The 230,686-nt window shown below is 70.9% G+C and carries 191 protein-coding genes and 14 pseudogenes (2 of these 205 cut by a window edge); 98 read left to right on the top strand and 107 right to left on the bottom strand.

From position 1 onward, the window contains the following. Both M2271_RS01565 and M2271_RS01560 read right to left on the bottom strand, forming a co-directional pair. Window positions 1-76, bottom strand: the beginning of a protein-coding gene (locus M2271_RS01565; RefSeq protein WP_280885204.1) for a hypothetical protein. Its footprint begins 191 nt before the window's first position; the window shows 76 of its 267 coding nt (coding positions 1-76); its start codon is at window positions 74-76; its stop codon lies beyond the left edge, outside the window. Window positions 77-268: 192 nt separating this feature from the next. Further along, the gene (locus M2271_RS01560; protein WP_280885333.1) at window positions 269-730 is read right to left on the bottom strand and encodes an ATP-binding protein; all 462 of its coding nucleotides are present in this window, start codon (window positions 728-730) and stop codon (window positions 269-271) included. Window positions 731-907: 177 nt separating this feature from the next. Here M2271_RS01560 and M2271_RS01555 point away from each other — a divergent pair, with 177 nt between their 5' ends. From M2271_RS01555 to M2271_RS01545, 3 genes are all read left to right on the top strand, one after another. Next, window positions 908-1,237 carry an STAS domain-containing protein gene (locus M2271_RS01555; protein WP_280885203.1) on the top strand — a complete coding sequence of 110 codons (330 nt, stop codon included), beginning with the start codon at window positions 908-910 and terminating at the stop codon, window positions 1,235-1,237. Window positions 1,238-2,070: 833 nt separating this feature from the next. Then, window positions 2,071-3,996 carry a cellulase family glycosylhydrolase gene (locus tag M2271_RS01550; RefSeq protein ID WP_280885202.1) on the top strand — a complete coding sequence of 642 codons (1,926 nt, stop codon included), beginning with the start codon at window positions 2,071-2,073 and terminating at the stop codon, window positions 3,994-3,996. A gap of 136 nt (window positions 3,997-4,132) precedes the next feature. Beyond that, on the top strand, window positions 4,133-4,924 hold the full coding sequence (locus M2271_RS01545) for a polysaccharide deacetylase family protein (RefSeq protein ID WP_280885201.1): 792 nt from the start codon (window positions 4,133-4,135) through the stop codon (window positions 4,922-4,924). A 136-nt stretch (window positions 4,925-5,060) separates the two neighbouring features. On the opposite strand, the gene M2271_RS01540 is transcribed toward M2271_RS01545, so the two are convergent. From M2271_RS01540 to M2271_RS01530, 3 genes are all read right to left on the bottom strand, one after another. After that, window positions 5,061-7,442 carry an excinuclease ABC subunit UvrA gene (locus M2271_RS01540; RefSeq protein WP_280885200.1) on the bottom strand — a complete coding sequence of 794 codons (2,382 nt, stop codon included), beginning with the start codon at window positions 7,440-7,442 and terminating at the stop codon, window positions 5,061-5,063. A gap of 291 nt (window positions 7,443-7,733) precedes the next feature. Continuing rightward, complete coding sequence (locus tag M2271_RS01535) at window positions 7,734-8,090, bottom strand: VOC family protein (RefSeq protein ID WP_280885199.1); 357 nt, start codon at window positions 8,088-8,090, stop codon at window positions 7,734-7,736. Window positions 8,091-8,381: 291 nt separating this feature from the next. Further along, on the bottom strand, window positions 8,382-8,915 hold the full coding sequence (locus M2271_RS01530) for a GNAT family N-acetyltransferase (protein ID WP_280885198.1): 534 nt from the start codon (window positions 8,913-8,915) through the stop codon (window positions 8,382-8,384). 85 nt (window positions 8,916-9,000) lie between these two features. On the opposite strand from M2271_RS01530, the gene argG reads away from it, so the two are divergent. From argG to M2271_RS01510, 4 genes are all read left to right on the top strand, one after another. Continuing rightward, on the top strand, window positions 9,001-10,446 hold the full coding sequence (argG, locus tag M2271_RS01525; RefSeq protein ID WP_280885197.1) for an argininosuccinate synthase: 1,446 nt from the start codon (window positions 9,001-9,003) through the stop codon (window positions 10,444-10,446). Between the two features lie 914 nt (window positions 10,447-11,360). Continuing rightward, window positions 11,361-11,507: a hypothetical protein gene (locus M2271_RS01520; RefSeq protein ID WP_280885196.1), complete on the top strand. Its 147-nt coding sequence runs from the start codon at window positions 11,361-11,363 to the stop codon at window positions 11,505-11,507. Between the two features lie 268 nt (window positions 11,508-11,775). Beyond that, window positions 11,776-12,423: a DUF6629 family protein gene (locus tag M2271_RS01515; RefSeq protein ID WP_280885195.1), complete on the top strand. Its 648-nt coding sequence runs from the start codon at window positions 11,776-11,778 to the stop codon at window positions 12,421-12,423. A 272-nt stretch (window positions 12,424-12,695) separates the two neighbouring features. After that, window positions 12,696-14,021 carry an alpha/beta fold hydrolase gene (locus tag M2271_RS01510; protein ID WP_280885194.1) on the top strand — a complete coding sequence of 442 codons (1,326 nt, stop codon included), beginning with the start codon at window positions 12,696-12,698 and terminating at the stop codon, window positions 14,019-14,021. Between the two features lie 194 nt (window positions 14,022-14,215). Here M2271_RS01510 and M2271_RS01505 read toward each other — a convergent pair. After that, a pseudogene (locus M2271_RS01505) lies at window positions 14,216-14,640 on the bottom strand (DUF6003 family protein). A 233-nt stretch (window positions 14,641-14,873) separates the two neighbouring features. On the opposite strand from M2271_RS01505, the gene M2271_RS01500 reads away from it, so the two are divergent. Continuing rightward, a complete protein-coding gene (locus tag M2271_RS01500) occupies window positions 14,874-16,052 on the top strand; it encodes a S1 family peptidase (protein ID WP_280885193.1) in 1,179 nt (392 codons plus the stop codon). Between the two features lie 198 nt (window positions 16,053-16,250). Here the strand turns inward: M2271_RS01500 and M2271_RS01495 are convergent, their stop codons facing one another. Next, entirely contained in the window at window positions 16,251-16,598 is a 348-nt protein-coding gene (locus M2271_RS01495; protein ID WP_280885192.1) for a helix-turn-helix domain-containing protein, read from the bottom strand. A 130-nt stretch (window positions 16,599-16,728) separates the two neighbouring features. On the opposite strand from M2271_RS01495, the gene M2271_RS01490 reads away from it, so the two are divergent. Next, window positions 16,729-17,250: an STAS domain-containing protein gene (locus M2271_RS01490; protein WP_280885191.1), complete on the top strand. Its 522-nt coding sequence runs from the start codon at window positions 16,729-16,731 to the stop codon at window positions 17,248-17,250. Between the two features lie 51 nt (window positions 17,251-17,301). On the opposite strand, the pseudogene M2271_RS01485 reads toward M2271_RS01490, so the two are convergent. Both M2271_RS01485 and M2271_RS01480 read right to left on the bottom strand, forming a co-directional pair. Continuing rightward, window positions 17,302-17,751: pseudogene (locus M2271_RS01485) on the bottom strand (substrate-binding domain-containing protein); the annotation flags it as partial. Further along, complete coding sequence (locus M2271_RS01480) at window positions 17,670-20,210, bottom strand: SpoIIE family protein phosphatase (RefSeq protein WP_280885190.1); 2,541 nt, start codon at window positions 20,208-20,210, stop codon at window positions 17,670-17,672. The pseudogene M2271_RS01485 and the gene M2271_RS01480, both read right to left, overlap by 82 nt. Before the next feature lie 376 nt (window positions 20,211-20,586). Between M2271_RS01480 and M2271_RS01475 the strand changes: the two are divergent. Both M2271_RS01475 and M2271_RS01470 read left to right on the top strand, forming a co-directional pair. Continuing rightward, window positions 20,587-20,994: pseudogene (locus M2271_RS01475) on the top strand (sugar ABC transporter permease); the annotation flags it as partial. A 260-nt stretch (window positions 20,995-21,254) separates the two neighbouring features. Continuing rightward, entirely contained in the window at window positions 21,255-22,157 is a 903-nt protein-coding gene (locus M2271_RS01470) for a YceI family protein (protein ID WP_280885189.1), read from the top strand. A gap of 131 nt (window positions 22,158-22,288) precedes the next feature. Here M2271_RS01470 and M2271_RS01465 read toward each other — a convergent pair whose 3' ends face one another. Further along, window positions 22,289-24,508, bottom strand: coding sequence for an alpha-galactosidase (locus tag M2271_RS01465; RefSeq protein ID WP_280885188.1), 2,220 nt, complete (start codon window positions 24,506-24,508; stop codon window positions 22,289-22,291). 117 nt (window positions 24,509-24,625) lie between these two features. On the opposite strand from M2271_RS01465, the gene M2271_RS01460 reads away from it, so the two are divergent. Together M2271_RS01460 and M2271_RS01455 are read left to right on the top strand one after the other, a co-directional pair. Then, window positions 24,626-25,672, top strand: a complete 1,047-nt coding sequence (locus M2271_RS01460; RefSeq protein WP_280885187.1) for a LacI family DNA-binding transcriptional regulator — start codon at window positions 24,626-24,628, stop codon at window positions 25,670-25,672. A gap of 131 nt (window positions 25,673-25,803) precedes the next feature. Then, window positions 25,804-28,278: a CBM35 domain-containing protein gene (locus M2271_RS01455; protein WP_280885186.1), complete on the top strand. Its 2,475-nt coding sequence runs from the start codon at window positions 25,804-25,806 to the stop codon at window positions 28,276-28,278. Between the two features lie 186 nt (window positions 28,279-28,464). On the opposite strand, the gene M2271_RS01450 is transcribed toward M2271_RS01455, so the two are convergent. Then, a complete protein-coding gene (locus tag M2271_RS01450) occupies window positions 28,465-31,479 on the bottom strand; it encodes a glycosyl hydrolase (RefSeq protein WP_280885185.1) in 3,015 nt (1,004 codons plus the stop codon). 232 nt (window positions 31,480-31,711) lie between these two features. On the opposite strand from M2271_RS01450, the gene M2271_RS01445 reads away from it, so the two are divergent. Beyond that, window positions 31,712-32,488, top strand: a complete 777-nt coding sequence (locus M2271_RS01445; RefSeq protein WP_280885183.1) for a polysaccharide lyase family 7 protein — start codon at window positions 31,712-31,714, stop codon at window positions 32,486-32,488. A 101-nt stretch (window positions 32,489-32,589) separates the two neighbouring features. Here the strand turns inward: M2271_RS01445 and M2271_RS01440 are convergent, their stop codons facing one another. Further along, window positions 32,590-33,765, bottom strand: coding sequence for a PP2C family protein-serine/threonine phosphatase (locus M2271_RS01440; RefSeq protein ID WP_280885182.1), 1,176 nt, complete (start codon window positions 33,763-33,765; stop codon window positions 32,590-32,592). A gap of 97 nt (window positions 33,766-33,862) precedes the next feature. Beyond that, window positions 33,863-34,621 (bottom strand): IclR family transcriptional regulator C-terminal domain-containing protein, encoded by a 759-nt coding sequence (locus M2271_RS01435; protein WP_280885181.1) that lies wholly within the window; start codon window positions 34,619-34,621, stop codon window positions 33,863-33,865. 309 nt (window positions 34,622-34,930) lie between these two features. Between M2271_RS01435 and M2271_RS01430 the strand changes: the two genes are divergently transcribed. Beyond that, complete coding sequence (locus M2271_RS01430; RefSeq protein WP_280885180.1) at window positions 34,931-38,164, top strand: alpha-L-rhamnosidase; 3,234 nt, start codon at window positions 34,931-34,933, stop codon at window positions 38,162-38,164. A 301-nt stretch (window positions 38,165-38,465) separates the two neighbouring features. Here M2271_RS01430 and M2271_RS01425 read toward each other — a convergent pair whose 3' ends face one another. From M2271_RS01425 to M2271_RS01410, 4 genes and pseudogenes are all read right to left on the bottom strand, one after another. Then, window positions 38,466-39,158, bottom strand: coding sequence for a response regulator transcription factor (locus M2271_RS01425; protein ID WP_280885332.1), 693 nt, complete (start codon window positions 39,156-39,158; stop codon window positions 38,466-38,468). Window positions 39,159-39,278: 120 nt separating this feature from the next. Next, window positions 39,279-39,724: pseudogene (locus tag M2271_RS01420) on the bottom strand (phosphoketolase); the annotation flags it as partial. 125 nt (window positions 39,725-39,849) lie between these two features. Further along, the gene (locus M2271_RS01415) at window positions 39,850-40,290 is read right to left on the bottom strand and encodes a pyridoxamine 5'-phosphate oxidase family protein (RefSeq protein ID WP_280885179.1); all 441 of its coding nucleotides are present in this window, start codon (window positions 40,288-40,290) and stop codon (window positions 39,850-39,852) included. A 201-nt stretch (window positions 40,291-40,491) separates the two neighbouring features. Continuing rightward, window positions 40,492-41,217: a pyridoxamine 5'-phosphate oxidase family protein gene (locus M2271_RS01410; protein WP_280885178.1), complete on the bottom strand. Its 726-nt coding sequence runs from the start codon at window positions 41,215-41,217 to the stop codon at window positions 40,492-40,494. A 210-nt stretch (window positions 41,218-41,427) separates the two neighbouring features. On the opposite strand from M2271_RS01410, the gene M2271_RS01405 reads away from it, so the two are divergent. From M2271_RS01405 to M2271_RS01390, 4 genes are all read left to right on the top strand, one after another. Then, window positions 41,428-41,895, top strand: a complete 468-nt coding sequence (locus tag M2271_RS01405; RefSeq protein ID WP_280885177.1) for a cyclic nucleotide-binding domain-containing protein — start codon at window positions 41,428-41,430, stop codon at window positions 41,893-41,895. Between the two features lie 299 nt (window positions 41,896-42,194). After that, the gene (locus tag M2271_RS01400; protein ID WP_280885176.1) at window positions 42,195-43,601 is read left to right on the top strand and encodes a cytochrome P450; all 1,407 of its coding nucleotides are present in this window, start codon (window positions 42,195-42,197) and stop codon (window positions 43,599-43,601) included. Window positions 43,602-43,785: 184 nt separating this feature from the next. Beyond that, the gene (locus M2271_RS01395) at window positions 43,786-44,241 is read left to right on the top strand and encodes a TerB family tellurite resistance protein (protein ID WP_280885331.1); all 456 of its coding nucleotides are present in this window, start codon (window positions 43,786-43,788) and stop codon (window positions 44,239-44,241) included. A gap of 130 nt (window positions 44,242-44,371) precedes the next feature. Next, window positions 44,372-45,547: an NAD(P)/FAD-dependent oxidoreductase gene (locus M2271_RS01390; RefSeq protein WP_280885175.1), complete on the top strand. Its 1,176-nt coding sequence runs from the start codon at window positions 44,372-44,374 to the stop codon at window positions 45,545-45,547. A 21-nt stretch (window positions 45,548-45,568) separates the two neighbouring features. Here the strand turns inward: M2271_RS01390 and M2271_RS01385 are convergent, their stop codons facing one another. Together M2271_RS01385 and M2271_RS01380 are read right to left on the bottom strand one after the other, a co-directional pair. Next, window positions 45,569-46,978 carry a hypothetical protein gene (locus M2271_RS01385; protein WP_280885174.1) on the bottom strand — a complete coding sequence of 470 codons (1,410 nt, stop codon included), beginning with the start codon at window positions 46,976-46,978 and terminating at the stop codon, window positions 45,569-45,571. Next, window positions 46,975-48,261, bottom strand: a complete 1,287-nt coding sequence (locus tag M2271_RS01380; RefSeq protein WP_280885173.1) for a bifunctional glycosyltransferase family 2/GtrA family protein — start codon at window positions 48,259-48,261, stop codon at window positions 46,975-46,977. The genes M2271_RS01385 and M2271_RS01380 overlap by 4 nt, the downstream gene beginning before the upstream one ends. Before the next feature lie 216 nt (window positions 48,262-48,477). Here M2271_RS01380 and M2271_RS01375 point away from each other — a divergent pair, with 216 nt between their 5' ends. Further along, window positions 48,478-48,762 (top strand): hypothetical protein, encoded by a 285-nt coding sequence (locus M2271_RS01375; RefSeq protein ID WP_280885171.1) that lies wholly within the window; start codon window positions 48,478-48,480, stop codon window positions 48,760-48,762. Window positions 48,763-49,041: 279 nt separating this feature from the next. Here M2271_RS01375 and M2271_RS01370 read toward each other — a convergent pair whose 3' ends face one another. Continuing rightward, on the bottom strand, window positions 49,042-49,548 hold the full coding sequence (locus tag M2271_RS01370) for a SigE family RNA polymerase sigma factor (RefSeq protein WP_280885170.1): 507 nt from the start codon (window positions 49,546-49,548) through the stop codon (window positions 49,042-49,044). 424 nt (window positions 49,549-49,972) lie between these two features. Further along, window positions 49,973-51,613, bottom strand: coding sequence for a phosphoglucomutase (alpha-D-glucose-1,6-bisphosphate-dependent) (gene pgm / locus M2271_RS01365; protein WP_280885169.1), 1,641 nt, complete (start codon window positions 51,611-51,613; stop codon window positions 49,973-49,975). Window positions 51,614-51,984: 371 nt separating this feature from the next. Between pgm and M2271_RS01360 the strand changes: the two genes are divergently transcribed. From M2271_RS01360 to M2271_RS01350, 3 genes are all read left to right on the top strand, one after another. Then, window positions 51,985-53,523, top strand: a complete 1,539-nt coding sequence (locus M2271_RS01360; protein WP_280885168.1) for a CYTH and CHAD domain-containing protein — start codon at window positions 51,985-51,987, stop codon at window positions 53,521-53,523. Window positions 53,524-53,807: 284 nt separating this feature from the next. Beyond that, a complete protein-coding gene (locus M2271_RS01355; RefSeq protein WP_280885167.1) occupies window positions 53,808-54,329 on the top strand; it encodes a hypothetical protein in 522 nt (173 codons plus the stop codon). 331 nt (window positions 54,330-54,660) lie between these two features. Next, window positions 54,661-55,110 (top strand): hypothetical protein, encoded by a 450-nt coding sequence (locus M2271_RS01350; RefSeq protein ID WP_280885166.1) that lies wholly within the window; start codon window positions 54,661-54,663, stop codon window positions 55,108-55,110. 110 nt (window positions 55,111-55,220) lie between these two features. On the opposite strand, the gene M2271_RS01345 is transcribed toward M2271_RS01350, so the two are convergent. Then, window positions 55,221-56,588, bottom strand: coding sequence for an alpha-lytic protease prodomain-containing protein (locus M2271_RS01345; RefSeq protein WP_280885165.1), 1,368 nt, complete (start codon window positions 56,586-56,588; stop codon window positions 55,221-55,223). A 229-nt stretch (window positions 56,589-56,817) separates the two neighbouring features. Between M2271_RS01345 and M2271_RS01340 the strand changes: the two genes are divergently transcribed. The 6 genes from M2271_RS01340 (at window position 56,818) to M2271_RS01315 (ending at window position 64,191) form a co-directional block, all read left to right on the top strand. Then, window positions 56,818-57,921 carry a substrate-binding domain-containing protein gene (locus tag M2271_RS01340; RefSeq protein WP_280885164.1) on the top strand — a complete coding sequence of 368 codons (1,104 nt, stop codon included), beginning with the start codon at window positions 56,818-56,820 and terminating at the stop codon, window positions 57,919-57,921. A 170-nt stretch (window positions 57,922-58,091) separates the two neighbouring features. Continuing rightward, window positions 58,092-59,423: an extracellular solute-binding protein gene (locus tag M2271_RS01335; RefSeq protein WP_280885163.1), complete on the top strand. Its 1,332-nt coding sequence runs from the start codon at window positions 58,092-58,094 to the stop codon at window positions 59,421-59,423. Window positions 59,424-59,451: 28 nt separating this feature from the next. Then, entirely contained in the window at window positions 59,452-60,429 is a 978-nt protein-coding gene (locus M2271_RS01330) for a sugar ABC transporter permease (RefSeq protein WP_280885162.1), read from the top strand. Beyond that, window positions 60,426-61,289, top strand: coding sequence for a carbohydrate ABC transporter permease (locus M2271_RS01325; protein ID WP_280885161.1), 864 nt, complete (start codon window positions 60,426-60,428; stop codon window positions 61,287-61,289). The genes M2271_RS01330 and M2271_RS01325 overlap by 4 nt, the downstream gene beginning before the upstream one ends. Window positions 61,290-61,318: 29 nt before the next feature. After that, window positions 61,319-62,299: a hydroxyacid dehydrogenase gene (locus M2271_RS01320; protein WP_280885330.1), complete on the top strand. Its 981-nt coding sequence runs from the start codon at window positions 61,319-61,321 to the stop codon at window positions 62,297-62,299. Beyond that, on the top strand, window positions 62,296-64,191 hold the full coding sequence (locus M2271_RS01315) for a DUF2264 domain-containing protein (protein WP_280885160.1): 1,896 nt from the start codon (window positions 62,296-62,298) through the stop codon (window positions 64,189-64,191). The genes M2271_RS01320 and M2271_RS01315 overlap by 4 nt, the downstream gene beginning before the upstream one ends. Window positions 64,192-64,459: 268 nt before the next feature. Here the strand turns inward: M2271_RS01315 and M2271_RS01310 are convergent, their stop codons facing one another. From M2271_RS01310 to M2271_RS01290, 5 genes are all read right to left on the bottom strand, one after another. Further along, on the bottom strand, window positions 64,460-64,633 hold the full coding sequence (locus M2271_RS01310; protein WP_280885159.1) for a CsbD family protein: 174 nt from the start codon (window positions 64,631-64,633) through the stop codon (window positions 64,460-64,462). Window positions 64,634-64,748: 115 nt separating this feature from the next. Further along, window positions 64,749-65,387 carry a class I SAM-dependent methyltransferase gene (locus M2271_RS01305; RefSeq protein ID WP_280885158.1) on the bottom strand — a complete coding sequence of 213 codons (639 nt, stop codon included), beginning with the start codon at window positions 65,385-65,387 and terminating at the stop codon, window positions 64,749-64,751. Window positions 65,388-65,503: 116 nt separating this feature from the next. Continuing rightward, on the bottom strand, window positions 65,504-65,791 hold the full coding sequence (locus M2271_RS01300) for a hypothetical protein (protein WP_280885157.1): 288 nt from the start codon (window positions 65,789-65,791) through the stop codon (window positions 65,504-65,506). Next, a complete protein-coding gene (locus M2271_RS01295) occupies window positions 65,784-66,608 on the bottom strand; it encodes a lysozyme (RefSeq protein WP_280885156.1) in 825 nt (274 codons plus the stop codon). The genes M2271_RS01300 and M2271_RS01295 overlap by 8 nt, the downstream gene beginning before the upstream one ends. Window positions 66,609-66,749: 141 nt before the next feature. Next, window positions 66,750-68,834 carry a DUF1996 domain-containing protein gene (locus tag M2271_RS01290; protein WP_280885329.1) on the bottom strand — a complete coding sequence of 695 codons (2,085 nt, stop codon included), beginning with the start codon at window positions 68,832-68,834 and terminating at the stop codon, window positions 66,750-66,752. 442 nt (window positions 68,835-69,276) lie between these two features. Between M2271_RS01290 and M2271_RS01285 the strand changes: the two genes are divergently transcribed. Together M2271_RS01285 and M2271_RS01280 are read left to right on the top strand one after the other, a co-directional pair. Next, a complete protein-coding gene (locus tag M2271_RS01285) occupies window positions 69,277-69,537 on the top strand; it encodes a hypothetical protein (RefSeq protein ID WP_280885155.1) in 261 nt (86 codons plus the stop codon). A 120-nt stretch (window positions 69,538-69,657) separates the two neighbouring features. Beyond that, on the top strand, window positions 69,658-70,239 hold the full coding sequence (locus tag M2271_RS01280; RefSeq protein WP_280885346.1) for a hypothetical protein: 582 nt from the start codon (window positions 69,658-69,660) through the stop codon (window positions 70,237-70,239). 25 nt (window positions 70,240-70,264) lie between these two features. Here M2271_RS01280 and M2271_RS01275 read toward each other — a convergent pair. The 3 genes and pseudogenes from M2271_RS01275 to M2271_RS01265 form a co-directional block, all read right to left on the bottom strand. Then, window positions 70,265-70,381, bottom strand: a pseudogene (locus M2271_RS01275) (SRPBCC family protein); the annotation flags it as partial. Beyond that, window positions 70,380-70,640: pseudogene (locus M2271_RS01270) on the bottom strand (catalase); the annotation flags it as partial. The pseudogenes M2271_RS01270 and M2271_RS01275, both read right to left, overlap by 2 nt. A gap of 440 nt (window positions 70,641-71,080) precedes the next feature. Further along, complete coding sequence (locus M2271_RS01265; protein ID WP_280885328.1) at window positions 71,081-72,082, bottom strand: LacI family DNA-binding transcriptional regulator; 1,002 nt, start codon at window positions 72,080-72,082, stop codon at window positions 71,081-71,083. A gap of 360 nt (window positions 72,083-72,442) precedes the next feature. Between M2271_RS01265 and M2271_RS01260 the strand changes: the two genes are divergently transcribed. From M2271_RS01260 to M2271_RS01245, 4 genes are all read left to right on the top strand, one after another. Beyond that, on the top strand, window positions 72,443-73,369 hold the full coding sequence (locus M2271_RS01260; RefSeq protein WP_280885154.1) for a sugar ABC transporter permease: 927 nt from the start codon (window positions 72,443-72,445) through the stop codon (window positions 73,367-73,369). A 4-nt stretch (window positions 73,370-73,373) separates the two neighbouring features. Beyond that, the gene (locus tag M2271_RS01255) at window positions 73,374-74,330 is read left to right on the top strand and encodes a carbohydrate ABC transporter permease (protein ID WP_280885153.1); all 957 of its coding nucleotides are present in this window, start codon (window positions 73,374-73,376) and stop codon (window positions 74,328-74,330) included. Window positions 74,331-74,413: 83 nt separating this feature from the next. Next, window positions 74,414-75,751, top strand: coding sequence for a sugar ABC transporter substrate-binding protein (locus tag M2271_RS01250; protein WP_280885152.1), 1,338 nt, complete (start codon window positions 74,414-74,416; stop codon window positions 75,749-75,751). 51 nt (window positions 75,752-75,802) lie between these two features. Further along, a complete protein-coding gene (locus M2271_RS01245) occupies window positions 75,803-77,848 on the top strand; it encodes a beta-galactosidase (RefSeq protein ID WP_280885150.1) in 2,046 nt (681 codons plus the stop codon). 311 nt (window positions 77,849-78,159) lie between these two features. Here M2271_RS01245 and M2271_RS01240 read toward each other — a convergent pair whose 3' ends face one another. Beyond that, a complete protein-coding gene (locus M2271_RS01240; RefSeq protein WP_280885149.1) occupies window positions 78,160-78,915 on the bottom strand; it encodes a DUF4232 domain-containing protein in 756 nt (251 codons plus the stop codon). A 143-nt stretch (window positions 78,916-79,058) separates the two neighbouring features. After that, window positions 79,059-79,211 (bottom strand): hypothetical protein, encoded by a 153-nt coding sequence (locus tag M2271_RS01235; protein ID WP_280885148.1) that lies wholly within the window; start codon window positions 79,209-79,211, stop codon window positions 79,059-79,061. 141 nt (window positions 79,212-79,352) lie between these two features. On the opposite strand from M2271_RS01235, the gene M2271_RS01230 reads away from it, so the two are divergent. Beyond that, window positions 79,353-79,820, top strand: coding sequence for a hypothetical protein (locus M2271_RS01230; protein WP_280885147.1), 468 nt, complete (start codon window positions 79,353-79,355; stop codon window positions 79,818-79,820). Window positions 79,821-79,841: 21 nt separating this feature from the next. Here the strand turns inward: M2271_RS01230 and M2271_RS01225 are convergent, their stop codons facing one another. From M2271_RS01225 to M2271_RS01215, 3 genes are all read right to left on the bottom strand, one after another. Beyond that, window positions 79,842-80,504: a beta-glucanase gene (locus M2271_RS01225; RefSeq protein WP_280885146.1), complete on the bottom strand. Its 663-nt coding sequence runs from the start codon at window positions 80,502-80,504 to the stop codon at window positions 79,842-79,844. Between the two features lie 155 nt (window positions 80,505-80,659). Further along, window positions 80,660-81,523, bottom strand: coding sequence for an NAD(P)-dependent oxidoreductase (locus M2271_RS01220; protein WP_280885145.1), 864 nt, complete (start codon window positions 81,521-81,523; stop codon window positions 80,660-80,662). 75 nt (window positions 81,524-81,598) lie between these two features. Then, window positions 81,599-83,110, bottom strand: a complete 1,512-nt coding sequence (locus M2271_RS01215) for an MFS transporter (protein ID WP_280885144.1) — start codon at window positions 83,108-83,110, stop codon at window positions 81,599-81,601. 240 nt (window positions 83,111-83,350) lie between these two features. Here M2271_RS01215 and M2271_RS01210 point away from each other — a divergent pair, with 240 nt between their 5' ends. After that, window positions 83,351-83,848 carry a lamin tail domain-containing protein gene (locus tag M2271_RS01210; RefSeq protein WP_280885143.1) on the top strand — a complete coding sequence of 166 codons (498 nt, stop codon included), beginning with the start codon at window positions 83,351-83,353 and terminating at the stop codon, window positions 83,846-83,848. A gap of 18 nt (window positions 83,849-83,866) precedes the next feature. Here M2271_RS01210 and M2271_RS01205 read toward each other — a convergent pair whose 3' ends face one another. Beyond that, complete coding sequence (locus M2271_RS01205) at window positions 83,867-84,268, bottom strand: luciferase family protein (protein WP_280885142.1); 402 nt, start codon at window positions 84,266-84,268, stop codon at window positions 83,867-83,869. A gap of 286 nt (window positions 84,269-84,554) precedes the next feature. On the opposite strand from M2271_RS01205, the gene M2271_RS01200 reads away from it, so the two are divergent. Then, complete coding sequence (locus M2271_RS01200) at window positions 84,555-86,984, top strand: GH92 family glycosyl hydrolase (RefSeq protein ID WP_280885141.1); 2,430 nt, start codon at window positions 84,555-84,557, stop codon at window positions 86,982-86,984. Window positions 86,985-87,067: 83 nt separating this feature from the next. Here the strand turns inward: M2271_RS01200 and M2271_RS01195 are convergent, their stop codons facing one another. Then, entirely contained in the window at window positions 87,068-87,274 is a 207-nt protein-coding gene (locus M2271_RS01195) for a hypothetical protein (RefSeq protein ID WP_280885140.1), read from the bottom strand. 179 nt (window positions 87,275-87,453) lie between these two features. Then, window positions 87,454-87,957: pseudogene (locus tag M2271_RS01190) on the bottom strand (MFS transporter); the annotation flags it as partial. A gap of 294 nt (window positions 87,958-88,251) precedes the next feature. On the opposite strand from M2271_RS01190, the gene M2271_RS01185 reads away from it, so the two are divergent. The 8 genes from M2271_RS01185 (at window position 88,252) to tgmB (ending at window position 97,255) form a co-directional block, all read left to right on the top strand. Beyond that, entirely contained in the window at window positions 88,252-91,053 is a 2,802-nt protein-coding gene (locus M2271_RS01185; RefSeq protein WP_280885139.1) for a SpoIIE family protein phosphatase/ATP-binding protein, read from the top strand. Between the two features lie 128 nt (window positions 91,054-91,181). Then, window positions 91,182-92,051 (top strand): chitosanase, encoded by an 870-nt coding sequence (locus M2271_RS01180; RefSeq protein WP_280885138.1) that lies wholly within the window; start codon window positions 91,182-91,184, stop codon window positions 92,049-92,051. A 185-nt stretch (window positions 92,052-92,236) separates the two neighbouring features. Further along, window positions 92,237-93,601: an FAD-dependent oxidoreductase gene (locus M2271_RS01175; RefSeq protein WP_280885137.1), complete on the top strand. Its 1,365-nt coding sequence runs from the start codon at window positions 92,237-92,239 to the stop codon at window positions 93,599-93,601. 346 nt (window positions 93,602-93,947) lie between these two features. Beyond that, window positions 93,948-94,139 carry a hypothetical protein gene (locus M2271_RS01170; protein ID WP_280885136.1) on the top strand — a complete coding sequence of 64 codons (192 nt, stop codon included), beginning with the start codon at window positions 93,948-93,950 and terminating at the stop codon, window positions 94,137-94,139. A 96-nt stretch (window positions 94,140-94,235) separates the two neighbouring features. Continuing rightward, on the top strand, window positions 94,236-95,336 hold the full coding sequence (locus M2271_RS01165; RefSeq protein WP_280885135.1) for a hypothetical protein: 1,101 nt from the start codon (window positions 94,236-94,238) through the stop codon (window positions 95,334-95,336). 303 nt (window positions 95,337-95,639) lie between these two features. After that, on the top strand, window positions 95,640-95,945 hold the full coding sequence (locus M2271_RS01160; RefSeq protein ID WP_280885134.1) for a YkvA family protein: 306 nt from the start codon (window positions 95,640-95,642) through the stop codon (window positions 95,943-95,945). Window positions 95,946-96,063: 118 nt separating this feature from the next. Further along, the gene (gene tgmA, locus M2271_RS01155) at window positions 96,064-96,255 is read left to right on the top strand and encodes a putative ATP-grasp-modified RiPP (RefSeq protein ID WP_280885133.1); all 192 of its coding nucleotides are present in this window, start codon (window positions 96,064-96,066) and stop codon (window positions 96,253-96,255) included. Between the two features lie 16 nt (window positions 96,256-96,271). Beyond that, on the top strand, window positions 96,272-97,255 hold the full coding sequence (gene tgmB / locus M2271_RS01150) for an ATP-grasp ribosomal peptide maturase (protein WP_280885132.1): 984 nt from the start codon (window positions 96,272-96,274) through the stop codon (window positions 97,253-97,255). 7 nt (window positions 97,256-97,262) lie between these two features. Here the strand turns inward: tgmB and M2271_RS01145 are convergent, their stop codons facing one another. After that, complete coding sequence (locus M2271_RS01145) at window positions 97,263-97,481, bottom strand: hypothetical protein (RefSeq protein ID WP_280885131.1); 219 nt, start codon at window positions 97,479-97,481, stop codon at window positions 97,263-97,265. A 109-nt stretch (window positions 97,482-97,590) separates the two neighbouring features. Here M2271_RS01145 and M2271_RS01140 point away from each other — a divergent pair, with 109 nt between their 5' ends. Next, window positions 97,591-97,782 carry a hypothetical protein gene (locus M2271_RS01140; RefSeq protein WP_280885130.1) on the top strand — a complete coding sequence of 64 codons (192 nt, stop codon included), beginning with the start codon at window positions 97,591-97,593 and terminating at the stop codon, window positions 97,780-97,782. Window positions 97,783-97,818: 36 nt separating this feature from the next. Here M2271_RS01140 and M2271_RS01135 read toward each other — a convergent pair whose 3' ends face one another. The 3 genes from M2271_RS01135 to M2271_RS01125 all read right to left on the bottom strand — a co-directional run bounded on the left by M2271_RS01135 (window position 97,819) and on the right by M2271_RS01125 (window position 99,454). Then, window positions 97,819-98,076, bottom strand: a complete 258-nt coding sequence (locus M2271_RS01135) for a DUF5133 domain-containing protein (protein ID WP_280885128.1) — start codon at window positions 98,074-98,076, stop codon at window positions 97,819-97,821. 212 nt (window positions 98,077-98,288) lie between these two features. After that, window positions 98,289-98,834, bottom strand: a complete 546-nt coding sequence (locus M2271_RS01130) for a hypothetical protein (RefSeq protein WP_280885127.1) — start codon at window positions 98,832-98,834, stop codon at window positions 98,289-98,291. Window positions 98,835-98,857: 23 nt separating this feature from the next. Continuing rightward, complete coding sequence (locus tag M2271_RS01125) at window positions 98,858-99,454, bottom strand: ATP-binding protein (protein WP_280885126.1); 597 nt, start codon at window positions 99,452-99,454, stop codon at window positions 98,858-98,860. Window positions 99,455-99,640: 186 nt separating this feature from the next. On the opposite strand from M2271_RS01125, the gene M2271_RS01120 reads away from it, so the two are divergent. After that, window positions 99,641-99,871 (top strand): DUF397 domain-containing protein, encoded by a 231-nt coding sequence (locus M2271_RS01120; RefSeq protein ID WP_280885125.1) that lies wholly within the window; start codon window positions 99,641-99,643, stop codon window positions 99,869-99,871. Window positions 99,872-99,970: 99 nt separating this feature from the next. After that, a complete protein-coding gene (locus tag M2271_RS01115; RefSeq protein WP_280885124.1) occupies window positions 99,971-100,888 on the top strand; it encodes a helix-turn-helix transcriptional regulator in 918 nt (305 codons plus the stop codon). Between the two features lie 17 nt (window positions 100,889-100,905). Here the strand turns inward: M2271_RS01115 and M2271_RS01110 are convergent, their stop codons facing one another. Genes M2271_RS01110 through M2271_RS01085 form a run of 6 tightly spaced genes read right to left on the bottom strand, consistent with a single transcriptional unit; the run spans window position 100,906 to window position 106,733 of the window. After that, the gene (locus M2271_RS01110) at window positions 100,906-101,214 is read right to left on the bottom strand and encodes a hypothetical protein (protein WP_280885123.1); all 309 of its coding nucleotides are present in this window, start codon (window positions 101,212-101,214) and stop codon (window positions 100,906-100,908) included. Window positions 101,215-101,246: 32 nt separating this feature from the next. Further along, window positions 101,247-102,308, bottom strand: a complete 1,062-nt coding sequence (locus M2271_RS01105; protein ID WP_280885122.1) for an ABC transporter ATP-binding protein — start codon at window positions 102,306-102,308, stop codon at window positions 101,247-101,249. Continuing rightward, window positions 102,301-103,314: an ABC transporter ATP-binding protein gene (locus M2271_RS01100; protein WP_280885121.1), complete on the bottom strand. Its 1,014-nt coding sequence runs from the start codon at window positions 103,312-103,314 to the stop codon at window positions 102,301-102,303. Before M2271_RS01100 ends, M2271_RS01105 begins: the two co-directional genes overlap by 8 nt. Continuing rightward, window positions 103,311-104,270, bottom strand: coding sequence for an ABC transporter permease (locus tag M2271_RS01095; RefSeq protein WP_280885120.1), 960 nt, complete (start codon window positions 104,268-104,270; stop codon window positions 103,311-103,313). Before M2271_RS01095 ends, M2271_RS01100 begins: the two co-directional genes overlap by 4 nt. Before the next feature lie 14 nt (window positions 104,271-104,284). Further along, window positions 104,285-105,214 carry an ABC transporter permease gene (locus tag M2271_RS01090; RefSeq protein WP_280885119.1) on the bottom strand — a complete coding sequence of 310 codons (930 nt, stop codon included), beginning with the start codon at window positions 105,212-105,214 and terminating at the stop codon, window positions 104,285-104,287. Between the two features lies 1 nt (window position 105,215). Beyond that, window positions 105,216-106,733, bottom strand: coding sequence for an ABC transporter substrate-binding protein (locus tag M2271_RS01085; RefSeq protein WP_280885118.1), 1,518 nt, complete (start codon window positions 106,731-106,733; stop codon window positions 105,216-105,218). A gap of 327 nt (window positions 106,734-107,060) precedes the next feature. On the opposite strand from M2271_RS01085, the gene M2271_RS01080 reads away from it, so the two are divergent. Then, the gene (locus tag M2271_RS01080; RefSeq protein ID WP_280885117.1) at window positions 107,061-108,041 is read left to right on the top strand and encodes a 2-hydroxyacid dehydrogenase; all 981 of its coding nucleotides are present in this window, start codon (window positions 107,061-107,063) and stop codon (window positions 108,039-108,041) included. 30 nt (window positions 108,042-108,071) lie between these two features. Here M2271_RS01080 and M2271_RS01075 read toward each other — a convergent pair whose 3' ends face one another. Continuing rightward, window positions 108,072-108,872 carry an IclR family transcriptional regulator gene (locus M2271_RS01075; RefSeq protein ID WP_280885116.1) on the bottom strand — a complete coding sequence of 267 codons (801 nt, stop codon included), beginning with the start codon at window positions 108,870-108,872 and terminating at the stop codon, window positions 108,072-108,074. Between the two features lie 173 nt (window positions 108,873-109,045). Here M2271_RS01075 and M2271_RS01070 point away from each other — a divergent pair, with 173 nt between their 5' ends. The 3 genes from M2271_RS01070 to M2271_RS01060 are packed head-to-tail and all read left to right on the top strand — an operon-like array spanning window position 109,046 to window position 112,329. After that, window positions 109,046-110,320, top strand: coding sequence for a glucarate dehydratase family protein (locus M2271_RS01070; RefSeq protein ID WP_280885115.1), 1,275 nt, complete (start codon window positions 109,046-109,048; stop codon window positions 110,318-110,320). Between the two features lie 7 nt (window positions 110,321-110,327). Further along, complete coding sequence (locus M2271_RS01065; RefSeq protein WP_280885114.1) at window positions 110,328-111,407, top strand: 2-hydroxyacid dehydrogenase; 1,080 nt, start codon at window positions 110,328-110,330, stop codon at window positions 111,405-111,407. Between the two features lie 4 nt (window positions 111,408-111,411). Then, the gene (locus M2271_RS01060) at window positions 111,412-112,329 is read left to right on the top strand and encodes a 5-dehydro-4-deoxyglucarate dehydratase (protein WP_280885113.1); all 918 of its coding nucleotides are present in this window, start codon (window positions 111,412-111,414) and stop codon (window positions 112,327-112,329) included. A gap of 244 nt (window positions 112,330-112,573) precedes the next feature. Here the strand turns inward: M2271_RS01060 and M2271_RS01055 are convergent, their stop codons facing one another. Then, window positions 112,574-113,392, bottom strand: coding sequence for an SAM-dependent methyltransferase (locus M2271_RS01055; RefSeq protein ID WP_280885112.1), 819 nt, complete (start codon window positions 113,390-113,392; stop codon window positions 112,574-112,576). A gap of 263 nt (window positions 113,393-113,655) precedes the next feature. On the opposite strand from M2271_RS01055, the gene M2271_RS01050 reads away from it, so the two are divergent. Next, a complete protein-coding gene (locus M2271_RS01050) occupies window positions 113,656-114,537 on the top strand; it encodes a Gfo/Idh/MocA family oxidoreductase (protein WP_280885111.1) in 882 nt (293 codons plus the stop codon). 119 nt (window positions 114,538-114,656) lie between these two features. Here M2271_RS01050 and M2271_RS01045 read toward each other — a convergent pair whose 3' ends face one another. Beyond that, complete coding sequence (locus M2271_RS01045) at window positions 114,657-115,556, bottom strand: GNAT family N-acetyltransferase (protein WP_280885110.1); 900 nt, start codon at window positions 115,554-115,556, stop codon at window positions 114,657-114,659. Between the two features lie 314 nt (window positions 115,557-115,870). On the opposite strand from M2271_RS01045, the gene M2271_RS01040 reads away from it, so the two are divergent. Beyond that, entirely contained in the window at window positions 115,871-117,073 is a 1,203-nt protein-coding gene (locus tag M2271_RS01040; RefSeq protein WP_280885109.1) for a glycoside hydrolase family 64 protein, read from the top strand. A 45-nt stretch (window positions 117,074-117,118) separates the two neighbouring features. Here M2271_RS01040 and M2271_RS01035 read toward each other — a convergent pair whose 3' ends face one another. Next, a complete protein-coding gene (locus tag M2271_RS01035; RefSeq protein ID WP_280885108.1) occupies window positions 117,119-119,341 on the bottom strand; it encodes an MMPL family transporter in 2,223 nt (740 codons plus the stop codon). A gap of 199 nt (window positions 119,342-119,540) precedes the next feature. On the opposite strand from M2271_RS01035, the gene M2271_RS01030 reads away from it, so the two are divergent. Then, entirely contained in the window at window positions 119,541-119,747 is a 207-nt protein-coding gene (locus M2271_RS01030) for a hypothetical protein (protein WP_280885107.1), read from the top strand. A gap of 121 nt (window positions 119,748-119,868) precedes the next feature. Then, the gene (sthA, locus tag M2271_RS01025; RefSeq protein ID WP_280885106.1) at window positions 119,869-121,272 is read left to right on the top strand and encodes a Si-specific NAD(P)(+) transhydrogenase; all 1,404 of its coding nucleotides are present in this window, start codon (window positions 119,869-119,871) and stop codon (window positions 121,270-121,272) included. A gap of 109 nt (window positions 121,273-121,381) precedes the next feature. Here sthA and M2271_RS01020 read toward each other — a convergent pair whose 3' ends face one another. The 5 genes from M2271_RS01020 to M2271_RS01000 all read right to left on the bottom strand — a co-directional run bounded on the left by M2271_RS01020 (window position 121,382) and on the right by M2271_RS01000 (window position 128,025). Continuing rightward, the gene (locus M2271_RS01020) at window positions 121,382-121,672 is read right to left on the bottom strand and encodes a DUF6355 family natural product biosynthesis protein (RefSeq protein ID WP_280885105.1); all 291 of its coding nucleotides are present in this window, start codon (window positions 121,670-121,672) and stop codon (window positions 121,382-121,384) included. 197 nt (window positions 121,673-121,869) lie between these two features. After that, window positions 121,870-123,051 carry a HoxN/HupN/NixA family nickel/cobalt transporter gene (locus tag M2271_RS01015; protein WP_280885104.1) on the bottom strand — a complete coding sequence of 394 codons (1,182 nt, stop codon included), beginning with the start codon at window positions 123,049-123,051 and terminating at the stop codon, window positions 121,870-121,872. Window positions 123,052-123,275: 224 nt separating this feature from the next. Further along, window positions 123,276-124,772 carry a hypothetical protein gene (locus M2271_RS01010; RefSeq protein WP_280885103.1) on the bottom strand — a complete coding sequence of 499 codons (1,497 nt, stop codon included), beginning with the start codon at window positions 124,770-124,772 and terminating at the stop codon, window positions 123,276-123,278. A gap of 164 nt (window positions 124,773-124,936) precedes the next feature. Further along, entirely contained in the window at window positions 124,937-127,291 is a 2,355-nt protein-coding gene (locus M2271_RS01005) for a glycosyl hydrolase family 65 protein (protein ID WP_280885102.1), read from the bottom strand. Next, window positions 127,288-128,025 (bottom strand): beta-phosphoglucomutase family hydrolase, encoded by a 738-nt coding sequence (locus M2271_RS01000; RefSeq protein ID WP_280885101.1) that lies wholly within the window; start codon window positions 128,023-128,025, stop codon window positions 127,288-127,290. Before M2271_RS01000 ends, M2271_RS01005 begins: the two co-directional genes overlap by 4 nt. 105 nt (window positions 128,026-128,130) lie before the next feature. On the opposite strand from M2271_RS01000, the gene M2271_RS00995 reads away from it, so the two are divergent. Continuing rightward, window positions 128,131-128,844 carry a nucleoside/nucleotide kinase family protein gene (locus M2271_RS00995; protein ID WP_280885100.1) on the top strand — a complete coding sequence of 238 codons (714 nt, stop codon included), beginning with the start codon at window positions 128,131-128,133 and terminating at the stop codon, window positions 128,842-128,844. Between the two features lie 105 nt (window positions 128,845-128,949). On the opposite strand, the gene M2271_RS00990 is transcribed toward M2271_RS00995, so the two are convergent. The 6 genes from M2271_RS00990 to M2271_RS00965 all read right to left on the bottom strand — a co-directional run bounded on the left by M2271_RS00990 (window position 128,950) and on the right by M2271_RS00965 (window position 135,489). Continuing rightward, window positions 128,950-129,111, bottom strand: a complete 162-nt coding sequence (locus M2271_RS00990) for a hypothetical protein (protein ID WP_280885099.1) — start codon at window positions 129,109-129,111, stop codon at window positions 128,950-128,952. After that, window positions 129,108-130,826 (bottom strand): hypothetical protein, encoded by a 1,719-nt coding sequence (locus M2271_RS00985; protein ID WP_280885098.1) that lies wholly within the window; start codon window positions 130,824-130,826, stop codon window positions 129,108-129,110. The genes M2271_RS00990 and M2271_RS00985 overlap by 4 nt, the downstream gene beginning before the upstream one ends. A gap of 2 nt (window positions 130,827-130,828) precedes the next feature. After that, complete coding sequence (locus M2271_RS00980) at window positions 130,829-131,731, bottom strand: carbohydrate ABC transporter permease (protein WP_280885097.1); 903 nt, start codon at window positions 131,729-131,731, stop codon at window positions 130,829-130,831. Next, complete coding sequence (locus tag M2271_RS00975; protein WP_280885096.1) at window positions 131,728-132,639, bottom strand: sugar ABC transporter permease; 912 nt, start codon at window positions 132,637-132,639, stop codon at window positions 131,728-131,730. Before M2271_RS00975 ends, M2271_RS00980 begins: the two co-directional genes overlap by 4 nt. Before the next feature lie 124 nt (window positions 132,640-132,763). Further along, the gene (locus M2271_RS00970; RefSeq protein WP_280885095.1) at window positions 132,764-134,086 is read right to left on the bottom strand and encodes an extracellular solute-binding protein; all 1,323 of its coding nucleotides are present in this window, start codon (window positions 134,084-134,086) and stop codon (window positions 132,764-132,766) included. Between the two features lie 272 nt (window positions 134,087-134,358). Beyond that, complete coding sequence (locus M2271_RS00965; RefSeq protein ID WP_280885094.1) at window positions 134,359-135,489, bottom strand: ROK family transcriptional regulator; 1,131 nt, start codon at window positions 135,487-135,489, stop codon at window positions 134,359-134,361. Window positions 135,490-135,816: 327 nt separating this feature from the next. Between M2271_RS00965 and M2271_RS00960 the strand changes: the two genes are divergently transcribed. The 3 genes from M2271_RS00960 (at window position 135,817) to M2271_RS00950 (ending at window position 140,627) form a co-directional block, all read left to right on the top strand. Further along, window positions 135,817-136,725, top strand: coding sequence for a BadF/BadG/BcrA/BcrD ATPase family protein (locus M2271_RS00960; protein WP_280885093.1), 909 nt, complete (start codon window positions 135,817-135,819; stop codon window positions 136,723-136,725). A 195-nt stretch (window positions 136,726-136,920) separates the two neighbouring features. Beyond that, window positions 136,921-138,849 carry a phosphatase PAP2 family protein gene (locus M2271_RS00955; protein WP_280885092.1) on the top strand — a complete coding sequence of 643 codons (1,929 nt, stop codon included), beginning with the start codon at window positions 136,921-136,923 and terminating at the stop codon, window positions 138,847-138,849. A 188-nt stretch (window positions 138,850-139,037) separates the two neighbouring features. Beyond that, entirely contained in the window at window positions 139,038-140,627 is a 1,590-nt protein-coding gene (locus M2271_RS00950; RefSeq protein WP_280885327.1) for a phospholipid carrier-dependent glycosyltransferase, read from the top strand. Here the strand turns inward: M2271_RS00950 and M2271_RS00945 are convergent. Together M2271_RS00945 and M2271_RS00940 are read right to left on the bottom strand one after the other, a co-directional pair. Beyond that, on the bottom strand, window positions 140,608-141,036 hold the full coding sequence (locus M2271_RS00945; RefSeq protein WP_280885091.1) for a DUF3662 domain-containing protein: 429 nt from the start codon (window positions 141,034-141,036) through the stop codon (window positions 140,608-140,610). The genes M2271_RS00950 and M2271_RS00945 overlap by 20 nt on opposite strands. After that, entirely contained in the window at window positions 141,037-141,258 is a 222-nt protein-coding gene (locus tag M2271_RS00940; RefSeq protein ID WP_280885345.1) for a hypothetical protein, read from the bottom strand. Window positions 141,259-141,467: 209 nt separating this feature from the next. Between M2271_RS00940 and M2271_RS00935 the strand changes: the two genes are divergently transcribed. From M2271_RS00935 to M2271_RS00925, 3 genes are all read left to right on the top strand, one after another. Next, the gene (locus M2271_RS00935) at window positions 141,468-142,391 is read left to right on the top strand and encodes a MurR/RpiR family transcriptional regulator (protein ID WP_280885090.1); all 924 of its coding nucleotides are present in this window, start codon (window positions 141,468-141,470) and stop codon (window positions 142,389-142,391) included. A gap of 343 nt (window positions 142,392-142,734) precedes the next feature. Beyond that, window positions 142,735-143,115, top strand: a complete 381-nt coding sequence (locus M2271_RS00930) for a hypothetical protein (RefSeq protein WP_280885089.1) — start codon at window positions 142,735-142,737, stop codon at window positions 143,113-143,115. A 306-nt stretch (window positions 143,116-143,421) separates the two neighbouring features. After that, a complete protein-coding gene (locus tag M2271_RS00925; protein WP_280885326.1) occupies window positions 143,422-145,800 on the top strand; it encodes a SpoIIE family protein phosphatase in 2,379 nt (792 codons plus the stop codon). A 101-nt stretch (window positions 145,801-145,901) separates the two neighbouring features. Here M2271_RS00925 and M2271_RS00920 read toward each other — a convergent pair whose 3' ends face one another. Further along, entirely contained in the window at window positions 145,902-146,663 is a 762-nt protein-coding gene (locus M2271_RS00920) for a peptidoglycan-binding domain-containing protein (protein WP_280885088.1), read from the bottom strand. 194 nt (window positions 146,664-146,857) lie between these two features. Here M2271_RS00920 and M2271_RS00915 point away from each other — a divergent pair, with 194 nt between their 5' ends. Continuing rightward, window positions 146,858-147,601: a TetR family transcriptional regulator gene (locus M2271_RS00915; RefSeq protein ID WP_280885087.1), complete on the top strand. Its 744-nt coding sequence runs from the start codon at window positions 146,858-146,860 to the stop codon at window positions 147,599-147,601. 145 nt (window positions 147,602-147,746) lie between these two features. Further along, window positions 147,747-148,175, top strand: a complete 429-nt coding sequence (locus tag M2271_RS00910; protein WP_280885086.1) for a hypothetical protein — start codon at window positions 147,747-147,749, stop codon at window positions 148,173-148,175. 36 nt (window positions 148,176-148,211) lie between these two features. Here the strand turns inward: M2271_RS00910 and M2271_RS00905 are convergent, their stop codons facing one another. The 3 genes from M2271_RS00905 to M2271_RS00895 form a co-directional block, all read right to left on the bottom strand. Continuing rightward, a complete protein-coding gene (locus M2271_RS00905) occupies window positions 148,212-149,561 on the bottom strand; it encodes a Gfo/Idh/MocA family oxidoreductase (RefSeq protein WP_280885085.1) in 1,350 nt (449 codons plus the stop codon). A gap of 247 nt (window positions 149,562-149,808) precedes the next feature. Continuing rightward, entirely contained in the window at window positions 149,809-150,195 is a 387-nt protein-coding gene (locus M2271_RS00900) for a PPOX class F420-dependent oxidoreductase (RefSeq protein WP_280885084.1), read from the bottom strand. Between the two features lie 57 nt (window positions 150,196-150,252). Then, window positions 150,253-151,431 carry an aminotransferase class I/II-fold pyridoxal phosphate-dependent enzyme gene (locus M2271_RS00895; RefSeq protein ID WP_280885083.1) on the bottom strand — a complete coding sequence of 393 codons (1,179 nt, stop codon included), beginning with the start codon at window positions 151,429-151,431 and terminating at the stop codon, window positions 150,253-150,255. 38 nt (window positions 151,432-151,469) lie between these two features. On the opposite strand from M2271_RS00895, the gene M2271_RS00890 reads away from it, so the two are divergent. Beyond that, a complete protein-coding gene (locus M2271_RS00890; RefSeq protein ID WP_280885344.1) occupies window positions 151,470-151,619 on the top strand; it encodes a hypothetical protein in 150 nt (49 codons plus the stop codon). 94 nt (window positions 151,620-151,713) lie between these two features. After that, on the top strand, window positions 151,714-153,090 hold the full coding sequence (locus M2271_RS00885) for a S1 family peptidase (RefSeq protein ID WP_280885082.1): 1,377 nt from the start codon (window positions 151,714-151,716) through the stop codon (window positions 153,088-153,090). Between the two features lie 447 nt (window positions 153,091-153,537). On the opposite strand, the gene M2271_RS00880 is transcribed toward M2271_RS00885, so the two are convergent. Together M2271_RS00880 and M2271_RS00875 are read right to left on the bottom strand one after the other, a co-directional pair. Continuing rightward, window positions 153,538-153,720 (bottom strand): hypothetical protein, encoded by a 183-nt coding sequence (locus M2271_RS00880; RefSeq protein ID WP_280885081.1) that lies wholly within the window; start codon window positions 153,718-153,720, stop codon window positions 153,538-153,540. Window positions 153,721-153,831: 111 nt separating this feature from the next. Beyond that, on the bottom strand, window positions 153,832-154,989 hold the full coding sequence (locus M2271_RS00875; protein ID WP_280885080.1) for an ROK family transcriptional regulator: 1,158 nt from the start codon (window positions 154,987-154,989) through the stop codon (window positions 153,832-153,834). Between the two features lie 167 nt (window positions 154,990-155,156). Here M2271_RS00875 and M2271_RS00870 point away from each other — a divergent pair, with 167 nt between their 5' ends. Genes M2271_RS00870 through M2271_RS00855 form a run of 4 tightly spaced genes read left to right on the top strand, consistent with a single transcriptional unit; the run spans window position 155,157 to window position 159,635 of the window. Continuing rightward, window positions 155,157-156,122: a sugar ABC transporter permease gene (locus tag M2271_RS00870; protein ID WP_280885079.1), complete on the top strand. Its 966-nt coding sequence runs from the start codon at window positions 155,157-155,159 to the stop codon at window positions 156,120-156,122. Window positions 156,123-156,137: 15 nt separating this feature from the next. Next, on the top strand, window positions 156,138-157,055 hold the full coding sequence (locus tag M2271_RS00865) for a carbohydrate ABC transporter permease (protein ID WP_280885078.1): 918 nt from the start codon (window positions 156,138-156,140) through the stop codon (window positions 157,053-157,055). Between the two features lie 10 nt (window positions 157,056-157,065). Further along, window positions 157,066-158,409, top strand: coding sequence for a sugar ABC transporter substrate-binding protein (locus tag M2271_RS00860; RefSeq protein ID WP_280885077.1), 1,344 nt, complete (start codon window positions 157,066-157,068; stop codon window positions 158,407-158,409). 26 nt (window positions 158,410-158,435) lie between these two features. Then, window positions 158,436-159,635: a Gfo/Idh/MocA family oxidoreductase gene (locus tag M2271_RS00855; RefSeq protein WP_280885076.1), complete on the top strand. Its 1,200-nt coding sequence runs from the start codon at window positions 158,436-158,438 to the stop codon at window positions 159,633-159,635. A gap of 28 nt (window positions 159,636-159,663) precedes the next feature. On the opposite strand, the gene M2271_RS00850 is transcribed toward M2271_RS00855, so the two are convergent. From M2271_RS00850 to M2271_RS00825, 6 genes and pseudogenes are all read right to left on the bottom strand, one after another. Further along, window positions 159,664-160,359, bottom strand: coding sequence for a L,D-transpeptidase (locus M2271_RS00850; protein ID WP_280885075.1), 696 nt, complete (start codon window positions 160,357-160,359; stop codon window positions 159,664-159,666). Window positions 160,360-160,515: 156 nt separating this feature from the next. Beyond that, window positions 160,516-160,686: pseudogene (locus M2271_RS00845) on the bottom strand (SDR family NAD(P)-dependent oxidoreductase); the annotation flags it as partial. A 72-nt stretch (window positions 160,687-160,758) separates the two neighbouring features. Beyond that, window positions 160,759-161,673, bottom strand: a complete 915-nt coding sequence (locus tag M2271_RS00840) for an SDR family oxidoreductase (protein ID WP_280885074.1) — start codon at window positions 161,671-161,673, stop codon at window positions 160,759-160,761. A 139-nt stretch (window positions 161,674-161,812) separates the two neighbouring features. Then, window positions 161,813-162,211 carry a DUF4180 domain-containing protein gene (locus M2271_RS00835; RefSeq protein WP_280885073.1) on the bottom strand — a complete coding sequence of 133 codons (399 nt, stop codon included), beginning with the start codon at window positions 162,209-162,211 and terminating at the stop codon, window positions 161,813-161,815. Beyond that, a complete protein-coding gene (locus tag M2271_RS00830) occupies window positions 162,201-162,830 on the bottom strand; it encodes an MBL fold metallo-hydrolase (protein WP_280885072.1) in 630 nt (209 codons plus the stop codon). The genes M2271_RS00835 and M2271_RS00830 overlap by 11 nt, the downstream gene beginning before the upstream one ends. Continuing rightward, a complete protein-coding gene (locus M2271_RS00825; RefSeq protein WP_280885071.1) occupies window positions 162,830-163,918 on the bottom strand; it encodes an S-(hydroxymethyl)mycothiol dehydrogenase in 1,089 nt (362 codons plus the stop codon). Before M2271_RS00825 ends, M2271_RS00830 begins: the two co-directional genes overlap by 1 nt. Before the next feature lie 165 nt (window positions 163,919-164,083). Between M2271_RS00825 and M2271_RS00820 the strand changes: the two genes are divergently transcribed. Together M2271_RS00820 and M2271_RS00815 are read left to right on the top strand one after the other, a co-directional pair. Further along, complete coding sequence (locus tag M2271_RS00820) at window positions 164,084-165,838, top strand: ABC transporter ATP-binding protein (protein ID WP_280885070.1); 1,755 nt, start codon at window positions 164,084-164,086, stop codon at window positions 165,836-165,838. 337 nt (window positions 165,839-166,175) lie between these two features. Beyond that, window positions 166,176-166,541 carry a nuclear transport factor 2 family protein gene (locus tag M2271_RS00815; RefSeq protein ID WP_280885069.1) on the top strand — a complete coding sequence of 122 codons (366 nt, stop codon included), beginning with the start codon at window positions 166,176-166,178 and terminating at the stop codon, window positions 166,539-166,541. A gap of 148 nt (window positions 166,542-166,689) precedes the next feature. On the opposite strand, the gene M2271_RS00810 is transcribed toward M2271_RS00815, so the two are convergent. Both M2271_RS00810 and M2271_RS00805 read right to left on the bottom strand, forming a co-directional pair. Further along, on the bottom strand, window positions 166,690-169,023 hold the full coding sequence (locus M2271_RS00810) for a M4 family metallopeptidase (RefSeq protein WP_280885068.1): 2,334 nt from the start codon (window positions 169,021-169,023) through the stop codon (window positions 166,690-166,692). Between the two features lie 1,087 nt (window positions 169,024-170,110). Next, window positions 170,111-170,407, bottom strand: a complete 297-nt coding sequence (locus tag M2271_RS00805) for a helix-turn-helix domain-containing protein (protein WP_280885067.1) — start codon at window positions 170,405-170,407, stop codon at window positions 170,111-170,113. A gap of 230 nt (window positions 170,408-170,637) precedes the next feature. Between M2271_RS00805 and M2271_RS00800 the strand changes: the two genes are divergently transcribed. Beyond that, window positions 170,638-171,123: a nuclear transport factor 2 family protein gene (locus M2271_RS00800; protein WP_280885066.1), complete on the top strand. Its 486-nt coding sequence runs from the start codon at window positions 170,638-170,640 to the stop codon at window positions 171,121-171,123. Between the two features lie 174 nt (window positions 171,124-171,297). Here the strand turns inward: M2271_RS00800 and M2271_RS00795 are convergent, their stop codons facing one another. After that, complete coding sequence (locus M2271_RS00795; RefSeq protein ID WP_280885064.1) at window positions 171,298-171,465, bottom strand: hypothetical protein; 168 nt, start codon at window positions 171,463-171,465, stop codon at window positions 171,298-171,300. A 34-nt stretch (window positions 171,466-171,499) separates the two neighbouring features. On the opposite strand from M2271_RS00795, the gene M2271_RS00790 reads away from it, so the two are divergent. Continuing rightward, entirely contained in the window at window positions 171,500-172,072 is a 573-nt protein-coding gene (locus M2271_RS00790) for a TetR family transcriptional regulator (RefSeq protein WP_280885063.1), read from the top strand. Between the two features lie 255 nt (window positions 172,073-172,327). Beyond that, the gene (locus M2271_RS00785; protein WP_280885062.1) at window positions 172,328-173,452 is read left to right on the top strand and encodes an alkene reductase; all 1,125 of its coding nucleotides are present in this window, start codon (window positions 172,328-172,330) and stop codon (window positions 173,450-173,452) included. Between the two features lie 419 nt (window positions 173,453-173,871). On the opposite strand, the gene M2271_RS00780 is transcribed toward M2271_RS00785, so the two are convergent. The 3 genes from M2271_RS00780 to M2271_RS00770 form a co-directional block, all read right to left on the bottom strand. Continuing rightward, window positions 173,872-175,434, bottom strand: a complete 1,563-nt coding sequence (locus M2271_RS00780) for a UDP-N-acetylmuramoyl-L-alanyl-D-glutamate--2,6-diaminopimelate ligase (protein WP_280885061.1) — start codon at window positions 175,432-175,434, stop codon at window positions 173,872-173,874. A 271-nt stretch (window positions 175,435-175,705) separates the two neighbouring features. Beyond that, window positions 175,706-175,870, bottom strand: a complete 165-nt coding sequence (locus M2271_RS00775) for a hypothetical protein (RefSeq protein WP_280885060.1) — start codon at window positions 175,868-175,870, stop codon at window positions 175,706-175,708. 202 nt (window positions 175,871-176,072) lie between these two features. Beyond that, window positions 176,073-176,735 carry a TetR/AcrR family transcriptional regulator gene (locus M2271_RS00770; protein WP_280885059.1) on the bottom strand — a complete coding sequence of 221 codons (663 nt, stop codon included), beginning with the start codon at window positions 176,733-176,735 and terminating at the stop codon, window positions 176,073-176,075. A 212-nt stretch (window positions 176,736-176,947) separates the two neighbouring features. Between M2271_RS00770 and M2271_RS00765 the strand changes: the two genes are divergently transcribed. After that, window positions 176,948-178,204, top strand: coding sequence for a YncE family protein (locus M2271_RS00765; protein WP_280885058.1), 1,257 nt, complete (start codon window positions 176,948-176,950; stop codon window positions 178,202-178,204). A gap of 325 nt (window positions 178,205-178,529) precedes the next feature. On the opposite strand, the gene M2271_RS00760 is transcribed toward M2271_RS00765, so the two are convergent. Then, on the bottom strand, window positions 178,530-180,389 hold the full coding sequence (locus M2271_RS00760) for a cellulase family glycosylhydrolase (RefSeq protein ID WP_280885057.1): 1,860 nt from the start codon (window positions 180,387-180,389) through the stop codon (window positions 178,530-178,532). A gap of 103 nt (window positions 180,390-180,492) precedes the next feature. Beyond that, window positions 180,493-182,463 carry a TetM/TetW/TetO/TetS family tetracycline resistance ribosomal protection protein gene (locus M2271_RS00755; protein WP_280885056.1) on the bottom strand — a complete coding sequence of 657 codons (1,971 nt, stop codon included), beginning with the start codon at window positions 182,461-182,463 and terminating at the stop codon, window positions 180,493-180,495. Between the two features lie 285 nt (window positions 182,464-182,748). On the opposite strand from M2271_RS00755, the pseudogene M2271_RS00750 reads away from it, so the two are divergent. Continuing rightward, a pseudogene (locus M2271_RS00750) lies at window positions 182,749-182,886 on the top strand (phosphotransferase); the annotation flags it as partial. A gap of 106 nt (window positions 182,887-182,992) precedes the next feature. On the opposite strand, the pseudogene M2271_RS00745 reads toward M2271_RS00750, so the two are convergent. Further along, window positions 182,993-183,561, bottom strand: a pseudogene (locus tag M2271_RS00745) (metallophosphoesterase). A gap of 332 nt (window positions 183,562-183,893) precedes the next feature. Between M2271_RS00745 and M2271_RS00740 the strand changes: the two are divergent. Next, window positions 183,894-185,843, top strand: coding sequence for a glycosyltransferase family 2 protein (locus tag M2271_RS00740; RefSeq protein WP_280885055.1), 1,950 nt, complete (start codon window positions 183,894-183,896; stop codon window positions 185,841-185,843). Between the two features lie 279 nt (window positions 185,844-186,122). Here M2271_RS00740 and M2271_RS00735 read toward each other — a convergent pair whose 3' ends face one another. From M2271_RS00735 to M2271_RS00715, 5 genes and pseudogenes are all read right to left on the bottom strand, one after another. Next, complete coding sequence (locus M2271_RS00735) at window positions 186,123-186,926, bottom strand: class I SAM-dependent methyltransferase (RefSeq protein WP_280885054.1); 804 nt, start codon at window positions 186,924-186,926, stop codon at window positions 186,123-186,125. Continuing rightward, window positions 186,923-187,585, bottom strand: coding sequence for a sugar nucleotide-binding protein (locus M2271_RS00730; RefSeq protein ID WP_280885053.1), 663 nt, complete (start codon window positions 187,583-187,585; stop codon window positions 186,923-186,925). The genes M2271_RS00735 and M2271_RS00730 overlap by 4 nt, the downstream gene beginning before the upstream one ends. Next, a pseudogene (locus tag M2271_RS00725) lies at window positions 187,582-187,782 on the bottom strand (glucose-1-phosphate thymidylyltransferase); the annotation flags it as partial. The pseudogene M2271_RS00725 and the gene M2271_RS00730, both read right to left, overlap by 4 nt. 45 nt (window positions 187,783-187,827) lie before the next feature. Next, window positions 187,828-187,917: pseudogene (locus tag M2271_RS00720) on the bottom strand (sugar phosphate nucleotidyltransferase); the annotation flags it as partial. An 83-nt stretch (window positions 187,918-188,000) separates the two neighbouring features. After that, window positions 188,001-188,180 carry a hypothetical protein gene (locus M2271_RS00715; RefSeq protein WP_280885052.1) on the bottom strand — a complete coding sequence of 60 codons (180 nt, stop codon included), beginning with the start codon at window positions 188,178-188,180 and terminating at the stop codon, window positions 188,001-188,003. Between the two features lie 460 nt (window positions 188,181-188,640). Between M2271_RS00715 and M2271_RS00710 the strand changes: the two genes are divergently transcribed. Beyond that, window positions 188,641-190,803: a SpoIIE family protein phosphatase gene (locus tag M2271_RS00710; protein ID WP_280885051.1), complete on the top strand. Its 2,163-nt coding sequence runs from the start codon at window positions 188,641-188,643 to the stop codon at window positions 190,801-190,803. Between the two features lie 402 nt (window positions 190,804-191,205). Here the strand turns inward: M2271_RS00710 and M2271_RS00705 are convergent, their stop codons facing one another. Continuing rightward, the gene (locus tag M2271_RS00705) at window positions 191,206-192,639 is read right to left on the bottom strand and encodes a S1 family peptidase (RefSeq protein WP_280885050.1); all 1,434 of its coding nucleotides are present in this window, start codon (window positions 192,637-192,639) and stop codon (window positions 191,206-191,208) included. Between the two features lie 1,110 nt (window positions 192,640-193,749). Between M2271_RS00705 and M2271_RS00700 the strand changes: the two genes are divergently transcribed. From M2271_RS00700 to M2271_RS00675, 6 genes are all read left to right on the top strand, one after another. After that, entirely contained in the window at window positions 193,750-193,965 is a 216-nt protein-coding gene (locus M2271_RS00700; RefSeq protein WP_280885049.1) for a type A2 lantipeptide, read from the top strand. Between the two features lie 96 nt (window positions 193,966-194,061). Then, entirely contained in the window at window positions 194,062-194,868 is an 807-nt protein-coding gene (locus M2271_RS00695; protein ID WP_280885048.1) for an HlyD family efflux transporter periplasmic adaptor subunit, read from the top strand. Further along, on the top strand, window positions 194,865-197,087 hold the full coding sequence (locus M2271_RS00690) for an NHLP family bacteriocin export ABC transporter peptidase/permease/ATPase subunit (protein WP_280885047.1): 2,223 nt from the start codon (window positions 194,865-194,867) through the stop codon (window positions 197,085-197,087). The genes M2271_RS00695 and M2271_RS00690 overlap by 4 nt, the downstream gene beginning before the upstream one ends. A 1-nt stretch (window position 197,088) precedes the next feature. Next, window positions 197,089-199,905 carry an NHLP bacteriocin export ABC transporter permease/ATPase subunit gene (locus tag M2271_RS00685; protein WP_280885046.1) on the top strand — a complete coding sequence of 939 codons (2,817 nt, stop codon included), beginning with the start codon at window positions 197,089-197,091 and terminating at the stop codon, window positions 199,903-199,905. Window positions 199,906-200,122: 217 nt separating this feature from the next. Next, window positions 200,123-201,625, top strand: a complete 1,503-nt coding sequence (locus M2271_RS00680) for an MFS transporter (protein WP_280885045.1) — start codon at window positions 200,123-200,125, stop codon at window positions 201,623-201,625. 182 nt (window positions 201,626-201,807) lie between these two features. After that, window positions 201,808-202,815 carry a Ppx/GppA family phosphatase gene (locus tag M2271_RS00675; protein ID WP_280885044.1) on the top strand — a complete coding sequence of 336 codons (1,008 nt, stop codon included), beginning with the start codon at window positions 201,808-201,810 and terminating at the stop codon, window positions 202,813-202,815. A gap of 184 nt (window positions 202,816-202,999) precedes the next feature. Here the strand turns inward: M2271_RS00675 and M2271_RS00670 are convergent, their stop codons facing one another. Next, window positions 203,000-203,590 (bottom strand): isochorismatase family protein, encoded by a 591-nt coding sequence (locus tag M2271_RS00670; RefSeq protein WP_280885043.1) that lies wholly within the window; start codon window positions 203,588-203,590, stop codon window positions 203,000-203,002. Window positions 203,591-203,697: 107 nt separating this feature from the next. Further along, on the bottom strand, window positions 203,698-203,847 hold the full coding sequence (locus M2271_RS00665; RefSeq protein WP_280885042.1) for a hypothetical protein: 150 nt from the start codon (window positions 203,845-203,847) through the stop codon (window positions 203,698-203,700). 242 nt (window positions 203,848-204,089) lie between these two features. Here M2271_RS00665 and M2271_RS00660 point away from each other — a divergent pair, with 242 nt between their 5' ends. The 6 genes and pseudogenes from M2271_RS00660 to M2271_RS00635 form a co-directional block, all read left to right on the top strand. Next, complete coding sequence (locus M2271_RS00660; protein ID WP_280885041.1) at window positions 204,090-204,893, top strand: hypothetical protein; 804 nt, start codon at window positions 204,090-204,092, stop codon at window positions 204,891-204,893. 236 nt (window positions 204,894-205,129) lie between these two features. Next, on the top strand, window positions 205,130-206,143 hold the full coding sequence (locus tag M2271_RS00655) for an iron-containing redox enzyme family protein (protein ID WP_280885040.1): 1,014 nt from the start codon (window positions 205,130-205,132) through the stop codon (window positions 206,141-206,143). 23 nt (window positions 206,144-206,166) lie between these two features. Beyond that, window positions 206,167-206,829 (top strand): HemK2/MTQ2 family protein methyltransferase, encoded by a 663-nt coding sequence (locus tag M2271_RS00650; RefSeq protein WP_280885039.1) that lies wholly within the window; start codon window positions 206,167-206,169, stop codon window positions 206,827-206,829. Continuing rightward, window positions 206,810-207,007: a CDGSH iron-sulfur domain-containing protein gene (locus M2271_RS00645; RefSeq protein WP_030675076.1), complete on the top strand. Its 198-nt coding sequence runs from the start codon at window positions 206,810-206,812 to the stop codon at window positions 207,005-207,007. Before M2271_RS00650 ends, M2271_RS00645 begins: the two co-directional genes overlap by 20 nt. A 123-nt stretch (window positions 207,008-207,130) precedes the next feature. Then, on the top strand, window positions 207,131-207,682 hold the full coding sequence (locus M2271_RS00640; RefSeq protein WP_280885038.1) for a hypothetical protein: 552 nt from the start codon (window positions 207,131-207,133) through the stop codon (window positions 207,680-207,682). A gap of 25 nt (window positions 207,683-207,707) precedes the next feature. Next, window positions 207,708-207,896 (top strand): annotated as a pseudogene (locus M2271_RS00635) (alpha-hydroxy-acid oxidizing protein); the annotation flags it as partial. A gap of 103 nt (window positions 207,897-207,999) precedes the next feature. Here M2271_RS00635 and M2271_RS00630 read toward each other — a convergent pair. The 9 genes and pseudogenes from M2271_RS00630 to M2271_RS00590 form a co-directional block, all read right to left on the bottom strand. Then, complete coding sequence (locus tag M2271_RS00630) at window positions 208,000-209,676, bottom strand: RICIN domain-containing protein (protein WP_280885037.1); 1,677 nt, start codon at window positions 209,674-209,676, stop codon at window positions 208,000-208,002. Between the two features lie 546 nt (window positions 209,677-210,222). Beyond that, a pseudogene (locus M2271_RS00625) lies at window positions 210,223-210,320 on the bottom strand (toxin Doc); the annotation flags it as partial. A 3-nt stretch (window positions 210,321-210,323) separates the two neighbouring features. Next, window positions 210,324-210,449: a hypothetical protein gene (locus M2271_RS00620; RefSeq protein ID WP_280885343.1), complete on the bottom strand. Its 126-nt coding sequence runs from the start codon at window positions 210,447-210,449 to the stop codon at window positions 210,324-210,326. A gap of 200 nt (window positions 210,450-210,649) precedes the next feature. Further along, on the bottom strand, window positions 210,650-211,324 hold the full coding sequence (locus M2271_RS00615) for a response regulator transcription factor (protein ID WP_280885036.1): 675 nt from the start codon (window positions 211,322-211,324) through the stop codon (window positions 210,650-210,652). Continuing rightward, entirely contained in the window at window positions 211,321-212,559 is a 1,239-nt protein-coding gene (locus M2271_RS00610) for a histidine kinase (protein WP_280885035.1), read from the bottom strand. The genes M2271_RS00615 and M2271_RS00610 overlap by 4 nt, the downstream gene beginning before the upstream one ends. 151 nt (window positions 212,560-212,710) lie before the next feature. Then, window positions 212,711-214,930, bottom strand: a complete 2,220-nt coding sequence (locus M2271_RS00605; RefSeq protein ID WP_280885034.1) for an MMPL family transporter — start codon at window positions 214,928-214,930, stop codon at window positions 212,711-212,713. A gap of 270 nt (window positions 214,931-215,200) precedes the next feature. Next, the gene (locus M2271_RS00600; RefSeq protein ID WP_280885325.1) at window positions 215,201-216,256 is read right to left on the bottom strand and encodes an EamA family transporter; all 1,056 of its coding nucleotides are present in this window, start codon (window positions 216,254-216,256) and stop codon (window positions 215,201-215,203) included. Beyond that, a complete protein-coding gene (locus tag M2271_RS00595) occupies window positions 216,256-216,864 on the bottom strand; it encodes a TetR/AcrR family transcriptional regulator (protein WP_280885033.1) in 609 nt (202 codons plus the stop codon). Before M2271_RS00595 ends, M2271_RS00600 begins: the two co-directional genes overlap by 1 nt. Before the next feature lie 271 nt (window positions 216,865-217,135). Then, window positions 217,136-220,231: a glycoside hydrolase family 2 TIM barrel-domain containing protein gene (locus tag M2271_RS00590; RefSeq protein WP_280885032.1), complete on the bottom strand. Its 3,096-nt coding sequence runs from the start codon at window positions 220,229-220,231 to the stop codon at window positions 217,136-217,138. 268 nt (window positions 220,232-220,499) lie between these two features. Here M2271_RS00590 and M2271_RS00585 point away from each other — a divergent pair, with 268 nt between their 5' ends. The 4 genes from M2271_RS00585 to M2271_RS00570 all read left to right on the top strand — a co-directional run bounded on the left by M2271_RS00585 (window position 220,500) and on the right by M2271_RS00570 (window position 225,420). Further along, on the top strand, window positions 220,500-222,878 hold the full coding sequence (locus tag M2271_RS00585; protein ID WP_280885031.1) for a SpoIIE family protein phosphatase: 2,379 nt from the start codon (window positions 220,500-220,502) through the stop codon (window positions 222,876-222,878). Between the two features lie 16 nt (window positions 222,879-222,894). Then, the gene (locus tag M2271_RS00580) at window positions 222,895-223,215 is read left to right on the top strand and encodes a hypothetical protein (protein WP_280885030.1); all 321 of its coding nucleotides are present in this window, start codon (window positions 222,895-222,897) and stop codon (window positions 223,213-223,215) included. A 138-nt stretch (window positions 223,216-223,353) separates the two neighbouring features. Continuing rightward, a complete protein-coding gene (locus tag M2271_RS00575) occupies window positions 223,354-224,040 on the top strand; it encodes a DUF4232 domain-containing protein (protein WP_280885029.1) in 687 nt (228 codons plus the stop codon). A gap of 123 nt (window positions 224,041-224,163) precedes the next feature. After that, window positions 224,164-225,420, top strand: coding sequence for an arsenic transporter (locus tag M2271_RS00570; RefSeq protein WP_280885324.1), 1,257 nt, complete (start codon window positions 224,164-224,166; stop codon window positions 225,418-225,420). Window positions 225,421-225,445: 25 nt separating this feature from the next. On the opposite strand, the gene M2271_RS00565 is transcribed toward M2271_RS00570, so the two are convergent. The 3 genes from M2271_RS00565 to M2271_RS00555 all read right to left on the bottom strand — a co-directional run bounded on the left by M2271_RS00565 (window position 225,446) and on the right by M2271_RS00555 (window position 229,445). Further along, on the bottom strand, window positions 225,446-227,446 hold the full coding sequence (locus tag M2271_RS00565; protein ID WP_280885028.1) for an RICIN domain-containing protein: 2,001 nt from the start codon (window positions 227,444-227,446) through the stop codon (window positions 225,446-225,448). Between the two features lie 586 nt (window positions 227,447-228,032). Beyond that, a complete protein-coding gene (locus M2271_RS00560) occupies window positions 228,033-228,233 on the bottom strand; it encodes a ferredoxin (RefSeq protein WP_280885027.1) in 201 nt (66 codons plus the stop codon). Window positions 228,234-228,245: 12 nt separating this feature from the next. Next, complete coding sequence (locus M2271_RS00555; RefSeq protein ID WP_280885026.1) at window positions 228,246-229,445, bottom strand: cytochrome P450; 1,200 nt, start codon at window positions 229,443-229,445, stop codon at window positions 228,246-228,248. A gap of 328 nt (window positions 229,446-229,773) precedes the next feature. Between M2271_RS00555 and M2271_RS00550 the strand changes: the two genes are divergently transcribed. Further along, on the top strand, window positions 229,774-230,406 hold the full coding sequence (locus tag M2271_RS00550) for a LysE family transporter (protein ID WP_280885025.1): 633 nt from the start codon (window positions 229,774-229,776) through the stop codon (window positions 230,404-230,406). Here M2271_RS00550 and M2271_RS00545 read toward each other — a convergent pair. Then, window positions 230,366-230,686: the 3' portion of a nuclear transport factor 2 family protein gene (locus M2271_RS00545; protein WP_280885024.1), read on the bottom strand. It continues 162 nt past the right edge of the window; 321 of the gene's 483 nt are visible here — the last part of the coding sequence; its start codon lies off the right edge, out of view; it ends in the stop codon at window positions 230,366-230,368. The two genes, M2271_RS00550 and M2271_RS00545, sit on opposite strands and share 41 nt — an antisense overlap.

Genomic DNA, 230,686 nt, shown 5'->3' with positions numbered 1-230,686 from the left:
GGCGGCCGGGACGGGGCCCGGCATCGTCGTGGTCGGCGCCGTAGACGCGACCACGCATGAACTCCAGCTCATCCATGTCATGCAGGTTCGCATCCGCCACTGACAATCGCCCACCGCGGCTGAGAATCAGCGACCACCACTGACCGTCGCCTGCCGCCCCTGACCATCGACTGCCGTTGTTGACCATCGACTGCCGCTGCTGACGGACAGCAGGCGTGCGCCCCAGGTGAAGGTCACCGGCCCGCGCAGGACTGCACGCCGCCGCGGGTCAACTGCCGGGCGGCATCGGATCGTCCAGGAGCGGCAGGCAGGCCGTGATGCGCTTGCCGACCGGTTCGCGATGCGCCGCGAAGCCCTGGACCACGGCCATCACGATCTCCAGCCCGTGCTGCCCCACCCGTCCCGGGTCCGCCGCCCGCGCAACCGGCAGTACCGGATCGCTGTCCCAGACCTGGATCTCCACCATGGCCCCGGCCGTCCGCAGGCACAGCAGTGCCGGACCCGGCGCGTATTTGAAGGCGTTGGTGACCAGCTCGCTGACGACCAGCTGCGTCAGGTCCATCGCGCGCTCGGTCACCGGCAATCCGCACTCGGTCTGTACCCGAATGAGGAAGTCGGCCGCCACACGCCGGGCCTCGGCAATCGAGCCACTGTGCCCCTCCAGGGCGGTGGTGAACTCGGCACAGCCGGGATCCGGCGAGAGGGACCTCTCCATCCCGTCGGACTCCATCCGCATCACTACTCCCCTGCCCAGCACATCCGCGCGTGTACCCCACCAGTCCTTGTACATGCCCCCGGTAAGAAACCTGTGCAATGTCCGCGCACGAGCGTCGGCCACCGGACTGCGGGGCCCAGATGACCGAAGAAGTGTCGGTTACGGCTACAACCGCAGGTTGCGAGCAACACTGTGGCAGACATCCCGGACGTCCCGGGCCACGGCATGCTCGTGGTCACCCGCGACACCATCGACGGCGTCACCGTCCTGAGCGGCCACGGCGAGATCGACTCCGGCAGTGCGCCCGTCCTGCGAGACGCGCTGCCGCCGGCGGACCAGTCGGCCGGCCCTCGCATCGTGATCGACCTCAGCCGGGTCACCTTCATGGACTCCAGCGGCATCAACGCCCTCGTCAGCGCCCATCAATCCGTTCGCGAAAGCGGCCGGCTCCAGCTCGCCGACGTCCAGGACAGCGTCATGCGTACCCTTCAACCCGCCGGCCTCGACACCGTCGTCCCCTGACACCCCACGCTCCACGACGCCCTCGCCGACGACAGTCCACCAGCGACCGGACACCGCCACCCGGAAACCCCTTCCGCCCACCGGACGCCGCCCCGCCCCGCCCCGCCCCGCCCCGGGATGATCATCGTGCGGAACATCACCAGGGCGACGCACCGTGCAACCATCGTCCCTGGCAACGGGTCGTGTCTGGGGGCATACGGCCTTACCCGGAGGTGACTTTGAATGGTGCGACTGCGGCAGGTACGAAGGACGGCGCTCATGGCGGGCGTAGCGTTCCTCGTCGGGTGCTCGGGCGCGGAGAACGCTCAGCCCGGCGGTTCAGGCCCCGGCCCCATCGCCTCACCCGCCATGGCACGCACCGCCCTGGCCGTTGACGGTCCGTGGCGGGCGTGGACCAAACCCCTCTCCGCCCGGGAAGCGTCCGGGACGTGTGGCGCCACGGGTCCATCCCAGTTTCGGCGGGCAGGGCGCCGATTCCTTGAGTACGCCTACTCATTCGGCCTCGTTCGGCGTCTGAGCACTCGCCCGCGCGCGTCCTCATCCCGTTCCGCGGCCCCACCGGCCGACCGCCCGAAACCATCGGAAAGGAAAGGTGAACTGGTGTTCCGGACAAGGCCGTTGGGACGTACGTTGGGCAGCGACACGCCAGGCCCCGGCCGTGGGACGGACGCCACTCATCACGGCGGCCCCGCCCACCAGGCCTGATACGCCAAGGAACCAAGCTCGGAACCCTGACACGGCGGCACAGGCCGGCAACCGCCGTGGACATGGCGACACAGGTCGGCAACCGCCGTTCGTCGATGACTCACCTCGCCCGCGAAGGACCGACTGGAATGCAGAGCATCAAGCTTGTCAAGTACCTGACACTCATCATCACCCTTGTCATGCTGCCGTTCACCGCACCCACCGCCGTGGCCGCCGTGGCCGCCTCCGAGAATCCCGTCCCCGTCGAGAGCCGGGCCACTCCACAGGCGGCCGACACCTGGCAGCCGCCGTTGTCCACCCGCGGCCGGTACATCGTCGATGCCCAGGGGCGTCGGTTCCGTCTGAAGTCGGCCAACTGGGACGGCGCGCAGGGCTCGTGGACGGGTAGCGGCGGTACCGCCGATCCCGCCAACCACCACGCCGGCCAGAACTCCCACGACATCCCACTCGGCCTGGACCGTGCCCGACTTCCCCAACTGCTCGCCGATTTCCGCGCCCTCGGCATCAACAGCATTCGGCTCCCGTTCTCCAACCAGATGATCCGGGCGACAACTCCCGTGCCGGACACCGCCGTCGCGGCCAATCCACAGTTGCGCGGCAGAACGCCCCTGCAGATCTTCGACGCCGTCGTGGCCGCCCTCACCCAGGACGGATTCGCGGTCATCCTCAACAACCACACCAACACCTCCCGTTGGTGCTGCGGTGTCGACGGCAACGAGCGGTGGAACAGCGGTCAGTCCACCCGGCAGTGGGTCGACGACTGGGTGTTCATGACCCGCCGTTACGCCGCCGACTCCCGTGTCGTGGGCGCCGATCTCTACAACGAAGTACGCCGCGACGTACTGGACGACCCCAACTGGGGCCTCGGTGACGACCACGACTGGTACGCCGCCGCCCAGCTCGCCGCGGACCGGATCCTCACCGAGGCCGACCCCGATCTCCTCATCGTCATCGAGGGCATCAACTGGACCGGCGTGCCCGTCGACGGACTGCCGCACGACCGCCCCACCCTCACGCCCGCACGCACCCTCTCGCACACCCTCGTGAACGCGCACAAGCTGGTCTACTCAGCCCACTTCTACGGCTACACAGGCCCCCGGCACAGCGGCGCCACCGGAGTCGGCGAGACCCACGATCCCCGTTACCAGGACCTGACCCGCGATCAGCTGTCCCAAGTCCTCACCGACCAGGCCTTCTTCGTCACCACAGAAGGGCAGCACTACACCGCGCCCGTGTGGATCAGTGAGTTCGGCGTCGGGGCCGCCGAGACGGGGGCCGCCGCCCGCGCCTGGTTCGGCAATCTCACCGACTACTTCGCCGACCGTGACGCCGACTTCGCCTACTGGCCCCTGGTCGGCTGGGAGGGGCACGACGACTGGTCCCTGCTGCGCTACGACTCCGCGGGGCGACGGTACGGCATGCTCGACCAGGGAGACTGGCGCGGCACCGGCTGGGATCACCTCATGTCGTCCGCGACCCGCACCGGGTACATCGCGCCGGTGCCGGTCTGGCGCATGCTCACCACCGACCACGGCGACCATGTGCAGTCCCTGCGGGTGCGGGCCGGCGGCGACTGGGACGCGGGGGCCTCCAAGGCCGCCTGCCCGGACGGCCTGCGGCTGATCGGGCTGAGCCACACCGCCGGCCGCGGCCTGTGCACCGACACGACCGCCGGCGACCTGCGCGCCGCGGGCAGCACCCAGACAGTCGTCACCGACGAACGCCATGTTCCCGCGGGCGGCGACTGGGCCGGCGGTCACACCAAACTCCAGTGCCCCGCCGGGCAGTTCCTCATCGGCTACAGCCGCCGCGGTGACCGTGTGTCGGCGGCCCTGTGCGCGCCCGCCCGCAGCTCACTGGGGAGCACCGGGCGGACCGTCTGGTTCGACCGGTCCGACAACCGGCCCGCCGACGGCGTCGGCGGCGACTTCGCCCACGGCGACTACAAGGGCCAGTGCGCGGCCGACGAGTACGCCGCCGGCATCGCCTTCACCACCCGTCTGGGCAGCACCGCGGGTCCCGCGGCCCTGTTGTGCAGGCCCCTGCGCCCCTGAACACCGCGCGGAGGCCGAAGCGTCTCGGAACCCCGGCGGAATTGTCCTTGATCAGTAACAGACGGATCCGGCGGTGCCCTTTCCCCGTCCTCACAGTTGCAGGGGATCCACTGGGACGAGCAGGAACAGGGCGGACATGGCGCGGCATGGCGGGCGGGGATGGTACGGCCGGGTAATGGCGGCGGCGGTCGGGGTGACGGCGGTGGCTGCCGCCACGTCGGTATGGACCGCGCAGGCCGGTCCCGTCGACGGGCGGCAGGCAGGAGCGGGCGCCTCGGCGCGTCCTTCGGCACCGGGGGCCGCCGGGCCCGGCGGGGCGCCGGTGTCGGTGGACATCGCCCATGCCTCGGACCGCGGTGCCCGGGGCGTCAACATCACGATCGACGACGGACCGGACCCGGTCTGGACGCCGCAGGTCCTTCAGATCCTGCGGGACAACGGGGTGAAGGCGACGTTCTGCATGGTGGGTACGCAGGCGCAGGCCCACCCGGACCTCGTCAAGGCCGTGGTGGCGGCCGGGCACCGGCTGTGCGACCACTCGGTGTCGCACGACACCACGATGGACACCAAGCCCGACGCCTACCAGTCGCAGCAGATCCTGGACGCCGAGGGCATGATCACCAAGGCCTCGGGAGGTGTCCGGCCGCTGTACTACCGGGCCCCGGGCGGTGCCTTCACCCCCTACAGCCGCCACCTCGCCGCCTCCCGAGGAATGCGGCCGCTGGGCTGGAACGTCGACTCCAAGGACTTCGAACGCCCCGGCAGCGACGCCATCATCGCCACCGTGGAGAACGAGATCTCCAACGGCCCGACCCTCCTCTTCCACGACGCCGGCGGAGACCGCTCCCAGACCGTGGCCGCCCTCCGTGAGGTCCTGCCGTGGCTGAAGCAGCAGGGCTACTCCTTCGGCTTCCCGGTGGTGCGCTGAGCGCCGCCTCGCCTCGTGACGGGGGCAACGCCGCGGAACGGTACGGTCACGGACGCGGCGCCCCGGTCTCCCGGGAGGCTGAACTCCGGCCCGCCGCTCTGCTGTTCGTCCCACGGCGCCCGCGAGGAGACCTTGGTCAGGTGCCGACGTAGGCCGCGAGATGTTCGCCCGTGAGCGTGGAGCGGGCGTCGACGAGGTCGGTGGGGGTGCCCTCGAAAACGATCCGGCCGCCGTCGTGGCCGGCGCCGGGGCCGAGGTCGATGATCCAGTCGGCGTGCGCCATGACCGCCTGGTGGTGCTCGATGACGATGACCGACTTGCCGGTGTCGACGAGCCGGTCGAGCAGGCTGAGCAACTGCTCGACATCGGCGAGGTGGAGGCCGGCGGTCGGCTCGTCGAGGACGTACACGCCGCCCTTCTCGCCCATGTGGGTGGCCAGCTTGAGGCGCTGCCTCTCACCGCCGGACAGTGTGGTGAGCGGCTGGCCGAGTGTGAGGTAGCCGAGCCCGACGTCGGCGAGCCGGCCGAGGACCCGCTGGGCGGCCGGCGTGTGCGCCTCACCTGCGCCGAAGAACTCCTCGGCCTCGGTCACCGGCATCGCGAGCACCTCGCTGATGTCGCGGCCGCCGAGGTGATACTCGAGCACCGATGCGTCGAACCGCCTGCCCTCGCAGTCCTCGCAGGTGCTGGCGACGCCGGCCATCATCCCCAGGTCGGTGTAGATGACGCCCGCGCCGTTGCATGTGGGACAGGCTCCCTCGGAGTTGGCGCTGAACAGCGCCGGCTTCACGCCGTTGGCCTTCGCGAACGCCTTGCGGATCGGGTCGAGCAGTCCGGTGTACGTCGCCGGGTTGCTCCGTCGCGAGCCGCGGATCGCCGTCTGGTCCACCGACACCACACCCGCGCCGCCCGGGATCGAGCCGTGGATCAGTGAGCTCTTTCCGGAGCCGGCCACACCGGTGACCACACAGAGCACCCCGAGCGGGACATCGACGTCGACGCTCCGCAGGTTGTGCGTCGACGCGCCGCGGATCTCCAGCGTGCCGGTGGGCTTGCGCACGGTTTCCTTGGGTGCGGCCCGGTCGTCGAAATGGCGGCCGGTGATGGTGCCGCTGGCCCGCAGTGCCTCGACGGTGCCCTCGAAGCAGACGGTGCCGCCCGCCCTACCGGCGCCGGGGCCGAGGTCGACGACGTGGTCGGCGATCGCGATCGACTCCGGCTTGTGCTCGACGACGAGCACCGTGTTGCCCTTGTCCCGCAGCCGCAGCAGCAGTTCGTTCATGCGTTGGATGTCGTGGGGGTGCAGCCCGATGGTGGGCTCGTCGAAGACGTAGGTGGTGTCGGTGAGCGAGGAGCCGAGGTGGCGGATCATCTTGACGCGCTGCGCCTCGCCGCCCGACAGGGTGCCCGACGGGCGCTCGAGCGACAGGTAGCCCAGCCCGATCTCCACGAACGAGTCCAGGCTGTGCAGCAGCTTGGCGAGCAGGGGCGCCACCGACGGCTCGTCGAGGCCGCGGACCCATGCGGCGAGGTCGCTGATCTGCATCGCGCAGGCGTCGGCGATGCTGATCCGCTCGATCTTCGACGACCGGGCCGCCTCGGTGAGCCGGGTGCCGTCGCACTCGGGGCAGACGGTGAATGTCATCGCCCGGTCCACGAACGCGCGGACGTGCGGCTGCAGCGCGTCGATGTCCTTGGACAGCATCGACTTCTGGATCTTCGGGATCAGACCCTCGTACGTCAGGTTGACGCCGTCGACCTTGATCTTGGTCGGCTCCTTGTGGAGCAGGTCGTGCAGTTCCTTCTTGGTGTACTTGCGGATCGGCTTGTCCGGGTCGAAGAAGCCGCAGCCTGTGAAGATACGGCCGTACCAGCCGTCCATGCTGTAGCCGGGGATCGTCAGCGCACCCTCGTTGAGCGACTTGCCGTCGTCGTAGAGCTGGGTCAGGTCGATGTCGGACACCGTGCCCCGGCCTTCGCAGCGCGGACACATGCCGCCGGTGCGGTGGTAGGTCGCCTTCACCGTCTTCTTGGCCCCGCGCTCGACGGTGATGGCACCGCTCGCTCGGACCGAGGGGACGTTGAAGGCGTATGCGCCGGGCGGGCCGATGTGCGGCTTGCCGAGCCGGCTGAAGAGGATGCGCAGCATGGCGTTGGCGTCGGTGGCGGTGCCGACTGTGGAGCGGGGGTCGGCGCCCATCCGCTGCTGGTCGACGATGATCGCGGTCGTCAGCCCTTCGAGGACGTCGACCTCGGGCCGCGCCAGGGTGGGCATGAAGCCCTGAACGAACGCGCTGTAGGTCTCGTTGATCAGCCGCTGCGACTCCGCGGCGATCGTGTTGAACACCAGAGAGCTCTTGCCCGAGCCGGAGACGCCGGTGAACACCGTCAGCCGGCGCTTCGGGATCTCGATGCTGACGTCCTTGAGATTGTTCTCGCGCGCGCCGTGCACGCGGATCAGATCGTGACTGTCGGCGACGTGCGGCGCAGGCGACTGCGTGTCCGTTCTCGTGGCCATGCTCATCGTGTCTCCATCTGTCGGGCGGAGCCGCCTGCGCGGTCTCCGTCGGCGTCGCCCGGCTCGGTCCGACCGGCTTCGAGCGTACGTCTGGTTCTCCATCGCTTGGACCTGTGGCACGCCCCGGAACCCGGTCGTCCCGGGTGCTCACCGCGATGCCGGCCCAAGGAGCGGCCGTCGCACGCAGCCGCAGGCCCGCGTACGGCGTGGAGACATGCGAAACCAGCGGTACGGCGTGGGTGTCACGACCATGCCGGGCGCGGGAACGGGGAACGGGAACGGGGACGGTGTTCAGCGGTCCTGGAGCAGGCCGAGGACGTTGCCGTCGGGGTCGGTGACGGTGGCCACCAGGCGGCCGCCGCCGACGTCGTGCGCGGGCTCCCGCACGGTGGCGCCCGCGGCGGTCACCTCGGCCAGCTTCGTCTCGATGTCCGGGACGTGCCAGTAGGCCACCGGTGAGGTCATGGCCTGCGGTCCGCCGCTCGGCACCAGCCCGATGTGCTGGCCCTCCGCCTCGAAGCCGACGTAGTAGGACTCGTCGGCCTGCGGCGCCACGCCGAGCAGGGCTGCGTACACCTCCTTGGCCTTCGCCAGGTCGGTTACGGGGTGCAGCACGGTCTTGATTCCCTGGGTGGAAGAGCCGGTCATGGTCACTCCTGAGGTCGTGGTCCGGTCGGGCCTGCCTCGACGCTCGCGTGCGGCGTGAGGCGTGCTGCCCATGGCACTCACGCTAGCCACGACCTCGGGATCGGCGCTTCTCGATTCCTGACCGGTCTGACCGGACTGGCCGGACTGACCGGAGTGGCTCGGACTGGCCGGACTGGCTCGGACTGGCCGGACTGGTCACGAGCAGCGGCGGCAGCGAACGCCCAGGACCGGTGGCCTCGACGCCGGTCCTGGGCGGGCCATCGGCTGACGACACGGTGTCCCGCCGGGGCTTCAGGCGTCGAACTCGGTGAGATCGATGGCGTAGATGTTCAGGGGGTAGCCGTACACGGGGTGCTCGGTCTGGCGCTCCAGCGCCATACCGAGCTTGCGGATGACGTTCTCGGAGGCCTCGTCGCCCACCCGGCAGATGCTGATGACACGGTCGAGGCCGCGATCCTGGAGTGCGAACTCCAGTGTGGCGTGGGCGGCTTCGGAGGCGTAACCCTGCCCCCAGAACGGTGAGCCGAGCCGCCAGTTGATCGCCACGTCGGCAGCCGCCTCCGGCAGGAATTCGGGCACGGACAGGCCTGTGAAGCCGGCCAGTTCACCTGAGGCCAGCAGTTCGACGGCGAAGAGGCCGAAGCCCTCCTCGTCCCACTCCTCCTCCCAGCGCTCGATGGCCTCCGCCGTGTGCTCCAGGTCGCGCACCGACCCGTCGTCGATCCAGTGCATGACCTGCCGGTCCGCGTTGATCTCCGCCATGGGCACGAGGTCGTCGTCGCGCCAGCGACGGAGGATGAGACGGGGCGTGCGGATCTCGGTCATGGCGCCATCCTGCCGAAGGCAGGGGCCTCACGGGTAATCGTGACCCAGCTTTGCATGATCATGCGAGTTAATGCATACTCTTCCTATGTCCAAGGTCCTCACCTCCCTTCCCGCCGGCGAGCGCGTCGGCATCGCCTTCTCAGGCGGTCTCGACACATCGGTCGCGGTCGCGTGGATGCGCGACAAGGGCGCCGTCCCGTGCACCTACACCGCCGACATCGGCCAGTACGACGAGCCCGACATCGCCTCGGTGCCCGGCCGCGCGCAGAACTACGGTGCCGAGATCGCGCGCCTGGTCGACTGCCGTGCCGCGCTGGTCGAGGAAGGGCTGGCCGCCCTCACCTGCGGGGCGTTCCACATCCGCTCGGGCGGGCGGGCGTACTTCAACACCACGCCCCTCGGCCGCGCCGTCACGGGCACCCTCCTGGTCCGGGCGATGCTCGAGGACAACGTCCAGATCTGGGGCGACGGCTCGACTTTCAAGGGCAACGACATCGAGCGGTTCTACCGCTACGGCCTGCTCGCCAACCCGCACCTGCGGATCTACAAGCCCTGGCTGGACGCGGACTTCGTGACCGAGCTCGGCGGCCGCAAGGAGATGTCCGAGTGGCTGCTCGCCCACGGCCTCCCTTACCGCGACAGTACGGAGAAGGCGTACTCCACCGACGCGAACATCTGGGGCGCCACCCACGAGGCCAAGACCCTGGAGCACCTCGACACCGGCCTGGAGACCGTCGAGCCGATCATGGGCGTCCGGTTCTGGGACCCGTCGGTCGAGATCGCCGCCGAGGACGTGACGATCGGCTTCGACCAGGGCCGCCCGGTGACGGTCAACGGCAAGGAGTTCGCCTCCCCCGTCGACCTGGTGATGGAGGCCAACGCCATCGGCGGCCGCCACGGCCTGGGCATGTCCGACCAGATCGAGAACCGGATCATCGAGGCCAAGAGCCGCGGCATCTACGAGGCGCCCGGCATGGCCCTGCTGCACGCGGCGTACGAGCGCCTGGTCAACGCGATCCACAACGAGGACACCGTCGCCCAGTACCACAACGAGGGACGGCGTCTGGGCCGGCTGATGTACGAGGGACGCTGGCTCGACCCGCAGTCACTGATGATCCGGGAGTCACTGCAGCGCTGGGTCGGCTCCGCGGTCACCGGCGAGGTCACCCTTCGGCTGCGGCGCGGTGAGGACTACTCGATCCTCGACACCACCGGCCCGGCGTTCAGCTACCACCCGGACAAGCTGTCGATGGAGCGCACCGAGGACTCCGCGTTCGGCCCGGTGGACCGGATCGGCCAGCTCACCATGCGCAACCTCGACATCGCCGACTCGCGGGCCAAGCTGGAGCAGTACACCGTGCTCGGCCTGATCGGCTCCGGCAGTCCCGCCATCGGTGCCGCCCAGGCGGCCGCGACCGGGCTGATCGGCTCCATGCCGGAGGGCGGCGCCGAGGCCATCGCCTCCCGCGGCGAGGCGTCCGGCGACGAGGAACTGCTGGACCGCGCCGCGATGGAGTCCGGCACGGACTGACGACCCCGTCGAGCGCAACGCTCGGCACTGCGGGATCCACCACCGGACAGGCCGGCTCGGCGCAGGCGGCGTCGCGTCGGCCTGTCTTGTACGCCGGTGCCGCCCGGAAACCCGGCTGCCCCGATCATGCTCGCGGCTGCCGGTACGTCCCCGGGCTGCGGTTCCCCGGCTGCCGGTCATGCCGCGCGTGTTCGGTGGTGGACCGCGCGAACCGGCTCAGCCGGGGTCCGTGTGGGCCGGACCCGGTAGGTCGTTCTGGATGGATCGACGACGGCCTCGCCAAGAGTGATCCGCCCCGCTGAGTGCAGTGCGTCGCATTCGACGGTGGACAGTGCGACGTAGCAGCTCCCCCTCCCGGTATCGGCGTCGAACGGGCGCCAATAGCTGTATCTGCGGCGACCGTCCGCGTGCACCGTCAGGTACACCGGGGTGCCGGAAGCGCAGACGATGCGCAGGACCTCGGCAGCGGCGGGGCCGACCGGAGCGGCGGACCGGCTGCGGTGGGGCTGGAGCATCGTCAGGCCTCCCCCGGGTGTGGCCCGCAGACCACGATGGGGAAGCGACGAGGAAACCAGGCTCTGTGCTGGTTCGGGAGTGGACTGCATCTGCGGTGGCCTTCCTGGCGGGGACGCAATATCGCCTACCCGGTGCGGACGATCTTGATCTCGCTCGCTCCGCATTGTTCAGCACACCACTGACAACGCGGCGTCCCACCGGCCTCAACGCCGCCTCAGCGCCGTCTCAGCGCCCGCCTCAGCGCGTGTCAGCGCCGCCTGAGCGCGCCTGAACGCGCCTCAGCGCCGGGTGGTGATCGCCGTCGGACGTCATCGGCATCCGGAGCCCAGGGCTGAGTCGCCGCAAGATGGGTAGGCGAGTCGAGGCAGGGAGACGTGCTGTAACCGAGGGAGGGCCGTATGCCGGGCATGATGGAACGCATCAAGGAGTTCGCGAGGAGTCCTCAGGGGCGGCGCGCGGCCGAGCAGGCGCGACGGGCCGCGGCCGACCCCCGACGCAGGGCCCAGGCCCAGCGCCTGCTGGGCAGGCTCCGCGGACGCCGCTGACCGCATCACACCGCACGACTGGGCGGCCCGGCACACGGACAGATGCTGTTGTCCAGCATCACGGACGCGGCCGGGCCGCCCGGTTGTGCCCGGAAGCGGCCTGCTCCCGCCGAGGCAGGGCACCCGCCGAGCCGTAGGGCGCACCTCTCCCACCCTGGCTCGGCCCTCGTGTCACCCGGGTCGCCACGGCAGCCCGACGTAGCTTGGTCCGCGGCGCAGGCGGTACACAAGACGGCGGACACTCGACGGCGAATCCCTTGGTGGCGTGATGTGTTGGAGTGCGACGACCGATCTCGTGGCGGGCACCGCTGTCGCGGGGGTGGGGGTGGCGTGTGTGGCACGGGTGCGCAGGGTGCGGGATCTGCCGCTGGCCGCGCTGCCCCTGCTGCTCGGGGCCCATCAGATCGTCGAGTCGGTCGTCTGGGAATCCAGGGGCGGCAGCGGACCCGCCACCCTTGCCTGGGCCGTCATCGCGCTGCCCCTGCTGGCGGTATGGGTACCGGCCGGAACGCTGTGCGCGGCTCCACCGCACGCGCGGCGCCGCCTGGGCCTGCTGCTCACGGTCGGGGTCGCGACGGCCGCGACGCTCGCGTACGGACTTGCCACCGGCCCGGTGACGGCCGAGATCCGGGGTCACACCGTCGGCTACACCTTCGGCCTTCCCCACACCCCTCTGCTCATCGCGGGCTACCTGGTGGCGACCGTGGGCTCGTTGCTGCTGTCCGGCGACCGGCGGCTGCTGGTGCTGGGCGTGCTGGTCGCCGTGGGAGCGGCGGCCTGCTGGGCTCTGTGGCGGCTCGAGTTCGTCTCGACCTGGTGCGCGTTGGCGGCCGTGTGCTCGGTCGCGCTGCTGCGCTGGATCCACACACGGCCGGTTTCCATGGCGAGGGCGGGCCGCCCGGCAGCCCAGCACTGACGCGCCAGCACGGGTCGCACCCCCGCTATATTACTGAACCGTAACCTTCCTACGGCTACCGCCAGTAACGCTCTGGCCGCTACGGTCCTGACAATCCGTCCAAGAGCGGCGGCGGAAGCACGGTTGGACGACCGGGCCCCTGCCGCCAAACCTGCCCCATCAGCCGCTTCACCCGCTACACCCGCTACACCCGCTACACCCGCCTCATCGGATCGTCGAACCGTCCGAGCCGCACACCAAGCTCGGCCTCCCCCCACACACGGAGGTCCGTCATGCCCGCACCCGCCCGTATCGTGGCCGCGGCCGTCACCGCCGCGGCCTGTCTCGGCGTGACAGCCGTCCCGGCCACCGCGACAACGGACACCGACGCCGTGATCTCGCGTGGCGTCACCATCCCCACGTTCTACAACCCGCCCGCGAGTCTGCCGACGGCCAACGGCGCCCTGATCCGCAGCGAGCCCCTCCCGCTCGCGCTGAGCCTGCCCGGCGTCGACGGCCCGTTGCCCGGAACCGCCACCCGTCTGATGTACAAGTCGACAGACTCCAACGGAGAACCAGTGGCGGTCACCGGCGCCTACATCGAGCCGGCCGCGGCCTGGAAGGGCGGCGGAACACGCCCGCTGGTCGCCGTCGCCCCCGGCACCATGGGGCAGGGCGACCAGTGTGCCGCCTCGCTCGGCCTCGAACACCCCCTACGACTCAACGGGCAGACCCTCTCCGTCGGTTACGAGAACCTGGCCGTCTACCGGCTGCTCGCCCGAGGCATCGCCGTCGTGGTCACCGACTACGCCGGGCTCGGCGCCACGGACCGACTGCACACCTACGTGAACCGTGCCGACGAGGCCCACGCCGTCCTGGACGCAATCCGCGCCGCCCGTTCCCTGCCCGGGACTTCGGTCACCGCCGACTCCCGGGTGGCGTTGTTCGGCTACAGCCAGGGCGGGGGCGCGACCGCGGCCGCCGCCGAACTCCAGGCCGCCTACGCCCCCGACGTCACGCTCGCCGGCACCTACTCCGGAGCGCCGCCCGCCGATCTGGCCGAGGTCACGAAAGCCATCGACGGCAGCGATCTGGCGGGAGCACTGGGCTGGTCGGTGAACGGCTTCCTGCAGTCCGACCCCGCCCTCCGGCCGATCGTCGACAGCTATCTCAACGCGGCAGGCCGCGCGGCACTCGCCGACCTGTCGACCATGTGCGTCGGCGACGCGCTGTTCGCCTACAACTCCGTGCGCAGCACGGCCTGGACCACCGACGGACGACCGATCAGCGACGTCATCGCGGCCGAACCCGCGCTGCGTGCCTTCCTCGCCGATCAGCGCATCGGCACCAGGCGGCCGGCCGGTCCGGTCCGCCTGGCGACGGGCACCAGCGACAACCTCGTCCCCCACGCGCAGTCCCGCCGACTCGCCGTCGACTGGTGTGGCAAGGGCGCCGACGTCACCTACAAGCCGGTGGTCCTGCCCGACGTGGGCCGCGCACTGCTCAACCACTTCGCTCCCCTGCTCGCCGACCAGGGCGAGGCCATCTCCTGGCTCACCGCCCGCCTCAAGGGCCAGCCCGCCACGTCCACCTGCTCGGCCCTGCCCTCGCAGCCCTGAGGAGCCGGGACATCCCTGGTTCCTCGCACCTCGCGCTCCGCCGAGCGGGCCTCCCGGGGCGGCCCGCTCCATGCGGGCTCCCCCGGGCGCCACCAGAAAAACGCATGCGTTGTCGCATTCGTCTGGGTTCCGAGGTCAGGGACGTCGCTGTGCGCGGCGGGACCCGCCACGGCAGCGCCCTTCAACCGCCGCCTTCAGCCGCCTGCCGCGGCTGTCACCGTCGCAGGGTCCTCCCCCGTCAGTTCCACGATGCGATGCGGGGCACTCCCGCGGCCAACGCCCCCCCGATGAGGCCGTCCCGGCCGTCCGCGCAGTCGCGGTAGGCGAGCAGTTCCTCTTCGATCCGGGCCATCGCCTCCGGGGCGCTCCGGTGACGCAGACGGCGCAGCTCTTCGTCGCTCAGCGGGATCGGCAGCCGCTCCGCGTCCTCGGGGAGCGCCCCCGTTTCCTCCGGCGGCAGCACGCGCAGTTCCGGCGAGGTGGGCGTACTGCCTTGGGCGTCGAGCCATGCTCGTACCGCGGGCGTCTCCATGCACGCGAGATCGCCGACAGCGGCCGGGGGCGCGCCGAGCGGCGCGGCCGGGTCGTCCAGCAGGAACAGGTAGGCGTCATCGGTCATCCTCGGCTCCTTCTCCACGGGGTTCTCAACAGGGGCTGATGGACGTCCCATTGCCCCACGGCACCGGGAATACCGCACCGGCTCTTCACGCCACGTCACCGGCTCACGAATGACTGCTGCATTGGCATGGACCTGCTAGCCGCTGGGGTTTAGGCTCTGCCCAACGCCAAGAGAGCGCTCTCAGACCGCGTTGTTCCGCCCCCACCTTGCTGGAACGACGAAAGGCAATCCCCGTGAGACGCACCAGACTCCAGCACGTCGGCCTGGCCGTCCTCCTCATGCTCGGGAGCTGGGCCGCGGCAGGAACCCTGCCGGCCTCGGCCAACGACTCTCCCGCCTCCCCCACCTCCCCTGCCTCCGCCGACTCCGCGACGGCCTCACCCGGCCTGATTGAGGCGATGCAGCGGGACTTCGGCCTGTCGAGGGCCGAGTCCGAGGCACGACTGGCCGGCGAGCGCAGGGCCACCGCACTCGTGCCCGCGGCGCGTCGAGCCGCGGGAGCCGACTACGGCGGCTCATGGATCGACGCCGGGAACCAGCAGCTGACCGTGGCGGTCACATCCAACGCGGCGCCCTCGACGGTCCGGGCCGTCCGTGCCGTCGGCGCGCAGGTGCGCACCGTCGAGCACAGCGCGCGGCAACTCGACGCCACCAAGGCACGGCTCGACCGGCTGCGGGCGCCATCGGGCGTCACCGGCTGGTCCGTAGACCCGGCCGCCAACACGGTGCTGGTGAACGTGGTCGGGCAAGAGCGAACCGACAACGATGTCCGACAGTTCGTCGCCCGGGCTCATGAGGCCGGACCGGTCACGGTACGGACCGTACGAAGCGTGCCCCGGACCTTCGCGGCCGGGACCGTGGGCGGTGACCCCTACTACACGGGCAACGTCCGCTGCTCCATAGGTTTCTCGGTCCAGGGCGGGTTCGTCACCGCCGGCCACTGCGGCGGGCCGGGCGCCGGGGTCAGCGGCTGGGACCGCTCCTACATCGGTACCTTCCAGGGCTCCTCGTTCCCGGACAACGACTACGCGTGGGTCAGCGTGGGCAGCGGCTGGTGGACCGTTCCGGTCGTCCTCGGCTGGGGCACGATTCCGGACCAGCTCGTACGCGGTTCGGCCGAGGCGCCGGTCGGCGCCTCGGTCTGCCGCTCCGGCTCCACCTCGCACTGGCACTGCGGCACGGTGCTGGCCAAGAACGAGACGGTCAACTACAGCCAGGGCGCGGTGCATCAGCTGACAAAGACCAGCGTCTGCGCCGAACCCGGCGACTCGGGCGGCTCCTTCATCAGCGGGGACCAGGCGCAGGGCGTCACCTCCGGAGGCTGGGGCAACTGCTCCGGCGGCGGGGAGACCTGGTTCCAGCCGGTCAACGAGATCCTCGGCCGCTACGGGCTCACCCTGCACACAGCCTGAACCGAAGCCGGCCGGAGGATCCGCCGAACACCGGGCGGATCCTCCGGCCACCGGGTTTACTCATCCGGTTCGACGGCAGGCAGGAGATGTCGGGAAGGTGCACGGAACGCGAAGGGCGGGCGGCCTGCTGCCGGGCTGTGGCGGGCGCGGCCGCGCGCTCTCCGTACCCACGCGGTTCAGCCCCGCTCCAACCCCGCTTCAGCCCCGGTCCCCGTCGGCCCCGACGCGGCTCTGCGTCGTGCGGTCCGCCTCGTCCTGCACCAGCAGCGAGAGCAGGGAGGCCACGGTGAGGCCGGCCTCCGCGGGGTGGCGCAGGACCTTGCCGGGCTCGATCCGGTAGGTGTTGCCGCGCCCCTCGCGGGTGTGTGACAGGTAGCCGTCGTGCTCCAGGTCGGAAATGATCTTCTGGACGGCCCGCTCGGTCAGCCGGCAGTGCACGGCGATGTCCCGGATGCGCACGTTCGGATCCTCAGCGATGACAGCCAGCACGCGCGCATGGTTGGTGACGAACGTCCATCCCGTGTGCGATTCAGGCACTCCACCCATGCCCGCATCATACGTTGAAGGTTTCACGCACCCCAATACCTGAAGTTTTTTTCATGTATCTGTTGACGTGTCCCGTGTGCAGGAGCGACCTTTGGACAGGTAAGTGGGCGAAAAGTCGTAGGAGAGTGTCATGCCGCAGTCGGCGTACTCTGCGCAGTCCGGATCGGGGGACGCCGAGGACTGGGCCACCTCGGTCGCCAGTACCGGGGTGCGCAAGCGTTCCGAGGTGACGGTGGTCGCCGGCCAGGAGGGAGATCGCGTGCTCGTCACCGTGTGCGGTGAACTCGATCTTCAGACGGAGCAGGTGGTGGGGCGGGCCCTGCGTTCGGCACTCGCCGAGTCGGCACTGGGCATAGACCTGGACTTCAGCGGGGTCGATTTCTGCGACTGTTCCACCCTCAACGTCCTGCTCGGCGTCCGGCAGCAGGCCCTGAAGGAGTCCAAGACGGTCGTGCTGCGTACCGCCGGTCCCATGGTCGGGCGGGTACTCGATCTCACCGACACCCGATCCCTGTTCACGGCTCCTGACTTCCCCGTTGCCGAGTTGGTGAACACGGTCAGGGGCGACCCGCTGCCGGAGCGCCTGCAGAAGCAACTGTCCACCGCCGTCGCCACGCTCGGGGACCGGGCAGCCGCACCGGACGACGTGTGACCGCTGCTCGACACGGCTTCTTCCGTACCTGATCGGTCCTTCGGCGAGCCGGTCGTAGGCGACCACGGGGACACCCTCCTTGCGTGCCTCCCGGATCGAGGAGCGCAGCGCCCTGGTGTCGGCGGCGTCGAGGATCAGGACCCTGGCCCCGTTGGTGATCATGGAGGTCATCTGTTGCCGCTGCGCCGACGCGTCGTCCTCCGCGTTGGCGTACTCCGTCGTGCAGCGAGGGCAGAGCTTCTTCAGGTGCTGCTCGATGAGCGGCTTGTCGGAGTGCTCCCAGCGCGGGACGGTCCGGCTGGGCAGGAGCAGGCCGACGGTGAAGCTGTCCGTGCCCGCCCGGCCGTCTGCCGCGCAGGCGGCCAGGGAGATCGTCGCTCCCGCGACGAGCGCTGTGACCGCATGCCAGGTGCGTCCCCTCAGGGCAGGGCCCCCAGTTCCGTCGGAGGCCCTGAGGCCGCCGGTGCCGACTCGTGGCAGGGCACGGTGATCTCGCTCCACACCTGCTTGCCGCCGGCCACGGGCGTCGATCCGAAGGAGTCCGACATCGCCTCGACCAGCAGCAGGCCCCGGCCGCCGGTCGACTCCCAGTCCACGATCACCGGCTTGGCCGGCGCCCGCGGCGAGGAGTCACTCACACAGACCCGCACCCGGTCGCCACGGAGCGTCAGGTCCACGCGGACCGGGCCCTGAGTGTGCACCAGCGCGTTGGTGACCAGTTCGGACACGACCAGGAGCACCGCGTCGGAGACTGCCTCGGCCTTCCACCGACGCAGCGTGCGCGCGGTGAAACGGCGGGCATGCATGACGGCGTCGGGCAGTCGCCACACCACCCAGTCGGCCCGGATCGGCCGGACCTTCATGCCGTCGTAACGCAGGAGCAGCAGCGCCACGTCGTCCTCCCGGCGGCCGGCGTCACCGAGCAGTTCGTCGGCCATGCGCCCCGGGTCCGCCGGATCGGCCCCGGCGAGCGCGGCGCGCGTTCGGAGCATGCCCTCGTCCAGGGGCAGGTCGGAGGCCTCGACCAGGCCGTCGGTGACGAGGGCGAGCACCGTGCCGGGGGTCAGCGTGACCGCGGTCATGGGGAACTCCGCCTCCTCCAGGACGCCCAGCGGCAGCCCGCCCTCGACCTGCACCTCTTCCGTACCTCCGTCGGGGTGACGGACCAGCGGTGCGAGGTGGCCCGCCCGGACGAACAGGGTGTTGCCCTGCTCCAGGTCCAGTTCGACGTAGCAGCAGGTGGCGAACAGATCGGTCTCCATGCCGACGAGGAGACGGTTGGCGTGGGACACGACCACGTCGGGCGGGTGCCCCTCCACCGCGTAGGCCCTGACCGCCGTACGCATCTGGCCCATGATCGTCGCGGCCCCGGCGCTGTGTCCCTGCACGTCACCGATGACCAGCGCCACCCGGTCCTCGGAGAGGGCGATGACGTCGTACCAGTCACCGCCCACCCGCAGGCCCCGCCGGGCGGGCAGATAACGGGCCACCGCGGCGCATCCGGGCAGCTCGGGAAGGCGCCGGGGCAGCAGGCTGCGCTGGAGCATCGTCGCGAGTTCCTGCTCCGCGTCGTGCGCGTGCGCGCGCTTGAGAGCCTGTCCGATGAGTGCGGCGGTGGCGGTCAGCAGGGTCCGTTCCTCGGGGACGAACTCGTGCGGCTTGTCCCAGCCGACCAGGCACACACCGGCGACCCCGCCCCTGGCGGGAAGCGGCAGCACGGCCAGACCCCCGCGGCCGACGCCCACCAACGCGGACTCCAGGGCCGAACCTGCGGGCCACAGGTCCATGCGTCCGTCCTGCAGGGCCAGTTGCAGGGTGGGCAGAGCGCTGACCGGTACCTCGGGCCATTCCGAACGCCACTCGGAGCCCCAGATCTCCGGCCAGGCGGCCGGCTGCGGCGGATCGAGCACGGTGACCATGAGCCGGCCGTCCTGCAACTCGGCCAGCGCCACCCGGTCGGATCCCAGCGGCTCCCGCAGTGCGGTGACCGCCACCCGGCCGACGTCGCTGACCGTCGCGGCGGTGTCCAGCACCGCGGTCAGCCACTGGATGCGGGAGACGTCATCAGCGCTCCGGCTCAGGACGGAAGTCGCCGTGATGACGCCCAGCACCCGCTCCGGCCCGGCCCCGGTGCCCGCCACCACCCGGCAGCTCAGACTCAGCCAGCGCATCTCGCCACTGGGGCGCCGGACGCGGAACTCCAGCTCCCGCAGACGGTACGCCTGGCTGGCGGGCTCCAGGACCGACATCAGCGCGTGCATGTCCTCCGGCAAGGTGTGCGCGAGCAGGGAGTCGGCCTTGCCGTCGAAGTCGTCCGGTGCGATGCCGACCAGTTCGAGGAGTGTCTCGTCCGCCTCGATCAGGCCGGTGTCCGGCACCAGGACGAAGGAGCCCGCGCGCAGGTTCCGGAGGGCGGGCCACAGCACCGCCGAAGGGGCGGGTCGGCCGTTCCGGGCCTGCAGCAGGGCGCCTATCGCGTCGGCATACCGTTCGAGGAAGCGCCGTTGCTCGGCCTGGAAGCCCTCCGCGCTGCCGCCCATGACGACGAGGCAACCCAGTCGTCTGCCGCCCGACGCGAGGGGCAGCGCGCCGAGCGACATCTCCGCTCGCGGCGGCGTCGGCACACCCTCGGAGGAGGTGGTGAGGATGGCGGGAGTGAGCCACACGGACCGGCCGGCGCGGAGGGCGTGCGCCGCGGGCGAGCCACCGGTCACAGACAACCGTTCCGGCACCCCGTGCGGGGAGGTGGTGACGCAGCCGGCCGTCTCCGCCAACCGCAGCTCCTCGTCCCCGGCATCGAGTACGTAGACCGCTGCCAGCTCCGCTCCGGCGAAGGTCAGGGTCCGAGCGCACACGGTGCCCTCCGGCATCGCAGGCGGAGAGAAATCCCTGCCCGCCGTGCCGACCTCGGATGCCCGCGGCTCCGTGACTCCAGCCCGGGCACGGCCGTCCTGGGGCATGTCCGCAACGTACCTCCCGTCCGTGCCGCAGATGCCGACTCGCTGAGAGAACCGATCGCGCATTACTAGAATCCCATAAGAGGACTAAATGGACATATATGATTATTCACGACTGTCGGTAGGTCCGGTCGGACGCCCCGGTACATAACCCGCGACGGGGCCCTCGGCGAGACGGTCGCAGGCGATGACGGGGATGCCCGCGTCGTGGGCGTTTCGGACCGAGGCGCCGAGTGATCAGGCGTCTGGCCCTCTGACCGGTCGCCTTGTTGTGCAGGTGCACGGCCCTGGACTTGGCGACAGATTCGTTCCACACCCACTGGCACCGGTCCCACTCCCTCGCCCGTAGTGGGTGCGGCGGAGAACGATGTCGAGGGCACGGCAGGTCTACGCCCTGGGCGGCGGCGTCGAGGCGGCCCGCCGTGCCGGCCTGAGCGTGACACGGGTACAGACGGCGGTGCTCGCGGTCTCGGGCACCACGGCCGCCGTCGGCGGACTGTTCCTGGCCTCGCGCCTCACCTCGGTGGGCCAGAACTCCGGCACCGGCGTCCTGCTGCTCAACGCCATCGCCGCGGCCGTCATCGGCGGCGCCAGTCTGTTCGGGGGACAGGGCACGACCTGGAACGCGGTGCTCGGCATCCTGGTCATCCAGTCGATCTCCTCCGGCATGGCCATCACGGACACCCCCGCCGCCATCCAGTTCATCATCACGGGCGGCGTTCTCTTCGCCGCGGTGGTCATCGACGCGCCGGCCCGACGCTCACAGGAGGCACACCGGCGGGCCTGACAGCCGTGGCACCCTCAGGGGCCGCTGAAGTGCGTCAGGGCCGACCTGTATTGGCGGAGCATGCGGTAGAGCGTCGCGCGGGCGACACCCCACGCCGACGCGGCACGCACCGTGTGCGGAGTCGACCGAAGCTGCCCTGAACCACCACATGATCCCCCTATTTACCTGATTACCTACTGACGCACTTACCACTTACTCGCTAACTCCTCATTCACGCGATTCGCACGATTCGCATGATTCGCACGAAGAAAGGTGCCTCCATGGTCCTCGCACTGCTTCGGCGGCGGCGCTCCCGAAGCACGCCCAGCCCCTCGCTGCCGCTTCCTCCCGGCGCGGGCTCGGTGAGCCGCACCGTCCTGGATCCGACCGGCCAGCCGATGGCCGGCGCCGACGTGGCCGTGTCCTCGGCGGCCTCCCACCACGTCGTGGCGCGCGGCATCACGGATCCCTACGGGTTCTTCTTCGCCGCGCTGCCCCCGGGCCGCTACAGCCTCATGATCACGGCCGAGGGGCTGACCCCGCACCAGGAGACGGTGGATGTCGTCAGCGGCGCGGTCCTGCCCCCCGAGCACATCCAACTGTCCTCGGCACCGCAACTGGACCTGCCGGCACCCGGCACCTGGCTCTTCGACCCGCCGCACACGGCGATCAGGTTCATCGCGAAGCACGTCGGCATGGGCCATGTCCACGGCCGCTTCGAGCGCTTCACGGGGGGTATCCGGATCGCGCCCGACATGGCGGACACCCAGGTGTCCGTGCGCATCGACGCCGCCAGCATCACCACGGGCAACAACACCCGTGACAATCACCTGCGGTCGGCCGACTTCCTGGACGTCGAGCGCTACCCGTACATCGACTTCACCAGCGCGCGCTTCGCCTACCGTGGCGGCGCCAAGTGGGCGCTGCACGGCTCGCTCACCATGCACGGCGTCAGCCGCTCGGTCGCCCTGGACACGACCTACCTCGGGTCGGTCAACGGCGGCTACGGCGAGGAACTGCGCTGCGCCGCCCGGGCCAGGACGGAACTGCACCGTGAGGACTACACCCTGAACTGGCGCAGCATGCTGGCTCGCGGCATCGCCGTGGTCGGCCCCACGATCCAGCTCGAACTGGACGTCCAGGCGATGTACCGCACGCACGACACACCGACACCGCCGCAGTAGACGCCGCCGCAGCAGCCGTGACGCCCGGCGACCGCGACCGGCATCGGCCGGTCCGAGAAGCCGGGCTTCGACGGATGCCGTCACCGACTCGAAGGCCGTCACGGGCTCGGAAGCCGTCACCGGCCGCGGCGCTACCGCGCGGTCCGGGAAGTGTCCAGGGCATCGCCCTGGTCCAGGTCGACCCTGAAGCCACGTGCGCCGCGTTCCTCCGCCGCCTGTCCACCCGCCGTGAGCCGGACCAGCACGACCCCCGGCACCCGCGGCAGCGCCACCCGCACCGCATCCCCGTCCCAGACAGCCGCTTCGGCACCCGGAGCGGACGGGTGCAGGATGTCCGGCCGGACCTCCCCGCTACCGACCAAGTGCGCTACGGGAATGCGCAGTTCGGCCTCTCCCCCACGGCGCCAGACGGAGAGGTACGACGTACGGTCACCGGGCACCCGCATCCCCAGGGCCAGCCACTGGTCCGTCCACCCCGGCAGGCCCAGCGGCCAGAACGGGACGGCCTGTGCCAGGTCCGCGCGGATCGTCTTGTACGTCCGCACCGCGTCCCGTACGAGGTCGAGTTGCCGTGTCGACATGCGGTCGAGGTGGCCGGACAGGTGGATCCGGCCAAGGAGAGCGCCGCCCAGGGTGAACGTGATCAGGTCGTCGTCGAATTCGGGCTGCGGGTAGGCCCAGACGGCGCCCTGTTCGGGCGGGACCGCCGTCGGCGCGCTCACGGCGATCGGGGGGTAGCGCAGCGGGTCCTGCTGGTCGCTGGTGGACTGGAGCTGGGTGACGGCGAGCGTGGCGCCGTCCATCCGCATGCCGCCCGAGGCGCAGTTCTCCACGACCAGGCCGGGGTGACGGTCCAGGACGCCGGACAGCCAGTCCAGGTAGGCCTGGGTATGGCCGAGCAGCCCGGCCCCCGGTGAGATGTCCCCGGGGGCGCAGGTTCCGGGATCGACGACGATGTTGTAGTCCAGCTTGAGATAGCCCACGCCCCAGTCGCCGACGATCCGGTCCACCGTCTCGTCGAGGTGCGCGCGGGCGGCCGGGTGCCGCAGGTCGAGCTGGTGGCGGCCCTGTTCGGCGAGACGTACGCCGTCCCGCTGGAAGAACGCCTCCGGCGGGAGCGCCGACGCGACGGGGCTGCGTACTCCCACCACCTCCGGTTCCAGCCACAGCCCGGGCACCATCCCGCGCTCCCGGATCCGGTCCAGGACCGTCCCGATCCCGCCGCCGGGAAAACGGCGCGGCGACGGCAGCCACGCGCCGACGCTGTCCCACCAGCCGTCGGTGTCGTCGGCGTACCAGCCGGAGTCGATGCAGAAGTACTCCGCCCCGGCCTCTGCTGCCGCGTCGATCAGCGGCAGCAGCTTCGCCGTCGTCGGATCGCCCATCAATGTGTTCATGTAGTCGTTGAAGACGACCGGAAGCGTGGCATGGTCGGGGTGCGGGCGGCGGACGGCGCGACGGTACGAGGTCAACGCGCCCATCGCCGCGTCGAACCCGGCGCCCAGGGCCAGCGCCGCCGGCACGGTGGTGAACTCCGCGCCCGGGGCGAGCCTGGTCCGCCACTGGTGCTCCGCGTCCGTGGGGCCGTTCAGCGCCAGATACGTGCCGCGCGCGTGTTCGCCCAGGTCCCAGCGCCAGCCGGCCGGGGACTCGATCTGCCACAGCCAGGCCCGGCCGCCGTCCCGCTCCGTCAGCGCCCCCATCGGCAGGTGGCCGTCGGTGGGCCAGCTGCCACGCCCGGTGAGGGCGAGGGCGGCGCGGCTGTCGTGCTGGTGGACGTCGCCGTTGATGTCGGCGACGGTGCCGCGCAGGGGCTCGGTGTACCAACGGCATTCCGCGAGCCAGTCGTTGCGGGCCCGGTGCACCTCGAGCGCGCCCGGCGCGGGCAGGCCGCCCAGCAGCAGACTGCTGACGGACTGGACGACGAGAGGCTCGGTGCCTTCGTTGCGGAGCCGGACACGGGAGCGCAGCACCGGGAGGCCGACGGGGGACGTCAGCTCGACGAGCGCCGTCAGTCCGGTGGCCGGATCGTGGAGTTCGACGGTCAGCCACTCCCCGTCCGAGCGCCGTCCGGCGCGGTGGTCCCGGTAGCGCAGACGCGTACCGAAGGCCGTGCCGGTGAAGCGCGAACCTGACCAGCCGCTGCCGTGCCCCAGGGCGGTCAGCTCGACGAGGGGGAGGGCGGACCGCGGGCCGGGTGAGCCCGGGTCGCCGGGACGGGCGAGCCGCACCAGGCGCAGGGTCCCGTCGGCGGCGGTGTCGAACTCGGCCTCGAGAGCCGAGTGGCCCCAACGGAACCCGGCCTGCGGGTGATGGGTGGGCTTCCTTGTGTCGTCCGCCGTACCGGCCAAGGCGTCTTCCCTTCCAGACCCCGCCCCGTGCGTGCGTCGGCGGCGGTCGGCTTCGGTCGCGTGAATCCCTCGTTGCGGTCTCTTGACGACCGCATGGTGACCGGTCACAATTCTGACATGAATGTGACCGGTCACACAAGGCGTCCGGCGAGTATCAGGGACGTCGCCACGGCCGCCGGGGTCTCGTACCAGACCGTCTCCCGGGTGATCAACGGCCATCCCAGCGTCAGGCCGTCCACCCGGGAGCGGGTGCTCGCGGCCATCGACGAGCTGGGCTTCCGCCGCAACGCCACCGCGCTCGCCCTGGCCAGCGGGCGCAGCCGGGCGGTGACCGTGCTGACCGCCAACACCACCCATCACGGTTACGCCTCGATCCTCCAGGGCATCGAGGAGGCCGCCCGCGCCGCCTCGTACGCGGTCGGGATCGGCGTTCTCGAATCGGCGGACGAGGCCGCTGTCGCCGCGCAGGTGCGGCGGGCGGCGGACGCGGGCGGCGGACTGATCGTGATCGCCTACGATCCGGCCGGGCTACGGGCCCTGGGCGCCGTCCCCGCCGAACTCCCGGTCGTCGGCGTCGTCGAGACTCCCGCGCGCCCGCCCGGCGGGGACCGCCCGTGGGTGTGGACCGACGACCGCGAGGCCGCCCATGAGGCGACCCGTCATCTGCTGTCCCTCGGTCACGAGACCGTGCACTACGTCGCCATACCGTCCAGCACCCGGCGGACCAGCGCCCGCACGACCGGCTGGCGGCAGGCACTCAAGGGGGCCGGGGCACCGGAACCCCTTCCCGTGCAAGGGAGTTGGGGCCCGGCCGGCGGCCACTCGGCAGGCCTGAAGCTGGCGAAGGACCCGGCCGTCACCGCGATTCTGTGCGGCAACGACGACCTCGCGCTCGGAGTGCTGCGCGCCCTGCACGAGTCCGGTCGCTCCGTCCCCGGCGAGATCAGCGTGGCCGGGTTCGACGACGCCCCGTCCTCCGCCTATCTGACCCCGTCCCTGACGACCGTACGCATGGACTTCACCGGCCTCGGACGGGCCGCGTTCGCCCTGCTGCACGGGGTGCTGGAGGAATCCGCGCACATCGCGCCGCGCCCCGTCGCCGTCCCGCGGCTGGTGGTGCGGGAGAGCACGGCGCCGCCGCCCGCCCGGTCGGCGTGCAGCTGACCGGAAGATCGTGTCCGGAACCACCAGTGGAGCCGTCAAGTGACCGGAGGTCCAACTTCGTGATCGCCCCCGCCCGTACGAGATCGCGTATCCGAACCGCTCTCCTCACCACCGCACTTGGAGTCGCCGCCATGGCGAGCACCCTTCCCGCTGCCGGACCCGCGACCGCGGCGACCGACCCGCAGCGCCTCACCGTCGATCTCGCCGCCTCCGAGGGGCCGGTGATGCACGGCGCCAACGGCGCGCTGTACGGCCTCAGCGACGACGGGGTGCCCAGCGACGCGGCCCTGGCACCACTGAAGATCACCAGCATCTCGCAGAAGCCGGAGGGCGGCGCCCAGCACCCCAACGGCGACGCCCTCTCCGTCTCCTCGTCGTTCTTCCGCAACGGCGGCGGCGAGATCAACGTCATGATGCAGGACATCTACGCCAAGTGGCCCTACGAGGACCTCGGCATCGACGACTACCTCCCCAAGGTCGACAAGATCGTCCAAGAGGTGGCGGCCGATCCGAACAGCGACCGCTTCGTCTACATCCCGTTCAACGAGCCCGACCAGATCTGGTACAACCTCGGCACCGGCGACCAGGCGCAGTACGAGGTCAACCGCGACCGGTTCCTCCAGGACTGGAAGACGGTGTACCGGCGCATCCGGGCGATCGACCCCGACGCGAGGATCGCCGGGCCCAACGAATCCGCGTACCACACACGCCTGTTGACCGACTTCCTCGCCTTCGCCGAGCGGGAGAACGTGCTGCCCCAGGTGATGACCTGGCACGAACTCGACTCCGGTTCGCTGCGGGACTTCCAGGGCCACTACGACACCTACCGCTCCATCGAGCGGAAGGTGGGCATCTCCCCACTGAAGATCAACATCGACGAGTACGCCAACCGCCGTGACCTGTCCGTGCCAGGGCAACTCGTGCAGTGGGTCTCCATGTTCGAGCGGAACAAGGTGTACGCCAACCAGGCCTACTGGGACGCCGCCGGCAACATGGACGGCAACGTGGTGCGGTCCAACATCCCCAACGGCGGCTGGTGGTTCTTCCGCTGGTACGCGGGTCTCACCGGCGACACCGTCAAGGTGACCCCGCCACGGGCCGACGCGATCGACACCCTCCAGGGCCTCGCGTCCCTCGACACCGCACGCCGCCAGGCACAGGTCCTGCTCGGCGGTACCGAGGGCGACTCCGACGTGGTGGTCCAGCACGTCTCCCGTTCCGTCTTCGGCCGCACGGTGACCGCGACGGTCGCCGAGGCCGCCTGGTCCGGATACGAAGGACAGCACGCGGCACCGCGCGTCCTCGCCCGTACGAGGGTGAAGGTGGCCGACGACGGCTCGGTGACCGTCCCGCTGCGCGGCCTGCACAAGATGTCCGCGTACCGGATCGTCCTCACCCCCGGCGGCTCGGGGACCCCGTCCGCGACCTCCGTCCCGTGGACGGCTTCGTACGAGGCCGAGGACGCCGCCATCAGCGGCGGGCAGGTCCACACCCAGGGCACGGTCAGTAACGCCAACGGCTACGCGGCGTCCGGCACGAAGGACGTCGGCTCGCTCAACCAGGCCTCCAGCAAGGTCGCCTTCACCGTGACCGTGCCCACGGCCGGGACGTACGACCTGGCGATCCTCTACGGCAACCAGTCCGGCGCGCCCGCCACCCAGAAGCTGTCGGTCGACGACGCGGACCCGGTCACGGTCACGTACCCGTCCACGCAGAACTGGACCTACCGCGCCAAGAACGACGTGCGCGTGGAGCTGTCGGCCGGAACCCATGTGCTGACGCTCGCGAAGGGCGACGCCGAAGTCACCCTCGACCGCGTGGACCTGACCGCGCGCACCGGCGCTCCGTCCGCCTCGTACGAGGCCACGCTGGCGGACATCAGCGGGAGGCCGGCCTACGACTACTCCTCCTCCACCGGAGTGGGCACGGGCGCCCTCGTCCTGCGCGCCGGGGACGAGGCCGTCTTCGACGTGTACGCCCCGCGTGACGGCTACTACACGGTGGTGTCGCGGGCGTCGGCGGCGGTGCGGCTGGCCCTGCACGGGGCGAAGGTCACGGCGGTGCCCGGCCGGCCCCTGCGGCTGTACCTGGTCGCGGGCAACAACCGCGTCGCGGCGACGGCCGGCCACGCGTCCGTACGCTCTCTCGACGTCGCCGGAGACGGCTCCGCCTCCGGGACACTCTCCTACGAGGGAGCCTCGGCCATCCTCGCGGGCGGCGCGAAGCTCGTCGACTCCCCTCACGCCACTGCCGGGTCGTACATCGGCCGGCTCGGCAACAGCCCCGACAGCACGGCCGAGTTCACCGTGCACGCACCCACGGCCGGCCGCTATCTGCTGGTCGTCCACTACGCGCACAACGACCGGCGCGACAACGGCCACTCCTACAACACGGACATCATGTCCCGTACGGCGGACCTCACGGTCGGCGCCGCGGCGCCCCGGACGGTCACCTTCAAGAACACCTGGAGCGCGGACGACTACTGGACAGTGGGAGTCCCCGTCACCTTGGAGAAGGGTGCCAACAGCGTGACGTTCGGCAACGCGGGCGCGTGGGCCCCGAACATCGACCGGATCGAACTGGGCCGGGTCATCGGCCGGTCATAGTCCGGTCGGGCGGTTTCTCGGTCGGCTGGTCGGGGGCGAGGGGCGGCTGGCTGGCGGGGGGAGCGCCGGCCACCGGGCCGCTTTCCGCAGGCGTGTCCCGGAAGGCCGGCGGAGACACCCCGCCGAAGAGCGGTCCGCGTCCAAGGAGTGACCCTGGGGGCGGCGACCGCCCCCAGGGTCACGCCGTCATGGGTGCACGACGTCCTGGACGTACGGCACCAGCCGGACGGGGCCCATGAGTCCGTACGCCTGGCGGGTGGCGGCGCCGAAGACGGCCGGCTGGGCGACCCGGAGGCGGTTGATGAGCGGGGTCGCCACCTCGATCTCGATCACGTTGCTGCCGCGCCGCAGGTGTCCGCCCAGGTCGACGACCGGGTGGAGCCGGTCGGCGGGGGCCAGTCGGGTGCGGTTGACCGTGACCCGGAAGGTGTCGCTGACCTGTCCCAGTTCGAGGTACGCGCCGTGGGCCGAGCTCCCGTCGGTGGGCAGGACGACGGTGGTGCGGTAGCGGCCGATGCCTGCGGAGTCGGCCAGTTCGGGAATCTGCGACCAGGGCAGCAGGGTGTCGAGGGTGAGCGTGCGCCGGACGACATCGGTGCTGGTCGGATCCGCGCCGGGGTACCAGTCCTCGACGTCGAGTTGCCAGCGGGCCGGCGTGACGGGTGCGGGCACCGAACGGACGGTGCTGGTCACCGTGCGGCCCCGGGAGAGACGCGTGGTGTAGGTGCCCGGAGCCGAAGCGCGCACGGCCAGGCCCCGGTCGGTGAACAGGACGCGGTCGGCGTCGCTGCCGACCGCGTGCGGGCGGCTGCCGTCGCGGTCGCCGAAGAGCCCGGGCCGGCCGAGCGCGATGACCGTGGCCTGACCGGGTTCGAGGGTGACGCGCACGGTGACGGTGTCGCCGTCCTCGGTGTAGCGGCCGATGCGGGTCACCTCTCCCGTCCACGGGTCGAGGAGGTACGGGACCGTGGCCCCGCGCCGGGTGCGGCGCAGGGTGATGTCGTGATCGATGGGAGCGACGGGCGGCTTGACGGTCTCGGCGTGCTTGCCGTTGCAGAGGTAGTAGAAGTCGGTGTCGCCGCTGACGCGGTGGGCGTTGAGCAGCGTGGAGGGGGCTGCGTAGCGGGCGTCGGGGCTCACGCCGAGCTCGGTGAGGGCAGCGCCGACCGCGGTCTTGTCGGTCACGGACCGGACGTGCGGCAGGGCGAGGAGGCGGGCCAGGACCTCCCGCAGTCGGTCCGTCTCGTCCCGGTCGGGTACGCCCGGGGTGAGCGCCTGGTCGAAGGCGCCGAACAGCACCATGGGGAGCCCTGCCCGGGCCAGGCCCAGCAGCTTGCGGGCGTCGGCGAGGGCGAGGGTCGGGGTGGAGCCGTAGAAGAAGTCACCCTCGACGAACAGAGCCTTGTAGGCGGGGCCGTCCGGGGCGAGGCGTCCGCCCGAGACGCGGGCGGCGGGCAGGTCGAGCAGCGGTCCGCTGAGGAACTGGTGGGTCCAGCCGAGCGGTACACCGGTCGCCGTGAACCAGGAGGCGCCGATGCCGGTGGCGGTGTAGCCGGTCTGGCGGAACACGGCGACGTCGGCGCGCGGGGTGCCGGTCTGCAGCACCTGGTGCACTCGGCCGAGGTAGCCGGCGATGTCCTCGGCATGCCGCCAGGTGGGCTGCCGGGGCCCCCACGACTCGCCGTAACCGGAGGCCCCGTTGTACGGGCTGAAGGCGGCGAAGCCGGGCCAGCTCACTCCGGGGGCGGTGGCGTACGAGAAACCGTGCACCACCGTCTGGTTGACGCCGGCCGCGTAGGCGCCGCCCATGGTGCGCAGGAATCTGTCCCAGGTCGTGCTGTACGCGGAGCCGTTGTACGCGCCCGATTCGCAGGACAGGACGGTGTGCCCGGCCATGTCGCGTCCGCCGGCCAGGCAGCGGTAGTCGTCCAGGTTCTTGAAGCCGAGCGACTCGCCCTCGGGGATGTCGAGGAGCGCCGCGGAGGCGATGGCGTCGGTCTGCAGTCCGTACGGCTGTGAGCGCAGCGACATGCCGAGCGAATGCGCCCAGTCCCGCAGGGCGGTGAGGTGGTGGGCGGTGAACAGATCGGAGACGGTCGCCCAGAAGTCGTGCCGGATCTGCCGGGTGATCTGCGCCTCGAAGGCGAAGACCTGGTTGCTCTTGTCGAGGACGAGGGCGGGCAGGTGCGGCAGGAGGGAGCGGCCGGTGCGCTCCTCGAAGGCCTCGGGCAGCGCGGAGGTCCACACGAGGGAGTCGCTCTCCAGCTCGACGGAGTCCTCGAAGAAGGCGCCGCCCGCCGCCCTGAGCAGTCGGCGCATGGTGCCGGTCAGGACGGCGCGTTCCCAGAAGCCGGTGACGGCGGCGGTGCCGGCGGGGCCGAGGTGGTCGACGGCGTAGGCGGCCGGGGAGGAGTGCGGGCCGGACTCGGGTTGCTGGGCGGTGCCGCGCTGCCAGTAGGAGATCAGTACCCAGTCGCCCTCGGCGGGAGCGGTCCAGGTCAGCTCGCCGTCACGGACGGTGGGGGTGAGGTCGCGGACACTGGCGGGGTCGAGGCCGGTTTCCTTGCGGGTGGAGTGGGCGGGCTCCAGGCGGGCGGCCTGGACGGCGAGCAGGCTGCGCCGGGTCACCCCGGCGGCGGCCTCACGCACAGGCTCGGGAACGGGCCCCCGGTACGTGGTTCCGGCGGCCACCGAGGCGCGGCCGTGGGCGAGTTCCTGGGCGGCGGCAGCATCGTCGGGAGTGACGCCGGGGACGGCGACGGGCCAGCTGGGGCCGAGGGTGAGATCGACGGTCAGGCCACGGCGGGCGGCCTGCCGCAGGGCGGCCTCGACACCGTCACGCCAGGGGGTGCTGCCCCAGCCGTGGTGCGCGGTGTCGAGGACCGACTTGTCCTTGATGCTGTGGTGGACGGCGGCGATCTCGGCTCCGCCGAAGCCGGCGTCGGCGATCTGGTCGATCTCACGGGCGATCTCCGCCGGGTCGACCAGGCCGTCCGGCCACCACCAGCGGAACTTGGGGCGCACGGAGCGCGGGGAGGTGGCGAACCAGTCGCCGGTCAGGTCCTGGCGGCCGGTCAGAGGAAGAGCGGCGGCGCCCGGCGAGCCGGCCGCCGAGAACGTCACGCCGGCGCCGGCGGCCAAGGAGGCGGTCAGCACCGCGCGCCGGGATATCCCGCCACGCTGCGGGATGAACTTCTGCATGTGTCGCCTCAGGTTCTTGAATCGTTTCAATCCATAGTCAGCTCGGGAACGCTAAGCCCGGAATTCCCGCCAGGTCAAGATCGGCGCGTCCATTTCCCTCCGCGCGCGACCTCTTGACGTCGTTGGTACAGACCTTTACCGTCGCGACACACCCTCATGTTCACGGATGTATCTATCGTTCATCGATCTGCACTTCGCCTTCTCTCCCCCACGACCAGCGAAGGACGGCACCATGATCCGTACCAGAGTTCTCCCGGCGACCACCGTCGCGGCCCTCGTCACCTGCGTGACCGTCCTGGGCACCGCCGACGCCGGCGCCGCCGATCCGAAGGTCGCGCCCGGGGGCAACTTCGACCTGTCGGTCTGGCAGTTGCAGGAACCCGTGGGATCCCCCGGCTCGCCCACCACCATCTCCTCGTCCCGGCTGCAGGGATCCAACGGCTACCAGGACGCGTACTTCTACACCGACAACCGCGACGGCGCGATGACGTTCTGGGCGCCCGAGAAGGGGGTCACCACCCCGAACTCCAAGTACGCCCGGTCCGAACTGCGCGAGATGAACCGCAACGGCGGCTCGGCCGACTGGTCGCTGAGCGGCAGCCACCAGCTGAGCGCGACCTTGCGCGTGCCGTCCGTGACCTCCAACGTGTGCGTGGGCCAGATCCACCTCGGCTCCGGCGGCTCCTCCACCAAGCCCCTGGTGGAGCTGTACTACCGGGCGAGCGGTGACATCGTGGTCGGCACCGAGAACTCACCCGCGGGCGGCCAGACGCTGCACACCGTGGGACACGTGCCGGTCGGCAAGACATGGAGCTACACCATCGCCGTCTCCGGCGGCGACACCATCGACCTGACGGTCAACGGCAGTACGACCCACTACCCCATTCCCTCGTCGTTCTTCCCGTACAAGCAGTACTTCAAGGCCGGTTCCTACAACCAGTCGTCGTCCGACAGCACGACGCAGGGGGCCCGGGTCGCCTTCTACGGGCTGAACGTGTCGCACGGCTGACACCCCGGCGTCCGCCCGGCCCCGCCTCGTCATGGGGGCACTCCGCACCACAGGCACCACGGGCGCCATGCGCCAGGGCCAACAGGGTCAACAGGCGTGCGTCACACAGTGGTCACGTGGGCGGCCACCGGTTCCACGACGGACGGCTTGCGGATCAGGAGCAGCGCCGCGTCGTCGTGGAGCCGGCCGCCCACATGCGCCAGCAGTTCGTCATGGAGCGCGCTGAGGGTGTGCTCGGGCTCGTCGGACACATGCCGGGTCAGGCCGTCGAGGAGCGGGTAGAACGCGCGGCCGCCGTCGCGGGCCTCGGTGACCCCGTCGGTGTAGAGCAACAGCTGGTCCCCGTCGGTGAAGGGCAGCACCTGGAGGTCGGGGGTCTGTCCGGAAAGGGCACGCAGCCCGAGGGGCGGAGTGGAATGCGCGGGCTCCACGGCCACGACCTCTCCGCACTCGCGTACGAGCAGGGGAGGCGCGTGCCCGCAGTTCACCACCTCCAGCTGCCCCTCCTCGGGGTACCCGGCGACCACGGCGGTGACGAAGTCGTCACAGCCGAGGTTGCGCGCCAGGCTCCGCTCGATCCTCTCGACCACGGCGAGGAGGTCGGGCTCGTCATGGGCGGCCTCCCGGAAGACACCGAGCACCAGCGCCGCGGTCCCCACGGCCGGCAGCCCCTTGCCCCGCACATCACCGACGATCAGCCGCACCCCGTACGGCGTGGGTATCAGCGCGTAGAGATCGCCGCCGATCCGGGCCTCGGCCGCCGCGGCGCTGTAGCGGACGGCGACCTGGAAGGGGCCGACCGTCGCGGGCACGGGTGTGAGCAGGGCCTGCTGGGCGGTCTCCGCGACCGAGCGGACGGCGGCGAGCACCCGTTCCCGGCGTTCGCGCAGCGCGCTGACCAGGCCGCTCGCCAGCGTGACGGCGACCAGAGCGGACATGACGGCCGCCATTTCGTGCCCCGGAACACCGTCCCAGATACCGAGCAGCACGCCGATCGCCGCGGCAAGGAGGCCGACGCAGAAGACGCCGCGAGGGCTTGTCGTGGTGGTGGCGGCGAGCGCGGGTCCGGCGGCGAGGAGATGCAGACAGATCATCCCCGCTCCGCCCAAGAGGTCGGCGAGCACGACGGCGGAGACGATCAACAGGGGCAGGACGGACGTCCCGAGGACCAGCTGCGCGACTGCGCGGCTGCGGGCAGAGGCCTTGGAACCCGCCACTCGGATTGCGGACGGCCGCGTCGGCCGGTCGTCGTCACCATGGTCTGTGGCCTGGCTCATGTCTTGTCCGCAGTCCTCACTTGTTCGGGGTGCACTCCTGAAATGCCTGGTTCCTCCAGGAAACGGTGTCGCCCCGGGCGCCACAAGGAGATGGTTTTCAGATAGTGAGCGAGAGGCTCCTGGTCACGCGCGTGGCGGTCGGGAGCAGTCGGTCCCGGATCTCCGGCAGCCGGGAAAGACGTCCGGACGGCAGGGAGACACCGAGCGATCCGAGTGTGTCCCCGCAGTGGACGGGCACAGCCACGCAAACCGTACCGAGAGCGTATTCCTCCAGGTCCGTGACGGCCGGGGCCACCGACGAGGAGTCGATGCGCCGCAGCAGTTCCGGCGGGCTGGTGATCGTCCGCGGGGTGAGATCGGCCAGGTGGTGCCGGGACAGGTAGTCCTTGCGGGCCTCGTCGTCCAGTTCCCGCAGCACGGACTTGCCCAGCGCGGTGGCGTGGCCGGCGTCCTCGAAACCCACCCAGAGGTCGACGCGGGGCGCGCGGGGGCCGTCGACGATCTCGGCCACCCGGATCTCGCCGTCCTCGTAGAAGGTGAGGTAGGCGGCGGTCGCGAACTCGTCCCGCAGCGCGGCGAGCGTGGGACGCACCCGGCTGAGCAGCGTCTGCCCGCGTCCTGTGGCGGGCAGGGTCCGCAGCTTGTCACCGAGGATGAACCCGCCGTCGGCGAGCTTGCGCACATATCCGTCGTGGACCAGCGTCCGCAGCAGGTGATAGGCGGTGGCCAGGGGCAGGCCCGTCTCCCGCGCCAGCCGTTTCGCGGGCGCGCCGTTCTCGTGCGCGCTCATGGCCTCCAGCAGACGGAAGGCCCGCTGGACGGACGTGATCAGCGTAGGGCTGTGGTGCGCACCCATAGAAACCAGCCTGCGCCCGGCGCACGCCACAGGCAAGGCGCACGCCACAGGCGACGCGTACGCCACAGGCTGGCTGCGTCCCTCCGGCACCCCGCCCGCCTTCCAGCACGCCACACGGGGGTTGCCGGGCGCATTGAAACCGTTCAATCGCCGGCGCCACGGACGTGTCCGTCCCGCCGAAGGAGCACGCCCGACCGACGGCTCGTCAGAAAAGTCCCTGCACGCTCATTGACCCCCGTCCCGCACGCCCCTACGTTCACGTAAGTCCAGCGCTGTGAATCGATTCATCCCGCTCCCGGAGGGACCGTAGTGATCAGCAGAAGGAACATCCTGGCGGCCGCAGCCGCCACCGCGGCCGCCACGGCCGCCACGGCCGCCGATGCCGGTTCAGCGGTGGCCGCCGCACCACCGGCATCCCCGGCATCCCCGTCCGCCCAGGCGCGTACGCCACGCGGCGCCCTGCGGGTCACCGCGCCGACCGTCGAGTACGTGGAACACCCGCTGGGCCTCGACGTGCGACGCCCTCGGCTGAGTTGGCCGATGGCCTCGGACAGACCGGGCGCGCGGCAGATCGCTTATCAGATCCGCGTCGCCTCCAGCGCGTCGGGCCTGTCCCACCCGGACGTCTGGGACAGCGGGAAGGTCACCTCCCACGAGTCCGTCCTCGTCCCGTACACGGGCCCCGGACTGAGGCCACGGACACGCTACTTCTGGTCCGTTCGGGTGTGGGACGCCGAGGGCGGCGTCTCCGCCTGGAGCACGCCGGCGTGGTGGGAAACAGGACTCATGGACACCGCACGCTGGTCCGCGGAATGGGTCTCGGCTCCTCCGGCTCTCACCGACGCACCGTCTCTGGAGGGCAGCGCGTGGATCTGGTTCCCGGAAGGGGAACCGGCCACCAGCGCGCCCGCGGTCACCCGTTGGTTCCGCCGCACCGTCGACCTCCCGGAGGGGATCACGGCCGCGACCCTCGCCCTCTCCGCCGACAACGTCTACGCCGTCTCCGTGAACGGCATCGAGGTGGCCCGCACCGACCTCGCCACGGACCACGACGGCTGGCGCAGGCCGGCCGTCATCGACGTTCTCACCCGGCTGCGTGCCGGGAAGAACATCCTCGCGGTCTCGGCGACCAACGCGAGCGAGGGACCCGCCGGCCTGGTCGCCGTCCTGACCCTGCGCACGCCCTCCGGCGAACAACGGATCGTCACCGACGCCTCCTGGAGGTCGACGGACCAGGAGCCCGCCGACAGCTGGCGCGAGGCGGACTTCGACGACAGCGGCTGGCCGGCGGCGAAGGAGGCAGCCGCCTGGGGAGCCGGCCCCTGGGGCAGGGTCGTCCCGGTGGTGTACGCCGCCAACCAGCTGCGGCACGAGTTCAGGCTTCCCCGGAAGAAGGTGTCCCGCGCCCGCCTGTACGCCACGGCTCTCGGCCTGTACGAAGCCCACCTCAACGGCCGCCGCGTGGGCCGCGACCAGCTCGCTCCCGGCTGGACCGACTACCGCACCCGCGTCCAGTACCAGACGTACGACGTCACCACGCTCCTGCGGCCCGGCGCCAACGCCATCGGCGCGTACGTGGCGCCGGGCTGGTACGCGGGCAACGTCGGCATGTTCGGACCCCACCAGTACGGCGAACGGCCCGCGCTGCTCGCGCAGTTGGAGGTCGACTACACCGACGGGACGAGTGAGCGCATCACATCGGGCCCGGCCTGGCGGGCGGCATCCGGGCCGATCGTCGCCGCCGACCTGCTGGGCGGCGAGACGTACGACGCGCGCGAGGAGACCCCCGGCTGGACCTCACCCGGCTTCGACGACCGGACCTGGCTCCCCGTCCGCGCCGCCGGTGACGACGCTCCCGACCGGATCGTCGCGCAGGTGGACGGCCCGGTCCGGGTGGCCCAGGAACTCGCGGTCGAGAAGGTGACCGAACCCGAGCCGGGCGTCTTCGTCTTCGATCTGGGCCAGAACATGGTCGGGTCGGTGCGGCTGCGGGTCTCGGGCAAGGCGGGGACGACCGTACGTCTGCGGCACGCCGAGGTCCTCAACCCGGACGGCACCCTCTACACCACGAACCTGCGCACCGCCGCGGCCACCGACACGTACACCCTCAAGGGCGGTGGCGAGGAGACGTACGAGCCGCGCTTCACCTTCCACGGCTTCCGCTACGTCGAGGTGACCGGATTCCCCGGCACCCCCTCGGCGAACGCCGTGACCGGTCGCGTCATGCATACGTCCGCCCCCTTCACCTTCGAGTTCGAGACCGACGTCCCGATGCTCAACAAGCTGCACAAAAACATCACTTGGGGGCAGCGCGGCAACTTCCTCTCCATCCCGACGGACACCCCGGCGCGCGACGAGCGGCTGGGATGGACGGGCGACATCAACGTCTTCGCGCCCACGGCCGCGTACACCATGGAATCGGCCCGCTTCCTGGCCAAGTGGCTCGTGGACCTGCGTGACGCGCAGACCCCGGAGGGCGCGTTCACGGATGTGGCGCCCATGGTCGGGACGGTCGGCAAAGGTGTCGCCGGATGGGGCGACGCGGGCGTCACGGTCCCGTGGTCCCTGTACCAGGCGTACGGGGACCGGCAGGTCCTGGAGGACGCCTGGCCGTCCGTCCAGGCGTGGCTGAGGTATCTGGAGAAGAACAGCGACAAGCTGCTGCGGCCGGCCGACGGATACGGCGACTGGCTGAACATCTCCGACGAGACACCGAAGGACGTCATCGCCACCGCGTACTTCGCGCACAGCGCCGACCTCGCGGCGAGGATCGCCCAGGAGCTCGAACAGGACTCCGCCCCCTACCTCGACCTCTTCGCGCGCGTACGCACGGCGTTTCAGAACGCCTATGTCACCGCCGACGGCAAGGTGAAGGGTGACACGCAGACGGCCTATGTCCTCGCCCTGTCGATGAACCTGCTGCCGGACGGCCTGCGCACGGCGGCGGCCGACCGCCTCGTCGCGTTGATCGAGGCCAAGGACTGGCACCTGTCGACGGGATTCCTCGGTACACCCCGGCTGCTGCCCGTCCTCACCGACTCCGGCCACACCGACGTCGCCTACCGCCTGCTCCAGCAACGCTCCTTCCCCAGCTGGGGCTACCCGATCGACAAGGGTTCCACCACGATGTGGGAGCGCTGGGACTCGCTCCGGCCCGACGGCAGCTTCCAGGACCCGGGCATGAACTCCTTCAACCACTACGCCTACGGCTCGGTGGGCGAGTGGATGTACACCAACATCGCCGGCATCTCGGCCGGCCGGCCCGGCTACCGCGAGATCGTCGTCCGCCCCCGCCCGGGCGGCGACGTCACCTCCGCCCGCGCCACGTTCACCTCGGTCCACGGTCCGGTCTCCACACAGTGGCGACAGCGGTCCGGCGGCTTCACCCTGACGTGCTCCGTACCTCCCAACACGACCGCCGAGGTATGGATCCCCGCGGACGCTCCGGACGCGGTCACCCACACCCACGCGACGTTCCTGCGTGAGGAGGGCGACTGCGTGGTGTACCGGGTCGGCTCCGGCAGCCATCGCTTCACCACGTAAGACGCCGGGCTTCGCCATGTAAGGCCCAGGCGGGCTGGCTGCTCACGGCAGATGAGGGCCGTAGTGGGTACTACGGCCTGGTGGGTGCTACGGCCCTCGTCGACCGCCTGGCCGGCGAGGGTCGCGCTCGCGTCCTGCTCCGCCTCAGTACGGCAGTTCGGCTGCGCCTCCTCACCGGGGAGGACGCAGCCGGGCAGGCCACATGGGCGGGGCCCGGTTCACCGGCCGGCCCTGCGGGAACCGGCCCGTCGCCTGCCCTGTGAGGTCCGTCGACCGGTCGGGGGGGGTGTCTCCCGAGCGATCAGTGTCCTTCGTTCTTCAGTCGGTCCTGCGCCTGGGTGGCGATCACCGCGGCCTGGATGCGGCGCTCCACACCGAGCTTGGCGAGCAGCCGGGAGATGTGGTTCTTGACGGTCTTCTCGGCGAGGTAGAGCCGTCGGCCGATCTGGCGGTTGGTCAGGCCCTCGCCGATGAGCGCGAGGATTTCCCGCTCGCGTTCGGTCAGACCGGGGAGGGCGTCCGGCTCGGGCTCGCCGGTCCGCTCACCGCGCAGTCGCGCCATCACCTTGGCGGTCGCGCTCGGGTCGAGCAGGGACTGGCCCGCGGCCACCGTACGGACCGCGGAGACCAGGTCCGAGCCCCGGATCTGCTTCAGCACGTACCCGGATGCCCCGGCCATGATCGAGTCCAGCAGGGCCTCCTCGTCGTCGAACGAGGTCAGCATCAGACAGGCCAGCTCCGGCATGCGGGACCGCAGCTCCCGGCACACGCTCACCCCGTCGCCGTCCGGCAGGCGCACGTCGAGTACGGCCACCTGGGGACGCAGGGCCGGGACACGGACCAGGGCCTGCTCCACCGTCCCCGCCTCGCCGACCACCGTGATGTCCCGCTCGTCGTCCAGAAGGTCGTGGACGCCTCGCCGTACCACCTCGTGATCGTCCAGCAGGAAGACCCGGATCGGACCGTCGGTGCCGGGCAGCTCACTGTCCGCCATCGGAAGCTCCTCGTCGTGTGCGGTGTGCCGTCGACCGTGCTCCGGACGAGGCCGCGGCTCCTGTCGGAGATCCTTCTCGGTTCCGGGCCGAACGGCCAGGGCCGGTCGGCCCTCTTTCCTCTCGTGGATCGAGCCGGGGGCCTTGGGGGCGACGTGGCTGGGCACCCCGCCGGGGAACGAGAACTGCCGGAAGAGGCGGCCCAAGCCGGGCGCGTCCCGGGTGATGTCCGGATACGTCTCGGTGTACGACCCCTCCAGCCAGGCGTTGGCGAGGACGGCGGGGCCGCCGTGGCCGGGGCCCCAGACACACAGGGCGTCCAGTTCGCGAGCCTTGATGACCCGGTCGAGGTGGGTGTGCACCAGGTTGAGTCCCGGCGAGGTGCCCCAGTGGCCGAGCAACCGCGGCTTCACGTGCTGCGGGCGCCGGGGCTCGGTCAGCAGGGGGTCGGCCATGAGGTAGATCTTGGGCCCACGGCCAGGTGGTTCGCGGCGCGCCAGGGGGCGTCCAGGGCCTTCAGCTCCTCCTGAGTGGGCGGGGCGGACGCCTGCTGCGTGTCGACGGACATGGATGGTCCCTTCCGGGTCGGGTGTCGGGGGGGGAGGTGCAAGGCGGTCCATGCCTTCCACCATCGGGGGCCGCGGGGAACCCCGCAGGGCCGGCCGGGCCACTTGTCAGGGGCCCCTTGCGGCGTCAGGGCCGGGGATCCGCCCCGTGGCGCGTGCGTCCGCGGCCGAGTTCCCGTCCGGTGACGAGTGCGGGTTCGATGCGGACGAAGACCTCCAGCGGCGAGGGCGCCCAGGAGCGCGGGCCGTCCCGCGCCAGCCGTTGGTGTTCGGCGGGGTCGGTGACCACCATGGCCGGGCCGGTGACGACCACGCTCCAGCCCGTGTGGGCCGCCACGTCGACCTCGTCGGCCTCGAAGGCGACCACGGCACCCTCGACCGCGCGCACCAGCTCCGACGCCGCGGAGGTGCACAGCACCACAGCGTCGTCGCCGTCCAGGAGGAAGCTGACCGGCAGGACGGCGGGCAGGGCCCGGCGCGTGTGCACGATCCGGCCGATCGGCACCGTCGCCAGCAGCAGCAGGCACTCCTGCCGTTCGAGTTCTCGGCAACCGTCGTTGCGGTCCATGGCCAGTCCGTCTTTCGCCCGAAGCCGCGTGGGTGCGGTGGTGGTCCGTCCTTCGCCCGCCCGGGACGGGGGTGAGGGCCGGTCGGTCCCTCCTCGTGGGGGGACCGGCGCGCGCGATGTGGGAGAGCCGGCCCTCCATGCAGGTGACCTGAGCCTCGATGCGGGAGACCTGAGCCTCGATGCGGGAGACCTTGACCCTTGTCACACGGTGATCCGGCGCCCGGTGACCGTGTCCGGTTCGATACGGATCCACAGGTCCCGTCGCCCTCCGGCCCAGGGCGTGCTGTGTGCCTGTTCCGCGAGCCGGTGCACCTCGTCGGGATCGGTGACGGCGTGGGCCCGCCCGCGCACCAGCACGCTCCAGCCCTGGCTCAGCACGTCGTCGATGCGGTCGACCTCGAAGCCGACCCGGTGACCGGACGTCTGGGCGGGCGTCGTACCGGAGTCCGTCCGGAAGACGACCGTCTCATCGACGACGCTGTAGTTCACGGGCACGACGACCGGGCCGGCGGGCGTGGTCAGCGCCAGCCGGCCCACACCGTGGGTGCCCAGCAGGTCCCGGCACTCCTGCTCGGTCAGCTCGGTGAACTCGATGTGTCGAGCGGCCCGCCCGGGGCCGGGCGGCAGGTCGACATCACCGCCGGCGAGTTCCGAGACGGTCGTACCCAGGACCCCGGCCAGCCTCAGCAGGACGCCCCGGTCCGGTGCCGCGCCGGGCTGCTCCTCCAGATACCGGAGGTAGCCGGGCGCCATCTCCGCCCGCAGCGCTGCCTCGCGCCGGGTCAGTCCCCGTTCCGTACGCCGTCGCGCGATGCGACGCCCCAGGTCGCCGCGGGGCGGCCGGTCGGCGGTTCCCTCCTTGCCACCGGGAACCGGGCCATCCTCCCGAGCGGGCTTCCCTGGACCATGGGGCACCTGGGCCGTCATGACGATCGCCGCCTTTCTCCTGCCGCCCGGCCGCTCCGGCCCCGTGGGTCGCCGGGGCCGGAGCGTTCTGGGCTCCCCTGACTCCACCCTCGTGCCCGACGCCCGACTCCGCATGGGCCGGTCGGCCCTGCCCACCGGGCCTGACGGCCCGTGCGGAGGGCCCCGGGAGGGCGGACGCTGGATACGCAGGACCTACCTCTGGAGGCCGCCGTGAACCTGTCCGTCACTCCGGGCCTGCTACGAGGGCTGCCGACCGAGCAGCGGAACCGACTGATGCGCCTTGCCCTCGATGTCAGCATCCCGCAGGGCACCCGCCTGTTCGAGGAGGGGCTGCGCGCCGACCGGTTCTGGATCGTGCGCAGCGGCAGCGTCGCCCTCGATCTGCAGGTGCCGGGGCGTCGCTCTCCGGTCGTCGAAACCCTCGGCTTCGGCGATCTCGTCGGCTGGTCCTGGCTGTTCGAGCCGTACGTCTGGCAGCTGGGCGCCGAGGCCGTGACGCCGGTGCGCGCACACGAGTTCGACGCCGTCGCCGTTCGTCTGCTGTGCGCCGCCGACCCGGAGTTCGGACGGGCGATCGAGCACTGGGTCGGGCGGGTCGTGGCCCACCGGCTACAGGTGACGAGCAACCGCCTGCTCGACCTGTACGGGCCGTACGGAGGCGGCAGCGGCAGGCTGTGAAGCGTCCGACGTCCACGGCGCTCCACGGCCGGTCGGCCGTTTCACATCCCCCGGAGGCACCGTTCTCCCAGTCCTCGGCTTCCCGGCATCCCCCTGCCGCACGGGCGCTCTCAGGGACACCCGCGCCGGCTGATCGGCCCCTCAGTCGTTGTTCGGAATCGTTGTTCGGAACCGCTGCCCAAAACCCGCCGTCCGGAACCCGCTGTCCGATTACGGCGAGTGATCATCTTTACTCTGTCAGGTCATCATGTCCACAGCGAGCCGCGGCAGAAGCACCGTCGGCCTGAGGGAAGGAAGCCATGGGGTTCCAACTGAGCAACGAGTCGGCGGCCCGCCATGAGCCGCTGGAGTCGATGAAGCTCGAACCGCTCATGACCCGGGACTACGAAAGCCGGCCCGCCCTGGTCTACGAGCGGCTGCGCCAGGCGCACGGCCCGGTCGCGCCGGTGGACCTGCTGGGGGTTCCCGTCTGGCTGGTACTGGGGTACGAGGAGGCGCTGGAGGTCCTGCGGAACGACCAGGAGTGGCCCAAGGGCCTCGGGAACTGGCGGGCGCGGGAGGAGGGGCGGATCCCTCAGGACTGGCCGCTGGCCCCGTCGCTGGACGTCAACCACATACTGATCCAGGGCGGTGAGGGATACCCGGCCCTGCGTGGTGCCTGGGACGCCGCTCTCCGGCCGTTCCAGGACCCCCGCCAGCCGCAGGCCCGACAGCTCAGGGCGAAGATCACCCGCGACGCGGACGAGCTCATCACGTTGTTCTCCCAGGGCGGCCACAGCGGCTGGGCGGATCTGTCCGCCCAGTTCGCGCGGCCGTTGCCGCTGATGGTCGCCAGTCACCTGCTCGGCTTCCCCGGCTCGCAGCACGATGACGTGCTGATGGACATGTGGCGGGTGGTTGACGCCGGCCCCGACGCCGGGCCCGCCCTGGACCGGCTGCTGGCGGCCCTGGCCGAGCTGGGTGCCTGGAAGATGAAGCAGCCGGGCGAGGACTTCCCCTCCTATCTGCTCGCCGCCCATCCCGGCCTCGGCGTCGAGGAGTTGTCCCGGGAACTGATGATGCTCGCCGGAATGACCTCGGACCACGTCGGCATCCTGATCTCCAACACGGTCGTCGAGGTGATCGGGGGGAACGCCGAGGCGCGTGCCAGCCTGTCGGCCGGAATGATGAGGGAGACCATGAACCGGGTGGTGATGCAGAAGCCCCCGCTGGTCAACTTCGTTCCGCGGTTCCCGGTGGCCGACACCCGGCTGGGCAACTACACCATCGCCGCGGGCGATCCGGTGTGGGTGTCCGTCGGCGCCGCGCACGCCGACCCGGCCTTCGCGGACAAGGTCTGTCCGGCCTCGACCATCAGCACCCGGGCGCACCTGGCCTGGGGTGCGGGGCCACGCCAGTGTCCGGCCAGGGAACTGGCCACCACCACGGCCTCGATCGGGGTGAGCCGACTGCTCGAGCGGCTGTCCGGGCTGGAGTTGTCCCTGCCCACCGACCAACTGCCGTGGCGCTCGTCCCCGTTCATGCGGGGCCTGCGCTCGCTTCCCGTCCGCTACACCCTCGCGGACAACCCCTCTCCCCGGCCTCCGGGCACTCCCCCTTATCCCGTCGTCCCTCCCCTGCCCGGCCATCCGCCGACGGTCGAGGACACCGAAAGGCCGCGGTCGTCGCTCTGGCGCTACCTTGCTGGGCTGGTCCGCGGGCGGTGACGTTCTGACGCCTGCCCGGTCGTCGGCCTCGGCGGGACCGGCCTGCGGTGCGAAGACGCTGCCACGTCCCGGAGATCGCCGGAACTTATCCGCCCGCTCGCTAGTTTCTACGTTGCTGTAGATGTTCAGCGACACCGGCCGCCGCCCTGGCGGGCCGGCCTTCGACCGACCGTATGGAGTGCTCATGGCCCTGTGGGACCGCATCAAGGAATCCGCATCGACGATGCAGACCCAGTTGGAGGCGAAGAAGAACGACCTCAAGAGCGGCTCCTTCCGCGACGCGAGCATGGCGATGTGCGCGCTCGTCGCCGCGGCCGACGGCAGCATCGACCCCGCCGAGCGCCAGCGCGTGGCCCAGCTGATCGCCACCAACGATGTGCTGCAGAACTTCGACGCCATGGACCTGCAGCGGCGCTTCGACGCGAACCTGAACAAGCTGACCGCCGACTTCGCCTTCGGCAAGGTGAGCGTGCTGCAGGAGATCGCCAAGGCCAAGAAGAAGCCCGCCGAGGCTCGCGCGGTCATCCAGATCGGCATCGTCATCGGCGGCGCCGACGGCGACTTCGACAAGACCGAACAGGCCGTCGTCCGCGAGGCGTGCTTCGCCCTCGACCTCCCGCCGCACGAGTTCGACCTCTGACCGACCCACTGCCCGCCGGCCGGGCGGCCCCTGGTACAGCCGCCCTGCCGCCGGAACCGCCGCTGCCGCCGGGGCGTTTCCTCGCGGGCGTAAGGTCGTCGAGGCCGTACACGGACGAACGGGGAGTGACGTGGCGCGGATTCTCGTCATCGGCGGCGGAATCGCCGGAACGGCGACGGCTGTGGCCCTGCGCAAGGCGGGCATCGAGGTCGCGGTGTACGAGGCGCATCCCGACTCGGCCGAGGACATCGGCGCGTTCCTCACCCTCGCGAGCAACGGCATGCGTGCCCTCGCACAGCTCGACGCGTCCGCCGCCGTCACCGCGGTCGGCTTTCCACTGGTCTCGATGCGCGTGGTCGACCACGCGGGCGCCGAGCTGGCACATGTTCCACTCGGCGAGGCCGACGACCCTCAGCTCCAGTACCGGTGCCTGCGCCGAGGTGAACTCAACGCGGCCCTGCAGGCGGAGGCCGCACGCCGCGGCATCGGCATCGTCCACGGCGCCCGGCTCTCCTCCGTCGAGGACGGCCCGGACGGCGTCACCGCGCACTTCGCCGACGGCAGCACCGCGGCCGGTGACCTGCTCGTCGGTGCCGACGGCCTCAGCTCCACCGTCCGCCGGGCGATCTCGCCCGCCACGCAACCGCGTTACACGGGCCAGCGCGTCTTCTACGGCTACACCCGGGCCGCGTCCGTGAGCGGACCGGACGCGTGCATCACCATGGTGCGGGGCCGGACGGTCCCCTTCGGCTGCGCGGTGTCACCCGGCGGAGAGGCCCACTGGTTCGCACGCGTCCCCGGTGTGCCCCTGTCCGCCGCCGAGCTCGCGCAGGGCTCGGCCGCCGGCCGACGGGACCTGCTCGTGCCGTTGCTGCGCGAGGACGCCCCCGTCGCCGCGGACGTCGTGGCGTCCACCACCGACGACATCCTGGTCACCAACGCCACCGAGATCCCGCCCGGCAGTCCCTGGCGGGCTTCCCGAACGCTGCTGATCGGCGACGCGGCCCACGCGGCCTCACCCGCGACCGGGCAAGGCGCGTCCATGGCGTTGGAGGACGCCGTCGTTCTCGCGAAGTCCCTGCGCGACGCCCCCGACACCGAGACCGCCCTCTCCTGCTACGAGTCACTGCGCCGCCCGCGCACCGAGCACAACACCACCGTCAGCGGAAACATCTCCCGCGGCACCCACACCCCCTCGCGCCCCGCGGGTGGAGCACCCCCGTCCCGGCCCGGGGACGACGACCTGAGCCGGATCCTGGAATGGGACTCCGACATCGTGGCCACGCGGCAAGCGCAGGAGAGGTAGCGGGCGGGGCGCCGACGGGGCCTACGGGACCCCCAGTTCGAAGAGCACGTATCCCGCGTACGAGCCCGACGCCACCGCCGTGATGCCCAGCAGGGTGAACAGCGTGGGCAGACCGAGGCCGCGCAGTTTGACGGCCAGGGGGATGAAGAGGGGGAAGACCGGGAGCAGGTAGCGGGAGACGTTGCCGAATATCTGCTGGCTGCCCAGGACCAGGGCGATGGTGAGGAGCGTGTAGACGACCAGAACGGCCGGCGGGCGCAGGCGGATCAGCAGCGGGATCAGCAGCGCCGCCAGGAGGACGACGGCTGCGCCGATGGTGTCCTCGAAGGGGTACGCGAAGAGGTAGTCGAAGTGGCCCACGGCCATGGAGGTGAACACGTCGACGGTTTGTTCGCCGTAGTCGAAGGTGTGTGCCCAGGCTCCCTTCTGGAGCTTGAAGTAGCCGGTCAGATCGCCCATCCGGTTGCCGACCCAGAGCAGGTAGCCGAAGAGTCCGAGCGGGGCGATCAGTATCGCGGTCCATGGGCGGGCGATGTCGTCCTGACGGCGATGGAGTGCCAGCAGCCCGGCGACGGTGAGCGCGGCGATGAGCGCGACGGCGGTGGGGCGGTTGAGGCCGGCGGCGAAGGTGAGCACGCCGGCGGTGAGCCAACGGTCGCTCATGACGGCGTGACAGGCCCAGACGGCGAGAGCGACGTAGAGGGACTCCGAATAGGCCGCCCACTCCATACCCGAGCCGGGCCAGACTGCCCACAGTCCGGCCGCGGCCAGCCCGGCCCGCCGACCGCCGAACCGGGCGGTGACGGCGTAGATGCCGAGGGCGGCGACGAACGAGGCGACGACCGAGACGAGCATGCCGGAGCCGTACAGACCGAGCCCGGTGCCTTCGGAGACGATCCGCATCGTCGCCGGGTAGAGCGGGAAGAACGCGGCCGAGTTGCCTTCGAGGGTGATGAGGCCCTGGGCGCCGGGGACCGGGACGAGAGCGGGGTCGTACCCGTGCGCGGCGATCTGCTGGTACCACCAGCCGTCCCAGCTCGCCAGCACATCCCAGGCATGGGCGCCGCCGCCGAAACGCGGGTCCCTTTTCCGGTACTCCCCCGCCGAGTTGAGCAGGTACATGAAGACGGAGAAGCCGATGAGCTTCAGTACGCCGTAAAGGGCCAGTACGGGACCGTGATGTCTGGCCCAACGGCCCAGGCGTGAACGCCAGTCGTGCCTCCAGCCGGGGGTCGGGTCGGAGGTCGGGTCGGAGGTCGAGGTGGGGCTCGGGGTGGGGCTCGGGGTGGGGCTCGGGTCGAGGGTCAGAGCGGAGGTCGGGTCGGGGCTCGAGGCGGGAGCGGGGTCGTGGGCCAGGTCGTGGGCAGGGCTGGGGTCGGAAACAACGGACTCGGAGGGGTCGGTCCCGGGGTGGATCGCCGGTGTCGTCATGGTGCGGTGCGTCCGTCCATGGCTCCCGTCCCGCGGCGACGGGCGGAGAACACCCAGGCCCGGAAGAGCAGGAAGCGCAGGAGTGTCGCGGCCAGGTTGGCGGCGACGAGCACCCCGATCTCCGTGGGGCGCGCGGGTCTCGGCGCCACCTGGTGCAGCACGGCCAGCGATCCGCTGGTGAGCGCCAGACCGACCGCGAAGACCAACAGGCCCTTGGCCTGGTGGCGCAGCGCACCGCCCCGGCCGCGCAGTCCGAAGGTGAGCCGACGGTTCGCGGCCGTGTTGGCGACCGCGCAGATCAGCAGGGCCAGCGCGTTGGCGGCCTGCGGGCCGGTCGGCGGGCGCAACAGCGCGTACAGCAGCACGTATCCGACGGTGCTCACGGCTCCCACCGCTCCGAAGCGGAGCAGTTGGCCGGCCAGACCACTGGGCGAGTGGGCGGCGACGTCGCGCCGCAGCCCGGCTGTCGGAAGTGTGCCGCGGGCCAGGGACCGGCCGATCCTGGCGATGCCGCGCAGGTCGGCCAGCGCTGTGGAGACGATGTCGACCCGGCTGTCGGGATCGTCCACCCAGTCGACCGGCACCTCGTGGATGCGCAACCCGGCCCGCTCGGCTATCACCAGCAGTTCGGTGTCGAAGAACCACCCCGAGTCCTGCACGAGGGGCAGCAGCCGTTCGGCGACATCACGTCGCACGGCCTTGAATCCGCACTGCGCGTCGGAGAAGCCCACGGCGAGGGTGGAGCGCAACAGGACGTTGTAGCAACGGGAGATGACCTCCCGTTTGGGGCCCCGCACCACTCGGGCACCACGGGCCAGGCGGGTGCCGATCGCGATGTCGGAGTGGCCGGAGATCAGCGGGGCGACCAGCGGAAGCAGCGCCGTCAGATCGGTCGACAGGTCCACGTCCACGTATGCGAGCACCGGTGCCCGCGACCCCGACCACGCCGCGTGCAGCGCACCGCCGCGTCCCTTCTCGGCCAGCCGCAGCCACTGCGCTTCCGGTAACTCGGCGGCCAGCCGGGCAGCGATCCGCGGGGTGTCGTCGGTGCTGGCGTTGTCCGCGACAGTGATCCGGAACGGGTACGGGAAGGTCTCGCGCAGATGTGCGTGGAGCCGCCGCACACTCGCTTCCAGTTCGGCCTCCTCGTTGAACACCGGGACCACCACGTCCAGTACGGGCTCCCGGTGGTGCGCCGACACCGGTGTGCGGAGCGGCAGTCGGTCCAGCGGGGAGGTGGTCGAGGGGTCCCTCGGTTCATCCGGATGAACCGGATGATCCATGGAATGGCCCTTCAGTGCGGCCGTCCCGATTTTTGTCACGATGTGTCCGTGTCTGTGTTCTGTCGCAGAGCACGCCGACATCACGCGCGGCGAAGGTGCGACCAACGGTCAGGGGTCAGGGGTCAGTAGTTACGAGGCTCCGGTCACGGCTTTTTCGGTGTCTGTCACGGCTTTCCTGGTGTCTGTCGTGGCTTGTCGTGGTCGGTCAGAGAAAGCGTGGAGGCCCCCTATCCGGTATCGGCCGAGCCTTCGGTCGCCGACGAGTCGACGTTCGAAGGCATGGTCGCCGGTGCGGACGGACCGAGCGTCGCCCTCGAGTCCAGGGTCGGCGGCGGGGTGTTGGTGGTCGCGGGGGCGCTCGGGCCGGAGGGCACCGTGACCGAACTTCCGGTCACGGTCGGCGCCCCGGACGGGCCGACGGTCCCTTCGGTGGTCGCGGTCGCTTCGGCGGTTCCGGTGGGGGGTGCGGCGGTCGAGGACCGGGACGCCTCCGGCGCCTGAGTCGGAGTCGTGGTCGGTGGGGCCGGGCTCATCGCGGGCCGGGGAAGGGGAGCCTGCGGCCTGTTCTCGACGGGGCCGGGGGGCAGCAGGAAGAAGCCGATGCCGAGTCCGGCGACGACCAGGGCGCACCCGACGACCCGCTGTGCCACGCGGGCCCGATGCCGGGACCGCACTTTGGACCGGAGGCGTTGTCGGTGCCGCGACTCGAAGGGGGCGCGTTCCTGGGTGTCGCGCATCATCCGCGACAACTCCCTCTCGAAGTGATCCATGACCTCCCCTTCATCCCACCGGCTCGATGACATCCGCCAAAATCCGACGCAGCCGCGCCACACCACGTGACGCATGGGATCGGGCCGTGCCCACAGGGCACCCCAACACCTCGGCGACCTGCTTCTCCGACAGGTCCTGGTAGTAACGCAGCACCACCGCGGCTCGTTGCCGCGGCGGCAACTGGGCCAGTGCGGCTTCCAGCCGGGAGCGCTCCACCACGGCGGCGGAGACGTCCTCCGTCTCCGCCAGGTCGGGCAGTTGCTCCACCGGGCGCTCACCCCACCAGCGCCGTCCCGCCGAGCGCGCCGCGGCTCGTGCCAGCACCTTGCGCAGGTACGCCTCCGGCGCCTCCTCGGCGATCTTGGGCCAGACGAACCAGAGCTTGACCAGAGCCTCTTGGAGCAGGTCCTCGGCGCGGTGCCGATCGCCTCCCACGAGGAGACGGGCGAGGTGCAGCAACGCCGACCAGCGGGCCGCCACGAACCCGTCGAACCCCTCGGCTCGACTCTGCTCCATCCGCACCGTCCCCGTTCCGGCCAGCCCCTTACATCTAGGGAAAGGCGGTGGCTCCCCCGCCACGATGCACTCCGTCCCTATGATCCAGATCACACTGCGTTGCGGACAGGGCCGGGTCAGGCCTCAGTGTCCGCTCTTCCCACCCTCGACAGGGCACAGACGAACTTCTCCCGGACCGCACGCAACCGCCGTGGTGGCACCCCGGTGGCGGTTGCGTCCAGGAGGGAACTGGTTGATCTGGCTGGTGACGGAGAACGTCAGCGAGCGGCGGCGGCCGTCCGGTGGTGCGGCCACCAGTGGGGTGTGCGGGCACCAGTGGGGTGTGGCCGGGGGGAAGGAACCGGTGTGGCTCAGCAGCCGTGTACGGTCCGGTCCGCGTGGTGCCCGCCGCCCGGACACCCGGGCGGCGTCCCGAGCTGTCGCCTCAGCCGTCCAGTGTCGTACGGACCACCGCCTTGGCCTCCTCCTGCACCTGGGCAAGGTGGTCGGGGCCGAGGAACGACTCGGCGTAGATCTTGTAGACGTCCTCGGTGCCCGAGGGACGTGCCGCGAACCAGGCGTTGGCCGTGGTCACCTTGATGCCGCCGATGGGTGCCTGGTTGCCGGGGGCCTCGGTGAGCACGGCGGTGACCGGCTCGCCTGCCAGGGTGTCCGCGCTGACCTGGGCGGGCGAGAGCTTGCCGAGCAGGGCCTTCTCCTCGCGCGTGGCCGGTGCGTCGATGCGGGCGTACGCGGGTTCGCCGAAGCGGGAGGTGAGCGCCGCGTAGTGCTCCGACGGGGTCTTTGCGGTGACCGCCGTGATCTCGCTGGCGAGCAGCGCCAGGATGATGCCGTCCTTGTCGGTGGTCCACACCGAGCCGTCCCGGCGCAGGAACGACGCGCCGGCCGACTCCTCGCCGCCGAACCCGAGCGATCCGTCGACCAGCCCGTCCACGAACCATTTGAACCCGACCGGCACCTCGACCAGCCGTCGCCCCAGGTCGGCGGCGACCCGGTCGATCATCCCGGACGACACCAGCGTCTTGCCGACGCCCGCGTCGGCGGGCCAGCCCTTGCGGTGGGAGTAGAGGTAGGAGATGGCTGTGGCCAGGTAGTGGTTGGGGTTCATCAGCCCCGCGTCGGGCGTGACGATGCCGTGCCGGTCGGCGTCGGCGTCGTTGCCGGTGGCGATCTGGAAACGGTCGCGCTGCTCGATGAGGGAGGCCATGGCGTACGGCGACGAGCAGTCCATACGGATCTTGCCGTCCCAGTCCAGCGTCATGAACCGCCAGGTCGGGTCGGCGAGCGGGTTGACCACGGTCAGGTCGAGCCCGTGCTCCTCGGCGATCCGGCCCCAGTAGGCGACCGAGGCCCCGCCCAGCGGGTCGGCGCCGATACGGACGCCCGCCGCGCGGATCGCCTCCAGGTCCAGGACGCTGGGCAGGTCGGCGACGTACGTGCCGAGGAAGTCGTAGCGCCCCGTGCCCTCGGCGGCGAGCGCCCGGGTGTAGGGGATGCGGCGGACGTCCTTGAGGCCGGCCGCGATGATCTCGTTGGCCCGGTCCTGGATCCAGGATGTCGCCCGGGAGGCGGCCGGGCCGCCGTTCGGCGGGTTGTACTTGAACCCTCCGTCGGCGGGCGGGTTGTGGGACGGGGTGACGACGACCCCGTCCGCGAGGCCCGTGGTCCGTCCGCGGTTGTGGGTGAGGATGGCGTGCGAGACCGCCGGGGTGGGTGTGTAGCCGTCCGCGCTGTCGATGAGTACGGTCACCTCGTTGGCCGCGAACACCTCCAGGGCGGTGACTTTCGCCGGTTCCGACAGGGCGTGGGTGTCGGCTCCCAGGAACAGTGGACCGTCGGTGCCCTGTCCGGCGCGGTACTCGCAGATGGCCTGGCTGGTCGCCGCGATGTGGGCCTCGTTGAACGAGGTCGTCAGTGACGATCCGCGGTGTCCGGACGTCCCGAACGCGACGCGCTGTCCCGGCTCGGCCGGATCGGGGTGCAACGCGTAGTACATCGTGACCAGTTGCGCCACATCCACGAGGTCCTCCGGACCCGCCGGCCTGCCCGCTCGCTCGTGCTGCATGCCCGCTCCCACAGATCGTTCGGCCTACGGTGACGCCCCCATCCTTCCTCGTCACGGCAGTGTCGCGCGAGTCCGCCCCCGCACACCGCCCGAACCGCCCGAACCGTGCGAAGGGCTGCGGGTCCCGGTCATCGGCGGGCCGCCGGTGGATCGCGCCGACCGGACCACGAGCGCCCGGGGTCGTTCCCCGACACGAGGAGGACGGGCGCTGACGGGTCCGACCCAGGGCGACTCCCCCGCCGAGCGCCACGAGCCCACCTGGTCCGGCCGCCGCACCGCCGCCCGGCTCGACGGGCTCGGCCACCGCGTACGGCGCCGGACCGACCCCGCGCGCGAGGTTTGATCCGCGCTGAGGCGTGTACGCGGAGGACATGGCCCAGTCGACACGAGAGACAGAGCGAAAGTACGAAGCCCCGACGGCCGACGACACCTCCTGGCTGCCGGACCTCGCCGGCGTGGGCGGCATCGCGTCCGTCGCGGACCGAGGCACCGACGACCTCGACGCCGTGTACTACGACACCGTGGACCTGCGTCTGACCGGCGCCTCGGCCACCCTGCGCCGCAGGACGGGCGGGGCCGACGCGGGCTGGCATCTGAAGCTGCCGCTGTCGGGCGACAGCCGGGAGGAAGTGCGCGTCCCGCTGTCCGACACGATTCCGGACGATCTGCGTGACCTGGTGATCTCACGGACCCGGGGCGCGGAGCTGCGGCCGGTCGTGCGTCTGCGCACCGAGCGTCACAAGCACGAACTCGTCGACACCGACGGCAACGCGCTGGCCGAGTTGAGTATCGACGCGGTCGAGGCGGAGTCCCTGCTCCCCGGCGCCACGCGCGCGTCATGGACGGAGCTGGAGGTCGAACTCGCCGAGGACGCCGACCCCGGGCTGCTGAGGGCCGTGGACAAGGCGCTGCGCGAGGGCGACGTCGAGCGGCTGTCGGCGCCGTCCAAGCTCGCCCGGGCGCTGGAGGAGACGGCGGTGAGCGCGTCCCGCCTGCCGGGCGCACGTGCCGAGAGGGTGGTCGAAGGCTCAGCCGGCGACCTGCTCCTCGGATACGTGGAGAACCAGGTGCGGACCGTGGTGGACCTCGATCCCGCGGTGCGCCGGAACGTGCCGGACTCGGTGCACCAGATGCGGGTCGCCTGCCGTCGGCTACGGAGCGTGCTGCGGTCCTACCGTTCGGTCCTGGACCGCGAGGCGACCGACCCGGTCCGCGAGGAGCTCAGATGGCTGGCCGGTGAACTGAGTGTGGAACGCGACCACGAGGTGCTTCAAAAAAGGCTCAGTTCCGGTGTCGAGGCCCTCCCGCGGGAACTCGTCATGGGCCCGGTCACCGCCCGGCTCCAGGCGTGGCACGTGACCAAGGACTCCGAGGCCCGCACCCGCACCCAGGAGGCCTTGGCGTCGCCGCGCTATGTGGCCCTGCTGGACTCACTCGCCGACCTGGTCGCACAGCCTCCACTGCGGCGCAAGGCCGCGAGGGAACCGAAGGCCGTGACGGCCAAGGCGGTCCTCAAGGAGTACGACCGGTTCGCCGGCCGTGTCCGAGCGGCTCTGGAGCTGTCACCCGGGACGGACCGGGACAAGGCGCTCCATCAGGCGCGCAAGGCGGCCAAAAAGGCCCGGTACGTGACGGAGCCGGCCCGTGCCTCGCTCGGCAAGCCCGCCCAGCGTCTCGGGAAGCGCGTCAAGGCCGTCCAGAAAGTCCTCGGGGACCACCAGGACAGTGTGGTGGCACGGGACGAGCTGCGCCGTCTGGCGGGTGCGGCGGGCACGGTGGGGGAGGCGAGCTTCACCTGGGGGCTCCTGTACGGCCGGGAACAGGTGTCGGCCCGCGAGCGGCAGCGTGAGCTGCCGGGGGTGTGGGCCCGCGCGTCGGACCCCGCGCTGCGCAAGGCCCTCAAGGACTGACGGTCGGCCGGACTCCCCTCAAAGGCTGACCGTCGGCCGTACCTACTGTCCTCAGGGGCTGACGGTCGGCCGGACTCATCCCTGCTCCGCGGGCCCGCGCCGTGGCTGGTCGCCGGCTTGCGACACTCACCGGTGGAGAGGGGGTACGGGAGTGGCGCGTTCGCCCGTGTGAGCGCCTTGAGTGGTGGGATCTCCGGGGGTGACTGACGGTGGATCACGTCGAGGCCGGGTCAGTCCAGCTGACGCGACGCCAGCTGCCCGGGCCGAGACGGAAGGAACTCGGGATGCGCTCCACACGCACGTTCCTGGCCATCGCGGCCGCCTCCGCCGTCCTTGCGATCGCCACACCCGGCGCCTACGCGGGCGACAGCGACTGGGACCACGAGGAATCTTCCTACGGCAAGGAAGACTCTTCCTACAGTAAGGAGCACGACAAGGACAGCAGCCACGACGCGCCACACGGCGGGATGCACACAGGTGGCGGCGCGCTCACCGCGGTGAGCGACGGCGAGTGGGGCGCCGCGAAGGACCCGAAGTACGACCCGGAGACGTACAAGGACGAGGGGTACGAGAAGGACAAGAAAGACGGGTACGAGAAGGAGTCGTACGGCGATGACCACGAGAAGAGCGAGAAGGGCGAGAAGGGCTCCTACGGCGACCACGAGAAGCCCAGCGGCGGGATGCACACCGGGGGCGGCGCGCTCGCCTCGCCCGGCATGACCGCGGGCGGCCTGGCCGTCCTGGGCGTCGCCGCGACCGGTCTGTACGCGGCCCGCCGCAACAGGTCGGCCGCAAGCACGGCTTGAGCCATGCCCGACGCGATAGCAACCGCGGCCGCCGCCGCCGCACCGCACGGCGGCGGCCCGGCCTGCGCTCCCTTTCCCCTCTGCCTCGCCTTCCCCTCTGCCTCGCTTTGCCCTTCCCCTCGCTTTGCCCTTCCCTCTCCTTCCCTCTCCTTCCCTTTCCTGGTGGTCTTCGCCCACCTCGTCCGACCGTCCGAGGTGGGCGTCCGACCCTGACATGTGTCAGGCACCGGCGGGCGGTTTCGTCTCGTAGGGTCACCGGACGAGCGGTGGCCGGCGCGCAGTCGGCGTACGTCGCTCGTCCAGCACACCGCCGACACGGGAAAGAGGGCTCATGAGCCGCCGATCACTCACGACTCTGCTGGCCACGGGGGGTGCCGCCGCGGTGCTGGCGCTCACTCAGGTCTCCGCTTACGCCGCCCCGGTCCAGGGCGGCAACTACGGGGCGTACGCGATGGAGGGCCAGTACCCCACCGTCTCCAGCTGTTCGGGCACGTTCCAGCAGGTCGGTGCCACGCGCTACGCCCAGGGGATGGCCCTGAAGTACTTCTATTCCGCCAAGTGCGGGTCGTTCGCCCGGATCGAGAACTCCCGGGCCAACTGCGCCGCTGTGCTGGAGCGGTCGAACTCCGGCACGGGGCGCGTCGACGGATGGGTGTCCGAGACCGTCGACGCGGGCATCAACTACGCCTACACGAAGATCGGCAACAACCTCAACGGCCGCGTCTCGCGGGCCCTGCTTGCCTGTGACGCCCAGGAGCTGGCCTCCACCAGCTGGTACTGACACCCCGCCGGTCAGGGGACTGGCATCTCCGCGACGGTGCACCGCCCGGTGGGGCGGTGCACCGTCGCCTCGTGTCGCGTCCCCTGTTGCGCCGGGTCAGTCGCGCCAGGTCAGAGGCGCTGCCACAGAGCGGGCGTGGCGGCCGGCTGCAACACGCCCTGCGCCTGGTGGCTCTGCAGACACAGATAGGTGACACCGTCGTACGTGACCTGCGCCCCGACGTCGTAGACCCGGCCGCTCACCCAGGAACTGGTCGGATCGACGGGGGTCGCGGGGGTCTCGGTCTGCGCCGCGTTGGTCTTCAGAACGAGTCCGTAGGTACTGAGCACCGGGTTGATGGGCTGGTAGAAGGTGGTGCCACCCCTCGTGCAGTCGCCGGAGCCGCCTGAGGTGACACCCTGCGCCTGCGCGCCCGAGAGGTAGGGGCCGCCCGAGTCGCCCGGCTCGGCACACACCGTCGTGCGCGTCACGCCGTCGACGGTGCCTTCCGAGTAGGTGACGCTGGTGTCGTGCTGCTCGATGGTGCCGCAGTGCCAGCCGGTGGTCGACCCGGAGCGGCAGATCGCTGCACCGACCAGGGCCTGCGTCGAGCCGGCGACCTGAACGTCCTGGTCCCCCTCGCCCTTGACGGCGGCCGTCGCGGTCCAGTCGCTGTTGGCGCCCACCCACGACATGTCGTGTCCGGGGAAGACGGAGGCCTGGAAGGTGCCTTGGGCCACCATGTTGAAGCCGGTGGTCGTGTCCCCCGCCTTGCCGCAGTGCCCCGCGCTGGCGAAGCCCTGCTGGTCCGCCTTGGTGACGGCGAAACCGACGGAGCAACGGGCGGTGTTCTCGATGTAGTAGGCGTCGCCGCCGCGGATGTCGTACAGGGCGCGCGGCCGGTCCGCCGACACCCTCACTTTCACCAGCTTGCTGTCGACTCCGGCGGCGGCGACGAGGGCGTCCGCGGCGGCCCGGCTCGTGGCCTGGAGCGTCACGTGGTTGGTGCGCACGTCGACGTAGCGGACGGGTACTTCCGGCACGGTGGTGGTCGTCGTGGCGGAGTCCAGTTTCGCCTTGGCCGCTTTGAGGTCCGCCAGACCGGTCCGGACGATCGAGGCCCTCGCTCCGTCGGCCACGATGGCGGGCGCGTCGGCGACGTCGGTGGTCGCGACGGTGAGGTCGGCGGAGGTCGCGCCGCTCACCCAGGCGCCGGCGAAGCGCTTGCCCAGGGCGATCTGCAGTCGGCCCGCGCGCGTCCCCGCCTCGGCCTCGTTCTCCAGCCGCGTCCTGGCCTGAGCGTTCGTCAGCCCCAGATCGCGTCGCAGCGCGCGCAGCATCGCGGTCGACGGGGTGCCGGCCCCGAGCGTTCTCGCGGCCGAAGGGCCGTCCGCCGGTACGGGGGGTGCGGCCGCCGCGGCCCCGGGCAGTGCCGTCAGCACCAGGGCACCGAGCGCGGTCATGGCGGCGCAGGCCGCGCCGATGTGTCTGTGGGCCATGCATCTCTCCTAGGTCTCAGGGAAAAGCACCTCGAATCAGTACCTTTTGCCGCGAGTCGCACAGAAGATGTCCCGCGTCCGCCGGTTCCGGCGTATCGGACGACATGAGGGAGCCGCCCGGCGGAACAGGGGACACGTCACCCGGGCTGGTCCGGGGGTGCGATGACCGAGGCGATCGTTATGATGGCGCGTATCGATCAAACGAACAGTCACACGCTCGGGAGGCCTCGTGCGGGAGCCGGTGGATCGTCGGCATCAGCGGATCATCGCCGCCGTGGAGTCACGGGGCACCGCGCGGGTGCAGGATCTCGCGGCCGAGCTCCAGGTGTCGGTGGTGACGATACGCCGGGACGTGGAGGAGCTGGCCCGCGAGGGCAGGGTCCGCCGCGGCCACGGCGTCGTCCACTCGACCCTGCCCACGCAGGAACTGCCCGGCAGCGGCACCGCGGGCCCGGACGGGGACATGGTGGCGGTCGTGGTGCCGGAGCGGCACTCGTACCTGTACGAGACCCTGCACGGCGCGCGTACGGTGCTCGAGGAAGCCGGCCTGCGTATCGCGCTGCGCATCGCGCCCCAGGTCGCCGGGGCGGAGCGCCCGCTGGTGGAGCGGGCGCTCGCGGACGGTGCGCGGGGTCTGCTGCTGGCGCCCCGATGGCGCAGCCCGGCCGTCGAGGAGGCCGACTACGGATGGCTCGCGGCGCTGCGGGTGCCGGCGGTGCTGATGGAGCGGCGACCGCGTCGCGGCAGCGCGCTGCACGCGCTCGACTCGGTGTGTTCGGACCACTGGTACGGCGCGCATCTCGCGGTGGAGCACCTGGTGGGGCTCGGCCACCGGCGGATCGTGTTCGCGACACGGGACGACAGTCCCACCGCGCGCAGTCTGCGGGCCTCCTTCGCCCAGATCGCCGCGGAGCATCCTCTGGTGGAGGAGTGGGCGTGGACCCTGAGTTCGCCGGGGGCCGGCAAGGACGGGCCGTACGCGGCGCACGAGACGGCGGACGTGCCGACGCTGCTGCACGAGCTGGGTGCGACGGCGACGGTGCTGCACAGCGACGTGGACGCGCTGATGGTCGTTCAGCGGCTCGCGGAGAGCGGTGTCCGGGTGCCGGAGGACTGCTCGGTCGTGGCGTACGACGACGTGCTCGCCAGACTGGGCACCATCCCGCTCACCGCGGTGGCACCACCGAAGGCGGAGGTCGGGCGGGTGGCGGCGGAGCTGTTGCTGCACCGTCTGCAGGACGGGCACGGCTCCGGGCCCCGGGCGGTGCGCCGCACCGAGTTGTTGCCGTCGCTGACGGTGCGGGGTTCGACGCGTAATCCGGTCGTCCCGTAGCGCTGACGGGGCGGGGTCCGACCCCGTCTTCCGGTCATCCTGTGGCAACGAGCGTTTGACCGATTTATTTTCTTCTGATCGATCTCTTGACCGTTTGTGGTCGGCCCATTGAGGATTCCCGTGTCTCGAACCGTCGTGTCCACAAAACACGCAGAGCCGCGGGAGGCACCATGCCCGGCCGGCCCAGCCGCCGGTCCGTGCTCGCCGCGACGGCCGCCGTACCACTGTCAGGAGCCGTGAGCGCCTGCAGCGGAACGTCGGATTCGTCGTCGCGCAGCACGGGCAAGACCACGCGCGTCACTTTCTGGTCCGCCCTGCGCGGCAGCCAGGAGGTGGTCGACGCCTTCAACAAGACCCACGACCGCATCCAGGTCGACTTCCAGCAGATACCCTCCGGAACCCAGGGCGGCTACGCGAAACTCAGCAACGCGGCCCGGGCCGGCAACGCCCCCGACGTCGCCACCATCGAGTATCCGCAGATCCCCGGGTTCGCCATCGACGGCGTCGCCCGCGACATCACCGACCTGGTCAGCGACCGTCTGCGGCGCAAACTGCTGCCGCAGGCGCTCGGGTTGACCACCTTCCAGGGGAAGGTGTTCAGCGTCCCGCTGGACGTCGAGCCCATGGTGATGCACTACCGCGCCGACCTGTTCGACCGCTTCGGCCTCCAGGTCCCCAGCACCTGGGAGGAGTTCGCCGAACAGGCCCGCACGGTACACCGCAAGGCGTCCGGCCGGCGGCTGGTGCTCTTCCCCACGGACGGGGGCACCCAATTCGCCTGCTACTCCTGGCAGGCGGGCGCACGGTGGTTCGACACCGGCAAGGGGGCCTGGAACGTCTCCCTCGCCGACGCGCACACCCGGCGCGTGGCCGCTTACTGGCAACAACTCATCGATCGCGACGACGTGTTCATGAACGCCGTCGAGAGCAGACAGTACGACGCGCAGATCGCCGACGGGCTGCTACTGACCCGGCTCAGCGGCGCCTGGGACGCCGGTGCGCAGATGAAAAAGTTCCCGGATCAGAAAGGCCAGTGGCGGATCGCGCCCCTGCCGCAGTGGGACACCGAGCGTCCGCACGTCGGCACGCACGGCGGCTCCACGTTCGCCATCACCAAGGACAGCCGGGTGCCCGAGGCCGCGATGGAGTTCATCGAGTGGCAGGTGTCCCACCCGGACTCCCTGCGCGCCCGCCTCTCCAGCGGCACCAGCAGCCAGTACCCGGCCGCCTCCGCGCTCGTCGCCGTCGGCCGCGAGGCGTTCGACCGCTCCTACTACGGCGGCCAGGACATCTACGCCCTGTATCAGCGGGAGGCCGAGAAGATCCGGGACGGCTGGGTGTGGGGGCCGCGGATGACCGCCACGCTGCGGGTCATGCAGGACAACTTCGCCCGCGTGAGCGGCGGCCAGGGCTCCGTCATCGACTCCGTGCGCGCGGCGCAGGACGGCACCATGCCCGACCTCAAGGCCCTGGGCCTGTCCACCACCCAGCACAGCACCTGAGCCGCCCGAAAGGCAGGTGAACTCCCTTATGACCGCAACCACCCAGACCCCGATGCCGGCCACCGCACGGCCGACCGCCGCACCGGGCTCCGACCGCCGCGCCCGCAAGGCGGCCCAACGCCGCCGGCTCACCGCGTGCGGCGTGCTGATGACGCCGTTCTTCGCCCTGCTCGTCTCCGTCTTCCTGATCCCCGTCGGCACCGCCGTGTACCTCAGCTTCTTCAGCGACGACCAGCCCGGCCTCGGCTTCGGCCCCGAACACAGCGTCTTCGTGGGCCTGCGCAGCTACGTGGCCGTTCTGACCGACCCGACGTTCCTCGGCGGCCTCGGCACCGTCGTCCTGTACTGCCTGCTCTACATCCCGCTCATGGTCGTCGGCGCGCTCGCCCTGGCCCTGTTGCTGGACTCCGGTGTCGTGAAGCTGCGCGCCTGGGCGCAGTTGGCGCTGTTCCTGCCGCACGCGGTGCCCGGGATCATCGCGGCCCTGATCTGGCTGTACCTCTACACGCCCGGTATCAGCCCGATCATCGACCTGTTCTCCCAGGCCGACATCACGATCGACTTCCTCGGCGTGCACACCGTGATCCCGTCCATCGTGAACATCGCCCTGTGGAGCAACCTCGGCTACAACATGGTGGTCTTCTACGCCGCGCTGCAGGCCGTGCCCCGCGAGGTGATCGAGGCCTCCGTGGTCGACGGCGCCGGGCCGGTGCGGACGGCCTTGCAGGTCAAGACACCACTGGTACGCGCCTCCATCGTGATGGTCGCGATGTTCACCCTCATCTGGGCGCTGCAGTTGTTCACCGAACCGGTGCTGCTCAGCCAGTCCTCACCGATGATCAACTCACGGTTCTCGCCGAGCATGTACATCTACGACGCGGCGTTCACCCGCAACAACTACAGCCTGGCGGCGGCCGCCTCGGTCATCCTGCTGCTGTGCACGATCGCCCTGTCCTACGGCGTCACCCGCTGGACCAGCCGAGCCGACGCCCAGGAGGTCCGATGAGCGCCACCGACAGCACCCTGCTGCGCCCCCGACTGCTCGGCCGTACGACGGTCAACGCCGTCGTCGTCATCTCCGTCCTCTACACCCTGCTGCCCGTGCTGTGGCTGGTGCTCGCCTCGGCGAAGAGCCGCGACGGGCTGTTCGGCAGCGATATTCTGTCGCTGCACGACTTCTCCTTCGCGCAGAACCTGCGTGATCTGTTCGCCATGGACGACGGCCAGTACGGGCGCTGGTACCTCAACAGCCTGCTCTACGCGGTGCTGGGCGCCGGGATCGGCGCGCTGGTGAGCGTCGCCTGCGGTTACGCCTTCGACAAGTACCGCTTCCAGCACAAGGAGAAGCTGTTCGGCCTGGTCCTCGCGGCGGTGATGGTCCCGCAGACCGTGCTGGCGCTGCCGCTGTACCTGATGGCCTCGAAGACCGGGCTGGTCAACACCTTCTGGGCGGTGTTCATCCCCGTGCTGTTCAACCCGTTCGGCGTCTACCTCGGCCGGATCTTCAGCCAGGGCTATGTCCCCGACGAGGTGCTGGAGGCGGCCCGCATGGACGGCGCGGGCGAGCTGACCGCTTACGTGCGGGTGGCGCTGCGGATGCTCGGGCCCGGGCTGGTGACGGTGTTCCTGTTCCAGCTGACCGCGATCTGGAACAACTTCTTCCTGCCCATGGTGATGCTGTCCAACCAGGACCTGTATCCCGTGAGCCTCGGCCTGTACCAGTGGAACAGTTCGGCGTCCGTGTCGCCCGAGTACTATCCGGTGGTGATCATGGGTTCGCTGCTCGCCGTCCTGCCGCTGATTCTCGCGTTCATGCTGCTCCAGCGCTTCTGGCGCGGGGGCCTGACCGCCGGAGCCGTCAAGTGACCGCGCCCCGGCCCCGGGCCGCGGTGGCCATGGCCCAGGACGCCGCCCGGGCCGTCCTCGACCCCGCCTCGCTCGACGCCCTCCGCGAGATCTGCGCCCTCGCCCCGCTCCCGGCCCTCGACGACCTCACCGCCCCGCGGGCCCGTGACGTGCTGGCCGATGTGGAGGTGCTGGTCACCGGCTGGGGCTGCCCGCCGTTGGACGCGCGGGTGCTGCGGGACGCCCCCCGGTTGCGGGCCGTGGTGCACACCGCGGGCAGCGTGCGCGGGTTCGTCACCGACGCGTGCTGGGAGCGCGGCATCGAGGTGTCCTCCGCCGCCGCCGCCAACGCCGTACCGGTGGCCGAGTACGCCCTCGCGATGATCCTGCTCACCGGCAAGCACGTCCTGGAACGGGCCCGCGACTACCAGGCGTCCCGGCAGCGCGACAACTGGCTGGACACGTCCCACACCGTCGGCAACTACCGCCGCACCGTAGGCATCCTGTCCGCGTCGCTCATCGGCCGCCGCGTCGTCGAGCTGCTCCGCCCGCACGACATCGAGGTGCTGCTGCACGACCCGTACGTCTCGGACGCGGACGCCGCCGAACTCGGCGTCGAGCGCGTGGAGTTGGCGGAGCTGTTCGCCCGCTGCGACACCGTCAGCGTGCACACCCCGCTGCTGCCCGCGACGCGCGGACTGGTGAGCCGTACGCTGATCGACTCCATGCCCGCCGGCGCGGCGCTGATCAACACCGCGCGGGGTGCGGTCGTCGATCAGGAGGCGCTCACCGACGCCGTCCTGACGGGCCGCATCCGGGCCGTCCTCGATGTCACCGATCCCGAAGTTCTTCCGCCCGAGCACCCGTTGTGGCGCTGCGAGAACGCGCTCATCACCCCGCACCTGGCCGGGTCCCAGGGCAACGAGTGGCGCCGGCTGGCCGACCACGCGCTCGCCGAGATCACCCGATGGGCCTCCGGTGACGGGTTCCTGCACCCCGTACGACGCGAAAGGCTGGCCTTCCTCGCATGAGCATCCCGTTCGAACTGCCTGCGGACGACCGCGAGTCGAGCCCGTACACCGGCTACACCCGGGCCCACTGGGAAGCGGTGGCCGACGGATTGCTGACGGCGGCGTGGCGCTGGAGCACCCCCGGCGGCGCGCTGCTGGACCTGCCCGGGCGGCCCTCACGGTCGGGCGTGCGCTCCGACGGGCTGGAAGGGTACGCCCGGACGTTCCTCGCCGCCGCGTTCCGGGTGGCCGGTGCGGACGGGGACGATCCGCACGGCTGGCTCGACCGCTACGCGCAGGGCCTCGCCGCGGGCACCCGCACCCCCGGCCGCGACGACACCGAGTCCTGGCCGCTGATCCTCGATCACCACGTCCAGGGCCAGCCCATGGTCGAGTCGGCGTCGGTCGCGCTCGGGCTGCGGCTGACGGCGCCCTGGCTGTGGAAGCACCTCGACGACGGCGTACGCGACCGGACCGAGGAGTGGCTGCGCGGGGCGCTGCGGCACACGCCCGCGCCGAACAACTGGTACCTGTTCCCCTTCACGGTGGCCGGGTTCCTGGAGTCCGTGGGCCGGGGCGACGCCCGGACGGCCGCGGTGCGAGAGCGTGCGCTGGAGCTGATGGAGACCTGGTACCGGGGCGAGGGCTGGTACGCCGACGGCGACGGGCGTGCCTTCGACCACTACAACGGCTGGGCCCTGCACCTGTACCCGGCGCTCGACGCCCACCTCGGCGGCGACACGGAACTGGCCGCCCGCTACGGCCCGCGGCTGCGCGCCCATCTGGAGGGCTTCGCGCTGACGTTCGGCGGGGACGGGGCACCGCTGCACTTCGGCCGTTCTCTGACGTATCGCTTCGCCGCGTCGGCCGCCGTCGGCCTGGGTGCCCTGACCGGCGACACGCCCCTGTCCCCCGGCACCTCCCGGCGGCTGGCGAGCGGCAGCCTGCGCTACTTCCTCGACCGAGGCGCGCTGACCGACGACGGGCTGCTGAGTCTGGGCTGGTTCGGCCCGCACGAGGCGACGCTGCAGTCGTACTCGGGTCCGGCGTCCCCGTACTGGGCGTCGAAGGCGTTCGTGTCGCTGCTCGCGCCCGCCGGCCATCCGCTGTGGACGGCCCGCGAGGAGGCCGCGCCGGTCGAGGAGGCCGACCGGGTGCTCGCCCTGCCGGCACCGGGGCTGCTCGTACAGACGACACGCCGGGACGGGATCGTACGGCTGCACAACCACGGCAGCGACCATGTGCGCCCGCACGAGGGGGAGGCACCTCAGGGCGACGACCCGCACTACGGACGCCAGGCGTATTCGACCCGGACCGGGCCGACCGCGGCCGGGAACCTCGCCGACAACCACCTCGGCGTGGAGGTGGACGGGCTGAGCAGCGTCCGACGGCGGATCCATCCCCTCGGTGCGGGACACGGCGACGGCTGGGGGTGGGCGGCCTCCTGGCACCGGCCCGTGTTCGCCGGCGGGCCGCCGATGGTGCCGGGGCTGCGGGTGGAGAGCGTGACGGTCGCGCACGGGCGGTACGAGCTGCGGGTGCACCGGGTGGTCGGGGCGCCGGCCGGCGCCCGCGTCACCCAGACCGGGTGGGCGGTCGGCCCCGAGGAGGAGCTGGTCTCGACGCTGTACGGGCTGCATGGGTGGAGCGGTCCCGCCGAGTCGGCCCGTGCGCCGCAGGGCACCGCCTACACGCGCTGGGCGCGGCTGCCGCGGCTGGTGGGACAGGCCGGGGGCACCTCGGTGCATGTCTGCCTGGCGCTGCTGACCGGTGAGGAGGCACCCGCCGAACTGTCCGAGGCCGTCGGACCCGTGGTGGTCGACGGGGCCGAGGTCGAGGTGGTGTGGGGCGAGAGCGGGATGCGCACACGGATCGCGTTCGATCCGGTCCGGGTGTCGCACGAGCCGGGATAGGGGACCGGTCCGCCGTGTACCTCGCATGAACGTGGGCCCAGGAGGATCTCCTCCCGGGCCCACCGGCTTGGTGTGTGTTCATCCGGGGCGGCGGAGCCGGGTCCGTCGTCCGTTCAGGCGGTGCCCACAGGAATGCGGCTCTTCGGCGCGTTCTTTGTCACCTGGTTACACGGAAACAGCGGGACCCCCGTCCGATGGACGGAGACCCCGCCGGGATTCCTCATGTTCCATGGATGATGCGCCATGGATGATCATCCATGAATACCGCTCAGTGCTTGAAGGTGTCCTTCGCCTTCTCCTTGGCCTGACGCGCGTCGCCCTTCGACTGACCGGCCCGGCCCTCGGCTTCCATCCGCTCGTTGCCCACGGCGCGGCCGATAGCCTCCTTGACTTTTCCCTTGGCCTGTTCCTTCTTGCCCTTGGCCTTCTGGTCTCCGGCCACGTTCATCACTCCAAGTCGTGCTCGACTTCGATGTGCACCTCGGGTAACCGGGCCGCTATGTCCCAAACCGCCCAAGAATTTTGCTTCACCAGAATCTCTTTCTGTCCGGTGGTGGTCACTGACCGGTCCGCCGGAGTCGCCACACATGGTCGTCGCGGTACCCCTGGACTCCCTCCGGGGAGACACTCGGCGTGCGTGCCGTGTCCTGGGTCTCCAGGGTCCAGCTCCCGTCCGGCAGGGCGAGCGCCACCAGCAGGCCCGCCGAGGTGGGAAACTCCACGTCGAAGGGTGGCTCCTCCTGCCACGAGGGCCATCCCCCGTGCAGAACGATCAGGAGCGTGCCGCCCGGCGCCACCGCGGCGGCGGCCCGCCCCAGGACCTGGTCCTGGTCCAGCGGCACCGGCGATTGCAGGAACTGGGCGCTGACGAGACCGAAGGATCCCTCCGGGAACGTCACACCCAACTCGTGCCGCTCCCACTGGACGCGGTCACCGACTCCGGCCTCCGCGGCATGCCGGGCCGCACGTTCCAGCGCCGTAGAGGAGATGTCGACGCCCGTGACCCGCCAGCCGCGCGAAGCCAGCCACACCGCGTCCGCCCCCTCACCGCATCCCAGGTCGAGCGCGGTGCCGGGCTCGAGGTCGCTCACCTCGCGCACGAGGAGAGGATTGGGACGACCGCTCCAGATGCGGTCGTCACCCTGATAGCGCGCCTCCCAGAACTCGGCGGCCTGCGTCGGGTGGATGTAAGTCATGGCTCCTCCTGCACGGAACACGACGGGTCGTCGCAGGGAAGCCTCCGCCGTGGCGGACGTAGGGGCAAACGAACTTGCCGGTACGGCAACAGGGGCGCCCGGTCTCCCCTACCGGGCTACTCCTCTTCCGGCCGCCGCACGGCCGTCTCCACGTCCGCCTGCACCTCCTGCCGCGAGCGGCCCCGCTCCTTCGCGTACTCCGCCAGCGTGGCCTGGGCGTCACGGTCGAGATCGCGCCAGGCCCGCCACGCGGTCTCGTAGGTGGCGGTCTGCTGCCTGGTCCACTTGTGCTCGGTGGGCGGACCGAAGGAGTGGCGCAGTTCCTCGACGCGGTGGTGCGCCTGCTCCGCCGTGCGCTGCTTCTCCACCACCTCCTCGAACACGTAGGCCTTGTGCTCAGCCACGGGCGAAGGTCTTCAGCTTGTCGGTGGAACCGTTGAACCGGTCGTGGTCGCCGACGGTCGGACCGGTGGAGGTGTACTGCCACATCGTGTACGTGGTCCAGCCGGCCGGGAGCGTGCCCGCGGTCGAGGCGTAGCGGGCGATCCACAGCGGATTGGCCGCGAATCCGGCGTAGTCGCCGGTGCACTGGGTCCACCAGGTGGTCGCCGTGTAGATGACGGCGGCCCGTCCGGTACGCGCCTTGTACCGGTTCAGGAAGTTGCGGATCCAGGTGACCATCGCGCTCTGCGACTTGCCGTAGCAGGCGTCGCCGTAGGGGTTCCACTCGATGTCGAGCGCCCCGGGCAGCGTCTTGCCGTCGTTGGACCAGCCGCCGCCGCGGTCGACGAAGTAGTCGGCCTGGGTGGCGCCACCCGTGGTGTCCGGGGTCGCGAAGTGGTAGGCCGCGTGGACCATGCCTTCGTTGTAGGGACCGCTGTACTGCTGCGTGAAGTAGGGGTTCTTGTAGTAGGTGCCCTCCGTGGCCTTGGTGTAGGCCCAGCGGACCCCGCTGTCCCACAGGGTCGACCAGGCGACGTTGCCCTGGTAGCTGGACACGTCCACGCCTTCGGTCTTGGTGGCGCGGGTACCGGCCGGGAGGCCGCCCTGGCCGTCGTGGGCCAGCACACCCATGCCCATGACGGCGGAGCCGCGGACGGGCGTGGGGTCGGGCGCCGCGGAGGCGGCGGGCGGGGAGAGGTGGACGGAGACGGCGGCGAGCAGAGTACCGGCCGCGAGGAGACGTGAGCGGCTCAGCGCCGCGGTGATGGATATTCGCACGCTCTCCATCTGACCCTCAGTTCCGCTCGCGCGCCTCGCCGTGCTGGCCCGAGGGGGTGAACGCCGCCGGTCCGTCACCCCGTTGGCGGCAGTGCCGACTGCTGCCGGGGGCGGCGGACCGGTGGTCTCGGGCGCCGGGAATCACACGGAACTGCGCCTGGTGCGTACGAGGAGGAGGAAGCCGCAGATCAGGAGGACCGCTCCGGCCGCGGCGGGCCACAGCTGCGTCCCGGTCTCGGCGAGGTTGCCCCCGCTCGCCTGCGGGGCGGTCTGGTCAGCCGCGGAAGGCTGCGGCACCACGGCACCGGCCGGGGAGGGCTGGGAGCTGACCGCCTCCCCGATGTCCTCGCCGGGGGCCTGGTCCTCGGCCCCGGTGCCGGTCTCGGGCACGGCGGCGGTGGCGCTCGGCGCGGACTTGGGTGTGGTGTAGGTCTTCGGCCCGTTGCCGCCGGCTTCGGTCGGCGTGGCGCCGCCGCTCGGTGTCGTGGTGGCCGGCGTGTCGGCCGGGGGCTGCGCGGTCTGGTCGCCGCCGGAACCGCCCGGCTCCGCCTCGCCATTACCGCCGCCCGGGGCGTCCGAGGCGTCCGAGGCCGACGGTGCCGCCGTCGGCTGGTCCTGCGGGCCGTCACCCGAGCCGGAGCCCTGGTCACCGCCTCCGCCTCCGCCCCCGCCGGAGCCCTGGCCACCGCCCCCGCCCCCGCCGGAGCCCTGGTCGCCACCCGAACCCTGGTCGCCGCCGGAGCCGGCGCCCGTGCCGGCGCCGCAGCCGCGGCCGTCGTTGATGCAGTCGACCATCTGCCCCATCAGGTTCTCGTCGAAGACGTTGATGAAGTCGCCGTGGTCGGTGACGGGCTTGTGCAACTGCTCGGGGAAGGAGTCCACCGCGAACAGCGGAGTCGTCCGGCCGCCGTCCTGCAGGCTCGGCGCGTCGACGTCGTAGACGATGCGCTGCACCAGCTGCGGGACGGCCTTGAAGCCCTCCGGGCAGGCGCCGTCGCCCTGCGCGAACGCCACGTGGGTGCGGTGGTTGGCGCTGTCGATGTTGGATCCGTCCCAGCAGCTCTGGAACGTGAAACTGCGCACGACGTCGCTGCCCTGCGGGCACAGCGGGTACTTGTCCTTCAGCTGCCGGTCCTCGAACCCGGTGCAGCTCCAGGACGCGTTGGCGTTGGTGGTTCCGTTGACGAACGCCTTGGCGTCGCCGGTGATGATGCGCAGCAGCCGCGGCATGGCCGTGACCTTGCTGCGCGGGTTGCCCACGAACGTCAGGGTGACCTCCTTGGGCGTGACGATCTCACCCGCGTTGCCCTCGATCCCGCCGCCGGGGGACGTGGCGTCCCGCTCCTGGGTGCCGTTCTGCAGGCGCAACACGGGCCAGTAGTACGTGGACTTGTCGCTCTGGTCCACGCAGCTCGTCTCGGCGTTCGCCAGGTCCTCGTCACTGGCGAAGGCGTCGTTGGACTGGTTGCCGACGTAGTCGTGGAAGTGGTGGGCGCCGTTGGAGACACCCGGGGCGACGATCACGTTGTCCGAGTTGAACAGGCCGTTCGCGTTCACTCCGCAGCTGGTGGCGAAGGTGCCGCTGGAGCCGTTCGACTGGACCTGCGGGTTCTGCTCGTTGGGCTGGACGGTGGTGATGTCGGCGTAGTCGCCGACGACGGGGCCGTTGCCGGCTTGACCTCCGTTGCCCTGCTGTTCGCCGCCCTGGTTCTGGTCACCCTGGTTCTGGTCACCTTGGGCCTGGCCGCCCTGGTTCTGGTCGCCCTGATTCTGGTCGCCCTGGGCCCCGTCGCCTTGGTCCTGGCCGCCGTTCGCGTCGCCGGCCTGGTTCTCGGCCTTGCGCAGGGTGCAGGGCGCGAGGGCGTCGAGCCCCTGCGGGCGGTCCCCGACCCGGTCGATCGCGGCGGCGATCCGCTCGATCGTCGCGGCCCGTTCCTCCTTCAGCGGGTTCGTGATGCCCTCGGCGTCCGCGTCGCCCTCGATCTCCGCGGCCGTCGCCGGGTCCGTCAACCGCTGGTAGGCCACCGCTGTCTGCTGGTCCAGAGCGGCAAGTTCCTTGTCGACGTCCGCCCGCGCCTCCTCCGGCACGGAGGTCAACTGGGTGCCGACGTCCGGGCAGTCGAGCGTGCCGGCTCGCCGGGTCTCCGCGTTCGCCGCGCCGCCCGAGCCGTCCTCGGTGGCCGACGCGTACACATTGACCGCCACGAGTCCACCTCCGCCCAGCATCAGTGCCACTGCGGCAAAGGTCGCACGTCGTGCGCCTGTCGGGCGTCTTCGCCTGTTGCGTACCACGGACTCTCTCCTGCGCCTGTCGACCGGTCGAACACGATGGAAATCCCCCGCCCCATACGCACGACGACCCTGGAACGTTCAAGCGACCCGGAAATTCACAGGAATCTCTACGACACCCCGGAAAACCAGATGTCCCGAACCCACCCCGTCCCTGCGCTCCCCGCCATGAACAGCACAGGAACCGAGACCCTGTTGAACGTCGTGGACGTCGAGTCGCAACGGACGCCGACGGCGCCCTCGTCCGCATGGTGGACACCTTGTCGGGTACACGGGAAACCCGTATTCGTGCGAGGAAGGGAAGGGAAGGGAAGGGAAGGGAAGGGAAGGGAAGGGAAGGGAAGGGAAGGGAAGGGAAGGGAAGGGAAGGGAAGGGCTCGTGCCGTCGAGGGGGCAGCAGGAAAGTACCGGTCTCGGCACGCTCGAACCGGGGACCGTGCAACGCGCCCAACTGCACAGCCGTATCGCGGACATCGCGTGGAGCGCGCTGTGCACGGTGCTCGCTCTCTGGGCCATCTGGAGCTCCGTCGGCCTGGCCCGCGGCAGGACGGCATGGGCGTACTGCGCGGTGGCGTGGGTGCTGCTGGCGGTCGCACTGACCGTGCGGGTCCTCGCGATCCGGCGCCGGACCCGGCTCTGACGGGGATCATCTGGTTCGGCCAGGCGCGGATCCGTCGTCTGCGGCATATGAACCAAGCATTCGGGGTCGAGCGGCGGCCGTCCCCGTAGTCTCTCCCGGTCGACGGAGTCGGGAGGGGCCGTGCGCTGGTTCGGGAGCGGCGACGACAGCGGTGGGGAGCGCCTGTGGCGTGCCTATCTGGAGGCGGATCACGTCCGTTTCCTCGTCGAGGAGAGACTGCGCGAGGCGGACGAAGAACGCGCGGAGATCAGGGAGCGGCTCCTGGGGGCCGATGTCGTGCCCGTGCTCAGGGAGTCCCTGCGCGCCGGCCGGGGATCGCTGGCAGTGCTGAATCTGCTGCGCGATGTGGGCGCGGACCGTCCGGACGTGGTCCATGCCCTGCTGCCCGAGCTCTACGCGTGCTGCCTGAGCGTCAACAAGGCCGGAATCTGGGGCCGTGAGGTCGTGCGCACGCTCGCCGGATCGGTCGCCCTGCACGACGATCTCGCCCCTTCGGTGGACCGGACGCTGCGCGACGAGGTGACCGACGTCTTCGCGATGCGTGCCCTGGTGATGCTCCTCGACGACATCGGGGACACCGCGCTCATGGCACGCTGGAGGCGGGCCGCCCTCGCCTCGCCGGACGTGGACGTGCGTGACATCGCCGAGGAGTACCCGGCCGACGAGGGGGCGGGTGGGCCGGCCGCTGCCGACGGCGAATGACCGGCCCCGGCGGACAGAGCTCCGGTCAGCCCGCCGCGTTGTCGACGCGCAGCCGTACCTGTTCCTCCAGACGGCGCAGACTGGAGTCGAGGGCATCGTGCACGGCCTGGCGACCAGGGTCGTGGCTCTCGTCGAACCCTGATCGGCTCGTCGCCCCAGGCCCCGTACGCCTCGAAGTAGCCGTACGCGGTCACCCCGCGGGCGTGCACGACCCGCTCCGGGATCCGCCCCCGGTCGAAGTGGCTGATCTTCTCCAGGAGCTGGTAGTTCTCCAGCGTGGCCGGGCCGCGGGCGCCGACCGTGCGCTGGTTCTGGTTGTCGTGGACCGGATGCCCCTGCCGGTTGGTGAGCACCTCGCGGTCGTCATCGAGGGCGGGCCCCGTGCTCGACACGTCCGTCAGGTGATGGGCTCCTTCGACTCGTGGCTGCCGTGACACGAGGATCGAAGCGGCGCGGCAGCCGCCGATCGCCGCCGCTGGAGCCGGGCTCGCCGTCGTACCGCGTCGCGCCATCGACCCCCGCCAGCCCCTCGACGTGTGCGAACTGCAGGACTCCTGGGCTCGCCGCCACCGTCTACTGGCATGGGGAATCAAGAACGGCACCGCGTCGACGGCGACCGCAGCGCTCGCTGAGCACCTGCGCCACGCGGCCCGGTCCGAGCCTTCCTTCCGCAGCGCACACGAAGACCTCGTCGGTCGGCGGCCCTTCCCCGAGGGCTGACCGAACACCGGACATGGACCGAGACTTCTTTCGGTCTGCCGGCCTCGCGCGTAACGCGGGGTGACTGTCTGCCGGGCCTCGCGCGTAACGCGGGGTGAGTATCAGCCCCGGCCCCTCACCCTCAGCTCGCCCCGCCACCCCCGGGCGGCGCTGCCGTGCTCGCCCGTACCACGAGCCGGGTGGGCACGATCGTCGTGCCGCGCTCCGGCCCGATCTGGCGCATCTTGCGCAGCACCGCCGTCACACAGAGCCGTCCCACCTCGGCGAAGTCCTGGTGGAGGGTGGTGAGCGGCGGCAGGAAGGAACTCGCCTCGGCGATGTCGTCGAAGCCGATGACGCTGACGTGCTCGGGCACCCGCCGGCCACGTTCGTGCAGGGCGCGCAGCAGGCCCAGGGCCATCTGGTCGTTGGCCGCGAAGACGGCGGTGCACTCCGGCTCGGCGGCGAGTTCGAGGCCCACGCGGTAGCCGGACTCCGCCGACCAGTCGCCCCGTACGAGAGGCGGCGCCGGCCGGCCGGCGTCGGCGAGGGCCGCGCGCCAGGCGTCGGCGCGCCGCTGCGCGGCGAACGAGCCCTCGGGCCCGCCCAGATGCCACACGGTCCGGTGTCCCAGGCCGAGAAGATGGTGGACGGCGGCGCGGCTCCCGCCGGCCTGGTCGGTGTCCACGACGGTGTAGCGGTCGCCTGCGTCGGAGTCGACGACCACGACCTGGACGTGGGGCGGCAGCGTGACCGTCGCCGCGTCCAGCAGGTGAACCTCCATGATGACGATCACCGCGTCGACCGCGAGCTCCTCCAGTCGGCTGAAGGCCCCCCGCACCTCGTCCTGGGTCGGCACCGCGACCGGGAGCAGCGTCACCACGTACCCCTCGTGCGCCGCGGAGTTGGCGATGGCCTCCAGCGTGCGCACGTTACCGGTGGTGGAGAGCGAGAAGGTGATCACGCCGATGGTGCGGAACTCGCCGCGTTTGAGTGCGCGGGCCGCGCTGTTGGGCCGGTAACCGAGTTCCTTCATCGCCGCGAGCACCTGGCGGCGGGTCTCCTCGTTCACACCCGCGTATCCGTTGGAGACCCGGGACACCGTCTGCGACGAGACGCCCGCCAGCAGGGCCACGTCCGCCATGGAGGCGCTGGCCCGGCCGCGGCGGCGGGCGCGGTGGGGGCCGTCGCCGCCCACGTCCACAGGCCCGGCCGCCGCGCCCGCCGCCGGCCCGGGCGTGTTCGTCGGCGTTCTTCCAGTCGTGTCCACGCGCCGTCCACCACCTCTCCACCGCTGCTCAGATCACGTTTCACCAGCGACCCTTGACCCTCGTCAACGAGGCAGTGTAAACATGCCGCCATCGGATGTTTACGTAAACATAACAGCACACCGCGCGCTCGCAGTGGCAGATGTTTACGCAAACATCCTGCGGTGGGTGCAGCACCGGCATCGGATGCCCGGACGTGCCCACCGGTTCCAGGACGTGGACGAGCGAGGAACGACATGACGACGCTGCAACCGCCGGTGGCCGCTGAGCCGCGGCCGGCACCACCCCCGGCGAAACGGGACCGCCGCTCCTGGACGGGGTGGGGGTTCATCGGTCCGTTCGTGGTCGTGTTCGCCCTTGTCTTCCTGGCTCCGATTGCGTACTCGATCTATCTCAGCCTGTTCCGGGACCAGTTGATCGGCGGCACCACCTTCGTCGGCCTGGACAACTACACCCAGGCGCTCAAGGACGAGCGGTTCTGGGACTCGCTCTCACGGGTTTCCCTCTTCCTGGCCGTACAGGTGCCGATCATGCTTGGCATCGCCCTGCTGATCGCCCTCGCGCTGGACAGCGGACGCCTCTACGGCAAGGACTTCTTCCGCATCGCGATCTTCCTGCCGTACGCGGTGCCCGCCGTGGTCGCCACCCTGATGTGGGGCTTCATGTACGGCACGAAGTACGGACTGATCGGCGACATCAACTCGGCCTTCGATGTCACGCTGCCCGACCCGCTCTCGTCCGACCTGGTCCTGGCGTCGATCGGCAACATCGTCACCTGGGAGTTCATCGGCTACAACATGCTGATCTTCTACTCCGCGCTGCGGGTCATCCCGCAGTCGCTCTACGAGGCGGCGGAGATCGACGGCGCCGGGCAGTTCCGTGTCATCAGCGCCATCAAGCTCCCGGCGATCCGCGGCGCCCTCGTCATCGCGACGATCTTCTCGATCATCGGCAGCTTCCAGCTCTTCAACGAACCGGCCATCCTGCGGCCACTGGCGCGCAACGCCATCACGACCGACTTCACCCCGAACTTCTACACATACTCGCTGTCCTTCAACGGCCAGCAGCACAACTACTCCGCGGCGGTCGCCATCATCATGGGGCTGATCACCATGGTCATCGCCTATGTCGTGCAGCTCCGCGGCATGCGCAAGGGAGCGTGACCCGATGAGCGACACGAGTACCCCCGTCACCACCGCCTCCCAGCCCGCATCCGTCCAGGCCGCCGACGGGTCCACGGGCGTGCCCCGACTGCGCACGCGCCGGGTGCACAGCCCTGGCCGTCCCAAGCGCAGCGTGCTGCTGACCGTGCTCACCGGTCTGATCCTGGTCTACACGGTCGTGCCGCTGGTGTGGCTGGTCATCAGCGCCACCAAGACCCAGGAAGGGCTGGCCGATTCGTCCGGACTGTGGTTCAGCCACGACTTCGCCCTCTGGCAGAACATCAGCGACACGTTCTCGTACAACGACGGCATCTTCGTCCGCTGGCTCCTGAACACGCTGCTGTACGTCGTGCTCGGCGCCGGCGGCGCCACCCTGCTGGCGATCCTCGGCGGCTACGCGCTGGCGAAGTTCACCTTCCCCGGAAAGCGCGCCGTGTTCGCCGTGGTCATCGGTGCCGTCGCGGTCCCGGGCACGGCTTTGGCGGTGCCCACCTTCCTGATGTTCAGCAAGATGGGCCTGACCGACACCCCGTGGGCGGTGATCATCCCCTCGCTCGTGTCGCCCTTCGGTCTGTATCTGATGTGGGTCTTCGCGACCGAGGCCATCCCCACCGAACTGATGGAGGCCGCTCGCATCGACGGAGCGGGCGAGGTGCGCACCTTCTTCCAGGTCGCGATGCCGCTGCTCGCCCCCGGCACCGTGACCGTCCTGCTGTTCACCACGGTCGCGACCTGGAACAACTACTTCCTGCCGCTGATCATGCTCAAGGACCCGGACTGGTATCCCCTGACCCTGGGTCTGGACGCCTGGAACAACCAGGCCCAGACGATCGGCGGTGACGTGATCTTCAACCTGGTGATCACCGGTTCGCTGCTCACCATCATCCCGCTGATCGCCGCGTTCCTGCTGCTGCAGAGGTTCTGGCAGTCCGGGCTCGCCGCCGGAAGCGTCAAGGAATGACCCGCCCACAGGCACCCACCCGCCTCGGCCCCCTCTCTTTCGCCCTCCCCCTTTCCCACCCACGAAGAAGTGGAAGCACCTCCATGCGCAGAACCACCAGCCGCCTGCTGCGCGGCATCGCTCTCCTGTCCGCCCTCGCCATGGGGGCGACCGCGTGCGGCGGTTCCGACGACGACAGCTCCGGTCAGAAGGCGGTCTCCGCCGCGGACATCCAGGCGGCCCTGAAGAAGGGCGGCTCGGTCACGGTCTGGGCCTGGGAGCCCACTCTGAAGACCGTCGCCGCGGACTTCCAGAAGAAGTACCCCAAGGTCAAGATCAACCTCGTGGGCGAGCGGTCCGGCGACAAGCACTACACCGCGCTGTCGAACGCCATCTCGGCCGAGAAGGGCGTCCCCGACATCGCGCAGGTCGAGTACTTCGCGATGAGCCAGTACGCCCTCACCAAGGGTCTCAGCAACCTGGCCCCCTTCGGCGCCGACAAGCTCAAGTCCAAGTACACCCCCGGCCCGTGGAACGCCGTGAGCGAGGACAAGGCGGTCTACGGCCTGCCGATGGACTCCGGCCCCATGGCCCTGTTCTACAACAAGAAGGTCTTCGACAAGCACAAGGTCGCGGTCCCGACCACCTGGGACGAGTACGTCGAGGCGGCGCGCAAGCTGCACAAGGCGGACCCCAAGGTCTTCATCGCCGCCGACGCCGGCGACGCGGGTCTCACCACCAGCCTGCTGTGGCAGGCCGGTTCGCGTCCCTACAAGGTCGACGGCACCAAGGTGAAGATCGACTTCGCCGACGCGAACGCCAAGAAGTACACCGACACCTGGCAGAAGCTCATCGACGAGAAGCTCGTCGCGCCCATCTACGGCTGGACCGATGACTGGTACCGGGGCCTGGGTGACGGCACCATCGCGACGCTGCCCAGCGGCGCCTGGATGCCGGCCAACTTCGAGACCGGCGTGAAGAACGCCGCCGGTGACTGGCGAGCGGCCCCGATGCCGGCCTGGACCAAGGGCGACAAGGCGAGCACGGAGAACGGCGGCAGCGCCCTGACCGTGCCCGCGCTGGGCAAGAACAAGGAACTCGCCTACGCCTTCGTCGAGTACGCGAACTCCGGTGACGGCGTCGCGACCCGTATGAAGGAGGGCGCCTTCCCGGCGACCACCGCGGAGCTCCAGGACAACGCGTTCCTGAACAAGAAGTTCGCGTACTTCGGCGGCCAGAAGGCCAACGAGATCTTCGCCGAGTCCGCGGCCAACGTCGCCCCCGACTGGTCGTACCTGCCCTTCCAGCAGTACGCCCAGTCGATCTTCAACGACACCGTCGGCAAGGCGTACGTCTCGAAGACCAAGCTGGCCGACACCCTGAAGTCCTGGCAGGACGCCTCCGTCAAGTACGGCAAGGAACAGGGCTTCACCGTCGAGTAGTCGACGTACACGACCCCTGCCGCCCCCGCGCACCACTCCGGAAGGACCACGATGATCTCCACCCTCCTGTCCCAGCTGAACGGGCCGGACGGTGACTCCACCCCACGCCTCGCGTACGGCGCCGACTACAACCCCGAGCAGTGGCCTCGCGAGGTGTGGGAGGAAGACGTACGGCTGATGCGTGCGGCCGGCGTGAACCTGGTCTCCGTGGGGATCTTCTCCTGGGCCCGTATCCAGCCGGCCCAGGACGAGTGGGACTTCGGATGGCTCGACGAGGTCATGGACCTGCTGCACGCGGGCGGCATCGGGGTCGACCTGGCCACCGCGACCGCGTCCCCGCCGCCCTGGCTCACCACGGCGCACCCGGAGATACTTCCGGTGACCGCCTCCGGCGAGACGGTGTGGCCGGGGGCGCGGCAGCACTGGCGGCCCACCTCGCCCGTCTTCCGCGAGCACGCCCTGCGCCTGGTGCGGACGATGGCCGAGCGGTACAAGGGTCATCCCGCGCTGGTGGCGTGGCACGTCTCGAACGAGCTGGGCTGCCACAACATCTACGACTTCTCGGACGACGCGGCCCATGCCTTCCGCGACTGGCTGCGCGCCCGCTACGGCACCCTCGACGCCCTCAACCACGCCTGGGGCACGGCGTTCTGGTCGCAGCGTTACAGCGACTGGCAGCAGATCCTGCCGCCGCGGCTCGCCGCCTCCCACCCCAACCCGACCCAGCAGCTGGACTTCAAGCGGTTCTCGTCGGACGCGCTGAAGGACCATCTGCGCGCGGAGCGGGACCTCCTGCGCGAGATCACTCCGGACGTGCCGGTCACCACGAACTTCATGGTGATGGGCGGCACCAAGGGCATGAACTACCCGGACTGGGCCGAGGAGATCGACTTCGTCTCCAACGACCACTACGTCCACCCCGGCCCCCAGGACCGCGACGAGCTCTCCTTCTCCGCCAATCTCACCAGCGGTATCGCGGGCGGCCGGCCCTGGTTCCTGATGGAGCACTCCACCAGCGCCGTCAACTGGCAGCCCGTCAACGTGGCCAAGAGGCCCGGCGACCTGGCCCGTGACTCGCTGCTGCACGTGGCGCACGGCGCCGACGCGGTGTGCTTCTTCCAGTGGCGGCAGTCGGCGGCCGGCGCCGAGAAGTACCACTCCGCGATGGTCCCGCACGCCGGAGCCGACAGCGACCTCTTCCGCGCGGTGGCCGCCCTCGGCGCCACGCTCAGCACACTCGCCCCGGTCGCCGGGTCCGAGCGTGAGCCGGCCCGGGTCGGGATCGTGTACGACTGGGAGTCGTGGTGGGCGAGCGAGCAGGACTCGCACCCCACGTCCCTGCTCGACTACCGGCAGGAGGCGCTCGACTGGTACTCGGCGCTGCTCGCCCTCGGCATCCGCGCCGACCTGATCACCACCCGCGCCGACCTGTCCCGCCATCAGGTGCTGATCGCCCCGGTGCTGCACCTGGTGCCCGCCGACCTCGCCAAGGAGCTCACGCGCTACGCCGAGCAGGGCGGCCACCTGATCACGACGTACTTCTCGGCCGTCGTCGACGAGAACGACCACGTCTGGCTCGGCGGCTACCCGGGGGCCCTGCGCGACCTGCTCGGGCTGCGCATCGAGGAGTTCGGGCCACTGCTCGCCGGGGACACCGTCGAACTGGACGACGCGACCACCGGCAGCCTGTGGACCGACCGCATCACGGTGACCGACCCTCAGACGCAGATCCTGGCCCACTACCGCACCGGAGTGCACGCCGGCCACCCGGCCGTCACCCGGCGTGCCACGGGCGGCGGTTCGGCGGCCTACGTCTCCACGCGGCTCGGCGTCGAGGGGCTCACCGCCCTGCTGCCGCGTCTGCTCGGACCGGCCGGGGTGGAGAGCGAACTGCCCGAGGAGATACGCGGCCTGGTCGAGCCGACCGTGCGCCGCGGCCCCGACAGCCGGTTCCTGTTCCTGGTCAACCGCACGGACGACACCGTGCCGGTGACCGGTCTTCCCGGCGAGGTCCTCGTCGGTACCACCACCGCCGCCGACGGCACGCTCACGCTCGGCCCCAGGGACGTCGCCGTACTGCGACAGCCCGTCGGCTGAACCCCGGGGCCATGACCCGGTGTTGCCCACCAGCGGCAACACTCCGGGGGCTGCACCGGTGAGGGGAACGCGGTCATCGAGCTCACCGTGGCGGAAGTATGGCGCCGGCGACGCCAAACGGTGGCCCGCCACTGCCCTGTCGGCGTCGGCGTCGGCGCCGGCGCCGGCGCCACTTTTTCGAGGGGCGGGCAGGCAGAACCCACCCGTGCCTGCTGCCTGCCCGCTACACTCCCGCTGCTCGATGTTTCCCCAGGTCAGGCAGCATCAAAGTACTGCTGGAGCAGCGGGGAAGTGGTCCCGATCGAGGTCCGTCACTTCGACATGATGAAGTCCAGGGCACTGCCGGAGGCCGTCGTCCAGTAGGTGACAAGTTGACCGTCGTCTGCGTACAACGTGTCGCCGGGCATGGGGACGTCGATCGGCCCGCCCGCCTTGCTGCCGAGCTTGCTGCCGTGGAGGGTGAGGGTGACGCTTTTCGCCTCGTACTCGTCCCTGGCGCCGCCGGCGACGAGCAGAGCGGCATACGCCTCCTCACCCGGAGCGATGGTCACGGGCTTCCCCGGGTCCGGGCTGCTGTCCTTGATCACGGGGGTCGGGCCCTGGGCATCACCGATCTTTACGTACGGGTAGTGGTAGATGTTGCACTTCTTGTCGCCGGCGTTCTGGACGATGAGGAGGAAATGTCTGGCGTCCTTGCTGTCCACACGCTCCTGCGTGGCGGAGACCCCGAGGTCGTCCGCGGTGCAGGCGGCGATGGTGCCCCTGCCGCCGTTCCCGCCGTTCCCGCTGCTTCCGCCGGTGTCGCCCGAACCGCCGCCCGGTTTCGCCGAGGCCGTCCCACCCGGTTTTCCCGAAGCCGTCTCACTCGGTTTTCCCGAAGCCTCGTCATCCGGCTTCGCCGAACTCGTCACGCTCGGCCGGTCCGAGGTCTTGGCGTCACCCGAGCCCTCGGCCGCGCCCGGTTCGCACGCCGTGGCCGCGAGCAGCGCGGCGATCGCCGCGGTCCCGAGGGCGTAGGACTTCCAGCCTGTGGGGCTCTTGTGGTTCTTGCGGACAGCAGCCTTCATGGTGTTCCCCCGTTGTCGGTCGTACGCGTCGGACCTCGACCATCGATCGCAAGCAGAGTCTGCACCAGGAATCACTCTCAAGAACCTTGCCTCGTAGTCCTGTTACCGATCACGTACAAGGCAGGAACGTTTCCGCCATAAGCTCACGGACGCCGACCGAAGTACTCGGTGTGCGGCACGAGTACGGCGAACGGCTGGGCTTCGACGGCACCTGGATCCGGCAACGTCGTCTTCGAACACGGCGTCGGCTCGGTCGCGATCTTCGTCGCCTCGGCGACCTGGTCCACGACGAGCATCCGCCCCGCCGAGGTACGGCGGAGCTCTCGTCAGAGGCTGTTCGAGTGGTGCGCCCACGATCGCGGTCGTAGCGTCGGACACAGGCGGGCCGCCCGGCGCAGGGACAGGCGGGACGCAAGGACAAGCGGCGGGGAGCGGACATGCGCGCACGTGGGATGACCAAGGCGGCCGCGCTCTGTGCCGCCCTGGCGTTCGCCGCGGTGACGGGTACGTCCGCCGCCGCCCCCGAGAAGGCGGCGACGGACGCGCGGCCCGTGGAGCAGCGGGTGTCCAGGACCGTGCTGGTCGACTGCTTCCGGAAGCCGCACGTACGCCCGGCCGCGTTCCTGCTCGCCTGCGGCGACGGCAACAGCCGTCTGATCTCGCTGCGCTGGTCGCACTGGGGCACAGGCAAGGCGGTGGCCAAGGGCCGCAACGTCGTCAACGACTGCGATCCGTACTGTGCGGCGGGCACGTTCCACTCGTACCGGGTCGTCGTCCGGCTGGACCGCCCCGAGCGCTGGTCCGGACATCCTGGCCTGCGGCACTACGCCCGGATGAAGCTCGCCTACCCCGACGGCAGGCCGCGGGGGTCGGCGTCCGTGGTGGCGTACCCGCTGTGGAACTGACCGGGCCGACGGCGTCGGGCTTCAGAGGTGTTCCGTGCGGTGTACGACCAGGCTCGCCACCTCGAAGGACATCTCGGTGACGGCCGGGTCGGGCTGCGGGTGGTAGCGGCCGGCGCACACGGAGAGGTTGACGATCAGGTAGGCGTGCCAGTCCCGGCCCACTCCGCGTCCGTCGCGGAAGACCGGGGTGCCGTTCAACGACCACGTCACGCCGGCCCTGCCGAACTCCACGGCCAGATCGATCCAGCCGCCGGGCCGCACGGCCGCGTCGCGGTGGTAGCGGTGTCCGCCCCGGACGTTGTTCGACAGCTCCAGAAGATCCGGGTGGTCGGGGTGGTACTCGAACACGTCGATCTCCTGGTCGCCGTCCCGCCAGGTCCAGACGGCCGGCCAGGCGCCGGTCTCGGTGGGGAGCCGCACCCTGGTCTCCAGCCGGTCTCCGGTGCGGAGCGTGAAGCCCTCCTCGCTCTCCTCGGTGGTCAGCAGTCCCGTGTCCCACAGTCCGTCAGGACGGCGCGTGGCCCGGAAGACGCCGCCCCGGAAGTAGGCGGGGTCGGCGACGAGATGGTCGAGTTTGTTGTCGTCCGGGTTCACGGGGCCCCCGTCGGGATACGCCCAGGAGCGTCCGGCGACCCACTGGCGGGACGAGTCGAAATCGGCGGTGAAGACGGCTCTGGTCACCATCGGTCTCCTCGTCCCCCGACTGCGCCGGCGCGGGATTTCTCCCCCGGAGGTCGGCGCCCATGCGGTCGGGGCCTCGGACCACCCGACGGGGTGAGCGGCGCGTACACGCGTACGCCGCCGGTCGACGGCCCCGTCATGGCTCCGTCATGGCTCCGTCATGTCTCCTCGTCCGGCCGGCCGGGCAGGAGGTCGGCGATCAGGCGATCGCTCGGCACGTTCCGGTCGTCCTTGTGGGCCTGCCAGCGGTCGAAGGTGTGCGCTGCCGCGTCCGCGAAGGTGCCAGGCAGGCCGCTGCTGCGCCAGGCCTCGGCGATCTCCCGCATCTCCGGCTCCCACCGCCAGGCCTTGGCGCCCGCGCCGGCCAGCTGCTCCGGGCGGGCGAGCGGGGTGCCGGGCAGCAGGTGCGCGGCGAGGTCGCGGAGTTCTTCGAGGACGCCGTGGTCGGCGGCGAGGGCACCGGCTTCGGCGGCGAGCGCGTACGAGATCTTGTTGTAGGCGGCGAAGGCCAGCTTGAGCGCCGACGCCCGGCCGATCGGCCCGGGCAGGACGACCGGGGTCAGCAGGGTGCCGTCGAACAGGGCCCGGACGGTCTCCACCGCGGCGTCGTCGCCCGAGAGGTACAGCCGGGTGGTGCCGGACCTGCGGGGAGGGGGCCCGGTGATGCCGCCGTCGACCACCACCGCCCCGTCGGCCCGCAGTACCTGGCTGATCTGTGTCATGTGTTGGGGGCTGATCGCGTTGGCGTCGACGTAGATGCCGCCGAAGCGGGCGGCCGCGACCTGGCGGGCGACGTCGAGGGCGGCGGCCGGCGGGCACACGCTCAGGATCACCTCGCACCCGGCGGTCAGCTCCGCCATGCTGCGGGCCGTCTCGAGTCCCAGGGCGTCGGCCCGCTCCCGGGTGGCGGCCGACCGTCCCTCCGCCAGCCACCGGACCCCGGCTCCGGCCGCCACGGCCTGCGCGGCCACCTGCGCTCCCATGGAGCCGGGGTGCACGATTCCCACGTCCGCTCGAACCATGCCGGGACCTTACCGCCGTACCCGAACCGGCTCGGCGCGGGGATCAGCCCTGCCCGTCGGGCACCGGGCCCGCCGTCACCCCTGGCCCGGGTGCCCATGGCTGTGGGACACCTCGGGCGGGCACGGGTCGCGGCGCTCCCTGCGGTCCCGCAGCCAGTCGTGCACGGCCAGCGCGAGCGCGCCCAGCACCGGCACGATGCCGCAGCCCACGGCGACCGCGACCGCCGACCGGTAGTCGTGGGCACCGGCTCCGAGCAGCAGGTAGAACAGGCCCGGCAGGGCTGCCGTACCGACCGCGCCGCCGAGCCGTTGTCCCGTCTGCAGCGCGCCTCCCGCCGCGCCCGCCATCCGCACCGGGACGTCCCGCAGGGTCATGGTGACGTTGGGGGAGATGACACAGCCGCTGCCCAGACCGCCGACGAACAGGGCGGGGGCCGCCAGCCACACCGCGAGGTCGGCGGGCGCCAGACGCAGGCTCAGGACGGCGGCGCCCAGTCCGAGGGCCACGGCGGTGAGTCCGCACACGGTCAGCAGCCGGCCCAGCCGCTCCACCAGACGGCCGGCCACCACCGCGGCGAGTGCCGAGCCGAGGGCGAACGGGGTCACCGCCAGCCCGGACCGCAGCGGTGAATACCCCTGCCCGTTCTGGAAGTAGAGGGCGAACACCAGCCACACCCCGCTGAAGCCGACGAAGTACAGGGTGGCGATGGCGGCTCCGGCCGCGTAGCCGCGGGTGGCGGTCACCAACTCCGGGTCGAGCAGGGGCTGCCCGCCGTGCGCGGCTACCCGCCGCTCCCAACGGGTGAAGGCCGCAAGCAGGGCCGCGCCGACGAGGAAGAGCCACCACAGCCGTCGCACTCCTCGGGACTCGGCCAGTACGAGCGGCAGCATCACGGCCAGGACTCCGCTGCCGAGGAGGGCGACGCCCGGCAGGTCGAGCCGTTCACGGCGGCCGGGGGCGAGTTGCGGCAGCAGCCGCAGCCCCAGGACCAGGGCGAGCGCGCCGACGGGGACATTGACGTAGAAGATCCACCGCCATCCCTGCGGCCCGTCGGCCAGCTTGAGGATCAGTCCGCCCACCACCGGCCCGACGGCACTGGAGACGCCGACGGTGGCGCCGAACAGACCGAAGGCACGGCCCCGTTCGGCGCCCCGGAACATCTGCTGGATCAGGGCGGAGTTCTGCGGGGCGAGACAGCCCGCGGCGACGCCCTGGGCCAGCCGGGCCACGACCAGCAGCTCGATCGAGGGGGCCGCGCCCGCCGCCGCGCTGCACACCACGAACGCCGTCAGCGCCAGCAGGAAGATGCGGCGTCGGCCGATCGCGTCGCCCACGCGTCCCGCGGTCACCAGGACGAGGGCGAACGCGAGGGCGTATCCCGAGACCACCCACTGGATCGCGGGTGCGGAGGCGTGCAGGTCCCGCTGCATCGACGGCAGGGCCACGGCGACGATCGTCACGTCGAGCAGGCTCATGAAGCCGGCCACGAGGGTCACCCACAGGGCCTTCCACCGCCTCGGGTCGGCTCCTTCGGCCGGATCCGCCGGGTTACCGCCCCCGCCGTCCGCCTTCGTCTCCGCGCCCACCCGGGCTCCTCTCCGCTGTCGGCCTGTCTCCCCCTCATGGGTATCCCGACCGGCGTCATGGGTATCCCGCCGGGCCTCATGGGTATCCCGCCCGGTCTCATGGGTGCCCCGCCCGGTCTCATGGGTGCCCCGCCCGGCACGTAACAGCTCACTTCACATGTTCCACACAGTCACATCACACTCTCTTCACCAAAGAGGTAAGCTCCATGCGCTCTGTTCACACCACTGGGGGGAATTTCCATGCGTATGCGCCATGTCCTGGCCGCTTCCGCCACCGCCGCCGGACTGATAGCCGCCCTGGCGGCCGCGCCGGCCCAGGCCGCCGAGTACACATCGGCCCTGAAGCTCAAGGGAGTTCAGTACGACGCGCCCGGCTCGGACTCCAACAACTGCAGGACCGGCAACACCAAGGACGAGTACCTGACGATCAAGAACTACTCGTCCTCGACGACCGTGAACCTCAAGGGATATGTCGTCAAGGACGCCACCGGCAACCGTTTCACCTTCACCGCCAGTCACTCGCTGGAGCCCGGCGACTATGTGAAGCTGCGCGGCGGCAAGGGCACCGACTCGGACGCCAAGAACGTCGTCTACCGCCAGAACTGCAACTTCATATGGAACAACGACAAGGACACGATCTACTTCTACAAGCCCTCCGGCAGCCGGGCCGACGTGCACGCGTACACGAAGAGCGGCTCCGACCGCGACCGCAACGGCTATGTGAACTTCCACGGCTGACGGAGCGTAACCGGCTCCTCAGCACGTGATCGCGACACAACGACGGTCGTTGCAGCGCGCGGCGGGGGCCGGGTCACCGGCCCCCGCCGGGGCAGGATCACCGGCCGGGCCTCGCTGATGGGCCTTGAGGGCGACGCTCACCAGCGTCATCAGAAGATCGATGTCCGACTCGCACTCCAGCCGGACGGTCACCCAGGCGGAACCCGGCACCAGGCGAAGAGCGGTCGAGCCGTTCAGGTCGCGTCTCAGCCGCCAGATCGCCGGTGCCGACAGATGCACGTCAGCCATCCGGTCCGAATGGAAGTGCGCGATCTCGGCGCCCTCGGAGCGCAGGGCACTGCCCCTGCCGCAACTGGGCCGGGCCTCCACGAGGTCCGGCCAGTCCGCCAGTCGGGTCATGGCCCGCAAGCCTGTCGTCATGGTTTCATCATGAAGAGCTCACCGGGTGTCCATCAAGTCTTGAGGACAACTTAACCAGCCCGTAGCCTCAGCCGTCCCGCCAAGGACGTTCATCCCACCTTCATCAAAGCGACGTGAGCGCCTCTTCCGTCACCCGGGGCGGGCTCGTACCGTTGCGCCCGGCCCGAGGGCGGCACGCTGCGACGCGGTGCGCGCCCCTCAACTCCCGCTGGACTCCGGCCGAACTCCGGCGGAACTCCCGCTGGACTCCGGGCCGAACTCCCGCCGACGAAGGGTGAACCCACCGATGCGCCGTCACCGAGTGCGCGCCACCAGACGTATCGCCGTCCGTTCAGCAGCCTTGCTGCTCACCACCGCCCTGGCCGCGAGCACCCCTCTCCCCGCTCTCGCGACGAGCCAGGCCCCGGCGCGGCCCTCCGCCTCCGTGGACCCGCTGATCGGGTCGGCGAACGGCGGCAACACCTACCCGGGCGCCACCCTTCCGTTCGGCATGATCGCCTGGTCCCCCACCAGTACGACCGGCGACCAGACCAGCACCGGCGCGGCCAACGGATACCAGTACGACACCAAGCGCATCCGGGGCCTGAGCCTGACCCACGTCAACGGCGCCGGCTGCAACCCCGGTGCCGCGGGCGACGTGCCGATCATGCCGTTCGTCGGTGACGTCACCTCCTCGCCGTCCGCGGACACCAAGGACGCCGTCTACGCCGCCGACTTCAGCCACGCCGACGAGAAGGCCACGCCCGGCCGTTACACCCTCGGCCTCGCCTCCGGCGCCGCGGCGGACCTGGCCGTCAGCAAGCGCGCGGGCGTCGCCGACTTCACCTTCCCGGGCGACCGGCCCGCGAACCTGCTGTTCCGGGTCTCCAACTCCCTGAACGGCAGCGAGAACGCGCGCGTCGACATCGACGCCGTCCACCGCAAGGTGACCGGCTGGGTGCACACCGGGGCCTTCTGCGGGCGCCGGGCCAACGGGGGCGTCAACAACCGCAAGAGCTACTACAAGCTGTACTTCAGCGCGAGCTTCGACCGCGCCTTCTCCTCGGTCGGCACCTGGAAGGACGGCAGCCTCTCCCCCGGCGCGACGTCCGCGTCCGGCGGCGAGGGGTACGCGACCGGGGCGGACCGCGCGGGACGTGGATCCGGCGGCTGGGTCGGCTTCGACACCAGTGCCGACAACGATGTCCGCATGCGGATCGGCATCTCCTACGTCAGTCAGGCCGGCGCCGAGAGCAACCTCCGCGCGGAGATACCGCCCCACTCCGACGTCGACCGGGTGGCGCAGGCCGGTGCCCGCGCGTGGGACCGCGAGCTGGATTCCGTACGCGTCGAGGGCGGTACCGAGGCCCGCCGTACGGCCTTCTCCACGGCGCTCTACCATTCCTTCCAGCAGCCGAACCTGATCAGCGACACGGACGGCCGCTACTGGGGCATGGACCAGTCCGTGCACCGGGTGACGCCCCGGCAGGGCGCGCAGTACAGCAACTTCTCCGGCTGGGACCAGTACCGGGCCCAGATCCAGCTGCTGGCCCTGCTGAAACCGAGGGTCGCGGGAGACTTCGCCCAGTCCCTGTACAACTTCGCCCGGCAGAACGGCGGGGTCTGGGACCGCTGGGTGCACCTCAGCGGCGCGACCCACGTCATGACCGGCGACCCGTCCGCGGCGACCCTGGCCACGTTCTACGCCATGGGGGTGCGCAACTTCGACTACGAGGGCGCCTTCGACTCCCTCGTGCGCCAGGCGACCGTGCCTCACCCCGACGGGCTGTCGGACGCCGGGTGCCCGGGCCAGTGCGCGGGCCAACGCCCCAATCTGACCCAGTACCTGAGCTCCCACTACGCGGCTCAGGACGTGTGCCACTGCTGGGGCGGGGCCGCCGAGACCCTGGAGGACGCCGTCGCCGACTCCGCGCTCGCCTCCTGGGCGCGGCTGCTCGGACGGGACACGGAGGCCGAGGTCCTCGCCGAGCGCGGCTCCTGGTGGCGCAACGTCTTCAACCCCGACGCGACCGCGGAGGGCGGCTACATCCAGGCCCGCAACCTCGACGGCTCCTGGAAGACCCCGTTCACCCCGGGCACCGACGTCGGTTTCGCCCAGGGCACCAGCGCCACCTACACCTGGATGGTCCCGCAGGACGTGCGGGGGCTCGCCGAGGCGATGGGCGGCCGGGAGCGGGCGGCGGCCCGGCTGGACGGCTTCTTCCACCGCCCGGACGGCTCCTGGTCCGTGCGCGGCGGGGACCCGCTGCGCTACGACCCCACCAACGAGCCCGGCATCCACGCGCCCTGGCTCTACAACGCGCTGGGCCGGCCGTGGCGGACGCAGGCGACGGTCCGGCAGATCCTGGACACGGTCTACGGCACCGGGCCCTCGGGCCTGCCGGGCAACGACGACCTGGGCACCATGTCCGCCTGGTACGTCCTCTCGTGCCTCGGCCTGTACCCCCAGACGCCGGGCAGCGCGAACCTCCTGCTGGGTGCGCCGGTGTTCACCAGGGCCGTCCTGGACCGGCCGGGCGGCACCGACATCACGATCGAGGCGCCGGCCGCCGACGCCACCCACCAGTACGTCGGCGCGGTACGACTCGACGGCCGCGTTCACGACATGTCCTGGGTGGGGCCGCGGCTGACCCGCTCCGGCGGGACCATCGCCTTCCGCCTGGCGGAGCAGCCCGACACCCGGTGGGCGACCGACCCGGCCCGGCTGCCGCGGTAGGACGAGGCCGGCCGGGTGGCACCGCGGCTCACCGCGCTGCCACCCGGCCGGTCCGGCTCGGGCTGCCCGTCCTCTCCGCCCGGTCAGTTCGCCCCTGCACCGGTGCCGGTTTCCAGAGACTCCTGGAATCTGGCCATACAGGGCAGACAGTGACGGTCGGTTTCCGACTGGTCGGCCCGTGGGGTACCGGACAGATCGGCACCGCACAGGCTGTTGCCCTGGCGCCGCTCGACCACGTGCCACACCAACGCGCCCGTCTTCGTCTCGGGGCCTACGCACATTTCGTACATGGGACATCTCCTTCGACGGCTGTCCTCAGGAGACCGCATCCTCGGCCGGGTCTCTCAGCGGGAGCGCCATCCGTGTGAAGTCGACGCCCCAGCGGAGCAGTCCGTGTTGCGGGGCGAGCCGAGCCGTGCGCCGGCTGCGGGAGCCGAGGGGGAAGTACGCGCCCGCGTCCCGCCACGGCTCAGAAGCGTGGCGCCGGCGCCTGGCTCTCCACCAGGTCGGCCGCCTCCTGCGGTGTCGCGACGGAGGGCGGGGAGCCCGCCAGCGGCTTGCCGGCCGTCTCCTTCATGCAGGCGACGGCGACGGTGCCGACCAGGGCCGCGGCCATGGAGTAGAACGCGGGCAGCAGCTCGCTTCCGGTGGCCGAGATCAGCGCGGTGATCACCAGCGGGGTCGTGCCGCCGAAGAGGGAGGTGGACAGGTTGTAGCCGACGGACAGGGCGCCGTAGCGCACCTGGGTCGGGAAGAGGGCGGGCAGCGCCGCCGACATGGTGCCGAGCAGGCACACCAGCGACAGGCCGAGCGGGAGCATGCCGCGCGCCACGGCCACCAGGCTGCCCTGTCCCACCAGCAGGAACGCCGGGACGGACAGCACGAGGAAACCGAGCATCCCGGCCATCAGCAGGTTCTTGCGGCCCAGCCGGTCGGAGAGCCGGCCCACCTGGTTCACGACCAGCATCAGCACGGCGTTTGACCGCCGCCGGGTCGGCAGCGCCCTCCAGGAAATCTGGCTCAGCGGCCGACATGAGTGCTCCTTTTTCGCCGTGCACCGGTACCGCGAGATCGACTGCTCGCTCGCACCCGGCGCAAACGGGGCAGCCGGGAAGAGCAGGACACAGCACGCGGGCACGCGGGCATACGGGCAGCCGGTCGCCGACCGGCCCAGCCGACCGGCCCAGGGGCCCGGTGACAGGGGCTCGGCCTGTCACGCCGTGTGACGCCCCTCGCCTCCCGGGACGCGGCAGTGTAGACATGGCACATGGCCCGGCTCTTGGGTCGATCCGGAGCCCGGTCGACCCGTCGTCCCAGCGGTAAGCGCCCTCGACATGCGCGCTACCGCGCCCCTGGGGTGCACGAGCACCGGGCCCGGCCGACGTCGGGTGGTCCGCCCGCCGGGCCGCGCGGCGCCGACAGGACACGGCGGGAACCGGCGTCGGGGCTGCGGGCCGCGCTCAGCGGACGCAGCGTCGCCGGACAGGTGTTCGTCCTGCATGTGGTGATCGTGCTGCTGCTGGTCGTGGCCGCCGTGGCCGCGCTGGTGCTGCAGGCCCGGCGCGACAGCAGCACCGAGGCCCGCGACCGTTCGATCGCCGTCGCCGAGGCGTTCGCGAACGCGCCGGGCACCGCCGGGGCGCTGAGCGGCCCCGACCCCTCGGCGGTCCTGCAACCCCGGGCCGAGGCGGCCCGCCGGGCCACGAAGGTCGACTTCATCGTCGTCATGAACACCGACGGCGTCCGCTACACCCACCCGAAGCCGGACCGTATCGGCAAGAAGTTCGTCGGCACCCTCGCCCCGGCGCTGGCCGGGCACACCCTCACCGAGTCGATCGACGGCACCCTCGGCCCGCTGGTGCAGGCCGTGGTTCCCGTCAGGGCGGACGACGGCAAGGTCGTGGGCCTGGTGTCGGCGGGGATCACGACGGCGAAGATCGGCGGGGCCGCCAACCGGCAGATGCCGCTGGTGCTGATCGCCGCCGCGGCCGGTCTCGCCCTGGCCACGGCGGGCACCGCGCTGGTGAGCCGGCGTCTGCTGCGCCAGACGCACGGCCTGGGCCCGCACGAGATGACCCGTATGTACGAGCACCACGACGCGGTGCTGCATGCCGTACGGGAGGGCGTGCTGATCGTCGGCGACGACGGCACGCTGCTGCTGGCCAACGACGAGGCGCACCGGCTGCTCGACCTGCCCGCCGACGCCGAGGGCCGACATGTGCGCGACCTCGCCCTCCCGCCCGACACGGTCGGTCTGCTGGCCTCCGGCCGGGTCGCCACCGACGAGGTGCGTCTGGTCAAGGACCGGCTGCTGGCGATCAACCAGCGGACCACGGACAGCCAGGGCGGCCCGCCCGGCACGGTCGCCACCCTGCGCGACTCCACGGAGCTGCGGGCCCTGTCCGGCCGGGCGGAGGCGGCCCGGGAGCGCCTCAACATGCTGTACGACGCCGGGGTGGCCATCGGGACCAGCCTGGACGTGACCCGTACCGCCGAGGAACTGGCGGAGCTGGCCGTGCCCCGGTTCGCGGACTTCGCCACCGTGGACCTGTTCGACTCGGTGCTCAGCGGTGGCCAGCCGGAAGCGGCGAGGAGTCTGCGCCGAACGGCGATGAGCGGGATCCGCAAGGACGCGCCGCTGTATCCGGTGGGCGAGCAGTTCCGGATCGTCGACTCGGTTCCGCAGACGCGCGGCCTCGGCACGGGGCAACCCACCGTCGAGCCGCGGCTGAGTGAGGCGACGGACTGGCAGGCACAGAACCTCGAACGCTCCGCCCAGGTGGTTCAGTACGGCATCCACTCGCTGATCATGGTGCCGCTGCGGGCGGGCAGTCTGGTGCTGGGGGTGGTGAGCTTCTGGCGGTCGGAGAAGCCCGATCCGTTCGACATGGAGGAGATGGCCCTCGCCGAGGAACTGGTGGCGCGGGCCGCCGTCTCCATCGACAACGCGCGCCGCTACACCCGCGAGCACAGTATGGCGGTGGCACTGCAGCGCAGTCTGCTGCCGCGCACCCTGCCCGAGCAGAACGCTTTGGAGATCGCCTACCGGTACCTGCCCGCGCAGGCGGGCGTGGGCGGCGACTGGTTCGACGTGCTGCCGCTGTCCGGCGCCCGGGTGGCGCTGGTGGTGGGGGACGTCGTCGGGCACGGGCTGCACGCGGCGGCCACCATGGGACGGCTGCGCACGGCGGTGCACAACTTCTCCGCGCTGGACCTCCCGCCCGAGGAACTGCTCGCCCTCCTGGACGAGTTGGTCTCCCGTATCGACCAGGACGAGACGGAGGAGGACACGAGCGCCCCGGTCACCGGCGCGACCTGCCTGTACGCCGTCTACGATCCGGTCTCCCGGCTGTGCACGGTCGCCCGGGCCGGCCATCCGCCGCCCGCCCTGATCCACCCCGACGGCAGCGTGGAGTTCCCGGACGTGCCGGCCAGTCCCCCGCTCGGGCTCGGCGGCCTGCCGTTCGAGACGGTCGATCTCGAACTCGCCGAGGGCAGTCGGCTGGTGCTCTACACGGACGGGCTCGTCGAGGACCGGGAGCACGACATCGACGTGGGTCTCGAGCTGCTGCGCGAGGCGCTGGAGCGGGCCGGCCCCTCGCCCGAGGACACCTGCCGGACCGTCCTCGACTCCCATTTGCCGGCCAAGCCCATCGACGACGTCGCGCTGATCGTGGCGCGCACCCGGGCCCTCGCGTCCGACCGGGTCGCGGAATGGCAGGTGCCGGTCGACCCCGCGGCCGTGTCCGGGGTACGGGCCTGGGTGAGCCGTCGGCTGGCCCGATGGGGCCTGGAGGAGCTGACGTTCACCACCGAGCTGATCCTGAGCGAGCTCGTCACCAACGCGATCCGCTACGGCGGCGACCCCATCCGCGTCCGCGTGCTGTACGACCGCACCCTGATCTGCGAGGTCTTCGACAGCAGCAGCACCTCACCCCATCTGCGGTACGCGGCCATGACGGACGAGGGCGGACGGGGCCTCTTCCTGGTCGCCCAGCTCACCGAGCGCTGGGGCACCCGGTACACCGCGACGGGCAAGGTCATCTGGGCTGAGCAGAAACTGCCCTGACCGAACATATTTCCGCCGTTCTCCACGAACTCCTCCCGAACGGGTGTCCAGCGTCGCCCACCTCTGATAGGAAACCTTCCTATCAGTGTGCGCACACGGCCAACTCCCCACCCCCACTTGGAGCCCCCGTGAGACACCCGTCCAGCGTCCCCGCACATCCCTCCGACACGCCCGCGCATCCCTCCGGCACCTCACGCCGTACCGTCCTCGCCCTGATCGGCGCCTCCCTGGCCGCGGCACCTCTCCTGCGCCCCTCGCCCGCCTCGGCGACGGAGGCGGCGGCGAGCTGCGTCGGACTCGACGACCCGGCGAAGAAGGAGATCGCCATGCGGCTGGTGTCGAGCGCGGAGAACTCCTCGCTCGACTGGAAGGCGCAGTACAAGTACATCGAGGACATCAACGACGGCCGCGGCTACACCGCCGGCATCATCGGATTCTGCTCCGGCACCAGCGACATGCTCGACCTCGTCGAGCTCTACACCGACCGCAAGCCCGACAACGTACTCGCCAAGTACCTGCCCGCACTGCGCGCGGTCGACGGCTCCGACTCGCACAAGGGCCTCGACCCGAACTTCCCCAAGGACTGGCGCAAGGCCGCACAGGACACGGCCTTCCAGCAGGCGCAGAACGACGAGCGCGACCGCGTGTACTTCAACCCGGCCGTACGGCAGGGCACGACGGACGGGCTCGGGACACTGGGGCAGTTCGCGTACTACGACGCCATCGTCATGCACGGTGACGGCGACGACTCCACCAGCTTCCGCAACATACGCAAGCGGGCCCTGGCGAAGGCGAAGCCGCCGGCGCAGGGCGGCGGCGAGGTGACATATCTCAACGCCTTCCTCGACGCGCGCGTGTGGGCCATGAAACAGGAGGAGGCCCACAGCAACACCAGCCGGGTCGACACCGAGCAGCGCGTCTTCCTGCGCAACGGCAATCTGTGCCTGAACACGCCGCTGAACTGGCAGGTGTACGGCGACAGTTACCACATCGACTGACCGGGGCCCGGGGCTGCCGTACCGCTTTCTGCGCAGTACGGCAGGGGTACGGCGGCCCCGGGAGAACCCGAGGGGGCATAACGTCGGCTTATGAGCTCATAGACCGGACCCTCGTACCAACTAAGGCTTGCCTCAGCTTAGGCTTCCCGTCGAGTCGATCTATCGCCGCTCGAAGGGAACTGATCATGCCTCGCCCCCTGCGGGTAGCCATCGTCGGAGCGGGTCCTGCCGGGATCTACGCCGCTGACGCCCTGCTCAAGTCCGAGGTGGCCACCGACCCCGGTGTGTCCATCGACCTCTTCGAGCGGATGCCGGCCCCGTTCGGACTGATCCGTTACGGCGTCGCACCCGACCACCCCCGCATCAAGGGCATCATCACCGCCCTCCACCAGGTGCTCGACAAGCCCCAGGTCCGTCTCTTCGGCAACGTCGACTACCCGACCGACATCAGCCTGGACGACCTGCGCGCGTTCTACGACGCCGTGGTCTTCTCCACGGGCGCGACGGCCGACCGTGAGCTGTCCGTTCCGGGGATCGAGCTGGCCGGCTCGTACGGTGCCGCCGACTTCGTGTCCTGGTACGACGGCCACCCGGACGTGCCGCGCACCTGGCCGCTGGAGGCCGAGAAGGTCGCCGTCCTCGGCGTCGGCAACGTCGCCCTCGACGTGGCACGCGTCCTCGCCAAGACCGCGGACGAGCTGCTGCCGACGGAGATCCCGCCGAACGTGTACGAGGGCCTGAAGGCCAACAAGGCCATGGAGGTCCACGTGTTCGGCCGCCGTGGCCCGGCACAGGCGAAGTTCAGCCCGATGGAGCTGAGGGAGCTGGACCACTCCCCCAACATCGAGGTCATCGTCGACCCCGAGGACATCGACTACGACGAGGGCTCGATCGAGACCCGGCGCGGCAACAAGCAGGCCGACATGGTCGCCAAGACCCTGGAGAAGTGGGCCATCCGCGACGTCGGCAACCGCCCGCACAAGCTGTTCCTGCACTTCTTCGAGTCGCCGACCGAGATCCTCGGCGAGGACGGCGAGGTCGTCGGCCTGCGCACCGAGCGCACCGCCCTGGACGGCACCGGAAATGTGAAGGGCACCGGCGAGTTCAAGGACTGGGACGTCACGGCGGTCTACCGCGCGGTCGGCTATCTCTCCGACAAGCTCCCCAAGCTGCCCTGGGACCTCGAGTCGGGCACGGTCCCGGACAAGGGCGGCCGGGTCATCCAGGAGAGCGGTGAGCACCTGCAGTCGATGTACGTCACCGGCTGGATCCGGCGCGGTCCGGTGGGCCTGATCGGGCACACCAAGGGCGACGCCAACGAGACGGTGTCGAACCTGCTGGACGACTTCGCGAACGGCCGTCTGCACACACCGGCCGCACCCGCCCCCGAGGCGGTGGAAGCGTTCCTCGCCGAGCGCGAGGTCCGCTTCACCACCTGGGAGGGCTGGTACAGGCTGGCCGCCGCGGAGAAGGCGCTGGGCGAGCCGCAGGGCCGCGAGCGCGTGAAGCTCGTCGAGCGTGAGGACATGCTCAGGGAGAGCGGCGCGTAACCGGAGTGGCACCGACCGGTGACAGCGACGGGTCCGGGGGTTCGCCCCCGGGCCCGTTCGTCGTCGCGCCAGGGGGTTCGCCCCGGGCCCCGTTCGTCGTCTCGCGGCCCGTGACCGCGACCCGTGACACGGTGCTGACTGTCCTGCGGGCCACCCTGGTGAACAGGGCCCGCCCCGATGCGGATGGTGGACGGACCCTGTTCGACCAGTCATTGTGCGGGTGCTGTCGTTGTCGGGGCAGGAGTGGACGGCTGCTCTCCGGAGCGGTGACCGCGCACCCCCGGCGCCCGGTGCGCGCCCCGTGTGAAGCGTCCCTGGGCAGCAGGGCCGGTTGCGGCAGGAGACCGTGCGTCTCACTCTGCGGCCCCTGAAGGACAGCACGCCGACGGACCGCAAGGACACGCGGGTGACCAGCACGACGACCCTGCGGTTCGACGACTTCGGCACGGAGGTCGACGTGCAGCCGCCGCCCGCGGGCCAGACGGCCGACGTGGCCCGTCGGCTCGCCGACGCGACGAAGTCGCCGCAGGCGGGCTGAGCGCCCGCCGACCCGGTCCGGGGACCCCGGGTGACCGTCGGCGCGGGCGGGCGGCGATACTGAAAGACGCACGTGCCCCCGCCACCAGATGGATTCATGCCGACCTCCCCCGCCGTCCGTCCGACCGTCCCCCTCACGGTGTGGCTGGCCCGTGGCCGCCACACGGGACCCAGCCCGCTGGACACCGTCCGCAGCACTCTGCGGCGGCTCAAGGAGGCGGGCACCATCGACGACTTCCTGGCACCGGCCGAGGCCGAGCACGCCCCGGAGCAGGTCTTCGAAGCCCGCTGGAGGGCCCCCGACGGCGTGACCGTACGGGCCAGGCTCACGGTCGTCGCCGAAGCGGAGACCGGACCGGAGTGGATGCTGACGGCGGAGGCGGAACGTCCGTGGGACCAGCGGTGGCCCTCCCCCGCCACCGTGTTCTGGCCCGACGCTCCGGACGCCGAGTGGGACCACGACATCCCCACGGGACTGCGACTGCGGGACGTCAACCGCCTCCCCGAGGACGACAAGGCCATGCGACGGCTGTTCCGGGACGCCGTGCGCGGCAGCTGGAACATCCACGTCGTCGTGCACGAGGCGATGACCCCGGACGAGCGCGGCCGGAAACCGCTGGCCGAGCTGTTTCCCGGGAGTCTTCGGCATCGGGTGGTCGAGCACCGTGCCGCCCCGCAACAGCTGCGAGCCGTGAACTGGGCCCTGAAGGAGATCGGCGTGCAGGTGCCGCGGGGCGGCGCTGTGGTACTGCCCCCGGCACCGGGCCCGGTCGGCCGCGGCGGTGCCGGCGCCGAGTTCGCCGTGCGCAGTGTCTTCCTCGACGGATCGCAGCCCTCGGACCTGGTCGAGGCGTTGATGCGGTTCACCGCATCGGACAGACCGCTCCCGGACGGGGCCGAGGAGGCCGTGACCGCGCTACGGGAGCAGTGGCGTCTGCTGAACCTGGAGGAGGAGCTCGCCCGCGAGCGGGCGCTCGTCGCCAGGTACTCCGATGCGCTGGACGCCATGACGAAGTCCCGTGACCTGTATCGGGAGGCCGCCGAACGGGCCCACGAGGCGCTGACCGCGTACCGCGAGTCCGCGGCCGCCCTCCCCGAGCCCCCGCACCCGCCTTCCGCCCCCGCCGCGTCCCCGTTCCAGCAGCTGACCCGCACCCTGGAACGCCTCAAGGGTGCGAAGACGAAGGACTCACCCTAGGAAACACCTGGTACGTGTGGGTCTTTGGAGTGTGGAAGGCCCGCTGAGGCAGCGCCGGCAGGCGGGTCACGTCCTCACCGCGCCGCACTGGGCCACGGATCGCCTCCCCCTGCACCGTGCGGCACTCGGACGCCGCGCGGATCGTCTCGTCCGCGCCGGCGACGTCCCTCGGCGTCGGGTCAGTTGAGCGAGGCGTCGGCCGACGCGTGGGACACGTTTTCGACAGGCCATACCGGCGCCCGGAACGGGAATCCGTCAAGGGGCGGACGCACCGCGCGGGCCGCCCGGACGAGGAGGCCCCCCGTGGACACGACCAGCACCGTGCTCGTAGTCGCCGTGACCCTCGCGGCGCTGGTACTGGCCGTCGCGATCGCCCTGCTGGTGCGGCTGGTGCGGACCCGGCGCACGCTGCGGCGGGCGGGACTTCCCACCGGCCCGCGCTGGGTCTTCTGGGGCGCCCTGGCGTACTTCGTGCTGCCGACGGACCTGCTGCCCGATCCGGTGTACCTGGACGACATCGGCGTACTGCTGCTCGCACTGCGCAGCCTGCGCGCACCCTCCGGCGGACACGCGCCGGAGGCCTCCCGCGGCCATGACTACGCTCCGTAAGGAAACCAATCACCCGTTCGATTCGTATAAGTCTCTGGAAAGCCCGAGAAGGCGGCGGACCAAGGGGGCCGCGGGGGCGGCCGTCGTTCGATCGAGCAGCACCGGTGAGGGAGAGACGATGCAACCGTTCGCGCTCAACTACGCACGTCCGGCAGGGGAGTTGGAAGTCACGATTTTGTACGCTTACGACTCCGGACTGCAGTTGAACGTGCTCTTCGACGGGCGGATCGCCGCCTGTGACCACGGCCTGATGAGGGAACTGGGGACCACGACCTCCACCGCTGGCTCCAAGACGCACTTCGACGACTGAACACGGGCCCGAGACCATGACCGTGTTGATTCTGACCAGCGAAGAGGACGTCACCGCCGACATGGTGGTCGTGCACCTCAACGCGTCCGGGGTTCCGGTGGTCCGGCTCGACCCCGCCGATCTGACCGGCGGGGTCGCGCTGTCCGGCGAGTACGTTCACGGCGCGTTCCGCGGCCATCTGTCGGCCGCGGGACGCCTGGTGAGCATCGACGGCCTGCGCTCCATCTGGGTGCGCAGGCCGGGAACACCGGGCGCGCGCGCAGCCGCGCCCTCCTCCTGGCTGACCGAGGAGGCGTCCCAGGCGCTCTACGGCATGCTGCGCGGCAGCGACGCATTCTGGATGAACCATCCCGACGCGGCCCGGCGGGCCCGGCACAAGCCCTGGCAGCTGCGGCTCGCCCAGCGTTCGGGCCTGCCGGTGCCGGCCACGCTCATCACGACGTTCCCGCAGGCGGCCCGGGAGTTCGCGGCGCGCTACCCGGATCTGGTGGTCAAGCCGGTCTCCGGCGCCCATCCGCAGGATCCGCCCCGCGCGGTGCCGACCAGCCGGGTCGCTCCGGACACCGACTTCTCCGCGGTGGCCTACGGCCCGACGCTGTTACAGCGGCGCGTCGCCAAGCGGGCCGACATCCGCCTCACCGTGGTGGGCGACCGGATACTGGCCGCCCGCAAGGCGATCAGGGACGACGCGGACCCGGACGAGGTCGACGTCCGCTTCGCGGTGAACACCTTGTCCTGGTGCCCCGCCGACGTCCCGCCGCGCGTCGCAGCCGCCGTGCGGGCGTACATGGAGGGCGCGGAACTGGCGTACGGCGCGTTCGACTTCGCCGAGGACGCGGACGGCACCTGGTGGTTTCTGGAGTGCAACCAGTCGGGGCAGTTCGGCTTCGTCGAGGTGGACACCGGTCAGCCGATCGCCCGGAGCGTCGCCGAGTGGCTGGCCCGGCCCGATCCGCAGCGGCGGGCCGCGGCCGACGGTGCCGACAAGGAGGTGAGGTGAGGCCTGGTCAGTAGGGGCGCGGGCCGGGCAGGGCGGCTCGCTGCCATCCCGCGCCCTGGGAGGCCGGGCGGTCGGGGGGCAGGCCGGGGCCGGGGCCGAAGGACTGCTGCGGGCGCATGACGTACTCCAGTTCCCTGGTCACGCGCTCGGCCTCCCTGCGTGTCTGAGTGGGGACGTCGCCGCGTTCCGCGACGAGTCGGTCGTAGATGGGGGAATCCTGGAACACCCGTCAACACGCCTTTCGTGTTACGCCCATCAGTACGGGCACGACTGCCGAGTGTAAGCGCCCCCACCCACAGGAAGGCGAATTCCGGTGGAGGTCTTGACGCCACCGTGTGAAGCGTGCGCGTGCCAGGCCCCGGCCCGGCCGCGACGGTGACGGGTCCGACGGCGACGACGGCGGCCAGGACATGCGGGGTCAGCAGGAACTTGGCGAACGGTTCCGCCCGGTGGTCGGCACCACGCTCCAGGCGTACCGCGCCGCGTTCCACGCGAGGACCGTCGCCGTCCCGGGGCCGCGGCGCTGACCGGCCCCTTCCGCGGCGGCCCCGGGACGGCACGCCTCACACGGCGAGCTGCAGCCCGTCCTCCCCGCCCCTGTCCGTCGGGGTGGATGCCGTGCCCCCGGCGGCAAGGAGCAAAGCGTCCGCCCTGGCGACCGCCTCGTGGATGTCGGTGGTCGCCATCATCACGCAGAGCGTGTAGGTGACGTCCTCCAGTTCACGTGCCGTCGCCTCCCTCTCCCTCTCCGCCTGAGCGATCCGCAGCGATGCGTAGCGAGTCAGCAGCTTCCTGACGACCTTCGGGTCCGGAACGAGCACGTAGCGCCCCTCTCTCGAGTTTTCACCGCGTATGCCCGATGGACGGCGGACCATTCACTTCCGGTGCTCCCCGGCGCACAATTGGCGCAATTCCATTACTTCTTGCCCGGTGTCCGCGCCGGCGTACGCCGTCAGGCGACCTGCTGCCGCTGCGTGCTGGAGAGCCGGGCGCCGAGTGCGCCGACCGAGGCGTGCGGACGCGTCCGTTGCCGCTACTCGCCGAGGGCGCGGGCGAGTTCCGTGGTCGCTCGGGCGATGTCGGCGTCCTCTTCGGCCATCAGTTCCCGCAGGGCGCCGCGCCGGTCCCGGACGGCCTGCCGTGCCTTGCGCTCCCACACGACGTGGTTCTCACGGTGGTTGAGCAGCTTGGGGTAGACGGCGGCCGTGTTCTCCCACTGGCGGGCGTCGGCGATGCTCTTGAGCAGCTGGATGATCTCCGCGCGGCAGGTCACGTGGGGCAGTTGGGCGAGTTCCCACAGGAAGGGGACCGTGGCGGCCGTCGCCTGTTCCACCACGAAGCCGTACTGACAGACACGGGTGCGCAGATCAGCGAGGGCCGCCCGGGCGGTCTCGGGGTCTCCGCAGGCCACGGTGGTGAGAAGCAGGGGGACGGCGGCCGCGCAGCCGGTGGAGTCCTGGATCTCGCGCCATGGCACCCGGTCCAGGGCCGTCAGGGGCGTGGTCGTGGCCACCCCGCTCGGCGGCTGGTGGTGGTGGGTGCGCTCGGTGCTCTGTCTCTGTGTCGGAGCGGTGCGCATGGCGTGGGGCCTTTCCGCGGCGGTCATGTGGGGGTGGGAGGAGGACAGGTCGACAGCCTGGCCCAGACGGTCTTGCCGGCCGGGGACTTCGGGGTCCAGCCCCATTCCTCGGCAAGGGCGTCGACGATGAACAGGCCCCGGCCGTTCTCCGGCAGACCGGAATGGTCGGCGGCTGTGAACTCGGGCGGGTGGTCACCGGAGTCGGAGACGGTGAGCAGCACATGGGCGGGACCCCACAGGATCCCCAGCCAGATCTCCGCCTCGGTCGCGGAGGCACCGGGCAGCGCGTGCACCACTGCGTTGGCGGCGAGTTCAGTGATCACGAGAGCGGCGTCGTCGCTCCGGTGGTCGAGCGACCAATGGCCCAGGGTGGCCCGGGTGAAGGCCCGGGCCAGGGCGAATCCTTCAGCACTGCGCCTGATGCGCAGGGCGGCGGAGCAGGGGACGCCACTCGGGAGGGCCGGCCTCGGGGCCGGTCGCTCAGGGGATCGAGCTGTGCGCGGCTGCGGCGAGGGGTCGCCGGCCAGGGACGCTCCACCCGCGCCGGGCGCAGCCCGACCCGGCTGCCGGAGCACGGGGTTCGCAGCTGCTGACACGGCGTCTCCCTGATGCGACATCAAGACGGGGCGCCACCACAGGGGTTGACGCCGTAGCTATTATCCACGCAGACAGCGTCCGCGTGCAATTGCACGAGAAATTGCACGAAAGACAGGTGGGACGGACGGGGCCGGGGGAACCCGGCCTGTCCCGTCCGGGGCGGCCGGGCACAGTGCCCGGCGAGGAATGTGAACACCAAGGAGACTGTGGTGGCACCAGTGCGGAACGGAGTGCGGGCGAGTTCGCTGGACGCCTGCTGGATCAAGAGCCGACACAGCAACGCCGAGGGCAACTGCGTCGAAGTGGCCACGCTGGTCGAAGGGGGTATAGCGCTGCGCAACTCCCGTGATCCCGACGGGCCCGCCCTCGTCTACACGCCGGCCGAGGTGGCTGCGTTCGTCGCCGGAGCGAAGGAGGGCGAGTTCGACCATCTCCTGTGAGGGAAAGGTCAACTCCCTTGCGGACGTGGGGGGATGCGATGCGACACTACGCAGTGCGATAGTCTGAGTCGTCTCTGTGCCGGTTTACTGGGAGTCAGGATGCCCCCCGAGTCACCTCGCATCTCCCGCCTGCAGCCGTACCTGGACCGGCCCGAGCCGGCTCCCACTCTGCTGAAGATGCTGGTCGGCGTGCAGCTGGCGGGTTTCCGCGAAGATGCCGACCTCACCCAGGAGCAGGCGGCGCGGGCCCTCAGGTTCAGTCCGGCGAAACTGTCGCGCATCGAGTCGGGCAAGGGCCGGCGGCCCCCGGCGGAGAACGACGTCCGCGCACTGCTGGAGCTGTACAGCACCGACGACTACGAGGCGTCGATGCTCCTCAAGCTGCTCCAGCGCGCCGGTGAACCAGGCTGGTGGCAGCGCTACGACAAGCGGTTGATGCCCGAGTGGTTCGACCGGCTGGTGGGCCTGCAGGAGGCCGCTGCCGCGATCCGTACCTTCGAGATCCAGTACGTGCCGGGCCTGCTGCAGACCGCGGACTACACCCAGGCGGTGGTGGCGCGGGGTCTGCCCTCGGCGGCGGCGAGCGAGGTACGGCGCCGGGTCGAACTGCGCACCCGCAGGGCGCAGTTGCTGGAGCGGACGGACGCGCCGCAACTGTGGGCGGTCCTCGACGAGTCGGTCCTGCTGCGCATCCTCGGCAGCCGCGAGGTGATGCGGGAGCAGCTCAGGCATCTGATCGAGAGGGCCCAGCGCCCGAACGTGACGGTGCAGATCGTGCCGCTGGACGTGACGGCCGCCTCGGCTCCGTCCATCCCGATCACCTATCTCCGCTTCGGCGGCCTCGACCTGCCGGACGTGGTGTACCTGGAGCACATCAAGAGCGCCAACTTCCTGGAGGACCGCGACGAGACGGAGGAGTACCGGCTCGCCCTGGACCGGCTGGCCAACGAGGCGCTCGAACCCCGGGACTCCATACGGTTGCTGGAGGACACGCTGAAACAGCGCTACGGCGGCTGAGCCCCTGAGAAGCAGAGTTACGGCGGCTGAGTTCCCGACGTGCACCGGACGCCCCCCACCATGTGGGAGGCTCGTCCGCACAGTTCCGCCGGCCCCGTCCCGAGGGATGGCCCGCCCCAGGTGGTGAGGCCTACCAGCGCCCATCCCGCGCCCCGCAGGTCCGCGTGTCCGCCGTCCAGCATCAGCACCGTGGCGGTGACCCCGATGGCGAGCAGCACCACCACCACCACCGGGGTGAGCGATGGGTCGACGATGGCGATCACCGGGGCGGCCGACAGGCCGAGTCCGAAGCCGATGGACACCTGGAACAGCGCCCCGACCGCCACGGTGACGAAGAGCAGTACGAGTTACGGCGGGCTCATTCCTCCGCGGGCTCGGCGTCCAGCGGGAAGTGGCACAGTGCCTGGTGCGGCTCCTGCCCGCTGCCCGCCGCGGTGTCGCGGGTGACGACCGGGGGCGCGTGCTCGGCGCACCGCTCCTCGCTCTTCCAGCAGCGGGTCCGGAACCGGCAGCCCGACGGGATGTCGAACGGGGAGGGGATCTCCCCACGCAGTTGGATCTCCTCGCCGTGCGCCGCCCCGGACGTGCGGAGGGTGGGCGCGGCCGACATCAGAGCGGCGGTGTAGGGGTGCACCGGCCGGTCGAAGACGTCCTCGGTGTGGCCGTGTTCGATGACCTTGCCCAGGTACATCACCGTCACCCGGTCGGCGAGGTACTTGACCACCGACAGGTCGTGGGAGATGAAGACGTAGGAGACACCCAGCCGCTCGCGCAACTCCGAGAGCACATTGAGCACTTGGGCCTGCACCGACAGGTCCAGGGCGGACACCGGCTCGTCGCACACGATGAGGTCGGGGTCGAGGGCCAGCGCGCGGGCGATGCCGATACGCTGCCGCTGCCCGCCGGAGAACTCGTTCGGATAGCGGTCGGCGTCGCTCTCCCGCAGCCCGACGAGCGACAACAGCTCGCGCACCCGCCGGTCCCGGTCCCCCGCCGTGGGCACGATGTCGCGGTGGGTGCGCCACGGCTCGCCGATGAGGTCGGCCGCGGACATCCGGGCGTTGAGCGAGGCGAACGGGTCCTGGAACACCATCTGCACCCGGCGCCGCCAGGCCAACAGCTCCCTGCCCTTGAGGGCGAACGGATCGGTGCCGTCGAAGCGTACGGTTCCCGAGTCCGGCCGCTCCAGCCCGAGAATCACGCGGGCCAGGGTCGACTTGCCGCACCCGGACTCACCCACCAGACCAAGGGTTTCCCCGCGGCGGAGGGTGACGTCGACTCCGTCCAGCGCGGTCAGGCGCCGGCGCCCGTGACCGAAGGACTTGGTCACCCCGCTGACCTCGAGCAGCGGCGGGGCGGTGGCCGGCGCCCCGGCCCGCGGATGCGCGGCGGTGGCGTCGGAGAGAGGGGTCTCAGGCACGGTCGAGCTCCTCGGAGAAGTGGCAGGCGGCCGTCCGCGCGGCCCCGGCGGACACCGGCCGGGGGCGCTCCCGGACGCAGATGTCCCGGGCCATCGGACACCTGGCCTGGAAGACACAGCCGGACGGGATCGCGCTGAGCTCGGGCGGACTCCCCGGTACGGAGGGCAACGGGCGTCCCCGGACGGCGTGTTCGGGTACGGAGTCCAGCAACGCCTTGGTGTAGGGATGGCGGGGGCGGGCGAACACCTCCGCCACCGGGCCGGTTTCGACCACGTTGCCCGCGTACATCACCACCACGTCGTCCGCCCGTTGGGCGACCACCGCCAGGTCGTGGGTGATGAGCACCAGCGCCATGTCCCGCTCGGTCTGCAGGTCCCGCAGCAGCCGCATGATCTGCGCCTGCACGGTCACGTCGAGCGCGGTCGTGGGCTCGTCGGCGATCAGCACATCGGGGTCCAGGGCGACGGCCATCGCGATCAGCAGACGTTGACGCATTCCGCCGGAGAACTGGTGCGGATACGAACGGGCCCGCAGCCGCGGCTCGGGGATGCCGACACGGCGCATCAGCTCCACCGCCTCCTCCGCGGCCCGGCGCCGGGACAGCCCGCGGTGGATGCGGAACGGCTCGGCGAGCTGCCTGCCGACCGGCTGCACCGGGTTGAGCGCGGTCAGCGCGTCCTGGAAGACGATCGACAGCACAGGCCCGGCGAGCTTCCGCCGCCCCGCCTCGCCCAACGTCAGCACATCGGTTCCGGACACCCGTACGGATCCGTTCGTCACCTCGGCCATCGGGTCGAGCAGCCCGACGATGGACAGCGCGGTCATCGACTTCCCGCAGCCCGATTCGCCCAGCAGCGCCAGGGTGCGCCCCCGGCGCACGCTGAAGCCGACGCCGTCCACGGCGCGTACGGTCCCGGACGGGGTGCGCAGATCGACGCAGAGCCCCTCGACTTCGAGCGCCGGACGGCCGGTCGCGGCGGGCGCGGGCAGGGTGGACGACTTCACGCGATCATCTCCGGGGGAACAACGGCTCGGTTGCCGCGCCGTTTCCTGGGCAGGGTCAGACGCCAGCGCTGGGCGGGGTCGGTGGCCAGGCGTACCCAGGCGGCGAGGACGGTGGCCGACACCGTGGTGAGCACGATCGCGACTCCCGGCAGCACCGCGATCCACCAGGCCGTCTGGAGGTACTGGCGTCCCTGGGCCACCATCAGCCCCCAGCTCACATCGGGGGGCTGGATGCCGATGCCGAGGAAGCTCAGGCTGGACTCGGTCAGCATCACGAAGCAGAAGTCGAGCGTGGCCACGGTCAGCAGCGTCGGCAGCGCGATCGGCAGGATGTGGCGGACGATGATGTGCCGGGCGGGCGTGCCGAAGGTGCGGGCCGCGTCGACGAACAGACGGCTCCTGAGCTCGGCCGACTCCGCGCGAGCGGTGCGCAGATAGACCGGGATGCGCGCCACGGCCAGGATCAGCACGATGTTCAGTGCGCTGGGCGAGAACACGTACAGCACGACCACCGCGATCAGCAGGGAGGGGAAGCTGAGGATGACATCGGCGACGCGCATCGCGACGTTCTCGCGCATCCCGCCGTGATACCCGGCCCACATCCCCAGCGCGGAGCCGATCAGCAGCGAGCACAGCACCGCGGGCACCGCGACGGACAGCGTCGTCCCGGCGGCGTCCACCAGCCGGGCCAGCACGCTGCGCCCCAGCACGTCCGTGCCGAGCAGCCCGTAGAAGCCGTGGTCGAGGGAGGGCGGGCGCAGCGAGGCGAGCAGGTCCTGTCGTACGGCGTGGTCGCCGATGAACAGCCGGCCGAAGATCGCGACGAGGAACACCAGGGTGAGGATGACGGCGGCGACGGCCGCGGCCCGGTCCCTGCCGAGCAGCAGCCACCAGCGGGGCGGACGGGTTCGCGGCGGGGCGGCCGTATCGGCGGGTCGGGGTGCGGTATCGGTCATGGTGGGCCTTTCGCTCACGCCGGCACCGCCTGGCGTACTCGGGGGTCGATCAGGGCGTGGCAGACGTCGACGAGGATGTTCAGCGCGAAGATCGTCACCGCGGTCAGCAGGACTGCGGCCTGCAACACCGCGAAGTCGCGTTGCAGAATCGAGTCGATCATGAGCTTGCCGATACCGGGCCAGCCGAAGATGGTCTCCACCACCACCGCGCCGTTGACCAGACCGACGGCGAGGTCACCGCCGACGGTCAGCACGGGGGTGACGGAGTTGCGCAGGGCGTGCCCGAACACCACGCGCCTGGCGTCGGCCCCCTTGCTGCGGGCGACCTTGACGTACGGCGCGGACAACGCGCCGACCATGCTCCCGCGGACCACCTGGACCAGCACGCCGAACGGGCGGATCAGCAAGGTGGCGATGGGCAGCACCCAGATCTCGGGGCCGCCGAGCGTGCCGGAGGTCGGCAGCAGGTCCAGGCTCACTCCGAAGACCAGCACCCCCATGATCGCGAACCAGAAGTCGGGGATGCTGGCCGCGGTCATCGACAGCAGACCGGCGATCCGGTCGACAAGCGAGTTGGGCCGGTAGGCGGCGAGGGATCCGACCACGAGCGCGCCCAGGATCGCCAGCAGCATGGTCACCCCCGCGAGTTGGAGGGTGACGGGGAACGCCTTGAGCACCATCGAACCGGCCGACTCCCCGGTACGCAGCGAGGTGCCGAAGTCCAGGTGCGCGGCATTGGCGAGGTAGTCCCAGAGCTGTACCGGAACGGAGTCGTCGAAGCCGTGGGCGGCGGAGAAGTCCGCGCGCTGCTGGGCGGTGGCGCTCAGCGGCAGATAGAGGTCGACGGGGTTGCCGGTCATACGGGCCAGGCAGAACACGCCCAGCACCACGAAGACCAGGGGGATCGCGCTGGAGATGATGCGCTTGCGCAGGAAGGACGCCATATCAGTGCTTCCCCGCCTTCGTGGGCGCGACCTCGGACAGTCGCATCTCGTCCCCGGTCGCGGAGTTGGGCCGGTACCGCACGGACGGCGACAGGCCGAGCAGTCCGCGCATATGGGCCAGGTAGGCGTACTGCGCGACCTCGGTGTTCTGGTAGGCGAGCACCGAGGCGAACGCCTTCTGCCGGTCCTTCCCGGAACGGGTGTCCGCCGTGGCGATGCGCCGGTCCAGCTCCGAGGTGCCGAAGGTGGACTGCGGGCCCTCGCTCAGCAGGTACTGGCTGGTGGTGAAGGCCGCGTCCCCGGCCTGGTTGCCGTGCATGATCAGCAGCGCCACCGGCCCGACGCCGCGGGGAAGCGGGCGCAGTTGGTACTGGAGATGGGTCGCGGTGTCCGCCATACGAATCCTCACGTTCAACCCCACCTTCGACATCTCGTACTGCAGGGCCTCGGCCACCTCGGCGATTCCGGCGAACTGGCCGTTGCGCGCGACGAGGGTGATCCGCCGGTGGACCGGGACACCGTCGGCCGCCGCCCGCTTCACCAGCGCACGGGCCGCGGCCACGTCGTACGGGGTGGGGGTGAGGTCGTCGTTGTGGCCGACCACACCGGGCGGGACGAGTTGCGCGGCGGGCTTGGCCAGTCCGCCGAGCAGGGCCTCGACGATGCCCTTGCGGTCGATGGCCATGCCGATCGCCCTGCGCACCCGGACGTCGTTCAGGGGTGCCTCGCGGCCGTCCAGCCGCAGGGCGGTCGTCTCGTTGTTGGGGTAGGCGACGGTGTTGCCCCCGGTGGCGTCCATGGGGTCCAGCGACGTCGCGATGTCGGCCTCGCCCTTTTCGATCATGGCGGCGCGGACACTGGCGTCGCTGCGCCAGACGTACCGGGCCCGCGGGTAGGCGGGCGCCTTGCCCCAGTACTTCGCGTTGCGGGCGAGGGAGATCGAGACCCCGGTCTGCCAGGACGTGACGGCGTAGGGCCCGGTCCCGATCGGTATGCGCACCTTGGCCTTGGTGCTGGTGGTCCGCGGCACGATCTCGACGAAGCTGAGCCGCAGCGGGAGGATGGGGTCGGTCTTCTCGGTGGTGACGGTCAGTCGGGTGGGGCTGACGGCACGCACCGTGAGCTTCTCGTCGCCGAAGACATAGCCGTCCACATTGCAGGCGAGATCGGAGTTGACGGCGCGGTCGATGGAGAAGGCGGCGTCCTCGGCCGTGAACGGCCGGCCGTTCTGGAAGGTCACGCCCGAACGGATGTCGAAGGTCCACATCGTGGGCTTCGTCTGCCGCCAGCCGGTCGCCAGCAGCGGTTCCAACTTGCCCGAGGAGGGCTCCCGTTCAACCAGTGGTTCGGTGATGTTGGAACGGACGACGACGCCGGTCGCGGTCAGCGAGGACTCGCAGGGCTCCAGCGTCGGGGGTTCCTGGGTGAGGACCACCCGCAGGGTGCGGCCGTCCGCGCTGCCCGCATCGCCTGCGGAGTCACTGTTCGCCACGGCGCACGCGCTGGTCAGCAGCGTCATGCCCGCGATCACCAGGCTGCTGAGTCGGTGTGCCCGGCGTGGTCGCGGGCGTGGGGTGAAGGGTACGGAGGGCTTCATCGTCGGCGTATCTCCGATGGTGCTGACGTGTTGACTCCGGAGACGCGACCGCCAAGTGGCTGTCTATACTTGCGTACCCGGTTTACATTTGTAGACGCTGAAGCTAAACGCGACCTGCAGAAGCGTCAAGACATCTGACAAAAGGCGCCGGTTGAGCGAGCCTCCCGGCGATTCCACGACAACGGGAGTGACACCCATGCCCCGCACGACACCCAGCCCCCGCCGTCCCCGCCCGGCAGGGGGAGCGGCATGACCGGAACAGCGCACCGCGGCACCGTCCTCCAGGTCTGCGCACTGCTGCCGACCCTGGAAACCGCACTGGCCGCACACCACCACACCGTGCGGCTGGCCGAACTGCCCGATCCCGACGGCTATCTGCGGGACCACGGCGGCGAGGTGGTGGCCGCCGTGACCAGCGCCCGGATCGGCATGCCCGACGAACTGATGGACGCCCTGCCCGCGCTCGGCGCGATCGTCCACTTCGGAGTCGGCTACGAGACCACCGACGTGGCCCGGGCCCGGGCGCGCGGCATCGACGTCAGCAACACCCCGGACGTGCTCACCGACTGCGTCGCCGACCTCGCCGTCGGCGCGCTGATCGATGTGATGCGCCGACTGTCGGCCGCCGACCGTTTCGTCCGCCGCGGCGCGTGGACCTCGGCCGCCTTCCCGCTGTCGGCCAAGGTGAGCGGAAAACGCGTGGGCATCCTCGGGCTCGGCCGGATCGGCCGCGCCATCGCCCGGCGGCTCGAAGGCTTCGGCGTCGAACTCCTCTATCACTCGCGCACCCCCGCCGCGGACGTGGACTACGCCTACATGTCCTCGCCCGCCGCGCTCGCGGCGGAATGCGACGTGCTGGTCGTGGCGGTCTCCGGAGGCGGCGCCACCCAGGGTCTGATCTCGGCGGACGTGCTCGACGCGCTCGGGCCCCGGGGCTACCTGGTCAACGTCTCACGGGGAAGCGTCATCGACGAACCGGCCCTGGTGTCCGCCCTGGTGAACGGCGGGATTGCGGGCGCCGCCCTGGACGTCTTCGCCCATGAGCCCGAGGTACCGCCGGCCCTGCTGGAGTTGGACAACGTCGTACTGCTCCCGCACATCGCCAGCGCCACCGAGGAGACGCGCCAGGAGATGGGGGAACTGACCTTCCGCAACCTGCACCAGTTCATGACGGAGGGCACGCTCGTCACACCGGTGCCCGCGCTACCGGAGCCCCGTACGGCGGGCTGAAAGGTCACGGTGCGTCATCCGCGGTGCCGGTCACCGCAGATGCGCCCGCTCCAGTTCCTCCCTGGCCTGGAACATCGCGGCCACGATGCGCTCCCGGTGTTCCTCGCTCAGCCGGACGGTGGGCACGGAGCAGCTGATGGCGTCCTCGGCCGGACTGCTGTAGCGCAGGGCGAAGCCGAAGCACACCACGCCCTCGATGTGCTCCTCGTCGTCGATCGCGTAGCCGCGCTTGCGGACGGCGTCGAGGTGTTCCCGCAGGGCGGCGTGGTCGGAGATGGTCCGGGCGGTGTACGAGGGGAGGACCGGGGGCAGTTCCCGTTCGAGGTACGCGGGGGGCTGCTCGGCCAGCAGCGCCTTGCCGAGGGCCGAGGCCTGTGCGGGCAGACGCCGTCCCACCCGGCTGAAGGGACGCAGGTAGTGGCGGGACTCGCGGGTGGCCAGGTACACGATGTCGGGGCCGTCCAGCCGGGCGAAGTGGGTGGTCTCGCCCAGTTCCTCCGCGAGCCGGTCAAGGACGGGACCGGCCAGGCCGAGCCGGGCGTCGGTGTCCAGGTACCGGGTGCCGGTGAGCAGCGCGCGGATGCCGATGCTGTAGAAGGAGTTGGTGGCATCGGTGCGGACCCAGCCACAGGCCACCAGGGTCTGGAGCAGGGCGTAGAGGCTGGAGCGGGGCACACCGGTTTTTTCGGAGAGCTCCCGCAGCCGTACCTGTTCGGAGCCGCCGTTGGCGAGGATCTCCAGCACCTGGACGGTCCTCGCGGCGGACTTCACCTCGCGGACCCCGCCCCCGCCCCCGCCGTCCGCGTCGGCGGGCTCGCCCCTTCCCCGCATGCGTCCCTCTCCGTTGCTCACGCCGGAACGTGGTCGTCCGCCCCCGTCCCGGGACGGAAGGCGGCGCCGGTCGATTCTAGTGCCGAATCGTCAGCTGCATCCGCCGGATCATTGACAGCGCCACCGGTCCTGTTTACAAATGGAGACAGCAGCTACATATGAGGACGGTGTTCATGGGCAGGACGGCTGAACGCATCGCCGACGTCACGGTCACCCCCGTGGCCTTCCGGGACCATCCCCTGCTCAACACGGTGGGAGTGCACGAGCCGTACGCGCTGCGCACCATCGTCGAGCTCACCACGGAGGGCGGTGTCACCGGCATCGGCGAGAGCTACGGCGGAACCGTGCACCTGGAGCGCCTGCGCCGGGCCGCCGAGAAGCTCGTCGGCCTGGACGTCTGGAGCCTGAACGACCTGATGGCGCGCACCCGCCACGCCCTCGGACCGGACACCGCCGGCGGCGACGGCATGTCCGGCATGGTCACCGGCAGCAACACCGTGGACCGCGTGGTGTCCCCGTTCGACGTCGCCTGCCTGGACATCCAGGGCAAGCTGGTGGGACGGCCGGTCAGCGACCTCCTCGGCGGCGCCGTGCGCCCCGCCGTGCCGTACAGCGCCTACCTCTTCTACAAGTGGGCCGGGCACCCCGGCCAGAGGGACGACGACTGGGGCGCCGCGCTCGACCCCGAGGGGCTGGTGGAACAGGCCCGGCGGATGATCGACCAGTACGGCTTCTCCTCCGTCAAGCTCAAGGGCGGCGTCTTCCCGCCCGACGAGGAGATCGCCGCGATACGCGCCCTACGGGCGGCCTTCCCCGACCTGCCCCTGCGGCTGGACCCCAACGCCGCCTGGAGCGAGGAGACCTCGCTCCGCGTCGCCCGCGAACTCGACGGAACCCTGCAGTACCTGGAGGACCCGACGAAGGGCATGGCCGGCATGGCGGCCGTGGCGCGGCAGACCGACACCCCCCTGGCCACCAACATGTGCGTGGTCTCCTTCAACGACCTCGCCCCCGCCATCGCCCAGGGCGCGGTGGGCATCGTGCTGTCCGACCACCACTTCTGGGGCGGCCTGCGCCGTTGCGCCCACCTGGCCACCATCTGCCAGACGTTCGGCCTGGGGCTGTCCATGCACTCCAACTCCCACCTCGGCATCAGCCTCGCCGCGATGACCCATCTGGCAGCCGCCACCCCGGAACTGACCTACGCCTGCGACACCCACTGGCCGTGGAAGCGGCCGGACGAGGACGTGATCTCGCCGGGAGTCCTGCGGTTCACCGAGGGGCGGGTCGAGGTGCCCACCGCCCCGGGGCTCGGCGTGGAGCTGGACCGGGACGCGCTCGCCCGGCTGCACCGGCAGTACCTCGACTGCGGGGTGCGCGACCGCGACGACACCGGCTACATGCGCCGCTTCGATCCGGCCTTCGAGTCCAGGACGCCCCGGTGGTGATCACGGCATGCGCATCATGCTCAACCACCGGATCCTGAGCCGGTTCACCGAACGGCTGAGGACCGAGGCCGGGGGCGGACACGACTGGCTGGCCGCCTCCGAGTGGGCCCCGGAACGGATCGCCGCCACCATTGAGGACATCGACGTGTACGTGGGCGCACAGCTCACCGAGGACGCCGCGCGGCGAGCCCGGCGACTGCGGCTCGTCCACGTGGTCGGCGCGGGCTACGACGGCATCCCCCTGGACACGCTGCGGCCGGAGGTGACCGTGGCCAACACCCACCACCACGGCAGGTCGATCGCCGAACACGTGCTGATGTGCGTGCTGATGCTGTCCCGGCGCGTCCTCACGGCCGACCAGGAGCTGCGCGCGGGACGGTGGCGGAACGTCGCCGTCGACTCCGCGCTGCCCTTCGGGAACACCCTGCGGGGGCGGCGCGTCGGCATCATCGGATTCGGCGAGACGGGAACGGAGATCGGCCGGCTGTGCCAGGCGGTCGGCCTGGGCGTACGGGCCGTGCGCCGCGATCCGTCGGCCCGCCTGCCGGACGGTCTGCGGCCGGACTGGGTGGGCGGTACGGACCGGCTGCCACAGCTGCTGGCCGAATCCGACATCGTCGTCGTCACCGTACCGCTCGGCCCCGCGACCCGCGGACTGATCGGACCGGCCGAACTGGCCGCGATGGGCCGCCACTGCCTGCTCGTCAACGTCGCCCGCGGCCCGGTCGTCCAGGAGGAGGCCCTGTACGAGGCGCTGTGCGCCGGCACCATCGCCGGCGCCGCCCTCGACGTGTGGTGGGCCGGCCCGCCGCACGCGCCGAGCCGCCTGCCGTTCCACACCCTGCCCAACGTGGTGATGACACCGCACAACTCCGGGCACACCGAGGAGACCTTCGAGGCCCGCGCCACGGAGATCGCCGCCAACATCGTCCGCCTGGAGCAGGGGAGCCGCCTCACCAACGTGGTGCGCGCCGGGCGGGTCCCGGCCGCGCCCGGCGCCCCCGCCGGCCACGGACCCCGCCACCACCGCGGCCACGACCCCGCACCGCCGCCCGCCGCCGCCCCGTCGCCCGTCAAGGAGCCCTGACCCCATGTTCGAAGGCGTTCTGTTCTTCCCTGTCACCCCCTTCACCGCCACCGGAGAAGTCGACTACGAGGGCTTGAGGACACACATCGGCACGGGGGTGGACGCCGGCCCGGGTGCCGTCTTCGTCGCCTGTGGCACCGGTGAGTTCCACGCCCTGGACACCGAGGAGTACGCCCGTGTGGTGCGGACCGCCGTGGAGGTGACGGGCGGCCGCGTCCCGGTCTACGCGGGGGCCGGCGGTGCCCTCGGCCTGGCCCGCGGCTTCGCCCGGCGCGCCGCGGAGGCCGGTGCGGACGGCCTGCTGCTGATGCCCCCGTACCTGGTCGAGGCTCCCGGCGCGGGCCTGGTCGCGTACACCCGCGCCGTCGCGGAGACCACCGGCCTGCCGCTGATCGTCTACAACCGGGGCAACGCGCGGTTCGACGAGGAGTCGGCCGTGGACGTCGCCCGGATCGCGGCCGTCAGCGGTTTCAAGGACGGCACCGGCGACCTCGACCTCCTCGCCCGCATCATCCCGGCCGTGCGCGCCGAACTGGCCGGAACCGGCAAGGAGTTCCACTTCTTCAACGGGATGCCGACGGCCGAGGCCAGCCAGCTCGCCTACCAGGCCCTCGGCGTCGACCTCTACTCATCGGCCGCCTTCGCCTTCGCCCCCGACCTCTCCCTGGCGTTCCAGCGTGCGCTGGAGGAGAACGACCGGCCGCTCGTGGACGCTCTCCTGCGGACCTTCTTCCACCCCATGGTCCGGCTCCGCAAGCGCGTACCGGGGTATGCGGTCTCCCTGGTCAAGGCAGGGGTGACCCTGGAAGGCGGAGCCGCGGGCCCGGTGCGGCCGCCGCTGCTCCCGCTGACCCCCGAGGAGTGCGCGGAGCTGGCGGCCATCATCGCCGACGGCCGCAGCGCGCTGGCCGCGGCCGGCTGAGCGCGAAAGCCCTTTCGGGACGGCCGGGTTGCTCAGCAGCTCATCACGGCTGGCGCCGGCCACGGGTCGGCGCCAGCCACGGGGCGACACCGGTCGCTGTGGCCGACGGCGAGCCGTCCGGCTCCGTGCCCGGGCGACCTGGCCGGCTTCGGGCGCGTCTACGAGGAACTGACGCTCCAGCAGCAGACGTCACGCGACTACTGACAATCAACCACTGATGCGGGACAGCGGTACTCCAGCAGTACTAGACGATCTGGGCCACGCCACCGAACTCTATCCACTCGTGGGTGAGCTGACGTGGCGTCACCTCGGAGTCGGGCCGCCAGGTGGAGACCTCCACCAGACCGGGGTCGAGGATCTTCATGCCCTCGAACCACTGGGCCACGTCCTTCTCCTGGCGCACCCGGCCCCAGTGGCCCTGGGTCGCCTGGTCCATGAAGTCGGTGACGAACGTGCGGACCTCGGGGTCCTCGCTGACCAGCTGGCACATCACCAGGTAGCTGCCGGGCACCAGCCGTTCGGAGACGCGGCGGACCACCGAGAGGGGTCCGTCCGTGTCGCTGTCGGGGATGCAGTGCATCACCGAGTTGAAGAGCACGGCGACCGGCTGGGTGAAGTCGATCAGGCGCGCGGTGTCCGGGTGCGAGAAGATCTCGTCGGTCTCCCGCATGTCCGCGTGGATGACGGCGGTGCGCTCGTTCTGGTCCAGCAGCGCCCGGCCGTGGACCAGCACCATCGGGTCGTTGTCGACGTAGACGACGTGGGTGTCCGGGGCGTGGCGCTGGGCGACCTGGTGGACGTTGTCCTGGGTGGGCAGGCCTGATCCGTGGTCGAGGAACTGCCGTATGCCGTGGTCCTGCGCCAGCACCTTCACCACGCGCTGCAGGAAGCGCCTGTTGTTCACGGCGAGGCGGCGGGTGCTGGGAACGACCTTGTCGAGTTCCTCGCACGCCGCCCGGTCGGCCGCGTAGTTGTCCTTGCCGCCCAGATAGTGATCGTACATCCGCGCGGCCGTGGGCACGGCGGCGTCGATCGACGTTAACAGCTGCTTACCGGTCTGCATCTTTCCCCCAGCTTCATGCCACGCCAACTGGCCTGGCAGGACAGGGAGTCCATCCTAGAGACCGCACGTCGGCGGTTGCCAGCCCGGGCACCGACCGTCACCGCACGAACGACGCGGTGAGCCGGAGGTACCAGTATTTTGGTCGCCGTCCCGGCGCCGCCGGGGCTTGCGCATCCGCCCTTCCCGTGTGCGACGCTCGGCCTCGACCGGTCGGCCGCCCGCCTCCGGTCCCCACCAGGTCGTACGGCGTGAAAGGCGACGGTATGCGCATCGGACTGCTCGGCACGGGCCCCTGGGCCCGGATGGCCCATGCTCCCGCTCTGCAGGAACATCCGGGGGTGGACTTCGCCGGGGTGTGGGGGCGCCGTCCCGACGCGGCCAAGGAACTGGCCGACCTGCACGGCACGCGGGCGTACGACGACGCGGACGCGTTGCTCGCCGACGTGGACGCCGTGGCGATCGCCCTGCCTCCGGGCGTGCAGGCCGAGCTCGCGGCCCGGGCCGCGCGGGCGGGCCGTCATCTGCTGCTGGACAAGCCACTCGCCATGACGGTCGAGGAGGGGCGGGCCGTGGTCGACGCCGTCCAGGACGCCGGTGTCGCCTCGGTCGTCTTCTTCACCAACCGTTTCCTGTCCGAGCCCGAGGCGTGGATCACCGAGCAGGCCGGGGTGGAGGGCTGGTTCACCGCGCGGGCGCAGTGGCTGGGCTCGGTGTTCACCAGTGACAGCCCGTTCGCCGACTCGCCGTGGCGGCAGGAGAAGGGCGCCCTGTGGGACGTGGGTCCGCACGCGCTGTCCGTACTGCTGCCGGTGCTCGGCGATGTCCGGCGGGTGGCTGCCGCGGCGTCCGGTCCCGGGGACACCGTGCACCTGGTCCTGGACCACTCCGGCGGTGCGTCGAGCACCCTGACGCTGAGTCTCACGGCGCCGCCCGCGGCGGCCGGGGCGGCCGTCGAGCTGCGGGGCGAGGCGGGGGTGACGCTCCTTCCGGAGGGTTCCGAGGGAGTCCTGCCCGCCCTCACCCGAGCCGTGGACGCCCTGCTCGACTCCGCCCGCACGGGCCGCCCGCACCCGTGCGACGCCGCGTTCGCCCTACGGGTCACCGAGATCCTGGCGACGGCCGAAGCCGTGCTGAACGACGCCTGAACGTCCCGGCGGTTCCCGATCGGCAGGCCGGATCAGCGTGCCCGATCGGCAGACCCGATCAACAGGCCTCCCGGCACTGGCCGACGGCCGAACCGCCGGTCAGCGCCGGGACGGTTGGCTCAGCCGGTGGTGCGGCCGAGGTGGAAGTTCAGCCGTTCCCGTACGACGGGATAGCCGGCCTTGGCGAAGTTCACGGCCATCGGGACGTTCCCCTGGTCGGTGGCCGCGGAGACGAACTCGGCACCCCGCTCGACCAGGAAGTGGGTGCATTCCGCCAGGAGGTCGTAGGCGTAGCCATGTCCCCGCCGGTCCGGCAGTACCCCGATGAAGCCGACGCAGGGGCCCGCCGGGTTGTGCGCCGGGATGTGGATGCCGACCGGGTCTCCCTGGGGAGTGTGGGCGAGCTGCCACCACTCCCGCGGTGACGGGCACCAGTGGAAGAAGTCGAGTTCCTCCTGGGCCGCCTGGTCGAGTCCGCCCTCCTCGATGGCCTTGAGGGCGTGGGCGTCCAGGGTGTCGGAGTGGATGCGGCGCAGGGCGTCGCGGAACACCTCGTCGTCCGGTTCGGGCCGGAACACCAGTCGGCCGGGCCGCTCCGGCAGCCCGCACTCCGGGGTCCACCGGTACAGGAAGCGTTCCACCAGGAGTGCGTACCCGGCGTCGCGTACGGCGGTGAAGCGGGTCTGGGCGGCGGCGCGCAGGGCCGGGTCCTCGCGCCAGCTCCCGGGCAGGTTCATCTCGAGTTCGACCTGCCAGGGGGCGGTGCGCAGGAGTTCGGCGCCCGCTTCCTCCTCGCCCTCGGCCACGTCGAACCAGTTGACGGTGAGGGGTTCGGTGTCGTCGGGACCGCCCCACCAGGCGGCGCGCGCCACGACCTCGCCGTCGCGCAGGGCAACGCGCTTCCAGTCGGGGCGGTGCCGGGTGAGACGGTGCGCCTCACGAGCGTTCAGCGGGTCGGCCAGGGTGTCAAAGAGCGGTGCGTCGCGCTCGTCGAGCGCGCGGATGACCAGATCGGTCACGGGTTCCTCCGGGAGGCGTACTGCGGGGAGCGCTCCCGGTCAGCCGGAGCACGCCGGAGCAACGGAGAGGGAGCGCTGGGTGGATGTGAACTGCACGGCACTCGCCTCCTTCCGTCGGTCTCGGGGCGTGACGGCACACGCTACACCGGTCAAGCGACCCTCAACGCCGAATTAAACGCGGTCAGTTCTGTTTGCCGGGACGACGGCTGTATGTAGCATCGGGGCCCAACACGGCGTGAGAGCGCTCTCAGGATCCTTTCGGGCGCCCTCCTGTCGATGACGCACCCGCTCAACTGCTCCGGGAGGTCCCCCACATGACGCCTCGCCACCAGCGCTCCCTCGGCCGTCGCAAGCTCCTCTTCGCTCTCGGGGGCGCCGCGATGGCCGCGCCCGCCGTCGCCGCGCTCGCTCCGCCCGCCCTCGCGGACACCACCGACGATGCGCGGGCCACCGCGGCAGCCGGTGCTCTCCCCCTGACGATCGTCAACGACAGCGGGTCCTTCGACAACGCGAACGTCCATGTCTACATCGTGGGCAACCAGGACGGCAGGCAGGTCCGGGTCACCCCCGACGGCGCCCTCGCGCCCATCGCCGTGTCCGACAACGGCGCCGACGGCTACACCGACTACGCGATCGGCCTCTCCGGCAGCGGCGAGACCCGGCTGTCGCTGCCGTACATGTCCGGCCGGATCTACGTGTCCCTGGGCCAGAAGCTGAAGTTCAAGGCCGTCGCGGACGGGGCCGGCAACCCCGCCCTCCAGTACCCGGCCGGCTGGGTCGCCTCGGACCCCGGCTACGGGGTGCTGCACGACTGCGCCGAGTTCACGCACAACTCCTCCGGCATGTTCTGCAACACCACGATGGTCGACATGTTCAGCGTGCCGCTGAGCATCCGGCTGACCGGTGCGAAGGACCAGACGACGGGCGCGCTGCGGGCCTCGGGACGCGCGGACGTGTTCACCGCCGCGCGGCAGGTCGAGGAGTTCGCGCCGCTGGTCGTGGACGACACCCGGGTCATCGCGCCCGGCCACGGGCTCGACGCCGGCCTGTTCCCCAAGGACTACTTCGCGCCGTACATCGACGAGGTGTGGAGCACGTACACCGGCAAGGACCTCACGGTCACCACCAACGCGGGCACCTTCACCGGCCGGGTGCGCGGTGACCGGTTCACCTTCGAGGGGCCCGCGCCGGTCTCCTTCGCCCGGCCGTCGACGCGGGACGTGCTCTTCTGCGACGGCGCGCTCGCCGCCCCCAACGACGGCACGACCGGCCCGGTCGCCGCGGTGCTGGGCGCCGGGCTCAACCGTTCGACGCTGCTGAGCGCCCCCGCCCAGCCGACGACCGACCCCGCGTCCTTCTACCGGACCGCACTCACCAACCACTACGCAAAGGCGATGCACGCGGCCACCGCGGACGGCCGGGCGTACGGCTTCGCCTTCGACGACGTGGCCGACTTCGCCTCGTACATCCAGGACACCGCACCCACCGGCATACGGCTGACGCTCACGCCGTTCTAGGCCGGCGGCACGTCCTCCACGCCCGGACCACCGGATTGCTGACACTCACACCCTCTCCCCCTCCCCCTCGGTGTCGATGTGCGGGAGGATCCGGTCCAGGAGGCGGGGTGTCCACCAGGCATGCCGTCCCAGCAGGGTCATCACCGCCGGGACCATCAGCAGGCGTACGACGGTGGCGTCGATGAGCACGCTGACGGCCAGCCCCAGTCCCAGCATCTTCACCACGATGTTGTCGCTGATGATGAACGCGGCGAACACGCTCACCATGATCAGCGCGGCGCAGCTGATGACGCGCGCGGTGATCTCCAGGGCGTGGGCGACGGAGGCCTTGGCGTCGCCGGTGCGCAGCCAGGCCTCGTGGACACGGGAGAGCAGGAAGATCTCGTAGTCCATGCTGAGCCCGAAGATGATCGCGAACATCATCATCGGCACATAGCTCTCGATGGGCACCTTGCCGTGGACGCCGAGCGCGGGGCCGCCCCAGCCCCACTGGAAGACCGCGACGACGACACCGTAGGAGGCCGTGATCGAGAGGACGTTGAGGACGGCCGCCTTCAGTGCGACGAGCAGGCCGCGGAAGACCGCGAGGATGATCAGGAAGGACAGGGCGACGACCACGCCGATGATGAGCGGCAGCCGGCTCGCCACGATGTCCCGGAAGTCGACCTGCGCGGCGGTCGTCCCGGTGACATAGCCCTTGGCGTCCGTGCCGGAGACCGCGTCGGGCAGGGTGTCGTCGACCAGGCGGTTGGTCAGGTCGGTGGTGTCCGCGTTCTGCGGGGACTGCTGGGAGTAGACCGTGGCGATCAGGACGTCGCCGTCCGGGGTGGGTTTCAGCGGGGTGACCGTGGCGGCTCCGGCGACGGCACCAAGGGTCTTCTGTGCCTGCGCGGAGAGGCTGTCGCGCTGCGACGACGGTACGTCGGTCTGGTCGATGACGACGGTGAGCGGGCCGTTGGAGCCGGGGCCGAAGGCGTCGGTCATCAGGTCGTAGGCCCGCCGGTCGGTGAAGGAGGTGGGGTCGGCGCCGTCACCGATGTGGCCGAGCTGGATGGACAGGACCGGGATGGCGAGGATCAGGACGGTGGTGACGCCCGCGGCCAGATACCGCCACGGCCGCCGCTCCACCCGCTGGGCGTAGCGGTGCCAGGTGCCCTGGATCTCGGCTCCGCCCGGGTTGGTCTCGGCGACGGGACGGCGTACCCGGTAACGGTCGACGTGGGTGCCGATCAGCCCCAGCAGGGCCGGGACCAGGGTCAGGGCGCCCAGCACCGCCGAGACGACCGTCACCGCCGCGGCCAGCCCGAGCAGGCCGATGAAGCTCACGCCCGACGCGGACAGACCGGCCAGCGCGATGATCACCGTGCAGCCGGAGACCAGGACGGCCCGCCCGCTGGTGGCGGTGGCCTGCCCCGCCGAGCGGACCGGGTCCTTGCCGTCCATGAGGTTCTGCCGGTGGCGGGTGATCAGGAACAGCGCGTAGTCGATGCCGACGCCGAGGCCGATCATCGTGGCCAGGGTCGGCGAGACGGTGGCGAAGGTGAAGGCGGCGGCGAGCAGCCCGAGGCAGGCCAGCCCCCCGAGGACGCCGACCAGGGCGGTCAGCAGAGGCAGACCGGCGGCGATGACGCTGCCGAAGCCGACCAGCAGGACGACGATCGCGACCGCGAAGCCGATCAGTTCGCTCACCCGGTCGTCGGCGGCCGGTCGGGCCAGTTCACCGAGCGGTCCGCCGTACTCGACCTGCGCGCCCGCCGCGCGGAGCGGTTGCACGGCGTTGTCGACGCCGTGCAGATAGCCGTCGCCGAGGGTGGAGGGCTGCACGTCGAACCGGACGGTGATGTAGGCGGTCTTTCCGTCGGACGAGACCGGGCCGACCTTGGTCGAGGAGCCGGACAGCGGATTCTGCGCGGCGAGCACGTGGGGCAGTTTCTGCAGGTCGGCCACTGTCGTGGTGATCTGGGAGCTGAGCGAACTCAGAGGTTCCTGCCCGTCGTGCAGGACGATCTGGCTGCTGTAGCCGCCTGCCGCCGCATCGTGCCGCTTGAGGACGTCGAGGCCCTCCTGGGACTGCACACCGGGCAGCGAGAAGTTGTCGGAGTACGTGCCGCCGTAGGTCCGGTTGAGAACCTGGAGGGCCACCAGCGCCACGAGCCAGGCCACGATGACGATCACGAAGTGCCGGGCGCACCACTGTCCGAGCCGCCGCAAAGCCCCTGGGGCGGCGCTTTCCCCTTCCCCCTCCTCGGATGTCTCTGTTGCGTGCATGGCCCTGGTCTTCTCTGCCGGCCGAGTCGTCGGACATCCTCATTAGACGCCGGGGTGATCGTCGGGGCATCCCGGGCGGGGAGCGAGGGTGTTCCGGTCGCTCGGGATGCAGGGTCCGCCCGGGCGTTGAATGGTGATATCGGGCCCGGTGAGGAAAAACCGGGACTGCGGAACCCTCCGGATCCTAGGAGCAGACATCATGCCGACGTCACAGCCCGAAGCGTCAGGGCAGTCCGAGGACGGCACGACCCCGGACGCCCTGCTGCACATCCGTACCGGCACGGACGTGTCACCCGAGGACGTGGTGCTCGCCTCCGGCAAGGACCTCACTCCGGACACCCTCGAATGGGCCAGACGCAAGCTGGCGGCCGAGGGCCCGGCCGCGCTCGACAAACTTCTGCCGTAGTACGAGGCCGGCGCCGGCCTCGTACTACGGACGTCGACGGATCGACGGGGATCGACGGGGATCGACGGGGATTGCCCTCCGCCCTTTCGGAGGAGCCCTCGGGGCTGACAGACTCCGGAGGATGCCCGACTTCGACATGCTCGTCATCGGATCCGGACCCGGGGGCCAGAAGGCCGCCATCGCCGCGGCCAAGCTGGGCCGCCGGGTCGCCGTCGTCGACCGCCCCGACATGGTCGGCGGGGTCTCCATCCACACCGGCACCATCCCCTCCAAGACACTGCGCGAGGCGGTGCTGTACCTCACCGGTCTCAGCCAGCGCGACCTGTACGGACAGAGCTACCGGCTGAAGGAGGAGATCACCGTCGCCGACCTGACCGCGCGCACTCACCACGTGGTCAGCCGCGAGGTCGATGTCATCCGCAACCAGCTGTCCCGCAACCACGTAGCGCTGTACGCCGGCACCGCCGGCTTCGTCGATCCCCACACCGTCGCCGTGCGCGAGGCCACCGGCCAGGAACGCCTGGTCACCGCCGACCACATCGTGATCGCCACCGGAACCCGCCCCGCGCGCCCCGACAGCGTCGAGTTCGACGGGCGGACCATCATGGACTCCGACAACGTGCTCGCTCTGGAGCGGGTGCCGCGTTCCATGGTCATCGTCGGCGCCGGGGTCATCGGCATGGAGTACGCGTCGATGTTCGCGGCACTCGGCAGCAAGGTCACCGTGGTCGAGAAGCGGGCCGGGATGCTCGACATGTGCGACGTCGAGGTGATCGAGTCCCTCAAGTACCAGCTGCGGGACCTGGCGGTGACGTTCCGTTTCGGGGAGACCGTGGCCGCGGTGGAACGCCACTCCCGGGGCACGCTCACCCTTCTGGAGAGCGGCAAGAAGATCCCCGCCGACGCCGTGATGTACTCGGCGGGCCGGCAGGGCCTCACCGACGACCTCGACCTCGGCAAGGCCGGCCTGACGGCGGACGCCCGGGGCCGGATCACGGTGGACGAGCACTACCGCACCGAGGTGCCGCACATCTACGCCGTCGGGGACGTCATCGGCTTCCCGGCGCTGGCGGCGACCTCGATGGAGCAGGGCCGGGCGGCGGCGTACCACGCGTGCGGGGAGTCCGCCCCCAAGATGCACCACCTCCAGCCGATCGGCATCTACACCATCCCCGAGATCAGCTTCGTGGGCCGGACGGAGGACCAGCTCACCGAGGACCGGGTGCCGTTCGAGGTCGGCATCTCCCGCTACCGCGAACTGGCCCGCGGGCAGATCATGGGTGACTCGCACGGCATGCTGAAACTGCTGGTCTCCCCCGAGGACCGCACCCTGCTCGGGGTGCACTGCTTCGGCTCCGGCGCCACCGAACTCATCCACATCGGCCAGTCGGTGATGGGCTGCGGCGGCACCGTCGACTACCTGGTCGACGCGGTGTTCAACTACCCGACGCTCGCGGAGTCCTACAAGGTCGCCGCCCTGGACGCCACCAACAAGCTCCGTCTCATCGACCGGATCGGGGACTGAACCTCAGCCCCTCAGATCACCTCGGGCTGCGGCCGCAACGCGTCATGACCCCGGGCAGAAGCGCTCCGTACCGTCGGGGCGGGACGGTACGGAGCACGACCGGGGCCCGTCAGCAGGTGCGGCCGACGTAGTAGGCGCCGTCGATCTTGCTCGCGGCGCCCAGCCAGGTCTTGCCGGGCGCGACGCACCGCTCGTAGTCGCGCGCCAGGCGGACCTCGACCTTGATGACGACCCGTGAGCCGTCGGAGGTGCAGTGGTTGTAGTAGGCGTCGGAGCCGGTCTCGAAGAACCCGCACGGGTCGGCGGCCGCGGGGCTCGCGGCGGTGGTCACCGCGCCCATCGAGGCGAACACGAGGGCGAGGGAACCGAGGGCGCTGGTCACCATACGACGAACACGCAAGGGAGTCTCCTTGGCGAGGGAAGGCAGCCGGAGCCGGAAGAGCCGTGGCTGCCGAACGGTGGATTTCCGTCCCAGAATCACCCTCGCCATGCCCCGCGGTTGACATTCGCCGGAGCGTTCACCTGGCGAAACGTTATGTCGTTACGCCATTGGTGTGACCGTTCCCCGTTCCGCCCGCGCCTTGACCCGTCGCATGGTCAAGGCCGGCCGACCGTACTCTGTTCGGCCGCCTCTTCCGCGGGAGCGGCCAGTCCGGCGGTCCACTTCTCCTCGATGCGGCCGGCCTTCCACACCACCAGAGCGACCGCCCAGGTGGCGAAGAACAGCCCGACGATGACGAAGCCGAGGATGTTCAGGTCGAGGCCGGCGATCCAGTCCCAGAAGGGGCCGTGCAGGTCGAGCTTCTCCGCGAGCAGGCCGAGGAGTTCGGCGGTGCCGATGAGGAGGGCGACGGCGACGGACAGGCCGGTGATGGTGAGGTTGTAGTAGACCTTGCGGACGGGCTTGGAGAAGGCCCAGCCGTAGGCGAAGTTCATGAAGGTGCCGTCGATCGTGTCGAGGAGGGACATGCCGGCGGCGAACAGGACGGGCAGACACAGGATCGCGTACCAGGGCAGGCCCGAGGCGGCTGAGGAGCCGGCCAGGACGAGCAGGGCGATCTCGGTGGCGGTGTCGAAGCCGAGCCCGAACAGCAGGCCCAGCGGATACATCTGCCCGGGCTTGGTGATCGACCTCATGACCCGTCCGAGGAGGCGGTTCATGAAGCCGCGGTTGTTCAGTTGCTCCTCCAGGGCGGCCTCGTCGTAGTGGCCGGAGCGCATCTGCCGGAACACCTTCCAGATGCCGGCCAGGATGACCAGGTTGATCCCGGCGATGACGTAGAGGAAGGTCCCGGAGACGGTCGTACCGATGAGGCCGGTGATGTCATGGAGCCGGGAGTCGTCGTCGCGGACCGGTCCGGCAAGGGTCTTCATGCCGAGGGAGAGCAGCAGCGCCAGGACGAAGACGACGCTGGAGTGGCCCAGGGAGAACCAGAAACCGACCGACAGCGGCCGCTGTCCCTCGCTCATCAGCTTGCGGGTGGTGTTGTCGATCGCCGCGATGTGGTCGGCGTCGAAGGCGTGCCGCATGCCGAGCGTGTACGCGGTCACGCCGATGCCGACGCCGAAGGACTTCTCGCCGACGCTGTAGTGGTGCGGGGCGACGAGCGCCACCAGCGTGAACCAGCCGATGACGTGCAGGGCCACGACGGCGGCGGCCATCCCGCCCACCCTGGTCCACTCCTGCCGCGTCATGGAGCCGAGGACGCGGCGCCAGGCCGAGCCCCTCTCGGGGGCGGCGGGGAGGAGAGGCGGAGCGGAGTCAGGGGCGGCCGTCATCGGGAGGAGGATCTTTCTCTGGGAGGAACGACCGCGTCCAGCAGCCTTGTGCCATCCTCCAGCAGTTGCAAGCCATGTGCAGTAAAGCCCGTGGCAGGTCTTTCCCACGAGTGGGGAAAGCAGCCTGTCACGGCGGGTGTCACGGGGTCACCGGGCTGCGTCACCGGGCCGCGGCGGCGCAGGCTGCCGTCACCGGGCTGCGGCGGCGGTGCCCCGCACCGGCGTCATCCGGTTCCGCCCCCGGTCGGGGTCGGCGCGATGTGGAGGTCCACGCCGGCGGACCGGTGGGTGTCCCAGTCGCGGGCGTACGTGGGCGGCTTGGCGCCGGGGAGGGTGAGGTTGGCGGCCGGGATCCGGCGGACGGTGCGCAGGATGTCCGCCCGGGTGCTGTTGGCGTTGTGGCCGCCGGTCGCAGCCGAGGAGCAACCGGTGTAGTAGGCGATGGGGATGGCCTCGTGCCCGGTGAGCAGACAGGGCGGCCGGACGCCCAGGCGGTGCAGTGCGTCGGCGGTGGCGGCCCAGTCGCGGCGGTCGGTGCCCGTACGGTCCACGGTGCGCTCCAGGACGACGTACTGCACCGCCAGATGTCCCGCCAGGCCGAGTGCCACCACGGCCGCGGCCGCCGGGCGCCAGCGGCCGTCCGGCCGGGTGATCAGGTGCAGGAGCCCGTCGGCGACCGGGATCGCGATCAGCGCGTAGGCGGGCAGCAGGAAGCGGGGAGCCGCGTAACCGATCATGAACAGATACGGCACGGCGGCCGTGGCGGCGCAGGCCAGCGGCAGCAGTGTCCGCTCGGTGCGGCGGGCCCGCACCGCGACCACGAGGCCGACGACGGCGAGCAGCGGGAGGACGAACCACCAGAGGGTCACCACCGGGTTGGGCATCGCTCCGGTGCACGGACGGCACAGGATCCGTCCGCCCAGACTGCGCACCTGGTCGTCGACGGCGAGGTTCCAGCCCAGGCCGCCCTGGATGTCCGAGGCGTCGGACAGCCGCTGTCCCAGGCCGCCGTAGCCGACGTAGGCCTCGATCACCCACTCCACCGCGCCCGCGGCGAGTCCGCCGGCCAGCGCCGCCGCGGGGCGCCACAGGCGGGCCACCGCCACCAGGACGAGCAGCGGCAGCGTGCCCCACACGGCATCGGTGGGCCGCATCCACGCCATCAGCATGGCGCCCGCGGCGACGCCCCACAGGGCGGCCCGGTCGCGGCTGTCCGCGCGGACCCGCAGGAAGCAGCCGGCGGTGATCAGGGCGCCGAGGGCGACCCAGTAGTTGGGCATGGCCTGCGGGCCGTAGTAGAGCGTCACCCACAGGGAGGCGAAGAGCGCGCCCGCCAGGACCAGGACGCGGGTCGGGAACAGCCCGCGCCAGATCCGCAGGGCCAGGTAGAGGCCCAGGCCGGAGAGCACGGCGAGGTAGACGCGCAGCAGTTCGGTGGACGTCGACCAGGACGCGATGGGCGCCACCAGCAGGGAGATGCCCCGGGCACGCGGTGCGCTGAAGTAGGCGGCCGGGGCCTGGGTGCCGACCTGGCTGACGTACACGGTCTCGTCCCAGCCGAGGCCCAGGCCCGGGCCGGCGAACAGCAGTTGGGCGAGGGTGAAGGCGGCGGCCACGGCCGCGAGCGGCCACGCCCAGCGCGTTCGACCGGACGCGCCGGGCACGCTCGCCGGTTCGTGTCTTCGCAGACCGACGAGCGTGCCGTTCGTGCCGTGCACCATTCCACCCCTCACCCCTACTGTCGTAGGGCCGCTCGGCTCCCGCGGCCCGGCGAGCGGGAAGCGGGATCGGATTAACTGAAAAACACGCCAAAGTTAACCCGAGGTGGACCGGTGCGCAGATGATATTCGGTCAGGTGACTGACCTGATCGGTGGATCCGCCTGGTCAGTGGGCGGTGGGGCTGCGGTGCGGGGGCTGGTCGGGGGTCGGGCGGGTCTGGTGCGGCGGGATCGCGCGGACCACGGGGCCGTCGCCGTTCACGGTGAAGGCGGCTCCGTGGTGTCGGATCGTCAGGGGCTCACCCGACACGAGTGCGTAGGTGGTCTTGTCCGGGCCGATCTCCACGCGCAGGCGCCGGCCGAGGAGTTGGAGGGTGAAGGCGAGGCGGCTGAACCGGTCGGGCAGACGGGGCGCGAACCGGAGGGAGTCGCCGTCCCGGCGCAGGCCGCCGAACCCGGCGACCAGGGCCGTCCAGGAGCCGGCGAGGGACGCGATGTGCAGTCCGTCGCGGGTGTTCTGCTCCAGGTCGGCGAGGTCCATCAGCGCCGCCTCGGCCGTGTAGGCGTAGGCCAGGTCGAGATGCCCGGCCTGGGCGGCGACGACGGCCTGGACACATGCCGAGAGCGAGGAGTCCCGTACGGTCAGCGGCTCGTAGTAGGCGAAGTTGCGGGCGATCTGGTCCTCGTCGTGGAACTCCTCGAACCAGCCGCCGCACGTGTACATCGCCAGTACCAGGTCGGCCTGCTTGACGACCTGCTTGCGGTAGAGGTCGAAGTAGGGGAAGTGCAGCAGCAGCGGGTACTGGTCGGGGCGGGTGCCGTCGAAATCCCAGCGCTGGTAACGGGTGAAGCCGGCGTGCTGTTCATGGACGCCGAGTTCGTCGTTGTAGGGGATGTGCACGGCCTCGGCGGCGTCCCGCCAGGCGGCGCTCTCCTCGTCGTCGACGCCGAGGCGGGCCGCCTGGCCGAGGTGGCGTTCGCAGGCGTCGGCGGCGGCCAGCAGGTTCGCCCGGGCCATGAGGTTGGTGTACAGGTTGTCGTCGGCCACCGCGCTGTACTCGTCGGGGCCGGTGACTCCGTCGATGTGGAAGACACCGTGGTGGTCGTGGTGGCCGAGTGAGCGCCACAACCGGGCTGTCTCCACCAGGAGTTCGACGCCGGTGTCCCGTTCGAAGTCCGTGTCGCCGGTCGCCTCGGTGTAACGCACCACGGCGTCGGCGATGGCGGCGTTGACATGGAACGCGGCTGTGCCGGCCGGCCAGTACGCCGACCCCTCCGATCCCTCGATGGTGCGCCAGGGGAACGCGGCCCCGTTCAGCCCGAGTTGCTGGGCGCGTTCCCGGGCCGCGGGCAGGGTGTTCTGCCGCCAGCGCAGCGCCTCGGCGACGGAGTCGGGCGCGGTGTAGGTGAGCAGGGGCAGGACGAAGGTCTCGGTGTCCCAGAAGGCGTGCCCGTCGTAGCCCGATCCGGTCAACCCCTTGGCGGGGATGGCCCGTTGCTCGGCGCGGGCGCCGGCCTGCAGGACGTGGAAGAGGGCGAAGCGGACGGCCTGCTGGATCTCCTCGTCGCCGTCGACCTCGACGTCGGCGCGGGCCCAGAAGTCGTCGAGGTAGTCCCGCTGTTCGTCGAGGAGGCCCTGCCAGCCGCTGTGCGCGGCCGCCGCCAGGGCAGCCTCGACCTGGTCGCTCATCGCGGGCCGGGAGCGGGCGCCGGACCAGCCGTGGGCGACGAGCTTCTCCACGCGCAGCCGCTGTCCGGGTTCCAGGACGGAGGTGACCGTCAGCCGGGACACGTCCACGTTGCTCTCGCTGCTGGTGGTGGTCCGCTCGGGGCCGTCGACGACATGGTCGGCGGCCACGGCCACCCGGAGGCCGCTGCGGCGGGTGCGGTGCACCAGGCGCAGCCGGGAACCGACGGCGAAGTCCTCCTCCGGCTCCAGCGGTGACTTCAGGGCGCGGGCGGCACGCGGATCGCCGTTCGGGTCGGGCAGGCTCTCGTTGGCGACGAGTTCCGACTGGATCACCACTCGGGTGCGGCTGTCGACGGGTTCCACCTCGTAGGCGACGGCCGCGATGGCCCGCTGGGTGAGGGAGACGAGCCGCGTGGAGCGTACGCGAACCCGTGACCCGGCCGGGGAGATCCACTCGCAGGTCCGCTCCAGGACTCCCCTGCGCAGGTCCAGGGTGCGTTCGTGGGCGACGAGGCGTCCGTAGCGCAGGTCGAACGGCTCGTCGTCGACCAGCAGCCGCAGCACCTTGCCGTTGGTGACGTTGATGACGGTCTGCCCGGACTCCGGGTAGCCGTAGCCGGCCTCGGCGTAGGGCAGGGGGTGCAGTTCGTGCACTCCGTTGAGGTAGGAGCCGGGCAGTCCGTGCGGTTCGCCCTCGTCGAGGTTTCCGCGCCAGCCGACATGGCCGTTGGAGAGCGCGAACACGGACTCGCTCTGGGCGAGGACGTCGAGGTCGAGGTCCCTCTCGCGGACGGCCCAGGGTTCCACGGTGTACGCCCGGTCGGTGATCACTGGGTGCCTCCCAGCTCGGCGAGGTCCTTCACGACCACGTCCGCGCCGTGCGCGTACAGCGCGTCGGTCTGTCCGACCCGGTCGACACCGACGACGTAGCCGAAGTGGCCGGAGCGGCCCGCGTCCATGCCGGCCAGGGCGTCCTCGAAGACCGCGCAGCGGGCGGCTTCGACGCCCAGGTCCCGCGCGGCGGTCAGGAAGGTGTCGGGACGTGGCTTGCCCGGCAGTTTCCGCTCGGCGGCCACCACACCGTCGATCCGTACGTCGAAGAGGTCCTCGGCGTCGATCGCGCGCAGGACGTCACGGCAGTTGGCGCTGGAGGAGACGATCGCGGTCCGCAGGCCCTTCGCACGGACGTCGGCTATGTAGCGCAGGGTGCCGTCGTAGGCCTCCACTCCGTCGGTGCGGATCCTCTCCAGGACCAGGTCGTTCTTGCGGTTGCCCAGTCCGTGGACGGTCGGTGCGTCGGGTGGGTCGTCCGCCGTGCCGTCGGGCAGGTCGATGCCGCGGGAGGCGAGGAAGGTGCGGACGCCGTCGGCTCGGGGGCGGCCGTCGACGTACTCGTCGTAGTCACTGTCGCCGAACGGCCGGAAGTGCGCGCCCTCGCGTTCGCGCAGGAACGCGTCGAACATCTCCTTCCAGGCGGCCGCGTGCACCACGGCCGTCCTGGTGACCACGCCGTCGAGGTCGAAGAGGCAGGCCTGAATGTCTTCGGGAAGACCGAGCTCCGTCATAAGGACACGGTTCCCCGCGAAACCGTCTCCAGTGGGTGGCGAACGCCACATCGGAAGCACTTCACGGCACACTCTCACCCCGCGCCGGATGACACACTCTGCTCTGTGCCGCTGACCTTCGACGACCTCCTCACCCGGGCCCGCGCCCTCACGCGCCCCGGCCGCCGTGCGCTCCTCGGCATCGCCGGCAGCCCGGGCGCGGGCAAGACGACGCTCGCCGAGCAGCTCGTACGGGCCCTGAACTCGCCCGGTGACCCATGGATGGCGCATGTCCCCATGGATGGCTTCCACCTGGCCGACGTCGAACTGGACCGGCTCGGCCTGCGGGAGCGCAAGGGCGCGCCCGACACCTTCGACGCGGCGGGGTACGCGGCGCTGCTGCGGCGGCTGCGCTTCGACGAGCCGGACGGTGAGATCGTGTACGCGCCCGGTTTCGAGCGGGCGCTGGAGCAGCCGGTCGCGGGGGCGATCCCGGTGCCGTCGGCCGCCCGGCTGGTCGTGACGGAGGGGAACTACCTGCTGCTGGACACGGGCGCGTGGCGGCGTGTCCGGGCTGAGCTGGACGAGGTGTGGTTCTGTGAGATCGACGAGCAGGAGCGGGTGAGCCGACTGGTGGCCCGGCACGAGGAGTTCGGCAAGAGCCACGAGGAGGCGGTGGCCTGGGTGCTGCGCTCGGACCAGCCCAACGCGGAGCTGATCGCGGCGACCCGGGAGCGGGCGGACCTGGTGGTGCGCGACCTCGTAGGGTGGCCGGATGGGCCTGGACATCACCGTACTGGCGGTGGACCGGGGCCAGTTGGAGCGGACACCGGCCGATGAGCGGGAGGGTCTCCGGTACGAGGCCATGGCCCCGGACGACGAGCCCGGCCCGCTGCCGGAGGCTCGGGCCGACCCACTGACAGTTCGGGGCGCGCGCCGCGACCCTCAGCCGGCGGCGGCGCGCAGCGTCAGCTCCGGCTCGGCGTGGGCGTCCCCGGCCGGCTCCCCGATCACGGCGGTGAAGGTGTCCGTCCGTACCGTCAGGCCATCCCGGCCCCGTCGGCCCTTCATGCCCGGGATGGCCATGGCGTGGTTCGTCGGGGTCACACGACAGGTGCGGATCGGCGGGCGTGCAGTGCGACGGTCAGTGTGTGCGGGCCGTGTCCACCGATGTAGACGCGGTTCCCGGTCGTCGCATCGGTGCCGCCCACAACGGTGTAGTCCTGACCCGGGTCGTACCGTAGTACATCGCTCCGGTCCGGCCCGGCGAGCGGTTCGCCTGCCTCGACGCCGGCCTCGACCCGGATCTCGTCGTCCCCGACACGGTAGGTCATCGGTCCGGTCGCCAGGCACCAGCGTCCGTCGCCGATCGGTACGGCGCCCTCCGGCACGCCGCCCGGCCGGAAGGTCAGTTCGAGCGCCCAGGGCACCCGTGGCCCGCTGATGTCGATCCGCAGGTCGGCACCGTCTTCCCTCAGGTCCACCTCGACGCGGATCGTGTGCGAGACCTCGTCCCTAGGCCGGTCCGGGAAGGCCATCGCGGCCGAGAAGCGACCCTCGTCCGCCATCCGGTAGACGCCGCCGTCCCGTCGCCCGTCCGGCGGGAGCGGCTGGTAGTAGGCGGCTGTGAGGGTTTCAGTGAGCCGGTACCGGCTGGCGGCGAGCTGTTGCATGCCGGCGGCGCGGAACGGGCCCAGGTCGAAGAAGCCCCGGGAGAGACGGACCGCGTCGAGGACGGCGTCGCCGGCGAACAGGCGCAGGAAGGTGGGATTGCAGGCGAGGCCCGAGCGGATGCGCCGGTGCTCGGGCACGTCGGAGCCGCCGGACACCACCGTGTGCGCGGTGGCCGAGGCGCGTGCGGCGAGACGCGCGGTGGTGATGTACCGGTCGCGGGGCAGTGTCTCCATGGCCGGTGCCGGCAGTGTGCGGCACAGGTCCGGGGTGAGCAGGGTCCCGGCGAGCAGGTCGGGGTCGTCGATGCCGCAGGCGGCCGCCAGCCGCGCCGCCCGGCTGAAGTCGCCTCGGCCGGTGCGGACCGCGAACAGCCGGTAGTGCGGCAGGAAGGGCGCCAGTGGGAACGGGTGGTTCTGGTCCTGCCGTCGCGAGTGGACGGTCTCCACCGTGCCGTCCGGCCTGATGAGGTCCAGGGTGGTGGCGAGATTGCGTTCCACGGCGTCCAGCAGGTCGGCACGGCCGAGCACGTCGGCCAGCAGCAGCAGCGAAGGGTTGGACACGTGGGCCGCGTAGTTGGCGCTCCGTTCCGAGTACAGGCCCTCCGCGTCGATGTCGACGCCCTCGGAGAGCCACTCCTCGATGCGGTGGAGCAGCCGGTCGTCGGGGAACGACCGGTGCAGCCGGGCCAGCGCCGCGCACAGCTCCCAACGGTGGTTCGGGGTGTGCACCCCACCGGTCAGGAGACTGCTCGAGGCGGCGCAGGCGATCTCGGCGAGCGCGGCCGTGACGTCGCGCAGTTCCGGCCCCGCACCGGCAGCGAGGACGTGCGCGTCGCACACGTCGTTGACGGTGAACGCGGAGTCCGGCGGTGACTGCACGTTGTCGCCGCCGGCGAAGAGGCCGGTGGTGGTCTGCGCGGCCCGCAGGGCGCCCAGGTGGGTCATCGTGGCGGCGATGGCCTGCCTGCTGCCGTGCAGTGCCGAGTCCGGGGAACGGTAGGCCGCGATCAGGGTCTTCACCCGACGCGCCAGACCACGGTGCGGCACACCGGTGGGTTCCTCGTCGGGGCCGGCCGCCAGCGGGGCGGCAAGCCGGTCGGCGGCGCGGGCCACCGCGCGGACGAACTCATGGTCGAGCGTGGTGGGCACGGTCAGTCCTTCAGTCCGGCGTTGATGTCGGCGCCCATGACGTAGCGCTGGAAGACCAGGAAGATGACGATCAGAGGGATCATGGAGATGACGGATGCGCCGAGCAGTACCGACCAGTTGATGTTCTGCGCGCCGACGATGCTCTGGATGCCGATCTGCACGGTGAACTTGTTGGGGTCGTTGAGCATCAGAAGCGGCCAGATGTAGTCGTTCCATCGCCACTGGAAGGACAGGATCGCGAGTGTCAGCATGATGGGCCGGGAGAGCGGCACCATGATCCGTAGGAAGATCGACAGTTCGCGGGCGCCGTCGATGCGTGCGGCTTCCACCAGTTCGTCGGGAACCGTCAGGAAGAACTGGCGGAACATGAAGCATCCGGTCGCGGTGAGCACGGCCGGGAGGATGATGCCGCTGAACGAGTTGTAGAGGCCGAGGTTGCGGACCACCAGGAACTCAGGGGCGAGCATGACCTCGGACGGCAGCATCGTGGTGGCCAGGATGCAGATGAAGAAGACCTTGAGCCACTTGTTGTCGTACTTGGCCAGCGCGTACCCGGTACAGCAGCTGACTCCCACCGTGAGGATCGTCGTGATCACGCACACGATGGCCGTGTTGATGAAGTACTGGGAGAAGTTGGCACTGCGCCACGCGGTCAGGTAACCCGACAGGGTGGGGTTGTGCGGAACCAGCGTCAGCGGATAGGAGAACAGGTCGCTGGCCGGCTTGAGGGAGCTGAGGATGAACCACAGCACCGGCAATCCGTACAGGCACGCCAGGATCCACAGCAGCGTCGTCGCGGGCACTGCCCGCCGGAACCCACCGCTGACCGCACGGCGGGGCTGCTTTTTGGAGACGGCCCGTCCGGGACCGGCGTCGGCCGGGCGTGGCGTGTCTGTGGTTGTCATCGGTTCTCCACCCGCCGGTTGACGATCAGCTGGATGATCGCGACGGCCATCAGGATGAGCATGAGCACGAATGACGCGGCGCTCGCGTAGCCGATCTGGCCCCGTTTGAAGCCGGTCTCATAGATGTACTGGACAAGCAGGTTGTTCGACGTGCCGGGTCCGCCGTTGTTGAGGGCGACGAACACCGGGTATTCCTTCATCGCGTTGATCGTGTTGAGCAGGATGACGATGAACGAGGTGGGCGCAATGCTCGGCAGCGTGATGCTGATGAACTGGCGCCATGGGCCGGCGCCGTCGAGCGAGGCCGCCTCGTAGTACGACACCGGTACGTTCTTGATCGCCGCGATGAACAGCAGCATCGAGAAGCCCGTCCAGGCCCAGGATGCCGCCATCACCACCACTGTCAACGACAGGTCCGCGTTCGACTGCCACGGAACGGCACTTCCGCCGAGCTTCTCGATGACGTAGTTGACCAGTCCGAAGTTCTCACCGAACAGCCACCGCCACAGGACACCCACGACGATGGGCGACAGAAGCCACGGGATGAAGAAGACGACGCGGGCGACCGACGCGCCCTTGGCGTGCTTGCTCACCAACAGGTTGGCGGTGAGCAGCGAGACCGCGAAGTTCAGCGGTACGAAGAGCACGGCGTACAGCAGCGTCCGGGTCAGCGCGTCGTAGAAGGTGGAGTCCCCGAACAGGTTGTGGTAGTTGTCCAGTCCGATGAACTGGTACGCCCCCACACCCGTGTAGTTCGTGAAGGAGTAGACGAGCCCGATCACCGCCGGCCAGACGAAGAACAGCGCGAAGAGCACGACATTGGCCGCGATGAGGACGAGCGGCGCGATGACGTACCTGTTGCGTCTCCTGGGCGGGCTCACGGACACGTCCGAGGCGCGTTTTGTCATCTTCCTGACTCCGTGCTGGTGGAATGGATTCCTGTGGGCTCACGCCAGGAGCCCGGCATCACGTGGGCGCCCAGGGCCGGGCGGCGGTGTCTCGACCCCGCCGCCCGGGCCCGCCGGCCTACGATCAGCCGCCGACCTGCTGGTTGTAGACGGACACGATGGTGTCCAAGGCCTTGCCGACCGACTGCTGGCCGTTGATCGCCTTGCCGATCTCCGCCTTGGTCGGGTCGTCGGGGAGGCTCTTGCCCTTCAGCACCCAGTTCGTCTGGGCGGTGTTGAAGTAGCCGGAGATCGGGGCGTAGAGCGGGATCTCCTCGTTGTACAGCTTGAACGCCGCCTGCGCCGCCTCGGAGGTGAAGGGGTACTTCGGGTTCAGACCGCTCTCGACGGGCAGGAACCCGGACGCCTCACACAGCTCGCGGTAGTGGTCCGGCTCGTACAGCCAGGACATGAACTTCGTCGCGGCGGTGGCCGCGGCGCCGTTGTTGTTGAAGCCCACCATCATGCCGCCGCTGTTGACGTCGCTTGCCTGCACCGGCTCGGCGGGAGTCGGGACGCTCGCCCAGTCGAACTTCTTGATGCTCTCCGCGAAGGCGGGAACCTGCCACACACCGGACCAGTAGGCGACCACGTCACCGCTCTGGAACATGGCCGACGGGTCGGCGCCGCTGGTCCACACCGACTTCGGCATGGTCTTGTCGTCGTTCAGTCCGACGAAGTAGTTCACGGCCTTCTTGGTCGCCGCGTCCACCGAGAACTTGCCGGAGGAGTCCGCGTGGACGTACTTCCCGCCGAGCTCGTACACCATGGCGCGGAGCCGCGACGGCGACTGGTCGAACGTCAGGGAGTACTTGGCGCCGGTCTTCTCCCGGACCTTGTCCGCCGCCTTGATGAAGTCGGTCCAGGTCCAGGTCTTCTGGGGCGAGCTCGGGAAGGAGACGCCGGCCTTCTTGAACAGCGTCTTGTTGATGAACAGGCCGGACGCGGTGACGTCCGAGGGGATGGACAGCACCTTCCCGGACGAGTCCTTGGCCAGGAAGTTGGCGTTGATCTTGTTGCTCTTCTTGTTGGCGATCGAGCTGAGATCGATCAGCTTGTTCGACCAGATCGGGTCCAGCGCCGGCACGGCCGCCACGTCGGGCAGAGAGTTCGCCTGCGCGGCGTTGTGCAGCTTCGTCGCGTAGCCGTCGTAGGGGATGTTGACGAGCTTGACGGAGACGCCGGCTTCCTTCTTGTACTGCGCCACCACCTTCTTCCAGCCCGCGTCCTGCCCCGGAACCGTGGAAATCCAGAACGTCAACGACTTGGAGTTCCCGCCCGAGCCGGACCCCGACCCACAGGCGGAGAGGAGAAGGGCGCCTGCCGTGGCCACGGCAGCGAGGGGAATCACGCGGCGTATGCCGCCACTGCCGAGCCGGCGGGAGCGCCGCACACCCACACTGATCATCTTCGATCCCTTTTCGTCATTGGGGACGGAGCACGGCGCCGACCGAGGCGGCACGGGTGCGTTTTGCAGGAGATTTGGCTTTCCGGGGGCACGGCCTCGCCCGGCCGCGTCGTCCTCATGGGTGGGTCCCCGGCCTTCAGGGCCGTGACCTCGCGAGCACGCCCTCGCGTGGCTGCCGTACCTCACGTACGGTCGGGACGCTCACCCCAAGTCGGCGTCCCGGCCGACTTAGAAAGCGCTTGTCCGGACATTGGCAGACCGAGCCGGGGCCGTCAATCCTTCGTTCGCGCGGGCTCGGTCACGTTTTGGACTCCCCGGGCCACCGCGAGCCGGGCGGCACCCACGACCGTGCCGAGGTCCCCGACCGTGCTGCTGACCACCTCGGTGGGCCAGCTCAGCCGCCCCAGCTCGGCCCGCACACCGGGCAGGAGCTGCGGATCCGCACCGGTGCTGCCGCCCAGCACGATCAGCCCCGGGTCGAGTACGGCGGTCACCGCGGCGGCGAGGCGTCCGACGTCCGCGGCGTGGCGGCCGACGACGGCCAGGGCCGAGGCCCGGCCCTGTCCGGCGAGGGCGAAGAGCCGCTCGGCGGTGCGCGGGCACGGCCCGTCGTCGTCCTGCCATGCCTTGGCGGTCCGCCGCAGGAGCGAGCGGGCGCCGATGTACTCCTCCAGCGCCTCGTGGCGAGGCTCGCGGCCGTCGTCCCAGGGGTAGGGCAGCCGGGCCAGCTCTCCGGCGGCGCCGTTGGCTCCGCGCAGCACCCGGCCGCCGACCACGATGCCGAGGCCGATGCCCACGCCGATCCGCAGATAGCCGAAGGTGTGGTGGCCGCGGGCGGCACCCTCGTGCAGTTCGGCGAGCGCGGCGCAGTTGACGTTGTTCTCGAGGTGGACGGGCACGCCCGGCGGCAGTGCGACGGTCATGGCGTCGAAGACGGGGCCGGCCTTGGCGGTCGCGGGGCGCATCCCGCCGTCCTTCCGCGGTGCGGTGACATCGCCGACGGCGACGACGACGGTGCGCAGCGGGGCGTCGGCGGGCAGCGCGCCGAGCGCCTCGCGCACCACGTCGGCGGCCTCTTCCCGCGCGCCGGTGGCCTGGGCGAGCAGGGTGCCGTCCAGGCCGCAGCCGCGCACCCGGGTGAGGGCGGGACCCAGGTCGACGGCGAGTACGGCGCCGGCGGCCGGGCCGAGACGGTAGACGGCGGCGGTGCGGCCCGTGCCGCTGGACGCGGTGCCGGAGTGGGCGGCGAGCCGGGCGCCCTCCAGTTCCGCGACGGCGGAGGACACCGTCGGCTTGGACAGGCCCGCCAGGCTCGCGAGCTGCGGCCGGGTGGCCCTGCCCGCCCCGGCCAGCACGGCGAACACCGCGCTCGCACTCTCGGTCAGGCGAGGGGCTTTCACCACGTCGTGTTCCACAGTTCTCCCCCACGGGTCAACGCCGCGTTCCCGGTCCGATCGGCTCCGCGGAACACGGCGATGGGATGCCCTGGCGACGCGGTTCCCGCCCCCTGCGGCCCCGTGGGACCGCCCGGTGATCGAGTGCGCGAAGCCTCTTGACACGCACTGTACTTCGTTAGTTAACTTCCTAACGAACGTCACGGTACTCGCCTGCCGTGCCCGTCAGAGGCCCGTCCCGGGGCTTCCCTAGTTCATCGAATCATCCTCACCTCGCTTTCCTCCAGGCACGGTTCGCCCGCCGTCGCAGCCCAGCGCAACGACGAAAGAGGATTCGTGCAGGACACCCCCCTCCCGTACCCGCTCGTGGTGGGCATCGACGTGGGCGGCACCAAGACGCACCTGCGTGCCTTCGCGGGCGGGACCCGCGTCGCCGACCACGTCCGCCCGAGCAGTGGCTGGCGTCCGCACGACCCCGTGGCCGCCGCCGGCTGGCTGGCCGCACTGGTCGCCGGGACGCTGCCGGCGGGCGCCCGCCCGTCCGCCGTCGCGGTGGGCGGGCACGCCTGCGAGACACCCCGCCAGTGCACCCAGATCCGTACCGCGCTGCATCTGCACTTCGACGCGCCCGCAGTCGTCCTGGGCGACGCCGAACTGCTCGTGCCCGCCGCCGGTCTGGAGCGGGGCGTCGGCCTGGTCGCGGGCACCGGTTCCGTCGCGGTCGGCCGACTGCCCGACGGCACTCCCGTGCAGGTCGGCGGCTGGGGTGCGGTACTCGGTGACGAGGGCGGCTCGGCCGGTCTGGTCCGCGAGGCCGTACGTGCCGTATGGGCGGCCCACGACCGTGGCGAGGAACCCGGCGAACTCGCCGGGAACCTGATCGCCGGGTTCGGCGTCGCCGAAGTGCCCGCGCTCGGCGCCGCCCTGGAACACGCCACGCACGCCTCCGCCGACTGGGGCCGGCACGCACCCGCCGTGTTCGCCGCCGCCGAGGCCGGATCGGCGCTCGCCCGGGCGGTGATCACCGACGGCGGCCGCTCGCTGGCCGCGCTCGTCGCACGGCTCGCCGCCCGCGGGGTGGCCGTCGACGACGTCGTGGTCGCGGGCAGCACCGTCCTCGCCCAGCCCGCCCTCTACGACGCCTTCGTGTCGTCCCTGGCCGCCGGCGTGCCCGGGGCCCGGCCCCGGCAGCTCGACGTGCCGCCGGTCGAGGGCGCGGTGGCGATGGCGCGTTCACTCGTATGACATATCGCGCGTTCACGCGTATGACATGGGGCGGACGCCGGATCATCCCTGACCCGACACCGCCTGCCCGTAATTCTTCGCCAGTAGGGCTCGGGAAAGCGCGTTCGACGCATACGTCACGTGCCGCACTGTGAGCCGCGCTCGATCACTCCTCCTCCCGGCCGTACGGCCGAAGAAGTCAAGAGAGGCAGACGTATGCCGTCACCAGCCGGGCACCGCTCCCCTTCGCCGGTCCGCGAACGCGGCGTGAACCGAAGGGGGTTCCTCACGTCGTCGCTGGGCGCCTCGGCCGGTGTGCTGACCGCGCCCACCTTCGTGACGTGGCTGGCCGCCGCGGACGCGAAGGCGGCCGGCGCCCCCGCCGCGTTCGTCGACGACTACCGGACCAACGTCATGGCGAACCTGACGCCGGAGACCAACGCCGTGGTCCGGGTCCTCGGTGGCATGGCGCGGGTGTGGAAGACCGGCGGCTCCTGGAACGCCGGCGTGCCGCTGATGCCCGAGGTGCTGCGCGCCAACATGCGCTACTGCGCCCGCGTCACCTCCGCACGCACCGAGGCGCAGGCGAAGGAGGCGTTCCTCTACGACCGCCAGCACCAGAGCTACGCGGTGATCGCCGGCCTCGGCCCGCTGGCCGATCTGTACCGGGCGGGCGCCCAGGCGGTCACCTCGATCACCGGTGCCCCCGACGGCACACCGCCCACCAAGATCGACGACGCGGTACCGGCCGGCGCCCCGGCCGGCTCCGCGCTCGGCGCGGGCTCGCACGACTCGGCGCTCGGCAAGGTGGCCGAACTGGTCGACACGGTCCGCGGCCCGTTCGCCTCCGGCAACCCCGGCAAGTACGCGTTCCAGTACCCGCGCCCCTGGCGCATGAACGAGGACAGCGAGGTCGTCGACACCGGGCGGACCGACGCGCTCGGCTACCCGGTCTACGACTCGAAGGTGGTCGTCGCCCCGCAGTTGCTGCGGCAGCGCAGCACCTCACCGGTGGACGACGGCGGCTTCCCCAGCGGCCACACCAACGCCTTCCACCTGGCGGCGCTGGCCTACGCGTACGCGGTGCCGGAGCGCTTCCAGGAGCTGGTGACCCGCGCGTTCGAGCTGAGCCACACCCGGATCATGGCGGGCATGCACTCCACCGTCGACGTCCTCGGCGGCCGGATCATGGCCACCGCCCTGGCCGCCGCCACCCTGGCCGACCCGGCGAACGCCGGCCTCAAGGCCGCGGCGCGCGCCCAGGCCCTGGCGTACTTCCGGGAGAAGACCGGCACGACGGCGGACACCCTGTACGCCTACGCCCACGCGGACGGCTCCGACGCGTACGCCGACCGGGACGCCAACGAGCGTGCCGTCACGCCCCGGTTGACGTACGTGCTGACCCGGCGCGGCGGCGACGAGCCGCTGACCGTGCCCAAGGGCGCGGAAGTGCTGCTGGAGACGCGGCTGCCGTACCTGGACGCGGCCCAGCGACGCGAGGTGCTGCGGACCACCGCGCTGCCCTCCGGGTACGTCCTGCTGGACGGCTTCGAGCAGTGGGGCCGGCTGAACCTGTTCGCCGCGGCGGACGGTTACGGCGCCTTCGACTCCGGCGTGACCGTCACCCTGGACGCGGCGGCCGGCGGCTTCAAGGCGGCCGACAGCTGGCGCAACGACATCGACGGCGACGGCGGTCTGACCAAGCGCGGCACCGGCACGCTGACCCTGACCGGCCACAACCGGTACACGGGCGGCACCGTGCTCGCGGACGGCGTCCTGGCCTGCGCCTCGGCGCACGCGCTGGGCCACGGTGACGTACGGGTGCAGGGCGGCACCCTGAAGGCGGGCAGGTCGCTGCAGGTCCACGGCAGCTACACGCAGGAGTCCGGCGCCCTCGATGCGACCCTGCGTTCGGGTCAGGAGCCGGTCCTGGAGGTGACGCGGCGGGCGGTGCTCGGCCGGGGCAGCACGCTGTCCCTGCGGCTGGACGCCGACCGGCCGCCGACGGCGGGACGCACGGTCCGGGTGCTCGCCGCCCCGGTGCTGCGCGGCCAGTTCGACCGCGTCGAGCTGAACTCCGACCGGCTGCGGGCCGTACCCGTCTACACGGCGGAAGGTCTGTCGGTACGACTCCTGAAGCGGTGACGCCCCGGGTGGCGGGAGCTGATGCGGAGGAGGCGGGGTAGACGCCGCTCTCTCGCTCCCGCCGTCGCCCGCCCGGTGTCATCGCGGGGCGGATGATGGCACGCGTGACGCACTCGGTCCTGGACTCCAAGAGGCCCCTCGGCCCGCCCGCGGGGCGGTCGCCGGGGCGGTCCGGCAGGCGGTTGCTCATGCCGTTCCTGGTGGTGCTGCTGCTCGCCCAGATGGCCGTCGCGATGGTGACGACGGCTGTCCAGCAGACCCCGACCATCGACGAACCGATATACGTCGCCACGGCCGCCGAGTACCTGCACGAACACCGTCTGCGCCACAACCCCGAGCATCCGCCGCTCGGCAAACTGGTCATCGCGACCGGGGTGGCGCTCGCCGACCCGCACGTCGACGCGTCCTTCACCGGCAACCAGAGCCTGCTCGGGCAGCATCTGTTGTACGAGTCCGGCAACGACCCGTGGCGGCTGATGCTGTGGGCCCGCCTCCCGGTGATCGCGCTGACGCTGCTGTTCGGGCTCGTCGTCTTCGCCTTCACCCGCGAACTCGCCGGTCCGGTGGGCGGGTCGGTGGCACTCGCGCTGTACGCCCTCTCCCCCGACATCATCGCCCACGGCTCGCTGGCCACCCTGGACGTTCCGGCGGCGGGGTTCCTGCTGACCTCGGTGTGGCTGCTGTGGCGGGCGCGCAGCCGGCCGCGGCTGTTCCTGCCGCTCGCCGGGGCGGCGCTGGGGGCGGCCCTGGCCACGAAGATGAACACGTTGGCGGCGGTTCCGGTCCTGCTGGCGCTGGCCGGTGTGTCGGTGTGGTCGACGTCCACGGACCGCCGTCGGGACCGGCGCCGGACGCTGCTGCGGGTGGTCGCGGGCGCCGGTGTGGTGGCGCTGGCCGCGCTCGCCGTCGTCTGGGCGTCGTATCTGGTCGTCGATCCGCGGCTGCGCTGGACGCCCGAGCAGGTGCCCACCGTGCACGGACTGCGCGGGCTGCTCGTCCGGCTGCTGCCGTTCCCTGAGGCGTACCGGGACGGGATGCGCGTCCAGTTCGGTTTGGAGAACCAGCCGTGGCAGGGCTTCCTGTTCGGCCGGCTGTACACCGGGTCCCTCTGGTACTACCTGCCGGCCGCGCTGCTGGTGAAGACCCCGCTCGGCATGCTCGCCCTGTGGACCGCCGGCGCCGTCGTGGTCCTGGCGGTGCGCAGGCTGCGGCCCGCGGCGCCGTATCTGCTCCTCCCCTGCGGTGTGCTGCTGGCCGTGGCGATGGAGGGGGCGCGGGACTTCGGCACCCGCTACGCCATCTTCCTGCCGATGTTCCTGGCGGTGGCCGCGGGCTGTGCCGTCGTCGTGCGGTGGCGGTGGCGATGGGCGCCGGTCGGGACGGGGGTGCTGCTGCTGTTCGTCGCGGTGAGTTCGCTGCGGACGTATCCCTACTATCTGCCGTACTCCAACGAGGCGTTCGGCGGACCGGCCGAGACCCGGCTCCGGCTGCACGACTCCAACGTCGACTGGGGCCAGGACCTCGGCCGGCTCGCCGACCGGCTGCGCGAGCGGTACCCGGGCGAGCGGATCTGGCTCGTGTACAAGGGCAGCGGCCTGCCGTCGTCCTACGGTATCGACGCGGGCGACCCGCGCGAGGTGCCCGAGCGGGCAGTGCGGGGGCTGCTGGTCGTGTCGGACTCCTCGGTCGCCAAGGCGACCGGACGGCTGGCCGAGTTGATCGACTCCAGTCGTCCGATCGACGAGGTCGGCCACTCGATCACGATCTACCGGCGGTGACCTGCCCCTCATGGGTCACCTGGTGGAATCCCTCGGCGCTCACGTGGTTCATCACGCCGCTGGCCACGCGGTAGCGGCCGTTGGGCACGTCCGAGGACCTCGTGAGGTGCACGGTGAGCGGACCCGCCCATTCGTAGCCCTTCTCCTCGGCGTGCCGCATCAGGCTGTCCGTGAGCTCCTGACCGACCCGGGTGCCGCGGCGCGTGAGTTCGTCGTGCACGTGCTCGGCGAGTTCCACGTCGTAGGCGTTGGGGACCACGACCCGGGTCTCGCTGCAGACGACCACGTTGCTGTCGCACTCACGTCGCAACGCGTCGCGGAGTTCGACGGGGTCCTTGTCGACGACCCGCGCCCACAGCGCCCCCCACCCGTTCTCCAGGGCCTGTTCCAGCGCGCTGATCGCGCTCATTCACGCCTCCTCGAAGTCGTCCTTGAAGTCGTTGCTGAAGTCGTCCTTGAAGTCGTCCTTGAAGTCGTCCTTGAAGTCGTCGGGCCGTACCTCGGCCTCTTCGAGGGCCTCCCGCAACGTGCGGCCGGTGCCGCCGGGTGCACGGGGGGTGCTCTCCTCCTGCTGCGCGAGGAGTTCGCCGGTGGTCCCGGTTCGGGAACGGTTCTCCTCGGGGGCGGTCATGCAGGTGGCTCCTCGTCTGTCGTCCTCCGCGACCGCCGTCGGCCGCCTGTGGCCAAGCGGGTTCCCGCCCCGCGCCCGCGTATCCGTCCTTCGTATGCGTCCTTCGTATGCGTCCTTCTCGCCGACGGCCGGATGACGTCGCACAAGCCCTGGTCACCGGGGCCGGTCAGCTATGTTGAGTTTCTGTGGGAGACAAAGGAGGCACACCGGTGCCATCGCCGCAGCAGGCACGTGCACAGGCAACCTCGATCACCTCGGGCAGGACCGCGCCGGAGACGGAGGCCTCCCCGACGTCCCAGCTGAGGGCACTCTTCGACCGGCCCCGGCTGTCCCCGGGGCAGCGGCGCATCGCCCAGTACCTGATCGAGCACATCACCGAGGCGGCCTTCTTGTCGATCACCGATCTCGCGGAGCGCGTCGGCGTCAGCCAGCCCTCCGTGACACGGTTCGCGGCGGCGGTGGGTTTCAACGGTTACCCCTCGCTGCGGGAGAAGCTCCAGTCGATCGCGCTCGGCGCCCTCGCCGGCGGCCCCACGGCGGCGGAGGAGAACGGGAGCAACGAGCTCCAGGCGGCCGTCGACGCCGAGATCGAGCACCTGGAGAACCTGCGCCGGGACTTCGCCGATCCCGACCAGGTGATCGGTGTCGGCCGTAAGTTGTCCCGGTCGACCCCGCTGACCATCCTGGGCCTGCGCATCTCGGCGTCCCTGGCGGAGTACTTCGCGTACGCGGCACGCCGGGTCCATCCCGACGTACGGCTGGTGACGCGGGGCGGCAGCGTCGCCTACGACGCGCTGCTGCAGTCACGGGAGGCCGGCGGTACCTGGGTGCTGGCGTTCTCCATGCCCCGGCACGCCCAGGAGACCCTCACCGCCGTACGGGTCGCCCGCAGCGCCGGGTTGAGGGTCGCGCTGATCACCGACCTGGCGCTCGGACCCGTGGCCGACGAGGCGGACGCCGTGTTCGCCACCGGCACCGGTTCCCGTCTGGTCTTCGACTCCTACGCCGCCCCCGGCGTGATGGCAGCCGCGCTGCTCCAGGCCATGACCGACGCCGATCCGGAACGCACCCAGGCGCGGCTGGAGGAGTACGAGCACATCTCCGACCAGCATCAGTTCTTCCTCCGGGACTGATCCCACCGCCCCGGACCGATCCCGTTCCCGGGCTGATCTCACTCCCTCGCACATCAGGACACAGTGGGATCCTCCGCCCCATATCGTGCATGAATGTTTTCATGCTCCTTGCAAACGGGACGGCATATATAAATACTGCTCACGGGATCGCGCCCCGGGCCGCACCGGGACACCTTCCACACCCGCGGACACCCACTGTCGCCGTCTCCTACCCGCGTCGGCGCCGGAGTGTTCGGCCGGGCATCGCCTGCGCGAGCGCCCGTGGCGGCCCCGGTCATCCCCTGGTCCGGGGCCGCCGCCACCTCCTCGGACCACGTTCCACGACGCCGCACACCCGGAAGCGATGACCATGCCCCTGACGACGACGCGCCTCAGCCCGGACTGGCCGTGCCAGGTCAAGACGCCCGGCAGCTACGACTGGGAACGCTCGGCGGCCAAGTGGCTGCGCGGGCTGGTTCCGGCGCGTTACGCCAGCTACCCGGCGCTGATCCGCCACCCCGTGCTGCTCGCCCGGCACGCGCAGATCCAGGTCCAGCACGAGGTCCGTGTCGCCCGCACCGCGCTGCAGACGGCCCGGGCCGATCTGCCCGGGCTGGGGCTGCCGGAGTCGGTCATCGAGCACACGATCAAGCTGTACGCGGCGGAGGTCCTGCAACTGCAGCACATCGCGCGCAGCGTCCGTGCGGTCAGCCAGGCCCTGGTCGACCGCGGCCACGGCCGCTGACAGCCGGGACTCTGCCTGTACTGACCTACCTGGTGATGCCGTCGCTCAGCCGCCTGCTGCGGCTGTGGCTGTACTCGCCGACGGACCGCTGAAGGCCGCCTGGACGGGCGGGTGAACGGGCCGGGCGGGGCCCGGGGCGCCCGTCTCCATCGACGTGCGCGTGGTCCGCGAACACACGCCCGCGATGAAGCGCGTCCGATGTGCAATGCTCAACACGTGACGAGCGAGCCCGCCGGCACCGCCGAGCACGGCGCCGCGCCCGACAAGGCCGCGCTGGCCAAGGTGGTGGCCCGGCAACGTGCGGAGATGGACCGGCTGCGGGACCAGGTCGCGTCGGCGGCCGTCCTGGAGCGGGCCAAGGGTGTGCTGATGGCGCTGACCGCGTGCACCGCGGACGAGGCCGGCGAGGAGCTGCTGCGGCGGGCGAAGGCCGCGGACCGCACGCTGCTGGAGGAGTGCTGGATCACCCTCGGCGGCCCGGTGCCCCCGCTGCGTGCCGCCTCGCAGGACGGCTTCCGTGCCGTCGCCGCCGTCCCCGGCGACGGCACGTCCGGCGACGGCTCGTCCGGCGCCACCGGGCACGGTGTCCCGGCCACCCGGAACCGGACGGATATCGGTGTCGGCACCGGCACCGGCACCGCCGACACGGAGGACGATGCCTTCGCCGTCCTGGGCCGCCTCGGTGAGGCCCTGGTCCGGGTCGACAACCCGCAGGAACTCGCCCGGTGCCTGCTGGAGCATCTCGCGCCGGCCGTGGAGGCCGACTCGGTCATGATCTACCGGCGACTGCCCGCCGGCGAGCTCCGACTGGCCGGGCACGCGGGCATCGACGACACCCTGGCCACCCAGTGGTGCCACGTGCCACCCCTGTCCGGGATCGCCGCGCTGGCCGCCCTGCGGGCGGGGCAGCCGCGCTGGCTGGAGGACATCGACGCGGACCGGGACCGGTATCTGCTCATCGGGAATCCACCCGAGCGCTGGCGCTCCCGTGTCTGGCTGCCGGTGCCGGCCGGGGACGCCGCCGACGTCTGCATCGGCGTCCTGCGGGACCGGGGCGGTCCGTTCAGTCCGCCGGTGCGACGGCTGCTGCGGGCGGTGGCCCGGCTGTGCGCCGAACGGCTGCGCGCGTTCGGCACCCCGCAGAACGAGGACGCCGTACGTGCCGCCGACGCCGCGCAGACCGTGTTCGGTTCGCTGCCAGGAGCGGCGATGCTGCTGACGCCGCTGCGGACGCGATCCGGGGAGGTCGAGGACTACCGCATCGACGCCGCGACGGCGGACGCGGTCGACATCGTCGGCCGGGCGGGCGGTGAGCTGGTCGGCCACCGGATCCTGGAGTGCTTCCCCAGCATGGCCGGCGAGCAGCTGTGGCAGGGCTGCCTGAACGCCCTGACCACCGGAAAGCCCTACGAGGGCGAGCCGTTCGCCCACGAGGAGGTCGTGGGCGGCGCCACGGGCGTCTCCGAGTACTCGATCCGGGCGGCCCGGCTGGGCGACGGACTGGTCGTCGCCTGGATCCGGCGCGACTCCTCGGTCCGGCAGGAGCAGCGGCTGTCGGACGTGCAGCGGCTGGGCAATCTCGGCTGGGCGAACTGGAATCTGGTCTCCCCCGAGGACTCCTGGTCCTCCCAGGTCTTCGCCATCTTCGACCGCGACCCGGCCGACGGCCCCATCCCCCTCACTGACCTGCCGGACCGCGCACTGCCCGACGACGCCCCGCCGCTGGCCCGGGCGATCGGGGAACTCGTGTGCACGGGGCGGCCGTTCGACGTGTCGTTCCGGATCCGGGCGGGCGGTGGGATCCGCCATCTGCGGGCCGTCGCCGAGGCGGTGTCGGACGTCGACGGCACACCCGTCGAGGTGCACGGCTTCGTCCAGGACCTCACCGCCCTGCGCAGCGTGGAGCTCGCCCTGGTGGAGAGCGAGCAGGAGATCCTCGCCCAGCACGGGGTGCTGCGCGCCGAGCGGACCCTGGCCGCCCGGTTGCAGCACGCGCTGCTGCCGCTGCCCACCCGCCCGGTGCGGCTGGCCGGGCTGCGGGTCGAGATCGCCTATCTGCCCGCCCAGTCGGGGCTGCACGTCGGCGGAGACTGGTTCAGCGCCATCGAACTGCCCGACGGCGACGCCCTGTTCGTGGTCGGCGACGTCGCCGGTCACGGCATCGACGCCGTCGCCACGATGGCCCAGCTGCGCTTCACCGCCAAGGGCATGGTGGTTACCGGATCTTCGCTGACCGGCGCACTGGCCCGGCTCAACACCCTGCTGCTGCACTCCCAGGGCTCGCACGGCACCGCGACCATGGTGCTGGCCCGCTACACCGCCGACGAACGCCGCCTGGTGTGGGCGCAGGCCGGCCATCCGCCGCCGTTGCTGCTGCGCGACGGCGAGGTGCGCTTCCTCGGCCGCCCGCACGGGATGCTGCTCGGGGCGACTGCCACACCGGTCTACGAGGAGGCGGAGTGCCGCCTGGAGCCGGGCGATCGGCTCCTCCTGTACACGGACGGGCTGGTGGAACGTCCCACGGAGGGCATCGATCTGGGGCTGGAACGGCTCGCCGAGGCCGTCGTGGCCCACGGCACGGACACTCCCGGTTCGCTGGGACCGCTGCTCGCCACGTTGCTGGAGGAGGAGCGGCGGGACGACGTCTGTGTCGTCGACATCCAGGTCCCCCACGAGGCGGAGTGACGGCGCCGCAGGGCGATCCCGGGGTGATCCCGAATTATTGGAGGGCGGAATTCCGCAGAGAAATCACCCCGAGATCACCCCGGGAGGGAAACGGCTCGGTGTCATCCCGCGGCCGTACGGGACTCCAGATCGAGCCGGGTGTCGTCGCCGTAGACACCGGTCTCGTCGCCGCGGATGCCGTACCAGAGCTGGAAGCGGGCCACCGCCTCGGTCAGGGTCGTGTCGTAACGGCCGCTGGTGGAGCCGTGGTCGTACACGTTCGGGATGCGCAGCAGGCGTTGCTGGAGGTCGCTCACCTCGGGGCCGCTGGCTCCTTCCCGCAGGGTGCCGGGGCCGTCGGGGTCGGCGGGGCCGGCCGAGACGCCCGGGGTGGCCGGGGCCGCCGGGGCCGGCTCGGCCGAGGTGGGCGCGGGCGGGGCGGGAGCCGGATCGGCGGTCGCGTCGCTCCGGCCGGGCAGCAGGAACGCACCCGCGAAGCCGACCACTGCTGCAGCGGTCACGGCTCCCACGACGGCCATGCGGCGCAGTCCGTACGGCCTGCCGCGGAGAGCAACCGGAGGTGGGGCTGGAACTTGGGCCGGGGCCGGGGCCAGGGGCCGGCGCTCGTCGGAGACGGGCGCCGTCTCCTGCGTCTCCTCCTCGGCGTGCGGCCGCACTACGGGCATCGCCACCGGCTCGTACCGGCCGCTCTGCTCCCGGTAGTCGTACCGGCCGCTCTGCTCCCGGTAGTCGTACTGGCCGGTCTGCTCCCGATACTCCCTGATCAGCTCGGCGAGGGCGTCGGTGCGGCGCGGGCGCAGCACACGGATCGGTTCGAGGGGTTGCCTGTCCTCAGGCGCGTCCTCGTCGGGCGGTGTCGGCATGCTGGTCTCCTTCCGTCCCCTGCGCAGGGGCCTCCGGCTCTCCCGGAGAGGGATACGCGCCGGCCGGGCGAGGAGTTCAGCGGACCTCACTCCGGTCGTCCCACAGTCGCAGCCGGTTCGACACAAAGCACTCGGTTCCCTCCATGCACTGCACTGAGTGTCATACGCCCCGACCAGGTGCTACGTTCCCGTCCATGAGTTCCAGCAGTGCGGCTCGCGGTCGCGGCGAGAAGGCGAGGAAGGCCGGCGCGGCGTCCGCGAAGCCGCCCATGCGGGACGCACTCGTGGCGGCGGCCTTCCAGCTGTTCCTGGAGCGGGGGTACGAACAGACCACCGTCGACGACGTCGTGGCGCTCGCCGGCGTCGGACGCCGGTCCTTCTTCCGCTACTTCCCCTCCAAGGAGGACGTGGTCTTCCCCGACCACGAGCGCTGCCTGGCCGACATGACGGACTTCCTGGCCACCGGCGACGGCACGGAGGAACCCGTGGAGCGGGTCTGTGACGCGGCCCGACTGGTGCTGAGGATGTACGCCGAGAACCCGACGTTCTCCGTCCAGCGCTACCGCCTGACCAAGAAGGTGCCGGGCCTGCGCGCGTACGAACTGTCCGTGGTGTGGCGCTACGAGCGGGCCCTCGCCGAGTATCTGCGGGCACGGTTCGCGGGCCGGCCCGACGGGACCCTGCAGGCCGACGTGATCGCCGCCGCTGTGGTCGCGGCCCACAACAACGCGCTGCGGTCCTGGCTGCGCTCGGACGGGCTGTGCGACGCGAACGCCATGGTGGACCACGCCCTGGGGTACGTCCAGTCCACCTTCGTGGCGGCCCCGGGAGCGACCCGGGGCGAGCAGTCCGAGGACGTGGTGGTGGTCGTCTCGCGGCGCGGGGCGCCGCTGTGGCGGGTGGTCCAGGAGGTCGAGACCGCGCTGGGACGGGACTGACGCATTTTAGGGTACGGAGTGCCTTTACGGGTGACACTCAGTGCCATACTCTGAGGTCGTGCGCGGTGGCACGGCGAACCGGGCACGTGCGTGCGTGGTACCCCGGGCACGCGGGATTCCGGCCGAGCGCAGGGAGTTGACCAGCGTGTACCACCCCTCAGCAAGCGTTACCCGTCAGTCAGCCGGTTCCGTGGCGGGCCTCCTGGAACCCAGGAGGCCGGAACTGCGCGGCGCGGACGCGGAGGCCATCCATTTCCAGCGCTGCACCTGGTGCGGCACCGCCATGTACCACCGGCTGCTGTGCCCGGTCTGTCAGGGCAGCGAGCTGCGGACCGAGCGCAGCGAGGGCACGGGGACGGTCCGCCACTCCACGGTGGTGCACCGCAACACCCCCGCCGCGCGCAACGTGTCGCTGATCGAGATGGCGGAGGGCTTCGTCGTGCGTGGCCGGGTGATGGGCCCGCTCATCGGCATCCACAGCGGCGACCGGGTGCGGCTGTCCACTGTGAAGGACCCGGTCCGGGGCGAGCCGGTCTTCCAGTTGCTCGACGAGCCCTACCGCGCCTGGAGCTGACGGACCGCCCGTCCGCCTCGCCGGCGAGCGCGTCCCCTACGGCCCCCACACCCCGGGCACCAGCGTTCGCACCCGCACCGGCAGCCCCGACCCGAAGCACTGGTTGGCCGCGAGTCCGACGGCCAGCGCGAGAGCGCCGTCGCGTTCGGTGGCCGTGGGATGGGTTCCGGCACCGGCGTCGGCCTGCTGCTCCCGGTCCACCGGCCCGAAGAGCGCGTCGAGCATGCGTGGATCGCCGCCCCCGTGCGCCTCGTGCGCGGTGACCAGCGGGACGTCGACCGGCGGTTGCCACAGCGGGCGGTGGGTGAGGCGGGCCCCGCCCGCATGTTCGGCGGCCGTGTCACCGTGCAGGGCGCCGCTGCCCGAGGTGATCGTGGTGCGGGGCGGCTGCCAGCGGCTCTCCTCCACCTCCAGTTCCAGCCGGCCCGCGCTGCCGTTGAACATCACCCGGTAGCCCTCCCACGGGGAGTATGCGGTGAGGTGGTATGTCATGGTCGCGCCGCCGCGGTACTGGACCAGGAGGGCCATGTCGTCCTCGATGGTGACGGGGCCGTCGAAGACGTTGCGGTCACGGACGTAGCCGTCGTCCTGTTCGGCGTCGAGGTAGAGGGCGCGCAGGGTGTCGTCGGCCGCGAGGTCCAGCGCGAAGGGGTCGTCGGCCGCCGAGGCGGTGCCATGGGCGCGGGCGTAGTCGCGGCGCAGTCCGTGGCGTTCGCCCGCCGCACGGCCGTAGAAACCGAGCCGCCCGTAGCCGAAGACCTCCTGCGGCTCGTCGGCGAGCCACCAGTTGACGAGGTCGAAGTGGTGGCTCGACTTGTGCACCATGAGGCCGCCGCTGTGGCGTTTCTCGCGGTGCCAGCGGCGGAAGTAGTCGGCGCCGTGCCGGACGTCGAGCAGCCACTCGAAGTGCACGGACAGGACCTCGCCGATCGCGCCCTCGGCGAGCAGGGCACGGACCTTTTCATGGACGGGGTTGAAGCGGTAGTTGAAGGCGACGGCGAGGGAGTTGCCGGTGTCGCGGACCGTGTCCAGGATGCGGGCGCAGCGGTCCGCGTCGACGGTCATCGGCTTCTCGGTGACCACCCGGCAGCCGGCCTTCAGGGCGGGGACGATGTAGCGGTCGTGCTCGGCGTCGACGGTGGTGACGACGACCTCGTCGATGTTCTCCTTGGCGAGCATTTCGTCGAAACGGTCCGGCTCCCAGGTGCCGGCGGCGGGTTCGCCGGCCGCGGCCAACAGGCCGTTGTGGAAGGCCATCCGGGTGGGGCTGGGATCACAGAGGGCGGCGACGAGGTGGTCGGGGCGTTCGGCCAGGGCCCGGGTGAACAGCTGGGCGCGATGGCCGGTGCCGACGACGGCGGCACGGTGGCGGGTGGTTCGACTCATAGCAAGCGCTTCCCCCGGGCGCGGTCCGCCTAGTCATCGGACCACTGCGTGGCTTGATCAGGTCGTTGCCTCGATGACGTCCCCTGCACAGACAACCCACAGCCACCCTGTCCCGTCCCGTCCCGTCCCGTCCCGTCCCGTCCTCTGAGCTTGATCCGCAGGAGGGCGGGCCGGAGCCGACCGGTACGGTGCTGGACGCGCCGTGGTCCGACCACCCCGGGGGCGACCACGCGGCTCGCCCCTCGGGTCACGAATCGAAGGTCACCCTGATGCCGACCGTTCCGTCCGGGCCGCGGCGCAGCCGGCTGCCGAGGAGGCTGAGGCGGCCCAGGACGCCGTACTTGCGCTTGAGAAGCTGCCGATAGCGCGCGACCGTGGCCGCATCCGTGCTCTCGGCGGTGGCGGGGATCTGGTCGCCGGTCGGGTGACCGCGCACGTCGCAGGGCCCGACCAGGACGTCGGCGCGGGCCCGGATGCGCTTGGCCTTCCCCGAGTCCGCGACGGTCCACACGCCGAGCGCGTCGCCGTCGCGCACCACCCACACCGGGGTGGCGACCGGGGTGCCGTTCCTCCGAAAGCTGGTGACCAGCAGGTATTTCCCCGCACCCAGGCGGGCAGGCACCGTTTTGTCCATGGTGGGCAGTGTAGAGGCAGCGTCTCGACACCGAAGGAGGCCGACGGCCGGCCCCGGTCAGCCGACCGCCGCCGTCATCCGCCGCACCGCCTCCTCGATGATCTCCGGCGAGGTCGCCAGGTTCAGGCGTACGTGTCCCGCGCCCCCGGTCCCGAAGGGGATCCCGGAGCTGAAGGCCACCCGGCCGCGGCGCAGGAAGGTCTCCGCCGGGTCGGCGCCGAGGCCGAGGGCCCGGCAGTCGAGCCAGGCGAGATAGGTGGCCTCGCCCGGGCGGCAGACGACCGCGGGGAGGTGCTCCGCGAGCAGGTCGGCGAGCAGACGCCGGTTGTCGTCGAGGCCGGCCAACAGGGCGTCCAGCCAGCCGACGCCCTCGCGCAAGGCGGCGGTGTGGGCGATCACGCCGACGTGGCTGGGACCGTGCCCGACCTCTTCCGGCAGCCGGGCCAGGTCGGCGGCGGCCTCGGGGCCCGCGACGGCGAGCGCCGCCTTCAGTCCCGCCAGGTTCCAGCCCTTGGACGCCGACATCAGCGACAGTCCGTTCTCCCCGCCCGGCACGGCGAGGTACGGCACGAAGCGCGTGCCGGCGGTGACGACCGGCGCGTGGATCTCGTCGGCGACCACCCGCACCCCGTACCGGTCGGCGAGGGCGGCGACAGCGGTCAGCTCATCGGCGGTGTGCACGGTGCCGGTCGGGTTGTGCGGACTGCACAGCAGGTAGGCGGCGCGCCGCCCGCCCGCCGTGATCCGCCGGAAGGTCTCCTCCAGGGTGTCCAGGTCGAGGCGTCCGTCCGCGCCCAGCGGGGCCTCGGCCACCCGCCGGTCCAGGTGCGCGAGGAACGGGAAGAACGGCGGATACACGGGCGGGTTCACGACGACCGGATCGCCGGGCCCGGTGACCAGTTTCAGCATCTCGACGACGCCGAGCATCACGTCGGGAACGATCGCGGTGCGTTCCACCGCGAGTCCGTCCCAGCCCCACCGCTCGCCGGCGAAGGCGGCGAGCGCCTCGGCGTACGCGGTGCCGGCCGGGTAGCCGGTGTCACCGAGGGCGAGCGCGTCCGTGACCGCGCGGACGACCCGTTCGGCGAGCGGGACGTCCATCTCGGCCACCCACACCGGCAGGACGTCCTCGGGATAGGTGCGCCACTTCATGCTCGTACGACGACGGAGCCGGTCGAGGGTGAGGGCACGCAGGGGATTCGGTTCACCGGACGATTCGTGCGGGATCCTGGTCATGCGGACAAGATAAGGCGGCTGCGGTGTGACCTGGAGTCATGAGGACGGGGTACGAGCTGAACGGGCGCGGTGATCCCCCGCTCACCGCCTTGCTGCGGCCCTACGTCGACCGGGCGTCCGTGTGGGGCGACGAGCGCAGCCGGGTCGGGCCGGCCCCGGCGGACGAGGAGAGATCACCCGTACCGTGAACGCCGCCGCTCCCGCGCACGTATGGAATGAGGGTGCTCAACCAAGCGGGTGCCCCGCGGTCTTGACCGTGAGTTCGGGGTTCGGGAGCCATGCATGAGGCACGCACGACGACGGGTCGTCCGGCGAGTGACACGGCTGGCTGCAGTCGGCGGACTCCTCCTCGGAGGGACGATGGTCACGCGGGCCATGGCCAGTGAGGCGCCTGTCGCGCCCGCTCCGCGGACGTTCGCCCAGCAGGCCGGCGGTATGGGCGAGGGTCTCGTCCAGCGGCTCGGCCCGTCCCGTACGGCGGGCGCCTGGATCGGCTCCGACGGCCGGCCGGTGGTCGCGGTCACCGACCAGGACACGGCGGCCGAGGTCCGCGAGGCGGGGGCCGAGGCGAAGGTCGTCCATCACAGCATGAACGAGCTCAAGTCGGGGACCGCGGCGCTGCGTTCGGCACCCCGGGTGGCGGGCACGGCGTGGGCGATGGACTACCGGACCAACCAGATCCTGGTACAGGGGGACAGCACCGTGTCGGCCGACGACTGGTCCCGGATGACCCGGGTCGCCGACGGCATCGGCAGCTTCGTCCGCATGGAACGCACCCAGGGCAGCTTCACCCCCCGGATCAACGGCGCGCTGCCGATCCTGTCGACCGGCGGACGCTGCTCGGCGGGCTTCAACGTGACCAACGGGCAGAGCGAGTTCATCCTCACCGCCGGGCACTGCGGCCCCACCGGTTCCATCTGGTTCCAGGACTCCCGGGCCAACGCGCGGGTGGGCAAGACGGTCACGCAGAGCTTCCCCGGCAACGACTACTCCCTGGTGCAGTACGCCGGCGACAGGGCAGGCGACGGCGCCGCCGTCGTGTCCATCGGAAACGGCAAGGGGATCCAGATCACCGGCGCGGCCGACCCGACGGTCGGGCAGCGGGTGTTCCGCAGCGGCAGCACGAGCGGACTGCGCGACGGCGAGGTGACGGGGCTCAACGCCACCGTGAACTACCCCGAGGGCACCGTCACCGGCCTGATCGAGACGAACGTGTGCGCCGAACCCGGCGACAGCGGCGGCCCGATGTTCTCCGAGGGGATCGCGCTCGGAGTGACCTCGGGCGGCAGCGGTGACTGCACGAGCGGCGGTACGACGTTCTTCCAGCCGGTGACGAAGGCGCTGGCCGACCTGAAGGTCAAGTTGCTCGTGGCGACCCCGGCCGCCGGCGGCGCGAACGGCAAGGCCTCTGCCGCACCGCCCGCCGCGGCGGGGCAGGGCGCGACCAACCCCGGCGCGGTATCGCCCGGTTCGTCGGCGCCCGCCGGGAGCGGCGCGACCGGGGAGCCGCTGCTGTCCCGGCTCACGGACAGCCAGAACGTCGGGCCCGGCCTGCTGGTCATCGCCGGCAGTCTGGTCGCGCTGGCGGCCACCCGGTTCATCCGTGCCGAGCAGGACCGCAAGGCGTACCGGCAGTACTACTCGGCCACATGGAACTGACCCGCTCCTGGGTCGACCCCGCCTCACCCGACGGTGAGCAGGACGGTGGCGGCGGCCGCGCCCAGCAGACCCGCCGTCTGTCTCGGGGTGACCTTCTCGTGCAGCAGAGCCAGTCCGAGGATCACAGGGAGGGCCTGGCGGTGCCGCTGCCGACGCCGGAGAGCGCGCCCCACAGGAGGTCCGCCGGGTGGACGGCGTCGGCGGGCAGCAGCAGGCCGGCGGCGCAGGCGAGCACGAGGCCACCCAGTTGGCCGAGGGCGGTGACGGCGGCGCAGTGGGACGGCGGGACAGCAGCCCGCCGGTGATGGGGGCACCTCCCGGCTCGAGCGAAGCCGAGAGGTGGGGGACGACGATGCCGTAGGTGACGGCGGAGGTCAGAGCGAGGAGGGGGCCCATTCGGTCAGGGGTTCCCCGGGAATACGGACCGATGCCTGGCGGCGACGGTCCTCAGGCGGCCCTCAGGCCGCCTTCACCGGCTGGGGCCGCGGCGGCCCACTCGAGGACGAGGCGCTGGTATTCCGCACGCTGCTCGCCGTTCAGTGTCCCGCCCGACCGGAGCCACAGCGCCCGGATCTCCTCGTTGACCTCGTCAGCCGATCGTTCGGTAGCGGGTTCAACACTGGTGGACATGATGTGAGCATACGGCCGCGAAGGTGAAGGCGATGTGAGTCATCACTAGCCAATCGGACATTCCGGACCGTGTTGCTGATCACGTCCATATGCCAACCCTCTTCCCGGAGTTCACGCCTCCACCGCGCCCAGCACCAGCACCTGGATCGCGAGCACCGCGGCTCCGCGGGCCCAGTCGTGAAAGTCGGACACCTTGGTCTCCAGGTCGAGCGGGGCGGCCAGCGGATGCCGGTGGGCGCGGAGGGTGTCCTCCACGACCTTGCCGGCCACGTCCATCAGACCGACGCCCTCTCCGGCGAGAAGGATCTTCTGCGGCAGCACGAAATTGGCGATCTGTCCGACCAGGACCCCCAGGGCCCGCGCGGCCTCGTCGATGACGCGGGCCGGCATCGGCTCGCCGGCGGCGGCGAGGGCGAGGATCTCGTCGTAGGTGTGGTCACGGCCGGTGGCGGCCCGCACCTGGTAGCGGATGTTGGGGATGGCGAGCAGGGAGACGGCGCTGCCGCGTTCACCCTCGGGCGTGATCGGGCCGTTGGGGTCGACGATCCAGTGCCGGCCGAAGCCGCGGTCCTCCTCGGCGTAGGGCACCCGCTTGCCGCCCAGGACGAGGCCGTATCCGATGCCGGCGCCGATGGTGAGGACCACGAAACGGTCGAGGCCGCGTCCGGCGCCGAACCACGTCTCGGCCTCCACGAGAGCGGCGACGTCGTTCTCGACGACCACGGGGAGTCCGGTGCGCTCCTCCACCAGCGCGGCCAGGGGAACCTCGCGCCAGTTCAGGAACGCGGACTCCCCCACCACGGACCGGTCCCGGACCAGACCGCCGACACCGATACCGATACCGGCCAGCCTCGGGTGCTCACGGGTGAGCTTCTCGGTCATCTCGGCCAGCAGGCCGACGACCCGGGCGGGGTCGTGGGTGGCGAGGGGGCGGTCGTAACGGGCGACGATGTCGCTCCTGAGGGTGGTGACGACGCCGTAGACCATGTCCTCGGTGATCTTGAAGCCGAGGAAGGAGCGGGACTCGGCGACGACGTCGAGCGGCTGTGAGGGGCGCCCCTGGCGGGCCTCGGCCGGGGAACCGGCCTCCGGGACCTCGATCAGCAGGCCCGACTCGATCAGCGGTTTGGTCAGCCGGGTGAGGCTGCCCGGAGAGAGGTCCAGCCGGCGCGCGAGCTCGGTGCGCGACAGCGGTCCGTGGACGAGTACCTCGATCGCCACCGAGCGCTCTCCCACGCTCAGGGGAAGCCAGCTGGCACCTGCGGTCATGAACGTCACACTCCCCCCAATATTTTTTCGTCGCAAAAGCAATATGGCTACTTTAGGGCGTACCAGGCGTCCTGCAAAAGATGTTGGCACGACTCTTGACGCATGGATTCTTCCGCCACGAAAGTAAGTGGCCGATGAAGAGCCGACGTGGACAAGGGAGTCTCCCGATGACCATCGCCTCCAGCAGCCCACCATCGCGTCTGCCCCTGGGCAGCGCCGAGGGGGCACGGACCGAGCAGCGGCCCGACCGGACGCGGGCCGGGGAGGACCGAGGTGACGGACGGCTGGCCGCGGTGTTCATCGCGCCGGCCCTGCTGGGCTTTCTGGTCTTCCTGGCCTGGCCGACGCTGCGAGGCATCTATCTGAGCTTCACGCGCTACAACCTGCTGACCCCCGCGGAGTGGGTGGGCTTCGACAACTACGTGCGGATGGTCCACGACCCGATCTTCTGGGACTCCCTGAAGGTCACCGTCGAGTACGTGGTCATCAACATCGGGGTGCAGACGGTCTCGGCCCTCGCGATCGCGGTCCTGCTCCAGCGGCTGACGCAGTCGGCGATGCTGCGCGGGATCGTGCTCGCCCCGTATCTGATGTCGAACGTGGTCGCCGGCATCGTCTGGCTCTGGATCCTGGACACCCAGCTCGGCATCGGCAACGAGATCATCTCGGCGGTCGGCGTCGACCGGATCCCGTTCCTGGCGGACGAGACCTGGGCGATGCCGACGATCGCGCTGATCAACGTCTGGCGCCACGTCGGCTACACCGCTCTGCTGCTGTTCGCCGGACTCCAGGCCATCCCTCAGGACATGTACGAGGCCGCCAGGGTGGACGGTGCGAGCGAGGGGCGGATGTTCTGGCGGATCACCATGCCGCTGCTGCGGCCGGTGCTCGCGGTCGTGCTGATCATGACGGTGATCGGCTCGTTCCAGGTCTTCGACACGGTCGCCGTGACGACGGCCGGCGGACCGGCGAACGCCACCAACGTGCTTCAGATGTACGTCTACCAGGCCGCCTTCGGCCGCTTCCAGTTCGGCTACGCCTCCGCGATGTCGGTGGCCCTGCTCGTCGTGCTGAGCGTGATCACCATCATCCAGTACCGGATCACCCGGGCCGGCCAGACCGACCTCGGCTGAGCGGAAGGAGTCGACATGACTGCCGTGACCACCACGACACACATACGGCCCGTCAGGCGCCGCCTGCCCCTCGGGCGGATCGTGGCCTGGGCGGTGATGACCGCGATCGTGCTCATCACCCTGCTGCCGTTCTACTGGATCCTGCGCACCGCCCTGTCCTCGAACGCGGGACTCGCCGGGAACCCGGACAACCCGTTGCCGGTCGATCTGACCACGGGCGGCTTCGAGCGGGCGCTCGGGCTGCAGTCGACCAAGGAGGCGATCGCTGAGGGCGGTGCGGGCGGCGGGCTGAAGTTCTGGCGTTATCTGCTCAACTCGGTGGTCGTCTCGACCCTGGTCACCGTCTGCCAGATCTTCTTCTCCGCCATGGCCGCCTACGCCTTCGCCCGACTGCGCTGGCGTGGCCGGGACAAGATGTTCGCCCTGTTCCTGGCCGGGCTGATGGTGCCGACCATCTTCACCCTGCTGCCGAACTTCGTGCTCATCAAGGAACTCGGCCTGGTGGACACCCTGCTCGGGATCTCTTTGCCGACGATGTTCATGACGCCGTTCGCGGTGTTCTTCCTGAGGCAGTTCTTCATGAACATCCCGAGAGAGGTCGAGGAAGCGGCCCTGTTGGACGGCGCGGGGAAGGTGCGGATCTTCTTCCGGGTGTTGCTGCCGATGGCGTCCACGCCGGTCCTCACCCTGGCCGTGCTGACGTACATCACCTCGTGGAACGACTACTTCTGGCCGCTGATGGTGTCCTACAGCGACAGCTCGCGTGTGCTGACCGTGGCGCTGGCCGTCTTCCGGTCGCAGACCCCGCAGACCGGCACCGACTGGTCGGGCCTGATGGCGGCGACGCTCATCGCCGCCCTGCCGATGGTGGTGCTGTTCGGGTTCTTCGCCCGCCGCATCGTCAGCTCCATCAGCTTCACCGGAATCAAGTAAGGGGACGATCATGCGGATACGTACGGTCGCGGCACTGACCGGAGCGCTGGCGCTGTCCCTCGTGAGCGGTTGCGCCCAGGGCGGCGGCGCCGGAGGGTCGGCGAACACCGTGACGTACTGGCTGTGGGACGCCAACCAGCTGCCCGCCTACCAGGCGTGCGCCGAGGGCTTCGAGAAGCAGAACCCGGGCCTGAAGGTGAAGCTCACCCAGCTGGGCTGGGACGACTACTGGACCAAGCTCACCGCGAGCTTCATCGCGGGCACCCAGCCGGACGTGTTCACCGACCACATCCAGAAGTTCGGCCAGTTCGCCGACCTCCAGGTCCTGGAGCCGCTCGACGACCTCGGCATCAAGGCGGCCGACTACCAGCCGGGCCTCGCCGCCAACTGGACGGGCCAGGACGGCCACCGTTACGGCGCCCCGAAGGACTGGGACACCGTCGCCCTCTTCTACAACCGCAAGATGGCACAGGACGCCGGTGTCACCCCCGGGGAACTGAACAGCCTGTCCTGGAACCCCGAGGACGGCGGCAGCTTCGAGAAGGCCATCGCACATCTCACCGTCGACGACAAGGGCAGGCGGGGCGACGAGTCCGGCTTCGACAAGAAGCACGTCAAGGTGTACGGCCTCGCGTCCAACGGCGGCGGTGACGCGGACGGCCAGACCCAGTGGAGCACCTTCGCCGCCTCGGCCGGCTGGACCTACACCGACAAGAAGCAGTGGGGCACCAAGTACCAGTACGACAGCAAGACCTTCCAGTCGGTCATGAAGTGGTACTTCGGCCTGGCGAAGAAGGGCTACCTGGCTCCCTTCACCGACTACAACATTCAGTCCAACCAGGCCAACACCCAGGTCGCCGCGGGCAAGGCCGCCGCCTCGTTCGACGGGGCCTGGATGATCTCGACGTACGCCGGCTTCAAGGGCCGGGACATCGCCACCGCCGTCACCCCCGTCGGACCGACCGGCAAGCGTGCGACGATGATGAACGGCCTCGCCGACTCCGTCACCAAGAACGCCCACAACAAGCAGGGCGCCAAGAAATGGGTGGCCTACCTGGCGTCGAACGAGTGCCAGAAGACGGTGGGAAGTTACGGCATCGTCTTCCCGGCCACGCCCGACGGGACGAAGGCGGCGGTGGCCGCGTACCGGAAGAAGGGCATCGACGTCTCGGCGTTCACCAAGCCGGTGGCCGACAAGAAGGACTTCGCGACCTTCTCCTTCCCGATCACCACCTACGCGGCCGACGTGTACGCGCTGATGCACCCGGCCATGCAGGACATCTACGGCAACGGCAAGTCCGTGAGCAGCCTCGACCAGACCAACGACCAGATCAATCTCATCCTCGACCAGTGACACCACCCTCGAAAGGCACGACCTCCATGACGTTCTCCCTGGGCATCGTCGGCGCCGGACAGTTCTCGGGCCAGTTCGCGAAACTGTTCCTGGCCCACCCCGGCGTCAGCGACATCCATGTCACCGACATCCTCCCCGAACGGGCCGAGCAACTGGCCGCCGCGGAAGGACTGACCGGCACCTTCCCCTCGTACGAAGCCATGCTGGAGTCGAAGGACGTCGACGCCGTGGCGATCTTCACCCAGCGCTGGACCCACGGGCCGCTGGTCCTGCAAGGCCTGAACGCCGGCAAGCACGTCTACTCCGCCGTCCCGATGGCGATCACCGCCGAGGAGATCGAGGCGATCATCGACGCGGTCAAGGCGACCGGGCTGACGTACATGATGGGCGAGACCAGCCAGTACAACCCGGCTACCGTGCACGCCCGCAACCAGATCGCCGAGGGTGCCTTCGGCCGGCTCTTCTACGCCGAGGGCGACTACGTCCACGACATGGACCTGGGGTTCTACGAGGCGTACCAGTACAGCGGCGGCGAGAACTGGAAGGCGACGGCCAGCTATCCCCCGCTGCTGTACCCGACGCATGCCGTGGGCGGGGTGCTGGGTGCCTGGCAGACGCACGCGGTGAGCGTGTCGGCGATCGGCGTCGTCGACGACCGCGGGGACGGCGTGTTCGACAAGGAGGTCAGCCAGTTCGACAACGACTTCTCCAACGCGACCGCGCTCTTCGAGGTGGCGGGCGGCGGCTCCTTCCGGACGAACGAGTTCCGGCGGGTCGGCTACCCCTCGCACATCCGGGAGTCCCGTTTCCGGTTCTTCGGGACGGAGGGGAGCATGGAGCAGCTCGCCACGTTCGCGCTGTGGCAGGACAAGAAGGGGGTGAAGGACATCAGCGAGTTGCTGGAGCCCAAGCCCACCATGTCCCCCGACGACCCGTCCCTGCAGCACATCGCACCGGACCTGCGGGCCGCCTTCACCTCCGGCTCGGCGCCGGTGCACGACAGGTCGCGGCTGCCGCGGGAGTTCGACAACCTGCACAACGGCCACGAGGGCAGCCACCACTTCCTGGTGGACGACTTCGTGACCGCGGTGAACACGCGGACACTGCCGTCGGTGAACGCGTGGGTCGCCGCCCGCTACACCCTGCCGGGCATCGTCGCGCACGAGTCCGCGCGGCAGGGCGGGGTCAGGCTGGAGATCCCGGACTTCGGGGACGCGCCCCAGTAGCGGGACGCGGGCCGGCCGGGCGCCGCTGTCAGGTGCCCGGCTTGCGGCCGTACACGAAGACGTCGTCGCCGTTCTTCAGCAGCGACCAGTACTTCTTGGCCGTGGTGGTGGTCATGTTGACGCAGCCGTGCGAGCCCGGCGGGTTCCACATGCTGAGGCCCACCGAGTGGAAGGCCTGGCCGCCGTCGAAGAACTGGCTGTAGGGCATGGGCACGTTGTAGATGCTGGAGACGTGGTCGATGTCCCGCCAGTAGACCTTCTTCAGGCCGGTACGGGTCTCGTAGCCGTCGCGGCCGGTGCGTACGGGGACCGGGCCGTAGACGAGGTTCCTGCCGTCCTGGATCCAGCTCAGCTGGAGGGTCAGGTTCACGCAGGCGATTCGCCCCTTGTTGACCGGGCATGTCCCGTTCTTGTTGGGGTTGTTCCCGACGGCCTTCTGCTTGTTCATCAGGTCCATCACGCCCCAGGTGACGGATCCCGCGTACCCGGCGTTCGGAGTGATGCCGTGCTTCGTCTGGAAGGCCTGGATGGCCTTGCAGTCGGTGGCGGACTGCCTGCCGTCGACCGGCCGGCCGAGGAACTTCTCCACCTGCTTCTGGTAGGGCCCGGTCTGCGTGGTGCAGCTCGCCGCCTGGGCGGGCGCGGTGCCCAGCGCGAGCGTCAACGGTGCCACCAGTCCGGTGATCCCGAGCACGACGGCACCCCGTCTGCGTATGTCTCCCATGACCATCCCCCTTTATACGGTCCTGCGATCTCTGCAAGCTAGACCGGTGCCCGGGGGATTCGGTTGTAGTGCCGCACACGCTGCGACGAAACGGTGACATTCGGCACTGGCGCGACCGGCCCTACGGGGAGCTGGGGGCTGTGGCCTCGGCCGCCGCCCCCGCCCGCGCAGGGCGGCGGCCGTCTCCTCGGCCGCGCGCCCGTCCACGTCGGTGACCAGGACGCGCGCCCCCTCCTCGGCGAACTGCCGGGCGGGGGCCGCCCCGATGCCGCGGGCGGCGCCCGTGATGAGAACTCCTTGTCCCTCGAACCGTGTTGTGTCCGTCATGGGATCGACCGTAGTAACGCGACGATCACCTGGGCAGCTGTTGTGCGTCCCTGTCGCGGTACGGCGGGGACGTCACCGGTACCCCGTCGTGTCTGCCGGCTTGTCCGCGTCCTGCACCTCGACCAGGTACCGCCAGGCGTCGGGGCGGCTGCCGTCGAGGTCGGTGAAGCCGTACTCCCGGGCGAGGCCGCCGCTGGAGTGGGACGCGCCGTTCCAGCGCGCCACGTCGGGGTCGGCGGCGAGGGCGGCGACCGCGCGGCCGACGTAGTGCGGTGTCTCGGAGATGGCGAAGTGGGGCACGCTGTCGAGGGCGTCGCGCCAGTTGTCCTCGCGCACCCCGAAGTTCTCGAGCATGATCTCCGAGCGCATCCAGCCCGGGGTCAGGGCCACGGCGGTGGCGCCGCGCGGGCCGAGTTCGTGGCCGAGGGAGAAGGCCATGCGCAGGACGGACGCCTTGGCGAGGTCGTAGAAGAAGTTGACGCGGTAGGTGTCGCGGTTGTACTCGGTGGTGCCGTCGGTCATCTCCACCACCAGCCCGCCGGGGTGCCGCAGCAGCAGGGGCAGGGCGTGGTGGCTGGTGATCGCGTGCGTCTCGACCGCGAGCCGGAGGATCCTGAGCCCGTCGTCGAGGTCGTGTTCCCAGACGGGGGTGTCCCACGCGAAGAGCTTCTCTCCGCCCCAGATGTCGTTGACGAGGATGTCGAGACGACCCTGCTCGTCGGCGATGCGGCCGACGAGGGTGCGGACCTGTGCGGCGTCGAGGTGGTCCGTCGGCACCGCGATGCCCTGGCCGCCGGCTTCGGTGACGAGGTCGGCGGTGTCCTCGATGGTCTCGGGGCGGTCGTACTCGGAGCGGCGGGTCCGGGTGGAGCGGCCGGTGACGTAGACGGTCGCGCCGGCCGCTCCGAGTTCCACGGCGATGCCGCGTCCGGCTCCTCGGGTCGCTCCGGCGACCAGTGCGACCTTGCCCTTCAACGGCTGTGACATGCCTTGCCTCCCGTGTGCCCGGTTGTTTCTTCGAGCATGGGGGGTAAGCCGGACAACCTCTGTCGTCTTTTACGGTCGTGTTTTACGGCCGTGTTTTACGGTCGCTTTTCACGCGGGGTCGTCCGGCTCCGGTGTCACGTCACCCGGTCGCGCGCAGTCTCTCGTCCAGGGCGGCGAAGTCCGGGAGGAACCAGATGTGGCCGCCCTGGTTGGTCTCGTGGACGAAGTCGCGCAGGGCGGTGCTCGCGGCGACGTGCGCGGAGATGTCCCCGACCACGGCGAGGCGCAGCCGGTAGGTCACGAACTTCTGCATGACCGCGCCCGCGATGCCCGTCCGCAGCCGGAAGAACTCCTCGGTCACTCGTTCCGCGGGGACGGCGACCACCTGCGCGTCCCGTCCGAACGCGTCGCCGATCAGGTCGAGCGCCGCGCTCTCGCCGTCCAGGGGCGGGCCGTCGGGGGCGCAGCGCAGGACTCCGACGCCGTGCAGGCGTAAGACGGGGTCGGGGGTCGTGGTCTCGGGTCCGTCAGTGGCCACGGGTGATCCAATCGTCCAGTTGGGGGGCCTCCGCGCCGATGGTGGTCGGGTCGCCGTGACCGGTGAGCACCTTGGTCTCGGGCGGGAGGGCGAGCAGGCGCTCGCGGATCGAGGTGATGATCGTGGGGAAGTGGGAGTAGGAGCGACCGGTCGCGCCGGGGCCGCCCTGGAAGAGGGTGTCTCCGGTGAAGACGGTGGCCAGGCCGGGGTCGTACAGGCAGACCGCGCCCGGCGCGTGCCCGGGAGTGTGCAGGACCCGCAGGCCGGCGCCGGCCGCCTCGATGACCTGGCCGTCGGTGAGCCAGGCGTCGGGGTCGCGGTCCGGGTGGGTCTGCTTCCACAGCGGCAGGTCGTCGGGGTGCAGCCAGATGGTGGCGCCGGTGCGCTCGGCCAGGGCGGGGGCGGCGTCGATGTGGTCGTTGTGGGCGTGGGTGCACACGATCGCCGTCAGCCGCCGGTCGCCGACGGCCCGGGCGATGGCGTCGGCATCGTGGGCGGCGTCGATGACGACGGCCTCGTGGTCGTCGCCGACGATCCACACGTTGTTGTCCACGTCCCAGGTGCCGCCGTCCAGGCTGAACTGACCGGAGGTGACGAGGCGTTCGACGCGGGCGGCCATCACAGCACCACCACCGAGCGCAGCACGTCCCCGTGATGCATCCGATCGAAGGCCTTCTCCACGTCGGTCAGTTCGATCGTCTCGGTGACGAACGCGCCCAGGTCCAGGCGGCCCTGCAGGTGCAGGTCGATCAGCATCGGGAAGTCGCGGGAGGGCAGGCAGTCGCCGTACCAGGAGGATTTGAGGGCACCGCCACGGCCGAAGACATCCAGAAGGGGCAGTTCGAGCTTCATCTCCGGGGTGGGCACGCCGACCAGGACGACCGTGCCGGCCAGGTCACGGGCGTAGAAGGCCTGCTGGTAGGTTTCCGGGCGGCCGACCGCCTCGATGACGACGTCCGCGCCGAACCCGCCGGTCAGCTCGCGGATCGCCGCCACCGGATCGGTCGCACGGGAGTTGACCGTGTGTGTGGCCCCCATGGTGCGGGCGGTGTCGAGTTTGCGGTCGTCGATGTCCACCGCGATGATCTTCGCCGCGCCCGCCAGCCGCGCCCCGGCGATCGCCGCGTCCCCCACGCCCCCGCAGCCGATGACCGCGACCGTGTCACCGCGGCCGACCTGTCCGGTGTTGATCGCGGCACCGATCCCGGCCATCACGCCGCAGCCCAGCAGCCCGGCCACCGCCGCCGAAACCGACGGGTCCACCTTGGTGCACTGCCCGGCCGCCACCAGTGTCTTCTCCGCGAACGCCCCGATACCGAGGGCCGGGGAGAGCTCCTGGCCGGTGGCGGCCAGCGTCATCTTCTGGTCGGCGTTGTGGGTGTCGAAGCAGTACCAGGGCCGCCCGCGCAGACAGGCCCGGCACTTCCCGCACACGGCCCGCCAGTTCAGGATCACGAAGTCCCCGGGGGCGACCTCGGTGACCCCGTCGCCGACCGCCTCCACCACACCCGCGGCCTCGTGGCCGAGCAGGAAGGGGAAGTCGTCGCTGATCCCGCCCTGCTTGTAGTGCAGGTCGGTGTGGCACACCCCGCAGGCCTGCACCTGGACCACGGCCTCACCCGGGCCCGGATCCGGCACGACGATCGTCTCCACCCGCACCGGCTGGTCCTTGCCCGGTGCGATCACGCCACGTACTTCCTGCGCCATCGTGTCGGCCCTTTCCTCGTGTCCGTCCCTGTCCCGACCCTACGCGGGACTGATCGGTAACGGCATGACATCACGAGGTGCCGGTCGGCCCTGCCCGCGGGGGAACGTGTGCCCGACGCGGACGTAGCCTGAGTGCTCCGCCCGCCGCAGGTCCGAAGGAGAACCGTGAGCAACGCCCGGACGGAGTCGGAGACGCCCACGTGGCGGCTCCTTCTCGGATATGTACGGCCGCACCGCTGGGCCCTGCTCGCGGGGGCCCTCCTCTCGCTGGTCACCGGCGCCACCGGGCTTCTGTTGCCGCTGGTCGCACGGGAGTTGATCGACGATCTCGCGCACGATCGCACCATCACGGGCGCGTTGGTCGCCATGTCGGGCCTGGTGGTCGCCAACACGGCGCTGGGCGCGCTGGGTTCGTATGTGCTGCGGCGCACGGCGGAGTCGGTGGTGCTCGGCGCGCGGCGTGCGCTGTCCTCGTATCTGCTGCGGCTGCGGATAGCGGCCGTGGACCGTACCGAACCGGGCGACCTGATGGCCCGGATCACCTCGGACACCACGCTGCTGCGGGAGGTGACCACCGACTCGCTCGTGGGCCTGGGCACCGGCGGGCTCACGCTCGTGGCGACGTTGGTGATGATGGGCCTGGTGGATCCGGTGCTGCTCGGGGTCACGCTCGCGGTGATCCTGGCGGCGGGCACGGTCCTCGGTCTGATCGTGCCGCGCATCAACCGGGCCAGCCGGCAGGCGCAGAACGCGGTCGGGGTCATGGGTGCCTCGCTGGAGCGGATCCTGGGAGCGCTGCGCACGGTCAAGGCGTCCGGCGCCGAGCACCGGGAGGAACGCACACTGCACGCGGCCGCCGAGGAGTCATGGCGGCAGAGCGTGCGCGCCGCCAAGTGGTCGGCCGCGGCGGGCAACACGGCCGGGCTCGCGATGCAGATCGCGTTCATCACGGTGCTCGCGGTCGGCGGGGCACGGGTCGCGACCGGCGCCATCGACGTGGGCACGCTGGTGGCGTTCCTGCTGTACGTCTTCTATCTCATGTCGCCGATCCAGCAGGTCGTCGGCGCGATCACCCAGTACCAGACCGGGGCCGCGGCCCTGGCCCGCATCGAGGAGGCCCTGCGGCTGCCCGCCGAACCGGCCGCACCGCCCGCACCGCTGCCCTCCCCCGGTGCCGAGCCCGCCGCCGTCGCCTTCGCCGACGTGCGTTTCCGGTACGCCGACGACCTGCCGTACGTCCACCACGGGGTGACCTTCGACGTGCCCGCGCAGGGCATGACGGCGTTCGTCGGCCCGTCCGGCGCGGGCAAGACCACCGTCTTCTCGCTCATCGAGCGGTTCTACGACCCCGAGTCCGGCACGATCACCCTGGACGGCCGGGACCTGGCGGACTGGGAGTTGTCCCGGCTCCGTTCCGCGATCGGGTACGTGGAGCAGGACGCCCCGGTGCTGTCGGGTTCGCTGCGGGACAACCTGTTGCTGGGCCACCCGGAGGCGGACGACGACCTGGTCACGCGGGTGGTGAAGACGACCAGGCTGGACGGTCTGGTCGCCGGGCTGCCCGGCGGTCTGGACACCCTGGTCGGGCACCGCGGCACCAAGCTGTCGGGCGGCGAGCGCCAGCGGGTCGCCATCGCCCGCGCCCTGCTGCGCCGGCCCCGGCTGCTCCTCCTGGACGAGGCGACCTCGCAGCTGGACGCGGTGAACGAGGCGGCGCTGCGGGACACGGTCGCGGACGTGGCCCGTACGACCACGGTGCTGGTCGTCGCGCACCGGCTGTCCACGGTGACGATGGCCGACCGGATCGTGGTGATGGACGCGGGCCGGGTGCGCGCGGTGGGCACCCACCGTGAACTGGTGGGCGCCGACCCGCTGTACGCCGAGCTGGCGGCGACGCAGTTCCTGGCGACGGTCGACTGATCACCGAGGTGACGAGTGTTCCGCCCGCCGACCCTGCGCAGGGGCTCCGTGTCGCAGGTTCCGGGGCGTGGACATGTCGCGCCCTGAAACGGTTCGCCGCGACACGGTTCGCTGCAGGCGCGGTTGGCGGCGACACGGTGCGCCGCAGGCACACGCCGAGGGCCGCTCGGAATCTCCGGGCGGCCCTCGGGGAGCAGTCGATCGGGGTCAGCCCTCGGCAGCGGGCCGCAGCCTCGCGCACTGGGCTTGCCGAGTCCGCCGGGGCGGAGGACGCTCGGAGGGAGAGGCCCTCAGTGGCCCGCTCCTCGCCGGGCCGCGGCCTCGAAGGAGGTTCATCATGGGCACCGAGGCAAGCTCCCGGTTCGACACCGACATGCTGCGCCGGGGCATCGAAGGACCGATCGCGGAGGTTCTGCTGTCGCTCTACGCGGAGGACGCCGAGATCCGGATCGTGGATCGCAACACCCAGCCCAGCCATCCCATGGTCGTGCACGGCCGGAACCAGATCGCCGAGATGTACGACGAGCTGAGCGGCCGCGAGATGACACACAAGCTGGAACGGTGTGTCGTCCAGGGCGACGAGGCCGCCTACAGCGAGTCCTGCGAGTACCCGGACGGGGTCCGCGTCCTCTCCGAGTCGATGCTGTCGCTGCGGGACGGGAAGATCGTCGAGCAGACCATGGTCCAGGCCTGGGACGAGTAACCGGAGGAGGTCAGGCCGGTCGCGGGCCGTGACTCGCGCTGAGGTGGGGCACCACCGCTGGGCGGACCTGGTCCGAGGACCGGTATGCCCGAGGGTGAGGCCCCGGCCGCAGGCACGCGGACGGGGCTCTCCCTGGCGGGGCACGGGATCAGAAGGTCAGGCTCCAGCGGTCCAGGTAGCCCGGGTCCACGGTGAAGATACCCGGCGTGTTGTCGGTGACGTGCAGCTTCCACACTCCGTTGGCGGGCAGCGCGGAGGCGTCGACCGTGAAGGTGGCGTGCAGCTCGGTGCCGGTGTCCCAGACGAAGTCCTTGACGGGGATCACGGTGCCGTTCTCGGCCACGAGATCGATGATCTGGCCTCCGATGAAGTCGTGGACCAGGTCGACGGTGACCTTGAGGTCAGAGGGGGCGTCGCCGGTGCGGCCGGTGACACGCAGCGGTGACTCGATCGCCTTCCAGTTGGGGATGTCGTAGCGGTCGGGGTTGATGAAGTGGTCGCCGCCGGAGGCCAGGACGGTCCAGGTGTAGGGCAGGTCGCGCTTCTCCGCCGCCGCGTTGGTGACGGTGACGGTGACCGCGAAGGTGCCTGCGCGGGTGGGCGTGCCGGAGATTCGGCCGTCGGCCGGGTCCAGGGTCAGGCCGTGGGGCAGTCCGGTGGCCGCGTAGGTGAGCGCGCCGGGCCGGGTCGATGTGGCGGTGATCTGTCGGCTGACCGGCTGGCCGACGGCCGCGTCGCGGGTGGAGGGGGTGTCGGCGGCGATGTGGTTGACGTAGCGGGGACCGACGTTGACCGCCGCCCATGCGTTGCCGACCGCCTCGTAGGCGTCGCTGGTGGTGCCGAACAGGTCGGCGGCTGCCTGCAGGGTGGCGGTGCGGGCGCCGGCGTAGTCGGTGGTGCTGGTCATGTAGCGGGTCAGCGCCCGGTACCAGACGTTGGTGGCGTTCGCCAGGCCCAGGGCGGCGACGGGCTTGCCGTCGTAGGTGGGACTGTCGTAGGCCACGCCGTTGATGGTCGTGCGGCCGCTGCCCTCGGCCAGCAGGTAGAAGAAGTGGTTGGCCGGCCCGGAGCTGAAGTGCGGGTCCAGCTTCTTCGTCCCGGCGGTCCACCAGTCCTGTGACGTCCCCTTCGCGGAGGCGTCCTTGGAGGGCTGGTCCATGTAGCGCAGGGGCTTGCCGGTGCCGCGGACGTCCGCGAGCTCACCGAGGAGGAAGTCGGGCGTGTCCTGGGCGTTGCCCGCGAAGAACTCCACTGCGGTGCCCATGATGTCGCTGGTGGCCTCGTTGAGTCCGCCGGATTCGCCGGTGTAGATCAGCCCGGCGGTGGCGGAGGTGACGCCATGGGTCATCTCGTGTGCGGAGATGTCCAGTTCGGTCAGCGGGCGCTTGCCGTCCAGGCCGTCGCCGTACGTCATGCAGAAGCACAGGTCGTCCCAGAACGCGTTGGCGAACCCGGTGCCGTAGTGCACGTTGGAGACGGCGCCCACACCGTCGTCGGCTATGCCGTTGCGGCCGAAGCGGTCGTGGTAGAAGTCCCAGGTCCGCTGGGCTCCGTAGGCTGCGTCGACCGCTGCCGTCTGCGCCGTGGCCGGAGTGCCGTCGCCCCATACGTCGTCGGCGTCCGTCATCAGCGTGCGGACCCCGCCGGTGACGTCGTAGGTGCGGTGGTTGCCGCGCTGGGGGTCGGCGAGCTCGAAGACGTCCGCCTTGCGCACCGACGCCAGCGGAACCGTTCCGCTGTACTGGCTGCTGCCCTCGCCGGCCTGGATGTCGTCGTAGGAGGCGAGGCGGGCACCGGTGACGGCATCGGTGATCACGTGGAGACGGCTCGGCGTGTCGTCCTCACGGACACCCGTGACAACGTTGTCCCACGCCAGTCGAGGGGCCCCGTTCGCAGCCCAGACGACCTGCCGCGATGAGGCCGCACGCTCGGCCGTAAGGGCTCGCTGCTTGTCGGCTGCCGCCAGCGCCGCCTTCTTCGCCGCGGCCGAGGAGACCGCGGCCTCGGTCGTGGGCACCGAGAGCGCCCGTGGCGTCGTGCGCGTGACGCTCTGTTCGCCGGCGCGCTCGTGGACGATCACGTCGGCACCGATCACCGGAAGTCCGGCGTAGGTGCGGGCGTAGCGCGTGTGCACGGTGCCGTCGGCGTCCTTCGAGACGTCCGTGGCGACCAGTTCTTCCTTGCCGCCCATGCGCAGGTCGCGGGCTGTGTCGTGCGCGGACTCGGTGGCGCGGTCGAGGAGTTGATCCCGCTGTGCGGGAGACAGGGGCACGCCTCGCGCTCCGGCTCTGGGCTCCGCGTCGATGGGCCGGGGCGCCGAGGCTCTGGATCCGCTCTCCAGGGCCGAGGCCGGTTGGACTGTCGGAGCGGTGATCGCGAGCACGGCCACACCGGCGGCGAGTGCGGTCGCCAGTCTGCCGCGTCCTGGTGTCGTGCGGGTGCGGGCGGGTGAACGGCGTACGCCCATGGGTGAGTTGGTCATGCGGGCAGCTCCTTTCGCCGGCTGTCGGCGGACAGCGGCGGGGGCAGGGGGACCGCGGGCTGTCGACCTGCGGTGGGAAGCAAGGCGGGTGCCGCTCAGTGCGGACAGATCGTTTCAAGGCGTCCGGGAGTTGTCACCATTGCGGAGATCGATGTCCGAAAGTCGGTCAACCGGCCGTCTCCGCACGGTGATCGGGAAGAGTGCCGCCACGTGTGCCTTTACGAGGCGGCAATACGGCGCTAACCAGCAAGGTTGGCCGTATCCGACCGGCCGTGCGCCGCCCTGCCCCGGCGTCTTGCCCCTGCGCCGTGCCGCCCGCCCGGGGGCGTGCGCCGCAACCCGGGGCGCAGTCCGGGGTACGAGCCATCTCCGCGTGGACATGGCCGGGTTCGAGCTCTGGGCGTAAGTCGGCAGTGAGGTGGGGCCGCGGGGGCCGCAGGGACCACCACCCCGGCCCGGACCGCACCCGCGGCCCACCACAGTTCGCCGTTCAGAGAGGCGCCCGGACGAGTACCACAGGGCGCGTCGCCCCGTCGGCCGACCGGGGAAACGCTCACGATTGCATGCAACCGCCCGTCCGGTGGACCGAATGCGAGGCCTGCACCACCGTGTTGCCGGGCGGCTCAACTGCCGTGCGTTTCCTGCCTGTTACCAAAGCGATGACAAGGCGTCCGGCTCTTCCGAAGATCGTCGGTGGCGGCATGGATTCCCGTCGGCCTGTACACCCGTTCAAGTCGAGGGAATCCTTTGACACAGCACTCCTCCGGAAGACGGCGCCGCCCGCTCGTGGTCGCGGCCGCCCTCCTGGTCACCGCGGCGACCCCGCACGTGGCCTTATCCGCAGATTCCAGGCCGGTGACAGCCGCGGCAACACCGTGACGCAGACCGTCGTACGCGCCGCGGGAATCGCCGGATGACCTCGGCATGAAAAGCCGCCCGGCGGTCCCGCACGACCGCCGGGCGGCACCCGCGCGCCCGAGTGCGAGCGACGGATGATCAGCCGGCGATCATCCCCCACTGCCAGGAAGAGCACGCCCGCCGCCTCCCACACCAGCACCTTGACCAGCGCCTTCAGGATGAAAGCCCGTCAGTGACGCGGAGGCTCGACCGTGGGCTCCAGGTGATTCTCGGCCCACGACGCAAGCGCGGCCAGGGCCGGTTCGATGGCGGCGCCATGTTCGGTGAGTTCATAACGGACGCGGATCGGCCTGCCGTCGACCACCGTGCGTGTGACGAGGCCGAGGTCGGCCAGTTCCACGAGACGTTCGGTGAGGATCCGGTCGCTGATCCCGGGGATGCCGCGTTTGAGGTCGGTGAAGAACACCGGTCCCTGCATGAGCGTGCCGAGGACCAAGCCGGACCACCGCTTCCCGAGCAACGTCATGACCTGGGCAAGAGGTGTACTCAGAGTGCTGCAAGCGCTACCGCCGACAGGCGAGCCGGCGGCGAAGAGACGGGGTTCCTGGTGGGTTGACAACGCCTCGCCCCTCGCTTACTTTTTACAAGCCACTTCCGATAGGGAAGTGACATGCGGACTGCTGGTGCGGTGTGCAGCACATGTCGGCCCAGCGGAACCCTTCCGCCTTCCGGCTGACGTTACCCCGAGGATAGAACATGACGACAGGCAGCCTTGAAGCCCGGATCCAGCGGCTCGAAGACCGCAACGCGATCATCGACGTGGTGATCACATACGCGATGTCCATCGACAAGGCGGACTGGGTGACGTACGCGTCGACGATGACCGACCCCGTCCACGTCGACTTCTCCGAAGCCGGCCTGCCGGCCTCGGACTTCCCCCTGGAGCAGTTCATCGGCTTCGCCGCCCAGGCCCTGGAGGGGTGGACGGCACGCCAGCACATCAGCCCCAACCACCGGGTCGTCTTCGACGACACCGACCCTGACAAGGCGATCTGCTACTCCTACATGTACGCCCAGCACTACAAGAAGGATGCCCCTGGTGGGGACTTCTACCTGATGCGCGGCTCCTACGACCACCACATGGTGCGCACCGCAGAGGGCTGGAAGATCACCAAGGTGGTCCAGCACGTCAGCTGGCTCGAGGGCAACGCCAACGCTCTGGAGATGGCAACCCAGGCATGAGCGGGCACCTGGCCGGCCGCGTTGCGTTCGTCATGGGATCTGCGCAGCCGCCGGTCAGGCCCGCGGTTCGCGGGCGCCGGACGCTCGCGTCGCAGCCTCGTATTCCCCGCTTCCGCGCATTCACCCCCGCTTGCCGAGCGGTCTGAGGTGGACCGGGAGCAATCCCGACACGCCTCAGAGCGGCTCCAGCCTGCCCCGCACTCCGGTGTCCAGTCCCAGCTCCTCGGCGAGCTGCTCGCTCATCCGCTCCAGGACCCGTTCGGCGACGGCGGGTTCGTCCCGCTCGGCCCGCGGTCGGGTTCGCGCTCGTGGACTTCGCCGATCGGCCGAACTCCGGTACATTTGTACTCGGTATCGGCTTGCGGAGGGTGAAGCTGTGAACGAGGTCCGCACTTTGACGGCCCGCGGCGCGGCGCGACGTACCGCGCTGCTACATGCCGCTATCGCCGTAGTCGCCGCGGGCGGCTCGGGCAGCCTGACGCACCGGACCGTGGCAGCGACCGCGAAGGCTTCCTTGGCTTCCGTGACGTATCACTTCTCCTCGATCGAGGACCTGCGCCGCTCGACGTTCGAGCGGGCCCTGCAGATCGTCGACGACCAGCTCACCGAGACGGCGGCGACCGGGACGGCGGATGAGTTGCCGAGGCTGGCTGCGGACTATGTGGTGGCTCTGGTCACGCACAAGAGGAGCGCTGCCGCAGCGGTGCAGGAGATGATCGTCGCGGCGACCCATGATCCCGCCCTGCGGCCGACGTTCCACACGTATCACGAGCGGCTCGCGGAGCTGCTGTCGCCCTGCGTCGGCGGGCGCACCGCCGGATTCGCGGTAGCAGCCACCCTTCAGGGGCTGATCGTCACGGCTCTGACCTATCCCGACCTCGACGCCGGCCGCTTGCACACATCTGTTCTCGACCAGATCAACCGCCTGCGGGTCGATCCGCCCGAGTAGCCGCCAAGGAGCCGGCGTCGCGCCGCGTCGCGCCGAGGCGTGTCGGCCGGCTTTTGGCCCGACGCGGGCGCGGCGCCCCATGGAACCCCCGCCCACCGGTTCCCGCATTCCGTGCTGCCCTCGCGCCGGCGAGCCGGCCGCCCCACCACCCTGTGACGCCACCCTGTGACGCCCACGACCTTGAATCTGTACATCTGTACCTGGTACACATGTACCAGGTATAGATGTACGTTTTCGCGAATGAGAGGCACCTCAATGAAGCAGAACCTTTTCGATCCATTCGACCTGCGCGGTCTGAAGCTCCCCAACCGTGTCGTGATGGCGCCGATGACGCGTGCCCGGGCGCTGGAGGAGACTCCCGACGACCTCACCGTTCGCTACTACGCGCAGCGCGCGAGCGCGGGCCTGATCGTGTCCGAGGGCGCACCCATCTCTCGCGAGGGCACCGGTTACCTGTTCACGCCGGGCCTTTACACCCGGGAGCAGATTGCCGGGTGGCGGCGCGTCACCGACGCCGTCCGCAGCCGCGATGGCCGCATCTTCGCCCAGCTCTGGCATGCCGGCCGGGCCTCGCACGTGTCCCTGCAGGCCGACAGGATCGCACCGGTCAGTTCCACCGCGAAGGCCTCGGGCGACATGGCCTTCGCCTACCAGCCGGACGGCACCCCGGGGCGGGTCCTGGCATCGACACCGCGCGCCCTGCGCACCAACGAGGTCGCGCGCGTGGTTTCCGACTTCGCCGCTGCCGCGGCCAACGCGGACCAGGCCGGCTTCCACGGTGTCGAGTTGCACGCCGCCACCCAGTATCTGTTCGAACAATTCCTCAACTCCGAGGTCAACGACCGTTCAGACCAGTACGGGGGCGGCTCCGTCGCGGACCGGATCCGCTTCACCCTTGAGGTGGTCGACGCCGTGATCGAGCGGCTCGGTGCGCCCCGCGTCGGGATCCGGATCTCGCCGTACAGCACGGTCGGCAGCATGCCGGCGGACGCCAAGACCGAGGAGACCTACCGGGCCCTGGCCGGCGAGCTCGCGACCCGCGAACTCGCCTACGTCCATGTTCACGACACGAGCGGTTTCGCGGACGACGACGGCACACTCCAGCGGCGGCTCCGGGGGCTCCTGCGCCACATGCGTGCGCAGATGCCCGGGACCGCCGTCGTGCTGGCCGGCGGAATGACACTGGACGGCGCGAACGAACTGATCGACGGCGGTGTGATCGACCTGGCGGCGTTCGGGCAGCCGTACACCAGCAACCCCGACCTCGTCGAACGCTTCCGCACCGGGGCCCCACTCACACCCCCGAACCCCGCGACCTACTTCGAGGGCGGCGTCACCGGCTACGTCGACTACCCCGCAGCCATCGACTCCACCGCGTGAGACGCTGACCGTGCCCTGCGCGCGCTGCGCGATCCAAACGCGGACCAGGAGCAGCCCGGTCAGCAGTCGGCGCAGGGCACCGTCCCACGGTGGGTTGACGAAAGACAGCCGGTGCTGGCGCTGCCGCCCGACGGCTCCTACCTGACCCGGATCGGCGGCCTCCCGCTGCGGGTGATCGAGGCCGAGTTCCACTCCCGCACCGCTGACGGCGGCGACTTCGGCGGGACCTACCGCCTGCTGACCACGCTCAACGACCACCGCACCGATCCCGCCGACCACCTGGTGCGTCTCCACCACGAGCACGGGGAGATCGAGATCACCTACCTGGCGCTACGTCACACCCTGCTCGAAGGACGAGTTCTCCGTTCCCATCACAAGGGCAGGCACGAAGGAGGCGTCGTACCGGGGCGCGGCGCCATTTATCCGGAGACTGCGGGAGCAATCGCGGCATCCGGATCCGGGTCCGGGCGACGAGGCCGAGGCGGCAGGACCCGCTGTCCCCGGGTGAGTTCGAGCACGGTTGCCAGGTCGCTGAAGGGGAGCAGTTCGTCGCCGATGATCTGGTGGGGTTCACTGCCCTTGCCGGCGATCAGGACGATGTCGTCCGGTCCCGCGGCGGAGAGAGCGAAGGCGACAGCCTCACGGCGGTCGATGAGTCGTTCGAACGGTGTGCCGGTCGCCGCGATGCCGGGGGCGATCTGGTCCAGGATGGCCTGGGGATCTTCGTTGCGGGGGTTGTCCGAGGTGAGGACGCACAGGTCGGAGTGGATTCCGGCGATCCTGCCCATGTCCGCCCGCTTGGTGGTGTCCCGGTCCCCGCCGCAGCCGAAGACGGTGATGACCTGGCCGCGTGCGAAGCCCCGGATGGTGGTCAGGACCTTGTCCAGCGAGTCCGGCGAGTGGGCGTAGTCCACGATCACCGACGTGCCCTGCGGAGTCTGGAAGCGCTCGAACCGGCCCGGAATCGCAGGCATGCGGTCGAGGGCGGCGACCAGCCCGCCCAGATCGTGGCCCAGAAGGTGGCAGGCCGCCACGGTGGCCAGCGCGTTGGCCACCGAGAAGCGGCCCGGGACGGGGATGGCCGCCGGATACTTGCGGCCGTCGTGGTGCAGGATGAAACGCGTGCCGGAAGCGTCCACGGAGAGGTCCGTGGCCCGGTAGTCCGCCTCGGCGTCCAGGGCGTACGTGGTCACCGCGCCCGGCATCATCGCCTGGATCCCGGCGCCCACCGGGTCGTCGGCGTTGACCACAGCGTGTCTGCACAAGCCCTGGAACAGACGCAGCTTGGCATCCCGGTAGTTCGCCATCGTTCCGTGATCGTCCAGGTGATCCTGCGTCAGGTTGGTGAAGACGCCGACGTCGATGAACGTACGGTCCACCCGGTGGGTCAACAGCCCCATGGACGTGGCTTCCAGTACCGCGCTGCCGACTCCGCGGTCGCGCATGCAGCCCAGCAGGTACTGCAGGTCCGGCGACTCCGGCGTGGTCAACACCGACCTCGGCATCGGGATCAACTCGTCGCCGATCCGACTGCCGGCGGTCCCGATGACCCCCACCTTCGCGCCCTCGGAGATCGACAGCACCGATTCGACCATGTACGACACCGACGTCTTGCCGTTGGTACCGGTGATCGCCACCACGTCCATCTGTCGCCCCGGCTCACCGAAGTATCGGGAGGCGACCACCGCGGCCGCCGTCCGGGTGTCCGGCACCCGTACGACGCACACCTCCGGCGCCGACGCCCACGCCGATGCCGCAGGTGCCGGCGTCGAGGCGTCGACGAGTACGGCCGCCGCGCCGCGCGCGAGGGCCGGCGCCACCGCGTCGGGGCCGCCTTCCCGGTGGCCGGGCACGGCGATGAACAGCGAACCCGGAGTCACCCGGTCGGCATCGAAGGTCGCTCCCGCGGTGACCTGCGTCGTCGCCGGGTCGCCCTGCAGAACGTGGTGCTCCTGTCCAGCCAGCAACTCGCTCAGCCTCACAGTGATGTCCCCTCGAAGGTGGCTCGGCCCGTCGTGCGGCCGTCGCCAGGCGGCAGCCCCGGCGGTGCGCCGTGAGCCGCGATGGTTCTGTTGAGCGGGTGCGCAGGTGTCGCGGAGGCGTCCGATCGACCGGACGCGGCGGCTCAGGCCCAGTGCGCAAGCCCTGCCGTGATCCCTGCGGTGTGTCTGCGAGAGCTGCAAGAGCTGCAAGAGCTGCAAGAGCTGCGAGTCACCCGAGGCCGGAGCCCCGCCTCGGGTGGGTTACGGAACGCTAGCCGTGGCCGTGCAGCGCGATACGGCCGGCCTCGGGCGCATCGTCGTCGGCTGCGGTCGCCGGGTCGACGGCCGTCGGTCCCACGGCCGCCGGTCCCACGGCAGCCGTACGCAGCCGACAGTCAGCCTGCTGGCTGTCCCTCACGGCGCGTATACGACCCATGTGCCGAGTGTACGTCCGCCTGAGCGGTCCGAAAGCCGCACGGCAAGCTCATCGGCTGGACACGGCGGCCGTCGCCGGGCAGTGGAGGGGGTGGGCGGCGCCCGGTGGCGTCGAGTTTCGGTGCCGGCCGCGGTGAACCGGCTCGGGAGCTGGGGTTCACCGGTCCGCCGCCCCGGCCCCGGGGGCGGACCGGCGCCGCACCTCAGGCGCCGGGCGGCGCCCACCCCGGTGGCCGCAGGATCCCCAGCAACTGCCGGACCAGTTCCTCGACCACCTCGTCGAGCGTCGCGTGCACCCACCCGGCGTTCCAGTCGTGGAGCAGTCCGTTGACACTTCCGATGAACGCCGTCGCGGCGAGCCGGTAGTCACGGGGCGCCGCCTCCCCGCGCGCCACGGCGGCCTCGGCCTCGGCGCACACCAGGTCGACCCAGCGGGCGCGGCGGGCCAGACGCTGTTCCTCCAGGCGTGGACTGACGCCGATGATCTCGACGAAGGTGATGCGGATACGGCGCGGGTCGCCGGTGACGTTCGCGGCGTACGCGTGGAAGATCGCGGCGACGCGCTCGGCGAGCGGGAGGTTCTCCGCGCCGGTCACGGCGTCCAGGACCGCCTGTTCGGCCCAGCCGTTGACCTCGAGGTGGAGAGCGGTCAGGACGTCCTCGAGGGTGCGGAACTCCTCGTAGAACTGGCGGGTGGACAGACCCGCGGCCTCGCTGAGCGCGGCGACGGTGGTGGCGCGATAGCCGGGGTTGTCGCCGAAGAGCTGGAGCGCGGCGTCCAGAAAGCGCCGATGCCGCTCGGCCTGCCGTTCCGCGGCGGTCTTGCCGCCATAGCGGCCGGTCGGCGTCCTGAGCCTGCCCGTCACCGCGCCTCCTCGTCCCGCCCGACTCTCGGGCACTTAGTTCGAACATTGATTTTGTCGTGTACGCACTCTTGTGGAGAAGGGCAATCCTTCCTTACTTTGCAGTAAGTTAACTCTGAATCCCACCATGTTCAGTTCTCCACTCTTGCGCGCTCATTGGCATGCCCATGCCTATCAGTACATGTCCATACCCCTAGCAGAGGAAGAGAGCAGTCATGCCTGCCATCAGAACCAGGCACCTGTGCTCCGTAGCCGCCGCCGCCTTCGTCCTGACCCTCACCGCTCCCGCGACCGCCGCGACCGCCGCCCCGGCCGGCTCCGCCGCCGCCCTGCGCGAGGTGATGTTCGTGGCGAACAACTGGGACGGCACCGCCGACGTCATCAAGTCCAGCGGGGACTTCGCGAAGATCGGCCGCGTCAACGTGATCCCCGACAAGGCCCAGCGGATGGCGGAGATCAACGCCGACCCGATCCGCTGGATCGCCTTCATGACCATCCGCAACAGTGTCGGCGAGGGACACGACCAGTTCGCCGACGACATGTACTCCACTCCGGACGGCACATCGGTGGTGGTCTCACGACCGAGCTTCGCCGACGTCGTCTCCATCAACCTGACCACGGGCGCCCTCAACTGGCGTTTCCCCGTGTCGGGTTACCGGGCCGACCACATGGCGGTCTCCCCCGACGGCAAGCGCGTCGCGGTCTCGGCCTCGACCGGCAACACCGTGCACATCCTGGACATCACCACGGGCAAGCAGCTCGGTTCGTTCGCCACGGGCGACAAGCCGCACGAGAACATCTTCACCAGCGACGGCAAGTACATCTGGAACATGGCCATCGGCGACGTGAACACCTCGATGGACGCCCCGTGGCAGGACTGGACGAAGGGCGACCGGCACATCACCGTCGTCGACGCCACGACCTACAAGCAGGTCAAGGTCATCGACATGCGCCAGCGGCTGGACGCGATCGGCCTCACCGACTACTCCGACGCGGTCCGGCCGGCCGTCTTCTCGCCCGACCAGTCCAAGCTGTACTTCCAGGTGTCGTTCTTCAACGGCTTCTTCGAGTACGACATCGCCACCGACAAGATCACCCGCACCAAGACCCTGCCGAAGAACCCGGCGACCAGCGACGACCGTACGACCTTCGTCAACGACTCGCGCCACCACGGCATTTCGATGAAACCGGACGGCTCCAAGCTGTGCGTGGCGGGCACGATGGACGACTACGCGACCGTCGTGGACCGCGCCACCCTCAAGGAGGGCCCGCTCGTCCCCGTGTCCAAGCCGTACTGGGCCACCGTCAGCGGTGACGGCAAGAGCTGCATCGTGTCCGAGAGCGGCGCCGACCAAGTCACCGCCATCGACTTCGCCACCGGGCAGAAGACGGTGTCGGTGGCGGTGGGCGACCATCCGCAGCGCGTCCGTCTGGGGCATGTGGGCGCGGGCTGGACGGGACCGGCCTCCTGAGGATCACCCCGTCAGCCGCTCGACGGCCTTGACCGCCGCGCCCGCTCCGTCCTCGATCGCCATGTGCTCCGCGGCGACCGAAAACGGAGCGGGCGTGGCTCTGCTGTCGTACGACCCGTTCCAACGCGTCGGCGAGCCGGTCGGCGGTGAGGGACCGGGAGGGGATCGGGGCGATCGCGGCGTCGGTCGCGGCCGACCGCCCCGCCCAGAGCGACGGAGTACCTCGTTCACCCGCCCTTTCGTCGAGGTCCACGCTCAGCCCTGACGCAAGGGGAGGGTCAAGGTGCCCCGGGCCGTGTCCTTCGGATCGGCCTGGGGCAGCGATTCACCCGGCCCGCTGTGCCGCCCACGCAGACAGCTCGGACCTCGCCGCGTTCAACAGAGTGGTCGAAGGTGCCGTCGTTCCGTTGGTCACCAGCGCGTAGTGCAGAACGCCGTTGCCGGGGGCGGTGAGCAGGAGGCGCCGGCTTCCGGTGCCGCCCGGTTCCGCGGCAGCCGCGATCGGGGTGTTCCGGGTGTAGGCGGGCGGCCCGTAGGACGTGCCCAGGTCGGAGACCACCGTGGTCGTCGCGGTCGGGAAGGAGGCCGGGAGGTGCAGTTCGGTGGGCGCCGAGGAGCCGTCGGAGCGCCACAGCAGCAGCCCGTACTGCCCCGAGCCGACCAGCCGGGAGACGTTCGGGAGGGAGCTCGGCACCGGGTTCCAGGTCAGGGTGGTGGAACCGTCGCGGGAGCGGTCCTCGTAGGTGAAGCCGACCGGGGTGCCGGCCGTCGCGCTCGGGTAGAGCCGGTCCAGCAGCCGGGCGTCCTGCCGCAGCACGGCCGTTCCCGAGTCGTCGAGGCGTACGGCCGACAGGTCCTCGTCGTTCCAGGAGTCACCGGAGGTGAGCACCTTGTCCGGGTTGCCGTTCATCAGCTCGTGGTGACGGCCGTTGTAGATGTCCCACTGCCACTGCGTACCGGAGAGCACCGAGCCGGAGGAGGCCGGCTTCGACCACCAACTCGAGCCCGGCAGGCGGGAGTCGAGGGCCTGGTACATCGCCTTGAGGACCGTCGGCGCCTTGTCGGAGACGGTGCCCACGAGGGGATGGCCGAACTCGCTGACGATGCCGGCCGTGCCGCCGGCCGCCGCGCGGTCGCGGACCGTGCCGAAGTCGGCCGCGTACTGGCCGTCCCCGGCCTTGCCCGGCATGAAGATCCCGGAGATGGCCTTCTGGTCGTAGAAGTGGGTGTTGAAGACGAAGTCCGGGCCGAGGGTGCCGCTGTCCAGCAGACCGCCCTCCTGCTTCTGGAAGCTGATGTTGGCGTTCCAGAACATGTTCGGCTCCACGAACGCGGGCTTGTCCTGCCAGCCCGCCGCGTCCATACGGGTGCGGAACCTCTCGTAGAACGGCCACAGCACGTCACGTTCCCAGGCGCGGCTGGTCTGCCCGGAGTCGTACACACCGGCGTGCGGCTCGTTGTACGGGTCGAAGCCGAGGACACCCGCGAACTCGGCGGCGCTCACATGCTCCTTGACGTACGACATCGTCCTCTGTGCGGTGGTGAGGAACGCGTCCTGGAGGCCGTGGGCGTTGTGCCAGAAGTCGTACGACGCTCGCTTCACGGCCTCGTTCTGGGTGATGTTCTGCCCCCAGAGCAGGCAGATCCCGCAGCTCTCGTCCGGGTAGTTCCCGGCGTCCACGGCCCATTTGGGGGCGCCGTCGCCCGTGTACCAGCTGTCGGGGTCGAACAGGTACTGGGAGTAGAGGTCCTGGTGGAAGTCGGGGTAGACGCGGATACCGGCTTCGAGGAAGGCGCGCATCTGCTCGGTTGCGGCCGACAGATAGGCCGTGTCGACCTGGCCGCGTACCGGTTCGGCGTAGGCCCAGGAGAGCAGGAAGCGGACCGAGTTGCCGCCGCCGAGGGCGCGCAGCGCGGTCGCGGACTTCTTCGCGTCGGCGACCGAGGCGAAGGGCAGGCCCTTGTTCTCGGCCAGCTTGGTCTCGCCGGAGACGTTGTAGCCGCGCAGCACGATCTCGCGGCCCTGGCCGTCGCTGAGACGGCCGTCCCGCACGGTGACAGGGCTGTCGTCGAACCAGAGGGAGTCAGAGAGCGCTTCGGCGGTGGAGGGTCTCACCCCGGTCGCCGTCAGGAATCCGGAGAGGACCACCAGAACAGCGAACAGACGCGCGGGCATTTTCGGCATGTCCATTACAGTCCGGTGATTCTGGGCCACAGTCAACTGCATCTGACTGGTGAGTAAGTTTCAACTTTCCGGTCCGGAGCGCCCATCGTCCCGGCCCGGAACGTCACCCGCCGACGCGACGCGTCACGTTCAGCAGGTACTCCTTCCTGCTCAGCGGGTTGTGGTCGGTGCGCGGGCGGCTCGGAGGGGTGCCGCGCACAATCGGCGCGTAGTGGTCGAAGACGCTTTCCAGTTCGCCCTCGCCCCGGGTGAGCCCCGGAAGCCGCTGTTCCAGCTCATGTACCCGATCAGCCGGAACCACACCCTCCAGTACGCAGCCACCGCCCTGCGTCTCGGTGGCCCGCGGTACGGCCCGCAGGGCGGCCAGCACCGGGAGCAGCGCGCCGAGGGTGTCCGCGGGCGCCTCGACGCGGAAGTGGTGCATCGGCTCGTACACGGTGGTGCCGGCCCGGCGCAGGGCTTCGAACAGGACCAGCGGAGTCAGTCCGCGGAAGTCGGCGCCGGTGCTGGACATGCTCTTGTCGAAGCCCTGATGGGCGTGGCTCTGCCGGGGCGCGTAGCCGCAGTGGGTCATGGTGACCACACAGTCGGCGACCTGCCAGCCGTGCGGACCCTGTTCGAGAGTGTCGCGCACGGTGTCCTCGACGGCCTTGAAGAAGGCGTACGGCATGGAGCCGAGTTCGACCTCCAGCCGGAAGCCCACTCGGGATCCGGCCGGGGCAGGCTCGACGCGCAGGCCGACGGTGGCGAGGAAGGGGTTGGCGTCCTCCTTCATGAACTCGGCCGCCGCGCCCGTGCCGGCGGGGCGCTCGACACACAGGGGCGTGGTCGTGCGGAAGCCGACGGCGAGGCCGAAATCGTCGGCGAGGGTGGCCTGGATGACCTCCTTCTGCACCTCTCCGTAGAGGGACACGGACATCTCCCGCCGGATCTCGTCGTACCGCAGGTCGATCAGCGGGTCCTGTTCGGCGAGTTGGGTGAGCGCGAGATGCAGGGCCCGTCGGTCCGTGCCCGGGCCGGGGACGACGACCGTTTCGAGGGTGGGCGGGGCGAAGAAGTGGTCGTCGGCCTTGCGGGGTTCGCCCAGGGCGTCGCCGATCCGGATGTCGGCAAGACCCCACAGCTTGGCGATCCGGCCCGCGCGCACCGCGTCCCGGCGGAGGTCCGTGCCATGGTCGAAGACACTGATCGCGGTGATCCGGCCGTCCTCGCGGGCGTCCGCGAAGGGGATGCGGTCGCGGGTGCGCAGGGTGCCGGAGAACATCCGGACGTACGCGATCTTCTCGCCCGCCGGGCCCCTCTCGACCTTGAACACGGTGCCGGAGACCGGCCCGTCGGGGTCGCCGCCCGCGGCGGGCAGCAACTCCTCGATCCCCGCCATCAGTTCGGCCACGCCCGCGCCGGTGACGGCGGAGCCGAAGTACACAGGGTGCACCAGGGCCTGCCGGGTGCGGTCGCCGAGGGCGGCACGGAGCCGGGCGGCGGAGAGGGTGCCGTCGACGTAGGCGGCCAGCAGGTCGTCGTCCTGGCCGGCGAGGACGTCGAGGGCGGCAGAACCGGGACCGGCGGTGAAGCGGGCGTCGCGAGTGCCGAGTCCGGTGGTCGTTCCCATCGGTACGACGGCCGCCGTGAGCCGTTCGGCGATCTGCCGCAGCACGCCTTCGTACCGCGCGCCCCGCCGGTCGATCTTGTTGACGAAGACGAGTGTGGGGATACGCAGGCGTTGCAGGGTCCGCATGAGGACGCGGGTCTGTGCCTGGACACCTTCGACGGCCGAGACCACCAGCACGGCGCCGTCGAGAACGCCGAGCACCCGCTCCACCTCGGCGATGAAGTCGGGGTGGCCGGGGGTGTCGATGAGGTTGACCGTCACGTCGTCGAGCGCGAAGGAGACGACGGCGGACTTGATGGTGATCCCGCGCCGGCGCTCCAGCGCGAGCGTGTCGGTCTGGGTGCTTCCGGCGTCGACGCTGCCGATCTCGTCGATCACTCCGACCGAGTGCAGCAGCCGCTCGGTCAGGCTGGTCTTACCTGCGTCGACGTGCGCGAGAATGCCGAGGTTGAGCAAGTGCACGAAGCCTCATGTCCTTTGAAGTGGGGGTGCTTCCTTCCTGGGCGGACATGAACGGTGTGCGCATTGCTGCTCCTGGATCGTGCGGCGGGACGCGGCGGCCGAGCCGGCGGCCCTCTCGGCGGCGGGGTCGTCCTCATGGTCCTGCGGTGGGGCGGGTACGGCGGCGGGTACGGCGGCGGGTACGGCGAGCGTGACCGTGCGGGAACGGCGGGTGTGACCTTGCGAGAACGACAGCCGTGGCCGTGCGGGGGCTGAGCGCCCAAGATCGAGGCGCTGAGGAAGACCGGCCTCGTCGACACGGACGCCGTGACGGAGGTCTGGGAGGCGGCCCTCGCGGCCCCCGCCTGGGGCCGGCCACCAGTGTGGATCCACGGCGACCTCGACACCGGAAACCTGCTGGCCGTGGACGGCAGGCTCAGCGCGCCGGACGCGGGCCTCGGCGGCCAGGGAGTCCCGTGCGTCGCCCATCGGCACTCCGAATCAGCACGCCGTCCAGTTCAGCGGGGCGCCACCCCGCGCGTCCAACGAATTAGGGGTGTCCCCCCGGTTCCCAGGGCTGGGCGCCGTGCAACTGCTCGGAGTCGGGGAGAGCGACCCGCCGGCGCGGCGGCAGGGAGTACAGGGTCACGTCCGTGAGCCGGCCGGCGGTGATGGTCGCGGTCAGGTAGGTGCAGTGGGGCTGGCGGCGGCGGTCGGTCGGGGAGCCCGGATTGAGCAGGCGCAGGCCGGAGGGGCGATGGTGTCCCAGGGGATGTGGCTGTGGCCGAAGACCAGGACGTCGGTGTCCGGGAAACGGGCGGCGCAGCGCGTCTCGCGGCCCTGGGCGGGGCCCGTCTCGTGGATCACGGCGAAGCGCAGTCCGTCCAGATCGACGTACGCGATCTCGGGCAGCCTGGTGCGCAACTGCGGTCCGTCGTTGTTGCCGTACACGGCGACCAACCTGCGGCTGCGGCTCTCCAGCAGGTCGAGGGTGGCCGTGTCGACCCAGTCGCCGGCGTGGAACACGACGTCCGCGCGCGGGAGTTCGGCAAGCAGGGGCGCGGGCAGTTCCCTGGCCCGCTTGGGGAGGTGAGTGTCGGACATCAGCAGCAGACGCACGGCTGTCAGCCTAGGCCGACCGGTCACGGGACGCATGGCTGGTGTCGGGGAAGGCACTCCGGTTGTGCGTGTTGCCGGTGATGTCGCCGGGGTACCAGGTAGTGCCGCCGGGATGTCGGTGGTGCCAGTGGTGCCGCCGGGATGCCGGTGATGCCGCCGGGGTGACCGGCCCGGATTCTGGAGCTGCCGACAAGACACACGGCTGACCGGGCCACAGCGGGCGCGCTGTCGGGGGGCCGAATGTGGACAAGTCCCCGCGCGGCGCTAGCATCTGGCCACGCGTTGCGAGTCATCACGCACGCGGCGAGCGACCCGAGGGGGCCCGGAGACCGATGCCGGTCAAGGTCAGCGTCATCGTTCCCGTCTACAATCCGGGGACCTACATCGAGGACTGCATCTCCTCCCTGCTCCGGCAGTCACTGCCGCTCGACGAGTACGAGATGATCTTCGTCGACGACGGCTCCACCGACGGGACACCCGCTCGGCTCGACGCGCTCGCCGCCGAGAACCCCCGGGTCAGGGTGATCCACCAGGAGAACTCCGGCTGGTCGGGCAAGCCGCGCAACGTCGGCGTCGCCGCGTCCCAGGGCGAGTACGTGATGTTCGTCGACAACGACGACCACCTCGGCGACGAGGCCCTGGAGCGGATGTACGACTACGGCGTGGCCAACAGTGCCGACGTCGTCATCGGCAAGATGGCCGGCAAGGGCCGCGGGGTGCCGGTGGAGCTGTTCCGTCGCAACCATCCGCACGCCACTGTGCAGAACGCCCCGCTGATCGACAGCCTCACCCCGCACAAGATGTTCCGGCGAGCGTTCCTCGACGCCATCGGGCTGCGCTTCCCCGAGGGCCGGCGGCGGCTGGAGGACCACGTCTTCGTCACCGAGGCCTTCCTGCGCGCCGACAACGTGTCGGTGCTCAGCGACTACGTCTGCTACTACCACGTCAAGCGCGACGACGCGTCCAACGCGGGCTTCCAGCGCTTCGATCCGGTCGGCTACTTCAAGAACCTGCGCGAGGCCCTCGACGTCGTCGAGCGGTACACCCGGCCGGGCGCCCTGCGCGACCGGCTCTACCGGCGGTGGCTGCGCGTCGAGATGGTCGAGCGGATGCGCGGCCGGCGCCTGCTGGCCGCGCCCGAGGGCTACCGCAAGGAACTCTTCGAGGAGATCCGCGATGTCGTCGTGGAGCGTTTCGGGCCCGGTGTCGCGGCCGGATTGCCGCTGACCCAACAGACGATCGCCGCCCTGATCGCCGCCGACCGGTTCGACGACGTCGTGGCCTTCGCCGAGTGGGAAGCCTCCGTCGCCCTGCACGCCGAGCCCGGAGCCGTCCGGTGGGAGAACGGCACGCTGAAGATCGACCTGAGCGCCGAGTACCGGGTCGGAGGGCAGCCGATGACGTTCCCGGCCGGCCGGTCCGGTGCCGCGCCCGCCGGTCCGCCGAAGGACGTGGCGGAGGCGATCGGCCGGGTGGGCGCCGACACAGTCGCCCAGTTCGGGAAGGCCACGGCGGACCTGATGCTGCGCGAACGTGCCAGCTCCGCCCAGTACTTCCAGCCAGTGGAGGTCACCCGGGAGATCGTCCCCGTGGAGGGGGGCGAGCAGGTCCGGCTGGTGCTGCGGGCCACGGCCACTGTCGATCCCGGCACCGCGGCCGACGGCACCGCGCCGGACGGCGGCCTGTGGGACGGCCTGGTCCGCGTCCGACTGGGCGGCTGGACCAAGGAGGGTCGGCTGGGTCCGGTCCCCCGCAAGGGCCGGGCGGCGGCCTCGGCCGGTGTGGTCGCCGGCCGGGTGGTGCTGCCGTACTGGACCGACCGGGGCCATCTCGCCCTGGACATCGACCGTGCGAGCAAGCGGCTGGGCCTGTCCGCGCTGCCCCTCGAGGACGTCACCGTCTCCGGCGACCGACTGCGTGCGCCGCTGCCGCTGTATGTGCCCGACGGCACCGAGGCGTTGCTGCGGCTCACCGGCCCTGCCCCCACCGACGTACCCGCCACGCTCTCCCCGGACGGCTCCGGGGCGTGGCTGGAGGCCGTGCTGCCCGTCGACGCCCTCAAGGGCGCGGCGCAGCAGCTCGCGCTGTGCTTGGCGCCCACCACGGGCGAGCCCCGCTTCCTCGCGCTGCCGGTCGCCGTGCGCACGGGTGCGGGCGGGGTCCAGGTGGTGCGTCCGGCCGGCCCCGGTTCCGTACGGCGGCTGACGCGCAGGGTACGGCGTGTACTCGGCCGGGTCCGCGCGAAGGCCGCGGCCCTGATCAGGGCACGGCGGACGCGATAGCTCGCGGTCTGCGGGACGGGACGTGATGGCTCGCGGCCTGTCGGACGTGGTGGCCGGCCTGCGGGCCGACTCGCCCGGGTGCGGGCGGTAGGCGGCCACACGGCACACGGCACACGGAAAGGTTCGGGCTCCGACAGCATCGAGCGCTGCTGTCACCCAAGGACAGCCGAGGACAGCCGAGGACAGCCGAGGCGACTCGCTCGCGGAGGCGGAGCGGTCCGGTCCGCTGTGGCGTACCGGACCGCTCCGCCTGCTACGAGGGCCTGCGCGGGCCGGGGCTCAGCTGCTGACGGAGATCTGGTCCAGCGCCTTGCGCAGCGGCTCCCAGCCGCGGGACCGGCCGACGCCGAGGTTGCGCGCCCGCACCAGCGGACGCCAGAAGGGCGACTGGACCAGGGTCTCGGGCGTCACCGCCTGAACCCGCTCCAGGATCGCCTCGGGCACCTTCTGCGGGTCCGGCACCTTGAACTCGGCGATGATGTCGTCGTACTTGTCGTGCAGTGTGGTGTTCTCCGGGTCTGCGCCGAAGACGACGAGCTGGCCGGTGGGCTGCGTGTCGACCAGGACGGTGACCAGGTCGGGGCGGTAGCGGTTGAGGATCTCCACCACCTTGTAGACATCGCCGGTCCAGGCGCCGGTGTGCCGGTCGCGGGCCGCCTCGTCGATGTTGCGCGGCAGCATGTCGTCGAGGACGATCACGCTCGACCAGTCGGCGTGCTTCTCCACGTTCATGAAGTCGCGCAGCGCGTACTCGAACAGGTGCATGCCGTCGATGAACGACAGGTCGAGGGTCGTGCGCCGCCAGTAACCGATCGGGCTGCGGCCCCGGCGCAGGTTGCGTACCGGATGCCGGCCGCCCTTGAGGTGCTGCAGCGGGTTCTCGCGGGCGAAGAAGTCGTCGCTGGTGGCCTTCACCAGATGGACGTCGCAGCGGATCTCGGAGACCACCTTGAAGGCGGGGTCGATGGCGATGCTGGGTACGCGGGACAACGTCAGGCTGCGGCCGTCGTTGACGCCGATCTCCAGGTAGTTGCGGTTGGCGCTGACCTTGTGCAGCTCCCGGAGGAACTCATGACGTTTCACGCGGGCGTCTCCTTGCGGATTCGAGGAAGGGCTTCGTGCAGGGCGGAACGCCAGTCACGCAGCGGCGGCAGGCCCAGGGACTGCCGGCGGCCGTGCGCGAGGGCGCTGTAGGCGGGTCGGGGCGCGGGCCGGAGGAACGCCGCGCTGCCGACGGGGTGCACCCGGTCCGGGTCGGCCCCGAGGCGGAGGAACACCTCGCGGGCCAGGTCGTACCAGGTGGTCTCGCCGGAGCTGGTGGCGTGCAGGACACCGCTCGCGTCCCGGCCGATCCGGGGGCCGAGGTCGGCGATGCGCTCGGCGACGTCCGCGCTCCAGGTCGGCTGCCCGCGCTGGTCGTCGACGACGTCCACGGTGTCGCGACGGGCTTCGAGGTCGGTCATCGTACGGACGAAGCTGCGGCCTTGGACGCCGTACAGCCACGCGGTCCGCAGGACCACGCTCGCGCCGGGGAGTTCCCGGAGCACGGCGTGTTCCCCGGCGAGTTTGGTGCGGCCGCAGGCCGTGCGGGGCGCGGGCTGGTGGTCCTCCGGGCAGGGAGTGACGCGGGCCTCGCCGGACAAGATGTAGTCGCGGTCCGCGTCGGGTCCGTCTGACGCGAGGAGCGTCCGGACACGGGTGGAGGCGGTGACCCCGGCGGGGCCGGTGACGAGGAGGTTCATGAAGGGATCTGTACCTCGCTGTGGTCGCCGAGGACGAGACGGTGGGCACGGGGCACGCTGGGTGCCGGGGTCACCTCGACATGGCGGCCGATCAGTGAGGCCTCGATGCGACCCGCTCCGCGGATCGAGGAGTCCCACAGCACGATGGAGAACTCCAGCTCGCTGTCGGTGGTCCGGCAGTTCTCCGCGACGGAGGATTCGAGGTCGTAGAAGCCGTGGAAACCGTGGCAGAGGACAGCCTTGTCCGCCACTGGTACCAACTGTTCGGCCGACCTGTGCGTGATCGGCCTCGACCGCGTCCCGGCGCCCCCGGACAGCACGAGTGCCTTCATCTGCTTCACCATAGTGCGTCGCACCACGTCGGGGGAACGGATCATGGCGAACCGGCGGCCTGTCGGTTTACGCGCGGCGGCGGTCAGTCCTCGCCGCGGTAGATGTTCCCCTCGGTCCCGCTCTGCGTCGTACGCGACGCGGTCCTCTCCTCGACCGCCGGCAGACAGGTCCGCAGGGCGCCGGTGCCGCGCCTGCGACGGGCCCTCGACCAGCCCGTCTCGGGGCGTCGAGCAACGGGGTTCTCACTGATCTGCGCGGTCACGGCGCTTCATCTTCCTTCTGCGTCCCGCCCTGACACGGCCCACTCCGGGCCGGGGGCTCAGTCCTTCTGTGCTGCCCCTCCGGGTCCCCGGAGGGGCAGCGGGCAAACAAGCCGCTCCGGTCCCGCGCCCGGGCGTGGCGCGGCACGGCCCTGCCCGAACGCGACGTGCCGCATGCGTGCCGTGATGTGACGTGATGTGACGCATGCGTTCCGTACGTGAGCCCGCGACAGACGTGACGGTCCGTTTCCCGGCACGCCCGCCCGTACCCGCGTACTCGCGTACCCGCAGGCATCGGCTGGGGCGTGGACCGGGGGCAGCGGGGTACTCGGCCGCCGCCCTCACCGTGAGCCGGGGGTCCGTGTGCGCGCGTCGGTCCTCTCGGGCGTCCTTCGCCGTGCGCCACGGCCCGCCAAGGGGGAGATTTGTTCCAGGAGACCCGTCGCGCGGCCGTACGAGGAGGTGGTCGGCGTGTCCGACGGCCAGACCTCCGCCGAGCCGCCGCCGGTGACCGCCAGGACGCGCGTCGGCCGGCCTCTGCTGTCCTTGGCGCTGGCCTCGATGATGGACGATGTCCACGCCCACTCCGGCGGGGTCTACCTGCTGGCGGCCGACGGCCCGGTCCTGGAGATGGCCGTGATGGCGGGGCTGCCCCGCGCGTTCGCGGTGCCCTGGGAGCGGGTGGGGCTGAGCGCGCCGATCCCGGTGGCCGACGCGGTGCGCGAACGGCGGCTGGTGTGGGTCCCCGGTGAGCAGGAGATGGCGGCGCACTACCCGCGGATCGCGGTCGTGCTGCCGTACCCCTACGCGCTGGCCGCGGTGCCCGTCGCCACCGAGTCCACCGTGTACGGCGCGGTCTTCGTCACCTGGCCCGGCGCGCATCCGCCGGAGCTGTCCGACCGGGAGCGGGACCATCTGACCGCGGCCTGTGACCGGCTGGCGGTACGGCTGGAGCGTGCCGTCCAGGAGAGCGTCCCGCTGCACACCGAGTCCGATCTGCTCGCCGCGCCCGCGCTGGCCGGCGCGGCCGACACGCTCGGCACGGTGGAGGCGGCGCGGATGGCGGCGAGGCTGCCGTACGGGCTCTGCTCGCTCGATCTGGAGGGGCGGATCACCTTCGCCAACCCGGCCGCCACCGAGCTGATCGGCGTCCCGTCCGCGGATCTGCTCGGCTGCACACTGTGGGCGGCGGCGCCGTGGCTCAACGACCCGGGGTACGAGGACCGTTACCGGGCGGCGCTGATCAGCCAGCACACCACGTCGTTCGTGGCGATGCGGCCGCCCGGCGAGTGGCTGTCGTTCCGTCTGTATCCGAGTACGACCGGGCTGAGTGTGCGGGTCAGCCGGGCCCGGTCCGTGGCGGAGATGGGTTCCCGGCCCGGGCCCGGTGACACCGCGCCCCGGTTGGTCACGATCTCGCAGGTGCTGAGCCTGGCCGGTGCGCTCGCCGAGGCCGCGGGCGTGCAGGACGTGGTGCAACTGGTCGCCGACGAGATCGCGCCGGCCGTGGGCAGCCAGGCCCTGGCGATTCTCGGCTCCGGGGCCGGCCGGCTGCACGTTCTGGGGCACCGCGGGTACGAGGACCCGCACGTCGTGGAGTGCTTCGACGGGCTGCCGCTGGCCGAGCGGACGCCTGGCACGCAGGTCCTGACCAGCGGGGTGCCCGGGTTCTTCGAGTCCCGGGAGCAGTTGGAGCGGTTGTACCCGGAGTGGCACGCGACCCCCGACGGGTTCGCGGCCTGGGCGTACCTGCCGCTGATCGCCTCCGGCCGCCCGGTGGGCACCTGCGTGCTGGCGTACGACAAGCCGCATCCCTTCCCCGCGGACGAGCGGGCGGTGCTGACCAGCCTGGGCGGGCTGATCTCCCAGGCTCTGGAGCGGGCGATGCTCTACGACGCCAAGCACCGGCTGGCACACGGTCTGCAGGAGGCTCTGCTACCGCACTCGCTGCCGGCGCTGCCCGGCATCGAGGCGGCCGCCCGCTATCTGCCTGCCACGCAGGGCATGGAGATCGGCGGCGACTTCTACGACCTGGTGCCCACGCAGGGGCTCGCGGCGGCCGTGATCGGGGACGTGCAGGGCCACAACGTGACCGCGGCGGGGCTGATGGGACAGATCCGTACCGCCGTACGCGCCTACACCACGGTCGGGCAGGCGCCCGAGGAGGTCATGCGCAGTACCAACCGGCTGCTGATCGACCTCGGCTCGGATCTGTTCGCCAGCTGCCTGTATCTGCGGCTCGACCGGGAGCGCGGGCGGGCCGTGATGGCCCGGGCAGGTCATCCGCCGCCGCTGCTGCGGCGACCCGACGGCCGGGTGCGCGTGCTCGACCTCGCGGGCGGGCCCCTCCTGGGCATCGACAGCGCGGCCACCTATCCCACGGCGGAGGTCGACCTCGCTCCCGGATCCGTCCTCGTCCTCTACACCGACGGGCTGATCGAGTCGCCCGGCGTCGACATCGAGGACGCCCTCGCCGACCTCGGCCGCTGCCTGGCCGAGAGCGGCGACCGCCCCCTCGACGAACTGGCCGACGACGTCGTCCGTCACAGCGCGACCACGCGGGAACGGATCGACGACGTGGCGTTGCTGCTGCTCAGGGTTCGGGAAAGGCCGCCCCCGCGGTGATCCTCACGCCGGCTCGTGGACCGGCTTGCGCCCCGCCCGGGCGTCGGCGTGCCCGATGGTGTCCGCACCGCAAACAGATCGGTCCGACCCTCCCGCCGGAGGGCCGGACCGATCCACCACCGGCCTGAACCTCGGTTGAGGCCGGGGGGTCTGTGCTTGTGCTGTGGAGAGCGGCCCAGTGGGGGCGAGCCGCTCTCGACAGCGGCCGGACCCGTGGGCCCGGACGTCACCGGGTGATCAGACGAGACCGAACCGAGGCCAGGTGATCAGGTCCCCGGCCCGGATCGCCGTCGATGTGGTCGGCGATCCGGTTCGGCCCACCGGGTGGGCGGCTCGGACGCGTGGCCCGGCCCGCAGGGTGAGCGGTCCGGTCTCGTGGCCGGACCGCCTCGGAGGGCCGGATCAGTGGGTCTCGGTCAGGCCCGCGCCGTCCTCGACGCCCGTGCCTGTCTCCTGGCCCGCGCCGGGCTCTTCACCGGTACCGGCTTCCTGGCCCGCACCGGCTTCCTGACCGGCACCGGCCTCGCCGCCCGCACCAGCCTCCTGGCCGGCACCAGCCTCTTCACCCGCACCGGCACCAGCACCACCGTCAGCAGCACCCGCACCCGCACCACCATCGGCCGCACCCGCACCAGCACCACCGTCAGCAGCACCAGCACCACCATCGGCCGCACCCGCACCAGCACCACCGTCAGCAGCACCGCCGGCCGCGTCACCCGCGCCGAGGGTCGCGCCGACCGCCTGCAGGGCCGTGGTGACCGGCTGGAAGAAGGTCTCGCCGCCCACCGTGCAGTCGCCGCTGCCGCCGGAGGTCAGGCCGATGGCCTGGCCTTCCTGGGTGAACAGCGAGCCGCCGCTGTCGCCGGGCTCGGCACAGACGTCGGTCTGGATGAGCCCGGTGACGGTGCCCTCGGGGTAGTTGACGGTGGCGTCGAGTCCGAGGACCTGACCGTCGTTCAGACCAGTGGTGCTGCCCATCCGGCTGACCTGTCCACCCACCGTGGCCTCTGCGGCCTCGGTGATCTGGACGGTCTGGCCGCCGCCCACGTTGACCTCGCTCGGGGCCACGGTCGCCGGGTCGTCATACTTCACCAGTGCGAAGTCGCCGTCGCCGGGGAAGGTCGCCTGGTCGACGGTGGCGATCGGCTGGCCGGCCTCCGCGTCCGACCACGTGTCCGCCGCGACCCCGCAGTGACCGGCCGTCAGGAAGGCCGGGCTGCCGTCGCCCGCGGTGACGTTGAACCCGAGGGAGCAGCGCGCGCCGCCGCCGAAGATGGCGTCGCCGCCGGAGACGAAGGTCTTGAAGGTACCGGCCGACTTCTTGATGGTCGCCATGCCGGAGCCGAGGGTCTCGACCGTCGATTCCAGTCTGTCCCACTTGGCGCCGGTCACCGTGCTGTCGGCGGTCACCAGGAGCTTGTTCGTCTTCGGGTCGACGGCCCAGGAGGTGCCCGGGATGGTCGCCTTCGTCTTCAGGGTCTGCGCGCCGGCCTCCAGCTCGGTGAGGCTGTTGTCGACCTCGCGGACCTTCGCACCTGCCTTCTTCGCCTGGACGATCACGTTGTTGTTGTCGCCCGATATGACGTTGACGACGAGCTGCTGGCTGTCGGCTTCGTAGTAGGAACCGGCGAAGGCATCACCGAGCAGACCTGCGAGCTGCGAGGCGAGGTCCGAGGCATCGCCGGCCTTCAGAGTCTTCGGCGCGGCGGCGGCGTCGTTCGAAGCACCGTCCTGGGACGCGTTGGCGTTGGGGAGCAGAATTGCGGCTGCTCCGAGCGCCACTACGCCGCCTACCGCGATCGCGGCCTTGCGCTTCGGAATTCGCTTGTGACTCAAACTTCTCGACCTCCTGAGGGACCGGAGTCTGCTGCCTGGTGCGGCAGTTGTTGGGACGCCTTGATGGCTGGAAGTACGCACGGGGTGCGCGGGGCGTTCAATTCCATTTCCACGCGCCCGCTCACAACTGCGAATCGGCCATGGCGCGCGCCCGTCGGCCGACGTCGGACGTGATCCCCCCATATGACGATGACCGCCGCCGAAGCCGACAAGGTCAACGCCGACCGTTTCGCCCCTTGGATCCGCTGGATCCTCGAACCGGGCCTGCCGTCGAGGCGTTGGCCGACGACCGCGCGACGCCACGTCTGCTCTGGTCGGACCGGTTGTCCCAGGAGGGGCGGCGGGTTGCCCGCGCAGGCGTTGACGGCCGCGGTCGGCACGGCGACCGCGATCGCCGTGTCATCGGCCGGGGTTGACCACGGGTCGGGGTTGCCTACGGGCCGCGGACAGCGGTCGGGCAGCCCATGCCCTTCCCACGCTCGGTGGCCGGTGCGGATGTCCTGATCGAAGCGGTGGTCATTACGCCGGCCCGTCGGACGGCGTTCGCCGGGACGGCGGTGACCGGCTGAGGGCGGAACCCGCGGGGACGGCGGTGACCGGCCAGAGGCGGGACAGATCGCGGTCCACGCGAGCACTGTCTTCACCTTTCCGGTCCAACACAGTCAGCAACCGGTCTACAACGTTCCGTTGCGATCGGTGAGCCGAATCCTCCCTGCAGGGAATCTGCACACCGACTGCCCACCGGCGTCACCGCCCGCGAAAGTTCTGCACACCTCCGCGGCGGCTGCCGACCATTGGCGCGGAGTGTCGGATTCACCCTCCGGGCCGCAAGGGCTCGTACGAGCCAATACGACGGACCGCGTGAAGAACTCGCCACCAAGCCGTGCCCACACCTGCACCAAACGGTTCCCCTGAGGCAGAAGTGCGCTGGTGAGACGGGTGGTTGATTGGAAGCGCGGACGTGCCGCGTGCTTTGATCCATCGCACCGCAGGGGCCGCCAGGCTCTTCGGCAACGGGCGCCCGGCACCTGCGGTCGTGGCGGCTCATCTGTCCCCCAGAGGGGGCCGCTCTCCCCCTTGTGAATACCCATATTGAAGGGAAGTTCCATCATGAACTCCACCCCCCAGGTTGAGACCGTCGAGATCTCCGACGCCGAGCTCGACAACGTCTCCGGCGGCCTGGCCGTGAACGCCCTCGGCACCGTCACCGGCCTGGTGGACGGCATTGCCCCGGTTTCCGGCCTGCTCAACACGGCCGTCGGCACCGTCGAGGGTGTCACCGGCCTGAACACCGCCCCGGTCACGGGCCTGGTCGCCGGTATCTGACCGCACCTTTTGACCGATGAGTCCCGGAGCCGTTCACTGGTTCCGGGACTCTCGGATGCCGTAAAAGATCTCTCCCACAGGTGAGGGAAAGTCCCCGTGCAGTTCCGCCAACAGGCTCTCGCCAAGCTCCAGTCGCCCGAAGAGCTCGACCTACCGGTGCGCTTCGCCCGCCCCCAGGGCTGGCTCGTGCTGTCCGTGACCGTGGTCGTCATGGCGGCGGCGTCCGTGTGGGCGGTCACCGGCTCGGTGGCCTCCACGGTCAGCGCTCCGGCGATCCTCACCCACGGGCAGGGCAGTTACATCCTGCAGAGCCCCGTGGCCGGGCAGGTCACCCAGGTCGTCGCCGAGCAGGGCGAGCGGCTACCGGCGAACGCGCCGGTGCTGAAGGTCCGTACGGCCGACGGCGAGACCGTGGTCCGCACGGTCGCCGCGGGCCGGATCACCGGACTCGCCGCCGCCATCGGGCAGATCATCCAGACCGGCGCGAACGTCGCCGCCGTGGAGAAGGTCGCCCGCACCTCGGATCCCCTGTACGCGACGGTGTACGTGCCCGCCGAGAACGCCGCCACCATTCCCGCGAACGCCTCCGTGGACCTGACCGTCCAGTCGGTGCCCACGCAGGAGTACGGCGTGCTGCGCGGCCGGGTGAAGACGGTGGACCGTTCCGCCCAGTCGGCGCAGCAGATCGCCGCGTTCCTCGGCGACAGCCAGCTCGGCGAGCAGTTCACCAAGGACGGCAGGCCGGTGGCGGTACTGGTGAAGCTGGACAAGTCGTCCGGCACCAAGAGCGGTTACCGGTGGTCGTCCGCCGACGGGCCGCCGTTCTCCCTCGCCTCCATGATGACGGCCACGGGTGCGATCCGCCTGGCCGACGAGCATCCCGCCGATTGGCTGCTGCCGTGAGCGCCGCACAGGACACCCGCGGCAGACGCCGTGCCGCGCCGCCGGGGCGCCCCGTCCCCACGGGTAAGGCGAAGACCGTCCGCACGCCCACCGTGCTCCAGATGGAGGCGGTCGAGTGCGGCGCGGCCTCCCTGGCTATGGTGCTGGGCCACTACGGCAAGCACCTCCCGCTGGAGGAGCTGCGCATCGCCTGCGGTGTCTCCCGGGACGGCTCTCGGGCCAGCAACCTGCTGAAGGCGGCCCGCAGTTACGGCTTGACGGCCAAGGGCATGCAGATGGACACGGCCGCTCTCGCCGAGGTGAAGACACCGGCCATCCTGTTCTGGGAGTTCAACCACTACGTCGTCTACGACGGCATGGGCCGCCGTTTCGGGCGCCGGGGCGTGTACATCAACGACCCGGGCAAGGGCCGCCGTTTCGTGCCGATGGAGGACTTCGACGGCAGCTTCACCGGTGTCGTCCTGGTCATGGAACCCGGCGAGGGCTTCAGCAGGGGCGGGCGCAAGCCGGGTGTACTGGGCGCGATGCCGGCCCGGCTGCGCGGCACGGCGGGCACCATGCCGGCGGCGGTGCTGGCGAGCCTGCTGCTGGTGCTGGTCGGGGCTGCCGTGCCCGCGCTCAGCCGCACCTACATCGACATGTTCCTGATCGGAGGTCAGACCTCCCTGCTCGGCGTGCTGTTCGCGTCGATGGGGGCGAGCGTGCTGCTCACCCTGGTGCTGACCTGGTTGCAGCAGGCGAACCTGCTGCACGGCCGCATCATCTCCTCCACCCTCTCCAGTGCCCGCTTCCTGCGCCATCTGCTGCGGCTGCCGGTCACCTTCTTCTCCCAGCGCAGCCCGGCCGACCTGGTGCAGCGCCTCCAGTCGAACGACCAGGTGGCCGAGACCCTGGCCCGCGACCTCGCGGCGGCGGGTGTCGACGCGGTGGTCGTCGTCCTGTACGCGGTCCTCCTCTACACCTACGACCCGCAGCTGACGTACGTCGGCATCAGCGTGGCGCTGCTGAACGTCGCGGCCATGCGGGTCGTCATCAAGCTGCGCGCCACCCGTACCGCGAAACTGCGCGCCGACAGCGCCCGGCTCACCAACACCGCCTACACCGGCCTGCAGTTGATCGAGACCATGAAGGCGACCGGCGGTGAGGACGGCTACTTCCGCAAGTGGGCCGGCCAGCACGCCACCACGCTGGAGGAACAGCAGCGGCTCGGCGCACCGAGCGCCTGGCTGGGTGTGGTCGCGCCGACGCTGGCCTCGTTGAACAGCGCGCTGATCCTGTGGATCGGCGGGATGCGGGCGGTGGAGGGCGGCATCTCGGTGGGTCTGCTGGTCGCCTTCCAGGCACTGGTCACCCGCTTCACCGCCCCGATCACCCGCCTCAACGGCGTCGCGGGCCGTATCCAGGACTTCGCCGCCGACGTGGCCCGTCTGAAGGACGTGGAGAACTTCCAGGCGGACCCGCTCTACGACCGCCCCGGTGGCGGCGAGTCGACGCGCCGTCTGCAGGGCCATGTGGAGCTGGAGAACATCACCTTCGGCTACAACCCGCTGGACAAGCCCCTCCTGACCGGCTTCGACCTGACCGTCGGCCCGGGCCGGCAGGTGGCGCTGGTCGGCGGCTCGGGCAGCGGCAAGTCGACGGTGTCCCGGCTGATCTCGGGCCTGTACGCACCCTGGGAGGGCGTGATCCGCATCGACGGGCAGCGCCTGGACGACATCCCGCGCGGCGCGCTCGCGGCCTCCGTCTCCTTCGTCGACCAGGACGTCTTCCTCTTCGAGGGCACGGTCCGCGACAACGTGGCGCTGTGGGACCCCTCCATCCCGGACGACGCGGTGGTGGACGCGCTGCGGGACGCGGCCCTGTACGACGTGATCGTGCGACGGCCCGGCGGCATCCGCAGCAAGGTCGAGCAGGACGGCCGCAACTTCTCCGGCGGGCAGCGCCAGCGCCTGGAGATCGCACGGGCGTTGGTGCGCCGGCCCAGCATCCTGGTGCTGGACGAGGTGACCAGCGCGCTGGACGCGGAGACCGAGCTGGTGGTCATGGACAACCTGCGCAAGCGGGGCTGCGCCTGTGTGGTGATCGCGCACCGGCTCAGCACCGTGCGTGACAGCGACGAGATCGTCGTACTGGAACACGGCGCGATCGTGGAGCGCGGGCGGCACGAGGAGCTGGTGGCGCGCGATGGCGCGTACGCCCAGCTGGTCAGGGAGCGGTGAGATGACGACCGCACACGAGGGAGACCTCGTTCTGGGCGCGCTCGGGTCCATGGGCACGCCCGTCGACTGCGCCGGGTTCACCCGCCTCGACCTCGAAGGGCCGCAGGTGCTGTGGCTGGTCGCGGCGGGCGCTCTGGACCTGTTCGCTGTCGACGCCGAACAGCAGGGCCACTGGCACCACCTGGGCCGGCTGGAGGCGGGCTCGCTGCTGCTCGGCCCGGTCGCCGGACCCCACCACACCCTCGTGGCACGGCCGCTCAGGGACTGCGTGGTGCACCGCGTCGGGCTGCGCGAGCTGTACCAGCCCGCGCACACCCAGACCTGGTCCTACGACGATTACGGCAACCCCCAGTACGTCCCGCCGACGACGAGCCCGCTGGAGTACGCCCTCGCGCTGGGCGTCGGCCGCAGTCTGTCCATCCTCTTCCAGGCGCCGATGGTCACCGAGGGGGCCGCGGCCCCCACCGACGACGACGTCTTCTGGATGCAGGTCCCACCGGGCAGCGTGCAGTACGGGTCGCTGTACGGCGCGGAGGCGGCCGCCGACCTTTTGATGGACCCGGCGGTCTGGCAGAGCATGGTCGACCAGCAGTACCGCCTGCTGACCACGCTGGACCGCTGGATCGAGCAGTTGGAGCGCACCCACGAGACGCGGACGGCGGCCGGGATCAAGGCCGGTGAGGCGGTCCGCGCCCAGGCCGACCGGACGCTGCTGGCGTCGATCGGCAAGCGGTCCGCCCGGCGCACGACGGCCGCCGACGCGGACGCCGGCTACGCCGCGTGCAAGCTGGTCGCCCAGGCGGCCGGGATCCCACTCGCCGAACCCGCGCAGTCCGGCACCGAGAGCGACCGCCTGGACCCGGTCGAGCGCATCGCGATCGCCTCCCGGGTGCGCACCAGGACCGTACGGCTGGACGGCCGCTGGTGGCACGACAACGTCGGCCCGCTGGTGGGCCACCGAGCCCTGTCCGGGGCGCCGGTCGCGCTGCTGTGGCGGCGCGGCGGGTATGTCGCCGTCCATCCGGCGACCGGCCGGGAGACGCCGATCGAGAAGGCGAACGCGGAGGAGTTCGAGCCGCGCGCGGTGATGTTCTACCGCCCGCTGCCCGACCGGCCGCTCACGCCGCTCGGGCTGCTCCGCTTCAGCATGCGCGGCACGGGCGGCGACCTGCGGAACCTCCTGATCAGCGGTCTGGTGACGGTCGCGATCGGGGCTCTGGTGCCGATCGCGACGGGCAAGGTGCTCGGTGAGTTCGTGCCGAAGGCGCAGAGCAGTCTGATCGTGCAGGCCTGTCTGGCGGTGATGGTCAGCAGTGTGGTGGCGGCGGTCTTCCTGCTGCTGCAGAACCTGACCATGCTCCGGCTGGAGGGCCGGATCGAGTCCACGCTCCAACCGGCGGTGTGGGACCGGCTGTTGAGACTGCCGACGAAGTTCTTCACTCAGCGCTCCACGGGCGAGCTGGCCAGCGCGGCCATGGGCATCAGCGCGATCCGGCGGACGATGGCGGGCATCGGCCCCGTGGTCGCCCAGTCGGTGACCGTCGGCGCGATGAACTTGGGACTGCTGTTCTGGTACAGCGTCCCGATGGCGTTCGCGGCGATCGGCATGCTCGTCGTCATCGCCGCGGTCTTCCTGGGGCTCGGGCTGTGGCAGGTGCGCTGGCAGCGGCGGCTGGTCGTGCTCGGCAACAAGCTCAACAACCAGGCGTTCCAGACCCTGCGCGGCCTGCCGAAGCTCAGGGTCGCGGCGGCCGAGAACTACGCCTACGCCGCCTGGGCCTCGGAGTTCGCCCGCAGTCGTGAGCTCCAGCAGAAGGCGGGGCACATCAAGAACCTCACCACGGTGATGGGCGCGGTGTATCTGCCGCTGTGCACCCTGCTGATGTTCATGCTCCTGGCGGGCCCGGCGCGCGGGACGATGTCGGCGGCCGCGTTCCTCACCTTCAACACGTCGGTGACGATGCTGCTGACGGCCGTCACCCAGCTCACCGGCTCCTACGTCTCGGCGGTGTCCGCGCTGCCGCTGTTCGAGGAGATCAAGCCGGTCCTGGACGCCACACCCGAGGTGCGCACGGCGAGCACCCGGCCGGGCCCGCTGACCGGCGCGCTCGAGGCCCGCCGCCTGTCGTTCCGTTACTCGGACGACGGTCCGCTGGTCCTGGACGACGTGTCCTTCGAGGTGCGGCCGGGCGAGTTCGTGGCGGTCGTCGGCCCGAGCGGCTGCGGCAAGTCGACGCTGCTCAGGATGCTGATCGGCTTCGACCGGCCGGTCTCGGGCAGTGTGCTGTACGACGGTCAGGACCTGGCCGCGCTCGACCAGTCCGCCGTACGCCGGCAGTGCGGGGTGGTGCTCCAGAACGCGCAGCCGTTCACCGGTTCCCTCCTGGACGTCATCTGCGGCACCGAGCCGTACACGCCGGAGGAGGCGATGGCGGCGGCCGAGATGGCAGGGCTCGCCGCGGACATCCAGCGGATGCCGATGGGGCTGCACACGATCGTCTCGGGCAGCGGCGCGATCTCCGGCGGGCAGCGCCAGCGCCTGATGATCGCCCAGGCGTTGATCCGCCGCCCGCGCATCCTCTTCTTCGACGAGGCCACCAGCGCCCTCGACAACGAGACGCAGCACACGGTCATCGAGAGCACCAAGGCCCTCAACGCCACGCGGATCGTCATCGCGCACCGTCTGTCGACGGTCATGGACGCCGACCGGGTGATCGTGATGGAGGACGGCAAGGTATGCCAGCAGGGCCCGCCCGCACAGCTCCTCGCGGACACCGGGGGCCGACTGCACGAACTGGTGCGACGCCAGATGACCTGAGGGCCGGCCCCTCGCAGTACGTGAGGGCGGTCCCTCGCAGTACAGGCGCGCTCCAGGCACCTTCCACACCCCGTAGGGACTGACTGACTCGCGTGCTGAACCCGCCCCTCAGCGAAACTTTGCCGTTTCGCTGAAAGTGGTTTAACCTCCACGTGTACGAAACAGTTTCGTTTACGAGCGCATTGCGTCGTGACGACTTCCCTGGAGTGGGTTCCCGATGCCACAGAAAACCCTGGCCGAGAGCGGCAGGGACAGCGCGGTCGCCGCGCCGGACGCCGCCACCACCAAGAAGTGGTGGATCCTCGCAGTCGTCGCCCTCGCCCAGCTGATGGTGGTCCTGGACGCCACCATCGTGAACATCGCCCTGCCGTCCGCGCAGGCCGACCTCGGGTTCTCCGACGGCAACCGGCAGTGGATCGTCACCGCGTACGCCCTGGCCTTCGCCTCCCTGCTGCTGCTCGGCGGACGCATAGCCGACCTCTTCGGCCGCAAGCCGGCCTTCCTCATCGGCATCGTCGGCTTCGCGGCCGTCTCGGCGCTCGGCGGCGCCGCGACCAACTTCGAGATGCTGGTCACCGCACGCGCCCTCCAGGGTGCCTTCGGCGCGCTGCTCGCACCCGCCGCGCTGTCGCTGCTCAACACGACGTTCACCGACGCCCGTGAGCGCGCCAAGGCGTTCAGCGTGTACGGCGCCATCGCCGGCGCGGGCGGCGCGGTGGGTCTGCTGCTGGGCGGCGTGCTGACCGACGCCTTCGACTGGCGCTGGACGCTCTATGTGAACGTCGTCATCGCCGTTGTCGCCTTCGTGGGCGGCTGGATGCTGCTGTCCAACCACCGCGACGCCGCGAACTCCAAGCTGGACGTGCCGGGCACCCTGCTGGTCGCCGTCGGCCTGTTCTCCCTGGTCTACGGCTTCTCCAACGCGGAGACACACGACTGGTCCTCCCCCGCGACCTGGGGCTTCCTGATCGCCGGCGGTGTGCTGCTGACCGCGTTCGCCGGGTGGCAGACCCGCGCCGCGCACCCGCTGCTGCCGCTGCGTATCCTCCTGGACCGCGACCGTGCTGCCTCGTTCACGGCCGTGCTCATCTCCGGCGCGGGCATGTTCGGCGTGTTCCTCTTCCTCACCTACTACCTCCAGCTGAACCTGGGCTTCAGCCCGACCAAGACCGGCGTGGCGTTCCTCCCGATGGTGGCCGCGCTGATGGTGGCGGCCCAGGTCGGCACGACCATGCTGGTGCCGCGGATCGGGCCCAAGGCGGTCATCCCGCTGGGCTTCGCGATCGCCGCGGTCGGCATGGCCTGGCTGACCGGGATCGGTGTCGCCTCCGACTACACGACCGCGGTGCTGCCGCAGCTGGTCGTGATCGGTCTCGGCCTCGGCCTGGTGATGCCGCCCGCCATGCAGCTGGCCACCGGCGGAGTGGAGGCCGGGGACGCGGGCGTCGCCTCCGCCACGGTCAACGCCATGCAGCAGGTCGGCGGTTCGATCGGTACGGCCCTGCTGAACACGCTGGCCGCGAGCGCCGCGACGGACTATCTGGCCGGCAAGGACCCGACGGACAAGCTGGTCCAGGCGCAGGCCACGATCGAGAGCTACACCACCGCCTTCTGGTGGTCGGCGGGCTTCTTCGTCGCCGGCACGCTCATCGCGTTCCTGCTCTACCGGCCCGGGGTGCCGCAGCAGAACGCGGACGCGGCACCGGTCGTCCATATGTGACCCGACCCGCCCGAGCCGCCAGGCCCGAGGGGCCGCCGTCTGCAGGGAGACGGCGGCCCCTCTTCGTGCTCCCGTCCGGCGCCCGGCGCCCAACCGGACGGCCGGGCCGAACCGTTGACCGTGAGCCGGCCCCGGCACGGCGGCGGACGTTGGATCACCGACTGAGTGGGTACAGGTTCGTGATGCGAATCAGCGTGGTGGACGTGGGGTCGAACACGGTCAGACTCGTGGTGGCCGACGCGGAGGGCGGCGTACCGCTGCCGGTGCACACCGCCAAGTGGCGCCTGCGTCTGTCCGCCGATGTGAAGCCCGGGGCCCCGGTGCCGGAGGAGGCCGTCGAGCGACTGGTGGACGCGGTGGCCGAGGCGAGCCGGACCGCGACCCGTTGGGGTGCGGCGGGCCCACTGGCCTTCGCGACCGCTGTCGTGCGCAGCGCCCCGAACCGTCAGGAGGTGCTGCGCACCGTCCGGGCGCGGACCGGGGTCGACCTGTGCACCCTGCCCGGCGAAGTGGAGGCCGAACTCACCTTTCTCGGCGCCCGGCGCTGGATGGGCTGGCGGTCGGGACCGCTCGCGCTGCTGGACATCGGGGGCGGCTCACTCGAAGTGGCCTTCGGTCGCGGCCGGATGCCGGACTTCGTCGCCTCGCTGCCGCTCGGAGCGGGCCGGCTGACCCATGAGTTCTTCGACGGGCAGGATCCGCCGCTCCCGGAGTCGGTGCGCGCGCTGCGCCGCAAGGTCCGCCACCAACTGCGGGACGTGACGGCGCGAATCCGCTGGGAGGGCCCGCACACCGCGGTGGCCACGTCACGCACCTTCCAGCAGCTGGGACGCCTGTGCGGGGCCCCGCCAGGGCGGCACGGCCCGTTCACGGAACGCCGGTTGCAGCGGGAGGACCTGCGGGACGCCGTCGTACGTCTGGCCGCCCTGTCCACAGCCGAGCGCGCCCTGCTGTCCGGCATCTCCGCGCCGCGCGCGGCGCAGAGCCTGGCCGGTGCGGTGGTCGGGCACACGGCGATGAAGCTGACCGGGATCAAGACGCTCACGCTCTGCCCATGGGCCATCCGCGAGGGCGTGCTGCTGCGGCACATCGAGGACGGCGCTTCCTGGTGGGCGGAGATGGCCCGCAACAGCGAGGAGGCAGCTCCCCCGGAACCGGTACCGCTGCGCATCGCGACCGCGACCGTCTGACTCGGACAACCCGCGGGAGAACAGCCTCGGCCGGGGCAGCGGACAGGCACGGGGCGTCGAAGAGGTTCTCTCCCGTCGCTCACCCCGCCGCCAGGCGGCGGGGTGAGGCAGAGAGCCGGTCCCCACAGGGGAAGGTGGCAACTGCTTCAGGCGACGGCAGCTGTTTCACGCGACGGTAGCTGTTTCAGGCGAGGACGACGGGCTCGCCGCTCAGCGCCACTCCTGCCTCACGCAGCTCGCTGAGCGCGGTGCTGGTGGTGTCGGCGGCAACGCCGGCTGTGTAGTCGAGCAGGACCTGTACCGCGAAGCCCGCTCGTACGCCGTCCAGCGCCGTGGCCTTCACGCAGTGGTCGGTGGCGATGCCGACGACGTCGAGATCCGAGACGTCGTGGGCGCGCAGCCAGTCGGCCAGTGCTGTGCCGTCCTGGGCGAAGCCCTCGAAACCGCTCTTCGAGGCGGAGTGGGCCCCCTTGTAGAAGACCTCATCGACGGCCCCCGAGGTGACAGCGGGCGCGAAGTTCGGATGGAACTCGCTTCCCGCGCTGCCGACCACGCAGTGCACGGGGAAGGAGTTCTGGAAGTCCGGGTGCTCGGAGAAGTGGCCCCCCGGGTCGATATGGTGGTCGCGGGTGGCGACGACGTACGCGTAACCCACCTGGGCGCGCCGAATCAGATCGACGATGGCGACGGCCCTGTCCGCGCCGCCCTTCACCGGAATACTGCCGCCCTCGCAGAAGTCGTTCTGCACATCGACGACGATCAATGCACGGCCCACGGAGAACCCTTTCCCTTGGATGAATCCACATGAATCCACTGGACGAAATCCACTGCCGGCATGGTCGCCCCTTTGGCCGGTGAGCAGAGGCAGCACTCGCCCGTCACTCACCCGACCGGGACGAACTTGGTGAGCGCGGCCAGCCGCGAGTCGAGCACCTGACCGAGAGTCGAGCAGATGACGCGGCCGACGCGGGTTTCCGCGGTCCGGGTCTCCGGGTCGATCGGCGCCGGAGGCGGGGCGCTTGCCCGCGCCATGGGCTGGGACCGCATCCATCCCTCGCCGGTCGGCGCCAGGAGACGCAGGGCGAATGCTTGCTCTCTCGGTGCGAGACATGGCCGAATACATAGGATGAATCAGGTGTGCGACCCCTTGACGACCCCATTGGTCCAGGCCATGGTGTGAGACGCCCTCACGCAATCTGCGTGTTTCCCAGCTGACATCTCACAAGGGACAGGACATGGCAGAACACACCGCTCCGCATCGTGTCAGTCGTCGGATGTTATTGGGATCGGCAGCCACCGCAGTGGTGGGCGGGTCGATCCTGGGACAGTTCACCTCCGGTGCCACCCGGAGCTCGGCCGCCATCCAGGCACCGCAGCTGCTGTGGAACCCCAACCCGTCCGGTGTGGGCCTCAAGGCCTTCGAAGGCATCGAGGCCGACCGCGGCGGCAACCATCCCGACCGCGACTACGTCGTGGTCGAGGGCGGCGACCATTACCGCTTCAACATCTGGAAGGACGACCGGGACACCACCGGCGACGGTGACCGCCAACGCACCGAGTCCAAGGGCATGGTCCAGGGCGGTACGACGCTGAAGATGCACAACGGCGAGACCTGGACCATCTCGTACGAGATGTTCATGCCGACCTCGCTGCACGGCACGAGCAAGTTCACGCACATCTTCCAGACCAAGACTCCCGTCGACAACGGGGGCCCGTACGTCACCCTGGACCTCGGCCGCAGCGGCAGCGGGGAGACGCTGCGTGCGCGGGCCTACGCCAACTCCGGGTCACCGGACATCGCCTCGACCGACCTGGCCCCGCTGCGCAACAAGTGGATCACCATTGAATGGACGCTCACCATCGGCTCCAGCGGCAAGGCCGCGTTCGTGGCCCGCAACGGCACCGGCACCAACGCGCCCATCGCGGTGCAGGGAAGCATGTCCAACGTGAAGATCCCCGACCAGGGTGACTACGTCCGGCCCAAGTGGGGCATCTACCGCTCCGTCGAGAGCGCTTCCTCCGACATCCTCGACACCTATCTGCTCTTCCGTAACTACAAGGCGTACCGCGGCACCTGACAGCCGTCAGCCGTCAGCCGTCAGCGAGCCGCAACGACAACGGCCGCGTCGGACCCACCAGCCGCCCGGCGGCATCGTCAGCGAGCCGGCCGACCACGGACGCGGACTCGGACGCTCGCGGAGCGGGCTGCCCACCAAGGTCCACCTGGCGGTGGAGCAGGAGCAGAAGCCCATGCGATCGTGATCACAGCGGGTCAGCGGGGTGCATGCCCGCCCCCTCGGGGTACTCGGCGCACATGCCACACGAGAGTCAGGAACCACGGCTGCCGACCGCGCGGGGCCCGGTGTCGGCAGCCGTCGCCGAGTATCTGCGGGGCGCCGGGCCGCTGCCGTGCCCCGAGGAGATCGCGGACGCGTCCGTGTACGGCGACGATCTCCAGCTCGCCCTCCACCTCTGCTACGAGCTGCATTACCGCGGTTTCGCCGGTGTGCCCGCGGACCACGAGTGGGACCCTGACCTGCTGCGCACCCGGGCCGCGCTGGAACACCGCTATCTGTCCGCCCTGCGCGCGGACACCCCCGTCCACGACAGCGTCGAGGACGCGCTCGCCGAGATCCTGGTCGAGCCCGTCGACGGCACGGGCGTCTCTCACCATCTGCGCGACAAGGGCGAACTGTGGCAGCTGCGCGAGTACGCCGCCCAGCGCTCCCTCTACCACCTCAAGGAGGCCGACCCGCACGCCTGGGTGCTGCCCCGCCTGTGGGGCCGGGCCAAGGCGGGGATGGCTGCCGTGGAGTTCGACGAGTACGGCGGCGGCCGTCCCGACCGCGTCCACGCCCGCCTGTTCGCCGACCTGATGACGGACCTTGGCCTGGACACGACGTACGGCCACTACCTGGACGCCGCCTCGGCCGAGGTCCTGGCCACGGTGAACCTGATGTCCCTCTTCGGCCTGCACCGCGCCCTGCGAGGCGCCCTGGTGGGTCACTTCGCGGCGGTGGAGATCACCTCCTCCCCCGGTTCCCGCCGACTGGCCGAGGCGATGCGGCGCACGGGCGCGGGACCCGCCGCCGAGTTCTTCTACGACGAGCACGTCGAGGCCGACGCGGTCCACGAGCAGGTCGTACGCCATGACGTCATCGGCGGTCTGCTGGAAGAGGAGCCGCACCTCGCGCCCGATGTCGCCTTCGGTATCGACGCCACGGGCCATGTCGAGGACCGTCTCGCCGCGCGACTGCTCGCCGACTGGAACGCGGGCCGGTCGTCCCTGCACACCCCCCTGTCGTCCGAAATCTCCGGAATCTCCTGATTGCACAGGGGTACCCGGACGAGGTGAATCCACTGCTGCTGCCACTGGTCCTCCCGGGTGTCTACGCCCCGCAGGAGGACACCGCCCTGCTGGCCGGGGCTCTGGCCGAAGAGCCGCTCCGACCGGGCGCGGATGTCCTCGACGTGGGTACCGGGAGCGGGGCGCTGGCCATCGAGGCCGCCCGCCGCGGCACCCGGGTGACCGCGGTGGACGTGTCCTGGCGCGCGGTGTGCACCGCGCGCGCCAACGCCTGGGTGGCGGGAGTGCCGGTCCGTATCCGGCGCGGGAACCTCTTCGCACCCGTACGGGACCGGTCCTTCGACCTCATCCTCACCAACCCGCCGTATGTGCCCGCCCCGATGGGCATCCGGCCCCGGGGGCCGGCCCGGGCCTGGGACGCGGGTCGCGACGGACGGTTCGTGGTGGACCGGATCTGCCGGGAGGCGTCCCCCCTGCTCAGGCCCGGAGGGGTTCTGCTGATGGTGCACTCCGCGCTGAGCGACCCGGACCGGACGCTGGTTCATCTGCGCACGGCCGGGCTGAAGGCCTCCGTGACCCGCCGGAGCCGGATCGCCTTCGGTCCGGTGGTGCGGGGGCGGGCGGACTGGCTGCGGCAGCGCGGACTGCTGTCCCCTGCCGACGAGAAGGAAGAGCTGGTGGTCGTCCGTGCCGAACTCCCCGTCTGACCCGCCCCGCAGGATCACGGTGCAGCGCCGGGGGCCGCTGCTGGTGGAGGGCCCGGTGGAGGTGGAACTGGAGGACGGCAGCACGGTGTCCTCCGACCGCTTCCGCGTGGCCCTGTGCACCTGCCGCCGCAGCCGCCGCTACCCCTGGTGCGACACCAGCCACCGGGACCGGGCCTGATCCTGACCGAACCTGGGGCGGAACCGCACACCCCTGCAACCGGCCCTGGACATTCGCTTCAGCCCTGAGCGCATCTCGCCGCAGTCCCTTGTGTTCGCGGACGAGTGGAGTAATCGTTATTACATGATTACAACAGAGCAACGAGAGAAGCTGCGCGGCTGGTTCGCCGGCCGCCTGCCGGACGACCTGTTCGAGGAACTGGTCGAGGTGGCGGTGGACCGCGAGGAGATCACCGTGATCGGCCGTGTCCCCGGGCCCCGGCTCGCGGAGGATGTGTCGGAGACCGAGCGGACGTCGGCCGTCCAGGGCCGGATCCAGGAGTTCCGGGAGCGGACCCGGGACACCCGGATCGCGGTGGCCCGCGACGCCGAGCACCGGTTCGGCCGAAAGGTCTCCTGGGGCGTGGAGTGCGACGGCGAGCGCGCCCTGTTCACTCAGGTCGCGGCGCCCGTGATGACCCGACTGCGGCAGCCGGAGCGTCAGGTGCTGGACACTCTGATCGCCGGCGGTGTCGCCCGCAGCCGCAGTGACGCGCTCGCCTGGTGTGTACGCCTGGTCCAGCGCCACACCGACGACTGGCTGGCCGAACTGCGGGACTCCCTGGAACACGTCCAGCGGGTGCGGGCTCAGGGACCCGACGCCGAACCGGAGGACACGCCGACGGACGAGACATGACGGGATTCGTTCACTCACCGCCCGGCAAGCGCTCGCGCTCGGCGCGCGGACGATCCTGGCCGGACGGCCGTACGTCCACGGGCTGGATCTCGACGGGCAGGCGGGCGCGGACCATGTGATCCGCTGCCTGCTCGCCGAGTGCGATCTCACCGTCGCCCTGACCGGCCGCACCGGCCCGACCCCGATCAACCCGGCCGACCTCACGGACTCCTGACCTCGCCCGGGGCCTGCCCCGTCGGCCCACCCGGATCCTGCCCGTCGGCACCACCAGGACCCCGTCCCGTCGGCACCACCAGGACCCCGTCCCGTCGGTACGCCTAGATCCGGTCCGACAGTTCCTCGGCCCGCGCCGACGGCTTCCGCGTGCCGGTGACCGACAGCGAACCCGGGGTCGCCGTGGACGCCGGGTCGGTCAGCCACCGCTGCTCGGGGGAGCCGTCGCGGACCCTGGCCACGACGTCGGCGCCCGCGTCGTCGGTGGTGGAGGTGAGTGCCAGCTGTCCGTCCCAGCGGGGCAGTAACTCGCCCCGCACCGTGAGGTCGTAGCGCACGTCGTCACCCCGCTTGGCCTTCTCGGCGGCGCAGGTGCCGAGGATCACCACCCCGGCGTCCATGTGCGAGTCCAGACACAGATCGGGGTCGGCCACGCTGCGCAGCAGCCCGTCGTTCTCGTACGACCACTGCTGGGTCGGCGCGGACGAGCACGCCGCCAACTGTGTCCCGGCCCCCTTCTTCGCCTCGCCCTTGATGTCGAGGCACAGGTCGGCGTCGGCGTCCCGCAGTCTGGTCCGGCCCGGCGCTGCGGGGAGTCGGGCGGTGCCGGAGGACGCCGTCGGCGGGGACGGGGAGCCGGTGCCCGGTGCCGCGCCGAGGCCGCCGTTCGCACTGGTGGAGGCCGCCGGGTCGACGCCGTCGTCGCCCGACCACAGGCTGACGACGAGCACCGTCGCGAGCAGTCCGGCGGAGGCGAGACCCACACCGGTGAGCAGCGTCCGTGAGGAGCGCAGACCGCCGGGGATCCGGCGGTGGGGAGCGGCACCACCCGGTGTGCCCGGGACACCGCGGATTCCCGGCAGCCGACGGCGTCGACGGCCGCCGTGCCGGGCCGAGTCGCCGCCGCCGGGCCGGGCCGAGTCGAGCCCGCGCGCTTCAGGGCGATCGCGGCCGGGGCGGGTGTCGAGGTAGCGGTGGGCGCCCCAGCCGAGCACCGCCTCGGCGATCAGGACCCCCAGCCCGCCCTCGAAATGGCCCAGCTGTTCGGCTGCGTCACGGCAGTGGCGGCACTCCGCAAGATGGTGCTGAACATCCGGCAGGAGGACTCCGCCGCGTCGAATCGGACCATCCAGGAGACGGTTGTAGAAGCGGCAATCCTTCGTCGGCACGAGTTCCCGATGAGCATGTACACACCCTTCTCGGAATTTTTCACGCGCCTGTTCGAGTGCCGCCGACGCGGTGTGAATGTCCATGCCCAGAAGGCCGGCCGGGACGGACAGGGGCTCCGCCTCGACCTCCACATGCCACAGCAAACACCGGGAAAGGCCCGGAAGCGCATGGAATGACCGCTCGGCGAGCCGGCGATTTTCCGGTGTCATGGACTGGGCCGCGCGCATACCGCGGCCGCCCTCGGGTTTTCCGAGATCCGGCAGTACACCGGATATCCGGTCCTCCTGAGCCCACTGACGAACCGTGTCCCGCACGGCCAGCAGCAGTCGGGGGCGCAGCGCCACCGCCGGCTCGCCGAGGGTCAGACGGTCGAGGACCTGGTGGAAGGTGGCTGCGGTGACCGTGGAGGCGGTGTCCGGGGCGGCGAGGCAGATCACCGCGTATGCGTGGACGGGCGTCCAGTGCCGGGCCATCAGCAGGGCCACGGCGGGGGTGACCTCCCGGTCCGCGCGGCCGCCGAGTGCGGCACCGAGGCTCTCGTCGGATTCTCCGGGAGCCGCGCCGGGCGGAGGATAAGGAGGGCGAGGGGGGTGGGGGTGGGGGGTGGGCATTGAGCGGATTCCTTCCCACGCGCAAGGGGGACACAGAAGTTCTGGTCGCCGAAAAGGGGCCCGAAGCGGGCGGCACCTTGGGGCGCGGGCGCGGGGAGCAGGAATTCACCACCGGCCATCCGCCTCGGTTCCCCGCGGGACGAATACGGTCCGGCCCTTACCCCCCACACCGATGGTTCACCCTTGCACAGGTCACTCATGGCCAACAAGGCACTTGAGCAACCTCCCCGTCATGGAAAGAAAGTCGGATACGGCGACAACTCATCTGACCCGTACGGATTTTCGGCACGGCAAGCGCCCCGTGTGAAACACACGCACGTGCCGGAGCGCCACGCACGCTCCCGCCACGGGGCCCCGCGTAGTGCACTGGGGTCGGCCTTCCTCGGAGGCCCCGCGCAGGAAGGCGGCTCTTCTGCGCGACGATGGCCGCCGACCCTGTTCCTCCCGCCCTCGGTCGGCGGCCCCGAGGACAGGTTCGCGGGTCTCTCCCCGAGGTGATCAGGTCTGTCAGGAGGGGATCAGGTCTCCCCCCGGGCGACGGCGGCCAACCAGCGCGGAGAAGTCGTTGACGGTGGGCTGGTGGGGCAGGGCCTATCGTGACGCCGGAGCAGCCAGGGCACGTCGATGTGGGCAACGGGAGCCATCGGTCAGGCGCCCCGCCCCTCGCCCCGGATGCGTGGTTCGTCGTCGGGGAAGGCGTCCGCGAACTCGTCCGCGGCCGCGAACTCGTCGGCGTGCGCGGCGAAGAAACGGCGGAAGGCTTCTGGCCGCACCTCACCACCGATTTGATATGGCTGACCGTTGACCTTCCGGAGCGCGTGATCTTGCGTTCCCCAGAGGTTCACGTCCCGGTCCCGGCGGGGCCTCAGCCTTGGTCGGTCGAACACGCTTGATCGGAGACTGGATGGAGAGCACCCCTCACGGTGACTTCTCGAGCACGCGGTTGGACTGGGCGGCCTTGTGGTCGGGGCGGCTATGAGGGGCCGATGCTGGCGATGCCGGTCTGGTAGGCGATGACGACGAGTTGGGCGCGGTCACGGGCGCCGAGTTTGGCCATGGCCCGGTTGGCGTGGGTCTTGACGGTGAACGGGGTGATGAAGAGGTGCTCGGCGATCTCGTCGTTGGTCAGTCCGGTGGCGACCAGGGCCATGACCTCGCGTTCCCTCGGAGTCAGAGCGGCCAGCCGCGTGGGCAGGCGTTCGGGGGCGGCGACGGTCGGCTGGGTGAGGTAGCGGGAGATGAGGGCCTTGGTGGCGGCCGGTGAGAGGAGGGCCTCGCCGGCCGCGACGATCCGGATGGCCTTGAGCAGTTCGGCAGGGTCGATGCCCTTGCCGAGGAAGCCGGTGGCTCCGGCGTGCAGGGCCTGGGCCACGAACTCGTCCTCCTCGAAGGTGGTCAGGATGAGGATCTTCACTCCGGCTAGGTCCTCGTCCGCACCAATGATGCGGGTGGCCTCCAGGCCGTCCATCTCAGGCATGCGGATGTCCATCACGATGACGTCCACGCGCTCGCTGCGAGCGAGTTCGACCGCCTCACGGCCGGTGCCGGCTTCGCCGACGACTTCCAAGTCCTCGTCGGCGTCGATCAGGAGCCGGAAGGTTCCGCGCAGGAGCGCCTGGTCATCGGCTAGGAGGATGCGCAGGGTCACAGCTGGTCGTCCTTTGCGGGTACGTCGTTGCTCCCGGGCTCGTCGTTCTTCGCGGGTTGCAGGGGCAGGGTCGCGTTGACCCGGAAGGTCCCGTCGGCGGGCAGGGCCGTAGTGAGCGTGCCGTGAGCGGCATCCGCGCGCTCGCGCATGCCGATGAGTCCGTGTCCCGTCCCCCCGCCGCGCTGTCCCTGGCGGGCCGGGTTGATGACGCTGATCCACAACGTCTGGTCGGTGTAGGTGAGTTGGACGTCGGCGGTGGGCCTGCTGCCATGCTTCTGTGCATTCGTCAGGCTCTCCTGGACGATCCGGTACGCGGCGAGGTCGGCCGATGCGGCCAACGGGCGTGCTTCTCCATCCCGTTGGAATCGGACGTCGAGGCCGCTGTGGCGGAAACTGTCGAGGAGGTAGTTCAGCTGGTCGAAGGTGGGAGCCGGCTGCAAGGTCGGAGGCGGGTCGCCCTCGCGACGCAGCAAGGAGACCGTGGATCGCAGTTCGTCCAGGGCCGCGGCGCTGGTCTCGGTGATGTGGCTCAGCGCCTCGTACGCCTTGTCGGGATGGCTGCGCATGAGGTGCCGGGCGACGCCTGCCTGGGCGTTGACCAGAGTGATGTGGTGGGCGACCACGTCGTGGAGTTCCCGGGCGATCCGGATCCGTTCCTCTCGAACCCGGCGCTGGGCCTCCTCCTCGCGGGTGCGTTCGGCTTGCACGGCGCGCTCCTGGGCCTGAGCGAGGTAGGCACGCCGGTTGCGGACCGAGTCACCGACCGCGACAGCGACGATCGCATAGTCGAAGTAGACCAGAGCGCCCAGGATCTCACCGGGCCTCGCCAGCACCGAGGCCAGGGTCAGCCACAGCCCGGCACCGGCACCGGCGCTCCAGGACAGGCGGCGTTCGCGGTGGGTGGCCAGCGTGTACAGCGCGACCAGGCTGGCCATCGGCAGCCACGACTGGTGGGGCGGAAGAATCGGCATGGCGCTGTCGACGATGACCGTGAGCACGGCCACGAGCAGCGGCTGCCGGCGTCGCCCCAACAGGACGATCGCGCTGAGGAGGATCAGTACGACCCGAACCGGGTGCGGGACCTGCCATGTCCTGTCCACCAGCGAGGCCGCGATCACCTGCATGACGACGATCAGCACCGCGAGCGCCATGTCCTGCCGTCGTGCGGTCGACGGCGCCTCGGCGCGGCTCGCGTCAAGGTCGGTGGGGTGGTGGAGCCATCCGAAACGCCGCATGTCAGCAGTCTCTCCCGGGTCGACGATGGGCCGCGAACGGCGTGATGAGATGCGGTGCGGTGCGCATCGCAGACGTCGGCGATGCGCCGGGAGCGTGCCGTGCTCTCCAGCGCACCGCGGGTTCGTCAGAAGGTCGTGCCGCGGTCAGGTGCTACCGCGTCACACCGGCGTCTTCCTTCTCCAGCATGGCCTGAGCCGCCGGCGGGTCGGCGTGGTCACTGCTGCTGTCGCCCTCCACCGAGAAGTGCGGCATGCAGCGGTCCAGCCAGCGGGGCAGCCACCAGGTCGCCTTGCCACTCAGGTGCATCAGGGCCGGCACCAACATCATGCGCACCACGAACGCGTCCAGCAGGACCGCGACGGCCAGGCCCACGCCGAACTCGGCGATCAAGCGCATCCCGCCGCCCGCGAAGGCCGCGAACACGCAGAACATGATGGTGGCGGCCACCGCGATGACCAGAGCGGTGTCGGCCTGCCCGACGCGTACCGAGCGCCGGTTGTCCTTGGTGTGGGAGAACTCCTCGTGCATCCGGCTGACCAGGAACACCTGGTAGTCCATGGACAAGCCGAACATCACGCCCACGATGAGCACCGGCACCACGGCCTCGATCGGCCCCGCCGATCCCGCGCCGAGGAGGGACGAACCGAAGCCGTGCTGGAAGACCAGCACGATCGCGCCGAACGCCGCTCCCATCGTCAGCAGGTTCATCACCGCGCCGATCGCGGGGATCAGCAGGCTGCGGAAGGCCAGCGTCAGAAGGACGAACCCAAGGATCACGATCAAGCCGAGGAACAACGGGATCTTGCTGGTCAGCGTGGACGCGAAGTCCGCGTTGCTCGCGGTCACACCGCCGACGTAGACCTGCAGGTCGCTGCCCTGCTCGGCGGCCGGGATCACGTCGTCACGCAGATGGTCGATGAGGTCGGTGGTCTGCTCGGACTGCGGGGAACTGTCCGGCAGGACCGTGACCACCCCGACGTCCTGGCCCTGCTGCATAGGCACCGCGGTGACCGAGGCTACCCCGTCGACCGTCTTCAAGTCGTCGGCCAGATCCGTGAGATGGGCCTGCGCCTGCGCGTCGGGGGCCTCGGCGGCCAGCACGAGCGGACCGTTGAAGCCGGGGCCGAAACCGTCGGCGAGCATGTCGTACGCCTGGCGGCTGCTGGAGGACGTCGGGTTGTTCCCGGCGTCCGCCGAGCCGAGCCGGATCGACAGGGCAGGGAGCGCCATGGCCGCCATCACCATGATCGAGACCGCGACCATCACCTTCGGACGACGTTGGACCAGGCTCGACCAGCGGGCCCAGCGGCCCGTCGGCTCGCCCGGCACGGTGAACCGGCCCACCGCCACCTCGCGGCGCTGACGCCGCCCGAGCACCCGGTGACCGAGTAGGCCCAGGATCGCGGGCAGCAGCGTGACGGCCGCCAGGACGGTGAGGACCACGGTCATGGCCGCGCCCAGCGCCATCCCGCTGAGGATGCCGACGCCGAGCGTGAGCATGCCGAGCAGGGCGACGACCACGGTCAGGCCGGCGAAGACGACCGCCCGCCCCGAGGTGTTCAGCGCCTTCGCCGACGCCTCGGCCACGCTCATGCCCGCCATCAAGCCCCGCCGGTGGCGGTGCACGATGAACAGGGCGTAGTCGATACCCACACCCAGGCCGATCAGCGCGCCCATGGTCGGCGTCGTGTCCGGCAGCGTGACGACGTGGCTGAACAGGATCGTCGCGAACAGGGCCGTGCCCACACCGGCGACACCGGTCAGGATCGGCAGCGCCGCCGCCCACACCGAGCGGAACATCAGCAGCAGCACCACGAGCGCCGCCCCGATCCCGATGATCTCGCTCAGCTCGGAGACCGATACACCGGTCCCGAACGCCGTCCCGCCGAACTCCACGTCCAGCGAGCTCGTGCGGGCCTCGGAGGCCAGCTCCTCGACGTGCTCGACCTGGTCCTTGGGAAGGTCGGCGCCGCTTTTGTCGAACACCACCGTCGCGTACGCGGTGTGCCCGTCCTCGCTGATCTGCGCGGCACCCTGCTGGATGTACGGGCTGGTCACCGACGCCACACCCGGCGCCTCGGCGATCTCGGCGAGGACCTTGTCCATCGACTGCTCGACCGACGAGGCGGTGACACTGGCGGCATCGTCGACGGTCTGCCAGACGATCGTGCCGCTGTCGCCGGATGCCCCGGAGGAGCCCATGCTCATCAGGTTGAGCGCGGTGCTGGACTCGGTGTTCGGCATGTTGGTGCTGTTGGTGTACGCGGCACCGGCGCTCATGGCCCCGGCACCGAGGCCGACGATCAGCCCCAACCACAGCAGAACAACCGCGAGCCGGCGTGCATGGCACCACCGGGCAATAGAGGACACGACAATCTCCCAACGAAACGACCAACGCGATGCAGAGGCGATGCGCGGCAGCGCCGACCGACTGTCGGCTTGCCGCCACGCATCACGGCGCGGAAAGTCGTCCCCACGACCTGCCCGAGCCGCCTGCTCGCGACCCGCAGCCCTTCCCACGCACCACCAACCGTCCCGGAAACCGGCCCGCACGTCGTCGTCCCCTCACACACACCTACGGCTACTGCGCACGCAGTACATGCACCCGGCATCGCTGGCACACCGGCATCGGGGCCGCCGTCACCGCCTGAAGGCTGCTCCGGGCGCGTCGGGTGCGGACGGTGCGGCTTCCCCAGGTGGGGTGCGGCGATCCCGGGGTGCGTCATGGCCTTCGGTGCCGTCCCGGTGCCGCGTGGTGATCGCTTGTGGCCGGACAGCAGTCTGCGTGGGCGCGGTGAGTACGGCGAGGCAGCCGACAACCAGAGCAATGCCGACCCAGCCCAGCACAGGCAGGCGTTCCCCGACCACCAGCACGGCCAGTACGGCCGCGACGGCGGGCTCCAGCAGTGACAGCGTCGTCGCGGTGCTCGCGGGTACGTGCGCCAGCCCCCAACCGAACAGGACGTAGCCGATGAACATGGGCACCAGGGCCATGTAGATGCCGACCGCTGCGTTGGGCCAGGAGCTGACGAGCGGAGCGCCGGTGGCCAGCAGTACGGGCACAAGCAGAAGCCCGCCCAGCCCGAAGACGGTTCCCATGGCTGCGCCGGAGGTGACACCACGGCTGATCAGCCGGTGGGCCGCCCAGGAGTACAGGGCGTAGGTGAGACCGGCCACCAGGCCCAGCCCCACGCCGAGCACGATCGTCCCCACGGATTGGGCCCCGGGGCCGGAGTGTGCGTTGGCCGCCTCGGCTACACACAGCAGAACTGTCCCGGACAGACCCAGGGCAGCTCCGAGCATCCAGCGGCGCGTCAGGCGGCGTCCGTCCACGACACGCTCGATCAGCGCCGAGGCCAGCGGGGCCGAGCCGATCGACACCACCGTTCCGGCGGCGACCCCGGCCAGGTGCATGGAGGTGTAGAACACCAGCGGATAGATGCCCACTGCCACCGCGCCGAGCAGCACCACACCGCGCTGCGCCCGCAGTCCGGACGCTTCCCGGACGATGCGAGGGGCGGCTATCAGGGCCTGCAGCAGACCGCCCAGACCCATGGCCACCGCCCCGATCGCAAGCGGCCCCACCCCCGGGGCGAAGGTCGCAGCGGTGCCCGTGGTGCCCCACAGCACCGACGCCACGAGAACGCACAACGACCCCACGCCCACCGAGCCGGCCGCACAGCCGACGGGCCGCATCACAGCTGGTCCACCAGGTCCGCCGCCATCGTCCGCGCGTGAGCCAGCCGCGTACCCGCGCCCTCAAGCCCGGCCCGCGCCATCGCCCCCTCCAGGAGGAACGCCAGATGCTCCGCCATCGCCCGCACCTCCTGGGGCTGCCCGGGAAGCAGCTCCTCCAGGTGCCCGGCGAGCAGGGACTCGACTTCTTCCTTGTGCCGCCGCACCACGGCCCGCCCCTCGTCCCCGGCGGGGAGTTCCGCGGCCGCGTTCAGCAGACCGCACCCCCGAAAACCGTGCTCATACGCGAACGCCGCATGATCCGCGTACGCGTCGAAGACCGCCAGCACACCGTCCCGCCCGCCCCGGGCCTCCTCCAACCGCCGCCGATACAGGCCCAGCCACTCCTCATGCCGCGCATCTAGGTAAGCCCTGACCAGGTCGGCCTTGGAGGAGAAGTTGTTGTAGAGACTCATCTTCGCCACACCCGCTTCGGCGGTGATGGTGTCGATCCCCGTTGCCGCGACCCCGTCCGCATAAAAGAGGCTCGACGCGGCAGCGAGCAGCCGCTCACGCGCGGTCCCCGGACGCCTTCCGGCCTGTGCGGGTCTACCGCCTGTACCGGTCACCACAGCCCCTTCATGTGAGTAGGTAGGTCAGTCTACCTACTCACATGGGGAGTGACAGCGGGAGGCGCCTGAGGCCGTACGACGCTCGACTCGGTGCGGTAGTGCAGCCAGGTACTGGGCCGCTCTGGATCACGGCAGGTGGGGTGAGGGGTGAGGCACGCTCGCGATGGGAGCGCTCCCAGATGCGGACGCCGCCATGCTTGTTGGAAGCATGACACCTCGTCAACGGTCCGGACGGGACTGCCGTCCGTCCGGACCGTACGAGGAACCGTCAGCCTGCCGGGACCTCCAGCCTGGTGACCCGCACCGCTCCCCGGGCCTCACCGGGATGGGCGCTGGTCAGAGTGAGCCGCAGCCGGGAGCCGCGGGCGGCGTCGAAGGTGATGACCGTCGGCGCGTCCGAGGCCGTCGCCCAGTCGACGGCAACGCCCTCGACCGGCACATAGGTGCTCCCGTCCCCCACCTCGACCGCGACGGAGGCGGGCAGGCTGTGGGTCGCGCTCAGCGTGAAGGAGGCCTCCACCCGGTCGAAGGTCCGGGTGCGTCCGAAGTCCACCGAGACCCAGTCCTCGGCCCGGGCCCCGTCGAACGCGGGCAGCAGGGCCGTGGCCGCCTTGCTGAAGGCGTTGGACCAGCCGGTGGCCGGGTCGCCGTCGAGCATCGCGGCGGGCAGGGTGTCGGGGCGGCCGGAGTAACTGGCGTCCGCGTAGGGGTGGTTCGGCGGTGTCGGGTGGTCGGGCCCGAAGGCCCGAGCCGGGGTGGCGGCGGACGACCGGACAGGTGTGGTGCGTACGGTCGCGGTGCCCGGCCGCAGGCCCTCCACGCGCGCGGTCACCTTCAGGGTGCCAGGTTCGGTACCCGACCGTACGATCGCGAGCGCCTTGCCGTGGAAGGCGGTCCGCGTGTCGGCCTGGTACCGCTCGGCGCTCTCCTGGCGGCCGTTGTCGAGTCCGGCGAGCGAGCCGCCCTTGACCGCGAAGGAGATCAGGTGCTCGGCGTCGGGCACCACGACCCCGCGGGCGTCGACGATGTCGGCGGTGACGAACACCAGGGAACGGCCGTCGGCCGCGAGGGACGTGCGGTCGGCGGTGAGCCGCACGGCGTGCGGCTGCCCGGCCGTGCGCAGCACATCGGTGGCCACCACCTTGCCGTTCCGGCGCGCCACCGCCTTCAACTCGCCCGGCTTGTAGGGGACTTTCCAGGTGAGGTGGAGCTTGCCCGCGCTGCCGTTCGGGCTGGTGTAGCTGCCGGGGTAGGGGCCGTCGGTGAAGGTCTTGTCGTCGCCGGTCGCCTCGGTGGTCTCCCGGTACGCCCGGCCGTCGGTGGTCCTCTTGGTGTCGAACCGCCGGGTGCCGAGGGACCTGCCGTTGAGGAACAGTTCGACGGTGTCGACGTTGGCGTACGCCCACACCTCGACCGTGTCGCCCTCGTCGTGGTTCCAGGTCATCGGCAGCAGATGGACCATCGGCTCGCCGGCCCACTGGCTGCGGAACAGGTGGTACATGTCCTTCGGGAAGCCGGCCGTGTCGACCGCTCCGAAGAAGGACGCCTTCACCGGGAAGACGTCGTACGGGGTCGGCTCCCCGATGTAGTCGATGCCCGACCACAGGAACTGCCCGGTGAACCACTTGCGGTCCCGGTCCTTCTTGAGGCCGTACTCGCCGCTCATGGTCCAGGAGGCGAGGTTGTTGTCGTACGACGAGGTCGCCCGCCTGCCCGGCGTGTGGTTCTCGCCGGTGTTGAGGTGTTCGGGCTCCTGGTAGGCGCCGCGCGTCGAGGTCTCGGAGGACGACTCGGACTCGAAGAGGAAGAGGTGGGGATAGGCGGCGTGCAGGGCGTCCACCGACTCGGCGGTGTTGTAGTTGAGACCGAGGCCGTCGAGCTTGGCCAGCATCAGATCGGCGGCCGAGCCCTTGGCCGGAGGCCGCCGGTACTTGTCGGAGCCGATCACCAGGGGGCGGGTGTCGTCGACGGCCCTGATGGCGTCGATGATCCGGTCGGCCATGGCGAGTCCGGCGGTGGAGGTGGAGTCGGGGATCTCGTTGCCGATCGACCACATCAGGACGGCGGGCGAGTTGCGGGCGGCGAGCACCATCTCGGTGGCATCCCGCTCGGACCACTCGTCGAAGAAGCGGCCGTAGTCGTACCGCGTCTTACCGGTCCGCCAGCAGTCGAAGGCCTCCACCAGCATCACGATGCCCAGTTCCTCACAGACCTCGATCATCTCCGGCGAGGGCGGGTTGTGGGAGGTGCGGAAGGCGTTGACGCCCATCGACTTCATGATGGTCAGCTGTCTGCGGATCGCGTCCTTGCTGACCGCGGCGCCGAGCGCGCCCAGGTCGTGGTGCAGGTCGACGCCCTTGATCTTGTGGTGGGTGCCGTTGAGGTGGAAGCCCTCGTCCGGGTCGAAGTCGAAGGTGCGGAAGCCGAAAGGGGTGCGGTAGGTGTCGACGACCTTGCCGCCGACGCGCAGTTCGGTCTCCAGGGTGTAGCGGCGGGGGGTTTCGAGGTCCCACGACTGAGGGCTGGGAACAGCGAGTTCATGGGTTTCCGTGGCCTGCTTGTCGACCGTGACCGTGGTGGCCGTGCGGGCCACCGTGCGGCCCCGCGGGTCCTTGACCCGGGACCGGATCTCGACCGGGCTCGCGGTACCGCTCTGGTTCACCACGGCGGTCCGCACCCGCACCGTGGCCCGGTCCAAGGTGATCTCGGGCGTGGTGACCTGGGTGCCCCAGCGGGCCACGTGCACCGGGTCGGTGACCACGAGGCGGGCCTCGCGGTAGATGCCACTGCCCGAGTACCAGCGGCTGCTGGGCAGCCGGTTCTGCACCTTGACCGCGATCACGTTCTCCGTGGTCCCGTCGGTGTGCAGCACGTCGGTGAGGTCGAAGGCGAAGCCGGTGTAGCCGTAGGGGTGCCGGCCGATCTCCGTGCCGTTGCAGTACACGTACGAGTCCATGTAGACGCCGTCGAACTCCACCGCGATCCGCTGTCCGGCCAGAGCGGGCGGCAGCGTGAAGGCGAGGCGGTACCAGCCGAGGCCGCCGGGGAAGAACCCGGTGCCACTGGTGGTGCCGTTCTGCGTGGTCGGCGCCAGCTCGATGCTCCAGTCGTGCGGCACCGCGACCTCGCGCCACCCGGAGTCGTCGTAGCCGGGTGCCGCGGCGTCGGCGTACCCGCCGGTCGGGTCGGTGATGCCGCCCGGATCGACCAGCGCGAAGCGCCAGCCGTCGCGCAGCGCGACCGTACTGCGACCGGATGTGCTTCCCGTGACCTCGGCGGCCTGTGCCGCCCGAGTGCCCAGCAACGCTCCGGCAGCCGGTGCGGCGGCGGAAGCGAGCAGAACTGATCTGCGAGTGACCTGCATGGCGGCTCTCCCTCATCAGGGCCCAGAAGTACTCACAACTGATCGTTAACAAACAGATTCTGACGGGGTGCCACACCGACCCGTCAAGGGGTGCGGGCGCAGGCTTCTGTCCCGGGCGTCACAACGGCCGAATCTCGCCCTTGACCGGGGCCCGCTCACCTGTCCGTCCGCATTGCGGGTGCCCGTCCGTGGGCAGGTCTGAGGCATTACGCTGGTGCCCAGGTAAAAGCACCTGTTCGCCGTGAGCGTGCGCGATGGAGTGGCGCCGATGAGTACCGTGTATCCGTTCGACGAGTCCGCCACCGCGCGGGCGGTCATCGACGCCACGGGCCGGCTCGTCGAGTGGAACGAGGGCGCCCACCGACTGCTGGGCCACACAGCCGCCGAGATGGTGGGCCGCCCCGCCGCCGAGTTGCTGGCCGACGGCTCGGCGCCGTTCCGTCCGCGGGAGGTCCGCTGGGACGGCATGCTCACACTGCGTCACCGCGACGGTACGATGCTGCCGGTGTGGCTGCTCGTCCACCGCAGACAGGACGGGGACGGAAGCTCGGGCGGCTGGCTCGTGGTCACCCCGGTGGCGGGCGACGGACCGCTCCCGTACGACGACCCTCTGGAGCGGGCCCAGCTCCTCCAGTCTCCCTGCGCCGTGGCGATCTACGACGAGCGGCTGCGGCTGCACCGTATGAACTCGGCCATGACGGAGGTGCTGGGGCTGCCCGAGGAGCGGGTGCGGGGGCTGCGGGTGCCGGAGATGAGCGGCAGACCGTATGGCGACGATCTCGAGAGGCATCTGCACCGCGTGCTGGCCACCGGGCGCGGCCACGACGTGCGGTCCTATCTGCCGGTGGGCGGTGACGGCCCGGCGCACGCCTGTCTGGCCCGGATCGCCCCGATCACCGACGACAAGGGCCGGGTGCGGGGGGTGTGCGTGGCCGTCCACGACTTCACCGACCTGTACCTCGCCCAGGAGCGGCTGCAACTGGTCAACGAGGCCAGCGTCCGCGTCGGCACCACCCTCGACGTCACCCGGACCGCCCAGGAACTCGCGGACGTCTGTGTGCCGGCTCTCGGCGACTTCGTCAGCGTCGACCTGCTGGACCCTCCCGAGGCCGGTGGGGAGGCTTTCACCGAGCGGCTGACCGCGCCGGTCAGCCTGCGCCGGGCCGCCCACCGCTCGATCAACCCGGGCGACCCGGAGGCCGTGGCCAAGCCGGGCCAGGTGGACGTCTACCCGGCCCACTCGCCACAGGGCGACTCCCTGGCGGTGGGCCACACCATCATCGCGTCGACGGAGAACGGCGGCCTCGCCGAGTGGCTCTCCTGGGACAAGGTACGGCTCGAACGGATCCGGCAGTACGGTATCCACTCCACGATGTCGGTGCCGATCCAGGCCCGTGGTCTGACCCTCGGCGTCGCCGTCCTCACCCGGTTCCGGCGGTCGGACGGGTTCACGCCGGACGACGTGCTGCTCGCCGAGGAGATCACCGCCCGGGCGGCCATCTGCATCGACAACGCCCGCCGCTACTCCCGCGAGCGGGAGACCGCCCTCGCGCTCCAGCGCAGTCTCCTCCCCCGCTCGTTGCCGCGCACCGCCGCCGTGGAGGCGGCCTCCCGCTACCTCCCGGCGGCCCGGGCGGGGGTGGGCGGCGACTGGTTCGACGTGATCCCGCTGTCCGGGATGCGGGTCGCGATGGTCGTCGGGGACGTCGTCGGCCACGGCATCCAGGCGTCGGCGACCATGGGCCGGCTGCGGACCGCGGTGCGCACCCTCGCCGACATCGACCTGGCCCCCGACGAGCTGCTGACCCACCTGGACGACCTCGTCGTACGGCTGTCCGCGGAGGCCGGGAGCGAGGGCGGCACCGGCGAGGTCGGCGCCACCTGTCTGTACGCGGTGTACGACCCGGTGTCGCGATGCTGCTCGCTGGCCCGGGCCGGACATCCCGCGCCCGTGATGCTCCTGCCGGGCGGGGTGCCCCAGGAGGTCGACCTGCCGCCGGGGCCGGCGCTGGGGCTGGGCGGGCAGCCGTTCGAGTGCGTCGAGCTCGAGCTGCCCGAGGGCACCCTGTTGTCCCTGTACACCGACGGGCTCGTCGAGACCCGGGAGCGGGACGTGGACAGCCACGCCCTGCTGTGCGAGGCCCTGGCCGTGTCTCCCGAGTCGCTGGAGGAGACCTGCGACCGCGTCCTGCAACAGTTGCTCCCGCCGGGCGGCGCGCTCGACGACGCGGCCCTGCTGCTGGCGCGCACCCGGGGACTGCCGGCCTCGCAGGTCGCCACCTGGGACATCCCGGTGGACCCGGCGCTCGTCTCGCCGATCCGCAGGCAGGTCGTCGCCCAGCTCGGCCGATGGGAGCTGAGCGAGGCCGCGTTCACCGCCGAGCTGGTGGTGAGCGAGCTGGTCACCAACGCCATCCGGTACGGCTCGCACCCCATCCGGCTGCGGCTGATCCACGACGCGGCCACGCTGATCTGCGAGGTGTCCGACACCAGCCACACGGCCCCGCATCTGCGCCGGGCCAAGACCTGGGACGAGGGAGGCCGCGGTCTGCTGCTGGTCGCCCAGCTCACCCAGCGCTGGGGCAGCCGGCACACGGCCGAGGGCAAGACGATCTGGTCGGAGATCTCACTCGTCGACGAGGAGTGACGGGAAGTAATGGGGAGTGGCCGGAGCCGGGATCTTCTGGAGTAGCGCGTCCAGGGGCGGCCGGTTGTCGGCGGGGCACGGCGACGTCACCGCCCGGGTGAACGCCGTCACCCATCCGGGTTGCCGCTACGACGGCGCCCGTGACTGCGCCGGCCTCTCCTGGCACGGCAGGATCCGCGGCTGGAGCCACTGTCCGGGCGACGGCGGGCCCGTCACGGAGACGGCTCTCACCTCGGCGGACGGCGGCGGGCAGCCCCAGGTGTACGTACCGATACGGCGGCACGGCGGCGCCCCGTCGACCGACCGCGTCCTGGAGGCCGTGCACGTCGGAAACTGACACCATTTCCCTGGGGCGGCGCGCGAACTTCTCCGCGCCCGTCCCGCATCGCACCTCTGTGACGGGGCAGAGGGCGCCGTACACACGCGGGTCATCCGTGGCCCCGGGTTCGAGGTATCTCCAGGAGTGTGGACAGACATGGCGAAGACATCTCAGGGCGCAGGGCGGGCGGCCCCGCTCGCGGGCGCGGTCGCGGTGCTCGCTCTGCTGACCGCGTGCGGCAGCGGCGACGACACGGCGGGCGGTCCCCGGACGGTGTCCGGCACGGCCACGACCGCCTCGGCTTCTCCCTCCCCCTCCCCCTCCGGCACCGGCACCACTGCGGGCACCGCGACACCCAGCGCGCGACCCAGCGACTCGGCGACACCGGCCTCCCCCGAGACCACCGACGCGCCGGTCGTCTCCGGCAGCCGCTGTCACACCTCCGAGCTGAGCGCGTCCGTCGGCCGCAACAACCCGGGCGCCGGACAGGAGAACTTCCCGATCGTCCTGACCAACAGGTCCGGCCGTACCTGCACCGTGCGCGGATACCCGGGCGCCGCCTTCCTCGACGCGTCCGGCAAGCAGCTGGGGCCGGATCCGCAGCGGTCCTCCGGTCCGCCCGTGACCGTGCGGCTGGCACCGGGCAGGAGCGCTTGGGCCGGGCTGTCCTTCGCCAACCCCGAGGTCAGCGGGGCGCACGCGGCCAGTCCGGCGTCGCTGCTGGTGACCCCGCCGGACGAGCGGGACCCACTGAAGGTGACGTGGAAGGGCGGGGAAGTGCCGGTGTCCGGCAACGAGTCGGCGGTGAAGCTGATCCCGTTCAGTCCCGGTACCGGCTCCTGACCGACGGCCCTTCCCCGCAGCCCTCGCCCCCTGTGGGCGACGGGCCTCGGGCGCTTGGCAGAGCTCTTACCGGGTTCTGGTTCGATGGCGGGCTCCACCTGATCACGTTCGAAGGATCCCGCCCTGAACACCCCGCTCGCCGAGTCTCTGTCCGTCGTCCTGCTCGTCGCCGTCCTCGCCTGGGCCGTTCTGCGCCCCTTCGGCCGACCGGAGGCGGTGGTCGCGGTCCCGGCGGCGGGGGTGGCGATCGCGACCGGGGCGCTCTCGCTGGACCACGCGCGGCAGGAGGCCGAGCGGCTGGGGCCGGTGGTCGGGTTCCTCGCCGCGGTACTGGTGCTCGCCCACTTCTGCGACGTGGAGGGACTCTTCAGGGCGTGCGGGGCCTGGATGGCCCGCCGGGCGGCGGGATCGCCGGGAAGGCTGCTGACGGCGGTGTTCGTGCTGGCCTCGGCGATCACGGCCGTTCTCAGTCTGGACGCCACCGTGGTGCTGTTGACGCCGGTGGTGTTCGCCACCGCCTCCCGGATGGGTGTCGCCGCCAAGCCGCACATCTACGCGAGCGCGCATCTGTCGAACACGGCCTCGCTGCTGCTGCCCGTCTCCAACCTCACGAACCTGCTGGCGTTCGCGGCGAGCGGTCTGAGCTTCACCCGGTTCGCGTCGCTGATGGCGCTGCCGTGGCTGGTCGCGATCAGCGCCGAGTACGTGGTCTTCCGGCGCTTCTTCGACCGCGAGCTGACCCGGACCGCCCCCTCCCCCGACCCGGCCGACACACCCGGGCTGCCGGTGTTCGCGCTGGTGACCGTCGCGTGCACCCTGGCGGGGTTCGTCATGACCTCCGCCCTCGGCATCGAGCCGGCCTGGGCCGCGCTGGCAGGAGCGCTCGTGCTGGCCGGCCGGGCACTGGTCCGGCGGCAGGCCACACCTCTCACCGTGGTGCGGGCGGCGTCGCCGACGTTCCTGGCGTTCGTCCTCGCGCTCGGCATCGTCGTACGCGCGGTCGTCGACAACGGCCTCGCCGACGCGTTGCGGCACGTGCTGCCGAGCGGGACGGGTCTCGCCGCGCTGCTCGGCATCGCCGTGCTGGCCGCCGTACTGGCCAACCTGATCAACAACCTGCCCGCGGTACTGGTCCTGCTGCCGCCGACCGCTTCGGCCGGCCCCGGCGCCGTCCTCGCGGTGCTGCTCGGCGTGAACATCGGCCCGAACCTCACGTACGCCGGATCACTGGCCACACTGCTGTGGCGGCGCATCGCGCACCGGCACGAGCACGAGGTCGAACTGGGTGAGTTCACCCGGCTCGGCCTGCTCACCGTCCCGGCCGCGCTCGGGTCCGCCGTGGCGGCGCTGTGGGCCTCGCTCCAGGTGGTCGGGGGCTGAACCACCGACAGGGTCGAGGGGCCCGTCAGGGGCGTCCGGCGCTGCCGAAGCCCCCGCCGTATCCGCCGTATCCGCCGTATCCGCCGTATCCGTCGTATCCGCCCCCGCCGTACGGGCCGCCCGACGAACAGGAGGGGCAGGGCCCGGCCGCGAAAGGCGGGGGCGTCGGTATCGGGGGCGATGTCGGTGTCGGTGCGGTCTTGGGGGTCGACGGGGTCGCGGACGGCTTCGGGGTGGGTGTGGGCGTCGGGCTCTTCGCCGCCTTGAGCGTGGGCTTGGCCTCGGACGGGGTCGACGGAGTGTCCTCTACGCCCCAGTTGACCACCTGCATCTGGAGGTCGGACTTGGAGGTGTCGACGACCCAGCGCTGGGCGGAGCCGTCGTCGCGGGTCTTGACGACCAAGGCGCCCGCCGCGTCGGTGGCTGCGGGGGTGAGCGCCAGATCCTGGTCCCAGCGCGGTACGAGGGCGCCCTGGAGGGTGAAGTCGTAGCGCATGTTCTTGGCGTCGGCCTCCGCCGTGCCGGTGCGGGTGCCGGTGCAGGGAGCGAGGCGCACGGAGTAGCCGAGGCGGGAGTCCATGCAGAGACCGGGGGACTCCACGCTGCGCAGCAGGCCGCTCGTCTCGTACGACCACTGCTGGTCCTGGTCAGAGGAACAGGCGGCGAGTTCGGTCTCGGCGCCCTCGACGGCCTTCTTGCCGACGACGCCGACGCACAGCCCGGATCCGACGTTGTGCAGCCGACCGCGCACGGTGCCCTGCTCCGTGTTTCCGGAGCCGGCCCAGGACGGGTCGGAGGTCGAGGTGCCCGCGCCTGCGCCGGGCGCCTCGGAGGGCCGGGAGTCGTCGCTCTGCGCCTCTCCCTCCGCGGCGCCGAGGGAGGACCACAGGACCAGCGGCAGGACGATCAGTCCGCTGACGGTGAGGACGGCCACGGCGAGATTGCGGCGGGCGGTACGGCGGGCAGCCCTGTGGGCCGATCTGCGGGAGACGGTGCGGGAGCCTGGCCGGGAGGCGGTGCGGGAGCCGGTGGCCGGGGTGGTGGCCGGGGCGATGGACGTCGGAGCGGTCGTCGCGGGCGCGAAGTTCTCGCCCATGATCGAGGGATCCACCGCCCGCGGCGCCGGGAAGAAGGGCTCGCCCGCGAGCGCCGCGGGGAGCGTCCGAGTCTCCTCCGGCTCTTGCGGAGCGGCGTGGGAACGTCCGCGGGTCTCCTGGTAGGCGTGCGCGCCCCAGCCGAGCACCGCTTCGGCGAGGGCGCTGCCGAGGCCCTCGTTGAACTGCTGGAGCTGGTCCGCGGTGTGCCGGCAGTGCCCGCACCGCTCCAGGTGGCCGCGCAGGTCGGCGTCGAGGTCGACACCGCCGCGCCGGTAGGTCACGTCCAGCAGCCGCTCGTAGTACCGGCACTCCTGCTCGGGGGCGAGTTCGCCGTGGACCTGGAGGCACTCCTCGCGCAGCCGCTCGCGGGCCCGCCGCAGTTCGACGTCGGCGCCCTCCTCGTCGAGGCCCAGCAGTGCCGCCGGTACGCCGATCGGTTCGGCCTCGACCTCGGTGTGCCACAGCAGACAGCGGGCCGCCTGGGGCAGCCGCTGGAACGCCCCGGACAGCAGCCGGCGGTTCGTGGGCGACAGCAGGCGGTCCGCGGCCCGGTCCCCGCCACTGCCCCCGGTTCTCAACCGCGGGTGCAGCAGTTCGCGTCTGCTGTCGGTGTCCCACTCCGCGGCGATCCGGCGCACGGTGACCAGAAGATGGGGCCGCCAGGCGGAACTCGGCCCGGTCTGGCGCAGGGATTCACCGAAGAGGCGGGTGAATGCCGCGGTGGTGAGCATTCCCGCGGGGCGCGGGCCGTCGGTGCACAGCCGGGCGTAGGCGAAGGCCGCTTCCCAGTGCCGGTCGAGGAGTTCACCGACGGGTTGCAGCGCCGGTGTCGCCCCGCTCCACTTCTTGAGCTCGGCGCTCAGTTGTGCGTCCGTGGCGTCGGACGGACGCGCGGGAGCCGGGGAATTCGACAGGCCTGCGTCATTCACGGCGGCTTTCCTCCGAGGGCGTATTACACAAAGTCCATACCAAGGGGTATGGGGCGTTATCGGCAAAGCGACGGGATCCGTCCGCGCAAGGTTCGGCATCTCGAACATCCGCTCCGGGGCAGCTCTTTTGGAGCGCGAAGGAACGGGCGGGAGCTGCCTCGTGCGCACGGGGGGAAAGTCATTGTCCATGCGCCGACAAGACATACTTTTACACAGGCCAGCTAGTTACAACAAGCCACCTCATGGTTTTACGCATCGCCCGCCCTGCACGGCATTTTGACGGATCGTCAAGTTCCGGACGATTAGGGATTGCCGGGTGTCGACACCGTATGCGGAAATGACATTCGATCGGCCGTGTGACACAACAGCCCAAACCGTTGAACGTTGCACTACAGCGTGTGTCCCGCCGGTCTACGCGGATCACGTCCCACCAGGCGGGTGCCACCGCCGGAGAGCGAGGACGCGGGGCCGTGCGGCATGGAGTTCGCCCCGCACGGACCGCACTGACGAGGCAGGCGCGCCTCCGCCGCGGACGACGGAGCCCAGGCCGATCCGGCTCGGCCCGGGCGTCCTCGACCTGCCCGGATCAGCTCACGGTCTCGGACACCGTGATGGCGGAGACCGGACAGGCCCGGGCCGCCTCCCGGACCATGGGATCGCCGCCGCCGTCCTCCCGGCCCGGCAGGAGGGTGCTGAGACCGTCGTCGTCCTGGGTGAAGACGCCCGGGGCGGCCAGGGCGCACTGGCCCGCGCCGATGCAGACGTCCTTGTCGATGTCGATGTGCATGACCGGAGCCTCTTACCAGGTCACGGGGAGTTCCAGCATCCCCTGGACGGTGTCGCCGGGTTTGAAGGGGATCTCGTCCGCGGGGGCGGCGAGGCGGAGCGTGGGGAGACGGTCGAAGAGCGTCTGCAGGGCGATCTCCAGTTCGGCGCGGGCCAGGTTCTGGCCCAGGCACTGGTGGACGCCGAAGCCGAAACCGACGTGGTGGCGGGCCGATCGGTGCCAGTCCAGGGTGTCGGGGTCGGCGTAGACGTCCTCGTCACGGTTGATGACCGAGGTCGCGAAGACCACGCCGTCGCCCGCGCGGATCGTCGTCCCCGCCACCTCGATGTCGTCGGTGGCCAGCCGCAGCAGACCGTCGGCGATCGACAGCATCCGCATGAGTTCCTCGACCGCGGTGGGCAGCAGGGCGGGGTCGGCCCGCAACTCGGCCAGCCGGTCCGGGTGCTGGAGGAGCGTGTAGGTGCCCAGCGAGATCATGTTGGCGGTGGTCTCGTGTCCCGCGACCAGCAGGATGATCGCCAGGGACATCACCTCGTCCCGGCCCAGTTCGCCCTTGCGCAGCCGCTGGTGGACGAGTTCGTCCAGCACGCCGTCCCCCGGCTCGGGCTGCTTCTCTTTGCGGTCGATCAACTCGCCGATGTACGCCTCGAGTTGGTCGCGGGCGTCCATGGTGTCCTCGGCCGTCGGGCCGCGCAGCAGCCGCCGGGACTGCCCTTCGAAGAAGTCGTGGTCGGCGTAGGGCACGCCGAGCAGCGCGCAGATCACCGTCGAGGGGACGGGCAGCGCGAAGGCGCTCACCAGCTCGGCGGGCGGTCCCTGCGCGATCATCGCGTCGAGGCGTTGGTCCACGACCTGCTGGATGCGCGGGCGCAGCTCGGTGGCTCGTTTGAGGGTGAAGGCGGGGATCGTCATCCGCCGTTGGGTCTGGTGCTCCGGGTCGTCGACGCCGAGCAGCGCGGTCTTCCGGTTGCGTGCCGCGGCGAAGCGGGCCGTGGGTGCGGGGAAGTCCGGGTGGGTGCGGTCGGTGGACAAGCGCCGGTCGGCCAGCAGAGCGCGGGCGGCGGCGTGTCCGCTGACCAGCCAGGCGGGGCGGCCGTCGAAGAGGGCGATCCGGGTCAGCGGCCGGGCGTCGCGCAGCGGGTCGTAGGCGGTGGGCGGGTGGTAGGGGCAGGTGCGGTCCTGGGGGAAGGCGACGGTTTCCGTTTCCGGCATGAAGACCTCGCAGACGGTGCGGACGTCGTGCAGATCTTTATTAGATGCCCCGGGCATCCAAAGGGCGACGACAAGTTCGGCCAGATCGGTGGTGTGTGCAATCTGGCCGGGGACGTTCCCTCCACGGACGGAAATCGGAGGGCGAGATTCACCGCGCGCGGCGCTCCCCCGACCGCACCTCGGAAAACGGGTTGCCGCCACGCGGCCGGCACCCCCACGATCTGGCCATGCCTACGACCCCTGCCTTCGCACCGCTGACCGCCGTTTGCTGTCCGGTGCGCTGCCGGCAGCAGCCCGGCCGACCGTGGAGGCCCACGCTTCCGCGCTCATGACCGCCGCCCTCGTCGCGGGGCTGCTCGCGGGGTACGGCATCGCCGTTCCCGTCGGCGCGGTCGGCAGCTATCTGGTTTCTCTCACCGCTCGTACGTCCCTGCGGACCGGTGTCTGCGCCGCCCTCGGCATCGCCACCGCCGACGGGCTGTACGCGCTGGTGGCCACCCTCGGCGGGGCCGCCCTCGCCGACGCGCTGCGGCCGGTGCTCGGGCCGCTGCGCCTGTCCTCCGCGCTGGTGCTGCTCACGCTGGCGGTCCTGGGCGCGGTCACGGCCGTACGCCAGTACCGCGGCCACCGGCTCGCCACCCGTCCCGATCCGTCTCCGCCCGGCCCCGTTCGGGCTTGTCTGGGGCTCCTCGGCATCACCCTGCTCAACCCGGTCACTGTGATCTATTTCGCGGCCCTGGTGCTCGGCACGCACGCCGAGGACGCGGTACTGCCCCTGGAACAAGGGGTGTTCGTGCTGGCAGCCTTCGCCGCGTCGGCGAGCTGGCAGTTGCTGCTCGCCGGGGGCGGCGCCCTGCTGGGGCGGGCGCTGACCGGGCACCGGGGGCGGCTGGTGACGGCGCTGCTGTCGAGCGGGGTGATCACGGTGCTGGCGGTGCGGATGCTGGTCGCCCCGTCGTGAGAGGGACGGGGGCCGCGAAGGCGCGGGCCACCGCGAGGCTGTCCTCGTACACGTGGTGGCGCAGGATCAGCCCGTCCTCGACGGTGAGGTGCAGGGCGAACCTGGCGCGATAGGGGCGCCCGGTCGCCGCGGCGGTCTGCCGGATCTCGCCGAGCACCACGGCGTCGGCGCCGTCCACGAGGATGCGCTCGATCTGCGTCGCCGCCTGCCCGGGGACGTGGTGGGCGGCCAGTGCCCGGAAGTGGGCGGCGGCGTCGGCGCGGGTGGCACGGTGCCGGAT

Source organism: Streptomyces sp. LBL (assembly GCF_029893585.1).
GTDB lineage: Bacteria > Actinomycetota > Actinomycetes > Streptomycetales > Streptomycetaceae > Streptomyces.
This window is presented reverse-complemented; position numbering and strand designations above follow the sequence as displayed.

Bases quoted from the DNA above. Each gene is read 5' to 3' on its own strand.
- M2271_RS00860 (WP_280885077.1), top strand. From the start codon at position 157,066: ATGCGGATACGTACGGTCGCGGCACTGACCGGAGCGCTGGCGCTGTCC.
- M2271_RS01040 (WP_280885109.1), top strand. From the start codon at position 115,871: ATGACGCCTCGCCACCAGCGCTCCCTCGGCCGTCGCAAGCTCCTCTTC.
- M2271_RS01015 (WP_280885104.1), bottom strand. From the start codon at position 123,051: ATGACGGCCGCCCCTGACTCCGCTCCGCCTCTCCTCCCCGCCGCCCCC.
- M2271_RS00805 (WP_280885067.1), bottom strand. From the start codon at position 170,407: ATGACGTTGCTCGGGAAGCGGTGGTCCGGCTTGGTCCTCGGCACGCTC.
- M2271_RS00855 (WP_280885076.1), top strand. From the start codon at position 158,436: ATGACGTTCTCCCTGGGCATCGTCGGCGCCGGACAGTTCTCGGGCCAG.
- M2271_RS01435 (WP_280885181.1), bottom strand. From the start codon at position 34,621: ATGGGTGCGCACCACAGCCCTACGCTGATCACGTCCGTCCAGCGGGCC.
- M2271_RS01495 (WP_280885192.1), bottom strand. From the start codon at position 16,598: ATGGGTGGAGTGCCTGAATCGCACACGGGATGGACGTTCGTCACCAAC.
- M2271_RS01455 (WP_280885186.1), top strand. From the start codon at position 25,804: ATGGCGAGCACCCTTCCCGCTGCCGGACCCGCGACCGCGGCGACCGAC.
- M2271_RS01470 (WP_280885189.1), top strand. From the start codon at position 21,255: ATGGTCCTCGCACTGCTTCGGCGGCGGCGCTCCCGAAGCACGCCCAGC.
- M2271_RS01355 (WP_280885167.1), top strand. From the start codon at position 53,808: ATGCGCTCCACACGCACGTTCCTGGCCATCGCGGCCGCCTCCGCCGTC.
- M2271_RS00655 (WP_280885040.1), top strand. From the start codon at position 205,130: ATGCCACACGAGAGTCAGGAACCACGGCTGCCGACCGCGCGGGGCCCG.
- M2271_RS01220 (WP_280885145.1), bottom strand. From the start codon at position 81,523: ATGGTTCGAGCGGACGTGGGAATCGTGCACCCCGGCTCCATGGGAGCG.
- M2271_RS01250 (WP_280885152.1), top strand. From the start codon at position 74,414: ATGCGCAGAACCACCAGCCGCCTGCTGCGCGGCATCGCTCTCCTGTCC.
- M2271_RS01385 (WP_280885174.1), bottom strand. From the start codon at position 46,978: ATGACGACACCGGCGATCCACCCCGGGACCGACCCCTCCGAGTCCGTT.
- M2271_RS01055 (WP_280885112.1), bottom strand. From the start codon at position 113,392: ATGCAGACCGGTAAGCAGCTGTTAACGTCGATCGACGCCGCCGTGCCC.
- M2271_RS01440 (WP_280885182.1), bottom strand. From the start codon at position 33,765: ATGAGCCAGGCCACAGACCATGGTGACGACGACCGGCCGACGCGGCCG.
- M2271_RS00955 (WP_280885092.1), top strand. From the start codon at position 136,921: ATGCCGTCACCAGCCGGGCACCGCTCCCCTTCGCCGGTCCGCGAACGC.
- M2271_RS00920 (WP_280885088.1), bottom strand. From the start codon at position 146,663: ATGCCGACACCGCCCGACGAGGACGCGCCTGAGGACAGGCAACCCCTC.
- M2271_RS00665 (WP_280885042.1), bottom strand. From the start codon at position 203,847: ATGGCGCGGGCAAGCGCCCCGCCTCCGGCGCCGATCGACCCGGAGACC.
- M2271_RS00880 (WP_280885081.1), bottom strand. From the start codon at position 153,720: ATGTCCACCAGTGTTGAACCCGCTACCGAACGATCGGCTGACGAGGTC.
- M2271_RS01165 (WP_280885135.1), top strand. From the start codon at position 94,236: ATGCCGACCTCCCCCGCCGTCCGTCCGACCGTCCCCCTCACGGTGTGG.
- M2271_RS00925 (WP_280885326.1), top strand. From the start codon at position 143,422: ATGGACCGGCTGCGGGACCAGGTCGCGTCGGCGGCCGTCCTGGAGCGG.
- pgm (WP_280885169.1), bottom strand. From the start codon at position 51,613: ATGCAGCACGAGCGAGCGGGCAGGCCGGCGGGTCCGGAGGACCTCGTG.
- M2271_RS00550 (WP_280885025.1), top strand. From the start codon at position 229,774: ATGACCGCCGCCCTCGTCGCGGGGCTGCTCGCGGGGTACGGCATCGCC.
- M2271_RS00585 (WP_280885031.1), top strand. From the start codon at position 220,500: ATGAGTACCGTGTATCCGTTCGACGAGTCCGCCACCGCGCGGGCGGTC.
- M2271_RS01010 (WP_280885103.1), bottom strand. From the start codon at position 124,772: ATGGTGCACGGCACGAACGGCACGCTCGTCGGTCTGCGAAGACACGAA.
- M2271_RS01425 (WP_280885332.1), bottom strand. From the start codon at position 39,158: ATGGCGGACAGTGAGCTGCCCGGCACCGACGGTCCGATCCGGGTCTTC.
- M2271_RS00905 (WP_280885085.1), bottom strand. From the start codon at position 149,561: ATGAGTCGAACCACCCGCCACCGTGCCGCCGTCGTCGGCACCGGCCAT.
- M2271_RS01095 (WP_280885120.1), bottom strand. From the start codon at position 104,270: ATGACCGATACCGCACCCCGACCCGCCGATACGGCCGCCCCGCCGCGA.
- M2271_RS01360 (WP_280885168.1), top strand. From the start codon at position 51,985: ATGGCCCAGTCGACACGAGAGACAGAGCGAAAGTACGAAGCCCCGACG.
- M2271_RS01230 (WP_280885147.1), top strand. From the start codon at position 79,353: ATGCGCGCACGTGGGATGACCAAGGCGGCCGCGCTCTGTGCCGCCCTG.
- M2271_RS01235 (WP_280885148.1), bottom strand. From the start codon at position 79,211: ATGCTCGTCGTGGACCAGGTCGCCGAGGCGACGAAGATCGCGACCGAG.
- M2271_RS00640 (WP_280885038.1), top strand. From the start codon at position 207,131: ATGATTACAACAGAGCAACGAGAGAAGCTGCGCGGCTGGTTCGCCGGC.
- M2271_RS00630 (WP_280885037.1), bottom strand. From the start codon at position 209,676: ATGCCCACCCCCCACCCCCACCCCCCTCGCCCTCCTTATCCTCCGCCC.
- tgmA (WP_280885133.1), top strand. From the start codon at position 96,064: ATGCAACCGTTCGCGCTCAACTACGCACGTCCGGCAGGGGAGTTGGAA.
- M2271_RS00795 (WP_280885064.1), bottom strand. From the start codon at position 171,465: ATGTACCGGAGTTCGGCCGATCGGCGAAGTCCACGAGCGCGAACCCGA.
- M2271_RS00575 (WP_280885029.1), top strand. From the start codon at position 223,354: ATGGCGAAGACATCTCAGGGCGCAGGGCGGGCGGCCCCGCTCGCGGGC.
- M2271_RS01305 (WP_280885158.1), bottom strand. From the start codon at position 65,387: ATGACTTACATCCACCCGACGCAGGCCGCCGAGTTCTGGGAGGCGCGC.
- M2271_RS00760 (WP_280885057.1), bottom strand. From the start codon at position 180,389: ATGCCGAAAATGCCCGCGCGTCTGTTCGCTGTTCTGGTGGTCCTCTCC.
- M2271_RS01325 (WP_280885161.1), top strand. From the start codon at position 60,426: ATGAGCGCCACCGACAGCACCCTGCTGCGCCCCCGACTGCTCGGCCGT.
- M2271_RS00675 (WP_280885044.1), top strand. From the start codon at position 201,808: ATGCGAATCAGCGTGGTGGACGTGGGGTCGAACACGGTCAGACTCGTG.
- M2271_RS00660 (WP_280885041.1), top strand. From the start codon at position 204,090: ATGTTATTGGGATCGGCAGCCACCGCAGTGGTGGGCGGGTCGATCCTG.
- M2271_RS00915 (WP_280885087.1), top strand. From the start codon at position 146,858: ATGAGTTCCAGCAGTGCGGCTCGCGGTCGCGGCGAGAAGGCGAGGAAG.
- M2271_RS01065 (WP_280885114.1), top strand. From the start codon at position 110,328: ATGCGCATCATGCTCAACCACCGGATCCTGAGCCGGTTCACCGAACGG.
- M2271_RS01075 (WP_280885116.1), bottom strand. From the start codon at position 108,872: ATGCGGGGAAGGGGCGAGCCCGCCGACGCGGACGGCGGGGGCGGGGGC.
- M2271_RS01225 (WP_280885146.1), bottom strand. From the start codon at position 80,504: ATGGTGACCAGAGCCGTCTTCACCGCCGATTTCGACTCGTCCCGCCAG.
- M2271_RS00840 (WP_280885074.1), bottom strand. From the start codon at position 161,673: ATGTCACAGCCGTTGAAGGGCAAGGTCGCACTGGTCGCCGGAGCGACC.
- M2271_RS01515 (WP_280885195.1), top strand. From the start codon at position 11,776: ATGTGTTGGAGTGCGACGACCGATCTCGTGGCGGGCACCGCTGTCGCG.
- M2271_RS01265 (WP_280885328.1), bottom strand. From the start codon at position 72,082: ATGGCGGACGTGGCCCTGCTGGCGGGCGTCTCGTCGCAGACGGTGTCC.
- sthA (WP_280885106.1), top strand. From the start codon at position 119,869: ATGCCCGACTTCGACATGCTCGTCATCGGATCCGGACCCGGGGGCCAG.
- M2271_RS00765 (WP_280885058.1), top strand. From the start codon at position 176,948: ATGCCTGCCATCAGAACCAGGCACCTGTGCTCCGTAGCCGCCGCCGCC.
- M2271_RS00775 (WP_280885060.1), bottom strand. From the start codon at position 175,870: ATGGGTCGTATACGCGCCGTGAGGGACAGCCAGCAGGCTGACTGTCGG.
- M2271_RS01030 (WP_280885107.1), top strand. From the start codon at position 119,541: ATGCCGACGTCACAGCCCGAAGCGTCAGGGCAGTCCGAGGACGGCACG.
- M2271_RS01090 (WP_280885119.1), bottom strand. From the start codon at position 105,214: ATGGCGTCCTTCCTGCGCAAGCGCATCATCTCCAGCGCGATCCCCCTG.
- M2271_RS01530 (WP_280885198.1), bottom strand. From the start codon at position 8,915: ATGACCGAGATCCGCACGCCCCGTCTCATCCTCCGTCGCTGGCGCGAC.
- M2271_RS00590 (WP_280885032.1), bottom strand. From the start codon at position 220,231: ATGCAGGTCACTCGCAGATCAGTTCTGCTCGCTTCCGCCGCCGCACCG.
- M2271_RS01460 (WP_280885187.1), top strand. From the start codon at position 24,626: ATGAATGTGACCGGTCACACAAGGCGTCCGGCGAGTATCAGGGACGTC.
- M2271_RS01210 (WP_280885143.1), top strand. From the start codon at position 83,351: ATGCGTATGCGCCATGTCCTGGCCGCTTCCGCCACCGCCGCCGGACTG.
- M2271_RS00560 (WP_280885027.1), bottom strand. From the start codon at position 228,233: ATGCACATCGACATCGACAAGGACGTCTGCATCGGCGCGGGCCAGTGC.
- M2271_RS00875 (WP_280885080.1), bottom strand. From the start codon at position 154,989: ATGACCGCAGGTGCCAGCTGGCTTCCCCTGAGCGTGGGAGAGCGCTCG.
- M2271_RS01060 (WP_280885113.1), top strand. From the start codon at position 111,412: ATGTTCGAAGGCGTTCTGTTCTTCCCTGTCACCCCCTTCACCGCCACC.
- M2271_RS01400 (WP_280885176.1), top strand. From the start codon at position 42,195: ATGGGGTTCCAACTGAGCAACGAGTCGGCGGCCCGCCATGAGCCGCTG.
- M2271_RS01115 (WP_280885124.1), top strand. From the start codon at position 99,971: ATGCCCCCCGAGTCACCTCGCATCTCCCGCCTGCAGCCGTACCTGGAC.
- M2271_RS01195 (WP_280885140.1), bottom strand. From the start codon at position 87,274: ATGTACGAAATGTGCGTAGGCCCCGAGACGAAGACGGGCGCGTTGGTG.
- M2271_RS01540 (WP_280885200.1), bottom strand. From the start codon at position 7,442: ATGGCCACGAGAACGGACACGCAGTCGCCTGCGCCGCACGTCGCCGAC.
- M2271_RS01490 (WP_280885191.1), top strand. From the start codon at position 16,729: ATGCCGCAGTCGGCGTACTCTGCGCAGTCCGGATCGGGGGACGCCGAG.
- M2271_RS00830 (WP_280885072.1), bottom strand. From the start codon at position 162,830: ATGGCCGCCCGCGTCGAACGCCTCGTCACCTCCGGTCAGTTCAGCCTG.
- M2271_RS01445 (WP_280885183.1), top strand. From the start codon at position 31,712: ATGATCCGTACCAGAGTTCTCCCGGCGACCACCGTCGCGGCCCTCGTC.
- M2271_RS01200 (WP_280885141.1), top strand. From the start codon at position 84,555: ATGCGCCGTCACCGAGTGCGCGCCACCAGACGTATCGCCGTCCGTTCA.
- M2271_RS01345 (WP_280885165.1), bottom strand. From the start codon at position 56,588: ATGGCCCACAGACACATCGGCGCGGCCTGCGCCGCCATGACCGCGCTC.
- M2271_RS01450 (WP_280885185.1), bottom strand. From the start codon at position 31,479: ATGCAGAAGTTCATCCCGCAGCGTGGCGGGATATCCCGGCGCGCGGTG.
- M2271_RS00940 (WP_280885345.1), bottom strand. From the start codon at position 141,258: ATGACCGCCCCCGAGGAGAACCGTTCCCGAACCGGGACCACCGGCGAA.
- M2271_RS01290 (WP_280885329.1), bottom strand. From the start codon at position 68,834: ATGCTGGGCGGAGGTGGACTCGTGGCGGTCAATGTGTACGCGTCGGCC.
- M2271_RS00815 (WP_280885069.1), top strand. From the start codon at position 166,176: ATGGGCACCGAGGCAAGCTCCCGGTTCGACACCGACATGCTGCGCCGG.
- M2271_RS00930 (WP_280885089.1), top strand. From the start codon at position 142,735: ATGACCATGCCCCTGACGACGACGCGCCTCAGCCCGGACTGGCCGTGC.
- M2271_RS00700 (WP_280885049.1), top strand. From the start codon at position 193,750: ATGAACTCCACCCCCCAGGTTGAGACCGTCGAGATCTCCGACGCCGAG.
- M2271_RS00900 (WP_280885084.1), bottom strand. From the start codon at position 150,195: ATGGACAAAACGGTGCCTGCCCGCCTGGGTGCGGGGAAATACCTGCTG.
- M2271_RS01545 (WP_280885201.1), top strand. From the start codon at position 4,133: ATGGCGCGGCATGGCGGGCGGGGATGGTACGGCCGGGTAATGGCGGCG.
- M2271_RS00610 (WP_280885035.1), bottom strand. From the start codon at position 212,559: ATGCGGCGTTTCGGATGGCTCCACCACCCCACCGACCTTGACGCGAGC.
- M2271_RS01370 (WP_280885170.1), bottom strand. From the start codon at position 49,548: ATGGAGCAGAGTCGAGCCGAGGGGTTCGACGGGTTCGTGGCGGCCCGC.
- M2271_RS01335 (WP_280885163.1), top strand. From the start codon at position 58,092: ATGCCCGGCCGGCCCAGCCGCCGGTCCGTGCTCGCCGCGACGGCCGCC.
- M2271_RS01050 (WP_280885111.1), top strand. From the start codon at position 113,656: ATGCGCATCGGACTGCTCGGCACGGGCCCCTGGGCCCGGATGGCCCAT.
- M2271_RS01315 (WP_280885160.1), top strand. From the start codon at position 62,296: ATGAGCATCCCGTTCGAACTGCCTGCGGACGACCGCGAGTCGAGCCCG.
- M2271_RS01380 (WP_280885173.1), bottom strand. From the start codon at position 48,261: ATGGATCATCCGGTTCATCCGGATGAACCGAGGGACCCCTCGACCACC.
- M2271_RS01035 (WP_280885108.1), bottom strand. From the start codon at position 119,341: ATGCACGCAACAGAGACATCCGAGGAGGGGGAAGGGGAAAGCGCCGCC.
- M2271_RS00680 (WP_280885045.1), top strand. From the start codon at position 200,123: ATGCCACAGAAAACCCTGGCCGAGAGCGGCAGGGACAGCGCGGTCGCC.
- M2271_RS00825 (WP_280885071.1), bottom strand. From the start codon at position 163,918: ATGGCGCAGGAAGTACGTGGCGTGATCGCACCGGGCAAGGACCAGCCG.
- M2271_RS01000 (WP_280885101.1), bottom strand. From the start codon at position 128,025: ATGACGGAGCTCGGTCTTCCCGAAGACATTCAGGCCTGCCTCTTCGAC.
- M2271_RS01520 (WP_280885196.1), top strand. From the start codon at position 11,361: ATGCCGGGCATGATGGAACGCATCAAGGAGTTCGCGAGGAGTCCTCAG.
- M2271_RS00730 (WP_280885053.1), bottom strand. From the start codon at position 187,585: ATGAACCTCCTCGTCACCGGCCCCGCCGGGGTCACCGCCTCCACCCGT.
- M2271_RS01185 (WP_280885139.1), top strand. From the start codon at position 88,252: ATGGCCCGGCTCTTGGGTCGATCCGGAGCCCGGTCGACCCGTCGTCCC.
- M2271_RS01130 (WP_280885127.1), bottom strand. From the start codon at position 98,834: ATGCGCACCGCTCCGACACAGAGACAGAGCACCGAGCGCACCCACCAC.
- M2271_RS01395 (WP_280885331.1), top strand. From the start codon at position 43,786: ATGGCCCTGTGGGACCGCATCAAGGAATCCGCATCGACGATGCAGACC.
- M2271_RS00740 (WP_280885055.1), top strand. From the start codon at position 183,894: ATGCCGGTCAAGGTCAGCGTCATCGTTCCCGTCTACAATCCGGGGACC.
- M2271_RS00975 (WP_280885096.1), bottom strand. From the start codon at position 132,639: ATGACAAAACGCGCCTCGGACGTGTCCGTGAGCCCGCCCAGGAGACGC.
- M2271_RS00865 (WP_280885078.1), top strand. From the start codon at position 156,138: ATGACTGCCGTGACCACCACGACACACATACGGCCCGTCAGGCGCCGC.
- M2271_RS01205 (WP_280885142.1), bottom strand. From the start codon at position 84,268: ATGACGACAGGCTTGCGGGCCATGACCCGACTGGCGGACTGGCCGGAC.
- M2271_RS00600 (WP_280885325.1), bottom strand. From the start codon at position 216,256: ATGCGGCCCGTCGGCTGTGCGGCCGGCTCGGTGGGCGTGGGGTCGTTG.
- M2271_RS01320 (WP_280885330.1), top strand. From the start codon at position 61,319: ATGGCCCAGGACGCCGCCCGGGCCGTCCTCGACCCCGCCTCGCTCGAC.
- M2271_RS01085 (WP_280885118.1), bottom strand. From the start codon at position 106,733: ATGACGCTGCTGACCAGCGCGTGCGCCGTGGCGAACAGTGACTCCGCA.
- M2271_RS00945 (WP_280885091.1), bottom strand. From the start codon at position 141,036: ATGAGCGCGATCAGCGCGCTGGAACAGGCCCTGGAGAACGGGTGGGGG.
- M2271_RS01510 (WP_280885194.1), top strand. From the start codon at position 12,696: ATGCCCGCACCCGCCCGTATCGTGGCCGCGGCCGTCACCGCCGCGGCC.
- M2271_RS01175 (WP_280885137.1), top strand. From the start codon at position 92,237: ATGCCTCGCCCCCTGCGGGTAGCCATCGTCGGAGCGGGTCCTGCCGGG.
- M2271_RS00810 (WP_280885068.1), bottom strand. From the start codon at position 169,023: ATGACCAACTCACCCATGGGCGTACGCCGTTCACCCGCCCGCACCCGC.
- M2271_RS00785 (WP_280885062.1), top strand. From the start codon at position 172,328: ATGAAGCAGAACCTTTTCGATCCATTCGACCTGCGCGGTCTGAAGCTC.
- M2271_RS01350 (WP_280885166.1), top strand. From the start codon at position 54,661: ATGAGCCGCCGATCACTCACGACTCTGCTGGCCACGGGGGGTGCCGCC.
- M2271_RS01080 (WP_280885117.1), top strand. From the start codon at position 107,061: ATGACCGGAACAGCGCACCGCGGCACCGTCCTCCAGGTCTGCGCACTG.
- M2271_RS00885 (WP_280885082.1), top strand. From the start codon at position 151,714: ATGAGGCACGCACGACGACGGGTCGTCCGGCGAGTGACACGGCTGGCT.
- M2271_RS00850 (WP_280885075.1), bottom strand. From the start codon at position 160,359: ATGGGAGACATACGCAGACGGGGTGCCGTCGTGCTCGGGATCACCGGA.
- M2271_RS01550 (WP_280885202.1), top strand. From the start codon at position 2,071: ATGCAGAGCATCAAGCTTGTCAAGTACCTGACACTCATCATCACCCTT.
- M2271_RS01255 (WP_280885153.1), top strand. From the start codon at position 73,374: ATGAGCGACACGAGTACCCCCGTCACCACCGCCTCCCAGCCCGCATCC.
- M2271_RS01415 (WP_280885179.1), bottom strand. From the start codon at position 40,290: ATGGACCGCAACGACGGTTGCCGAGAACTCGAACGGCAGGAGTGCCTG.
- argG (WP_280885197.1), top strand. From the start codon at position 9,001: ATGTCCAAGGTCCTCACCTCCCTTCCCGCCGGCGAGCGCGTCGGCATC.
- tgmB (WP_280885132.1), top strand. From the start codon at position 96,272: ATGACCGTGTTGATTCTGACCAGCGAAGAGGACGTCACCGCCGACATG.
- M2271_RS01480 (WP_280885190.1), bottom strand. From the start codon at position 20,210: ATGCCCCAGGACGGCCGTGCCCGGGCTGGAGTCACGGAGCCGCGGGCA.
- M2271_RS00800 (WP_280885066.1), top strand. From the start codon at position 170,638: ATGACGACAGGCAGCCTTGAAGCCCGGATCCAGCGGCTCGAAGACCGC.
- M2271_RS01260 (WP_280885154.1), top strand. From the start codon at position 72,443: ATGACGACGCTGCAACCGCCGGTGGCCGCTGAGCCGCGGCCGGCACCA.
- M2271_RS01560 (WP_280885333.1), bottom strand. From the start codon at position 730: ATGGAGTCCGACGGGATGGAGAGGTCCCTCTCGCCGGATCCCGGCTGT.
- M2271_RS00980 (WP_280885097.1), bottom strand. From the start codon at position 131,731: ATGACAACCACAGACACGCCACGCCCGGCCGACGCCGGTCCCGGACGG.
- M2271_RS01410 (WP_280885178.1), bottom strand. From the start codon at position 41,217: ATGACGGCCCAGGTGCCCCATGGTCCAGGGAAGCCCGCTCGGGAGGAT.
- M2271_RS00950 (WP_280885327.1), top strand. From the start codon at position 139,038: ATGCCGTTCCTGGTGGTGCTGCTGCTCGCCCAGATGGCCGTCGCGATG.
- M2271_RS01245 (WP_280885150.1), top strand. From the start codon at position 75,803: ATGATCTCCACCCTCCTGTCCCAGCTGAACGGGCCGGACGGTGACTCC.
- M2271_RS01535 (WP_280885199.1), bottom strand. From the start codon at position 8,090: ATGACCGGCTCTTCCACCCAGGGAATCAAGACCGTGCTGCACCCCGTA.
- M2271_RS00555 (WP_280885026.1), bottom strand. From the start codon at position 229,445: ATGCCGGAAACGGAAACCGTCGCCTTCCCCCAGGACCGCACCTGCCCC.
- M2271_RS01240 (WP_280885149.1), bottom strand. From the start codon at position 78,915: ATGAAGGCTGCTGTCCGCAAGAACCACAAGAGCCCCACAGGCTGGAAG.
- M2271_RS01070 (WP_280885115.1), top strand. From the start codon at position 109,046: ATGGGCAGGACGGCTGAACGCATCGCCGACGTCACGGTCACCCCCGTG.
- M2271_RS00895 (WP_280885083.1), bottom strand. From the start codon at position 151,431: ATGACCAGGATCCCGCACGAATCGTCCGGTGAACCGAATCCCCTGCGT.
- M2271_RS00870 (WP_280885079.1), top strand. From the start codon at position 155,157: ATGACCATCGCCTCCAGCAGCCCACCATCGCGTCTGCCCCTGGGCAGC.
- M2271_RS00890 (WP_280885344.1), top strand. From the start codon at position 151,470: ATGAGGACGGGGTACGAGCTGAACGGGCGCGGTGATCCCCCGCTCACC.
- M2271_RS01330 (WP_280885162.1), top strand. From the start codon at position 59,452: ATGACCGCAACCACCCAGACCCCGATGCCGGCCACCGCACGGCCGACC.
- M2271_RS00970 (WP_280885095.1), bottom strand. From the start codon at position 134,086: ATGATCAGTGTGGGTGTGCGGCGCTCCCGCCGGCTCGGCAGTGGCGGC.
- M2271_RS00685 (WP_280885046.1), top strand. From the start codon at position 197,089: ATGACGACCGCACACGAGGGAGACCTCGTTCTGGGCGCGCTCGGGTCC.